At 61.0% G+C, this 230,686-nt stretch carries 182 protein-coding genes and 5 pseudogenes (2 of these 187 cut by a window edge); 66 read left to right on the top strand and 121 right to left on the bottom strand.

All coding sequences use genetic code 11. From position 1 onward, the window contains the following. The 22 genes from ACE103_RS16790 to ACE103_RS16685 all read right to left on the bottom strand — a co-directional run. On the bottom strand, window positions 1-1,112 hold the 5' portion of the coding sequence (locus ACE103_RS16790) for a sigma-54-dependent transcriptional regulator (protein WP_375780338.1). 265 nt of this gene lie to the left of the window's left edge; 1,112 of the gene's 1,377 nt are visible here — the first part of the coding sequence; it begins with the start codon at window positions 1,110-1,112; its stop codon lies beyond the left edge, outside the window. Then, a complete protein-coding gene (locus ACE103_RS16785) occupies window positions 1,102-3,000 on the bottom strand; it encodes an ATP-binding protein (RefSeq protein ID WP_375780337.1) in 1,899 nt (632 codons plus the stop codon). Before ACE103_RS16785 ends, ACE103_RS16790 begins: the two co-directional genes overlap by 11 nt. Continuing rightward, a complete protein-coding gene (locus tag ACE103_RS16780) occupies window positions 2,993-3,160 on the bottom strand; it encodes a hypothetical protein (protein ID WP_375780336.1) in 168 nt (55 codons plus the stop codon). Before ACE103_RS16780 ends, ACE103_RS16785 begins: the two co-directional genes overlap by 8 nt. A gap of 16 nt (window positions 3,161-3,176) precedes the next feature. Continuing rightward, window positions 3,177-4,499 (bottom strand): NAD(P)/FAD-dependent oxidoreductase, encoded by a 1,323-nt coding sequence (locus ACE103_RS16775; RefSeq protein ID WP_375780335.1) that lies wholly within the window; start codon window positions 4,497-4,499, stop codon window positions 3,177-3,179. A 50-nt stretch (window positions 4,500-4,549) separates the two neighbouring features. Next, window positions 4,550-6,826 (bottom strand): NADP-dependent malic enzyme, encoded by a 2,277-nt coding sequence (locus ACE103_RS16770; protein ID WP_375780334.1) that lies wholly within the window; start codon window positions 6,824-6,826, stop codon window positions 4,550-4,552. Between the two features lie 105 nt (window positions 6,827-6,931). Then, the gene (gene phbB / locus ACE103_RS16765) at window positions 6,932-7,657 is read right to left on the bottom strand and encodes an acetoacetyl-CoA reductase (protein ID WP_375780333.1); all 726 of its coding nucleotides are present in this window, start codon (window positions 7,655-7,657) and stop codon (window positions 6,932-6,934) included. A gap of 78 nt (window positions 7,658-7,735) precedes the next feature. Continuing rightward, a complete protein-coding gene (locus tag ACE103_RS16760; RefSeq protein WP_375780332.1) occupies window positions 7,736-8,908 on the bottom strand; it encodes an acetyl-CoA C-acetyltransferase in 1,173 nt (390 codons plus the stop codon). Between the two features lie 67 nt (window positions 8,909-8,975). Next, complete coding sequence (locus ACE103_RS16755; protein ID WP_223973636.1) at window positions 8,976-10,310, bottom strand: dicarboxylate/amino acid:cation symporter; 1,335 nt, start codon at window positions 10,308-10,310, stop codon at window positions 8,976-8,978. Window positions 10,311-10,357: 47 nt separating this feature from the next. After that, window positions 10,358-12,103, bottom strand: coding sequence for a dihydrolipoyl dehydrogenase (gene lpdA, locus ACE103_RS16750; RefSeq protein WP_375780331.1), 1,746 nt, complete (start codon window positions 12,101-12,103; stop codon window positions 10,358-10,360). 17 nt (window positions 12,104-12,120) lie between these two features. Beyond that, window positions 12,121-13,692: a dihydrolipoyllysine-residue acetyltransferase gene (locus tag ACE103_RS16745; protein ID WP_375780330.1), complete on the bottom strand. Its 1,572-nt coding sequence runs from the start codon at window positions 13,690-13,692 to the stop codon at window positions 12,121-12,123. 21 nt (window positions 13,693-13,713) lie between these two features. Continuing rightward, the gene (aceE, locus tag ACE103_RS16740; protein WP_375780329.1) at window positions 13,714-16,401 is read right to left on the bottom strand and encodes a pyruvate dehydrogenase (acetyl-transferring), homodimeric type; all 2,688 of its coding nucleotides are present in this window, start codon (window positions 16,399-16,401) and stop codon (window positions 13,714-13,716) included. 431 nt (window positions 16,402-16,832) lie between these two features. Beyond that, entirely contained in the window at window positions 16,833-18,422 is a 1,590-nt protein-coding gene (locus ACE103_RS16735) for a GMC family oxidoreductase (RefSeq protein WP_375780328.1), read from the bottom strand. A 41-nt stretch (window positions 18,423-18,463) separates the two neighbouring features. Then, a complete protein-coding gene (locus tag ACE103_RS16730) occupies window positions 18,464-19,870 on the bottom strand; it encodes an aldehyde dehydrogenase family protein (RefSeq protein ID WP_375780327.1) in 1,407 nt (468 codons plus the stop codon). A gap of 101 nt (window positions 19,871-19,971) precedes the next feature. Next, window positions 19,972-20,928, bottom strand: coding sequence for a helix-turn-helix domain-containing protein (locus ACE103_RS16725; protein ID WP_097672572.1), 957 nt, complete (start codon window positions 20,926-20,928; stop codon window positions 19,972-19,974). Window positions 20,929-21,063: 135 nt separating this feature from the next. Next, window positions 21,064-21,774, bottom strand: coding sequence for an ABC transporter ATP-binding protein (locus tag ACE103_RS16720; protein WP_375780326.1), 711 nt, complete (start codon window positions 21,772-21,774; stop codon window positions 21,064-21,066). Beyond that, window positions 21,771-22,490, bottom strand: a complete 720-nt coding sequence (locus tag ACE103_RS16715) for an ABC transporter ATP-binding protein (protein WP_375780325.1) — start codon at window positions 22,488-22,490, stop codon at window positions 21,771-21,773. The genes ACE103_RS16720 and ACE103_RS16715 overlap by 4 nt, the downstream gene beginning before the upstream one ends. After that, window positions 22,487-23,518 (bottom strand): branched-chain amino acid ABC transporter permease, encoded by a 1,032-nt coding sequence (locus tag ACE103_RS16710; RefSeq protein WP_375780324.1) that lies wholly within the window; start codon window positions 23,516-23,518, stop codon window positions 22,487-22,489. Before ACE103_RS16710 ends, ACE103_RS16715 begins: the two co-directional genes overlap by 4 nt. A gap of 6 nt (window positions 23,519-23,524) precedes the next feature. Then, complete coding sequence (locus ACE103_RS16705) at window positions 23,525-24,388, bottom strand: branched-chain amino acid ABC transporter permease (protein WP_375780323.1); 864 nt, start codon at window positions 24,386-24,388, stop codon at window positions 23,525-23,527. Window positions 24,389-24,391: 3 nt separating this feature from the next. Then, the gene (locus tag ACE103_RS16700) at window positions 24,392-25,657 is read right to left on the bottom strand and encodes an ABC transporter substrate-binding protein (RefSeq protein ID WP_212315255.1); all 1,266 of its coding nucleotides are present in this window, start codon (window positions 25,655-25,657) and stop codon (window positions 24,392-24,394) included. Between the two features lie 241 nt (window positions 25,658-25,898). Further along, on the bottom strand, window positions 25,899-26,288 hold the full coding sequence (locus ACE103_RS16695) for a nuclear transport factor 2 family protein (protein ID WP_375780322.1): 390 nt from the start codon (window positions 26,286-26,288) through the stop codon (window positions 25,899-25,901). Between the two features lie 15 nt (window positions 26,289-26,303). After that, on the bottom strand, window positions 26,304-27,098 hold the full coding sequence (locus ACE103_RS16690; RefSeq protein ID WP_375780321.1) for a MoaF C-terminal domain-containing protein: 795 nt from the start codon (window positions 27,096-27,098) through the stop codon (window positions 26,304-26,306). A 14-nt stretch (window positions 27,099-27,112) separates the two neighbouring features. Further along, on the bottom strand, window positions 27,113-27,901 hold the full coding sequence (locus tag ACE103_RS16685; RefSeq protein ID WP_375780320.1) for an SDR family NAD(P)-dependent oxidoreductase: 789 nt from the start codon (window positions 27,899-27,901) through the stop codon (window positions 27,113-27,115). 410 nt (window positions 27,902-28,311) lie between these two features. Here ACE103_RS16685 and ACE103_RS16680 point away from each other — a divergent pair, with 410 nt between their 5' ends. Next, on the top strand, window positions 28,312-28,818 hold the full coding sequence (locus tag ACE103_RS16680) for a MarR family winged helix-turn-helix transcriptional regulator (protein WP_375780319.1): 507 nt from the start codon (window positions 28,312-28,314) through the stop codon (window positions 28,816-28,818). 85 nt (window positions 28,819-28,903) lie between these two features. Here ACE103_RS16680 and ACE103_RS16675 read toward each other — a convergent pair whose 3' ends face one another. The 6 genes from ACE103_RS16675 to ACE103_RS16650 all read right to left on the bottom strand — a co-directional run bounded on the left by ACE103_RS16675 (window position 28,904) and on the right by ACE103_RS16650 (window position 34,674). Further along, window positions 28,904-30,061: an ABC transporter substrate-binding protein gene (locus ACE103_RS16675; RefSeq protein WP_375780318.1), complete on the bottom strand. Its 1,158-nt coding sequence runs from the start codon at window positions 30,059-30,061 to the stop codon at window positions 28,904-28,906. A 57-nt stretch (window positions 30,062-30,118) separates the two neighbouring features. After that, window positions 30,119-30,901: a cyclase family protein gene (locus tag ACE103_RS16670; protein WP_375780317.1), complete on the bottom strand. Its 783-nt coding sequence runs from the start codon at window positions 30,899-30,901 to the stop codon at window positions 30,119-30,121. Window positions 30,902-30,935: 34 nt separating this feature from the next. Beyond that, on the bottom strand, window positions 30,936-32,177 hold the full coding sequence (locus ACE103_RS16665) for an SDR family NAD(P)-dependent oxidoreductase (protein ID WP_375780316.1): 1,242 nt from the start codon (window positions 32,175-32,177) through the stop codon (window positions 30,936-30,938). After that, complete coding sequence (locus ACE103_RS16660) at window positions 32,174-33,352, bottom strand: thiolase family protein (protein ID WP_375780315.1); 1,179 nt, start codon at window positions 33,350-33,352, stop codon at window positions 32,174-32,176. Before ACE103_RS16660 ends, ACE103_RS16665 begins: the two co-directional genes overlap by 4 nt. Window positions 33,353-33,488: 136 nt before the next feature. Continuing rightward, window positions 33,489-34,271: an aspartate/glutamate racemase family protein gene (locus tag ACE103_RS16655; protein WP_375780314.1), complete on the bottom strand. Its 783-nt coding sequence runs from the start codon at window positions 34,269-34,271 to the stop codon at window positions 33,489-33,491. 82 nt (window positions 34,272-34,353) lie between these two features. Beyond that, window positions 34,354-34,674, bottom strand: coding sequence for a hypothetical protein (locus tag ACE103_RS16650; protein WP_375780313.1), 321 nt, complete (start codon window positions 34,672-34,674; stop codon window positions 34,354-34,356). A gap of 224 nt (window positions 34,675-34,898) precedes the next feature. Here ACE103_RS16650 and ACE103_RS16645 point away from each other — a divergent pair, with 224 nt between their 5' ends. From ACE103_RS16645 to ACE103_RS16630, 4 genes are read left to right on the top strand one after another with little or no spacing between them, the layout of a single operon-like run. Beyond that, window positions 34,899-36,050 carry an ABC transporter substrate-binding protein gene (locus tag ACE103_RS16645; RefSeq protein ID WP_375780312.1) on the top strand — a complete coding sequence of 384 codons (1,152 nt, stop codon included), beginning with the start codon at window positions 34,899-34,901 and terminating at the stop codon, window positions 36,048-36,050. Between the two features lie 43 nt (window positions 36,051-36,093). After that, on the top strand, window positions 36,094-37,137 hold the full coding sequence (locus ACE103_RS16640; RefSeq protein WP_375780311.1) for a branched-chain amino acid ABC transporter permease: 1,044 nt from the start codon (window positions 36,094-36,096) through the stop codon (window positions 37,135-37,137). Beyond that, a complete protein-coding gene (locus ACE103_RS16635) occupies window positions 37,134-38,903 on the top strand; it encodes an ATP-binding cassette domain-containing protein (protein WP_375780310.1) in 1,770 nt (589 codons plus the stop codon). Before ACE103_RS16640 ends, ACE103_RS16635 begins: the two co-directional genes overlap by 4 nt. Continuing rightward, window positions 38,900-39,613 carry an ABC transporter ATP-binding protein gene (locus ACE103_RS16630; protein WP_375780309.1) on the top strand — a complete coding sequence of 238 codons (714 nt, stop codon included), beginning with the start codon at window positions 38,900-38,902 and terminating at the stop codon, window positions 39,611-39,613. Before ACE103_RS16635 ends, ACE103_RS16630 begins: the two co-directional genes overlap by 4 nt. Window positions 39,614-39,775: 162 nt before the next feature. Here the strand turns inward: ACE103_RS16630 and ACE103_RS16625 are convergent, their stop codons facing one another. From ACE103_RS16625 to ACE103_RS16605, 5 genes are all read right to left on the bottom strand, one after another. After that, complete coding sequence (locus ACE103_RS16625) at window positions 39,776-40,507, bottom strand: hypothetical protein (protein WP_375780308.1); 732 nt, start codon at window positions 40,505-40,507, stop codon at window positions 39,776-39,778. Then, window positions 40,504-40,935, bottom strand: a complete 432-nt coding sequence (locus tag ACE103_RS16620; protein ID WP_375780307.1) for an acyl-CoA thioesterase — start codon at window positions 40,933-40,935, stop codon at window positions 40,504-40,506. Before ACE103_RS16620 ends, ACE103_RS16625 begins: the two co-directional genes overlap by 4 nt. Next, the gene (locus tag ACE103_RS16615; RefSeq protein WP_375780306.1) at window positions 40,935-41,843 is read right to left on the bottom strand and encodes a fumarylacetoacetate hydrolase family protein; all 909 of its coding nucleotides are present in this window, start codon (window positions 41,841-41,843) and stop codon (window positions 40,935-40,937) included. Before ACE103_RS16615 ends, ACE103_RS16620 begins: the two co-directional genes overlap by 1 nt. 44 nt (window positions 41,844-41,887) lie before the next feature. Further along, window positions 41,888-42,994: a cupin domain-containing protein gene (locus ACE103_RS16610; protein ID WP_375780305.1), complete on the bottom strand. Its 1,107-nt coding sequence runs from the start codon at window positions 42,992-42,994 to the stop codon at window positions 41,888-41,890. A 109-nt stretch (window positions 42,995-43,103) separates the two neighbouring features. After that, a complete protein-coding gene (locus tag ACE103_RS16605; protein WP_375780304.1) occupies window positions 43,104-44,132 on the bottom strand; it encodes a carbon-nitrogen hydrolase family protein in 1,029 nt (342 codons plus the stop codon). A gap of 93 nt (window positions 44,133-44,225) precedes the next feature. On the opposite strand from ACE103_RS16605, the gene ACE103_RS16600 reads away from it, so the two are divergent. The 4 genes from ACE103_RS16600 to ACE103_RS16585 are packed head-to-tail and all read left to right on the top strand — an operon-like array spanning window position 44,226 to window position 48,923. After that, the gene (locus tag ACE103_RS16600) at window positions 44,226-46,385 is read left to right on the top strand and encodes a thiamine pyrophosphate-dependent enzyme (RefSeq protein WP_375780303.1); all 2,160 of its coding nucleotides are present in this window, start codon (window positions 44,226-44,228) and stop codon (window positions 46,383-46,385) included. After that, the gene (locus ACE103_RS16595) at window positions 46,382-47,947 is read left to right on the top strand and encodes an indolepyruvate oxidoreductase subunit beta family protein (RefSeq protein ID WP_375780302.1); all 1,566 of its coding nucleotides are present in this window, start codon (window positions 46,382-46,384) and stop codon (window positions 47,945-47,947) included. The genes ACE103_RS16600 and ACE103_RS16595 overlap by 4 nt, the downstream gene beginning before the upstream one ends. Beyond that, window positions 47,944-48,441: a MarR family winged helix-turn-helix transcriptional regulator gene (locus ACE103_RS16590; protein ID WP_375780301.1), complete on the top strand. Its 498-nt coding sequence runs from the start codon at window positions 47,944-47,946 to the stop codon at window positions 48,439-48,441. Before ACE103_RS16595 ends, ACE103_RS16590 begins: the two co-directional genes overlap by 4 nt. Further along, window positions 48,441-48,923 (top strand): MarR family winged helix-turn-helix transcriptional regulator, encoded by a 483-nt coding sequence (locus ACE103_RS16585; RefSeq protein ID WP_375780300.1) that lies wholly within the window; start codon window positions 48,441-48,443, stop codon window positions 48,921-48,923. The genes ACE103_RS16590 and ACE103_RS16585 overlap by 1 nt, the downstream gene beginning before the upstream one ends. 11 nt (window positions 48,924-48,934) lie before the next feature. Here ACE103_RS16585 and ACE103_RS16580 read toward each other — a convergent pair whose 3' ends face one another. The 5 genes from ACE103_RS16580 to ACE103_RS16560 are packed head-to-tail and all read right to left on the bottom strand — an operon-like array spanning window position 48,935 to window position 54,072. Beyond that, window positions 48,935-49,663, bottom strand: a complete 729-nt coding sequence (locus ACE103_RS16580; protein ID WP_375780299.1) for an SDR family NAD(P)-dependent oxidoreductase — start codon at window positions 49,661-49,663, stop codon at window positions 48,935-48,937. A 2-nt stretch (window positions 49,664-49,665) separates the two neighbouring features. Next, entirely contained in the window at window positions 49,666-51,282 is a 1,617-nt protein-coding gene (locus tag ACE103_RS16575; protein ID WP_375780298.1) for an ATP-dependent acyl-CoA ligase, read from the bottom strand. 7 nt (window positions 51,283-51,289) lie between these two features. Continuing rightward, window positions 51,290-51,766, bottom strand: a complete 477-nt coding sequence (locus ACE103_RS16570; protein WP_375780297.1) for an aromatic-ring-hydroxylating dioxygenase subunit beta — start codon at window positions 51,764-51,766, stop codon at window positions 51,290-51,292. Next, a complete protein-coding gene (locus ACE103_RS16565) occupies window positions 51,763-53,103 on the bottom strand; it encodes an aromatic ring-hydroxylating dioxygenase subunit alpha (protein ID WP_375780296.1) in 1,341 nt (446 codons plus the stop codon). The genes ACE103_RS16570 and ACE103_RS16565 overlap by 4 nt, the downstream gene beginning before the upstream one ends. An 18-nt stretch (window positions 53,104-53,121) precedes the next feature. Beyond that, the gene (locus ACE103_RS16560) at window positions 53,122-54,072 is read right to left on the bottom strand and encodes a PDR/VanB family oxidoreductase (protein ID WP_375780295.1); all 951 of its coding nucleotides are present in this window, start codon (window positions 54,070-54,072) and stop codon (window positions 53,122-53,124) included. 459 nt (window positions 54,073-54,531) lie between these two features. Here ACE103_RS16560 and ACE103_RS16555 point away from each other — a divergent pair, with 459 nt between their 5' ends. Then, window positions 54,532-54,765: a hypothetical protein gene (locus tag ACE103_RS16555; RefSeq protein WP_223973824.1), complete on the top strand. Its 234-nt coding sequence runs from the start codon at window positions 54,532-54,534 to the stop codon at window positions 54,763-54,765. A gap of 129 nt (window positions 54,766-54,894) precedes the next feature. Here the strand turns inward: ACE103_RS16555 and ACE103_RS16550 are convergent, their stop codons facing one another. The 5 genes from ACE103_RS16550 to ACE103_RS16530 form a co-directional block, all read right to left on the bottom strand. Further along, complete coding sequence (locus ACE103_RS16550; RefSeq protein WP_223973826.1) at window positions 54,895-56,067, bottom strand: acyl-CoA dehydrogenase family protein; 1,173 nt, start codon at window positions 56,065-56,067, stop codon at window positions 54,895-54,897. Between the two features lie 184 nt (window positions 56,068-56,251). Next, a complete protein-coding gene (locus ACE103_RS16545; RefSeq protein ID WP_375780294.1) occupies window positions 56,252-58,225 on the bottom strand; it encodes an amino acid adenylation domain-containing protein in 1,974 nt (657 codons plus the stop codon). 41 nt (window positions 58,226-58,266) lie between these two features. Further along, complete coding sequence (locus ACE103_RS16540; protein WP_375780293.1) at window positions 58,267-59,268, bottom strand: thioesterase domain-containing protein; 1,002 nt, start codon at window positions 59,266-59,268, stop codon at window positions 58,267-58,269. A 151-nt stretch (window positions 59,269-59,419) separates the two neighbouring features. Then, complete coding sequence (locus ACE103_RS16535; protein ID WP_375780292.1) at window positions 59,420-60,253, bottom strand: 4'-phosphopantetheinyl transferase family protein; 834 nt, start codon at window positions 60,251-60,253, stop codon at window positions 59,420-59,422. 502 nt (window positions 60,254-60,755) lie between these two features. Continuing rightward, complete coding sequence (locus tag ACE103_RS16530; protein WP_223973853.1) at window positions 60,756-61,409, bottom strand: response regulator transcription factor; 654 nt, start codon at window positions 61,407-61,409, stop codon at window positions 60,756-60,758. A 466-nt stretch (window positions 61,410-61,875) separates the two neighbouring features. On the opposite strand from ACE103_RS16530, the gene ACE103_RS16525 reads away from it, so the two are divergent. After that, on the top strand, window positions 61,876-62,799 hold the full coding sequence (locus ACE103_RS16525; RefSeq protein ID WP_375780291.1) for a LuxR C-terminal-related transcriptional regulator: 924 nt from the start codon (window positions 61,876-61,878) through the stop codon (window positions 62,797-62,799). Between the two features lie 221 nt (window positions 62,800-63,020). Beyond that, the gene (gene galE / locus ACE103_RS16520; RefSeq protein WP_375780290.1) at window positions 63,021-64,031 is read left to right on the top strand and encodes a UDP-glucose 4-epimerase GalE; all 1,011 of its coding nucleotides are present in this window, start codon (window positions 63,021-63,023) and stop codon (window positions 64,029-64,031) included. A gap of 1,034 nt (window positions 64,032-65,065) precedes the next feature. Here galE and ACE103_RS16515 read toward each other — a convergent pair. After that, window positions 65,066-66,310, bottom strand: a complete 1,245-nt coding sequence (locus tag ACE103_RS16515) for a heparin lyase I family protein (protein ID WP_375780289.1) — start codon at window positions 66,308-66,310, stop codon at window positions 65,066-65,068. A 2,271-nt stretch (window positions 66,311-68,581) separates the two neighbouring features. Between ACE103_RS16515 and ACE103_RS16510 the strand changes: the two genes are divergently transcribed. Together ACE103_RS16510 and ACE103_RS16505 are read left to right on the top strand one after the other, a co-directional pair. Then, the gene (locus tag ACE103_RS16510; RefSeq protein WP_194455079.1) at window positions 68,582-69,019 is read left to right on the top strand and encodes a hypothetical protein; all 438 of its coding nucleotides are present in this window, start codon (window positions 68,582-68,584) and stop codon (window positions 69,017-69,019) included. A 344-nt stretch (window positions 69,020-69,363) separates the two neighbouring features. Further along, window positions 69,364-70,524 carry a GNAT family N-acetyltransferase gene (locus tag ACE103_RS16505; RefSeq protein ID WP_375780288.1) on the top strand — a complete coding sequence of 387 codons (1,161 nt, stop codon included), beginning with the start codon at window positions 69,364-69,366 and terminating at the stop codon, window positions 70,522-70,524. A gap of 21 nt (window positions 70,525-70,545) precedes the next feature. Here the strand turns inward: ACE103_RS16505 and asnB (ACE103_RS16500) are convergent, their stop codons facing one another. From asnB (ACE103_RS16500) to ACE103_RS16485, 4 genes are all read right to left on the bottom strand, one after another. Continuing rightward, the gene (gene asnB, locus ACE103_RS16500) at window positions 70,546-72,213 is read right to left on the bottom strand and encodes an asparagine synthase B (protein WP_375780287.1); all 1,668 of its coding nucleotides are present in this window, start codon (window positions 72,211-72,213) and stop codon (window positions 70,546-70,548) included. Window positions 72,214-72,573: 360 nt separating this feature from the next. Next, window positions 72,574-73,998: an HlyD family type I secretion periplasmic adaptor subunit gene (locus ACE103_RS16495; protein ID WP_223973864.1), complete on the bottom strand. Its 1,425-nt coding sequence runs from the start codon at window positions 73,996-73,998 to the stop codon at window positions 72,574-72,576. Continuing rightward, window positions 73,985-76,729, bottom strand: a complete 2,745-nt coding sequence (locus ACE103_RS16490; RefSeq protein ID WP_375780286.1) for a type I secretion system permease/ATPase — start codon at window positions 76,727-76,729, stop codon at window positions 73,985-73,987. The genes ACE103_RS16495 and ACE103_RS16490 overlap by 14 nt, the downstream gene beginning before the upstream one ends. A gap of 498 nt (window positions 76,730-77,227) precedes the next feature. Further along, window positions 77,228-79,078 (bottom strand): heparin lyase I family protein, encoded by a 1,851-nt coding sequence (locus ACE103_RS16485; protein WP_375780285.1) that lies wholly within the window; start codon window positions 79,076-79,078, stop codon window positions 77,228-77,230. Between the two features lie 242 nt (window positions 79,079-79,320). Between ACE103_RS16485 and ACE103_RS16480 the strand changes: the two genes are divergently transcribed. Together ACE103_RS16480 and asnB (ACE103_RS16475) are read left to right on the top strand one after the other, a co-directional pair. Further along, entirely contained in the window at window positions 79,321-79,458 is a 138-nt protein-coding gene (locus ACE103_RS16480) for a hypothetical protein (protein WP_375780284.1), read from the top strand. Window positions 79,459-79,935: 477 nt separating this feature from the next. Next, complete coding sequence (asnB, locus tag ACE103_RS16475) at window positions 79,936-81,849, top strand: asparagine synthase (glutamine-hydrolyzing) (protein ID WP_375780283.1); 1,914 nt, start codon at window positions 79,936-79,938, stop codon at window positions 81,847-81,849. 100 nt (window positions 81,850-81,949) lie between these two features. Here the strand turns inward: asnB (ACE103_RS16475) and ACE103_RS16470 are convergent, their stop codons facing one another. The 7 genes from ACE103_RS16470 to ACE103_RS16440 form a co-directional block, all read right to left on the bottom strand. Next, window positions 81,950-83,101 (bottom strand): glycosyltransferase, encoded by a 1,152-nt coding sequence (locus ACE103_RS16470; RefSeq protein ID WP_375780282.1) that lies wholly within the window; start codon window positions 83,099-83,101, stop codon window positions 81,950-81,952. Window positions 83,102-83,164: 63 nt separating this feature from the next. Continuing rightward, window positions 83,165-84,181 (bottom strand): polysaccharide deacetylase family protein, encoded by a 1,017-nt coding sequence (locus ACE103_RS16465; protein ID WP_375780281.1) that lies wholly within the window; start codon window positions 84,179-84,181, stop codon window positions 83,165-83,167. A 90-nt stretch (window positions 84,182-84,271) separates the two neighbouring features. Next, on the bottom strand, window positions 84,272-85,225 hold the full coding sequence (locus ACE103_RS16460) for a glycosyltransferase (RefSeq protein ID WP_249788364.1): 954 nt from the start codon (window positions 85,223-85,225) through the stop codon (window positions 84,272-84,274). A gap of 26 nt (window positions 85,226-85,251) precedes the next feature. Next, window positions 85,252-85,959 carry an acyltransferase gene (locus ACE103_RS16455; protein WP_375780280.1) on the bottom strand — a complete coding sequence of 236 codons (708 nt, stop codon included), beginning with the start codon at window positions 85,957-85,959 and terminating at the stop codon, window positions 85,252-85,254. Window positions 85,960-86,015: 56 nt separating this feature from the next. Then, the gene (locus tag ACE103_RS16450; protein ID WP_375780279.1) at window positions 86,016-87,179 is read right to left on the bottom strand and encodes a DegT/DnrJ/EryC1/StrS family aminotransferase; all 1,164 of its coding nucleotides are present in this window, start codon (window positions 87,177-87,179) and stop codon (window positions 86,016-86,018) included. A gap of 41 nt (window positions 87,180-87,220) precedes the next feature. Next, window positions 87,221-87,808: a sugar transferase gene (locus tag ACE103_RS16445; protein WP_375780278.1), complete on the bottom strand. Its 588-nt coding sequence runs from the start codon at window positions 87,806-87,808 to the stop codon at window positions 87,221-87,223. A gap of 58 nt (window positions 87,809-87,866) precedes the next feature. Then, complete coding sequence (locus tag ACE103_RS16440) at window positions 87,867-89,027, bottom strand: Gfo/Idh/MocA family protein (RefSeq protein WP_223973891.1); 1,161 nt, start codon at window positions 89,025-89,027, stop codon at window positions 87,867-87,869. Window positions 89,028-89,729: 702 nt separating this feature from the next. Between ACE103_RS16440 and ACE103_RS16435 the strand changes: the two genes are divergently transcribed. The 3 genes from ACE103_RS16435 (at window position 89,730) to ACE103_RS16425 (ending at window position 94,412) form a co-directional block, all read left to right on the top strand. Continuing rightward, entirely contained in the window at window positions 89,730-91,475 is a 1,746-nt protein-coding gene (locus tag ACE103_RS16435; protein ID WP_375780277.1) for a hypothetical protein, read from the top strand. A 434-nt stretch (window positions 91,476-91,909) separates the two neighbouring features. Next, on the top strand, window positions 91,910-93,172 hold the full coding sequence (locus tag ACE103_RS16430; protein ID WP_223973903.1) for a nucleotide sugar dehydrogenase: 1,263 nt from the start codon (window positions 91,910-91,912) through the stop codon (window positions 93,170-93,172). Further along, the gene (locus tag ACE103_RS16425) at window positions 93,153-94,412 is read left to right on the top strand and encodes a glycosyltransferase family 4 protein (RefSeq protein ID WP_375780276.1); all 1,260 of its coding nucleotides are present in this window, start codon (window positions 93,153-93,155) and stop codon (window positions 94,410-94,412) included. The genes ACE103_RS16430 and ACE103_RS16425 overlap by 20 nt, the downstream gene beginning before the upstream one ends. 80 nt (window positions 94,413-94,492) lie before the next feature. Here the strand turns inward: ACE103_RS16425 and ACE103_RS16420 are convergent, their stop codons facing one another. From ACE103_RS16420 to ACE103_RS16410, 3 genes are all read right to left on the bottom strand, one after another. Next, a complete protein-coding gene (locus ACE103_RS16420; RefSeq protein WP_375780275.1) occupies window positions 94,493-95,359 on the bottom strand; it encodes a heparin lyase I family protein in 867 nt (288 codons plus the stop codon). Between the two features lie 251 nt (window positions 95,360-95,610). Next, window positions 95,611-96,798 (bottom strand): glycosyltransferase family 4 protein, encoded by a 1,188-nt coding sequence (locus ACE103_RS16415; RefSeq protein WP_375780274.1) that lies wholly within the window; start codon window positions 96,796-96,798, stop codon window positions 95,611-95,613. Between the two features lie 141 nt (window positions 96,799-96,939). After that, window positions 96,940-97,974, bottom strand: a complete 1,035-nt coding sequence (locus ACE103_RS16410) for a hypothetical protein (RefSeq protein ID WP_375780273.1) — start codon at window positions 97,972-97,974, stop codon at window positions 96,940-96,942. A gap of 231 nt (window positions 97,975-98,205) precedes the next feature. On the opposite strand from ACE103_RS16410, the gene ACE103_RS16405 reads away from it, so the two are divergent. After that, window positions 98,206-99,465 (top strand): serine hydrolase domain-containing protein, encoded by a 1,260-nt coding sequence (locus ACE103_RS16405; protein WP_375780272.1) that lies wholly within the window; start codon window positions 98,206-98,208, stop codon window positions 99,463-99,465. Between the two features lie 99 nt (window positions 99,466-99,564). On the opposite strand, the gene ACE103_RS16400 is transcribed toward ACE103_RS16405, so the two are convergent. The 5 genes from ACE103_RS16400 to ACE103_RS16380 form a co-directional block, all read right to left on the bottom strand. Next, window positions 99,565-101,019 carry a lipopolysaccharide biosynthesis protein gene (locus ACE103_RS16400; RefSeq protein ID WP_375780271.1) on the bottom strand — a complete coding sequence of 485 codons (1,455 nt, stop codon included), beginning with the start codon at window positions 101,017-101,019 and terminating at the stop codon, window positions 99,565-99,567. A gap of 272 nt (window positions 101,020-101,291) precedes the next feature. Beyond that, window positions 101,292-102,515: a glycosyltransferase family 4 protein gene (locus ACE103_RS16395; RefSeq protein ID WP_375780270.1), complete on the bottom strand. Its 1,224-nt coding sequence runs from the start codon at window positions 102,513-102,515 to the stop codon at window positions 101,292-101,294. A 295-nt stretch (window positions 102,516-102,810) separates the two neighbouring features. Then, on the bottom strand, window positions 102,811-103,575 hold the full coding sequence (locus tag ACE103_RS16390; RefSeq protein WP_223973922.1) for an FkbM family methyltransferase: 765 nt from the start codon (window positions 103,573-103,575) through the stop codon (window positions 102,811-102,813). A gap of 497 nt (window positions 103,576-104,072) precedes the next feature. After that, window positions 104,073-105,413: an O-antigen ligase family protein gene (locus ACE103_RS16385; RefSeq protein WP_375780269.1), complete on the bottom strand. Its 1,341-nt coding sequence runs from the start codon at window positions 105,411-105,413 to the stop codon at window positions 104,073-104,075. Between the two features lie 261 nt (window positions 105,414-105,674). Then, a complete protein-coding gene (locus ACE103_RS16380) occupies window positions 105,675-106,748 on the bottom strand; it encodes a GumC family protein (protein ID WP_375780268.1) in 1,074 nt (357 codons plus the stop codon). A gap of 608 nt (window positions 106,749-107,356) precedes the next feature. Here ACE103_RS16380 and ACE103_RS16375 point away from each other — a divergent pair. Continuing rightward, window positions 107,357-108,766 (top strand): polysaccharide biosynthesis/export family protein, encoded by a 1,410-nt coding sequence (locus ACE103_RS16375; RefSeq protein ID WP_375780267.1) that lies wholly within the window; start codon window positions 107,357-107,359, stop codon window positions 108,764-108,766. Between the two features lie 65 nt (window positions 108,767-108,831). Here ACE103_RS16375 and ACE103_RS16370 read toward each other — a convergent pair whose 3' ends face one another. The 4 genes from ACE103_RS16370 to ACE103_RS16355 form a co-directional block, all read right to left on the bottom strand. Then, entirely contained in the window at window positions 108,832-111,705 is a 2,874-nt protein-coding gene (locus tag ACE103_RS16370) for a hypothetical protein (protein ID WP_375780266.1), read from the bottom strand. Window positions 111,706-111,813: 108 nt separating this feature from the next. Continuing rightward, window positions 111,814-112,419, bottom strand: a complete 606-nt coding sequence (locus ACE103_RS16365) for a DsrE family protein (RefSeq protein ID WP_223973939.1) — start codon at window positions 112,417-112,419, stop codon at window positions 111,814-111,816. A gap of 36 nt (window positions 112,420-112,455) precedes the next feature. Further along, a complete protein-coding gene (locus ACE103_RS16360) occupies window positions 112,456-113,064 on the bottom strand; it encodes a hypothetical protein (protein ID WP_375780265.1) in 609 nt (202 codons plus the stop codon). A gap of 17 nt (window positions 113,065-113,081) precedes the next feature. Further along, window positions 113,082-114,071 carry a TAXI family TRAP transporter solute-binding subunit gene (locus tag ACE103_RS16355; RefSeq protein WP_374708052.1) on the bottom strand — a complete coding sequence of 330 codons (990 nt, stop codon included), beginning with the start codon at window positions 114,069-114,071 and terminating at the stop codon, window positions 113,082-113,084. 412 nt (window positions 114,072-114,483) lie between these two features. On the opposite strand from ACE103_RS16355, the gene ACE103_RS16350 reads away from it, so the two are divergent. Together ACE103_RS16350 and ACE103_RS16345 are read left to right on the top strand one after the other, a co-directional pair. After that, window positions 114,484-115,896 (top strand): mannose-1-phosphate guanylyltransferase/mannose-6-phosphate isomerase, encoded by a 1,413-nt coding sequence (locus ACE103_RS16350; RefSeq protein ID WP_375780264.1) that lies wholly within the window; start codon window positions 114,484-114,486, stop codon window positions 115,894-115,896. A gap of 596 nt (window positions 115,897-116,492) precedes the next feature. Continuing rightward, window positions 116,493-116,681 (top strand): hypothetical protein, encoded by a 189-nt coding sequence (locus ACE103_RS16345; protein ID WP_375780263.1) that lies wholly within the window; start codon window positions 116,493-116,495, stop codon window positions 116,679-116,681. 303 nt (window positions 116,682-116,984) lie between these two features. On the opposite strand, the gene ACE103_RS16340 is transcribed toward ACE103_RS16345, so the two are convergent. From ACE103_RS16340 to ACE103_RS16325, 4 genes are all read right to left on the bottom strand, one after another. Continuing rightward, the gene (locus ACE103_RS16340) at window positions 116,985-117,197 is read right to left on the bottom strand and encodes a hypothetical protein (RefSeq protein ID WP_375780262.1); all 213 of its coding nucleotides are present in this window, start codon (window positions 117,195-117,197) and stop codon (window positions 116,985-116,987) included. Window positions 117,198-117,669: 472 nt separating this feature from the next. Beyond that, window positions 117,670-118,467 carry a hypothetical protein gene (locus ACE103_RS16335; protein WP_375780261.1) on the bottom strand — a complete coding sequence of 266 codons (798 nt, stop codon included), beginning with the start codon at window positions 118,465-118,467 and terminating at the stop codon, window positions 117,670-117,672. Window positions 118,468-118,717: 250 nt separating this feature from the next. Further along, a complete protein-coding gene (locus tag ACE103_RS16330) occupies window positions 118,718-118,936 on the bottom strand; it encodes a hypothetical protein (protein ID WP_375780260.1) in 219 nt (72 codons plus the stop codon). A 519-nt stretch (window positions 118,937-119,455) separates the two neighbouring features. After that, on the bottom strand, window positions 119,456-120,322 hold the full coding sequence (locus ACE103_RS16325; protein WP_375780259.1) for a hypothetical protein: 867 nt from the start codon (window positions 120,320-120,322) through the stop codon (window positions 119,456-119,458). Between ACE103_RS16325 and ACE103_RS16320 the strand changes: the two genes are divergently transcribed. Continuing rightward, window positions 120,294-121,313: an SGNH/GDSL hydrolase family protein gene (locus ACE103_RS16320; protein WP_375780258.1), complete on the top strand. Its 1,020-nt coding sequence runs from the start codon at window positions 120,294-120,296 to the stop codon at window positions 121,311-121,313. The genes ACE103_RS16325 and ACE103_RS16320 overlap by 29 nt on opposite strands. Before the next feature lie 59 nt (window positions 121,314-121,372). Here ACE103_RS16320 and ACE103_RS16315 read toward each other — a convergent pair whose 3' ends face one another. Together ACE103_RS16315 and ACE103_RS16310 are read right to left on the bottom strand one after the other, a co-directional pair. Continuing rightward, window positions 121,373-121,582, bottom strand: coding sequence for a hypothetical protein (locus ACE103_RS16315; protein ID WP_375780257.1), 210 nt, complete (start codon window positions 121,580-121,582; stop codon window positions 121,373-121,375). Between the two features lie 114 nt (window positions 121,583-121,696). Then, on the bottom strand, window positions 121,697-121,900 hold the full coding sequence (locus ACE103_RS16310) for a hypothetical protein (RefSeq protein WP_375780256.1): 204 nt from the start codon (window positions 121,898-121,900) through the stop codon (window positions 121,697-121,699). 201 nt (window positions 121,901-122,101) lie between these two features. Between ACE103_RS16310 and ACE103_RS16305 the strand changes: the two genes are divergently transcribed. From ACE103_RS16305 to ACE103_RS16280, 6 genes are all read left to right on the top strand, one after another. After that, entirely contained in the window at window positions 122,102-122,368 is a 267-nt protein-coding gene (locus ACE103_RS16305; RefSeq protein WP_375780255.1) for a hypothetical protein, read from the top strand. 231 nt (window positions 122,369-122,599) lie between these two features. Next, a complete protein-coding gene (locus tag ACE103_RS16300; RefSeq protein WP_375780254.1) occupies window positions 122,600-123,649 on the top strand; it encodes a hypothetical protein in 1,050 nt (349 codons plus the stop codon). Between the two features lie 425 nt (window positions 123,650-124,074). Continuing rightward, entirely contained in the window at window positions 124,075-124,509 is a 435-nt protein-coding gene (locus ACE103_RS16295) for a hypothetical protein (RefSeq protein WP_375780253.1), read from the top strand. 80 nt (window positions 124,510-124,589) lie between these two features. Next, window positions 124,590-125,984 (top strand): site-specific DNA-methyltransferase, encoded by a 1,395-nt coding sequence (locus tag ACE103_RS16290; RefSeq protein ID WP_375780252.1) that lies wholly within the window; start codon window positions 124,590-124,592, stop codon window positions 125,982-125,984. Then, window positions 125,977-126,393 (top strand): DUF5681 domain-containing protein, encoded by a 417-nt coding sequence (locus ACE103_RS16285; RefSeq protein WP_375780251.1) that lies wholly within the window; start codon window positions 125,977-125,979, stop codon window positions 126,391-126,393. The genes ACE103_RS16290 and ACE103_RS16285 overlap by 8 nt, the downstream gene beginning before the upstream one ends. Further along, window positions 126,368-126,697 carry a DUF5681 domain-containing protein gene (locus tag ACE103_RS16280; RefSeq protein WP_375780250.1) on the top strand — a complete coding sequence of 110 codons (330 nt, stop codon included), beginning with the start codon at window positions 126,368-126,370 and terminating at the stop codon, window positions 126,695-126,697. Before ACE103_RS16285 ends, ACE103_RS16280 begins: the two co-directional genes overlap by 26 nt. Before the next feature lie 854 nt (window positions 126,698-127,551). Here ACE103_RS16280 and ACE103_RS16275 read toward each other — a convergent pair. Next, window positions 127,552-128,421 (bottom strand): hypothetical protein, encoded by an 870-nt coding sequence (locus ACE103_RS16275; RefSeq protein ID WP_375780249.1) that lies wholly within the window; start codon window positions 128,419-128,421, stop codon window positions 127,552-127,554. 1,571 nt (window positions 128,422-129,992) lie between these two features. Here ACE103_RS16275 and ACE103_RS16270 point away from each other — a divergent pair. The 4 genes from ACE103_RS16270 to ACE103_RS16255 all read left to right on the top strand — a co-directional run bounded on the left by ACE103_RS16270 (window position 129,993) and on the right by ACE103_RS16255 (window position 133,698). Continuing rightward, window positions 129,993-130,775, top strand: coding sequence for a YqaJ viral recombinase family protein (locus ACE103_RS16270; RefSeq protein ID WP_375781122.1), 783 nt, complete (start codon window positions 129,993-129,995; stop codon window positions 130,773-130,775). Next, on the top strand, window positions 130,759-131,931 hold the full coding sequence (locus tag ACE103_RS16265; protein WP_375780248.1) for an ERF family protein: 1,173 nt from the start codon (window positions 130,759-130,761) through the stop codon (window positions 131,929-131,931). The genes ACE103_RS16270 and ACE103_RS16265 overlap by 17 nt, the downstream gene beginning before the upstream one ends. Window positions 131,932-131,972: 41 nt before the next feature. Further along, entirely contained in the window at window positions 131,973-132,485 is a 513-nt protein-coding gene (locus ACE103_RS16260; protein ID WP_375780247.1) for a hypothetical protein, read from the top strand. 412 nt (window positions 132,486-132,897) lie between these two features. Then, window positions 132,898-133,698, top strand: coding sequence for a hypothetical protein (locus ACE103_RS16255; RefSeq protein ID WP_375780246.1), 801 nt, complete (start codon window positions 132,898-132,900; stop codon window positions 133,696-133,698). Window positions 133,699-133,806: 108 nt separating this feature from the next. On the opposite strand, the gene ACE103_RS16250 is transcribed toward ACE103_RS16255, so the two are convergent. The 6 genes from ACE103_RS16250 to ACE103_RS16225 form a co-directional block, all read right to left on the bottom strand. Then, a complete protein-coding gene (locus tag ACE103_RS16250; protein ID WP_375780245.1) occupies window positions 133,807-134,748 on the bottom strand; it encodes an FkbM family methyltransferase in 942 nt (313 codons plus the stop codon). Window positions 134,749-135,079: 331 nt separating this feature from the next. Then, on the bottom strand, window positions 135,080-136,828 hold the full coding sequence (locus ACE103_RS16245) for a tetratricopeptide repeat protein (protein WP_375780244.1): 1,749 nt from the start codon (window positions 136,826-136,828) through the stop codon (window positions 135,080-135,082). A 42-nt stretch (window positions 136,829-136,870) separates the two neighbouring features. Further along, complete coding sequence (locus tag ACE103_RS16240) at window positions 136,871-138,268, bottom strand: HlyD family type I secretion periplasmic adaptor subunit (RefSeq protein ID WP_375780243.1); 1,398 nt, start codon at window positions 138,266-138,268, stop codon at window positions 136,871-136,873. Then, on the bottom strand, window positions 138,265-141,078 hold the full coding sequence (locus tag ACE103_RS16235) for a peptidase domain-containing ABC transporter (protein WP_375780242.1): 2,814 nt from the start codon (window positions 141,076-141,078) through the stop codon (window positions 138,265-138,267). The genes ACE103_RS16240 and ACE103_RS16235 overlap by 4 nt, the downstream gene beginning before the upstream one ends. A gap of 187 nt (window positions 141,079-141,265) precedes the next feature. Then, entirely contained in the window at window positions 141,266-142,156 is an 891-nt protein-coding gene (locus tag ACE103_RS16230; RefSeq protein WP_375780241.1) for a hypothetical protein, read from the bottom strand. Between the two features lie 84 nt (window positions 142,157-142,240). Then, complete coding sequence (locus ACE103_RS16225; RefSeq protein ID WP_223966502.1) at window positions 142,241-142,429, bottom strand: hypothetical protein; 189 nt, start codon at window positions 142,427-142,429, stop codon at window positions 142,241-142,243. Window positions 142,430-142,811: 382 nt separating this feature from the next. On the opposite strand from ACE103_RS16225, the pseudogene ACE103_RS16220 reads away from it, so the two are divergent. Together ACE103_RS16220 and ACE103_RS16215 are read left to right on the top strand one after the other, a co-directional pair. After that, window positions 142,812-144,275: pseudogene (locus ACE103_RS16220) on the top strand (DUF4573 domain-containing protein); the annotation flags it as partial. Window positions 144,276-147,870: 3,595 nt separating this feature from the next. Then, window positions 147,871-148,125 (top strand): hypothetical protein, encoded by a 255-nt coding sequence (locus tag ACE103_RS16215; RefSeq protein WP_375780240.1) that lies wholly within the window; start codon window positions 147,871-147,873, stop codon window positions 148,123-148,125. 388 nt (window positions 148,126-148,513) lie between these two features. Here the strand turns inward: ACE103_RS16215 and ACE103_RS16210 are convergent. Further along, window positions 148,514-148,963 (bottom strand): annotated as a pseudogene (locus ACE103_RS16210) (DUF4347 domain-containing protein); the annotation flags it as partial. A gap of 94 nt (window positions 148,964-149,057) precedes the next feature. Continuing rightward, window positions 149,058-149,357 (bottom strand): hypothetical protein, encoded by a 300-nt coding sequence (locus ACE103_RS16205; RefSeq protein ID WP_375780239.1) that lies wholly within the window; start codon window positions 149,355-149,357, stop codon window positions 149,058-149,060. 633 nt (window positions 149,358-149,990) lie between these two features. Between ACE103_RS16205 and ACE103_RS16200 the strand changes: the two genes are divergently transcribed. Together ACE103_RS16200 and ACE103_RS16195 are read left to right on the top strand one after the other, a co-directional pair. Next, window positions 149,991-155,639, top strand: coding sequence for a glycosyltransferase family 25 protein (locus tag ACE103_RS16200; protein WP_375781121.1), 5,649 nt, complete (start codon window positions 149,991-149,993; stop codon window positions 155,637-155,639). A gap of 84 nt (window positions 155,640-155,723) precedes the next feature. After that, window positions 155,724-156,272 (top strand): hypothetical protein, encoded by a 549-nt coding sequence (locus ACE103_RS16195; protein ID WP_375780238.1) that lies wholly within the window; start codon window positions 155,724-155,726, stop codon window positions 156,270-156,272. A gap of 124 nt (window positions 156,273-156,396) precedes the next feature. On the opposite strand, the gene ACE103_RS16190 is transcribed toward ACE103_RS16195, so the two are convergent. Both ACE103_RS16190 and ACE103_RS16185 read right to left on the bottom strand, forming a co-directional pair. Further along, the gene (locus tag ACE103_RS16190) at window positions 156,397-156,543 is read right to left on the bottom strand and encodes a hypothetical protein (RefSeq protein ID WP_375780237.1); all 147 of its coding nucleotides are present in this window, start codon (window positions 156,541-156,543) and stop codon (window positions 156,397-156,399) included. Between the two features lie 180 nt (window positions 156,544-156,723). After that, window positions 156,724-157,365 carry a hypothetical protein gene (locus ACE103_RS16185; RefSeq protein ID WP_375780236.1) on the bottom strand — a complete coding sequence of 214 codons (642 nt, stop codon included), beginning with the start codon at window positions 157,363-157,365 and terminating at the stop codon, window positions 156,724-156,726. 417 nt (window positions 157,366-157,782) lie between these two features. On the opposite strand from ACE103_RS16185, the gene ACE103_RS16180 reads away from it, so the two are divergent. After that, on the top strand, window positions 157,783-158,298 hold the full coding sequence (locus tag ACE103_RS16180; RefSeq protein WP_375780235.1) for a hypothetical protein: 516 nt from the start codon (window positions 157,783-157,785) through the stop codon (window positions 158,296-158,298). 310 nt (window positions 158,299-158,608) lie between these two features. Beyond that, complete coding sequence (locus ACE103_RS16175; RefSeq protein ID WP_375780234.1) at window positions 158,609-158,854, top strand: hypothetical protein; 246 nt, start codon at window positions 158,609-158,611, stop codon at window positions 158,852-158,854. Between the two features lie 188 nt (window positions 158,855-159,042). Here ACE103_RS16175 and ACE103_RS16170 read toward each other — a convergent pair whose 3' ends face one another. Next, the gene (locus ACE103_RS16170; protein ID WP_375780233.1) at window positions 159,043-159,246 is read right to left on the bottom strand and encodes a hypothetical protein; all 204 of its coding nucleotides are present in this window, start codon (window positions 159,244-159,246) and stop codon (window positions 159,043-159,045) included. Between the two features lie 243 nt (window positions 159,247-159,489). Between ACE103_RS16170 and ACE103_RS16165 the strand changes: the two genes are divergently transcribed. The 4 genes from ACE103_RS16165 to ACE103_RS16150 all read left to right on the top strand — a co-directional run bounded on the left by ACE103_RS16165 (window position 159,490) and on the right by ACE103_RS16150 (window position 161,873). Beyond that, entirely contained in the window at window positions 159,490-160,503 is a 1,014-nt protein-coding gene (locus ACE103_RS16165) for a hypothetical protein (protein ID WP_375780232.1), read from the top strand. A gap of 366 nt (window positions 160,504-160,869) precedes the next feature. Then, window positions 160,870-161,166, top strand: coding sequence for a hypothetical protein (locus ACE103_RS16160; protein ID WP_375781120.1), 297 nt, complete (start codon window positions 160,870-160,872; stop codon window positions 161,164-161,166). Window positions 161,167-161,358: 192 nt separating this feature from the next. Further along, window positions 161,359-161,715 carry a DUF6894 family protein gene (locus tag ACE103_RS16155; RefSeq protein ID WP_375780231.1) on the top strand — a complete coding sequence of 119 codons (357 nt, stop codon included), beginning with the start codon at window positions 161,359-161,361 and terminating at the stop codon, window positions 161,713-161,715. Further along, window positions 161,712-161,873: a DUF2934 domain-containing protein gene (locus ACE103_RS16150; RefSeq protein WP_375780230.1), complete on the top strand. Its 162-nt coding sequence runs from the start codon at window positions 161,712-161,714 to the stop codon at window positions 161,871-161,873. Before ACE103_RS16155 ends, ACE103_RS16150 begins: the two co-directional genes overlap by 4 nt. A 93-nt stretch (window positions 161,874-161,966) precedes the next feature. Here the strand turns inward: ACE103_RS16150 and ACE103_RS16145 are convergent, their stop codons facing one another. Next, window positions 161,967-162,338 (bottom strand): hypothetical protein, encoded by a 372-nt coding sequence (locus ACE103_RS16145; RefSeq protein WP_375780229.1) that lies wholly within the window; start codon window positions 162,336-162,338, stop codon window positions 161,967-161,969. Next, window positions 162,339-162,937 (bottom strand): annotated as a pseudogene (locus ACE103_RS16140) (SDR family oxidoreductase); the annotation flags it as partial. 2 nt (window positions 162,938-162,939) lie between these two features. On the opposite strand from ACE103_RS16140, the gene ACE103_RS16135 reads away from it, so the two are divergent. Beyond that, window positions 162,940-163,266 (top strand): tetratricopeptide repeat protein, encoded by a 327-nt coding sequence (locus ACE103_RS16135; RefSeq protein ID WP_375781119.1) that lies wholly within the window; start codon window positions 162,940-162,942, stop codon window positions 163,264-163,266. A 22-nt stretch (window positions 163,267-163,288) separates the two neighbouring features. Here ACE103_RS16135 and ACE103_RS16130 read toward each other — a convergent pair. Continuing rightward, window positions 163,289-163,480: pseudogene (locus ACE103_RS16130) on the bottom strand (SDR family NAD(P)-dependent oxidoreductase); the annotation flags it as partial. A 259-nt stretch (window positions 163,481-163,739) separates the two neighbouring features. Here ACE103_RS16130 and ACE103_RS16125 point away from each other — a divergent pair. The 3 genes and pseudogenes from ACE103_RS16125 (at window position 163,740) to ACE103_RS16115 (ending at window position 167,423) form a co-directional block, all read left to right on the top strand. Further along, entirely contained in the window at window positions 163,740-163,919 is a 180-nt protein-coding gene (locus ACE103_RS16125; protein WP_375780228.1) for a hypothetical protein, read from the top strand. A 1,350-nt stretch (window positions 163,920-165,269) separates the two neighbouring features. Next, a pseudogene (ligD, locus tag ACE103_RS16120) lies at window positions 165,270-166,192 on the top strand (non-homologous end-joining DNA ligase). A 469-nt stretch (window positions 166,193-166,661) separates the two neighbouring features. Beyond that, window positions 166,662-167,423: a molybdate ABC transporter substrate-binding protein gene (locus ACE103_RS16115; protein WP_375780227.1), complete on the top strand. Its 762-nt coding sequence runs from the start codon at window positions 166,662-166,664 to the stop codon at window positions 167,421-167,423. 543 nt (window positions 167,424-167,966) lie between these two features. Here ACE103_RS16115 and ACE103_RS16110 read toward each other — a convergent pair. The 4 genes from ACE103_RS16110 to ACE103_RS16095 all read right to left on the bottom strand — a co-directional run bounded on the left by ACE103_RS16110 (window position 167,967) and on the right by ACE103_RS16095 (window position 172,697). Beyond that, window positions 167,967-168,182, bottom strand: a complete 216-nt coding sequence (locus ACE103_RS16110; RefSeq protein ID WP_375780226.1) for a hypothetical protein — start codon at window positions 168,180-168,182, stop codon at window positions 167,967-167,969. Further along, window positions 168,179-169,339 (bottom strand): hypothetical protein, encoded by a 1,161-nt coding sequence (locus ACE103_RS16105; protein WP_375780225.1) that lies wholly within the window; start codon window positions 169,337-169,339, stop codon window positions 168,179-168,181. Before ACE103_RS16105 ends, ACE103_RS16110 begins: the two co-directional genes overlap by 4 nt. A gap of 7 nt (window positions 169,340-169,346) precedes the next feature. Then, window positions 169,347-170,849, bottom strand: coding sequence for a DUF4331 family protein (locus ACE103_RS16100; RefSeq protein ID WP_375780224.1), 1,503 nt, complete (start codon window positions 170,847-170,849; stop codon window positions 169,347-169,349). A gap of 84 nt (window positions 170,850-170,933) precedes the next feature. Then, window positions 170,934-172,697, bottom strand: coding sequence for a di-heme-cytochrome C peroxidase (locus tag ACE103_RS16095; RefSeq protein ID WP_375780223.1), 1,764 nt, complete (start codon window positions 172,695-172,697; stop codon window positions 170,934-170,936). 475 nt (window positions 172,698-173,172) lie between these two features. Between ACE103_RS16095 and ACE103_RS16090 the strand changes: the two genes are divergently transcribed. Beyond that, window positions 173,173-173,805 (top strand): tyrosine-type recombinase/integrase, encoded by a 633-nt coding sequence (locus ACE103_RS16090; protein ID WP_375780222.1) that lies wholly within the window; start codon window positions 173,173-173,175, stop codon window positions 173,803-173,805. A 104-nt stretch (window positions 173,806-173,909) separates the two neighbouring features. On the opposite strand, the gene ACE103_RS16085 is transcribed toward ACE103_RS16090, so the two are convergent. Beyond that, window positions 173,910-176,948, bottom strand: a complete 3,039-nt coding sequence (locus tag ACE103_RS16085) for an efflux RND transporter permease subunit (protein WP_375780221.1) — start codon at window positions 176,946-176,948, stop codon at window positions 173,910-173,912. Between the two features lie 5 nt (window positions 176,949-176,953). After that, window positions 176,954-178,009 (bottom strand): efflux RND transporter periplasmic adaptor subunit, encoded by a 1,056-nt coding sequence (locus ACE103_RS16080; protein WP_375780220.1) that lies wholly within the window; start codon window positions 178,007-178,009, stop codon window positions 176,954-176,956. Window positions 178,010-178,246: 237 nt separating this feature from the next. Between ACE103_RS16080 and ACE103_RS16075 the strand changes: the two genes are divergently transcribed. Both ACE103_RS16075 and ACE103_RS16070 read left to right on the top strand, forming a co-directional pair. Further along, on the top strand, window positions 178,247-178,732 hold the full coding sequence (locus ACE103_RS16075) for a phosphoribosyl-AMP cyclohydrolase (protein ID WP_375780219.1): 486 nt from the start codon (window positions 178,247-178,249) through the stop codon (window positions 178,730-178,732). A gap of 62 nt (window positions 178,733-178,794) precedes the next feature. Continuing rightward, complete coding sequence (locus tag ACE103_RS16070) at window positions 178,795-180,459, top strand: SulP family inorganic anion transporter (protein ID WP_375780218.1); 1,665 nt, start codon at window positions 178,795-178,797, stop codon at window positions 180,457-180,459. Window positions 180,460-180,595: 136 nt separating this feature from the next. On the opposite strand, the gene ACE103_RS16065 is transcribed toward ACE103_RS16070, so the two are convergent. Continuing rightward, the gene (locus ACE103_RS16065) at window positions 180,596-182,371 is read right to left on the bottom strand and encodes an adenylate/guanylate cyclase domain-containing protein (protein ID WP_375780217.1); all 1,776 of its coding nucleotides are present in this window, start codon (window positions 182,369-182,371) and stop codon (window positions 180,596-180,598) included. 291 nt (window positions 182,372-182,662) lie between these two features. Here ACE103_RS16065 and ACE103_RS16060 point away from each other — a divergent pair, with 291 nt between their 5' ends. Both ACE103_RS16060 and ACE103_RS16055 read left to right on the top strand, forming a co-directional pair. After that, window positions 182,663-183,814: an MFS transporter gene (locus ACE103_RS16060; protein ID WP_375780216.1), complete on the top strand. Its 1,152-nt coding sequence runs from the start codon at window positions 182,663-182,665 to the stop codon at window positions 183,812-183,814. 234 nt (window positions 183,815-184,048) lie between these two features. After that, window positions 184,049-184,309 carry a DUF1127 domain-containing protein gene (locus tag ACE103_RS16055; protein WP_375780215.1) on the top strand — a complete coding sequence of 87 codons (261 nt, stop codon included), beginning with the start codon at window positions 184,049-184,051 and terminating at the stop codon, window positions 184,307-184,309. A gap of 290 nt (window positions 184,310-184,599) precedes the next feature. Here ACE103_RS16055 and ACE103_RS16050 read toward each other — a convergent pair whose 3' ends face one another. Next, window positions 184,600-185,379, bottom strand: a complete 780-nt coding sequence (locus ACE103_RS16050) for a hypothetical protein (RefSeq protein WP_375780214.1) — start codon at window positions 185,377-185,379, stop codon at window positions 184,600-184,602. A 343-nt stretch (window positions 185,380-185,722) separates the two neighbouring features. After that, window positions 185,723-185,992, bottom strand: a complete 270-nt coding sequence (locus ACE103_RS16045; protein WP_375780213.1) for a helix-turn-helix domain-containing protein — start codon at window positions 185,990-185,992, stop codon at window positions 185,723-185,725. Window positions 185,993-186,051: 59 nt separating this feature from the next. Between ACE103_RS16045 and ACE103_RS16040 the strand changes: the two genes are divergently transcribed. Together ACE103_RS16040 and ACE103_RS16035 are read left to right on the top strand one after the other, a co-directional pair. Then, window positions 186,052-186,879, top strand: coding sequence for a YqaJ viral recombinase family protein (locus ACE103_RS16040; protein ID WP_375780212.1), 828 nt, complete (start codon window positions 186,052-186,054; stop codon window positions 186,877-186,879). Further along, window positions 186,866-188,011: an ERF family protein gene (locus ACE103_RS16035; RefSeq protein WP_375780211.1), complete on the top strand. Its 1,146-nt coding sequence runs from the start codon at window positions 186,866-186,868 to the stop codon at window positions 188,009-188,011. Before ACE103_RS16040 ends, ACE103_RS16035 begins: the two co-directional genes overlap by 14 nt. Before the next feature lie 343 nt (window positions 188,012-188,354). On the opposite strand, the gene ACE103_RS16030 is transcribed toward ACE103_RS16035, so the two are convergent. Next, complete coding sequence (locus ACE103_RS16030; protein WP_375780210.1) at window positions 188,355-188,729, bottom strand: hypothetical protein; 375 nt, start codon at window positions 188,727-188,729, stop codon at window positions 188,355-188,357. Window positions 188,730-189,446: 717 nt separating this feature from the next. On the opposite strand from ACE103_RS16030, the gene ACE103_RS16025 reads away from it, so the two are divergent. Beyond that, complete coding sequence (locus ACE103_RS16025; RefSeq protein ID WP_375780209.1) at window positions 189,447-189,884, top strand: DUF5658 family protein; 438 nt, start codon at window positions 189,447-189,449, stop codon at window positions 189,882-189,884. 790 nt (window positions 189,885-190,674) lie between these two features. Here ACE103_RS16025 and ACE103_RS16020 read toward each other — a convergent pair. Next, complete coding sequence (locus ACE103_RS16020) at window positions 190,675-191,394, bottom strand: retropepsin-like aspartic protease (RefSeq protein WP_375780208.1); 720 nt, start codon at window positions 191,392-191,394, stop codon at window positions 190,675-190,677. A gap of 567 nt (window positions 191,395-191,961) precedes the next feature. Here ACE103_RS16020 and ACE103_RS16015 point away from each other — a divergent pair. From ACE103_RS16015 to ACE103_RS16005, 3 genes are all read left to right on the top strand, one after another. Beyond that, window positions 191,962-192,204, top strand: coding sequence for a DUF6471 domain-containing protein (locus ACE103_RS16015; protein WP_375780207.1), 243 nt, complete (start codon window positions 191,962-191,964; stop codon window positions 192,202-192,204). Between the two features lie 62 nt (window positions 192,205-192,266). After that, window positions 192,267-192,854 carry a hypothetical protein gene (locus ACE103_RS16010; RefSeq protein WP_375780206.1) on the top strand — a complete coding sequence of 196 codons (588 nt, stop codon included), beginning with the start codon at window positions 192,267-192,269 and terminating at the stop codon, window positions 192,852-192,854. Between the two features lie 521 nt (window positions 192,855-193,375). Beyond that, the gene (locus ACE103_RS16005; protein ID WP_375780205.1) at window positions 193,376-193,663 is read left to right on the top strand and encodes a DUF5658 family protein; all 288 of its coding nucleotides are present in this window, start codon (window positions 193,376-193,378) and stop codon (window positions 193,661-193,663) included. Between the two features lie 1,802 nt (window positions 193,664-195,465). Here ACE103_RS16005 and ACE103_RS16000 read toward each other — a convergent pair. From ACE103_RS16000 to ACE103_RS15930, 15 genes are all read right to left on the bottom strand, one after another. Then, window positions 195,466-196,002, bottom strand: a complete 537-nt coding sequence (locus ACE103_RS16000) for a tetratricopeptide repeat protein (protein ID WP_375781118.1) — start codon at window positions 196,000-196,002, stop codon at window positions 195,466-195,468. Between the two features lie 160 nt (window positions 196,003-196,162). Continuing rightward, window positions 196,163-196,564, bottom strand: coding sequence for a hypothetical protein (locus ACE103_RS15995; protein ID WP_375780204.1), 402 nt, complete (start codon window positions 196,562-196,564; stop codon window positions 196,163-196,165). Between the two features lie 12 nt (window positions 196,565-196,576). Next, window positions 196,577-198,247 carry a type II and III secretion system protein family protein gene (locus ACE103_RS15990; RefSeq protein WP_375780203.1) on the bottom strand — a complete coding sequence of 557 codons (1,671 nt, stop codon included), beginning with the start codon at window positions 198,245-198,247 and terminating at the stop codon, window positions 196,577-196,579. A 537-nt stretch (window positions 198,248-198,784) separates the two neighbouring features. Then, window positions 198,785-199,198, bottom strand: a complete 414-nt coding sequence (locus ACE103_RS15985; protein WP_375780202.1) for a TadE/TadG family type IV pilus assembly protein — start codon at window positions 199,196-199,198, stop codon at window positions 198,785-198,787. After that, complete coding sequence (locus ACE103_RS15980) at window positions 199,198-200,607, bottom strand: pilus assembly protein TadG-related protein (RefSeq protein WP_375780201.1); 1,410 nt, start codon at window positions 200,605-200,607, stop codon at window positions 199,198-199,200. The genes ACE103_RS15985 and ACE103_RS15980 overlap by 1 nt, the downstream gene beginning before the upstream one ends. Before the next feature lie 9 nt (window positions 200,608-200,616). Next, window positions 200,617-201,081, bottom strand: a complete 465-nt coding sequence (locus ACE103_RS15975) for a hypothetical protein (RefSeq protein WP_375780200.1) — start codon at window positions 201,079-201,081, stop codon at window positions 200,617-200,619. Between the two features lie 76 nt (window positions 201,082-201,157). Beyond that, entirely contained in the window at window positions 201,158-201,805 is a 648-nt protein-coding gene (locus tag ACE103_RS15970) for a methyltransferase family protein (RefSeq protein WP_375780199.1), read from the bottom strand. A gap of 3 nt (window positions 201,806-201,808) precedes the next feature. Then, complete coding sequence (locus ACE103_RS15965) at window positions 201,809-202,720, bottom strand: type II secretion system F family protein (RefSeq protein WP_375780198.1); 912 nt, start codon at window positions 202,718-202,720, stop codon at window positions 201,809-201,811. After that, on the bottom strand, window positions 202,717-203,646 hold the full coding sequence (locus tag ACE103_RS15960) for a type II secretion system F family protein (RefSeq protein ID WP_375780197.1): 930 nt from the start codon (window positions 203,644-203,646) through the stop codon (window positions 202,717-202,719). The genes ACE103_RS15965 and ACE103_RS15960 overlap by 4 nt, the downstream gene beginning before the upstream one ends. After that, window positions 203,646-204,896 carry a CpaF family protein gene (locus tag ACE103_RS15955; RefSeq protein WP_375781117.1) on the bottom strand — a complete coding sequence of 417 codons (1,251 nt, stop codon included), beginning with the start codon at window positions 204,894-204,896 and terminating at the stop codon, window positions 203,646-203,648. The genes ACE103_RS15960 and ACE103_RS15955 overlap by 1 nt, the downstream gene beginning before the upstream one ends. 152 nt (window positions 204,897-205,048) lie before the next feature. Next, complete coding sequence (locus ACE103_RS15950; protein ID WP_375780196.1) at window positions 205,049-206,248, bottom strand: CpaE family protein; 1,200 nt, start codon at window positions 206,246-206,248, stop codon at window positions 205,049-205,051. 2 nt (window positions 206,249-206,250) lie between these two features. Then, window positions 206,251-207,099, bottom strand: coding sequence for a Flp pilus assembly protein CpaB (cpaB, locus tag ACE103_RS15945; protein ID WP_375780195.1), 849 nt, complete (start codon window positions 207,097-207,099; stop codon window positions 206,251-206,253). A gap of 1 nt (window position 207,100) precedes the next feature. Next, window positions 207,101-207,607 carry a prepilin peptidase gene (locus tag ACE103_RS15940; RefSeq protein WP_375780194.1) on the bottom strand — a complete coding sequence of 169 codons (507 nt, stop codon included), beginning with the start codon at window positions 207,605-207,607 and terminating at the stop codon, window positions 207,101-207,103. 104 nt (window positions 207,608-207,711) lie between these two features. After that, window positions 207,712-207,921 carry a hypothetical protein gene (locus ACE103_RS15935; RefSeq protein ID WP_375780193.1) on the bottom strand — a complete coding sequence of 70 codons (210 nt, stop codon included), beginning with the start codon at window positions 207,919-207,921 and terminating at the stop codon, window positions 207,712-207,714. 124 nt (window positions 207,922-208,045) lie between these two features. After that, the gene (locus tag ACE103_RS15930; RefSeq protein WP_375780192.1) at window positions 208,046-208,255 is read right to left on the bottom strand and encodes a hypothetical protein; all 210 of its coding nucleotides are present in this window, start codon (window positions 208,253-208,255) and stop codon (window positions 208,046-208,048) included. Window positions 208,256-210,062: 1,807 nt separating this feature from the next. Here ACE103_RS15930 and ACE103_RS15925 point away from each other — a divergent pair. From ACE103_RS15925 to ACE103_RS15905, 5 genes are all read left to right on the top strand, one after another. Next, window positions 210,063-210,599 (top strand): NYN domain-containing protein, encoded by a 537-nt coding sequence (locus tag ACE103_RS15925; RefSeq protein ID WP_375780191.1) that lies wholly within the window; start codon window positions 210,063-210,065, stop codon window positions 210,597-210,599. A 530-nt stretch (window positions 210,600-211,129) separates the two neighbouring features. Beyond that, window positions 211,130-212,845, top strand: a complete 1,716-nt coding sequence (locus ACE103_RS15920) for a TolC family outer membrane protein (protein ID WP_375780190.1) — start codon at window positions 211,130-211,132, stop codon at window positions 212,843-212,845. A gap of 269 nt (window positions 212,846-213,114) precedes the next feature. Next, window positions 213,115-215,268, top strand: coding sequence for a type I secretion system permease/ATPase (locus ACE103_RS15915; protein ID WP_375781116.1), 2,154 nt, complete (start codon window positions 213,115-213,117; stop codon window positions 215,266-215,268). A 12-nt stretch (window positions 215,269-215,280) separates the two neighbouring features. Next, on the top strand, window positions 215,281-216,528 hold the full coding sequence (locus tag ACE103_RS15910; RefSeq protein WP_375780189.1) for an HlyD family type I secretion periplasmic adaptor subunit: 1,248 nt from the start codon (window positions 215,281-215,283) through the stop codon (window positions 216,526-216,528). Window positions 216,529-216,748: 220 nt separating this feature from the next. Next, entirely contained in the window at window positions 216,749-217,762 is a 1,014-nt protein-coding gene (locus tag ACE103_RS15905) for a transglutaminase-like cysteine peptidase (protein ID WP_375780188.1), read from the top strand. A gap of 106 nt (window positions 217,763-217,868) precedes the next feature. Here the strand turns inward: ACE103_RS15905 and ACE103_RS15900 are convergent, their stop codons facing one another. Beyond that, complete coding sequence (locus ACE103_RS15900) at window positions 217,869-225,779, bottom strand: DUF5801 repeats-in-toxin domain-containing protein (RefSeq protein ID WP_375780187.1); 7,911 nt, start codon at window positions 225,777-225,779, stop codon at window positions 217,869-217,871. Window positions 225,780-226,019: 240 nt separating this feature from the next. On the opposite strand from ACE103_RS15900, the gene ACE103_RS15895 reads away from it, so the two are divergent. After that, window positions 226,020-226,460: a hypothetical protein gene (locus ACE103_RS15895; protein WP_375780186.1), complete on the top strand. Its 441-nt coding sequence runs from the start codon at window positions 226,020-226,022 to the stop codon at window positions 226,458-226,460. A 48-nt stretch (window positions 226,461-226,508) separates the two neighbouring features. Here ACE103_RS15895 and ACE103_RS15890 read toward each other — a convergent pair whose 3' ends face one another. Next, a complete protein-coding gene (locus ACE103_RS15890; protein WP_375780185.1) occupies window positions 226,509-227,060 on the bottom strand; it encodes a DUF3617 domain-containing protein in 552 nt (183 codons plus the stop codon). Between the two features lie 261 nt (window positions 227,061-227,321). Next, window positions 227,322-227,882: a hypothetical protein gene (locus tag ACE103_RS15885; protein WP_375780184.1), complete on the bottom strand. Its 561-nt coding sequence runs from the start codon at window positions 227,880-227,882 to the stop codon at window positions 227,322-227,324. A gap of 302 nt (window positions 227,883-228,184) precedes the next feature. Here ACE103_RS15885 and ACE103_RS15880 point away from each other — a divergent pair, with 302 nt between their 5' ends. Then, the gene (locus ACE103_RS15880; RefSeq protein WP_375780183.1) at window positions 228,185-228,562 is read left to right on the top strand and encodes a hypothetical protein; all 378 of its coding nucleotides are present in this window, start codon (window positions 228,185-228,187) and stop codon (window positions 228,560-228,562) included. A 63-nt stretch (window positions 228,563-228,625) separates the two neighbouring features. On the opposite strand, the gene ACE103_RS15875 is transcribed toward ACE103_RS15880, so the two are convergent. The 4 genes in view from ACE103_RS15875 to ACE103_RS15860 are tightly spaced (at most 53 nt apart) and all read right to left on the bottom strand, a layout consistent with a single transcriptional unit that may run on beyond the window. Next, window positions 228,626-228,949 (bottom strand): hypothetical protein, encoded by a 324-nt coding sequence (locus ACE103_RS15875; RefSeq protein WP_375780182.1) that lies wholly within the window; start codon window positions 228,947-228,949, stop codon window positions 228,626-228,628. A 35-nt stretch (window positions 228,950-228,984) separates the two neighbouring features. Further along, window positions 228,985-229,755 carry an SDR family NAD(P)-dependent oxidoreductase gene (locus tag ACE103_RS15870; protein WP_375780181.1) on the bottom strand — a complete coding sequence of 257 codons (771 nt, stop codon included), beginning with the start codon at window positions 229,753-229,755 and terminating at the stop codon, window positions 228,985-228,987. Window positions 229,756-229,808: 53 nt separating this feature from the next. Then, entirely contained in the window at window positions 229,809-230,606 is a 798-nt protein-coding gene (locus ACE103_RS15865) for an SDR family oxidoreductase (RefSeq protein ID WP_375780180.1), read from the bottom strand. Beyond that, window positions 230,606-230,686, bottom strand: partial view of a transaminase gene (locus ACE103_RS15860; protein ID WP_375780179.1) — the end only. Its footprint extends 1,308 nt past the window's final position; 81 of the gene's 1,389 nt are visible here — the last part of the coding sequence; its start codon lies off the right edge, out of view; its stop codon occupies window positions 230,606-230,608. The genes ACE103_RS15865 and ACE103_RS15860 overlap by 1 nt, the downstream gene beginning before the upstream one ends.

Genomic DNA, 230,686 nt, shown 5'->3' with positions numbered 1-230,686 from the left:
ACATTGCGGAGCTCCCGCACGTTGCCCGGCCACGAATAGGCCAGCAGGTAAGACATGGTCTGCTCGTCCAGGATCGGGGCATCACGCTCGAACCGCCTGGCTGCGTCGAGGGTGAATTGCTCGAACAGCAGCGGGATATCCTCCCGTCGCTCGCGCAGCGGCGGCAATTCGATGAATGCGACGCCGAGGCGGTAGTAGAGATCGGCACGAAACAGCCGCTTCTCACTCAGTTCGAGCAGGTTCACCTTGCTTGCGGCCACGACACGGCAATCCACTGCGATCGGCTTGTTGGTGCCGACGCGCTCGATCGAACGATCCTGCAGCGATCTCAGCAACTTGACCTGGACGCTCAGCGGCATGCTCTCGATCTCGTCGAGGAACAAGGTTCCGCCATTGGCGTATTCGATCTTGCCGATCCGCTGACGCGTAGCGCCGGTGAACGCGCCAACCTCGTGGCCGAACAGTTCGCTCTCGACCAGCGACTCCGGAAGGCCGCCGCAGTTCACAGCGACATAGTTGCCACCGCGGCGACCGCTATGACTGTGCAGACAGCGCGCCACGACATCCTTGCCGGTCCCGGTTTCGCCGTAGATCGTGACGTCGACATTGGTCGCAGCCAAAGTGGAGACGAGCCGGCGCACTTCCTGGATCTGCGGCGACCGGCCCAGCAGGCTCGCTTCGATTGCCTGACGGTCCGCCAACGCCGATCGCAACGAGCGGACTTCCAGGGTCAACCGCCGCTTCTCGGCCGCCCTGCGCACCACCGAGATCAGTAGCTCCGAAGAGCACGGCTTCTCGATGAAGTCGTAAGCGCCGTTCCTCATGGCTTGCACGGCCATTGAAATGTCGCCGTGACCGGTGATCAAGATCACCGGCAGATCCTGATCCAGCCGACGCAGATCGGACAGCCACTCAAGGCCGCTCTTGCCGCGCAGCCGTACGTCGCAGACGACGACGAAGGGCATGTCGGAACGCACGGAGCCGTTGGCGGTCTCGACCGAGGCAAACCCCGAAACCGAAAATCCCGCAAGCTCCAGGGCCTGGACACCGCCGATCCGGACATCGTCATCGTCCTCGACATAGATCACGCCGATCGATTGGTCATCGCCCATGCGAAGCCGCCTCTGCTAGTTCAGCCAATGGAAGGATCACGACAAATTCGGCACCATCAGGCATCAGGTTTCGCGCATGCAGCTCGCCGCCAAAGGAGCGCGCAATGTGGTTGGAGAGCATCAGGCCAAGGCCGAGTCCCTTGCCCGCGGGCTTGGTCGTCACGAACGGCTCGAACATGCGCTGCAGAACGTCGGGCGCGATCGCGGGGCCGCTGTTGCTGATCGCGATGCGGCAGCGGGCGGTCTGAGCCTTTTCCCTGTTCGCCCGGATCAGGATCGACTTCCGTTCCGCGCTCTCCACGGCATCCAGCGCGTTGGCCACGATGTTGCACAGCAGCTGCTCCAGCCGGGTCTGGTCGGCAACGACGCAGAGCTTTGCATCAACGTCGGTCACGACCGCCACGCCGCCTTCCTTGACGCGCCCGGCAAGTATCTTGAGCGATTCGGCCACAGCCTGTTCGACGGACACCGCGTCGAGCGGGCTGCTCGACTTGTACGCGAAGACCCGCAGCTGGCTGGTCAAGCGCCCGAGCCGCCGCACCAGCTCGCCAATTCGGGTGAGATTTCCACGCGCATCGCCGATCGACCCGCGGTCGACGAGCAGGACCGCATTGTCGGCAGCAGTCTGCAGGGCGGCCAGCGGCTGGTTCAGCTCATGGACGATGCCGGCCGACATCTGACCGAGAGCGGCGAGCTTGCCGGCATGAACGAGCTCATCCTGGGTCGCCCGCAACTCAGCGGTTCGTTCCTGCACCCTGGTCTCGAGCATGTCGTTCGCCGTCTGTAACGCGGCCTGGCTGGCCAAGCGCTGCTTGATCTCCCTGCGGCGCTGCTCGACCAGACCAAGCGCCAGCAGCGCAACGACGGCGGCGAGGCCCGATATGACCCCGATGATGAGCGCAATCTGCCGTGTGGGCGCCTCGTCGTCGAGAAGGACGAGCTTCCACAGACCGCGGTTGATCGAGAGCTCGCTGACTGTGTAGGCGGTTCCGTTCTCCGCGATGATCCGCGAGGTACCGCTCTCGGACCGGGTGACGAAGCGCCATCCGAGCGGCGCCAGGTCGTGGTTTCCGTACGGTTTGGATCGCGCAATGTCGTCGCGTGTTTGAACCGACAGCGGAGCCATCGGGCGGTAACGCCACTCGTCGCGGGAGGCAAGTATCGTCACCTGACGTTCATCAAGAAGAAGAATATCGTTCTCTGTGCTGCGCCACGCACGCTCGAACGAATCCAGATTGACCTTGACGGTGGCGACCCCCTTCGTCGTTCCATCGTCCTTCAGGGCATAGGACAGATAGTAGCCGGCGCGCGCGGTCGTGATGCCGACACCGAAGAACGCCCCTCGGCCGCTCGCGAGCGCTTCGATCATATAGGGGCGATACGACAGGTTTTCGCCGAGGGGAGTTCCGGGCTGGTCGAAATCGGCCGCAGCCAGCGTCGCGCCGGAGACGCCCAGCACATAGAGATTGTCGGCCCCGGCAAGCAAATTGATCGACTTCAGATAAAGGCTGACGCTTTGCTGCAGTGCAAGATCATTGGGAGATCCGAGCAGCCGAAACACATTCGGCGACGTCTCGAGCAGGGATGGGAGATACTCAAATCTCGAAAGATAGCCGTCGAGCCGGGCCGCCTCGACGGCCAGCCGCTGCTCGGCCGCAGCGTGCAAATGGTCGAGTCCCCGGCGGAACGTCACTGCGTATCCAAGCCACGACGCGGCGGCAACCAGCGCAAGGGCAAATGCACCGCGAACGAGCCAGCGCGTGGGAACAGACGCCAGCGAACCGACTTTGGCAGGCCCCTTGACGTTCGCCAGGGATGGAAGCTCCGTCATCTCGTGAACCAGCACAAACCGGGGAGCGCCGGCCACTGCGGACGACCACTCAGGCATGGCCCAACTCTATGGTCTTGCCTCGGAATAGGCGATAGGAAAATCCGGTGCAGGCGATGATGACCGGCAGCATCACGCACACCCGGATCAGGATGACCTTGAGTGTCTCGGGGCTGCTGGCGGCCTGGCAGACGGTGTGCCGGTCGATCACGACATTCATCTCCGCCGCACCTGCCTCAATGGAGCTTGACGTGCGGCTCGGTCCGCCGCGTGATCAAGCGGGCCAACGTGTCAAGCGCCACCTTGGCCGAGCCATGCAGGGCGTACTCATGCATCTTGTAGAGTGACAGGTACATCATCCGGGCAACCAGCCCCTCGAACACGAGGCTGCCACCGACCAGTCCGCCCATCATCGATCCGACGGTGCTGAATTCGCCGAGCGAGACCAGGGAGCCGAAGTCGCGGTACCGATAATCCTTGAGCGTTTCGCCCCGCAGGTGCCGCGGAATCTGGGCATAGAGGTGAGACGCCTGCTGATGGGCCGCCTGTGCACGGGGCGGCACGTTGCCCCGCTCGCCCCATGAGCAGGCCGAGCAGTCGCCAATGGCGAAAATGTTCTCATCACGCGTCGTCTGCAGCGTCGGCCGCACGACCAGTTGATTGATGCGGTTGGTCTCGAGGCCGGCGATGTCTTTCAGGAAATCGGGCGCCTTGACGCCGGCAGCCCAGACGATCAGTTCGGCGGGGATGGTCCGTCCGTCCGTCAGGCTCACATGCTCGGAACCAACTTCGGAGACCTTCGCGCCGGCCAGAACATGGACGCCCAGCTTGACAAGAAGCTTCTCGGTTTCGCTCGAAACCCGTTCGGGCAATGCCGGGAGCACCCGGTCCGCGGCTTCAATCAGCGTGATCCTGATGTCGTTCTGCGCATCGACCTGATCGAGGCCGTACGCGACCACTTCCCGGGTCGTTCGATGCAGCTCCGCGGCTAGTTCGACACCGGTCGCCCCGGCGCCGATGATTGCGACTTTCAGCTGGTGCTCCGCGACGGGAGATGATTGGGCATGGGCGCGGATGCACGCATTGACCATCCGTTCGTGAAACCGCTTTGCATCGGCCTGCGACTCCAGCTTGATCGCGTGCTCGACGACCCCGGGCGTGCCGAAGTCGTTATTCTGACTGCCGATCGCAACGACAAGAACGTCATAGTCGACGGTCCGCTTCGGCGTCACTTCACGGCCTTCGGCATCGAGATAGGGCGCCACCAGCACCTGACGTCGCTCCCGATCGATCCCGATCATCTCCCCGATCCGGTAGCGGAACCCATGCCAGTAGGATTGCGCGAGATAGTCGACTTCGTGCGCGGCGATATCCATGCTGCCGGCGGCGATTTCGTGAAGCTTCGGCTTCCACACATGGGTGCGGTTCCGCTCGATCAACGTGACCTCGAGTTTCCCCTTGCGACCGTATTTGTCGCCGAGGCTGGTCGCGAGTTCCAACCCGCCCGCTCCGCCTCCGACGATCACGACCCGGGGTTTTCCCGATTGCGCCTCACTCATGATGGCCTCGACCGATCGCGTTCACAGCCCACCCAATCGTGTGCTTTGGATCAGACCCTCTCGGAAATCGCATCCGCGGCAGCGACCGCTGCCATGTTCACGATGCGCCGAACGGTGGCGGACGGCGTGAGAATGTGGGCCGGTTTGGCCGCGCCGAGCAGTATGCCTCCGACCGTCAGCCCCTGCCCCGCGGCCATCCGCAACAAATTGTACGAGATGTTGGCGGCGTCCAGATTGGGCATCACCAGCACGTTTGCCGGGCCCACGAAGCCGGAATCAGGAAACTCGTGATCGAGCACCGACTGCGAGAGCGCGGCATCGCCGCGCATCTCACCTTCCACCGCCAGTTCCGGCGACCGCTCACGAATGATTGCACGCGCCTCCCGCATCTTGTGCGCTTCCGGGACCGCAGAGCTGCCGAAGCTCGAATGCGACAGCAACGCCACCCTCGGGGTGATGCCGAATCGCTTGACCTCCTCCGCCGCCAGCAAGGCGATGTCGGCAATTTGTTCGGCAGTCGGGTTGAGATTGCAGTGGGTATCGCAGATGAAGAGCTGATGCTGCGGAAGAATGAGCATCTGCATCACTGCAAGCGTCCGCACGTGCTCTCGCGTTCCGATCACGTTGCGTATGGCGGCCAGGTGATCCGCGGTCCTTCCGATCACGCCGCACAGCATCGCATCGCCGATGCCCCTCTCCAGAAGGATCGACGCGAGCACGGTCGCGTTGCTCCGGGTCTCCGACAGCGCCAGAGCGGCTGAGACGCCATCGCGTTTCCTGCGCGCATGGTACACGTCCGCACACTTCGAATAGACCTCGACATCATGCGGATCGATGGTCTCGCAATCGGTGCCGGGCCTGAGCCGGAGGCCGAATGCCTTGATCCGCTCATCGATCGTCGCGGGCCGGCCAAGCAGCAACGGCCTGGCAATCCCCTCGTCGACGATGACCTGCGCCGCGCGCAGGACGCGCTCATCCTCACCCTCTGCCAGCACGAGGGATTTTCCGCTTCCCTTGGCCGCGGAGAAGACCGGCTGCATCGCATTGCCGGAGTGGTAGACGAAGCGGCCGAGCTTCTGGCGATAGGCGTCCATATCGGCAATCGGGCGCCTGGCAACGCCGCTGTCGGCTGCGGCCTTGGCCACCGCCGGAGCGATCATCTCGATGAGACGCGGGTCGAACGGCTTGGGGATGAGATAATCCCTGCCGAAACGAAGTCCCTCGCCCTTATAGGCGGCAGCCACGACCTCCGGCACCTCCGTCATGGCGAGGTCGGCGAGCGCGCGCACCGTCGCGAGTTTCATCTCCTCATTGATGGTGGTTGCGCTGCAATCCAGCGCGCCGCGGAAGATGAACGGGAAGCACAGGACATTGTTGATCTGGTTGGGATAGTCCGAACGTCCCGTGCCGATGATCGCATCGGGACGAACGGCCAATGCGTCCTCCGGCATGATCTCGGGAACAGGGTTGGCCATCGCGAAGATCAGGGGATCGCGCGCCATCTTCTTGACCATCTCGGGCGTCAGCACCTTGCCCGCTGAAAGGCCGAGGAAGATATCCGCCTCCCCGATGATCTGGTCCAGCGTCCGCGCGTCCGTCCTCACGGCATAGCGCGCCTTGTTGTCATCCATGCCTTCCGTGCGGCCGGCGTAGACCACGCCTTTCGCGTCGGTGACGATGATCCGATCCTGGCGCAACCCAAGACTGACGATGAGATCAAGGCATGCAAGCGCCGCGGCGCCGGCGCCGGAGCAAACCAGCTTGACGTCGGCAATGTCCTTCTTGACCAGCTTCAACCCGTTGAGGATCGCGGCCGCAGCGATGATCGCGGTGCCATGCTGATCGTCATGGAACACCGGGATCTTCATCCGCTCGCGGAGCTTCTTCTCGATGTAGAAGCATTCCGGCGCCTTGATGTCCTCCAGGTTGATGCCGCCGAAGGTCGGCTCCATCCTGGCGATGGTCTCGATCAGCGCGTCCGGATCTTCCTCGGCGAGTTCGATGTCGAACACGTCGATTCCCGCGAACTTCTTGAACAGGCACGCCTTGCCTTCCATGACCGGCTTGCCGGCCAGTGGGCCGATGTTTCCGAGGCCGAGCACGGCCGTGCCGTTGGTGACGACGGCAACGAGATTGCTGCGGGCGGTCAGTACATCGGCCTGCAACGGGTCGTTGGCGATGACCAGGCAGGGCTCCGCCACACCGGGTGAATACGCCAGCGCCAGGTCGCGCTGGGTCGCCATCGCCTTGGTCGGCACCACGGAAATCTTTCCCGGGGTCGGCAAGCGATGATACTCGAGTGCGGCTTCCTTCAGATCCTGGTCCATCATATTCCCCAACTTGATCTCTTCGTTCGAGGGGCCGATCCAAGCCGCCCCCTCGCTTTCATCTCACCCTCGGCCGGGCGACCGCGTCCACATTGCCGGACCAACTCAGACCACGTGCTGGCCGCCGTTTGCTGAAATCGTCGAGCCCGTGATGAAGCCGGCATCGTCGGAGGCCAGGAACAGCACCGCACGCGCGATCTCGTGCGGTTCACCGAGGCGGCCGACCGGGATCTGGGGCAGGATGTTCTTGGCGACGATGTCCGGGTTGATCGCCTTGACCATCTCGGTGGCGATATAGCCGGGACAGATCGCGTTGACGGTGATGCCGGCGCGCGCGCCTTCCTGGGCCAGCGCCTTCACGAATCCGATGTCGCCTGCCTTGGCGGCGGAGTAGTTGACCTGTCCCATCTGGCCCTTCTGGCCGTTGATCGAGGAAATGCAGATCACCCGTCCGAACTTCCGCTCACGCATCCCTTCCCAGACCGGCCGCGTCATGTTGAACAGCGAGTTCAGGTTGGTGTTGATGACCGCGTACCATTGCTCCGGCGTCATCTTGTGGAACATGCCGTCCTTGGTGATGCCCGCATTGTTGACCAGCACGTCCACCGGACCGAGATCGGCCTCGACCTGCTTCAGGCCGGCGACGCAGGCCTCGTAGTTCGAGACATCCCATTTGTAGACGTTGATGTCGGTCTGGCTCTTGAACCTGGCGGCCGCCTCATCGTTACCGGCATAGCTCGCAGCCACCTTGTAGCCGGCCGCCTTGAGCGCGACCGAGATCGCCTCGCCGATGCCTCGCGTTCCGCCGGTCACCACTGCAACCTTCGACATGATCTCCTCCTGATCGGTTCGTTTTCTATTCGCGCGCGCTCGCGCGCTGCCGTCCGCGCAGTGTTGGATCGAGCCGATTCAGCGCTCGACGGTCAGGGCGACGCCCATGCCCCCGCCGATGCACAGCGTGGCGAGGCCCTTCTTCGCGCCACGCTTCTGCATCTCGAACAGCAGCGTCGTCAGAACGCGCGCGCCGGACGCGCCGATCGGATGGCCGATCGCGATGGCGCCGCCGTTCACGTTCACGATTGCCGGATCCCATCCCATGTCCTTGTTGACGGCGATGGCCTGGGCGGCGAAGGCTTCGTTGGCCTCGACGAGGTCGAGATCCCTGACCTTCCAGCCGGCCTTTTCCAGCGCCTTGCGCGATGCCGGAATTGGCCCCGAGCCCATGACCGCGGGATCGACTCCGGCGGTGGCCCACGAGACGATCTTCGCCAGCGGCGTGAGGCCGCGCCTGCTGGCTTCCTCCGCACTCATCAAGACCAGCGCGGCCGCACCGTCGTTGAGACCCGACGCGTTGCCGGCGGTCACCGTGCCTTCCTTGTTGAAAGCGGGCTTCAGCTTCGCAAGCGCGTCCAGCGTCGTGCCCGGGCGAATGTACTCATCCTGGTCAACGACGACGTCTCCCTTTCGGGTCTTGATGGTGACCGGAACGATCTCGTCCTTGAACCGGCCGCCCTTCTGCGCATCCTCGGCCTTGTTCTGCGAGCCGGTTGCGAATGCGTCCTGCTCCTCCCTTGTGATCTGCCACCTGGCGGCGATGTTCTCCGCCGTGACGCCCATATGGTAGCCGTGGAAGGCATCCATCAGGCCGTCCTTCAGCATGGAATCGACGAACTTGACGTCGCCCATCTTGGTGCCGCCGCGCATATGCGACAGATGCGGCGCCATCGACATCGACTCCATGCCGCCAGCGACGATGATCCTGGCATCGCCATTGGCGATCTGCTGCAGGCCCAGCGCCACCGACCGCAGGCCCGAGCCGCAGAGCTGGTTCATGCCCCACGCCGTCTTCTCCTGCGGGATGCCGGCCGCCATGGCGGCCTGCCGCGCCGGGTTCTGTCCCTCACCGCCGGACAACACCTGCCCGAGGATGACCTCGTCGACATCTTCCGGCGACACCTTGGCGCGCTCAAGCGCACCCTTGATCGCGATCGCGCCGAGCTCGTGAGCGGGTACCGTCCCGAACGCTCCGTTGAACGAGCCCACCGGTGTCCGCGCCGCGGAAACAACAACCACGTCCGTCATGACCAACTCCCTTGATGTAGTTCTGATGAACCGGCGGCGATCGTCGACGACGCGCCTCCGTACTCGCCTAACCCGTCGTTACCGCCACCTCGATGTCGCTCGGATCAATGTCCTGATCGAGCCCGGCACGCAGCTTCTCGCGGTCGAGCTCGCCTTCCCACCACGCCACGACGACGCAAGCGACACCGTTGCCGCACAGATTGGTCAGAGCCCGGCATTCGCTCATGAACTTGTCGATGCCGAGCACGATCGCCATGCCGGGAAGCAGCTCCGGCCTGACTGCCGCCAGCGTACCTGCGAGCGTGATGAAGCCGGCGCCTGTAATTCCCGAGGCGCCCTTCGACGTCAGCATGGCAACGATGAGGATGGTCATCTGCTCGCCGAAGCTGAGATCGACATTCATCGCCTGAGCGATGAACAGCGTCGCCAGGGTCATGTAGATGTTAGTGCCGTCGAGGTTGAAGGAATAGCCGGTGGGCACGACGAGACCGACGACCGACTTGGAACAGCCGAGACGCTCGAGCTTTTCCATCAGCTGCGGCAGCGCGCTTTCCGAGGATGACGTGCCGAGCACGATCAGCAGCTCGTCCTTGATGTATTTGAGGAACTTGAAGATCGAGAAGCCGGCAATCCGGGCGATAATGCCGAGCCCGACGACCACGAACAGCATCGCGGTGAGATAGAAGGTCGCGATCAGGCCGGCGAGATTGCCGAGCGCCTGGGGACCGTAGCGGCCGATCGTATAGGCCATCGCGCCAAAGGCGCCAATCGGCGCGACCTTGACGACGATCGAGATGACGCCGAACATCGCATGCGCGACGTCGTCGATCATCGAGCGGACGGTGTGAGCCCGTTCGCCGAGCCCCATCAGCGCGAAGCCGAACAGGATGGCGAACAGCAGAACCTGCAGGATCTCGCCCTGGGCGAACGCTCCGACCACCGTGTCCGGAATGATGTGCAGGACGAAGTCCACCGACTTCATCTCGCTCGCCTGCTTGGCATAGCCGGCGACCGCCGCGGCGTTCGACTGGCCCTGGAAGCCCCTCCCCGGATGCAGCACGTTGGCGACGATCAGGCCCAGCGCCAGTGCAAAGGTCGAGACCACCTCGAAGTAGACCAGCGACTTGATCGCGACGCGGCCGACCTTCTTCACCTCGGAAATGTGGGCGATCCCCGAAACCACCGTGCAGAAGATGATCGGCGCAATCGCCATCTTGATGAGCTTGACGAAGCCGTCGCCCATCGCCTTGATCCAGTCGTTCTTGGCGAGATCAGGCCAGAGCCAGCCGACAATGACGCCGAACACGATCGCCGCGAGCACCTGAACGTAGAGAATCCGGTAGAATGGCTTCTTCTGCGTGACGGGCACCGTTCCGGACGTCGCGGTGGTCGCTCCAGACATTGTGTCTTCTCCTGATCTTTCTGTGCCTGCGTATCGGCAGGCCAACGTCATTTCTTCTTTTGTGGCGGCAGATCGGTGCAGTGGCCTTCAAAAACCTCCGCCGCCATGCCGATCGACTCGCCGAGCGTCGGGTGCGGATGAATCGTCTTGCCGATATCCCCCGGCTCGCATCCCATCTCGATCGCCAGGCAGACCTCGCTGATGAGATCGCCCGCATGCGTGCCGACGATCCCCCCGCCGATCACGCGATGGGTTGTCGTGTCGAACAGCAGTTTGGTGAAGCCTTCGTCCCGTCCGTTGGCGATGGCTCGGCCGGACGCCGCCCAGGGGAACACCGCCTTGCCGACCTTGAAGCCCTCGGCCTTGCACTGCTCCTCGGTCTTGCCGGCCCAGGCCACTTCGGGATCGGTGTAGGCAACGGACGGAATCTGCCGCGCGTCGAAATACGACTTCTCGCCATGGGCTACTTCGGCCGCGACATGGCCTTCATGCACAGCCTTGTGCGCCAGCATCGGCTGCCCGACGATGTCGCCGATCGCAAAGATGTGCGCCACGTTGGTGCGCATCTGCCTGTCGACGTCGATGAAGCCGCGATCCGTGACCGCGACACCGGCCTTCTCGGCGCCGATCTTCTTGCCGTTCGGGCTGCGGCCGACCGACACCAGAACGAGATCATAGAGCTGCGGTCCGGCCGGCGCCTGCTCGCCTTCGAAGCTGACCTCGATCCCGGCTTCGGTCGCCTTCCCGCCGACCGTCTTGGTCTTCAGCATCACCTTGTCGAAGCGATGCGTGTTCATCTTGTCCCAGACCTTGACAAGGTCCCGGTCGGCGCCCTGCATCAGGCCATCGAGCATCTCGACCACGTCGATGCGCGTGCCGAGCGTCGAATAGACCGTCGCCATTTCGAGCCCGATGATGCCGCCGCCGACCACCAGCATGCGCGTCGGGATCGACTTCAGCTGCAACGCGCCGGTCGAATCGACGATACGGGGGTCTTCCGGCAGGAACGGCAGCTTCACCGCCTGGCTACCCGCAGCGATGATCGCCTTGGCGAACTTGACCGTCTTCCTGCCGCCCGCCGTGGCAACCTCGAGATGATGCGGATCGAGGAAGGTGCCGACGCCGGTCACCACCTCAACCTTACGGGCCTTTGCCATCCCGGCGAGACCGCCCGTCAGCTTCTTGATCACACCGTCCTTGAACGCGCGCAGTTTGCCCAGATCAATCTGCGGCGCGCCGAAGGAAATCCCATGGTCGGGAAGATGCTTGACCTCGTCGACGACCGACGCGGTATGCAGCAGCGCCTTGCTCGGGATGCAGCCGACATTCAGACACACGCCGCCCAGCGTGTCGTAACGCTCGACCAGCACGGTCTTCATGCCGAGATCGGCGGCACGGAAGGCGGCCGAATAGCCGCCGGGACCGGCGCCCAGCACCAGCATCTCGCATTCGATCTCGGCCTTGCCGGAATAGGACGCCGCGGCGGGCGCGACCGGCGGCGGAGCGGCGGCCGGTTGCGCAGCTGGTGCGGGCGCCGGCGCAGCCGCGGCACCCGCGGTCTCCAGCACGAGGATCGTCGATCCCTCGCTGACCTTGTCGTCGACCTTGACCCTGATCTCCTTGACCACGCCGGCGTGCGAGGACGGAATCTCCATCGACGCCTTGTCGGACTCGACCATGATAAGGCTGGTGTCGACCGCGACGGTCTCGCCGGCCTTCACCAGGACCTCGATCACCGCCACGTCCTTAAATTCGCCGATATCAGGGACTTTGACCTCGATCTGCTGAGCCATGCCGCTCTCCCCCGATCTCAGAACAACACGCGCCGGAGATCGGCGAGTACATTGGCGAAGTAGACGTTGAAGCGTGCGGCGGCCGCACCGTCGATGACGCGGTGATCCCAGGACAGCGACAGCGGCAGCGTGAGGCGCGAGGTCCAGGCCTTGCCGTCGGCCGAATGCTGCTTCCAGTATCCCTTGCACACGCCCATGATGGCGACCTCGGGCGCGTTGATGATCGGCGTGAAATAGATGCCGCCAATGCCGCCGAGTGACGAGATCGAGAACGTACCGCCCTGCATCTGGTCGGGCTTGATCTTGCCCTCGCGCGCGAGCTTGGCGAGTGCGTTCATCTCGTTCGCGATCTCCGGCACCGATTTCTTGTCGGCATCGCGGATCACCGGCACCATCAGCCCGTTCGGCGTGTCGGCCGCAAAGCCGATGTGCCAGTAGTTCTTGTAGACCAACGTATCGCCGTCGAGGCTGGCGTTGAACTCGGGGAACTTCTGCAGCGTCGCGACGGCCGCCTTCACCATGAACGGCAGCAGCGAGAGCTTCACGCCGCTCTTCTCCAGCTCCTTGTTCATCTTGACCCGGAACTGCTCAAGCTCGGTGATGTCAGCCTCGTCGTGGGTCGTGACGTGCGGAATGACGACCCAGTTGCGGTGCAGGTTGGCCGCGGAGATCTTTTTGATGCGGCCGAGCTCCTTGCGCTCGACCGGCCCGAACTTCGCGAAATCGACCTTGGGCCAGGGCAACAGGTCGATGCCGCCGACGCCGCTTCCCCTGCCTGCGGCCGCAGCCTGCGGTTTGGCGGCAGGCGTGCCACCCTTGGCAAAACCCTCGACGTCTTCGCGCACGATGCGGCCGTGATTGCCCGAGCCCTTGACCATGCCGAGATCGACGCCCAGTTCGCGCGCCAGCTTGCGCACCGCAGGGCCAGCATAAGCGAGCGCAAAGGCCTTTTCGTCGACGGCGCCGGCTTGTGCCAGAGGAGCGGCGGCGGCTGCCGACGACGCTGGTGGCTGCGCCGCCGCGACGGCGGGAGCCACCGCGGATGCGTTGCTTGTTGCAAGCACGAGGATGATTGCGCCCTCGCTGACCTTGTCACCCGTCTTCACCTTGATCTCGCGCACGGTGCCCGAGAGCGGCGCCGGCACTTCCATCGTCGCCTTGTCCGACTCGAGCGCGATCAGCGGATCCTCGGCGTTGACGCTGTCGCCGGGCTTCACGAAGATTTCGATCACCGGCACGTCCTTGAAGTCGCCGATGTCGGGGACACGGACCTCGGCGATACCCGCCGGCGCGCTGACCGGCGACGGCGGCGCGCTGACGACAGGCCGCGTTTCGCCCTGCTCGGCGCCCGCGCCCTCGAACTGCACGATGACAGCGCCTTCGCTGACCTTGTCGCCGACCTTGACGACCACCGACTTCACCACACCGTCGCGCGGCGATGGCACTTCCATGGTCGCCTTGTCGGACTCCAGCGCGACCAGCGGATCCTCGGCCTTGACGCTGTCGCCAGGCTTGACGAAGACCTCGATCACCGGGACGTCCTTGAAGTCACCGATATCGGGAACCTTGATGTCGATCAGACCACTCATCGCTCTGCCCTCGGCCCTGCCTCACACGGTCCATGGCGCAGCGCGCCCGGCGTCGATCTGGTATTTGGCGATGGCCTCGGCGACGATTGCCGGCTTGATCGCTCCCTCGTCGGCCAACGCCTTGAGCGCTGCGATCGCGACATAGTGCCGGTCGACCTCGAAAAATCGGCGCAGCTTCACGCGATAGTCGCTGCGGCCGAACCCGTCGGTGCCGAGCACGACGTAGCGGCGCCCGGCCGCTTGCACATATTCCCTGATCTGGTCGGGGTAGTTGCGCATGTAGTCGGTCGACGCCACGACCGGCCCCGCATGCCCTTCGAGCTGCGCTTCCACCCAGCTCTTGCGCCGCGGCTCGGTCGGGTGCAGCAGGTTCCAGCGCTCCGCCGCCATGCCGTCACGACGCAGTTCGTTGAAGCTGGTTGCGCTCCACACATCCGCGGTCACGCCGAAGTCCGCCTTGAGCAAGTCGGCGGCCGCGATCACCTCGCGCAGGATCGTGCCTGACCCGACGAGTTGGACGCGGAGCTCCTTTTTCGCGGCTTCGCCACCACTCTTGAGAAGATAGAGGCCCTTGAGAATTCCCTCCTCCGCGCCCTTGCCTGCATCGGCCAGCGCGGGGTGCGGATAATTCTCGTTCATCAGGGTGATGTAATAGTAGACGTCCTCCTGCGCTTCGTACATGCGGCGCATGCCCTCGCGGACGATGGTCACGACCTCATAGGCGAACGTCGGATCGTAGGAAACGCAGTTCGGGATGGTGGCCGCGAGCACGTGGCTGTGTCCGTCCTCGTGCTGCAACCCCTCGCCGTTCAGCGTGGTGCGGCCGGCAGTGCCGCCGAGCAGGAAGCCGCGCGCCCGCATATCGCCTGCGAGCCAGGCGAGGTCGCCGACGCGCTGCAGGCCGAACATCGAGTAGTAGATGTAGAACGGAATCATCGGCACGTTGTTCGTCGAGTAGGACGTCGCCGCCACAATCCAGCTGGACATCGCGCCGCCTTCGTTGATGCCCTCCTGGAAGACCTGCCCGCTCTTGTCTTCGCGGTAGTACATCAGCTGGTCGGCATCCTGCGGCCGGTAGAGCTGCCCCACCGACGAATAGATGCCGAGTTGCCGAAACATGCCCTCCATGCCGAAGGTACGGGATTCGTCCGGCACGATCGGCACGATGTGCTTACCGATCGCCTTGTCGCGGACAAGGGCGCCGAGCAATTGCACGAACGCCATCGTGGTCGAGATCTCGCGGTCTCCGGTGTTTTCGAGCAGCCGCTGGAACGTCGAGAGCGGCGGAATCTGCAAGGACGCGGATTTCCGCCGGCGTTGCGGAAGGTAGCCGCCGAGCTTTTCGCGCTGTGCTCGGAAATACTTCATTTCCGGGCTATCTTCCGGCAGCCGGAGGAAAGGTACCTTGGCCAAATCGGCGTCGGAGACCGGCACCTGGAAACGATCACGAAAACCGCGCAGCGCGTCCTGCGTCATCTTCTTCGCCTGGTGGGCGATCATCTGACCTTCGCCGGACTCGCCCATGCCGTAGCCTTTGACGGTCTTCGGCAGAATGACCGTGGGCTGCCCCTTGTGATTCACGGCCGCGGTGTAAGCGGCAAAGACCTTCTCGGGATCATGGCCGCCGCGCGCAAGCTGCCAGATCTCGTCGTCGCTCATGTCGGCGACGAGTTGCTTCGTCTCATCGTACTTGCCGAAGAAATGCTCGCGAATGTAGGCGCCGCTCTTGCTCTTGAAGTCCTGGTATTCGCCGTCGACACATTCTTCCATGAGCCTGAGCAGCTGCCCGCTCTTGTCCTTTTGCAGCAGGCGGTCCCACCCCGAGCCCCACAGCACCTTGATCACGTTCCAGCCCGCGCCGCGGAAGATGCTTTCGAGCTCCTGCACAATCTTGCCGTTGCCGCGGACGGGTCCATCGAGCCGCTGGAGATTGCAATTGATGACGAAGATCAGATTGTCGAGGTTCTCGCGGCCGGCGAGCGAGATCGCACCGAGCGATTCCGGCTCGTCGGTTTCGCCATCGCCCATGAACGCCCAGACCTTGCGCTTGGACGTCTCGGCCAGCTTGCGGTTCTCGAGATATTTCAGGAAGCGAGCCTGATAGATCGCCATCAGCGGCCCGAGTCCCATCGACACCGTCGGGAACTGCCAAAAATCCGGCATCAGCCAGGGGTGCGGATAGCTCGACAATCCCTTGCCGGAGGTTTCCTGCCTGAAGCTGAGGAGCTGTTCCTCGCTCAATCGCCCCTCGAGAAACGCACGCGCGTAGATGCCGGGTGAGCAGTGTCCCTGCACGAAGATCAGATCGCCGCCGTGAGCATCCGTCGGGGCGTGCCAGAAATGGCCAAAGCCGATATCGTACAGCGTGGCGGCCGACTGGAAGCTTGCGATATGGCCGCCAAGCTCCGAGCTTTCCTTGTTGGCACGCAGGATGATCGCGAGCGCATTCCAGCGGATGAGGGAGCGAAGCTTGTGCTCGATGGCGCGATCGCCGGGCAGCGCCGGCTGCTGGTCCGGCGGGATCGTGTTGCAATAGGGCGTCGTCAGCGACTGCTCGATCTGAAGACCGCCGCGGCGCGCCGCATCGACCATCGCGTTGACAACGAATTCCGCGCGGTCATTGCCGCGATGACCCCGGACTGCCGAAAGGGCATCGAGCCACTCCCGGGTTTCCTGCGGATCCTGATCGTGAGCGTCCGCGATCGTCATTGCCTTCTCCATTGCATGCCAAGCCGAAGTCGCGCGCCAACGCTCATCGCGGTCCGCGTTCATGCGGGAGCGCGCAATGCCGAACGGGCGATATCCCGTCGCTTTTAGGTGGTGAATTGAGTGTTGGCTGGCATCGGAACGTCCCCTCGCATTGTGTTTTCTGGAGCTGTTGCTCCTCTTGGAGGCATCCCAAGCAGCATTCGTGCCAGACCACGCAATGCCCGGCCGATCGCGAGGATGTCATTCATTTTGTTTGGCTTTGCCCTTTGGGTCGGCATGCCAGCCAATGCATTCGGGCGGGATCTGTCTGACGCTCCGGAAAACCCACCTGAAGAGTCGCCCGAAATGTCGGATCATCCCGGTGAAGCCGTCTGAGGACCGGGCGCGAGCTATCGCTGCAACGGGTAACCGGCTGTCTCAGGAGGCGCTCGTCATGGCCGCGCCTCCAGAATGAAGCGGGCTGCCCGCTCCCCGATCATCATGGTCGGTGCGTTGGTATTTCCGGAGACGAGCCGCGGCATGATTGAGGCGTCGGCGATCCGAAGACCTTCGACCCCACGCACCAGAAGCTGTTCGGAGACAACCGCCATCGGGTCGCCGGAGGCGCCCATCTTCGCCGTTCCAGAGGGATGGAACACGGTCTTCGAGATCGCGCGGACATAGTCGGCGAGCGCATCGACGTCGTTCTCCACGCCGGGCTTCGGCAGAGCGCGCCGCTTGATCAAACGCGCCAGCGAAGGCGCCTCCGAAATACGAATGGCAAGCTGGACTCCTCGCACGAGCGTGTCGACATCCGCCCGCTCTGCAAGCGAATTTGCAACGAACAGCGCCGGGTCGGCCGGATTCGGCGATCTCAGGCGAACAGTTCCGCGCGACTGCGGGCGAAGCACGCAGGGGCCGATCGAGATGCCGTGTCCGGGCTCGGACGGCCGATCTGCAAAGCCGTTGAACGTCGGCAGTACGTGAAACTGGATGTCCGGTTCGCCGGTTCCGGCGGTATCGGCAAAGCCGCCGGACTCCACGACCGTTGAGGTCAGCAGCCCGGTCTTGGTCAGAAGGTACTGCATCATGTGCGATGCGGCCCGAACGCCCTTGTCTTCGCCGAAGATCGAGATCGGATCCCTGGTCTCGCACTGAACGGTCGCCTCGAGATGATCCTGGTAATTCTGGCCGACGCCGGGCAGATCGGAAACGATCTCGATCCCATGCTCGCGCAGATGCACAGCAGGTCCAATCCCCGACAATTGCAGAATCTTCGGCGTCGCCAAGGCGCCGGCAGTCAGGATCACCTCGTGCCGCGCCTTGACGGTCGAACCGTCCTCGAGCAGCACACCGCTCGCGCGCTTGCCTTCGAACACGACCTTGTGGACCCGCGTCGCGGTCCTGATGATCAGGTTGGCGCGGCGCTCTGCCTCGCGCAGGAAGGCTTCGGCGGCGCTGCGGCGGCGTCCGCGGCTCGTGGTCGTCTGGTAGAAGCCGACACCCTCCTGGCGTGCGCCGTTGAAGTCCTCGTTGTAGGGGATGCCCGCCTCCTGCGCGGCGCGGATAAACGCCCAGGACAACGGATGGCCGTAGGCACGATCGGAGACATTGAGTTTGCCGCTCGTGCCATGATACTCGCCGGACAGCCGCTGATTGGCTTCAAGATCGCGGAAAACCGGAAGCACCTCATCGTAGCTCCAGCCGCGGCATCCCATTTGCGACCATGTATCGTAATCCCGCCGCGATCCCCGGATGTAGACCATTGCGTTGACCGAACTGCCGCCGCCGATGACGTGCCCCTGGGGCACGATTGACGGACGCCCGTTGAGGCCCTTCTCGGGCTCGGACGCATAGACCCAGGCGTCCCGTCCCTTCTCGAGCACCTTGAAGAAGGTCGCGGGGATGTGGATGAACCGGTCGGTATCGCGCTGTCCGCTCTCGACCAGCAAGACACGATTGCGCGGATCCTCGGACAAACGGGACGCCAGCACGCAGCCTGCGGAGCCGCCGCCGGCGACGATATAGTCATACTCCTGCATATCACTCCCTATGACGCGACCGACTGCGACCTGTTACCCGATTAGACAAACACGGTCTGGACCGTGGTGAACTCCTTCAGGCCATCGACCCCGAATTCCACGCCGAAGCCTGACTGCTTCACGCCGCCGAAGGGCGCGTTCGGCTGAATGGCGCCGTGCTTGTTGATCCAGACCGACCCGGATTCGATGCGTTGCGCGACCGCCTTTGCACGCGCGAGGTCGGTCCCCCAGACCGAGCCGCCGAGCCCCATCGCGCTCGCATTGGCCTTGGCAATCGCATCCTCGACGTCGGAATAACGAATGATCGGCAGAGCCGGCCCGAACTGCTCCTCGTCCACCAGCCTGCAGCCGTGATCGACGTCGGCAACCAGCGTCACAGGGTAGAAGTAACCGGGGCCATCGGATGGATCGCCGCCGACCAGCACACGACCGCCTTTCTTGCGCGCCTCGTCGACGAAGGCCGAGACGATCTCGAACTGCCGGCGGTTCTGCACCGGGCCAAGTGTCGAGGTCTCAGACAGACCGTCGCCGACTACAATCTGCCTCGCATAGGCCGCGAGCTCGCGGCACAGCTCGTCATAGAGGCTGTCATGGACATAAAGCCGCTTCAGCGCCGCACAGGTTTGCCCGCCGTTGATGAATGCGCCCCAGAACAGACCCTCGACGATCTTCTTCGGGTCGGCATCCGGCAGCACGATCCCGGCGTCGTTGCCGCCGAGCTCCAGCGTCAGGCGCTTCAGGCTGGTTGCGGCATTCTGCATAATCTTGCGACCGGTTGCCGTCGATCCCGTAAACGTCACCTTGCCGATCCCGGGATGCGCCGACATCAGGCTGCCGATCTCGTTGTCGCCGGTGACGACATTCACCACGCCCGGAGGCAGTTTCTCATTGATCAGCTCGACCAGACGGATCGTGCTCAGCGGCGTCAATGGCGACGGCTTGATGATCACGGTGTTGCCGGCGCGGATCGCCGGGATGATATGCCAGCACGCGATCATGACCGGCCAATTCCACGGCGTGATCGAACCGACGACCCCGATCGGCTTGCGATGCAATTCAACGCGGCCTTCGGCACCGTCCTGCAGGACTTCCACCGGCAGCGACAAACCGCTCGTATGGCGTGTCCAAGCCACGGCGCCGCCGATCTCGAAGCGCGACCCGAGCCCGTTCAGCGGCTTGCCCTGCTCGAGCGTCAGGAGCCGCGCGAGTTCCTCGGCATGCTGCTCGATCGTGTCGGCGATCGCGCGACAGGCGTCAGCACGCTCGCTGTCGGGCCGGTCCTTCCAGATTTCAAACGCCTTGGAGGCGGCCGCAACCGCGGCGTCGAGATCGGACGCAGCCGCGAGCGGCATTCCGCCGACGACGGCGCCGGTCGACGGGTTGAGGACGTCCTGGAATCGATCCGTCTCGATCCGGCGCCCGTCGATAAGCAAGCTCCAGCGCTGCATGCAATCTTCTCCTCGCGACAACGACTGGCTTCAACAAAAGCCATCGCACGGCCAATGTCTTGGAAAGGAGCGCGGTTTCGCTTGGACGGGAGCGCAGCAGGCTATCGGCGCGTGACGTCGGTCGGCGAGCAGTCGAAGGCTCGCTTGAAGCAGCGGTTGAAATAGGAAATGTCGTTGAAGCCGGACGAATAGGCGATCTCGGCGATGGTACCGCCGTCAGAGCCGCGCTGCCGTTCCAGCAGGCGATCCTTGGCCAGCCGCAGCCTGCGATCCCGGATGAAGCTGGTGACCGTGGTTCCGACCGCGCTGAAATCCTCCTGCAAGGTGCGCATCGAGACCCCGAGACGATTGGCGAGCCATTGCGCGGTCAGCCACTCCGCCGTGAGATGACGATCCACCAGGGCCCGCGCGAATTCCAGCCGGCCGGACGCCCGCTCCTTCGGACAGAGCGGGGTGTCCGGCGAATCCGCGGCGAACGCCTGCCGGGTCGCCTGCAGCAGCAATTGCCGCAATTCGCCGGACCGCTTGTGGCTCGACGGCAGTTGCAACATCTTGGCAACCAGCGCCCGCAGCATGGTCGACATCGGGTCCTCGGCACCGAGCCGTCGTGACACCTCGAAGTCGTTCGGCTTCTCCGACAGCAGCAATTGCCGCGGCAGATGCACCGACAGATGATTGCTGAACTGGCCGTTGAAGAAGAAGTTCGACGGCAGCGAGGAATCGACCAGGATGCAGTCGCCTGGCGAGATGATGCTCTGATGGCCTTGCTGCTCGACCCCGCACACACCCTGGAGCTGAACCAGCAGGAAGAAGTGCTCGCCATAGTCCTGGCGGATATCGCGCTCTGCGCGGCGAACCACGTCGACGTCGGTTGCGACCTGGACGATCTCCATCCCTGCGGCATCGCGCAGCACGACGCCGCCATTGACGAAGCCGCGCTCCTCCTGGCCGAACGGATTGAACCGTCCGCACACGGACCGGAGCTTGTCTCTCCATTCCTCCAAAGGCGGCTGTCCCCAGACTTCGGGAGTCCAGCTGCTAAACTCCTGGAGCTGCATGCGCTCCTCCCTGGGAAACGCCGTCGGGCGGCGCTTTTGATAACATGTTAAGCACCTCCTTTGCCGTGTCAACGCCTTTCCGGCAGGGAGAGCGGGCATCGCGCCGCGACCAGCGGTCGCGCAGCGACGGCTTGCTCATGCGAGATAGGCGCTGTGCAGGATGGCGGGATTGTCGATCAATTGCCGCGGCTCACCGGAAAAGCAGATCCTGCCGCGTTCCATGACATAGACCGCATGGGCGATCTTGAGGGCGATGTGCGTGAACTGCTCGATCAGCAGCACGCCGACGCCCTGCGCGGCCAGGTCCTGCAACACCGGCACCAGGCGGGCAACGACAACGGGGGCGAGACCGAACGACAACTCGTCGGCGAGCAGATAGCGTGGCTTGGCAATGATCGCCTGCGCCAGCGCCACCATCTGCTGCTGTCCCCCGGACAGATTGCCTGACCTGGCCTGAAGGCGCTCACGCAATTCGGGAAAGGTGCCGAGCGCAACATCGATCGCCGATCTCATCTCGGCGCGCGACAGATGGCTGCCGGCGACCTTGAGATTGTCCTCGACACTCAGCTCGTTCAGGACCTGGTGTCCTTCAGGGACCGCGGCCAGCCCGCCCGCACGAATGGCCTCCGGCCGCAAGCCCCTGATCGAGCGGCCATCGAGGGTGATCTCGCCGGAGGTCGCCGGAAGCGCGCCGGCAATCGCCAGCACGAGGCTGCTCTTGCCGGCGCCGTTGGCGCCCAGCAACGCGGTGATCCGTCCGGGCGCGAGCGACAGATCGACGCCGTGCAGGACGGCCTTGCCGCTGCGGGCGAGATCAAGGCCCTGCACTACAAGGCCTGTGCTCACGTCGCGTCCTCCAACACACCGAGATAGGCCGCACGGACCTTCGGCTCGGCCAGCACGCTTGCCGTCGCCCCATAGGCGATCGCGGAGCCGAAATCGAGCACCAGCGTTGCCGTGCAGGTTGCCGAAATCAAATCGACGTCGTGATCGACCAGCAGCACCTGCGCCCCGCAATGGCCGTGAAGCTGCCTGATGACGTCGCGCAGATGCTCGCTCTCATGCTGTGCGAGGCCCGCGCCCGGTTCGTCCATCATGATCAGCCGTGGGCGGCCGACCATGGCGCGGGCGATCTCCAGCATCCGCCGCTGATAGGCGTTGAGGTCGCGACCGAGCACATTGCCCTTGGCGGCAAGGCCGACGAACTCCAGCGCTTGCGCAATCAGCGCAGCGCGCGGCTGCCCATCGGTCGGCACATTGTCGAGAATGGCATTGATGTTGTCGGCCGCGGTGAGGTTCTCGACCACCTGCTCATTCTGGAACGTGCGGCGAACACCGAATGCAGCCCGCTTGTGAATCGCAATGTCCTTCAGGTCATGGCCGTCGATGCTGACACGTCCCGTAGTTGGGCGCACAAAACCGGACAGGACATTAATCAACGTCGTCTTGCCGGCGCCATTTGGTCCAACCAGGCCGGTGACCGGTTCGGGCAGACGTGCCGTCAGCTCGCTCAAGCCACGCACGCCGCCGAATTGCACCGTCAGGTCGTCGATCTCGATCATGGACCGGCCTTTCGTTCGCCACTCAAGGCCCGGCGCAGGCGCCCGGCCAGGTCAGACAGTTGGCCGGCGATGCCGTGCGGCGCAGTGATCAAGGCGTGCAGCAGTCCAATGCCGAACACCATGGTCGCGATATTGCCGTCGACGCGGAAATCGTTGAGCAACGCCGGAAAGGCCCGCAGCATCAGCCCGGCGATGATCGGGCCGAACCAGGAATACGCTCCGCCGACGATCGTCAGTGCGAACAGCATGATCGATTGGCTCGCCGGAAACGCACTGCCGTCGAGCTGCCCGACGCCGCCGGCAAGCACCGCTCCCGCGACGCCGGCGAGGAAGCCGGCCAGCGCGAAGGCCCACACCTTGTAGGCCACGATGTCGACGCCGCCGGCGAGCGCGCAGACCTCGCTGCGGCGGATCATGGCCCAGGCGCGGCCCGGCCGCCCGCGAACATGGGCCAGCACCAGCAGATAGCATAGCGCTGTGACGACGATCGCGTAACGCAGATAGGCTTCATCGCCCTGCGCAATGAGCGGGCGCGCCATCATCAGCCGCGCGCCGGTGCTCTTGCCGAGGATGCCGGGTCCGCCGTCGGGGAAGCCGAACGCGCTGATCAGCACCTGGATCGCGCCTGCCATCATCAAGGTGATGATCGCCAGATAAAGCCCGCGCATGCGTAGCGCCGGCAGCCCGACGATCAGCCCGACCAGCGCCGCCGAGACACCCGCGCAGAGCAGCGCGATCTCGAACGGCACCCCAAGGCCATGGGAGATGCGCAGCGCGAACCAGCCGCCGACGCCAAGCAGGCCGAACTGCGCCAGCGACACCATGCCGACCTGCGCGAACAACACGCTGACGCTGAGGCTCGCGATCGTCAGCGCCGCGGCAGAGATGAACGTGCGCAGCCAATAATTGCTCAGCGCGTCCGGCATCACATACAGGGCGATCAGCGCGGCCACGCCGAGGGCGATCCCGCGAAGCGGCAATCTGGCGGCACGAATGGACGGGGCTCCCTCCAGGCTTTGGTCGGTCACGTCAGCTCACCTGTACACGAAGACGACCTTGCGCTGCATCCACAGCAGCGCGCCGACCGCAAACAGAAACGGCACCGCGGTCCGGAACGGGCCGACGATCGGCACCGGCGTTAGCAGCGCCTCACAGACGCCGATCGCAAGGCCGCCCGCAACGGTCGCCGGCAGCGACGCGAAGCGCCCGACCACTGCCGCAGCGATCGCTGGGATGACGGCGAATGTCAGCGCCTGGCCGCTCAGCCGCTGCAGATCGGCGAGCAACACACCGCTGACACCGGCCAGCGCGCCCGAGATCACCCAGGCCCAGCCATCGACGCGGAACACGCGAACACCAAGCATCGCGCTGAGCTCGCGGCTGCTGGCCAGTGCCCGCATCTGAAGGCCGACGCGGCTATAGGACAGAAATGCCATCACCGCGCAGGTGACCAGCAAGCCGAGAGCGAATGCGACCGCGCGCGTCATCGTGACGCGAACGCCCATCAGGTCGAAGCTCATCGTGTCGGTCGGCAGCCGAAGCCTGCGCGGCGCCTCGCCCCAGACATATCCCATGAACCCCAACAGAATGAGTGCGAAGCTGAGCGTCGCAACGGCGCGCATGATCGGATCCGAATAGGCGAGCCTGGGTGCGATTACGCGGCCATAGAGGAATGAGATCGCGACCGCGGCGGCGATCCCGCCGATCCACGACCATTCGGCCGGACCGCCGCGCTCGACGATCGACCAGGAGATAAAGGCTGCCAGGGCGCCGACCGCGCCCTGGGCAAAATTGACCACGCCGGATGCCCGGTAGAGCACCACGATGCCGACACCGGAGAGTACGTAGGTGGCGGCCGTCGCGAGGCCCGCAACGAGAAAGGGCGTGAAATCGGGCATTGTCTATTTCGCGATTCCGATCGTCTTCTCGAAGGCGTGCACGTCGTCGAGCTCGGGATCTTCCGACTCGATGCACACCGGCTTCGGCACCAGCTTGCCGTCCTTGACCTGCGATACCGGGCCAGCGTGGTTGGCGTTGTGACGCGGTCCCGAGCCGATGTACCAGGGCGAGCAGAACATGTCGCTCTCGAACCGATTGACGTTGCGCAGCGCAGCCGTGACCGAGGCACGGTCGATCTTGGCCGGATCCATCTTCAGCAGGGTTTCGGCCGTGACGCGTGCGGCGAGGTAGCCGGCCTGCGAGAAGGTATCCCTCGGATCGGAGGCCTGGCCATACTTGTCCAGCACCGCGAGCCAGTTCTGCGTATCCGGCGTTCCGGCAGTGGCGGCATTCAGCTCCATGTCGACCGTGACCTTGCCGTCCCAGTACTTGCCGATCGCGTGCGGGAAGTCCGGATTGTAGAGCGACGCCGGACCTGCGAAATGCACCTTGTCGGCCAGCCCCTGCTCTTCCGCCGCGGCGAAGATCGGAACCGCCAGACCCTTGGGCGTACCGACGCTGATCACGTCAGGCTTGAATGCCATCGCTTCGAGCACGATCGAGGTCGCATCGAGCGAGCCGGGATCGAACGCGATGATCTTGCCGTCACCGCCCTGCTTCTTGATCCAGGCTACCGCGCCGGTGCAGGACCACTCGCCGACATTGGGAATGTTCGGCGCGATGCAGACCACGCGCTTGATCTTGCCGGGATAGGTCCGCGCGACATCCATCACGGCCTTGGTGTTGCTGACGCGCGGGCCGGCATTGGTCGGCGCATAGTTCTTCTGGAAGAAGCAATCGCGCGGCACGCCGACGCCGGCGATCACCATGATGTCTTCCTTCTCGTAGATCCCCTGGTTAGCGCCGCAATCCACGAAGCTCATGTTGCCGACCAGCGCGACCGCCTTCTGGTCGCGGATCAGCTTCGCCGCGACCTGCGACGATTGCTCCGGATTCCAGGCGTCGTCCTCGAGCAGATATTTGACCGGGCGGCCATTCACGCCGCCATTGGCGTTCAGACACTTGAAATAAGCCGCCGCGGCCAGCCCCGACGAGCTGAAATTGTCCGGCCCGGTGATGCTGACGATGCCGCCGACGACGATCGGCTCGCCGGTCGCCGCCTTGCCGGTGTTGGCACCGCACTTTGGATCAGCCGCGTAGGCAGCGCTGCCGATGCAGACCGCGAGCATTGCGATGACGGCAGCCAGAATCGTCTGTCTCGATTTCATGCGTTCCCCTCCATACCCCAGATGTCGCGTGGGTTTCGTTGTTCCGCCGCGCTTCCCCTTGCGCGTCGTGCAATGCAATAGCGGCGCGTTGTTCGGCCGAATTGATCTTGATACTAGGCAGGCGCGATCCGGCGCGTCTTGGACTCGGACGCAATCGGCCTAGGACACAAACGAGCAATGTGTGTGCCCGAAGCCCGCGTGCGCCAATGCCCCCCAGCCCCGGCGCACGCGGTCGCCCCCGTCACCTCATCGCGTCAGCGACGAGCCTTGTGTCAGTGAATTGCTCGAAGCGCACCACCCGCCCCTCGTCCACGTCCCAGACGTGCACGACGCGCGCGCGCATTGCCTTGCCGGTCGGCTTGTAGTGCCCGGAATAGGTCCCGATCCCGACGATCGTAGTGCCGCCGTCGATCAATCGTTCGAGCGTGAACGTGTAGCCGGTCCACTCCTCGGCAATGCGCTTGAACACGCCGGCGATGATGGCGTCCGCGCCGACATAGGTTCCCGCGTAGGGAAAACCCGCCATCTCGGTCCACCTGGTCTCGCCGGTGATCGGCGCCATCATGGCAACGAGATCACCGATATCCGATCCGGCATAATGCGCCTTGATCGCGTCGTAGTTCCGGCTCACGTCGCTGCTCCCTGATTACACCGGCTCCTTGCCGGGGTCGTAGCTGGTTCTGGACTTGATGGTGATGAAGGCGCCGGCCGGCTTGTTCTCGACCCGGCCCTCGCTGGTCACGCCGAGGAATTTCCCGGTCGATCGCATCGCATTCCAGTCGTAGAAGAAGATCGACGCGACCGGGATGATGAACTCGCGGAATCCGAAGACGTACTGGTTGTGATCGAATTTGTAGGTCGTCGTCAGGTCAACGTCGCCATGGCCGCGCTGGACGCCGACCAGATTCTGCCAGGCATAGCGCTGCGAGCTGAGATAGACGTGCTCGTAGAGGTGCTGCGGGCTGTAGTCATAATGGGCCGTCATCCCGACCAGGTCCCGCGACGGCGCCGGTTCGGAACCCGTGGGCGGAATTGCGGGATCGCCGACTACACCGGAGGTGTAGACCTGCGCAACCCGCGGTTCGCCGGGAGTTTCGCCCGCGGCACGGACGCGCTCGCGAACCGACAGGACGCGGCGGGTCCTGGTATTGACGATGAACGCTTCGTCCTCGGTCGCACGCGCAGCAAAGGTGACGTTGATGAAGACCACGTCGGGCGCCACATTGATCGCCTCGTACCAGTCGGCGCCGGTCGCATCGCCCTCGCGCCATTCGAGCCGATCGGCCGAGGCAAAGGCCAAGGCGATCGCGCGGCCATCCTTCAGCGTGATCTTCAGGCTCTGGCCGGCGAGCGCGTCCGTGGTCGGCAGCCGGTTGGTCGCAATGCCGGCGGCGAAGTCATCGAAATTCTTCCAGTCAGCGGGTCTGTCGTTGCCTTGCATCTTTTGCCTCCCGCTCACTCGACGAATGCCAACGTCGGCAAGTCGACCACACCCGCCCCGCCATCGACGGTCAGGATCGAACCATTCATCGCCGACGCTTCATCCGAGGCGAGGAAGCAGATGACGTTTGCGACCTCCTCCGATGTTGCTGGGCGGCCGAGCGGTACATCCTTGGTCACCAGCCGGTAGGCTTCGTCGATCGAATGCAGCCCGTGCTTCTCGACGATGACTTGCATCTGCTCGTCGGCCATCGCGGTCGCGACCCAGCCGGGACATACGATATTGGTCCGCACGCCCTTGCGGCCGTAGTCGCGCGCCAGCGATTTGCCGAACCCGATGCAGGCATGCTTCATCGTTACATAGCCGGCCGCATCGGGGCCCGCGAACAGACCGGCGATCGAGGCAACAACCACGGCGGCACCTTTCTGCGCGATCAGATCGGGGAGAGTTTCGCGGGCGCAGACAAAGGCGGTGTCAAGGTTGAGCCGGGTCGCCAGCGACCATGTCTCGTCGGTCATCGAGATTGTCGGACCGACGCCGTGGCCTCCGGCATTGGCGATCAGGATGTCCACCTTGCCGAACTTGCCGTGGATCTCCTTCAAGGCTACCCGTACCGCGACGCTGTCGGCTGCATCCGCCTGCACCACGAAGCAACCGGTCTCGTCAGCCAATGCCTGCAACGGCTCCCGCCGCCGGCCCATGACCGCAACATTGGCGCCCTCCGACGCAAGCCGCCGGGCGACGGCCGCTCCTATTCCGGTGCCGCCACCCGTGACCAGGGCCGTTCGTCCGCTGAATCTCATGTGTTCGCTTCGCCCCCGATGCCGCCCTCGTTTTCGTCGAGCCGGACGACAAACTGCTACCCGGCGACGTTTCGTTGCCATCAGATAGACCTACCGGACCGAGCCCGTCTTGGACTCAAGCGCAGCCGCGCTAGGACGCGGGCGCGCACGCCGGTTCCGCACACAACTCGCCGGCTTCTCATTTATTTTAAATATAAAGTATTGCTGCGGACCAAATGATCATCAAGGCACTTGCTGGAAACCCGCCGAGATCGCCCTTCGGCGCGCCAAGCCCCGCAAATTCCGATGCATCGGCAAGCGGGCTCGCGGCGCGTTGAACGAGCCTTGAATTTACTTTTGGCACGAACTATCTTGCAGTCGACATCGAGGTCGTCGCCTTCAGCGGGGCCGAATGCCGCAGGAGATTTGATTTGGCAGTCGCGAAGGTGTCCCCACCTGTTTCGCCCAAGAGCGGGGTCGATCAGGAGGCCGAGTACCGCGCTCAGACACGGCTTTGGCTTCGGCTGCTTGCCTGCACGACCCTGATCGAGGGCGAGCTGCGGCGCCGGTTCCGCGAGGAATTCGATTTCACGATGCCGCGCTTCGACGTTCTGGCTCAGCTCGACCGGGAGCCGAGTGGACTGGTGCTGGGAGAGCTGCCGAAGCGCCTGATGGTCTCTGCCGGAAATCTCACGCCCATCGTCGATCGCCTGGTCGAGGACGGCTACATCACCCGCACGCCCTCCAATCTGGATCGGCGCGTGCAGATCGTTTGCATGACCGTCGAGGGCCGCAAGGCCTTCAGGCGCATGGCCAAGAGCCATGGCTCATGGCTGGCGGAACTGTTGGCAGGATTCCCGGCTGACCGGCTCGATGGATTGACCAGCGAGCTCGACGAGCTTAAGGGCGCCGTCAGGGACGCGATGCAGAAGCCATAGCTGACGTCGGCATCGCAGCGCCCTGCTCCATCCTCTTGCCGATGTTCGCCTGCACATCGTGCTCCAGCGCAATCCCGCCGCTCGATCAGGGCAGCAGCTTGTACTTCCCGTCCTCGATCTGAACCAGGATCCGCGCGCGCGCATCGACGCCGTGCCGATCCGCTGGCGTGTAGGTGTAGACGCCCTGCGTCCCGGCCAGCTCCTTGGTGGTGAACAGCGCCTCGCGCAGCGCTACGCGGAATTCCGGCGAGCCCGGCTTGGCGCCGGTCGCCAGCGCGCGCTTGGCCGCATCGACGAACACCAGCCAGCCGTCGAACGAGTACGACGAGAACGAGTCGGTCGGCGTCTCGCCATTCGCCTTCTCGAAGGCCGCGCGGAACGCCAGCGCAACCTTCTGGGTCGGATTGCTGGCTGGAAGCTGCTCGGCCGCGGTCACCGGCCCGGTCGGGCAGATGATTCCGTTGGCGGCCTTGCCGGCGAGCCTAAGGAAATCGGCGCTGATGAGCCCGTGGTTGCCGTAGAGCGGTCCCTTGTAGCCACGCTCCGACAGGGCGATCACCGGCAGCGCGCCCGGCGTTCCCGTGCCGCCGAGCATGATGGCGTCGGGGTGGGCCGCCAGCGCGCGCAGCACCTGCGCGGTCACCGACGAATCCGACCTCGCGTATCGCTCGTTGGCGATGACCTTGATGTCGGCCGCCTTGGCGCTTTGCGACAGCGAATCGTACATGAGATCGCCGAAGGCATCCGAAAAGCCGATGAATGCAACGGTCTTCAGCCCTCGCGCTTTCATATGGTCGACGATGCCCTGAACGAGCAGCGGCGTCGGTTGCGGCGTCTGCACGACCCAAGGTCCGCCCTCGCCGGGCGGCACCGCCGCGATCGGCGACACCGCGATCATTGGAATCTTCATTTCGATCGCGGCCGTCGCCATTGCCAGCGTCTGCGGCGCGCCCGAGGTGCCGATCAGAATGTCGACCTTCTCCTGCTCGACGAGCTTGCGCGCATTGCGCGCCGATGCCGTCGGATCGGAAGCGTCGTCGAGTTGGATGACGCGGAGCTTCTCACCGCCGACTTCGCCGATATAGGCTTCACCGGCCGCCAGTCCCTTTGCGTTCGGGATCCCGATCGACGACACCGGCCCGCTGAGGCCGGTGACGAATCCGACCAGGATCTCCGCCTGCCCGACCAGCGGAACGGCAACAAGCAGCGCGGCCGAAGCCAGCAGCGTCTTCATCGAGATCATGGCACCTGTCCTTGTTGATTTGCGTTTCTTCTGTCGGGCAAGCGCCATCCGCTCGCTTCAGTTCGCCGAAACCAACGCGATCACGCGCAGCGGGCTACCGGAACCGTTCTGGATCTTCAACGGCGAAGCCACGATGACGGCGCCCGTGGCGGGAAGCTGATCGAGATTGCAAAGACACTGAAGGCCATACCGGCCGGCGCCGTGCAGGAAGTGATGCGCCGGATAAGGCGGCTCGAAATGGCCGGCCTGCCCCGCGTCGGTGCCGATCGTCTCGGTGCCGAAGCCGATGATGCCGCGCTGCTCCACCAGCCATTTCATGACAGCCGCGTTCGGGCCCGGCGTGTGTGCGCCGTCGTCCCTGAGGTTGGCGTAGTCGCGCCAGCCCTTCTTCGACCAATCGGTGCGCAGCAGAACCCAGTGCCGCTCGGGAATCCGCCCGTGCTTCGCCTCCCAGGCTTCGACCAGCGGAACGGTCAGCAGGAAATCCGGATCCTGCGCTGCGCCAGCCGAGCAGTCGATGACGCACGCCGGAGCGATCATGTCCTTGGCAGGCATGGTGTCGACGGAATTGTTCGGCAGATCCTTGCCGGTGAACCAGTGAATCGGCGCGTCGAAATGCGTGCCGGTGTGCTCGCCGAAAGTCACGTTGTTCCAGTACCAGGCCGGACCGCGACCGTCATATCGCGAAATCTCCTGGATCCGGACCGGAGCTGCCTGGCCAAATTCCGGCGGCAGCACGATGACCGGAAAATCCGGACTGAGCGTGAAGGTCAGATCGACGACGCGCACCGCGCCGGACGAGACCGCACCTGCGAGCTCCAGGAGATTCTTGCTTTGCATCGTCACGTCCTCCCGCTTGGTTGAAATCCTGATCTTATTTGTCGAGCTCGCGCTCGAGCGCCTTCGGATTGGCGGCGAGACGCTGCCTGATTTCCTCGGCGACGTCTCCGACATACATCTCCTCGAGCCCGCCTCTGAGCCCGGACACGATCGCCTGCGCAACAGCGCGCGGCGCGACCTTGGGGGGCGGCACGGTCTGGAACCACTCATTGTCGACCGGCCCCGTGAACAAGTTCAGCACCTTGACGCCGCCGGGCCGCAGTTCCGCGCGCAGACAATGCGACAGCGACAGGCAGGCGGCTTGCGATGCCGAGTAGGCACCGAAAGCGGGCCAATTCACCAGCGCATGGACGGACAGGATATTGACCCAGGCGGCACTGCTGTTGACGCCGTCCGCACCCCGCATCCGCATCGCCGGACCGAAGGCCTGCGCGAGGTTGATGAAGCCGAGATAGGCTTGGTCGATCTCGTCCCGCGCGATGCTCGTGCCCCTGCGGTCGAGCAGGCCGCCGGGCCGCACATATTCCGTGGTGTTGACGAGGATATCGACCTTGCCGCCGATGTCCGCCGCAAGATCGGTCACAGATTTCTCGTCGGACGCGTCGAGCGTCACGAGTTCGATCCCCTGCTGTCCGCGCAGCAATTGCTCGCCGGCAAACGGCCGCCACGGTTCGGCAACGCCGACGAACACCGTCTTCGCACCGGCGGCCTTCAGCGCTGCAACGGCTTCCTTGCCGATCAGGCTACGGCCGTTGGTCACGAGCACACGCCGGAATTTCGGATCAGCCGTCATTTCCCGCCACTGCCTGTCGTCTGCCATGTTGGGAGTCTCCTCCTCGGGTCGGGCAAAGGCCACGGCCTGACCGCTCTTGTCGAGTTGAAACGACATCAGGACGGGCGCGCCCTCGACGCAGTCGGCATGCAGATGCGCCACCATCGTCGGACCGCAGTCCATCTTGACGAGCCCAATGCGCCAGGGCGCCCGCTCGCGGAAATAGACGTCGCTCGGCACCCGCGCCGTCGTCTCGGCCAGCAGCGCGCCGCGGCGCGGCGCATCGACGAACGCGAGACCGGCCGACAGGCAGGCAGGGCACGCCTCGCGTGCCGGATAGGTGAAGGCGCCGCAGGCCTCGCAACGCTGCAGCATGAAGCGTCCTTCGGCGGCGGCGCGCGTGAACCCGTGCGATGTCCTGCTGCGCGCCCGCGGCGGCGACGCCGGAAGTCGCGTCCGCAGCAGCGGGTTCTTGCGTCGGGGTGGCTCGATCGGATCGATCATCGCGCGGGCCCTGCAAAGATCACGGCGCCCGAGGCCAGGCCGCGGTCATAGTTGATCATGCCGAAGCCCGAAGCCAGACCGAGCTTCGCATCCTTCACCTGCGTGGGACCGGCTTCTCCCAGGACTTGCCGCAATCCTTCGACGAGCCCGAGATAGGCGCCGGCGGCGCCGGCCTGCCCTGCCGAGAGCTGGCCGCCCGAAGTATTGTGCGGAAAGTCGCCGTCAACCGTCAGATCGTGCTGACGAACGAAGGCCGCGCCCTCGCCCTTGTTGCAGAAGCCGAGATCCTCGAACTGCATCATCGTGATGACCGGGTAATCATCGTAGGTCTGGACGATATCGAGATCATCAGGCCTTACGCCGGCCATCGCGTAGAGTTCGCCGACATCCATTGCCCAGCCGCCGCGCACCTGCATCGGATCGTCGGCGAAGGCGTTGTGCCGCTCGATCGTCGACAGCAATCGCGCCGCCGGCAGGCCAAGCCAAGCCGCCGTCTCGTCCCGCATCACAAGGAAGGCCTCGGCACCGGCGCAGGGCATGACGCAATCGAACAGGTGAATGGGGTCGGAAATGGGACGGGCCGCCAGATACTGCTCGATCGTCAGCGGCGTCTTCATCAGCGCATGCGGATTGCGTAGCGCATTGGCGCGCTGGGCGACCGCGATCCTGCCGACGTCCTCGCGCGTGACGCCATAGGTCCGCATGTAGTTGCGCGCGATCAGCGCGAAGCTCGCATTGGCGCCGCCTGCGCCATAAGGATAGACCGCGTCCTGGTTGAAGCGCGAGAAATTCTCGAGCGTCAGGCGGAAGGAATCGACGTGGTTGGTATCGCCGGCCACGCAAGCGACGATATCGGCATCGTGCGCCTGCACCGCGCGCGCCGCCTTGCGCAAGGCCGCGATGGCGCTGGCGCCGCCGAGCGGGATGGTGTCCAGCCATCTGACGCACAGCCCGAAATGCTGCGTCAGTCCGATCCCGCTGTCGGTCCCCATGGTGAAGCTGGAGACGCACAGACCGTCGATATCGGAAGCCTTGATACCGGCCCGCGCGACCAGCGCGCTCAACGCGCGGCCGATCCACCATTGCGCACTCTCGATGGAATAGCGCGCATAGGGGATCGTGACGGGAGCCGCCATCACGATGCCCTCATACGGTGTGCGCAACGAATTCTTCACCAGCCGCCTGCCTTGCCTGCCCGTCTCAAATCATTTCCAGCTTCACATTGATACTGCCACGAGTCGTATTCGAACAGGGGCACCTTCTCGCGTCTCGTCACGTCTGGCTCTCCAGAGCTGGTCGGCTGTTCGGGCGCTAACGCTTGTTGCGTGCGAGCATCGCCCGGAAATCGTCACGTGCCTGTGCACTGGCTCGCTTGAAGCTCGGCCCGCGGCTCGGCTCGGTGCCGTTGAGCTGCCTCAACTGCACCCACATCTCGGCACTCTTCAACGCCACCGCAGCGCAGTTCACGACCGGCGCGTGCCCGACTCTCAGGCCGTGCTCGCGCCCGATCAAGAGGCCCGGCAGCACACCGGCGGGGATCACCACGTCGGCGCCGCGCTCCACCAGCGGCAGGGCGCACGCCATGAAATCCTCGATCATCCGCGCGTGCGCCGCCTGATCGCCGGCGAATGCGCTAGCGAAATCCTCCGGCTTGCAACCGAGGCCGGTCACGTGGACGACGCGATCACCGAGGCCGTAACGATCAGCCTGCTCGTAGTGCCAGACCTCGAAGACGGGATCGAGCGTCACGAGGCCGAGGCGCCGGCCGAGTTGCGAGGCCGCAAGCAGCGTCGCCTCGCCGGTCCCGATCACCGGAATGTCGAGCGTCGCGCGGAGTTCGTAGAGACCGGGATCCTGGAAGTGGCCCATCACGAAGGCGTCGAAGCCGCTCTCCTCGGCCGCGATGCCGTTGTCGATCGCCTGAACCGCGCAGCGCAATTCGGCAAGCCGGCCGAACTCCCGATCCGGCGGCGAAATGCCCTCGACCTGAACCGTCGTGCCGGGCGCGGCGATCGTGTTGAGATACTCCGACAGCCGCGCCATATAGGGCGCGTTCACGCTCGCATCGACGAAACTCTGCCAGAAGATGCGCATCGCCCTTCTCCTCAAACGGTGACGGGAGCATCGGCCGTCGGCCTGCCGACGGAGATATTTCAACCATAAACTAATTGACCCGTCAAATGCGCGCGATGGAGCCCACGAAGGGGGCCTCGCCATCAAGACGAGAAGACCCATTTTTGGGAACGAAGAGATGATAGAATTGGCGCACTCTGACAGAATTGTATGCAGCAACATTTTTTTCTGACAGCCCCGTGACATGTGTTGACGACGCCACGGAGAATACTTTAGGCTTTAAGTAATCGACCATCGGCCACTGCCGGTGGCCATGACGATGATGTTGCAGGGCACCGATTTTGAGAAGCTCAATCGCGTGGACTAGCGTCGGGCCTGAATGGCCGGCAGCAGCATCGCCGGTCGCGCATCGCGGCTGGGGCATTCGCCTTCCTTCGTTTCGACAGATGCATGCCGGTTGCCGCAGGCTCGCCTGCTCTTCGAGCGGCACACCTCGCCATGGCCGCTGACGCCCCGGTCCAGCGAACTTCCCTCTCGCCGCGCCCGGCGTCTGGCGCTGCAGCAATGCCTTCAACCGGTTCGTGCACAGCGCGGGCTCCTGCCCGGCTGCCCGACATTCGTACCCAGCATCAACGGAGGACAACGCAAATGCGGCAGAAGACCCTGGGCTTACTCGCACTTGTCGCCGGCGTCTTCGCAGCACCGGCTGCGCAAGCCGACATCACGATCGGCTTTGTCACCTCGCTGAGCGGCAACGGCGCGTCGATTGGCATCCCCTATGGCCGCGGCATCAATGCCGCCTATGAATACAAGAAGACGATCAACGGCGAGACCATCCGCCTGATCCAGCTCGACGACAGTTCCGATCCGTCGGCTGCGACGCGCAACGCGCGCAAGCTCGTCGAGGAAGAGAAAGTCGACCTCCTGATCGGCACCGCGACGACCCCCTCGACCATCGCCATGGCGGCCGTCGCCAGCGAATTGAAGGTGCCGATGATCTCGATCTCACCGGTCGGCAAGCTTCCGGACTCGCCGGAGCAATGGGTCGTCGCAGTGCCGCAGCCGGCTTCGCTCCTCGTCAAGATCGTCGCCGACCGGATGAAGCGCGATGGCATGAAGAACATCGGCTATATCGGTTTCTCCGATGCGTGGGGCGACCTCGTCTACAACGGCGCCAAGGCCGCCGAGCCCACTGACGACATCAAGGTGCAGACCAACGAGCGTTATGCCCGCACCGATACCTCGGTGACCGCACAGATCCTCAAGGTGATGGCTGCACGTCCCGACGCGGTGCTGATCGGCGGCTCCGGCACGCAAGGCGCGTTGCCTCTGATCACGCTCTCCGAACGCGGCTTCAAGGGCAATACCTACGGCACCGTGGCGCTGGTCAATCCGGACTTCGTCACGGTCGGCGGCAAGGCCGCCGAGGGCATTCAGGTCTCCGCCGGCCCCGTGATCGTGGCCGAGCAGCTTCCGGACGATCACTTCGCCAAGAAGATCGCGCTCGATTTCCGCGCGGTCTACCAGAAGACCCACAACATTCCGACCACCGACGGATTCTCCGCCTACTCCTTCGATGCCTGGCTGATCTTTGCCAACGCCGCCGAGCGGGCGCTCAAGACCGCAAAGCCCGGGACGACGGGATTCCGCACCGCACTGCGCGACGCGATCCTCAGCACCAAGGAACTGCCCGGCGTGCATGCCGTCTACAACTTCAAGCCCGGTGCGGTGACCGGCGTCGACGAGCGCTCGCTGGTGGTGGTCCGCCTGACCGGCGGTGTCTGGAAGTACGCGCCGTAAGCAGGAAGTTGGCCGGCGATCAGAACGGGGGAACGGCGTCTCAATGACGAGCGATATCGCGGCCATCCTTGGGATCGACGGGATCGCCACCGGCGCGGTCTACGCGCTGGTGGCGATCGGAACCGTGCTCATCTTCACGGTGACGCGGGTCATCTTCATTCCGTTCGGCGACATCGCCGCCTTTACCGCGCTGACGCTTGCGGCGCTCGATGCCAAGCGCTTTCCCGGAACCGGCGCGCTGGTCGTGGTGCTGGCGTGCCTTGCGACGCTGTTCGAGATCATCTCGCTCATTCGCAATGGCGACACTCGCCTGCTGCCACGTGCGCTTCTGTTCTATCTCGCCCTTCCACTCACAGTGGTCGGCATCGCCTGGCTCGCCCTGCGCATGGACCCGCCGCTCGCGGTCCGCCTCGTGCTCGCGCTGATGCTGATCACTCCGATCGCCCCTCTGCTCGACCGGATCGTCTTCCGCCCGATCGCCGATGGCACAGTGCTGCTGCTGCTGACGGTTTCCGTGGCGCTGCATTTCGCACTGGTCGGCCTTGGCCTGCTGTTCTTCGGCCCCGAAGGTGTGCGGACTGAACCACTGACGTCGTTCACAACAGAGTTCGCCGGCGTCCTGATCTCGGGCCAGACCATGCTGATCGTGATCGCCGCGTTGGTCTTCAGCGGACTTCTCTATCTGTTCTTCGACTTCACGATGGTCGGCAAATCGCTCCGCGCCACCGCGGTGAACCGGACCGGCTCGCGGCTGATGGGGATCCGGCCGGCACGCGCCGGCACCATCGCCTACCTGCTGGGCTCACTGATGGCCGGCGTATCCGGCATCCTGATCGCGCCGGTGAACACCGTGTTCTACGATTCCGGCTTCCTGATCGGCCTCAAGGCGTTCGTCGGCGCCATCGTCGGCGGCATGACCAGCTATCCCGGTGCGGCGATCGGCGCGGTCGGGGTCGGCATCCTCGAAAGCTTCGCGTCGTTCCAGAGCAGTGCGTTGAAGGACGTCATCGTGTTCTCGCTGCTGATCCCGGTTCTGATCTGGCGATCCCTCGCCTCGCCGCATTCCGAGGAGGAGATCGAGGAATGACGCGCCTTCATGTGCAGCTCGCAGCAGTAGCGGCACTGGCGTGCCTCGCGCTCGCGCCCCTCGTGCTGAGCCCGTTCAGCGTCACGCTGATGAACTATATCGGCATCTATTCGCTGGTCGCCATCGGCCTCGCGCTCCTCACCGGCGTCGGCGGCATCGTGTCGTTCGGACAGGCCGCGTTCGTCGGCATCGCCGCCTATGCGACGGCGTGGGTCTCTGCCCTGAACGGGCAATCGCCCTGGCTCGGCCTGTTGTTCGGAGTCGCGCTGACCTGCGGCGTCGCGGCCATTCTCGGCGTCGTCACCTTGCGCCTGCAGGGCCATTTCCTCTCGCTCTCGACCGTCGCCTGGGGCCTTGCGATCGGCTTCCTGTTCGGCAATGTCGAGGGGCTCGGCCGCTTCAACGGCATCTCATCGATACCACCGATCCATGTTGGCTCGTTCGCGCTCGTCTCCAGCGCACAGATCTATTATCTGATCTGGGGCATCGTCGCCCTGGTGCTCCTGCTCGGCTACAATCTACTGGACTCGCGGCTCGGCCGCGCCATGCGCGCGCTGCGCGGCGGCAATACGCTGGTCGAGAGCCTCGGCATCAACGCCTTCCGGATCAAGCTCGTGACCTTCGTGATCGCGGCGTTCCTGGCCTCGCTCTCCGGATGGCTTTACGCGCATATGAGCCGCTTCATCAGCCCGGGTCCGTTCGATGCCAGCATGGGCATCGAGTACCTGATGATGACGATGGTCGGTGGCGCGGGCAGCCTGCTCGGCGGTGTCGTCGGCGCCGCCATCGTGACCCTGCTCAAGAACAGCGTGCAGGATTATCTGCCGCTGATCGCCAAGGGCGCATCCGGGCAACTCGAGATCGTCGCCTTCTCCGCGCTGTTCATCCTGTTCCTGCAATGGGCACGGCAGGGCATCGTCCCTTCCATTGCGCGCTATCTGCCGAAGATCAGGCGTGAGCGGCCGCAGCCGGCGCCGCCGCTGCCGCGCCGGCCGCAGCCGACGCCGGGCGAACTGCTGCTGAAGGTTGACGGTGCCGAGCGCCGGTTCGGCGGCCTCGTCGCGGTCAACAATGTCAGCTTCGAGGTGAGGTCTGGCGAGATACTTGCGGTCATCGGTCCGAACGGCGCCGGCAAGAGCACGATGTTCAACTGCCTGACCGGCGGGCTGCGGGTCAACAAGGGCGAGATCGTCTTTGCGGGACGCCTGATCACGCGCGATCCGCAATCCCGCATCGCCAAGGCCGGCGTCGCCAGGACCTTCCAGCATGTGAAGCTGCGGCCGCGCATGAGCCTGCTGGAGAACGTCATGCTCGGCACTTACAGCCGAACCCGCACCGGCCTGTTGGCCGGCGCCTTTCGCCTCAATCAGCGCGAGGAAGCCAGCGCCCGGCACGAGGCGCTGATGCAGCTCGAGCGCGTCGGGCTCGGCGACAAGCCGTTCGAGCTCGCCGGCAATCTTCCGCTCGGCAACCAGCGCATCCTGGAGATCGCGCGCGCGCTCGCCGCGGATCCCGCCCTCCTGGTGCTGGACGAGCCGGCGGCGGGCCTGCGCCGCCAGGAAAAGCTGAGACTGGCGGAGCTGCTCCGCGCGCTGCGGGCGGATCACCTGACCATCCTCATCGTCGAGCACGACATGGAGTTCGTGATGTCGTTGGTCGACCGCATCGTGGTGCTCGATTTCGGCTCCAAGCTTTGCGAGGGCGTGCCGAGCGCGATCCGCAGCGATGAGCGGGTGCAAGAGGCCTATCTCGGAGGCGTCGCGTGAGCGAGATGTTCTCCATGACCGACGTGACCGTCTGCTACGACAACGTCGAGGCCGTGCGTAACGTCTCGCTGTCGGTCGCCGAGGGCCAGATCGTCACCGTCATCGGCCCGAACGGGGCCGGCAAGACCACGCTGCTGATGGCCGCCATCGGGCTGCTCGGATCGCGTGGCCGCATGGCATTCCGCGGCAACGATCTCCGTAAGATGTCGGTCGAGGATCGCATCGAGCGCAGGCTCTGCCTGGTGCCGGAGAAGCGCGAGCTGTTCTCCGACATGCCGGTCGCCGATAACCTTCTGCTCGGCTCCTACAGCCTGCGCGACCGCTCCGGTGTCCGAAAGACGCTGGACGAGGTCTATGATCGCTTTCCCCGGCTGAGGGAACGGCAACGTCAGGCCGCAGGCACGCTGTCCGGCGGCGAGCGCCAGATGCTGGCGCTGGGGCGCGCGCTGATGGCCAAGCCCGCGCTCCTGATGCTCGACGAGCCCAGCCTCGGCCTTGCGCCGCTGATCGTGCGCGAGATCTTTCGCACCATCGCGTCGTTGCGCGACCTCGGCGTGTCGATCCTGCTCGTCGAGCAGAACGCCCGTGCCGCGCTCGAGACCGCCGATTATGGTTACGTGCTGGAGACCGGCGAGATCGTGCAGTCCGGCCCTGCCAAGGATCTGATCCACGATCCCAGGCTGATCACGGCCTATCTCGGCGGGCATTGAGCTTGGCGCGGTCCCGGCGAGCCGTATACCAAAAACATCGAAAACAACCCCATGCACAGTAGCCGGCCATAACAATATCAATGGCTTGTCGGCCGGGTGCAGCGCCTACTGATTTTCAGAATTAGTACTTGCGCCGTCGGGCAACTCAGCGGCACAACGCCATCATCGCGGCGTGCCGCCCTCGCCCAACTCTTTGCCTGGCACAGTCCTCGTCAGCATCGGATAATGCTTGTTGCCGCCAGCGAACGGCGGAAACCGGACGAAGTCCGCGCGCATGCGCTTGATCACGTCGGAGCTCAGCGCGCGCGCAAGGGCTTGCGGGCTGTCGAACATCAGCCTGTTGCGCTGCATGTACTCGACCCGCTGCGACGGTAGCCGGTCGACCCAATCGATGCGCGTGTAGATCTCGATCTGGCGGACCTCAGGGAAGGTCCGCATGATCGAGGGATGATGCTCCAGATAATGCAAATTCCAGGCATTCATGTCGTCGGCCGGCCCGGGATAATGCACGAGGTAGCTGCACGGCGTGACCGTACCGCTCGCATGCGTGGCGTCGTCGACCGGAAAGGCACGCGTCACCATCGCCTGATGCGTCACGTCCAATCCGGCAAGGCTCGGCAGTCCGCGACCCGCCGCAAGACCCGCGAGCACACCACCGCGGTCCATCGCGGCCTCGCACGCAAACAGGTCCGGAAAACGCAGTTGGAGCGCAAATACGGGCCCGGACCCGTCCGCCTTGTAGGGATGATCGACCGATTGCTCCAGCGGCGTGAACAGCAGGCCCTCGGCCATCCCCGGAGTAGACCCCATGAGGGCAGCCGCAGCAGCAAGATCGTCCGCGTGAATTCGCCGCTCGCCTTTCGGATCGGAGAACGTCATGAACAGCGAGATCATGATGCAGCCCTCTCCTCGCCAGCTTGCAGGTGCGACATGAGAGCCGCACGGACGTCATCGGGCCAGGGAATGGCGTGATGATCGACCAACGACGTCGCGGCGAGGATCTGCCGCGCCCGCCAGCGCTCGCCATCTGCGCCCGTCACGACGTGCGCCAGATGGAGCGAGGCGCGGCCGACCTTGACGATGCAGAGGCCAAACGTCAGACGATCGCCGAACTTCGACGGCCGCAAAAAGTCGCAAGCCAGATGCACGGTCGGGGTCCCGATCCTGCGGATCGTGATCAGCTCCGGCCAGGGAAACCCGATCGTCGCCCAGAACTCCTCGACTACGCCGTTGAGGATATTCAGGTAGGACGGGAAATAGGCAATCCCCGATGGATCGCAGTCCCCGAACCTCAGCTCGCGATCGAACGAGAACGAGGTCATCAGACCGCAACGACGGGGTGCCGGATGACGCCGACGCCGTCGATGCCAGCCTCGACCACATCGCCGGGCCACAGCCATTCCTGCGGGCTCATGCCGGCGCCGACGCCTTCAGGCGTTCCGGTCGCGATGATATCGCCCGGCTCGAGCGTCATGCCGGACGAGATATCGGCGATCAGGGCGGGGATATCGAAGATCATGTATTTGGTGTTGGAGTCCTGCTTGATGACGCCGTTCTTGGTCAGCCAAAGCCTGAGGTCATGCGGATCGGGAATCTCATCGGCGGTCACGATGCAGGGGCCGAACGGCGCGTAGGTGTCCATGCCCTTGGAGAAGATCCACTGCCCTGCGCGGCGATTGTCGCGCGCCGAAATGTCGATCATCACGGAATAGCCGAACACATGATCCATCGCCTTCTCGACCGGGATGCGCGTCGCGGTCTTGCCGATGATGACGGCGAGCTCAACCTCCCAGTCGAGCTGCCGGGTGATGCGGGCATTGTGCTGGATCGCGGCTCCCGGCCCGATCACGGCGGTCGGCGGCTTGGAGAACACAACCGGCTGCTTTGGCAGATCCTTGTCGGTGTCGAGGCTCTTGGCGGACTCCACCACATGAGCACGGTAGTTCAGCCCGATCCCGAAGATGTTCTTCCGCGGGCGCGGGATCGGCGCTTGCAGCCTAACGTCCTCGAGCGGAACGGCGGCGCCGACCGGCAGCGCCCCGTTGGCGCTGTCCAGACATTCCTTCAACGCCGGCAGCAAGGTGACGGCGTTATCGATTAACGAGAGCATATCGCCCGGCCAGACCAGACCGCGTGACGCACCGAGGCGCTCGACATCGACAACCAAACCGTTGACGACAACCCCAAGCCGGGCGCCGCTGGAGCCCAAAGTGTAGGTGACTAGACGCATGAGAGCCTGATCCGATTATTCGGGTTGAATTCTGCGGGGAAACGTCAGGCCGCGACCGACTGGTGGCCGGCATTGTCGCCATAGGCCTCTTCCCGGTAGAGGCCGAGCCCCTCGATGACGGGCAGATCGTTGAAGCAGAACAGGCAGGCGTCCTCGCTCGCCGAAGCGTTGCCGTGCTCATGCCAGGCCCAGGAGGGAACGCAGAAAATATCGCGCTCCCGCCACTCGAAGCGCTTGCCGCCGATCACGGAGTAGCCGTTTCCTTTGGCGACCTGGTAGACGAAGCTTCCGGTGTGGCGGTGCGACCTGGTCTTCTCGCCTGGCCGCAGCAACTGCATGCTCGCGCCGATGGTCTGCATCACATGTCCGCCGGTGATCGGATTGACGTAGTTCATGAGGATGCCGTCATAGGGCGATCCGTCGGTGGCGGCGGCATACTTCCGCAACGACTCGTAAGTCGGCTCCCACTCATATTTGAACATCGGCGAATAGCCGTTCGACCATCGCGAGCCCGCCGGCCGAAGGCCCGGATTGCCCCAGGTCTTGGTCATGTCGTCGACGGGATAACCCGACTCTTCCTGCTGGATCTTCGGGTGCACGACGAAGAAATTGGCTTCCAGCGCGTTGACGAGCGGAATGTCGAGCCCATCCTGCCAGATGCAGACCGAGCCGTTTTCCTCGACGCCATGCTCGTGCCAGGTGCCGTTCGGCGTCAGCACGAAATCCCGCGCGCCGAGTGTCATCTTGTGGCCATCGACGATGGTGTAGGCGCCCTCGCCTTCCATGATGAAGCGCAGCGCGGAGGCCGAATGCGCGTGGGCCGACGCCACTTCGCCCGGATGCATCACCTGCAAGCCCGAATAGAGCCAACCGACCGCGGCCGACACGTCGCGGCGGCCGGGATTGTTGAGATAGATCACCCGCCGTCCCGCCTTCTCCGGCGAGACCAGCTCCACCGAGCGCAACACGTGCTCACGCAGATCGCTGTAGCGCCAGAGAACGGGAACGGACGCCGACTGCGGCTGCCACGGCTCGATCTTGTTGGCGACCGTCCACAACGCGGCCGCCTCGAACTTCTCGAGGTCCCTGTAGTAGGCCTTGAGTTCCGGGGTATCCTCGACATTGGCCCGGCCGATGACGTTCTCGCTCATCCTGTCCTCCAAGTCTTTTCTCATGACGTCCTGTCGCCACATCCATGACTATCGTCCCGGCGTTCGCCAGGACGACGGCGAGGAGGCGTCGTCGGATCGACACGTCCCATCATTCCGTCCTGCCTGGAATTGAGACGAAGTTCGCCTGCTCCGCGGCATCGGCCGCCAGACGTTCGCCTTCCGCGAGGCCGAGCGGTGTTTGCGGACGGCGATTGACCCGCAGATCGAAGATGTCGAACCGGTTATAGTGCCCGACGATGTCGTGCATCTGCTTCGGCTGGATGCAGCGCTCGAGGTCGATATCGGCATAGACGATGCCTTCATCGTCGATCAGCGGCTCGCCGACCAGACGGCCGTCCGGCCCGATCACGCCTGAGAATGCGCTCGACTTGCGCTGCAGGCGCGCCCGCGCATCGGGGACGACAGTCTCCATCGCCGCAATGATCTCCTCCGAGACGGTCGAGCAGGAAACGATCGTGAAGATCTTTCCTTCGAAGGAATGGGCAATGGCGCGCAGCTTGATCGCCTCCGCCATGTCGTAGTCCGGCGGCGCGACAGGCAGCGAGATGTAGCTTGCGACGTGAACCAGCTCGCCCTGCCCAAGCAGCGCAAAGCGCGCGAGCGTGTTGGTGTTCTCACCGCAGGCGAGCCCGCCGAGGCGCCCGATCTCGGTGTCATAGACACGCAGGCTCGACCCGTCGCCGCCGGTCCAGGTCAGCTTCTCTGCCCAGGTCGGCACCAGCTTGCGGTGCTTGCCGAGCAGCGTTCCGTCCGGGCCGATGAAGACCAGCGTGTTGTAGATTGCGCCAAGCGACACCGGGCTGCGCTCGTTCACGCCGAGTACGACGTAGCACCCGGCATCGCGCGCGGCCTTGCGGACGACGTCGACCTCGGGACCCGGCACCAGCACCGACGCCTTGACGAGCTTCTCGAACCAGGCGCTTCCGGTGACGGGATCGGTGATCCAGTTCCAATAGGGATAGCCGGGCACGAACACTTCGGGGAATGCGACCAGCCGCGCGCCGTTCGCCGCCGCCTCACGCACCAGTGAGGCGGCCTTGTCGGCGGTCGCACTGGCGTTGAGATAGACAGGTGAAGCCTGGACGGCGGCGGCTCGAAAGCGCGGCAGCTTCAGCATTGGCCCTACCCTGTCGCCGGCTCATAATCGGGGCGCAGCGTTTGACTTACTTTACATGTAAACGTATGCTATCGCATATTTCTGGAGGGTGCAATGGCTGAACGGTCTTTTGCTCGTGAGGTCGAGTATCTCCGGCTCGGCGACGGCGACACCTTCCGCGGCGAAGGCATCCTCGCCATCACCAAGGCACTCCTGCAATCCGGCGTTGCCTATGTCGGCGGCTATCAGGGCTCGCCGATCTCGCATTTGATGGACGTGCTGGCCGACGCCAAGGACGTGCTCGATGATCTCGGCGTCGTGTTTCAGAGCTCTGCGAATGAAGCGGCGGCAGCCGCAATGCTGTCGGCCTCCGTGATGTATCCGCTGCGCGGCGCGGTGGCGTGGAAGTCGACGGTCGGCACCAATGTCGCCTCCGACGCGCTGGCCAATCTCGCCTCCGGCGGCGTCACCGGCGGCACGATGATCATCGTCGGCGAGGATTACGGCGAAGGCTCCTCGATCATGCAGGAGCGCACCCATGCCTTTGCGATGAAATCGCAGATCTGGCTGCTCGATCCCCGTCCTGACCATGAATGCATCGTCAATTTGATCGAGAAGGGTTTTGAGCTCTCGGAGGTCTCGAACACCCCTGTGATGCTGGAGGTGCGCGTCCGCGCCTGCCACATGCACGGCAGCTTTGCCTGCAAGGACAACGTCAAGCCGGCCCATACCATCAAGGATGCCCTGAACAATCCGAAGCGCGACGTCGGCCGCATCGTGCTGCCGCCGGCGGCCTACGAGCACGAGCAGGAGAAGATCAAGACACGGATGCCTGCGGCGATCAACTTCGTCCGCGACAACAGGCTGAACGAATGGATGGGGCCGAAGCAGGGCAAAGTCGGCATCATCATGCAGGGCGGGATGTACAACAACGTCATCCGCGCACTGCAATATCTCGGGCTGTCGGATGCCTACGGCAATACGCAGGTCCCGCTTTACGTCATGAACGTCACCTACCCCGTGATCGACACCGAGGTCGCGGAGTTCTGCCTCGACAAGGACGCCGTTCTCATCGTCGAGGAAGGCCAGCCGGAATATCTGGAGCAGGCGATCAACACGGTGCTGCGCCGCAGGGATATCCAGGCGCGCATCCACGGCAAGGACGTGCTGCCGATGGGCGGCGACTATACCGCGCAGGTGCTGCTCGGTGGCATCAGAGAATTCATCGAGAAGACCGAGCCGCGGCTGCTTGGCAACCGACCGCCGGCGCCGGATGCGAGCCCCGTGCTCAACCACCCCGAGATCGAGAAGCTGAAGCAAATCGTGCCGGCGCGTCCGCCCGGGCTTTGCACCGGTTGTCCGGAGCGGCCGATCTTCGCCGCCATGAAGCTGGTCGAGAGCGAACTCGGCGAGCACCACGTCTCCGCCGACATCGGCTGTCACCTGTTCTCGATCCTGCCGCCTTTCAACATCGGCACCACCACCATGGGTTTTGGCCTCGGCCCGGCCTCGACCTCGGCCTTCAACGTCAAGGCCGACAAGCGCTCGATCGCCGTGATGGGTGACGGCGGCTTCTGGCACAACGGGCTGACCAGCGGCATCGGCAACGCCGTCTTCAACAAGCATGACGGCGTCTTCATCATCGTCGACAATTTCTACACCTCGGCGACCGGCGGTCAGGACATCCTGTCGTCGCGCGCGACGAGCAAGCGGCGAAACACCAACAACTCGATCGTGCAGGCCGTGAAGGGCATCGGCGGCCAATGGGTCCGGCAGATCGACCGTACCTACGATGTCGGCCGGATGCGGGACACGCTGAAGGAGGCGCTGACGACCAAGGAACAAGGCCCGAAGGTCATCGTCGCGTCCTCCGAATGCATGCTAAACAAGCAGCGCCGCGTGAAACCGCAGATCAGCAAGGCGATCAAGGACGGCGTTCGCACCGTCAAGGAACGCTTCGGCGTCGACGAGGACGTCTGCACCGGCGATCACGCCTGCATCCGCCTCTCCGGCTGCCCGTCGCTCTCGGTCAAGCAGCTCGACGATCCCTTGCGCGACGATCCCGTCGCGGCGATCGACAATTCCTGCGTCGGGTGCGGCAATTGCGGCGAGGTCGCGGACGCCGCGGTGCTGTGTCCGTCGTTCTATCGCGCCGACGTCATTCATAATCCGACCGGCTGGGACAAGTTCAAGTCGAAGGTCGCCATGGCCGTGATCGGCTGGCTGCAGCGGCGGCGCGATCGCCGGCGTCCGGCGCTCGGGGCGTTGGCATGAGAGACGAGACGGTCCAGCTGGCGCTTCCTGCCGCAAGTGACGCGACCGAGCGGCCGATCTCGATCGCGATCGTCGCGATGGGCGGCCAGGGCGGCGGCGTCCTCACCGACTGGATCGTCCAGCTCGCCGAGAAGCATGGCTGGGTCGCGCAGTCGACGTCGGTGCCCGGCGTCGCCCAGCGCACCGGCGCCACGATCTACTATATCGAGGCGATGCCGCCGCTCGACGGCCGCAAGCCGATCCTGTCGCTGATGCCGACGCCCGGCGACGTCGACGTGGTGATGGCGGCGGAATTCATGGAAGCCGGCCGCTCCATCCTGCGCGGCCTGGTGACGCCTGACCGCACGACGCTGATCGCATCCAACCACCGGACGTTCGCGATCGGCGAGAAGATCGCGCCGGGCAACGGCATCGCCGACGGGGGCGCGGTGACCGGCGCCATCGGGGTCGCCGCCAAGACCGAGATCATCTTCGACATGAACGCGCTGGCGATCGCCAACGGCAGCGTGATCTCGGCCGCGATGTTCGGCGCGCTCGCAGCCGCCGGCGTGCTCAGCTTCAGCCGCGAGAGCTATCTCGACGTCATCCGCGCCGGCGATAAAGGCGCGCAGGCCAGCGTCCGCGCGTTCGAGGCGGCGTTCGACCGGGTGCAGTCGAAATCCCGGGACCCGGCGCCATCGGCGCAATCGGAGGCGGCCGACAACGCTCCCTCCCCGGCCGCGCTGGATCCCCGTCTTGCCGGCCTCGCCGCCCGACTGACGCAGGAATTGCCCGATGCCGTGCAGGCCATGGGCCGCGCCGGGCTGAAGAAGGTGGTCGATTTCCAGGACATCGCCTATGGCGGCGAATATCTCGACATCCTCGGCAAGCTCCACGCCGCCGATCGGAGCGCCGGAGGCGCCGAACGAAACTTCGCCTTCACGCAGGCCGCCGCGAAATATCTCGCCAACGCCATGAGCTATGATGACGTCATCCGCGTTGCCGACCTCAAGACCAGGTCCAGCCGCCGTGCGCGGATCGAGGGCGAGCTCGAATTGTCCGAAGGCCAGGTGCTGCAGACCACCGAGTTCATGCATCCCCGCATGGAAGAGGTCATGGGCATGCTGCCGGTGGGCCTTGGCCGCTGGCTTGGCGCCAAGCCGCGCCTGCTCGGCTGGCTCGACCGTCGCGTCAACAAGGGACGCCGGGTACGGACCTACTCGCTGCTGTCGTTCGTCGCGCTCTATGTCGTCGGCGGACTTCGCGGCATGCGCCGGCGCTCGCTGCGTCACGCCATCGAGACCGCCCATCGGGACCAATGGCTGACGGCCGCGACCGAGGCCGTTCGAGCAAACTATCAGTTGGGCGTCGAGATCCTGCAATGCCGGCGCCTCGTCAAGGGCTATTCCGACACCCACAGCCGCGGCCTGTCGAAATTCGACAAGACGCTGGCCGCGATCAAGCTGGTCGCACCGCGCGACGATGCCGCCGACTGGGCGCGCCGACTGCGGGAAGCCGCGCTGAAGGACAGCGCGGGCAAGGAGCTCGACGGCGTGATCCAGACCATCAAGAGTTTTGCATGATGCCGGCAGCACTCAAGGAGAGCACGGCTGCCGTGTTCGGGCAGATTGAAACCCGGCTGTGGCTGCAACTGCTGTCGCTGCATGGCGAGCTGTTTGCATCGCTGAATTCCATGCTGAGCTCGGAGTTCGGCTTGTCGCTGGCCAAGTTCGACGTGCTGGCGCAGCTCGACCGTTACCGGGACGGAATGGCGCTCGGGCAATTGTCGCAGAACCTGAAAGTGTCCGGCGGCAACGTCTCGGGCCTGGTGCAGCGCCTGCTGGCCGACGACCTGATCAGCAAGGAAATGTCGAGCGAAGACCGCCGATCGTTCATCGTGCGCCTGACGCCAAAGGGCGAAGCACTGTTCAGGAAGGCGGCTGACGTGCATAAGCGGCATCTCAGCGAACGGCTCGAAAGCATTCCCGCCCCCGAGCTGGAGACCGCACTGTCGGTGCTGCGGTCGCTCTCCTCGAAACTTGGCAGCGAAAGCAAGAAGCAGGGTCGCAAGACATAATGGCCAAAGATTCCAGAAGCAGATGGAAATCCGGTCCACCGCGGACCCGGGACCAGCTGCAAAGCTACATCCCGTATCTCTTCAACCGGCTTGCCAATCGCTGGAACCTGGATCAGAACCGCGATCTCAGCGAGCACAACATCAACAACGTCGTGTTCCGGACGCTGTCGGTGCTGTTTATCTACAAGACCCTGACCGTCAACGAGATCGCCGTTCTGGCCGTCACCGAGCAGTCGACCGCGAGCCGCATGGTCGAGTCGATGGTGTCATCGGGCCTCGTCAAGCGCGAGATTGCGGAAGAAGACCAGCGTCGCCGCGTCGTCGGATTGACGGCGGACGGTGAGGCCCTGCTGCGCAAGATCTGGCCGATCATGGAGAACAACTACGACCTGCTGACCGTCGGTATCGATCCCGACGAGATCGAGGTGTGCGCCCGCGTGCTGGCCAAGATGGTCGAGAACATCCGCCAGAACCAGATCTGAGCCTCACGCGATCATGGACTGAGGCCGGCAAGGCTGGTGCCGCCGCAGACATAGAGCACCTGGCCGGTGACGAAGTCCGAGCGCTCGTCGAGGAAGAAGCTGATCGCGTGCGCCACGTCCTCGCGTGAGCCGAGCCGCCCGACCGGAACGTTGCGCGCCATCCGCTCCTGCTGCTCGGAGTCCTTCGGGACGACGCCCCAGAAATTGTCGGTCAGGATCGGACCTGGTGCGACCACGTTCACCGTGATCCCGCTCGACGCCAGCTCCAGCGCCCATGTCCGGGCCATGCCGTGCACGCCGGCCTTGGTCGCGGAATAGGCCGAGCGCGTGGCGGCGCCCATGGCGGCGCGCGAGCTCACGAACACGATCCGCCCGAACCGTCGCGATCGCATCCCTTCCATCGCCGCCTGGGTCAGCAGCATCGGTGCGGCGAGATGCAACTGCGCCAGCGTCAGGATGTCTTCCGGCTTCGCATCGGCCAGCAAATTCGGCAGGATGACGCCGGCATTGTGCACGAGGCCATCGATCGCATGGTCCCGGCAGATTTCCTCGGCAATGGCCCTGGTCTCCGCCATGTCGGTCAAATCCGCGCGGTAAGCGGCGAGTAGATCGTGCGTCCAGTCCGGCTTCTCGAGGCCGATCGAAATAACCCGCTGTCCCTCGTCGACGAGTTTCTTCGCCAGCGCCTCCCCGATGCCGGAATTGCCTCCGGTGATGAGTGTCGTGCGGGTCTGGCTCATGATCACTCCTGCCGCCGCTTGAGGTCGCGAAGATCGAAGAACGCGCCATCGCGCATCAGTCTCGCGACGAACTCCTTCAACCCGGCGCGCTGGATCTTCTCGGTCGCGGTCAGCGGCAGTTGATCGACGAACGCGATCCAGCCCGGCGCCTTGTAATAGGCCATCTGCTCGAGGCTCCAGCGCACAATGTCCTCGGCCAGCGCGCGGTCTGCTCCCGGCTGCTTGGTGATGATGACGGCGGCGACCTCGTCGCCGCGCAGCTGATCGGGCGTCGCCGCGACCGCGGCCTGCCGGATCGCGGGATGGCGATTGAGGACGGATTCGACCTCGACCGCGGCAATGTTCTCGCCGGAGCGGCGGATCACGTTCTTCTTGCGATCGACAAAATGCAGATCGCCATCGGCATCGCGCGACACGATATCACCGGTATGCAGCCAGCCGTCCTTCCAGGCCTCGGCGGTGGCCTCGCTGTTCTTCAGGTACTCCTTGAAGAAGCCGAAGCGGGGATCAGTCCCCGCCCGCCGCACCAACAGCTCGCCCGGCGTTCCCACCGCCGCATCGTTGCCGCCGTCGCCAATGATCCGAACCTCGACCTCGGGCGCCGGACGGCCGAAACAGCTCGTGCCGACCTTGCGCGGCTCGACATGGGCGGCGATCACGCCGCCGCTTCCGGTCTCGGTCATCGCCCAGGCCTCGAGCAGCGGGAAGCCGAAGCGCTCTTCGAACGGCGCGTGCAGCAGCCTGTCGACGCCGGCGCCGAAGCCGAACCGCACGCTGTGCGCGCGGTCTTCATTGGTCGGCGGCGCGCTCATCAGCATCGAGGGCATGACGCCGAGGTAATGCAGGCAGGTCGCCCGGCTGTCCCGCACCGATTGCCACCAGCTGCGCGGATGGAAGCGATCGAGCATCGTCAGGCTGCCGCCGACCGACAGCATCGCCATCAGCGACACCGCCATCGCGTTCATGTGAAACAGCGGCAGCGGCGTGATCATGCGCTCGCCATCACCGCTGAGATCGATCAATCCGCCGACATCGCGATACCATTCTCCCGAATACAGGAAATAGGTGTTGGTCAGCACGCAGCCCTTGGGCTGGCCCGTTGTCCCCGACGTATAGAGCAGCGCGCATTCGCTCAAACCGTCGCCGGCGTCCGCCGGCCGCGCGCCACCGAACGGGGCCGGAATATCGCCGCCGTCGGTCGCAACCGGAATCGGTCGGCCGGCCTGGCGCGCCGCCGTCTCGACCTCGTCGCGTCGTTTGGCGAGGACGAATGCGGCATTCATCTCGGAATGCGCGATGATGTATTCGAGCTCGCTGACCCGCAGATCGGGGTTGATCGGTACCACGGACACACCGAGCGCGTTCAACGCGAACCACAGCTCGACGAAGGCCGGCCGGTTCTGGAGCAGCAGCCCGACCCGATGGCCTTTGCCGTAGCCGTGGCTCACGAACGCCGTGCGCCAGCGCTCGACCCGCTCCGACATGGCACGGTACGAGATCTCCCCGGCCGCGATGCCGTAGATCTCGGCCGTCTCGGGCAGCACGTTGAGGAAGCCCGCTTCACCCCGGTCGAGGGCGATCTCGCGAAAGCGGGCGTAGACGGTGGTCGCTGTGGTCAAGGCGCACTCACATGAAAAGCTGGATATTGCCGAACGGCGCGTCAAAATTCACGAGATCGATCCGCTTGAGCCTGATCTTGAGCGCATCGCCGATTTGAACGAGATCGTGCGACGCCCAGCCCGAAAAGCGTTCCAGCGTGTCGCCGCGCGTCTCGGTATAGATAAAGGACGTCTTTGCCTTGAAGATGCCGGCCGCCGGGTCGCAGGCCAGGATCTGCGGCGCCTGAAGCAGATGATGGCAGCGGCTCTTCGGCTTCTGGCTGAAGGTGCGTTCGCCGGCCAGTCGCTCGATCCGCACCTTCATCAGCATCAGATCTTCGTACATCAGCGACGGCTGCAGCACCGGGTCCTGCTGCTGCCATTCCAGCGGCATCCAGTAGCGCCCCTCGGGGTGGAACAGGTCAAGCCACGCCTGCCATTGCATGGTGTCGAGCAGGTCGGCTTCCCGATAGATGAAATCGGTGATGGTCTTTTCGCTGATCATTCCGCGGCCTCGACGCCCTGGTCCATGTCCATGGTCATGAATTTGGCCCAGGCATGAAACTGGTTCCGCATTTGGCGCTCCGACGTGCCGTTGATGACCGCGGTGACGTCGGGCTCCTCGTTGCTCTCATAGAGCCGGCGCAGGTTGACCCACTGATTGCCGTTCGTCTTCAGCCCTTCCTGGGCACGCTCGTACATTTCGAGATCGTCGTGCCCGACGATCGAGGTCGGTGCGTTGATGAAGCGATTGTACATCAGCGCACGCTCGTAGAGCTTGTCGGGTGCGCCGACCAGACGATAGACCCAGCTCTCCACCAGCGTCCTGTCCACCGCGATCGGGATGAAATTGCGGAGGATCTGCACCGCGCCCTTGACCATGATGTTCGGGAAATAGACGGTGTTGTGCCGAACTTCTCCCAGAATCTCGTGCGCCCGCGTCTCGCCATAGGCTGCGACCATCTGGTCGAGATAGCCCTCGACGTCCGAATAGTTCGAATGGATGGAATTGGCGACGCCGGTATGGCCATGCCCGTTGGGCCAGATCCGGATGCCGCTCTGCTCGTAGAACTCGTACGGGCTCATGAACGGGCCATAGAGCTGCACCGCCATCGGCTTTTCCGTGGAGTCGCCCTGTTCGCGCTGCCAGACCTTGATGGCGGTGCCGGCCGAGCTCTCATGCGCCACCATCGGATGGCAGGTGTCGGTCTGGTTCTCGACCAGCATCTTCCAATTGCAGGTGTGCATGTAGCGGATCGGCGCGGCCTCGACGGCGAGCTTCCCCAGCGGCGAGCGGTCGGCCATGTTGTCGATGGTCGAGAGGCTTTCACCGAAATAGTCTTCGAAGCCGACGCCGTTTTCGCTGAGGCGCGCGAAAATGAAATCGCGGTAGACGACGACATTCCTGATTCTCGACAGCCCGCCGCTCGCCTGAGTGTCGGCAAACCCGGTGCCCTCGTAGCCTTTTTTCAGCGGGATCGCGAGCAGCGAGCCGTCGGTCTTGAACGACCAGGCATGATAGGGACAGCGGAAGAACTTTCCGGTGTTGCCGCACGGCTCGGAGGCGATCTTGACGCCCTTGTGCGGACACCGATTGTAGAACAGGTGGATCGAACCGTCGGTATGGCGGCTGGCCACCACCGGCTGCCGGCCGATGTTGGCGGTGATGAAATCGCCGGCCTTCGACAACTGGCTGGCATGCCCGACGTAGATCCAGCTGTTGGGGAACAGATGCTCCATCTCGAGCTCGAACACCTCGGGATCGATATAGACATCGCGATGCACCTCGGCGTCGCGCACCAGCCCGCCAATCGCGCGGGGATCTTTTCCGTATTTCGCCATGGCGCCTCTTGCCTCCTCTCAGAGATCCAACACCAGCCGGTCCGACTTCGCACGCGACACGCAGATCTGCATGACCTTGTTGGACGCCTTCTCGTCGTCGCTGAGAATGACGTCACGATGATCAGGCACGCCTGCGATCACGCCGCACTGGCAGATACCGCAATCGCCCCGCCGGCAATCATAGAGCACGTCGAGCCCTGCCGCCTCCAGCGCCTCGATGATGCTCTGATCGGTCGCGACGGTGATGACCTGCCCGGTCGACTTGAGCTCGACGTCGAACGGCTTGTTCGGGGAGCCGGACTGCTCCGCCTTGAACAGCTCGAAATGGATGCGGTTGGCCGCGATGCCCCTGGCGAGCGCCGCTGCCTTCACCGCGTCAATCATGCCGGCAGGCCCGCAGACATAGACGTGGGCATCTGCGGGCGCCTCGCCAAGCGCTGCTGCGATGTCGAGGCGGGACGCATCGCTGTCGTAATGAACCGCTAGGCCCTCCGAACAGATTGCCTGCAACTGCGGCAGGAACGCCAGCAGCCCGGGCATTCGTCCGGCATAGTGCAGGCGAAACCAGGTCCCCTGCGCCTTCAGCACCGCGGCCATGGACAGGATCGGCGTGACCCCGATGCCGCCGGCAAACAGCAACGCCGGCGCGGCGCCCTCATGAAGATCGAAATTGTTGACCGGCGCGGTCGCGCTGACGACGTCGCCGACCTGAAGGGCATGCATGAACAGCGAGCCGCCGGTCGACGTCTCCTCGCGCAGCACCCCCAGCGCAACAGCGCCGTCAGGCAGGTTCGGCAGCGCCATCAGGGAATACGGCCGGTCGCCCCCGCTCGGCAGCAACACGCGAATATGCGCGCCCGCTTGCCACTCCGGCACGGCACCACCCTCCACGCCGAACACCACGCTGCGGATGACCGACGTCTCCGCAACGATCGACTGCACCTTGAGCTTGAGCGGATGCGCGTCCATTCGGGCATCTCATATTATATGAATTTGCATATTTTTATACATGTAATAATTGTCTGTCAATCGTCAGGATAGCGGTCGCGAATCCGGTCATGCCGTCGCGTCGCGCGGCTTGAGGGCGAGATCCGCGGCGGGCACCTGGCCTTGTGGTTGGGAGAATGATCGCGTGGACGCGCGAACCCTGGGAGGAACGCCGTTTCTGCTTTACCGATGAGGCGCTACGAAGGAATGCTGAAACTGGCAAGGCCATCAGCGTGGAGGCCAGAAGCCGATCACACCGCTATCATCTTCCACCGGATGGACTGAAGACACCCACTGCTCAGAAGAATTACTTAGAAAGACCCTAGGGACACTTTGAACGGAAGCCGTATTTTCCTCCGTCATCCGCGAACCCGGCCCCCGGCCCGCTTAGCTTGGCAGAGCTTCGTTTTCGCACCTGGACCTAATCTCGGAGATCGCCACATGATGCAAGACCACGTCTGGTACGTCTCCTTCGTTGATCAACGCGATGCTCCACCCGACAGGCACGCGCGACGGACTGCGACCTTCAAATCCGAACAGGAAGCAAAGCAGTTCACCAGGACGCTGGCGCAGGACCAGAGAGTGAAGAGCCTTTCGGCCGGAACGATCAATCCGCACCAGCCAAAACGGGTCGTCGGATCCAGAGAAATCGGTCGGTGGCTCGGCGACATCTAGGACCGCCATGCCGCGGACGCCGCCTCCGATGTCAGGCTGGGTGATCGGCCAGACGCTCTTCGGGTCTGAAGCCAATTGCGGTCAGTGCGAATGTTGCCGAGCGCTATCGCTTCAGCTTGCGCAGCAAGCTCACGACATTGACGCGACCACGTCCAGCATTACCTCCGTCGCGCCGCCGGCAATGGAGAGGATGCGAGCGTCGCGCGATATGCGCTCAATCGGGCTCTCCCGCATGACGCCCATGGCTCCGTGGAACTGGACGCACGTATACACCACCTCGTTGACGAGTTCGCCGCAGATGGCCTTCAACATCGAGATCTCGCGCATGCAGTCGTCGTCCGCCGCCATGCGCCAAGCGGTGGCATAGAGAAGCGCGCGGCTTGCCTCAACCTTCGCAGAAAGCATCGCAAGACGTTGCCGGATCGCCTGCATATCCCAAAGGACGCCTCCGAACGCGGGGCGCGTTTTCACGTAAGTAAGGGTCATATCGATCGCCGCCTCGGCCATCCCTGTCGCCATGGCGGCCAGGACAAGGCGCTCGTTCTGGAGGTTGCGCATGATGGAGTAGAAGCCTTGTCCCTCCGCGCCGAGCACGTTCTCGGCAGGAATGCGGCAACCGTCGAAGACGAGCTCGGCCGTGTCGGAGGAGCGCCAGCCGAGCTTGTCCAGCTCGCGAGCCACGCTGAAGCCCGGCGTGCCCTTCTCGACGAGGAACATCGTGATCCCGTTGCTCCCTGCCGCGGAATCAGTCTTGGCCGCAACACAGTAGAGATCCGCGCAGACGCCATTAGTGATGTATAGTTTCGTACCATCGAGCACGTAGGAGTCACCGTCTCGGCGCGCGCGCGTGCGGATGGCCTTCACGTCCGAGCCCGCATCCGGCTCCGTGATGGCGATCGCGGTGATCACCTCGCCGCTCACAATGCCCGGCATCCAGCGAGCCCGTTGGGATTTGGTTCCGTCGTGAAAGACGTAGCTGGAAGCCATCTCGGCCTGGACCAGCATTGCGTCTGCGGCGCCGCCATAGGTGGAGCGCCCGAGTTCCTCTGCGAAGACCGTCGATGCGACTGCGTCCATCTCGGCACCACCGTACTCGGCCGGATAGCGGATGCCGAAGAAGCCGAGTTCGCCCATGCGACGCAGGACCGGACGCGGAATGCCCCCCTCCTCCTCCCAGCGATCTGCACAGGGCTTGATCTCCTCCTCGACAAAGCGGCGGACCTGGTCCCGCAAGAGCTCATATTCCGCAGCCGCCCAAGGCAGCCCCGGCTCTTGCTCCGGTACCCACGCTTTGTCCATCATGTTCGTCCGTTCTATGAGTCCAACACTCAGGGTCCAGACCGTATCGGCGCCCTGAGAACCACCTGCGGCCCTGCCAATAGACTAGAGCACTTTCGGTTCTGATTGAATCAGAACCGAAGCTCCGGCTTCTTGTTTTGACGCGTTTTCTTTACGCGAACCGGTACCCACTTCGCTCGAAAACGCTCTACAGTTCGATTTCTTCTCGCGGACCGCCTGAGGGTGCAGCTTTGGAATCGGCCACCCAGCGCATCCCGTCGATCACTTCCGCCAGTTCGGCCACCGTCGGGCGCTCGAACAGATTGCGAAGCTGCACGTCGACCCCGAAGATCTTTCGCATGCGCGCCACCGCTCTCACGACCAGGAGCGACTCCCCGCCAAGGTCGAAGAAGTTGTCGTGGCGTCCGATCGACTTGAGCTTGAGAAGACTGCACCACAGGGCGGCCAAGGTCTTCTCGGTCTCCGTTGACGGGGCGGCGAACTCGTGTGCCGGCTGAATGCTGTCCGCCGTCGGCTCGGGAAGCGAAGAGCGGTCGATCTTGCCGTTGGACGTGAGCGGCATGCGTTCGAGGCAGACATAGTGCGTCGGAACCATCGACTCCAGGAGTTCTTCGGCAAGGTGGGCGCGCAGCTCCGCCACGGTCAGAGGTTTCGAGGCGACATAGTAGGCTACGAGTCGCGTGATTACGCCATCTTCCGTATTCCCCACCGGGGTGGGAACGGCAACGACAGCGCATTCCTGAACGTGGGGCTGCTTGAGAAGCCGCGCTTCGATCTCGCCCAGCTCGATACGCGTTCCACCAACCTTCACCTGATGATCGACGCGGCCGAGAAATTCCAAGCGTCCTTCCGAGGACCAGCGGGCAAGATCGCCGGTCTTGTACAGCCGCAGCCTCGAAAAGCCATCTCGGGGATCTGTGGCCGTGTGGAAACGCTCTTCAGTCAGATCGGGGCGATTGAAATAGCCTCTCGCGAGACCATCGCCTGCGATGAACATCTCACCGATGACGTTGGGGCCGGTCGGCTGATATTCCTTGCTGAGAACGTAAATTCCCGCATTGGCGGCCGGAACGCCGATCGGCACCGACGCTGATTGATCCTGGTCTACGTCAAACCGATGAATCATGCAGCCCACTGTGGCTTCGGTTGGTCCGTACTCGTTGTAGATCTCAACAGGATGAGGGATGGCTTTCGTGATGTCGCGCGCCAACTCGGTCTTGAAATCCTCGCCGCCCACAATGAACTTGCGCAATCTCGTGGCCTCAAGATCGCGGTCGCGGATCATCGCGAGATGCGCCGGCGTCAGCTTGATGATATCGACGGCATTGTCGTCCACGACCTTGAGCACGACCATGTTGCTCAACCCGGGATCGCCAAGATAGACCAAGATTCGGCCACCGGTAATGAGTGGCGCGAAGAGTGTTGTGACGGTCAGGTCGAAGGCGAGAGATGAGAAAAGTGGCCATGCGAGAGGCTGGCCGGAACTGTACACCCGCGCGGCCCACCAGATGTAGTTCACAAGGCTGCGGTGCTCGATCTCGACGCCCTTGGGCGTGCCGGTCGAGCCTGAGGTGAAGATGATATAAGCGATGCCCTCCGACGTCGCGGCGGACGGTCGGGCCGAGCCCGGCTGATTCAGGATCGAAGCGAAATCGGCGTCGAGCACGAAAATGTCGGCGAGCTCCGGCGAGATGACCGATTGCAGGCGTGCCTGAGTGATCGCCAGCGGCGTTTGCCCGCCGGTCCCGCTGGAAATGTCTTTCAGGATTGTAGCAATGCGCCCTTTCGGCGTCGCCGCATCGATTGGCACATAGGCTGCGCCTGCTTTGAGGACGCCTAGGATCGCGACGACGACCTCGATGGAGTGTTCCATGAAGACAACGATGATCCGCCCCGGGCCCACGCCCTTTGAGCCCAGATGCGCGGCCATCTGGTTGGAGCGTTCGTCGAGCTGCCGGTATGTCAGCATTGCATCGCCAAAGCGGATCGCTTCAACATCAGGACTGAGCATCGCTTGATCATGGAAAAGATCGATGATTGTCCTGTCCGACGGGTAGTGCGCCGACGTGGCGTTGTACTCGACGACCCGCGCCCGATAATCGGCATCTTGCAGCGGAGGAAACGCCACGCTCTCCGCTACGATAGGCAGGACTTCATTCATGAAATGCGCTCCCATCCGGCAAGCTAAAAAATCAGATCACGTCAATCGTTGAGCTTCTGTGTTGCCCGGCGATAAAGCTCTGCGATGGCAGGTGCGTCAGGCTCTACCAGCATGGAGACATCGTCGCAGCCGTCGGGGCCGAAATAGAATTCGGCATCGGGCGCCACGAGCCGCCATCGATGAGGTGCTGCGCCCGATCGCAGCCAGGCCCTGTTCGGAAGGAATATGCATACGCGGCCTGAGTACGGAGTGGGAATGTACCGCCGAAAGGCCGCCATCGCCGTGGATTTGAGCAGAGCTCTGCTGGCCAGCACCGGATCTGTCGTGACAGGCTCCTTGCGAACGAGGGGCATGAAGGCGCGCTCGCGAAGGCGACTGCCGAAATATCGGAGACGAGCGCCAAATGTCGGCAACTGCGCCATCGATCTCCGGACCGATCGGATCGTCCCCCAGGCAGTGAAGTACAGCAGACGCAGCAGTTCCTGATGGGTGGCGGGGTGAAGAGGACCAAAGAGAGCGACGCACGGAACGTCCGCTCCGCGCTTTGTGAGGATTTTGGCCAATTCGAAGGCTGTTGGACCGCCGGAGCAGTAACCAGCGATGATGTACGGACCGACCGGCTGATACTGAACGATCTGGCGAGCGAAGTACTCGGCGATATCTTCGACGCGGTCCATCGGCTTGCTCTGCCCGTCGAAGCCAGGCGGTTGAAGTGCGTAGAACGGCTGATCGCCGCCCAGGTGCTTCGACAGGTCCGAGAATGAGAAGGGTGCTCCGACATGCCCCGGTACAGCGTAAATGGGTGTGCGTGATCCGCGCGACTGCAAGGGAATGATTGCAGGCTGTTGCGTGGCCGTGGCGGTGGCCATGTTCAGAAACGCGATGATCTCACCCTTCCGCCCCTGCAATTGATCGCGAAGCTCCGCCGTCATCGCGCCAGCCGGAGCGCTGCACCGCAACCGATCGCCCTCGACCCAGACCTTGATGTCCTTGACCGCGAGGTCTGCAAGCAGTTCCGAAAACTGCGTCACGCGCGCTTGCATAGGCTATTCCCGTGTTCTCGACTGCGACCGCGAGGTGTCTCAAACAAGCGCGGCTTGGAGTGAACTTGCGTGCCCTTCCAGCAACTTGGCCGGGCTCCCCGCTATCCTCAGTGAATGATTACATCGCGGAAGCTCCAGTCCGGACGACCATTCATTTCCGAACAACCACGCTCCCGAGATACCCCGTTTTAGGTATGAAACTTCGGACAACCCAATCCCTTTCGTCCGAGGAACTGGGGTATCCCAAGCCGCATCCCAGGCCCTTGGAAATAGCCTCCAGCCGGGTCCAACGCCGGAAGAAGCCTTCCAGCCGGTCGTCCGGACCGAGGGCAGCATAAGACTCGTAGTCGGAGGCGGAAAAGCACAGCGCAGCGATCTCGTCCGCTTCGGGCACGGGGAGAACTGCCTCGATGTCCACTCCGACCTCTCGCCCGGTCGAGAGGGCGACGACTGCCACGTCTCCGGATCGAGAGACGCTGAAGTGCAAATTGCGCGAAGGCATGCGGTGAGAGAGCTGGGGCTTACCCAGCGGTCCATATTCCAGCTCGACATCGGACGGCGAGATTCCCAACCTGGAAGCGAGGATCTGGCGCAGCTGACCACGGCAAGCAATAAAGCGGCGGCGATCCCGCTCCGACTTCAACCCTTCAGCGCGTCTGCGTTCCGCTTCGCTGAGGAAGGCGCCTATCCCACGCACGACCTCCTGCCTCACATCGAGCATGCATGCGAGAACCTCCAGGCAGTCATCCTCGAGAACCGGCACTACGATCCCGGCCCTCGGCTCAACTCCTTCATCAAGGAAGCTCGGAAAGGACGCTGCTGGCTCCACAAGTGTCTGACTGACGTCGCATTCGGCGGGCCGCAACAATCGAGGCCCCGAGCGGGCCAAGGCAACATGAAAATTCTGGCTCGAAGCCAACGCCCCACGAGCCCCGCCCGCGCCGGAAAATCGGGTAAGGTCGAGCTCAGGCCAGTCAAGCGTCATACCTGGATTCCGATCGCAGGAGCGCTCGTGCGCACCGGAGCATTCCTTCTGGAGCGGCGGCTCCCGTTCACGCGGATTTCTTCGATTGAACAATCACGTAAGCGCGAAGACAAGGAGCCCTGATGGATATTTAGATGTATGGACGGCTACATCAAAAGACCTAGGCCCCCTGACGTTCATACGCTTTGGCTTCCTGCCTGATTGTCGCGCTGACGGAGTTCGCGCACCGCCTCGATCAGTGTCTGTCTTGGGCTATGTCTGTCTTGGGCTAGTCACGCCGGAAAGACTCGATCGATCTCGACATGGCCCATTTGGGGCATGCCCTGGGACAAAGCGTGCTCGCGAGGGAGCAGTTGCGATGCGATGGACGTTGAATGGCGCCATCGCCGGTCAAGCACAAACCAATGCGGTGAAGCTGTACTTCCCGTCACCGGTCAGCCAACACACCGTGCGCCCGAGCGCCAGGTCGGTTGATATCGTCCTAAGTCAAAGAGGTTGCGTGCTAATCGGAAGACAAGCCGCTTTGCCCTGCGTATGAGACCGCGAGCGTAGCAAGAGCTGTCCTGTTGCCGATCTCGAGCTTGCGAAAGATGTGGTGGAGATGAACCTTGATGGTGCCGTCAGCTACCTTCAAACGACGGCCAATCTCCTTGTTTGACAATCCCTCCGATACCAGACGCATGATCTGACGCTCCCGGTCCGTCAGTACGGCAAGATGCTTCTCTAAAATCGCGGACTGCCGAGAAGAGATAGCGACCTCGCTCGAAGGCGCAGGCAGCATCCTGTGGCCGTCCGCGACCTGCCGCAATGTCTGGAGAAGAGTTTCGGGCTCCTCGTCATGCAGGATAACGCCAAAGGCGCCCACTTCCGCCAACATGGTGAGGTCGCGATCCTCAACGGAGGTTGCGAGGAACACGAGCCGGACAGCGGGAGTCCGGAAATTTGCGATAACGTGCAATGCCTGCCCAAAAATGTCAGGCATCGATATGTCCAGAATGGCGATATCGGGCACGAGCGCGCGAATTGCATTGAAGCAAGACGCGCTATCGCTGCATCGAGCAGCAACCCTGAAATCACGTTCTGCTTCCAGCAGACAGTTCAGACCCAGCAAAACAACGGGATATCTGCTAGCAATGACCACACGACTGAAATGCATTTCCCGCCAATCCTCAGTCCCCCCAGTTCAAATCGGCACCCAATATCGCTCCAAGCTACTTCACTTTGAGGCATTCAAGTCAAATTTTCTCATCGCGGGTATGCCGAAATCCGGCAGTTTTACAATCTTAAATAGCATCATGGGATCGACGCAGCCTTAAACGAGCGCTGTTCGACAAGTCTGCGGAAGAAGCCCGTCGAAATACGGGGATAATATTACGGGCGACATTCCAAGGACTGTCTATAACCAACGGTATATAGGGATATTGGGGATTAGCATCTAATATTAGTAAATCTTTTGACGCATGCTCAGGGCTTTTTTCGCCCCAGATTTCAGTCCAAGCGACCGGAATTTGAAGAAGCAATTTCAATGCGTCGCGATGTTTTGGCTTGGCAAGCCATTCAAGAAACGAGTCGGATTAAACCGATGAGCCTGTTTCATATTTTGTAGCGTCCAGGAGAGTTCCATGAGACGACAATATTCTTTTTCTATTGTGCTTGGTGGCGAAAACAGTCTTCGGAAAGAGGGTCTCGCCAGAATTCTAAACTCCGAAAATTTTCAAGTCTTTGCTTCAATCTCCGATGTTGACGATTTGCCTGGCAAGGTCAATGCCGGAAGCGCTGCAACCTGTCCGCCACTGTTCCTGGTGGTTCACAGCGGCGATGATTTCGGACCCACAATCGAGCAGATCGAGTGTTTCAAGCGCCGTCACGCGGACGGACGCATTGCGGTCGTTGCAGATCACTACCGACTGAGCGAGTTGACTGCGGCGATCCGAGCCGGCGTCACCGGCTATTTCATCGACGTGATGAACTGCGATGCGTTCATCAAGTCCATCGAGCTCGTGATGATGGGCGGAACGGTGTTTCCGACCGACTTCCTGACGTCCGCTCTTGATATCGAAAAGCGCGACGCGGACGGTGTCCCTCCACGCCTCGATGACAGTCATGCCGTGACGGGCGCGGACAACAGGCTCGCACAGCAACTTTCGCCGCGAGAAATCTCCATTCTCCAGTGTCTGATCGAAGGCGATTCCAACAAGTGCATCGCGCGCAAGATCGACATCGCGGAAGCGACGGTGAAGGTTCACATCAAGGCGATCCTCCGTAAGATTCGTGTTCAGAACAGAACACAGGCGGCGATCTGGGGGCTGAACCATCGACCTACAGCTCGGCCATCAAACGGGCCGACGACGTACCCGGCCGCTGACGCAACCGAACGCCTCCTCCCGCCAAGACGAGAACTTCCGAAAATCGCGAGGACAGGCCGGCCCGCGCCGATCGGTTCAATCGACCATGCGGTAAACTACTTCGAAGTGCCTCTTGCGAACGGCCACGCCCGCAAGGATATCGGTTCGAAGGCCGAAGGGGCGATCCGACTGCGGAAATAGCCGAAATCGGTTCGGCCACCCACCGCGAAGCTTTCGGCCGGATATCTCGAGCCGGAGTTCGTGCCGCATCGACCGATGCGGCACCCATCGATGTGGCGATCGGCACCGTTGGTGCCGGCCGCTTTGGTCTCAGCGCAAACGCTTGACGCGGACGTTGCCAGGACAACTGCCAGTACCTGGTGATCGGGCGCGTGCAGACGCGGAATGGAAATGGAATCAGAATGATCCTGTTGACCGGAGGCGCCGGCTATATCGGGTCACACATCGCGGTCGCCCTACTCGACTCCGGGCTGGATGTCGTTGCGGTCGACAATCTCTGCAACAGCAATCGCGCATCGCTCGAACGGGTGCAGGCCATCTGCGGGCGATCGCTCGTATTCCGGCACATCGATATCTGCGACGAGGCGGCGATTTACGAGATCCTGCGCACCCACGGCGTGACCGCGGTCGTTCACCTCGCCGGGCTCAAGGCGGTCGGTGAGTCCAGCGCTCAACCCATGACGTACTACCAAAACAACGTTGTTGGGACGATGCGGCTGGTGTCGGCGATGTCGCGTGCCGATGTGAAAACGCTGGTCTTTAGTTCCTCCGCAACGGTTTATGGCACGCCCGCATACCTGCCGCTGGACGAGAAGCATCCCGTAGGCCCAATCAATCCGTATGGCCGCACAAAGTATTTTGTCGAAGAGATTCTGAGGGATCTCCATGGGTCCGACAGCGATTGGCGGATCGCCATCCTGCGCTATTTCAATCCGGTCGGCGCCCACGAAAGCGGGCTCATCGGAGAAGACCCGCTCGGCGTGCCCAACAATCTGTTGCCGCTTGTGGCGCAGGTCGCCATCGGGCGACGTGAGAAGCTGCACGTGTGGGGAGATGACTACGATACTCCGGATGGCACCGGCATCCGCGACTTCATCCATGTCGTCGATCTTGCATCCGGACATCTGAGCGCCTTGCGCGAGCTGAGGCAGCCCGGCGTTGTCACCATCAATCTCGGAACGGGAAGCGGCAGCAGCGTCCTGGAGGTGATCAAGACATTCGAGACCGTGAGTGGCCGGCCAGTTCCGTATGTGATCGACCAACGCAGGGGCGGTGATGTCGCCACCTGTTACGCGGATCCGACACTCGCCAAAAATCTGTTGGGCTGGACCTCACAGCGATCGCTCACACAGATGTGCACAGATCACTGGCGCTGGCAGAAGCAGAACCCGAATGGCTATCGCGGCAGCTAGATGGCAAGCGACGGTTCGGCCGGATGGTCGGACTGCCCTCACCTCCTCCAGGCGCGCGGCAGCGGCCTGACGGAGGCAGCCAATGGCCACAAACAACATTTCCAATTGTCTGTCCGGCCACAAGAACGAGCCAGCGAGCGCCGCAGGCGCGACTACGCCATCTCGGAATTGAGCCGTAGCTTACCTCGTGATTTAGGCCAGACCTGTCCAGCCGCCGGCCCCCTGGCCTGATCCGCAGCAGATCATGGGCGCGTCGAGGCCAAGATGCCTCATTTTGAATTCCGGCGTGTTTCGATGAGTTCGCAAACGACGCTGCACGACCACGCTGCGCCGGTGAAGCGGTTGATGACTATTGCAGTGCTGAGGCCTGAACTCGACACTGAATAGACGCCGCCGCTCAGAAGCCCCGCGATTACGATCGCGAGTGCGATGATAGCCAGTCGATCCACAGTCCTCTCCAGGGATGCTCCAGGTCAACAGCGAGGTTTGACTGCTTTCGGGAAGTTTTGCTGACCTAATATGCGGTACTCATTTTGGTAATCGAAGATCACATACTGAAAGGACGCCGAACAACGCGGTGGGACCGCTGGGAAAAGCGCTTCACTTGCTGCGTGTCGCCCGCCAATATTTTGTTTCGATATCGCCTTAGGCCCTGCTGTTTCGCCTCGCGAAAAACTGAACAACGCTTCAAGGACCGCTCGTGCCGGCACGACCACCGATTCAGGCGCAGCTACCTTTGTACGCGGATCCCGGGAAGGCGCTCGCAGACCAATGGAGCCACTCTCGAACATTCGAGCCCGTCAGGACGGGCGGATCGACATCGAGGAGATCAACGGCCAATGCTTCACTAGAACGAAGTGACACAGGCCGAACCTCGGGCCGGCCTGGGGTACGCAAAAAGATCACGCGGCTCGAATGCCGCGAGAGCGGGTCTCACATGCGAACCCGCTCGGCCAAGGACGACCGATTTGCCTGAGGTGCCACGTAGGAGAACGGGCCTCGCGCAGATGAACCCTGCGCGGACCGGCAGTCCTTTAGCTCTGAGGCTTGGTCAGGAACGAGTTCTGTGTCCAAGCAGAGCCACTCATGGCTACGGCGATCATGCCATTGGCCCCACCCGAGCTACCCGCCAGATACTGGTTCAGCAGCGCATAGCTGTTGCCTGCCTGAGACGCGGCGGCCGAGCCTTGATCTCCCCACCAATTGGTCGTCTGCGGCGCGGCGGTTGCCAGCCCATCGGTGTCAAATCCGAAACGCGAAAAATCCAGGCTTGGCGGGCTTGCTGCGCTTGCGCTGGCCGCCGGCGCCGACCAGCCGGACGCCGATGTCGGCGCCAGTCCCATCGCTCCCATGGCGCCCATCGCTCCCATGGCGCCTAGGACGCTGGGGTCGGCCGTCGTGACCGTCGCCGCCGGGCTGACGACCGCGGTCGCAGGCGAAGTGGTGGCCTGCGTCATAGCCGGCGTGACAATGGTGGTCGGGGTGGTGGTCGCAGTTGGGGTGGTGGTTGGGTCGGTCGTGGTGCCCGTGGTTGGCTGTGTCGGAGTTGATGGCGACGTGACGGTCGCCGACGATCCCGTCAACAGCGTCATGTTTCGGTAATCGACGGCGACGGTCTCGGGCGCCGTCGACCGATAGATTCCGTATTCCCAATTGGTCGCCTGCCCGTAGCCCAAGGGGCCGCTGTAGTTCACGACCTGTGTCCCGTTGATCGAGACCTTCAAATAGCCGCCACCGGTGTTCGAAACGTCTGCCTGAATTTGGATATTGTTGTACACGCCCGTCTGGATCGGATTGGGGTCAGTCCAGAGCGTGAGCATCTGCACATTGCCGGCCCCGTTGCTCGGGTTCTGACCCGGCTGGACATATCTGGCGACAACCTGCAGATGATTGCCGACAAGCTGGATCGCAAACGGCGGCGAGGTGCCCACGCCGCTCGCGTTATCATCATTGTGCATCTGTCCGACGATGAACCAGCCATCTGCGGTATTCGTAAATGACCCGTTGGCGCCATTTGCCTCCACCATGAACTGATAGTTCAGGCTGAGCGGAGTGCCGCCGGGAATGTTGCCCGCGCCCGAAACCTCGGAGCGGTCGACAGACGAGCTGTCGTACCAGGCATGATCGCCCTGCTGGACCTGGAAGCGCAGGGTTTGCGCGTCAGGACTGGTCAGGCTGTAGCTCGTGCTCGCATCCTGCACGCCGTAGACGTCGCCCCCGATCGAAAACCTCGTCATCGGTGTGGAAGAAAATGATGTAATTGTCCCGGTCGTATCCAATTCAGACCTCCGTGGGTCGCAGAGATTGTTCTCTTTTGACGCTTACAAGGAAATTCCACTGCCGCGCATCACGAAGGCGCGCGACGTACCACGCGCTCACGACACCTTGTGCCGCGAGCAGATTTCCGATGCAGCCCAAGGACCGCCAATACATTCTGTTGCAGTGGGATTGCCCCCCGACTGCTAAGCTCGATTTGGTTAATTAGGGAGTATGGCAAAAAAAATGAGCTAGCATGGCGACAATGAGAAGCCCGGCTCATGCCTGCCATTAGGCTAAAATTCCGCGGATAACCGAGCGGCCCCAGCATTTCCCGCGGTGGCCGGAGCCGGCGCTGAAGCAAGCTCAAGAGCGGGATCCACACACCGCCATGTCGGCGCTGTGATCGCCTTGGAATAACGTCGGCCGCGACATGTCGTGTCGCGGTGGTGTCCCCTCGCCGACGGTCGTACGCCAGCATCGCAGGGTTAGCCGGGGCCGAAAATCATGTAGAGCAACATCGTGCCCACAACGGCTGTCCAGCCGATCGAAGCGGCAACGGCCCACACCTGTACCGGCATTGGACGGTCCTTTGCAATTCAATGAAGCAAAACGAAGAGGCCGCTGGCGCTGGACAGCGACCTCTTGGACCCGATTTCAAATGAACGTCTTGGAAATAAAATCGCCGCCGGAGGTCCGTCATGATTAGACGACGAATTGGCAGCGACGTGAAGCCCAAGCAGCCCCATACCCAGCGAAACTATTGAGACGTTGCGAGATCGACACACTATCTGCAACGAACTCCATCGCTCGACGCATCGTGGACCAAGACAGGCGCAAGTGACGCTCAAGTCGGCATAAAAACGACAACTCCCGCCCCGGAATGGCCCGCCGGGTCGTGGAGCACGCCCGAGCACCGCAGCCCGTCGGGGAGCGAATCTCGACGTCCTCCCTGGGCGTTCTGCAAAAGCTGTGCGCTGCCAGGCAATTCGCAATTTATCCCACTTGGCGCCCTTTTGGCGCCGTGTTGGCGTCTCAGAACAGCTTGCTCCGGGGGCATCTTTACGCGCGGTTAAGGCTTGGAATCGTAAGTTCCGGGTGGGGACCTTTCGAGGGAAAGCGCATGCGACAGTTACGCCAACGCGTGGTTCAGAGAGATACTCTCGAAGCACGGCTTGCAGAGCGAGCCAGAGAGCTTCGGAATGAGGCCGCAGCTCTGGCCCCGTGTGCAGCCAAGGAAGCGCTGATCAAGCTCGCCCGGTACGCAGAGACAAATGCCCATTTGAGCGGGAGACTGTCCTCGCCGGGACTAATGCCCAATTGAATGTCGGAAACCAATCCTGGGACTGCTGAGTAAGGCCGCCTTTTTTGGCGGCCTTGTTCATTTGGTTTCGCCCAGTGCTCTTTGAGCTCGTGATCTCGACGATCATCTCGCCACCTTCCTTGATGCCTACTCTGCAAGGCACGGGCGACGAGCCAGATCGATTCCAGGTCGATCCCCTCCAACTTTGACCTCGGGACTGAACACCTCGCCCTTCAGGGCCGGAGAGTTTGTTGCGCTCCTGATGGGCGAGCTACCGGCCGCTGCTCCGCCGAAAAGAAACAGCCCCGATCTGGGCGATAGACCGGGGCCGTTACCGGGGTGCGAGGCTTGGGCCTGAACTCACCCCGTCGGAGTTACACGGGGTTTTGTTGTTGCAATGATGGTGCGCCAATGGCCCAATCCGCTCCTGCAAGTGGCCTTACTTGGACAGCACCGACCGGGGCGCTGTGCCTATTTCAGCAGCCGTGCCGGAGTGGTTGAATGCTGCTTTTGCGCGGGAATGTAAGGCCGCCTCACTCGGCGGCCGCTTCATTGTCGCGGCCAGGCGACGACTGGATCCCCGCGGGCGTCGCCAAGGTCAGGGGAGCTGGGGCTACGGGGCTTCGGAGGTTGTGGCGGCCGACCTCGACCACTGAATTTACGTCTCTCTTGAATTTCGTCACCAGTAGTCTGCGATTGTTGCAGCGCGCTAATACCTTTGCCCCAAGAGCCGACGTGCTGTTGGATCTCTTAAGTTAGGACTAGTTCAGAATGGCAATTTGCCGCAGGCATTTGCCGATTTATCGTGTTCCCAGTCGTGCGGATTGGCGGACACCCACACCCCGACCAGACATATCGTGCGATAAGGGATCGCCGCTCCAGCCTAGGGAGCGACGGTCCCGCCCAATTGCGGAGCGATCAGCTCACTCGAAAACAGGTGGAATTCGGAATAGCAACGCTCACTAGCGCGAAAGCAAAATTGAGGCCCGCGTTGACCAATCGAGACGGCACGCTTGAGCGACAAACCATCAAGGGTTTTCTCGGGATTGAGAGCTCCGATGACGGGCTGGCATTCAGAGTTGATGTTGACGCCGATCATGGCTCGGCAATTTGGACGATTCCCTACAAGCACGCGATCTGGCTGGCCCAGGCGATCCTGGAGATTTCGCCCGTCGCTGTTGGCAGGCAGACTGCCGGCGGCGCTGTGGAAGGGACCAATCTCGTCGGTGAGCGTCTCAACGTCGAGAGAACCCGCGTGCTTGTGAAGGTGCGCTCCGATCATGCTGCGATCTCCGCTCAGGGCGCTTGGTCGTCCGACAAAACACCGGGCACCACAATTCTGATGGTCGACCAGTCGATCGCCGCAGATCTGGTCGAGCAACTCGGAGCGTTCCTGGCCTCAGCTCAGGCTCTATCTCGACCATCGTAGTCGTTCTCACAATTGCGGAAATTGCGCGCGCCCGAAGCACTGGCTGCCAGCCGGCACCAGCTGAAAGCTGGCCGGTCACAGCCCCTCGGCACAGTCGCGCCGAAGGCACAAGTCGCAGGAGTGGGTAACCAGAAAGGGTCCGCACCTAGGTCGAATTCCCGATATAGTACCGCTATCCGCCCGGCCGAGGCGACGGTCACAGACGCCCGACGGCGTGGCCGCCAGAAGGATACGTGTGTGACCAGGCCAGCCCGATCATGGGATCATGCGCGATCATTGCAGCAGGATCCTTGTTCTCTCATCAAAGCGCGCTCGCGGTCCTCTGGCGTTGAACAAGAATGAGCATGCCCGACGCCGTCACCGATGTAAGCCTGGAGGCATTGAAGAGCACTGCCTGGCTTGAAAGCGCGTGGCAGGAGCTCGAAGCTCGGGCCAATCACTCGTTCTTTCTGTCCTGGCTCTGGATCGGCACCTGGCTGCGGCATATTCCGGATGGCACGCAACCACATGTCCTCGTAGCACGGTCGTCAGGCAAGATCGTCGGATTGGCGATTATTGGCCGGCGGAGAGCATGGAGTCTTGGACCGCATGCGCGGGCACGTTGGCTGCTCAATGAATCGGGAGATACCCGTTTCGACCGGCTGTTCATCGAGTGCAATAGCATTCTTGCAGAGCAACCGGACACCATTATCCCGGCAGGTCTCGACGCGCTGACATCCCGCTTGCGCCGCTCGGATCAGCTGGTGCTTTCCGGAATTGATGCAGACCTCGAGTTGGCCGCTTGCCGCGCGGCGAGCCAGGCTGGGCTCGTCAGCGAGGTGAAACAGGCTGATACGGCCCTGTGGGTTGATTTCGCGAAAGTCCGTCAGCAAAAGAAGGATTATCGCGCCACACTGGGCCGCAGCACTCGCCAGGCCGTGAGCCGTGCCATGAGGTTGTACGCTGAACGAGGCCCCCTTGAATTCCGGATCATGGAAACGACGACGGAAGCCTTGGCCGCGTTCGATCTGCTGAGCGACTTTCATCGGTCGCGATGGGGACGCAAGGGCGCTTTCGCCAATCCGGGCTTCCGTCCGTTCCACGAGGATCTCATCGCGCGCGGAATACCCACGGGAGCTGTCCGCATCTCACGGACGTTGGTTGCCGGCCAGACGATTGGGGTCGTGTACAATTTCGTGCATGGCGGCCGTGTCCTGAACTACCAAAGCGGCTTTCTCTATGAGAGCGATGGCCGGCTCAAGCCCGGGCTCGTCAGCCATGTGCTGGCCATCGAGGACAGCATCTCGCGCGGGGAAAGCGGCTACGACTTCCTGGCTGGCGGCGCTGGGCACAAGGCCCATCTGTCAAACAGCGAGTATGCCATGAAGTGGATCACGATCGGCAGAGACGGTCCGGAACGCCACATCGAGGCGAGGCTGCGCGAGGCCAAACGGACGCTACGAACGATCGTCACGAACCTGCCAAAAAAGAAGCTGCGGCTCTTCGGGTCAGCAAATGCAAATTGAACTTCCTGGCCACCAAACTGCCTAAACGTTGTCAATGGCCTCAATATGTACGCCTTTCACCGCCCTTCCTGATGGATCATCCATGCTCGCAAATTGCTGGGACCAGAGAAACGCGGTCGGCGTCGAGCACGCGATCGAGGGACCGACGGGGACGGTTAGGCAGGCTGTCGGATTCTTGAAAATGCTGTCGAAGATGGTCCGATAGAAATATCCCTCCTTCGAGGTCGGCGTCTGCTTCGGAAAGCGCTCTCCCGCCTCTGCGAACATCTGATCCGAGACCTTGCCTTCGGCATGATTCCTCAAGCACTCGATCCAGCCGTACCCTACTCCGTCTGAAAACTGTTCTTTTTGACGCCACAAGATCTCCTGCGGCAGCAGGTCGGTAAAGGCTTCCCGCAATATGCCCTTTTCGATCTTCGCACCGGGGCACATTTTTTCGGCAGGATTGATCGACATCGCGTAATCCAGGAATTCCTTGTCCAGGAACGGTACGCGGGCTTCGACCCCCCAGGCAGCGGTTGCCTTGTTTGCGCGACAGCAGTCATACCTGCTCAGCGCAAAGAGCTTTCGAACGGTCTCCTCGTGGAATTCTTCTGCTGATGGGGCCATGTGGAAGTAGAGATAGCCCCCGAACACCTCGTCGGCGCCTTCTCCAGACAGCACCATCTTGATGCCCATCGCCTTGATCTTGCGCGCCATCAGATACATCGGCGTACCGGCACGGATGGTGGTGACATCGAAGGTTTCCAGGTGCCGGATCACATCGGGCAATGCGTCCAACCCGTCCTGCACAGTGAATACAACTTCATGATGGACCGTGCCGATGTGAGCCGCCACCTTACGCGCATACTTCATGTCGGGTGAATTTTCCAAGCCCACAGAGAACGAGTGTAGCCTTGGCCACCAAGCCTCCTCGGTCTCCCCAGACTCGATCCGCTTGAAGCGGTGCCGTGCTGCGAGCGCTGCGATGAGCGATGAATCGAGCCCGCCGGAAATAAGTACCCCGTAAGGTACGTCGCACATCATTTGCTGTATGACTGCGGTCTCGAGCGACGTCCGGAGCTCGTGCAGCGACGCCTTTTTGGTTGGAAAGGCATGCGCCCACTCTGGATCGTACCACCTGACGAATTCGCGGGCTTTGCCGCTATAGTAATGTCCTGGCGGAAACTCCTGGATCGTCTCGCACACCAGATCGAGAGCCTTCATTTCGCTGGCGACGTACGTTACGCCGTCGCCGCTCCATCCGATATAAAGCGGCACTATGCCGATGTGGTCTCGGGCGACGAAGAACTCGCCGGTATGTTCATCGAAGAGGGCAAACGCAAAAATGCCACTCAGCATGTTGCACAGCGCTGGTCCGTACTCGTCGTAGAGATACAGGATAATCTCGCAATCCGATTTCGTTTTCCAATCGTGCGGCCGCTTCAGTGCGTCGCGCAGAACGACATGGTTGTAGATCTCTCCGTTCACAGCCAACGCCCGCCCCGCGACAACGTCGAGAAGGGGCTGGGCGCCGTGCTCCACGTCGACGATGGAAAGGCGTTCGTGCGCGAGCATCGCGCGTTCGCTGGAATAAATGCCGCTCCAATCCGGTCCACGGTGCCTGACCGTCTTCGCCATTTCGAGCGCCCGGCTGCGAGCCGATTCAAACGATTCTGTGAATTGGAATATGCCGACGAAGCCGCACAAGGTGATTAACCCCTCCGATGCCGGCTGATCTATCCCGCCACAATCAGCGCTTGCATTGAACTGAAATGCCCAACAGTGGCATTGAATTCGCAAGCTGAACAGCACACCATCCGAAGTAACCAGAATGCGTTGAGAGGCTGCCTGGAGGTAAGCGCCGTGTCGCGCAGTGCCCTCAGAGCGGCAGCGAGATCGGTATAAGGCGGAAAAGCTGTTGCCTCAGGGCCCTGCCACGTCTGAGCGGCGATGCGCAGGCCCGGATCGCGTCACCGTCGATCCGGACCTTTCCAACTTCCGCATTGGGCCTGCGTGGCGCCCGGCTTGGTCCGGCGGCGCAAGGCCTCGCCCAAGCAAGACGGCTACTTACCGTTCCCGCAACGCTTCCTGCTTGTACCTCGCCAGCGGCGAGAGCAGGTAGCTGATGATCCTGCGCGTACCGGTCTTGATCTCGACCGTCACCGCCATGCCCGGGCCGAGCTTGACGAGCTTGTCCTCCACCTGCATGTGCGTCCGGTCGAGCGACACGCGCGCAGCATATTCCAGCTCCTGACCTTTCGGCTCGCTGCTGCTCATCGTGGCGCCCGATGCACGGTCATTCGACCCCTGCGTCCTGTCGCGCGTGATGGCATCCGTCGACACGCTGAGCACGTCGCCGTGAAGCAGTCCGTAGCGCGTGAAGCTGAAGGTATCGATCTTGATCTCCGCCTCCTGCCCCGGATGGACGAATCCGATATCGCGGTTGGAGAGCATGGCCTCGATCTCGAGCTGGCTTTCGCTGGGGACCACCACTGCGAGCGCCTGAGCCGGGGTCACCACGCCGCCCACCGTATGAACGGCAAGCTGCTGCACGACCCCGTCGACTGGCGCGGTCAGACGCTGGAGCTTCGTGCGCCGGTCCGCCTTGACGACCTCCTGCGCCGCACTGGCGGCCTTCTGCTCGGCCTTCGCAAGTGCGTCATAGGTCGCGCGACGATACTCCGCGGCAGCCTTTTCCTTGGTTTCCTTCAGTAGCGCGATCGCCGCATCGGCTTCGCGCAGCCGGCTCTTCTGCAGCACAAGATCCTGCTGCATGGCGACCAGCTCCTGATACTCGGTTAGATAGACGACCTTGGAAGCCAGTGCCTTTTCGACGAGGCCCTTGCGGATATCGACCCTCTCCTGCAGCACGGGGATGGTTGCTTCCAGCTTGGCAACGCTCGCCGATGTCGTGTCCCGCTCCGCCTCCTTCTGCCCCTGCTGCCGCTCGATTTCGGAAAGCTTGGCATTTTGCTCGGCGCGCTCGCTGATCAGGAACTGGCGATGCATCTCGATCTCGGCGGCGCTTGCGTTCTGCGGAGCACGGAAAGCGGCGAGCGGATCGGCTGTAAGTGCCGCCCGCAATCGCGCTGCGTCGAGTTCGGCCGCTAGCAGATCGCTCTTCTGACGCTCCTGGTCGGCTTCCGTCATCGTTGGGTCGAGCTCGATCAGAACGTCGCCGGCCTTCACGCTCTGGCCGTCGCGGACCTTGATGGCGCGGACCACACCCGTCTCGAATGGCTGGATCAGCTTGGTGCGGCCGCCGGGCACGATCTTGCCGGTCGCCGTGGCGACGATATCAACGCTGCCGAGCGTCGCCCACAAGAGCGCGATGCAGAACATTGCGATGATGCTCGCTCCGATCGCACGCCCGATCGGTGACGGCGGCGATTCGGCGATTTCGAGCGCCGCCGGCAGAAATGCAAGCTCGTGCTCCCGGCGCCGGAGTTCGCGCCTCGGAAACGGGACGATGTTGCGACTAGCGGACGTCATGGATACCGGCCTGCAGGTAATGGAGATTGGCGTAACGGCCATTGGTCTGGATCAGCTCATCATGGCTGCCGTCCTCGACGATGCGGCCATGCTCGAGCGTGATGATCCGGTCGGCATTACGTACAGTCGACAACCGGTGAGCGATAACGACCACGGTCCGGCCGGCGGAAATCCGCCTCATGTTCTGCTGGATCGCGCGCTCACTTTCGTAATCCAGCGCGCTGGTCGCCTCGTCGAAAATCAGGATGCGCGGGTCGGTGATCAGCGCGCGCGCGATTGCGATACGCTGGCGTTGTCCGCCAGACAGGCTGCTGCCGCGCTCGCCCACGACGGTGTCGTAACCCTCGGGCAGTTCCAGGATGAAGTCGTGCGCGCCGGCCAGTATTGCCGCTTCGATGACGCGTTCCATCGACATGGTCGGATCGGTCAGTGCGATGTTGTCCCGGATCGTGCAGTTGAACAGCACGTTTTCCTGCAGCACGACGCCGATCTGGCGCCGTAGCCAGCTCAGGTCGACCATTGCGAGGTCGACGCCATCGACCAGCACGCGTCCGCTCTCTGGAACATAGAGACGCTGGATCAGCTTGGTGACGGTGCTCTTGCCCGACCCCGACGAGCCGACGATACCGATGACCTGGCCCGGCTCGATGCTGAAGGACACGTCGTGCAACACCTCGGGGCCGTCGATGCGATAGCGGAAGGTCACGTGCTCGAACTTCACCTGGCCGCGGATCGGCGGCAAAGCCGCGCGGGACGGCGTGAAGCTCGGCTCCGGAATGGTATTGAGGATGTCGCCGAGACGATCGATCGACAGACGGGCCTGGTGGAAGTCCTGCCAGACCTGTGCAAGCCGCAGCACCGGCGTGCTGACGCGCGCTGCCAGCATGTTGAACGCAACGAGTTCGCCGACGGTCAGCTCTCCGCCAATCACCAGCCGCGCACCGAAGTAAAGGGTCGCGGCGATGACCAGCTTGTTGATCATCTGAACGGCCTGGCTCGCCGTATTGTTCAGGCTGAGCACGCGGAAGCTGGCGGCGACATAGCCGGCGAGCTGCTCTTCCCAGCGGCGTTGCATCTGCGGCTCAACCGCCATGGCCTTCAAGGTCTCGACGCCGGTGACGCTTTCGACCAGGAAGGCCTGATTCTCGGAGCCGCGATTGAACTTCTCATCGAGGCGCGCGCGGAAGAGCGGCGCGGCTCCCGCCGATATGCCGATGTAGAATGGGAAAGACGCGAGCACGATCCAGGTCAACGTCGTCGAGTAGTAGAACATCACCACAAGGAAGACGACCGTGAACAGAAGGTCGATCACCAGCGTGAGTGCCGAACTCGTCAGGAACTGGCGGATGTTCTCCAGCTCCCGGACGCGCGCCACCGAATCCCCGACGCGGCGCGTCTGGAAATAGGCGATCGGCAGCGCCATCAGGTGACGAAACAGCCTGGCACCGAGCTCGACGTCGATACGGTTTGTCGTATGCGCGAACAGATAGACGCGCAGCGTCTCGAGAATGGCTTCGAACACAGTCAGCACGACGAGGCCGATAACCAGAACGTCGAGCGTGCTCATGCTTCGATGCACCAGCACCTTGTCGATGACCACCTGGAAGAACAACGGCGAGACAACGGCGAAGATCTGAAGGAAGAACGACGCCGCCAGCACCTCGCTGAGCAGGCGGCGATACTTCTGCATGGCGCCGACGAACCAGCCGATATCGAAGCGTCGCGCGAGATCGGTCAGTCTGGCGCGCCGGGCCATCAGAATGAGGCCACCATCCCAGATCGCCTCGAGCTGGGCCTGGGTAAGGGTTTCAGGGCGCGGAGACAGCGGGCGCTGAACGAGAAGCTTGCCGTCGATCAGCTTGCCGAGAATCAGGAAGCTGCCGTCGCGCAGCAGTGCAATTCCCGGCAGCGGCGTGACCGCAAGCCTGTCCCAACTGGTCCGCTGCACCCTTGCCTTGAGCCCGAACTCCTTGGCGCAGCGCAAGATTTCAGTAACGCCAATGCGCGCCGCGCCGACCCGGTGGTGGATTTGGGCGGGGTCGGCAGCAATTCCGTGGCAACGCAGCAAGATCGCGAGCGCAATGAGCCCGGATTCGTCGACGTCGTCGGGATCGGCGCTCGCAGCCGGGGATCCGGTATCCGCGGCCTCGTTCGCAACATCGCCGGAAGCGGTAAAACGCGCCCGCATGCCGGACGCATTCGTCAACAAGGTATCGCGGGCCTTGGCCAAGCCGTCGCGGGCAAGCGTCAGCAGGCCACCGGCGTGGCGCATCAGGCCGGCGCCTAGGCCAACTGCTCGGGCGCCGATGTCGGCAACCGCATGACGTGCGCCGTGTGTGAGGCTCTGTGAGCCGGGCGAGATCAAGCCGCCATCCCAGATCGCCTCAAATTCCGCACGCGTCATCCGCCGCGGATGCGACGAGGTCGGGTGCAGCACAAGCGCTACCTGGTCCTCGATTTTTCCTAGAAGCAGGAATCCGCCGTCATGCAGCGAAGCGATGCCAGGCAGCTGGATGCCCGCCAGCCGCGGCCAATCCATTGTCGTCGCACGGACTTTGACCCCGAATTCGCGCGCGCAACGGAGCATTCCGCGGATGCCTATCCCATTGTCTCCGCAACGATCGCGGAGCTGATCGGGTTCGGTGTTCACGCCATGAAGGCGCAGGAACAGAGCCAGCGCTCGAAACCCTAGATCTGGAGTTGCGTGGGCATTTCCGTTCTGGATCGCCATTTCGTTACTCTACCCTTCGCGGCTACCGCCTGCGTTTGTGGTCCTTTGCATGCACATGGAATTCCAATGACGCCTATCCGAGGATACGCGACATACGCGTGCTTGCGGCCAAAACGGCGCAAGCAATCATCAGAGCGTTAGGGCCTCGAACCGCGAGGAGATTTCAGCGCGACGGGATATTGAAATTGCCCCCCCGACTGGCTGAGCAGGTTGGTTAACGAGCAAAAATGGCGAAAAAACTTTCGAATTGTGGATTTATACACATGCAAGTTGTGCCCGGAAACTAACCTAAACTCAGGCGTTTTACGCTCACAACGAAGTATCGAATCAGAATTCTTACGGCGATTGTCCGTCAATCGGCGGCAGCCGGCAACCCTCCGTTGCGGATTGGCTTTTCAACCTCCCCATCGCGGCTGCTGGCCGACCACTTTGCCGCGTGACGTCCCAAAAATTGACGGTGCCGCACCCGGGCGCAAAGTGCCCGGGTGCGGCAGGTCGTCAGTGGTGCGGCTTCGTCAGGAACGAGTTCTGCATCCAGGCGGCGCCATTCGAAATCGCTGCCGCGATCTGTCCCCCGTCGACCCGACCGGAGCTACCGGCCAGATACTGGTTCAGCAGCGCGAAGCTATGGCTCGTCTGGGACCCCTTGGCCGTATCGTAATTCGCCAAAGAGGTGGTCTGCGGCACGGTGGCTGCCAGCGTATTGCTGGCCGAGCTAAGGTGGTGGTGCAGTCCATGGCCCTGGCTTGTCGTGCTCCCTGAGCTTGTCGTGCTCCCTGAGGTTGCGGACGGCCGAGGATCCGTGACGGTGATGGTCTGCGGCGTCGCCGACGTCACAGCCCCCGTCACCGGGTCCTTCGCGCTCGCGGTCAAGGTGAGAGTCGCGACCGGATGAGCACTGCCCCTGTAGTAGGACGTCAGCGTCAATCCGCTGGCGACCTGCGCAGAGCTCAGAGTGATGTTGCCACCCCTGAACGTCGTGCCGTCGCCGGTCGTGATCGTCTCATATTTCGGCAGCCCCTTGATGTTCAGGCTGACCTTATCGTTGGGATCGGTCGTCGACAGCGTTGTCCCCAGGTCGATATGACCGCCTCTGCCGTTCACCGTGAGTGAGCTGTCCGCGACGGAGAGCACCGGCGTGGTCACCGTCGGCGTCGACGGGGTTGTCGGCGTCGTCGGTGTGGTTGGCGTCGTCGGTGTAGTTGGCTGCGTCGGCATGATGGGCGTGTTCGAGATCTGAAGACCGGAGAATGTCTTCACCGCGCCCGAGAGATTAGCGGCAAGCCCTCCGGAATCCTTGATGCTCACGCCGCTCGCGAGATTGACCCCGGTGATGGCGAGCGCCGAGGTGTTCGTATTGGTCGACGCGACCGTCGTCTGGAAGGTGAGCGTATTTGTCCCGGAGCCACCAACATAGGTGGCGCTGGCGCCATCATTGAGCGACAGCGTCGGCTTGCCTGTGACGGTCACGGTCTCGCTCAAGGTGAGGGTCAACTCGACGACATCGCCGACATGCTCGGTCCCGGTCCCCGGCGAAGCGGACGCCTGCGTCACCGTCGGCGCGACGTTCGGGGTGGTGGGCTGCGTCGGCGTGGTGGGCTGCGTCGGTGTGGTCGGCTGCGTCGGCGCCGACGTCGCCGCCGATCCCGTCAACAGCGTCATGTTTCGGTAATCGACGGCGACGGTCTCGGGCGCCGTCGACCGATAGATTCCGTATTCCCAATTGGTGGCCTGCCCATAGCCCAGGGGGCCGCTGTAGTTCACGACCTGTGTCCCGTTGATCGAGACCTTCAAATAGCCGCCACCGGTGTTCGAAACGTCGGCCTGAATTTGGATATTGTTGTACACGCCCGTCTGGATCGGATTGGGGTCAGTCCAGAGCGTGAGCATCTGCACATTGCCGGCCCCGTTGCTCGGGTTCTGACCCGGCTGGACATATCTGGCGACAACCTGCAGATGATCGCCGACAAGCTGGATCGCAAACGGCGGCGAGGTGCCCACGCCGCTCGAGTTATCATCATTGTGCATCTGCCCGACGATGAACCAGCCATCTGCCGTATTCGTAAATGACCCATTTGGGCCATTTGCCTCCACCATGAACTGATAGTTCAAGTTGATCGGAGTGCCGCCGGGAATGTTGCCCGCGCCCGAAACCTCGGAGCGGTCGACAGATGAGTCGTCGTACCAGGCATGATCACCCTGCTGGACTTGGAAGCGCAGGGTTTGCGCGTCAGGACTGGTCAGGCTGTAGCTCGTGCTCGCATCCTGCACGCCGTAGACGTCGCCCCCGATCGAAAACCTCGTCATCGGTGTGGAAGAAAATGATGTGATTGTCCCAGTCGTATCCAATTCAGGCCTCCATGGGTCAAGAGATGCTTCTCTTTGACGCTTACAAGGGAATTTCCGGCCGCAGCGCGAAGGCGCGCGACATACCACGCACTCGCAACGCCTACGCCACGAGCGGATTTCCGATGCATCGCAGCATCAACTGCGTGCACATTCCGATGCAGTGCGAATCGCCCATCCCCAACTGCTGGGTCGGTTGGTTAATGAGCGAGTATGGCGAAAAAATTATTTAACATGGCGATAGTTTGAAACTGCAAAATCGGCGGCGCCAGCGGCATGTGCTTGCCGTTGCAGCTAAATTCAGCGTGATCGTCACAGGAGAAATAAAAAAGTTCTCCACTTATATTAACAATGAGACGCTCGCCATCGTGAGCGATCCCTGATCCCGCCGAATGCAGCCCTTCTCGCACATAGCTGCTCGTGATCAAGCTTGCCGATGCAAAGTGTCAGCGTCCTGCGCAGCATGCGGGCGCTCTTCGGATGAGTAAGCTTTCAATTCCAAAGCTGGCGAAGGCCGCGACACGAGTCGCTCACATCAAGCAATTGACGACCGGGATTGGTGACCCAATCCGAATGGTCGGGCGCTCCACCGGCCCGCCGTCGTCAACCGCCTCTCGCATCGGCAACGCTGCGCATCGTAACGGGAAAGACAGCCGCGACAGGAAGAAATGGCCAAGCAATCCGGACACGCAGGGCGCCCGGGCCGCCTCATCCGATTGCTGAATTTCAGCAGCCCGGATCTCCCTCGCAAGCAAGTCGAGAGGACATGATGACGCAATCTCCAAGGATTAACCCGCTTGCCCCATTGAGGGTCACCCGTGGCCACAGCAATGTCCTGACACAAGAAGCTGGCAGGGGTCATGTGCGGGATTTTTGGCTGGGCACTTCGGGGCAAGCACCGGCAAGATTACGACACTCTTGTCCGCCTCACCAATCTCATGAAGCACAGGGGCCCCGACGGCGCCGGCTACTGGCAAGGCGACACCGCCGGCGGGCACCATCAGGTCAGCTTGGGGCATAGGCGTCTCTCGATCATCGATCTGGAGGGCGGAGCCCAGCCGATGTGGAGCGCTGATGGCTCGATCGGTCTCGTATTCAACGGAGAGATCTACAACTACGTTGAGCTGCGCGAGGAACTCGTCTCTCTTGGACATGCCTTTCGGACGTCCTCCGATACGGAAGTGCTGATTGAAGCCTACCGGGCCTGGGGACTGGACTCGATCAGGCGGTTCCGCGGCATGTTCGCGTTCGGGCTATGGGACGCGAGGACCCAACAACTTGTCCTGGCGCGCGACCCATTCGGCAAGAAGCCGCTGTTCATAGCCGAGCACGCAGGTCTTTTGTTCGCGTCGGAAATCGAGCCCCTGCTCAAGTTCCCGGGCATGAATACCCAGATCGACCCCCATGCCGTCGAGCACTATCTCCTCAATCGATATGTCCCCGGCCCCAGAACATTCTTTCAAGCCGTGCGTAAGCTTCCTCCCGGCTGCCACCTGGTGTGGCGGGACGGACGCTCCGACATTACCCGGTATTTCACACCACCGTTGGCAACGGCAGAGCCCGACATCACGGACTTTGGCGAGGCAGTCCGGATGTTCAAGGCGACATTCGATGATGCCGTGCGGATTCGCATGCGGAGTGACGTTGCGTTTGGAGCCTACCTGTCTGGCGGCCTCGATTCGTCTGCGGTTGTGGCCGCCATGGTCCGCCATAGCTCTGAGCGCGTGCGCACCTTCTCAGTTGGCTTTCGTGAAGCCAGCTACTCCGAGCTTGATCATGCCCGCACCATAGCTCGTCAATTCGACACCAATCACGAGGAGATCGTGCTGGAGCCGCACGACTTCTTGAAGAGCTGGCCGACCGCTGTGCTGCGTCGCGGCGCCCCCGCGGCCGAGCCGGCCGATATTCCAGTTATGATGCTGTCGCATATGGCGGCGAGCAAGGTGAAAATGGTCCTTACTGGAGAAGGAGCGGACGAACTTCTGGGCGGCTATCCCAAGCATCGAGCCGAGCTCTGGATCGAGCTCTACCAGCGGCTGGTTCCGCAGGCCATTCACGACCGCATCATATCACCCGCAATGCGTGCACTCCCGTACGATATGCGTCGCGCCAAGGTCCTGTCTAATGCAGCGGGCGAGCGCGATTGGCCGAGCCGGATGCAACTCTGGTTTGGCGGCGTTTCCCTTAACGAACGGGACCGCATTATCGGACGCCCCCTGCCCGTAACGCCGCCCGATTCCCATCCGTTCTCGATGGCCGTCGGGTCGAATGTCCGGCGCACGCTGTTCTTCGATCAGACATCGTGGCTACCCGACAACCTCCTTGAACGTGCTGACCGAATGATGATGGCAGGCTCAATTGAGGGCAGGATGCCATTCATGGACACCAGTCTCGCCAACCTTGTGGCGCGGTTTCCGGACAGCTTCCTGGTCGGTCGGAGCGGCGGCAAGTCAGTATTGCGAGCAGCGATGCAGCACACTCTTCCACCGGGGACTCTGACGCGCAAGAAGATCGGATTCCGCGTGCCAATTGAAGAGTGGTTTCGCGGTCCCTATCGCGAATTTATCTCCGACCTGCTCGTTTGCGACGGTGCACGTGTGGCATCCTTCTGCGACCGGGATGTCTTGAGGCAGTTGGTCAACGAGCATCTCGCCCGCCGTCAGAACCACGAAAAGGTGCTTTGGTCCCTGGCCAACCTGGAGCTGTTCTTGCGAGCCTTCAAGCCGTCAAGTCTGGACTCTCTAGAGAAGCATTCCGTTCCGGAACCGATCTGAACGCCCAAGGCAAACACGGTCGATACAGCGATCGGAACCAAGCGCCACAGTAGACTGGGGCTTGGCCAGATGTTGTCAGGAATAAGAAACCACCAAACGATCAATCGACCATATCGCTCGTGGCCGCGCCATGCCACGTCGCGCGCGCTCTCTTGCGCGCCACTTTCCGATAAAGGGCGAGATATGCATCGCGCATCGCATCCAGTGAGAATGCCGTCTCAACGCGCCGGCGTCCTGCGGCACCAAAACGATCGGCGAGTTCAGCATTGTCGAGGAGCTTAAGCACGCGATCGGTCAAAGCGCCGGCGTCATGGCTCGGCACAAGAAATCCGGTCTGCCCCTCCAGAACCAACTCGGACGTGCCTCCATCGTCGGTTGCCACAACCGGCTTACCCAATGCCATGCATTCGGTTATTGCGTTGGAGATGCCTTCCCCGTGCAAACGGCTATTGGTGGTGAGAACGCCGACAGTGAAGAGATTGACAATGCTCTCTATGTCGTTCCGCCGCCCCAGAAGCTTTATGCGATGCGAATGTTCAGTCGGGATGCTGTCGCGCACCTGCTCCAGCATATCACCGCTGCCGATAGCCAAAAACGTTACATCCTCCCTAAGACGGCAAATGCGGCGTGCCATCTCAACGAAGGTCGCATAGTCCTTCCTGGGCGTGAAGTTAGCGACCATCCCGACGATGTGAGGCGTCGCAATCCCCAGAATGGTGCGAAGCTCCGTCTCATTCTTTAGGTTCGAGACCCTTTCAGGACTGAACCCGTTGTAGATGCATAGACCTTTGCGCTCGGGAATTCCGTAGGCAGCCAGGCCTGCACGCGAGTTGGCAACAACAACGTCCGAAAACGGGATCGTCAGCTTGCCTCTCAAGTACCCCTCGGTCCACAGCGTCATATGCGAGGGCGCATCTCGCACGAACCCATTTACGAAAGCTGCCCCGCACACTTTCGCAACCGGCGCTGCATAGATGGAGCACATCGAGCCCCACGAGTGGATGATATCTATTCTCAGGTCGGTGACCAGTTCGCACAGACTCTTGAAAAGGCGCAAATCCTTTCTGCCTCTGCGATTGAGTTGAATGACTTGCGCGTGTTCGCGATCAATCTCGAGGCGAACCTCATCCTTGTCCATGACAGCGACGAATGACCTTACGTCACTGTGAGCGGCGAGCCCCTTCAGCAATTCGACGATTTGTCGCTCTTTCCCTCCCGGGCCAAGGCGTTCAATAAGGTGCAAGATGCGCATCTCAACGGCCTTCCCGAGTGAACTGATGCGGTCCACCTCGCAGTGAGTGGTTCAGCGCTACATTCACCGTTGGGACCCCAGTAGCATGTGGGCCGCCGACTGAATGCCACTGATGCGCGCCTCGAATCTGGCTGTCGTATCGAATGGCCCCCCAACGCCGAGGCGAGGAAGCGCAAAATGATCTGATTTGAGATCAGACAGGTGCCCATGCCGCGTTGTCACTGCGGTTGAAAAGCCGATCTCCTTCGCAAGGCCCGCTTCTCTCGGGCCGCATGCTTTGGAGTCACCGTAAGGATAAGCAAAGTGCTGAACCGGAACCTGTAGCAATTGCTCCAGATAGCGGCGGTTATCTGCCATTTCGGCCCGTGCAGACTCAGTATCAAGGCACGATAAGGCGGCATGGGACTCGGTGTGACCGCCGATTGACGCCAGAGGATGCCGCGCCAGGGCTTGAAGCTCGCGCTCATCCAGAAAGTAAGCGTCATTCAAGGCCGATACCGACAGATCTGCCTTTCTGAACGTTGGATCAAGCATTGCGATCCGGTGATAATCTTGGTGAATCCACTCAGTTACTTCGTTCAAACCCGCCATCTTGTCGCGCAGTCGGGGGCAATGGAATCGCCTGTCCATCGCATCGATCGTTACCGTGTCTTCTGACCGAAACATTTCGCGCAACCCCAGCCACCACGCCTGCAACGTCCGTTTTGGCGCGCCAGTGGGAACGTAGATCGTGAACGGAGCATTGTATCGCTCGAGGATCGGAAGCGCGGTCGCGACATTGTCCCGGTAGCCATCGTCAAAGGTAAGCGCCGCATAGCGGCCACCCTCCCTGGACTCCGACGCCAATCGCTCGACAGATGTCGCCAGGCTCACAATCTCCCAGCCTTCTTGCCGCAGCCAATTGAGCGAATATTCAAAAAGGCCGACTGAAGTCCCGGTCATCAATTCCGAACGGCTATCCTGCTGGACCTCATGGAACATCAAGATAGCCGCACGACCGGCAAAGATCTTGCTGAGGGCTGGCATCAGGCCAGACCAACGGGCAATTTCGATTACGCTGTTCGTGAGAAGCTGCTTCACTCTAGCTCACCGTAAGAACACAAACCGCACGCCTCCGCCGGCCGACGCGACGATCCCGGCGACGACGTTTCTCAGAGAACCGCATTGCTATCATCCACTCCGTAGCAAGCGCCTGCCTACCGTTCTTGCCCTGAAGTTCGACAGGACATCGGCATATACACCGACGATTCGCTCCACGGTGAGCGCCTGGTCATATCTCGCCACGGCCGCCCGCCCCTGAAACTCGCCGTTCAGCGACCAATCAAAGGCCTCGCGAAGGCTGCGCGCAATCGCGCCGGCGTCCGGCGGACATATCCACGTCCCCGCGATGCCATTTAACTGTTCACGGACGTCGCCGACGTCGGTCGAGACCACTGGGAGATTGCACGCGAGAGCTTCCTTGATTGAGGTCGGCGACCCCTCATAATCCGAGCTGAGAAGCAGGGCGTTTGCCGCGCTGTAATACCAGGGCATTTCCTCGTTCGGCACGTTGATGACCGTCATCAACTGCGCGTCGACGCCCTCCTGCACCAGCCGATCGACTGACGCTCTTGCCAGATCATATCGCTTCTCAGGGCGTGTCGGATCGAACGGAAACAGGACGACGAATTTGTCGTTGGGCCATTGCAGCCGCGCTCGCGCTTCGTTGCGGTCGTACGGCTTGAACACGTCGAGGTTGACCCCGCAGGGAATCACGGTCGCGGGAATCCGCTTCCGCATCTCCTCTGACACGACGATGATGGCATCGGCGAAGTGCGACACAAGTCGCGTGGACAGCCGTTCAAGGACATTCCCAAGCACGTCGGTCCCGTGCAGTGTGATGACGAGTGGCGCCCGCAACCGAAACATTGCGGGATAGGCCGAATATCCGTAGTGCGCATGGACGACGTCGTATTTCGTCACGCCAGTCATTCGCATGACATCAAAAGTGCCCTTCAGATAGTTCAGCTTCGATTGGGACCCGACAATATTGATGACGTCGACCGTGTGGCCGAACCGGCGCAGCTGCTCTACCTGCTGGTACACGAAGGCTCCGGACCCTGGTCGCTCCGGGCTCGGATACATATTGGTGACACAGAGGATCCTCACGACTACTCCCCTGAGGTTTTGGCAGTGCCGCCAGCCCCGTTGAGCTTTCGTCGGACTTCAGCAGGGACGCCCGTCACGAGCGTGTTGTCAGGCACGTCTTTCGTCACCACCGCGCCGGCGCCGACGATTGCGCCAACACCGATTCTGACGCCCGGCAGCAGATTGGCTCCCACGCCGATCGCCGCCCCGCGCGCGATAGTGGGCCCGAGCATCGGCGAGCCATCGTAGCCGTTCCGGCCGATCGCGTTGTCGTTCGAGGTGCCGACGCCGCCCGATATGAACACATCGTCTTCGATCGTCATGTTGCCGGCCAGCCAGGTGTGATCCTGTACCCGGACGCGATCGCCAACGCGCGTGTTGTAGTTGACCGTAACGTAACGTCCGACAACCGTCTTTGAGCCGATCCGCGATTGTTCACGGATCGAGGCGCCATCACCGATCAAGGTCCCCGCGCCGAGCGAGACGTCGTAGAAAATGACCGCATGCGGTCCGATCGAACAATCGGCGCCGATATCGATCCACGCCTCAAAATGTGGCGCCCGCGACAACGCGCCGGCACCCTTGGGCACCTTCCCGATATAGGCTCCCGGGAAGATCTCGACGTTGTCCCCTATTCTCACGCCACTCTCGATCACGACATGCGGGTGGATGACCACCCTGTTGCCGATCGTGACACCCGACCGCACCACGGCGAACTCGGCGATCGTCACGTCCGCACCGATCGCCTCGGTCTCGACCACCGCCTGTGCACTAATTCGGCTCATCGTCACACCTTCCCGCCGCCGGCGTGCATCGCGACGGGCTCCCGCTGCCGTTCCTGGTGCGTTTCGCGCTCCGCAACCGCAAGCACAGTCGCAGCCACCCGGCGCACCTGGTCATGCGTGAGCTCCGGGAACATCGGTAGCGACAGTGAGCGAGCCGCCATCGCTTCGCAACACGGCAAATCACCCTGCTTGTAGCCGAGATAGGCGAACGCCGGCTGCAGATGCAGCGGCACCGGATAGTGGATTCCGCTCGCCACGCCGACCTCGTCGAGCCGCTTGCGCATTGCGTCCCGCTCGTTCGTGATGATCACGTACAAATGGTAGACGTGCGTGGATCCCGTTCGGACGAAAGGTGTCTTGATGCCCGAATGTCTCAGCTCCGCAGTGTACCACTCCGCAGCACGCCGCCGATGTTCGTTCCACTCGTCCAGGCGTCGGAGTTTGACCTGCAGAACTGCGGCCTGGAGAGCATCGAGCCGGCTGTTGAACCCGACCTCGGCGTGATGGTAGTGGTTCGTTCGACCGTGGTCGCGCAACCGTTCGATCCGCTCGGCGATCGCCGCATTGTTGGTGGTGACGGCTCCCCCATCACCGTATGCTCCGAGGTTCTTCCCCGGGTAAAACGAAAAACAGGCTATGTCGCCGAGCGCCCCGGTTCGGATCCCCTGATACTCCGCTCCATGCGCTTGGGCTGCGTCCTCAATCACAAAGAGGCCGCGCCGCCGTGCGATGTCCTTGATTGGGCCCATGTCAGCCGGCTGGCCAAAGAGGTGAACTGGAACGATCGCCTTGGTACGGCTGGTCAGGGCGCGCTCGATCATCCTCGGATCGATCGTGTGGGTCTCGGGATCGATATCGACGAATACCGGCTGCGCTCCTGTCGCTACGATCGCCGCAGCGGTGGCGATGAAGGTATGGGCGGTCGTGATCACCTCGTCACCATGACCAACACCCAACGCCCGCAGCGCCAGATGAATCGCGTCCGTGCCGCTCGCCACACCGCGCGCATAGGGCACCTGGCAATAGGCTGCGAAGTCTCGTTCGAACGAAGCCAATGCTTCGCCCCCGATGAACTGCGTGGATTCGAGAACGCCTTGAATTGCCTCGGCTACCTCATCCTTTAGCGTCGCATATTGTGCCTTGAGATCTACGAACGGAATTTTCATTTTTCAGCCTCACCAGGATTCATTTCAATCGCTCGAGAACCTCATCGAGCACCGTGACCCCGCAGCACCGCGGGAACCGTTAGGACAATCAGCTTCAGGTCGGTCCACAAGGTCCAGTTCATTGCGTATTCGACGTCCATCTCGAGCATCGCGTCGGGGCCCAGGCGACCACGGCCGCGAACCTGACAAAGTCCGGTGATGCCGGGCTTCACGATATGACGTCTATGATGCCAGTCGCGAAAGTACTCGAGTTCATAGGGAATCGCCGGCCGCGGACCGACGATGCTCATTTCGCCTCGCAATACGTTGAGGAGTTGCGGCAGCTCGTCGATACTGGTTCTGCGCAGCAACCGCCCCACGCGCGTCACGCGAGGATCATCTGTCAGCTTGTATGGGGCATCCGGGTCGTTCGAGAGAACCTCCTTCGCCCAAACCCGGCGAATAGCGTCGCGATGGACGTTTTCGTCGGCCTTGTGACGAAGCGTCCGGAACTTGAGACAGTTGAAGGGCTCCTCGTCTCGTCCGACCCGGCGCTGGCAAAAGATCGCCGGCCCAGGACTGTCGAGGCGGATCGCGATCCACACCGCCACAAGAAACGGGGCCAGTAAGAGGATCGCGGTGACGCTCAAAACGATGTCAAGCGCCCGCTTAACGAATTCCCGCGGGCTCGCCTTCCATCGCAAGGCTTCATCTAACGACAATTTCGGCAGCCCCCGCCGACGCGTTCCGCCGCAGAAACGCCGGTTGATGTGTTCCGTTGCCGCGGTGCTCCTGGTTGAGCCGTAGACACTCCGACGCAGCTTCGAGCGCTTCGACGACGCGCAAGCCATGCGCTCCGTTCGCAACGGGCTGCGTTCCGGTCTTGATTGCGTTGACGAAGTCGAGCAACTCGAGCTTCAACGGTTCGCTGCTGGATATCGCGGGGATATGAACATCGCCATGATGATAGGCTGACTGGAAGTCGGCGTAGGAGTCGCCGTTGATCCGCGGCCTGAAGCGCTTCTGGTAAACGCGAACTTTCTCGGACGGCTCCACGTCGTCGAACACCAGCATCGCATCGCTTCCGACGACCGTGATCTGGCGCACCTTGACGGGGTCCAACCACGAAACGTGCACATGGGCGGTCGGCCCGCTCTTGAAGCCCAACTTGGCGTAAACAACATCCTCGACGTCAGGCAGAACGTGCGCGCAACCCCAAGCGCCGATGTTGTGCGCGACCTCCTCGAGCAGGAAGAAGATGATCGAGAGGTCATGCGGTGCCAGGTCCCACAGGACGTTGGCGTCGGGCCGGTAGAGACCGAGGTTCAGGCGCCGCGAATCGATGTAGTAGAGTTCGCCGAGAGCGCCGCTCCGGATCATCTGGCGCATCACACCCACTGCCGGATGGTACTCGAACGTGTGCCCGACCATCAGCACGCGATTCCGTTCTTCGGCGATCGCGATCAGTTCGCGGCAATGCGCGCTCGTCATGGCCAACGGCTTCTCGACGAGTGCGTGCTTTCCGGCCTTGAGCGCCGCCCGCGCCAGCTCAAAGTGCGTCACGGCGGGGGTGGCGATAATCACCCCGTCGACCGACGAGTTATTCAGGACCGCATCGAAGTCACGCGAAACCGCGACAGAGGGATACTGTGATTTCACGTATTCCAGTCTGTCGGACCGCATGTCGGCGGCCATCGACACCGTTGCGCCGATATCGTGCCCAACACGGATGTGTTTGGCGCCCCAGTAGCCGCAACCGATGACGGCGAGCGATGGGCCGGCCTTTGCGGACTCAATTCCCGCGCTGCCGGTCTTGTTCTGGCTATCAATAATGCCAGGAGCGAGTTTGGAATAAAATTGTTTCGACATGTTTGCCACAATCACGCCAGAGGAAAGCAATGGTGAAAATCAGTATCCTCATGAGCACGGTTATCTCGCCATGTTGGCTCCCTAATTGAAGGCCTTAGCGTGCGTCCAATCAGGATAGCGGGTTGGGCGCGCGCCCCGCTGTAGAACACGGGTTATGCCTCACGCCCATCGGGGGTACCCCCGCCTTTGCGCGGGACACCTAGGCGCTCCACACGCAGTGCAATGGCCGGACCCGGCGCGTCAAAAATCCGGGCACCATATTGTAATCAATGACCTTTTTTGACTTGCCATACTGGCCTGCTCGGACAGGGATCAACATCACGCGGTCATCCTCCCGTCACACCTCCTCGCGTGCCTACCGTCGGCAATTCCTTTGCGGCAACCCGACGCATCGCATGGCGGCAAAGCAGCGCTCTCGCGGAATGTTAGTGCCGCCGATTGGGGATCACGCCGACCGCCGGATTTACAAATCGCCGACTGCGAGCGGCCTCGTCTGATGTCGATAAGCCCGCCACATCGCCTACCGCAGATTGGTTAGGCCGGGACTACCATTGCGCATCCGACCCATGGTGGAAACTCCGCCATTCATCGTATAGGCTTCCTCAAAAGAGGCGCACAGGCGCGAGGTCACGAACAATCTGCAGGAGGCCTGGCGGCCTTACCATCAGATGAGGCATAACCCACGGATGAAACGCCGACGCCATGGCCAAAGGCACTTCGATCGCACTTCTGCTTCGCGGCAACACTCCATCGACCAACGATCGCAACCTGACGGAAATTCTTGATCTCTTTGAAATTCCCTGGACGGCGCTGACAGCGGACGAAGCGCGCGGGGACAATGTGGCCGCGCTGACAGCAGGTCATCAGCAATTCTCCATCCTGACCTCCGCGCCCTGCCTCGCCGAAGTCCTGCAGCACTGCAAGACGGAGGCACTTCCGACCTGGATGGCGGCCGCCGCTTCGATCTTCGTCTATGGATTTGGGGCGACGGATCCTTGCCAGGCTCTCCTGCGCCAAATCACGGGAGACCCCGAGGCGGAAGTTCGCGGCTCCAATCCGCAGCCAATGACCGTATCGGTCACCGATGCTTTTCCGGAAATGTGCGGCCCAATGTCGGGGCTGCGGATCGAAGTGGAGCGCGGCGCCGCCGATGCCGCGCTCGTCATCCGCAACAGCCAGTTACAAAGCATCGTCGGAGCACCCGACGGACAATTGTTCGCCGGGTTCACCAATTCCGGCGTCCGCTTTTTTGCCGACTCTTCGCTGACGATGGTGGACATTCGCGAACGCACCGCAACCTACTTTGATGTGAAAAAGCGTTTCGCCGGCGCGGTGCCAATCGTGATGTATCTGAAGTGGGCGTTCCGCGACGTCTGCTTGACGGCCGCCGAAACAAGCGCTTGCCTGATCATTGACGATCCGCCTCTGTGGCCACGGTACGGTCTCCTCGATTTTGATGACCTGCTGCAGCTTGCGGACAAGTTGACATTCGCAACGACCATTGCCTTCATTCCATGGAATTGGAGACGAACAGACCGCGACACCGTTGCCGCCTTTCGGGAAAGCAGCGGCAAATTGTCTGTCTGCGTGCACGGCTGCGATCACACTGGAGGTGAGTTCGCAGCCCGCTCGCCTGAGCTGCTCGACAGAAAGCTGAAAACCGCCAGAACGCGGATGCAGGCCCTTCGCCGGAACACCGCGCTTGACTACGAGAACGTGATGGTTTTCCCGCAAGGGGCATTCTCGCCCGAGGCCGCCTCGGCGCTCAAGCGGAACGGCTTCACCGCGGCCGTGAACACCGAGGTCTCACCGGCCAATGATGCCTTGAACGAAACCACACTCGCCGATCTCTGGAGTGTCGCCATCGTCCGGTATGGGAGCTTCCCAATCTTTACCCGACGATACATTCATCACGGCATCGAAAACTTCGCGTTTGATGGCCTCCTGGGCAAGCCGTGCTTCATTGCCGGTCATCACGACCTTCTCCGCGGCCGGGGTAGCGAACTGGCGGCATTCCTCCGGCTTCTCGCATCCTTGCAGTGGAAACTCTGCTGGCGACCTCTCGAGGACGCCGTTCGCCGCAGCTACGGCCTTCGACCCGACGGCGATACAATCCTGGTAAAGATGCTTGCCGAGCGACTTGTCTTCGAGAACGACGGGGCCACGACGCGACGGATCTGCGTCATGAAGCGCGAACCACAGGTCGCTTCCCTAAGGGGTGTTGAAGTCAACCAAGGCCTCATCGCGTACGAGTACATCGACGGATATGTTCACGTAATGGTCGATGTCCCGTCCGGCGGCTCGGCGGATATTCGGTGCATCTATCGCGAACAGTTGCTTGGTTCGCCCGCCGCGGAATCGATCCGATACCGGTTCGGGGTGGCCATTCGGCGATATCTATCTGAACTTCGTGACAATTACGGTCACCTGCTTCGTTCTCGCGCGTAGCCGGAGACAAACCAAAGCGACGTGATCAAGCCGCTTCGGCCCAGACACATCGCCTCTGTCAAGAAGCTGCGAGCAAGGGCGGCCCCCGCCGCTCGCCCCTAACAACCCTGTCAGCGGTCTGCCTCGACCGGCCTGTCCGCCGCGGCGCGGACTGAACCACAGCGGCTCTCGCGTTCGATCATCAACGGATCGGATAGCGCCCCTTCGGTGCGCCTTCGCTTGCCGAAACCGGAATAGGTAGCCCGAAAAAGTCCAGGCTCCGCAAGCCTGAACGAATACAATCGGGCTGCACTTTGGCAGGCGTTGCGGACGCGTAACGCGCTCTCGGAGTGCCTGCCCGAAGACTATCTCTGAATGAAGCCGTCGACCTTGCAGACAACCCCTAAACAGCCGCCAGTGTTGCCGGTGCAACCTGATGCGCGTGATGGATCAAGATGAAAATAGCGGTGTTCGGACTCGGTTACGTAGGCATGACGGCGGCGGCTTGCCTCGCAAGGCAAGGACACGAAATCATCGGCGTCGACATCAGCGATGAAAAAGTCGCGATCGTCAACGCGGGCAAATCTCCAATTACGGAACCCGGCCTCGATCAACTCATAGAATCCGCCGTTCGAAAGCGCTTGCTGAGCGCGACAAAGGACGCGAGCGGGCATCTCGACGGCTGCACGTTGGCCATCGTGTGCGTGGGAACGCCCAGCGCGCCGGACGGATCTCACAACATGAGCTTCGTCGCTGAAGTGTCCCATCAGATCGCAGACCTGATCGGTCCCACTCGCACGACGGCGCTAACCGTCGTGTTTCGTTCCACGATGCGGCCCGGCACCATCGAGGATCTGGTTCTCCCGATTTTCGAAAGCGCATTGAACGGCAGGATGGAGCTCGTCGACGTCGTCTATAACCCCGAGTTCCTGCGCGAGTCGGTGGCGATCGAAGACTTCTTCAATCCGCCGAAGATCGTGGTCGGAACAAAGGATGGGGAACGGTGCCCGGTCCTTGACGAGTTGAACGCGGGCATCGCGGCGCCTGTCTTCTACACCACCTATCGTACGGCCGAGATGACGAAATTCGTCGACAACTCGTTCCACGCAGTCAAGATTGCCTTTGCCAACGAAGTGGGTCGCGTCTGCGACAAGCTCGGCATCAGCGCGGCCACCGTTCACAAGATTTTCGTGTCTGACACCAAACTCAACGTTTCACCGTACTATTTGCGGCCGGGCGGCGCATTCGGCGGCTCCTGCCTGCCCAAGGACGTTCGCGCGCTCCAATACATCGCAAGCGATGTCGGGGCGCATACCTGGCTCGTGGATTCGGTGCTCAGATCGAATGACGAGCACAAGAATTTCCTGTTTGAGAATTGCCTGAAAGCGGTCCCGCCCGGCGGACGCGTACTGATGCTGGGACTCGCCTTCAAGGAGAACAGCGACGATCTTCGCGAAAGTCCCAATATCGACCTGGCTCGCAAATTCCTTCGCTTGCACATCGGCCTGTCGATCTACGATCCGCACGTCGAGCCCTCGAAACTGCTGGGGCAGAACCTTGGCTATGCGTTCGCCAATTTGCCCGCCCTTCGCAAATTGCTGATCGCAAAGTCCGCCGCCGAATCGGAACTATTCGACCTCGTCATCGATACCCGAGGGTGGGCGAAGCAAATGGCGCTGAATGCAAAACGGGTCATTGATGTCAACACTCTCTCATGACGACATCGTTGTGCACGAATCCGAGCAAGCGGGCGTTGGCTCGGTTCGCGGCCGGGTCCTGATCATCGTCGAAAATCTTCCAGTCCCGTTCGATGTCCGAGTGTGGGCGGAAGCGACCACGTTAGCGCGGCATGGCTACGAGGTGTCCGTGATTTGTCCCAAGGGACCGGGCGCGCCGGCCTCGTTTGAGATGCTCGAGGGAATCGCAGTCTATCGCCATTGGATGCCTGCGGAAGGTCGCGGGGTGCTGGGTTACGTCATAGAGTACAGCGTGGCGTTGTTCTGGGAATTCGTGCTGAGCCTGAAAGTTCTGGCAACGCGAGGATTTGACGTCATCCACGCGTGCAATCCCCCCGATCTCATCTTCATCGTCGGTGCATTTCATAAATTTCTGTTCGGGAAGTCGTTTGTTTTCGATCACCACGACGTTAATCCCGAACTCTACGAGGCGAAATTTGGACGCCGTGGCTTTCTTTGGCGCGTCATGGTTCTACTTGAACGCGTCACATTCGCGCTGTCGGACGTATCGATCGCGACCAACCAATCGTATCGCACCATTGCGATTGATCGGGGCCGAATGAGTCCGGATCGTGTGTTCGTCGTGCGCTCCGCTCCGAACGTCTCCCGCGTTCGCTCACTTCCACCGGACCCTGCCTGGAAGAAGGGACGAAAGTATCTTGTCGGATATGTCGGTGTTATCGCGCGACAGGAGGGACTCGACCTGTTGTTGGATTCAATCAAGCACATCCGCGCGACACGGAACCGCGATGACATCCAGTTCGTGATCGTCGGAGGCGGACGGGAACTGGAGGAGCTCAAGACGCTTGCGATGGCGCTCGGACTGGACGACGTGGTCACGTTCACCGGCCGTGTCGATGACGACACGCTATTCACCATCCTATCCACGGCCGACGTCTGTGTGAATCCGGACCGCCCCAGCTCCATGAACGACATATCGACGATGCACAAGATCATGGAGTACATGACGTTGGGCAAGCCGATCGTCCAATTCGACCTCACAGAAGGCCGCTTTTCGGCGGGAGACGCATCGCTGTACGTGCCGAATGCGGACACCGCCGAGTTCGGCGACAAGATACTGGAGCTTTTGGAAGATCCGGCGCGGCGCGAAGCCATGGGCGCATTCGGTCGCGAACGAATTGGTGGCGAACTCGCCTGGCATCATGCATCGACGAAGCTTTTGACGGCTTATGAAAGAGTATTCAAACTGAGAGACAAATGAGGATAGCAACCTATCCCTTCGTATTTCAGCAGACGCCGAATTCCCGTTATCAGGTGGCCGGTGACGTTGCGCACCGTGGGTCACGGTCGCTCCGACGATACAGGCGTTAACGACCCGGTCGTTATCATCACATTTCGGTAGTTGACGGCAACGGTCTCGGGCGCCGACGACCGATAGATTCCGAACTCCCAATTGGTGCCGACCCCAAAACCCAGGGGCCCGCTGTAATTCACGACCGGTGCCCCATCGATCCAGACCTTCAGGTAGCCGGTCGTGTCGTTCGAGAATTGGGCCTGCACTTTCACGTCGTGATACTTGCCGGTCACGATCGGGTTGGGGTCGGTCCAGAGTGTCTTGGTGACGACGAAGCCTGCGCCGTTGCTCGGGTTCTTGCCCGGTGGACAGTAGCGTACGAGCACCTGCAGGCGATCGCCCTGCAGGTTCAGCGCGACCGGAGGAGAGGTTCCGACGCCCGAGGCGTCATCGTCGTTGTGCCACTGTCCGACGATGAACCAACCGGTCGCGCTGTTGACGAGCGCCCCGTTGCTGCCGTTCGGCTCCACCATGAGCTGGTAGCTGAGCGTGATGGGCGTGGCGGCAGGATAGGTCACCGTGGAATTGATCTCGGAACGATCCACGGACGCGCTGTCGTACCAAGCATGGTCGCCCTTGCGGACCTCGAAGCGCAGGGTTTGGGGGTCGGGATTGGTCAGACTATAGTTCTGGTCTGCAACGTGAACGCCGTAGCTCACGTCGCCGATCCGAAAGCGGGTTCGCGGCTTACCGGAGAATGAGTTGATCGACGAAGCAGCCGCTCTGCTGGTTGCTGTATTCCCATCGGTGCCGGCAGCACTGTAGGCCTCGGCGGACGGGCCCTCAGCCAACAGCGTTCTCTGACCACCTGCATTGGCGATGCTCGATGTCGATCCATTGGAGGTTTCCGCCACACTTCCAGTCAACGCAAAGATGAGGGGTAAAACTATTCTCATTGCCCATCCCTATTCGGTCCCGCGACCGCCGCAAAATGGCAGTCATACGCCAGCGTAACCCATTCAAATCTCGATGCAATTTATCGAGGGGCTTGATCGAAGGAAAATAAGGACTACCGCTAGGCGTCGGCTCGGGAAGAATGCATGATCAGCTAGCATCGCGGCGCGAAGCCCAGCGGCCAGCGAGTCTGCCTCGCCGGCGGTTCACGCTACATGGCAGTGGTGCCGATGGGACCCTTGTCTCGCTTGTTGACGCCGCCCAAGTGCCTCGACTTGGCGACAAGAGGTGTCAAAGCCGACATCAGCTCGTGAGTCTTCACCATCGGGGAATGATTTGCCTTCACATAGATCTGGCATCGCCGACTGAGCGTGTCGTATTCACCCGCGGCCATGTTCCAAATCTCACTCACAGATCTTGAAAGCATCAACTCGTCTTCAACCGAGGCGCCGAGAGCATGACGCTCGACAATCGCGTCCGGATCAACATGCCGGCGCGTCACGATGGGTGCGCCGACAGCGAGCGCCTCCAGAAATGCGTTTGAGAAGCCCTCGAAATCCGATGTACACAGAAGCATTGTCGCTTCTGATAAAAACTGTTGAACGTCGGCCCGCCGCACGTAACCGACCAATTCCACGTTCGGCAGCTGACGCAAGCCATCCAAGGCATCCCGCGTCGATTGATCGGTATTGGGCGACGTCATCCCCGCCACGCGAAAGTTGACGGCCGGCAACGCCTTGGCGATCCGAAAAAGTAACGGCAGATTCTTCGGATAGCGGAAGACACCGAGCCAGGCGACGTATCCGCGTTTGGCGCGCGGCAAAGGAGCGGCCGCGTCCTCCGCTATCGCAAACGGATTATGAAGGACATGGATTGGCTTGTCCGGAAAAAGCGCGGCCAACTTTCCGCGCTGATACTCATTCTGACAGAGAAATCCGGCAGTGCGATGCCGGGCCCACGAGTACGATATCCATTCATGAGCCGGAAGGAGCGCCTTGCAACGCTCATCGACATCAATGTCGCTTACGACGCGATAAACGAACGGAACCTTCAGTTGGTCGGCGACGAACGCCATGATGGCGGTATGTATCCCGCATACTCCCTGGACCAGGATGTCCGGCTGGTAGCTGCGGGCGGCTGCCAATACTTTCGGGATATACGAATAGAAATACTTCGCGACCCGAATCCCACGAGCAGGATCATAAGTTTCGATGAGCTTGATCTGCTGTCCGGAACCTACATGCTCCAGCGCCCCCTTCCAGGTGAGGACGGCGGTCTCATGACCGGCGTTCTGGAGCGCACGAAGCCACACTGCGAGCTCGATCGCCCAACCACCAATCGGGTAGTTCTCATCTTTCATCAGATAGGGGATGGAAAAATCCATCGAGAGAATACGCACCCGACACCTCGTGCTTAATGGGACCGCGCCATGAAGAGAAGCTCCGCGACGCCTAACCCGCGAACTCGGGACGTAGAGCTTCTCGGTTCGTGTAGCGAAGGGGCGAGCGTTGCCTTCACCGGGGGGCTCGATCGTCCCGTATCAAACCGACAATACGATACGCTCAATCTCACTTCCCTCCCGAAGCTTGGCTACCGTCTCAAATCTGTTTGCGCCGCTAAGCTGGAAGAGCGTGCCGTGATTGGTGCCGTTCAAAAGCGTTCGATTCACAATGAGGAACGAACCGGCACCGACCAGGCGGTCCCTCAGGTTGCCGACCGCGCCGCGCAACTGCGCTTCGTTGAAATAGCCATGATTGAGCAGATTTGACACGCGGATCGCGTTGAACCGGCCGCGTAGATGAGCAGGGTTAGGCGCCAGAATGTCATCCTCGGCAAAGCTCAACCGCGCGTCGTCGCGGGCATGCGGGTTCACCAGAAGGACATCTTTCACCCCTTCCCGCGTGTTCGTCAGGGGCAGCAGCACACCCGCAAGTGTGTTCAGCGCGGCGACCACGAATCCGGTGCCCTTGAGAAAATCTCGGGGACCATTCAGGTACCAGCGCACCGGACGATCGGCAACGATATGCTGAAGCACTTTGCCATCGCGATCGAGAAGGACCTCATATCCTGGCAACAGGCGCACGAGGCTCCCGCGCATGCACAGATCTGTCGCCAGGATATTCGCCTCGATGCCGGCGCGCGTCAGGGCATCCGCCCATTCGACGGAGGAGATTCCTGATGATACGCCGACGTCCATGATCTGGCTCGGCTTGCTACCAAGTTTCTTCCACTCATCGATAACGAGCTTATTGAGATCATCAAGGCGATGATGATCGGTGGTCTTATAGGTGCCGTTCCGCAGCCGGATCGAGGCAAAGAACGCCGCCTCCTGTGTTTGCGTAAACGCATCACCTTCCGTCAGAAAATTCCTTGCATTCAAAACCACGCCGCCCCCAAAACCTTCGGAGAAGCGCATCAGGACCGTCATATACTGCACCCTCTGCTCGGCTCGTCTCTCGGGATCGCTCGAACTCAATCGATTGAAGGCACACTGCTCCTGGTGCGCCCCGTTTCTCGCGATCACAAGCATAATCTTTTGGGTCGATACGCGGCTCGACCCTTTCGGATTACCCATTCTCGATCGCCGCAAAAGCCGGGCCAGCCGGCTCCGAATGCGCCGACCAAAGAGAGTTCTGCAGCCGTCAGGAAAGGGCTTGTCGAGCTGCACAAGCAGCGTGCGGCGGCGGATTGCACCGGCAGAGTCGGCGGCTTCAGCCGTTGACAACGTCCCTACCGGAAGGGCCGCCGTCTTGCTAGAAATCCTCGCATGGTCCAATCCACCGGCCGCCCGCGGAGCTCCCCGTCGATGATTCTCAACGTCGGCCGTATTACGTTGCTCGTCGTCATAGGAAGCATTGCAACCCTCCCGGCTTCGCGTGCACAGAACGGCGCGACCCCGGGCAGCAGCGGCGACTTTGAACAGCGCATGCAGCGTATCGTGAATGGACTGCGGGCTGACACCGCAGCCGCACCTCCGATGAACCTGGCTGATCGGATGAACGACCTGCACGTTCCGGGCGTCAGCATCGCGGTGGTTCACGGCGGCGTAGTCGAAGCTCGGGGGTTCGGGGTTGCCACCATCGGTGGTCCGCCTGTAACGCCTGACACTTTGTTCCAGGCAGCGTCGATCAGCAAACCGGTTACTGCCGTAGCGGCGCTCGCATTGGTTCAAGCCGCCAAGCTCGATCTCGATGGCGACGTGAATCTATCCCTTAAGACCTGGAAGCTCCCTGTCAACTCGTTCACCGATCAATCGAAGGTTACACTTCGACGACTGCTGAATCATTCGGCTGGTATAACCGTTCCATATTTTCCGGGATATCCTGCAGGCGCACCGATTCCGTCACTCAGCGACGTTCTCAATGGCGCCTCACTGTTGTGTCGCGACCTAAACCGGTTCCAGCCGTCAGCGCACGATTGGTTTGCACGATGCGGCTCTGCCAATACCGCGCCTGTCGTTGTCGATCACGAGCCCGGCACACGGTTCGAGTACTCCAGCGGCGCCTATACCATCGTTCAACAGCTGCTCATTGACGTGACCGGCACACCGTTTCCAAAGCTGCTTGAAGACCTCGTCCTCAAGCCGTTCGAGATGACCCACAGCAGTTTCCTGCAGCCGCTGCCCAAAAATGACACTCCAATGGCCGCGACACCCTACCGAGCGACCGGGGAGCCGGTGCCCGGCGGCCCGCATGTCTATCCCGAGCTGGCTGCCGCAGGATTGTGGACGACACCGAGTGACGTTGCACATTTTGCGCTCGGTGTGGTCCGCGCCTGGACCGGTCGAGATGCTCCCGTGCTGTCCCGGGCTACAGCTCTCCAAATGCTCACACCCGGCCTTGGCAACTACGGCCTTGGTCCGATTGTACTGGGAGTTGCCCCGCATCGACGAATTTTACATGCCGGCGTCAACGATGGCTTCGTCAGCTTGATGACGATGTTTGAAAATGGAGATGGCGCTGTCATCATGACGAACGGAGATCAAGGCGGAGAACTGGCCAACGAAATCATGCGCGGTATCGCGACCGAATACGATTGGCCGGATGGCCAGCCGAAGGCCCACTGACGAGTGGAGCTCCTGCCGTGGCTCGTCACTGAACTTCGTTGGCCGTCGCGTCCTCGCGCTGATATTCAGGCAATCCCACGCAATGCGGATCACCTTCCGTTACGCCCCGAGAACTCCCCATTCCCTCCGGACCTCAGCCAGCGTTCGATAGTATCCGGTCACAAACAACATCGCCGCATAACACACCAGAACCGCAGCCGGACCAACCACTGCAGCGACTGGAACCGGCGCTTGCAGCAGATCAAACGAAAACCGCACCAGCATTGCCGCCAACACCGAAGCGACCAGAATTAGTCCAAGGTTCTTCCAATCCTGCAACTTCGCGATCGGAGTGTTCATGACCTTTGAAAGTCTTCTCAGAAACAGAACATACACAACGAAGGTTGTGAGTACCGACCCGATCGCCGCCCCTGGCAAACCGTAGTACCAGACGCCGGCGAGGCTCGTTAACACGGCAAACGGAAGGATCGCAGCTTCATAGCGCATGTTGGCCGAACCCTGTCCAAATACATTGAGCAGGGTGGTAATCTCGGTCGAGATCAATGTCTGAATCAGATAGATGCGCAGCACTGGCGCGCCAGTCACGTACTCCTTCGTAAACAGAAACTGAATGACTTCTTCCGCAAAGACGAACAATGCCGCAATAGCGGGGAACATGACCGCACTAATGATCACGTTGCCCTGATTGTTCAGCCGTAACAGGTCTTCGTGGCGACCCAATGAATGGAAATGACTCATCTTCGGCAAGAGCAAATTCCCCAGCCCGCCCCTCAAGACTTCGAACGGCATAAGGAGCATGGTTGCGATTGAAAAAATGCCGAACATGCCCGACGAAAACATCGTCGCGACAATCCAGAGCTCCGCCTGTTTCCGCACACTCCACAGCAGGCCGGCCACACCAAACGGAAGGGCGTAGCGGAGCTGCGCGCGGAACCGCTCCTTCTCAATTGGAAACAGTCGAATGCCGCAGTAGCGCGCAATGAAGACGGCAAGAAGTACTACGCGCACGCTGGCAGCAATCAGAGCCGCGATTAACACTTCTTCAAATCGATGGAAAACGACGGCTGCGGAAATTATCAGCGCAGCTCTCAGCACGGATGAAGCCAGGATTGCTTGCGCTTGCCAGCGGATTCGCCCCACGGCGTTGGGCAGCACGTCCAGCAACAGGCCCAGATTCCAGACGAACAGGAACAGCACCAGCAACAACCCGTGGTCGTGCAGCAGATCCTTCATGCCCGATGGAAGAACGTGACGAAAGGAAAAAATCAGAAGCACCGCAACCATCGTTGCGGCGAGCAGGAACAGGACCGTCTGACCGACGTAAACCCGCCGTCCCTCTGCATCCAGCCGGACAAAGAAGAAGAGCAAGCTCCGGGGCATGTTGAAGGAGAACAACAGGGCCACCGTCGTTACGAGCAGCCAGAACAGCCGATATTCACCAAACGCGGTGGGACCAATCGTTCGCACCAGGACGATCGGCGTCAACAGCATGATGACTTGCTCGGTGTACTGTGCAGCCGAGAGCGCAATTCCTTGACGCAATATGGATGCCATGGGTCAGCGACCTCGCGACGGCGTGAGCAACCAAACGCCCAAATTGAGGTTTGCGTACGTTCCGAGAACACGATCAGAAATCACCGATGGACTCCAGAAACACAGGACAGGACGACAATCCCACAAAGCGAACAAGGGCCCGATGCCAATTGGCTTGCGCACGCCTCACCTCTCTTGAGCCACTTCCGGTCAATCTCGTATGACCAATCAATGCATCATATTGTCGAACCGTGGGCGGTTGAACCGACAATAAACTATCAATGCCCCCTCAGTCACACGGAGCTCAAGAGCGCATCCATGTCACAAGCGACCTTTTTCCAGGTGTAATGCTCCAGCATGACTTTTCGCGCGCTCAGGATCATGGAATAGCGAAGGCCTTCGTCCTCAATGAGCAACTTGATCGCAGCCGCGACATTCTCGGGCTCGTCGGCTCGCATGTAATCGACGCCTTCTCGCGCCATACCAAGCGCTTCGATACCCACTCCCGTAGAAACAACGGCCAGCCCCATGGCAAACGCCTCAAGTACCTTGTTCTTCAATCCGCTGCCAATTCGCATCGGGTTCACCATGATGGGGTACTCGGCGAGCACTGAGCAGATATCATCGACGAATCCAGTGAGACGAATGCCGTCGTCTCGCCGTGCCTCCTCGAGAAGCCACCCCTCCGCATCTTTGCCCACCACGCACCACTCAATTCCTGCGGGAGCCAGGTACGGTCGATAGACGTCCTGATAGAAGAAGCGAACCGCGTCGCTGTTTGGCTTGAAGGCGAGATTGCCCCAGAATGCCACTCCCCTCCGCTTGGCGACGCGCGCATTTGAGTCGAATGCGTCCATCAGGTCGGGCGAGACACCGTTCGGTACCGTGCTCACGTTCGCGGTTCTGCCGGACAGCCTGCAAACCGTATCGGAATCGGCATCATTGACTGTGGTGACGTGGTCGAACCAAACGGGCAGACACGCCTCCGCCCTTGCGCGACGCGCGAGCATCAGGCGCGCGTCGAGACGCGTTCTCAGCTGCGCGGGCCATGGCGGAAAGAACTGCATTTGTCTGGTCAACGTCAGCACTTCGCTGTCGATGAGATCGAACAGTATTTTCTTCTCGCTCGAAAACGGTCGGACGAATTCTGCAAGTACGAGGCAGAAAACAATCATGTGATCGATACTGTTCTCTTCGCAGAAGCCAGCTATCGCTTTGGTAACCGTTGAAAAGTGATCCGGATAAGAGAGCGAGAAGTAGTCTGAATCATTTCGACGGAAGTGCCTCTTCAGTGAGGGCCTGTGAGCCGGGAACTTCGGCGTTTCCGCAATCTTTTTGAAGACATCGGACAAGCCAACTAGGCTGCTGGTAGATTCGTCCGTCGAACTGAGGTTTACCGTCAAAAGATACAGTTCATGCCGCTTCGCCAATTCGCGGCACAAGTGCCACACGCGTAGATCATGCCCGTTGGTCAGGCTTGCGAGCGGTTTATGCGTTACAACCAGGATGCGCGTCACGGGAATTCATTGACCTTCGACTGAGATAGGCGGAGCCAGACACAGCATGATGCGACTAGACCCTTGACCCATCCAGTGGAGTCGAGCTTTCGGGGTCGGATTTGAGCCCATTTGGCTCTCCCGCGCAACGGGAGGTGGCGCGCCCAATGGAGCGATCGGTCTCGCTGCGTTGCTCTTTGTGAGTAGTACTTGGACGGCTCGTGTAAGCCAGGAGAGGCTGGATCGGTGACTGCCGCACCGTTCGCTCACAAACGCTATGCCGTGCGCGACGGGGATCGGGACACCGGCGCAAGCCCTACTGGGGCAGCGGACATTCATCGGGAATGATGAAGAAGTTTCCTGTGAAGTTCTTGAGGCCGGACCCGGCAGGCTTGAGCACGCCATGCTCATAGCCGTACATGCGATAGCGCTCGCCTTCGAACATCGCTCGAATCTCGTCGCGGTTCTCGGGCTTCCATATCTCGCAGAAGATGAGCGGCCGGCAGCGCCTTATCAGCTCCATGCCCCCTTTCAGCACCTCGGCCTCGAATTCCTCGACATCGATCTTGATCGCGTGCACATCCGTGCGCGTCTTGAGGTCCGGAACGTCGTCGAGCGGCTCTATCTTGATCTGGAAGCGGATGCCTTCCTTGTATTCGGAGTGCCCGTCGTCGACCTGGCACAGCGCGTGTCGCTTAATGCCGCCTATCACAGGCATGATCATCGGAAGTGCTGCAGCCTGGCGGCCCAGACCGCATTCGTGAACCGTCACGTTGGCGAGCGTATGCTGCGCGACTACGCGCGTCAGACTCCTGAAGTTCTCGGGCCCCGGCTCGAACGCATGGACCCGGGAGCCGGGCTTCGTTGCCGCCAGAAAGTAGGCCGTCACCCCGATATTGGCGCCGATGTCGAGGATTACGCCGTCGTTCGGCACCATGTTGAGAAAGTACAGGAAGTCGGCTTCGTAACGGAACGCCTTTATCGTAGCGATGCGCGCTTGAGCGACAAAGAAAAGGTAGTTGTCAAATCCGAGCGCGCCGATGAGCAGGCGCTGCGTGAGACGCTTGAGCGGTCCTATCACTGGAGCGCTCCCTGCCAGTTTGACCGTCGCTGCGCTCCACCGAAATTCTTCTGTCCCCGCGCGCACGAAGCTCCCCTCGGGTCGTAGAACACTTCGCCGTGCTTGATGAACGCGTGTGACAGTGCCGTGTTCATACGGCGCCCGCCGGCACGGTCACACGAGAACGGGATATTGATCATTTCGGTCGGGCTGTTGCCAACCGCCCTCTCCCGCTCGGACATAGTCACGCTGGAATCCATCACAATTAGGAACGATGCGAAGCTAAATATCATCATTAGGCGGGCTCGGTCGCTTCGTTGCAAGAAGATCACGGGCTCAGCGACGGAGAACAGGAGTTACCTCCACCGGCTTGTCGCCGCGGTTGCGGTGCCGGCGTGAGGCGGGGCCTCGAGGGGGCCCTGGAGCCCTCGGACCTGCCTCGTATTGCACCAGCGTCAGGTCGCCGAGGCTTACCTAAGCGACAATTCCATCAGCGATGACCGGTTGTAATCAGCAGCTCATGCCGAGTTTTGGCCCACGCGCGAAGACAGGCGCGCCAGGTTAACCATCATCGCAATGAGAGGGAACAGGTACATGTTCTCGAACGATGGAAATACCTCCCGCTCGGTAAACATGCTTATTCCATAGCCGACGATGCACGCAAACAGGGCCCAATACAGGTCGTTATGCAACCGTCGGCCGACACGCCAGGCGGTTGATATTCCGACGCACATAAAAACGAGAAGAATGCCGGTCGCGATCGCTCCACAGTCGAGAAAGAAATCGATAATTGCGTTGTGCGCATGAGTAGCCTGTATAAGCGTTCCCGTGTACCAGGCTTCGCTGGTTATGATTCCGGACCGACCCGCGCCGAACAGAAACAGGCCGAGATCACTCGTCCATTCGTTGAGCACCGGTATCCAAATGAAATCTACACGGCCAGTCAGCAATTCGTCAGCCGACACCTCCGAAGTCCCATCGAAACCAATGGAAAAGATGGCGTCCATGGTTGGCGCGATCCAGAGAACGGATGCGATGGCCACCATCGCGGCGCCGGCAGCCAGGACGGCAAACTTGCGCTTGTAAATCAGAATAAGAACGTAGGAGCCCACAACGGTCAGAAGCGCGCTGCGCGATGAGAGTAGAAGGAGCCCCAAAAGCGACAAGGCGACGGGCACCATCCAGAGTGGGCTACGCGTAAGTGCCTTGTATAGCAGCAAAGGCGCCGTGCAGATGTATATCGTGCCCATCGTGTTGTAGTGGATGCCGAAGTAGGCTTCACACAAATCGTTAACGGCAGCCCGCCCCGAAAGTGCGGCCGATGGATTCATGGCGGCGACGAATATGAAGCTCGCCGATAAGACGAGAATCGAAACGCAGATTGCGTTGACGACTGTCTCAATCTCCGAAAACGAACGACATCGCTTCAGAATGAACAGAAACGGCAGTATGTAGAACGCCGGAACCATGCCGTATGACATGATGTAATCCAGATAGGAATCTGGAAATACATCAGGGAGACGCTCATGAAGCAGAGGAGCATTCGAGACTGATCTAGCAAAGGCAATGATGAAGGTTACGAAATACAGCAAGAGAATGCGGATGGACGTCCGTTCGATTTTGTCGGTCGCTGATAAGAGTGAAACTCGGAATAACAAATAGACCAGCACTCCCGCTGACAACAGGTTGAAGGGTTTGCAGCCCTGTATGCCTAACAGGTTCGAATTGATGAACGGCACTCGTTGAAATGGCAGTATGAAAATGACCGCCAGAAAAAGCCATTTTACCCTTTGGTCGAGCGAGTACGCAGACGCGCGATGATAGGGAGTTCCGCCACCATATCTTACCGCAACGGTCATGACGAGCCCGCTCCCTGCGTTTCAACGCGATCGAGCGCGAGTGCACGGTTTCTCGGTGTGCAGCGGCTCCCAAGCCACTGAAAGTCACCTCGAGCGAGCTTGAGCGATTCTATCGACATGGCACAACGCGTCGAATCCGCGCCCAGTCTTCATTCCCGGCCGGCAGCGTGACGTCTTCCGAACTGATCATCCGATGGCGCCTGCCCGCCGGCTGTCCAACACAGTGCATCTCAAGCATTTCCGAGAATGGCAGTTCTGCCCTCACCCCGAACCCGTAAGGCGCACTGGCCTGGTCTTCGACGTTTCAGATTGATGATCCGGTCGAACTGCGTCCGAGACAGGCCACTCGGCTCTATCATCGTGTCCGAGCAAGTGGTCCAACGCAGCGAAGCGCATGTGACCATCCATCAGATCCTGCAGCACCGCGAAGGCGAGGCCGAGAAGCAGCCCGCCAAGGAGCGCTATTCCAAGTACATTCTTGGGCTTTGGCGAAGCGGCCCTCAGAGGAGGCAACGCTTGAGTAATCAGGCTCGCAGCAAACACCGGCGAGGACTGCTGTCGCGTCGCCTCAAGCCTGCGCAGCATGTGACGAAAATTGTCATAAGCGCTCTTGGCCGATTCAGCCGCTGCCGCCAACTTGTCCATATTGGCGGCGGAATCCGGCGCATCCTTCTTGCTTGTACTGAAGTCCTCGAGTGCCTTTTGCGCAGCTGCCGCTTGAGTGCTCAAGCCATTCAGTCGATCTCGGACCCACGTCTCATCTTGCAGCGAGCCCCCTTGGTCCATTTGATGCGTAATATACTTTTCTGCGACGGCGTTCAGAATCTGCGCTGCCCGATCAGGGTTCTTGGAACTGAAGGTGAGCTCGACGAGGTAAGTCGGGCCGATGCGCTTGGCGGTAAGCCTTTGTCCGAAGGATTCCACGGCGTAGCGCATGGCGCTACCTTCGCCTTCCGGTCTAGTCCAGCCGAGCAACCGGGATACGGAAAGCGCGCTGCTACCCTGCCCGCCCGCAAACTCCGGATCCTGCGCAAGGCCGAGCCTCTCGATCACGGCACTGGCGATGCTCTCGGACCTTATGATTCCGATCTGGCTCTCGACAATCGTTGCGACTGCTGCAACGTCGCCGGGGGTCGCTTTCGAATCTACGATAAGTTGCGCCTTGGCGGTAAACGTGGGCACCGCCATGATGAGGTAGAGCACGGCAACGCAAAGCGCTGCGCAACACACCAGGAACATGGTCAACAGGCGTCGCCGTACGAAGGCAAACACCGCTCGCACGGAAATGACCGACGTAGGACGAAATTCCGGCGGCGGCGGATCGTCCCGGTTCATCCAACTATCCGTTGTATTCTGTAGCATTTTCATACCAGCGCTGATGATTGCTGGCCGAAACCGCGCGAAGTCGCGGCCTCAACCTGTGATAGACGAGGACCGCGATATGAGCCGAAGTCATGCTGGCGACGGATTCGGCAGCGGTCATGGCCAGTGAGGCCATTAACCGGCCCGACGGCACCTGCTGAATTCACCCGGCTGCCATGGACCGGATGCGCCGGAAGGTTGGCGGAGGCCGGCAGCCCGGTGAAGAACGCATCGTTCATGGCACTCTACGGCCCAATCACGCATTTCCTGCTGAATCAGTACATTCCGGGTCACAGGTTGGGAAAGGCAATAAATGGGTAATTACGATGGTCCATTGAGCCGCGGCACTACCGGACTAAATTCGAGTGGCGATCCGCGCGTTCGCACATCCCAATGGATCTGATGCAACTTCGAATTGACGATCAACAGGGCCGATCAATCGAAAATGCGGGCGGGAAGCCCTGCCTCGCAGCAAATGAGGGAACCAACCCCGGTTTGCCGATCGTCCGCCTCGATGGCGACCCGAGCGTCAGCGATGTTGACGTGTTGGTACGCCGACAGATTCCGAGGGCTTTATCCTGGTGACCACGTCGCAGAAAGTTGCCGTCATGCCGAACTCCACACCGCGCAAGCGTTTCAGGCCCAGTATCCTGGACAACGGCCTCGGCGGTTACATCAAATGGGGCTTGGTCGCCCTCGGCGTGGCGATTTCAGTGACCCAAGCGAAAGCCGAGTATCTCGTCAATGTCGGAGATGTGCTGGAGGTCGCGGCCGCGGGCGTGCCGGAGCTGCGATCTCGTGCGGCCGTGCAGACGGACGGGAACATATCGTTGCCGCTCGTCGGAGTGCTTCAGGTAGCCGGACTGAGCTTGCCACAGATCCGAGCCAAGGTCGGCACCGCACTGGCGAACAAGGTGTTTCGACAGAGAAGTCCGGAAGGGCGCGAAAGCGTCATCGTGATCGATGCAGATGAAATCACTGCAACTGTGGCGGACTACAGGCCGATCTACATCAATGGCGATGTCTCGAAGCCGGGCCAGTATCCTTACCTTCCGTCGATCACCGCACGTCAACTCATAGCGGTAGCGAGCGGTTACGACATCATGCACGTGAGAATGAACAATCCTTATCTCGATCTGGCGGACATGAGAGCCGAGTACGGATCGCTCTGGACGGAATTCGCCAAAGAGCAGGCGCGCTTGTGGCGTATCAAGACGGAACTTGGAGAGGCGACCCAGATCGCTCCGAACGCTGCGAAGGAGGCACCGATCGCTCGATCGGCGATTTCGGAAATCTTCAATGCTGAAACGGAGTACCTGAAGGCGAAGCAGAGTGACTATCAGCAGGAGAAGGAGTTCATCCAGCGCGGCGTTCGGCAGGGAGACGAGGAAGTGCGCGTGCTGTCCGAGCAGCAAAAGCGGGAGGAAGAGGGATTTCAGTCGGACCAGGAAGAGCTGCAAAAGGCGCAAGATATGTTCGCCAGAGGCACCCTGACCAGCCCGCGCGTCACGGATGCGCGTCGGGCGGTTCTGCTGTCGTCAACCAGGAAGCTGCAGACCTCCGCGCAGCTGCTGCAGGTCAAGAAGCAACAGGATGATCTCGTCAGAAGGCTGACAAAGCTCGATGACCAGCGGCGACTTGACCTGCTGCGCGAGCTGCAGGACACGAGCTTGAGGCTCAACCAGGTTCGCGAGAGACTGCAGGCCGTGGGTGAGAAGATTCAGTACACCGCGATGGTTCGATCACAGCTCGTGCGAGGAAGCGGAAGCAAGCCCGACATTACCATTGTCAGGAAGGGCAAGAACGGGCCGGAACAGATTGCCGCGAACGAAGACACCGAGTTGCAACCAGGCGACACGGTCGAGGTCTCCTTGCGATACCAGGATCTTCCCGACGTGCCTTCCCGAAAGCTGAGCGGATTAGGCTCATCACCGGCGACGGGCCGAACTGCGGTGACGGAGGCTGATCCGCTTTCAGTCGGCGTCAGATGATGAGGTCGGTCCGCTCGGTCACGGTTGCGAGCTGATCGGCCAGGCGCGGCGCGTGTCCGCAAATATCAGCGATGCAGCGCGTCCAGCCGAGCTTTCGCTTCCTTGATTCCTGCGGCATCGGCCTTGGCATACAGGGCTCTTGCTTTGCTCGCATCGCCGCGGGTGCCGTAAGTTCCCCATTTCGCCAGAACCAACGGATCGTAGGTTTCTGCCAGCGCGAAGCTCGCCTGAGCGCTGCCCATCTCGACGGCGCGCTCAAGCACAAGCCGCGCCGCGCCCACATCGCCCTGCCGGAGCAGGGCATTTGCACGCAGGATCAACCCTGCGGCCTCTGCAAGCTGCTCGGAAGCAGGCTGAGCGACAGCGGGAGCACGCGCCTGAGGCACTTGCTCGGTTATCGGATTGGCAGCCACTGCGATCGAGCCGGACTTGTCCGGGCCGGACGAGCCGGTCGTCAAGGCATCTGACGCAGCGCTAGTCTCCTTGCGCCCCTGTGCCTCATACGCCTGGATCGCGCTCCGCGACAGGAAGACGTTCTGCGCCTTCGCGCCTGCGCTCTCGGCGCGCAATTGCCTCAGCTCGGCAGCACCGGCTTCTGTTGCCTTCTTCTGCAGCAAGACCTCCTCGCTTGCCTTCGCGGCCTTCGCCGCCTGGACCTCACTATCGCGACGCGCTGCCGCCAGGTCCTGTTCCAGCCGCACCGACCGCTCGTGTTCCTTTTGCAGGTCCGCCGCGCCATTCTTCCCCGCGGATGTCAGCCGGGACAGGTCTTCGACCGCTTTGGCTACCAGTGCCGTCTTGGACTCGACATCGCGCCGCGCCGTCGTCAGATCCTGCTCCAGCCGTGCGGATCGCTCGCGCTCCTTTTGCAGATCCACAGCGGCGGTCTTGCCGGCTGTTTGCAGCTTGGATGTTTCCTCACCTGCCTGCGTCGCCAGCGCGGCCTTGCTCTCGAGATCACGTCGCGCCGCCACCAGATCCTGCTCCAGCCGCGCGGATCGCTCACGCTCTTTCTGCAGGTTCGCTGCAGCGCCCTTGACCGCTACTTGCAGCCGTGTGGCTTCCTCGCCTGCTTGCGTCACCAGCGCGATCCTGCCCTCGATATCACGTCGCGCCGCCACCAGATCCTGCTCCAGCCTGTCAGCCCGCTGACGTGCAGCTTGCAGCAGATTCTGCGCCTCCGCCGCGCCGTTCTCCTTCTCCCGTTTCAATTGGGCTGTTTCATCGCTTGCCTTCGCCGCCAGTGCGGCTTGCACTTCGACATCACGGCGCGCCGTCGCGAGGTCCTGCTCCAGCCGGGCCAATTGTGCGTCGGGTGAGGCCTTGTGAGCTGAAGCCGCGCCGCCTTCAGCCGCGCGCCTGAGCTCCGCTACTTGTTCTCCAGCCTTAAGGGCCTGCGCCTCGTATGCGTAAATCGAGCTGCGTGCCTGGGAAAGCTCCAGGGACATCGCGTCGACCTTCGCCCGCGACTGCTTTAGATCGACGGACACGGCTTCCACCGACAGCTTCTGACGCGAGACTTCCTCGCCCGCCTTTGCCGCCAGTGCAGTCTGGGCCTCCAGGTCACGCCGCGCTACCGCGAGATCCTGCTCCAGCCGCGCGGACCGCTCCTCCTCTTTCTGCAGATCCGGCGTTCCGCGATCCCCCGCGGCTTTCAGGCGGGACGCTTCCTCGCTCGCTTTCGTTGCAAGCGCCGTCTGAGTCTCCAGATCACGCCGCGTCGCCGCGAGATCCTGATCCAGCCGCGCAGACCGTTCGCGCTCCTGCTGCAGGGATACCTCCAGCTTGGTTGCGCCGCTCTCGCCCGCCGCCTTCAGGCGGGACGCTTCCTCGCTCGTTTTCGTCGCCAATGCGGTCTGGACCTCCAGATCACGCCGCGCCGCCGCAAGATCCCGACCCAGCCGCACAGATTGCTCGCGTTCCTGCTGCAGGTCCGCCGCGTCCCTCTCCCCCGACTGCCTGAAGCGGGACGCCTCCTCGCTCGCTTTCGTCGCGATCGTGGTCTGTGTCTCGAGTTCGCCTCGCGCGACCACGAGGTCCTGCTCGAGACGTGCGAGCCGCTCCGGGTCGCGATACGACCCGGTATCACTCGCGGTCGCTTGCCCGAGTTCGGCCAGCTCTCCTCCAACCGCACGGACTTGAGCCTCGTAGGCCTGGACTGCACTCCGCGCCAAGGAAAGGCCGTGCGCCGGCACTCCGCCTCTTGCAGGCACTTGGCTCGTCTCGGCCGCGCCGATCTTGCCCGCTCGCTTCAGCTGCAAAACCTCCTCGCCTGCCCGTGCCGCCAGCGCGGTCTGGGTCTCGACGTCGCGTCGCGCCGCCGCGAGATCCTGTTCCAGCCTTGTTGCCCGCTCACGCACTTGTTGCAGCGCATCCTGCCCCCCCTCGCCACCCTGCACGGCCTGCTTCACCCGGGCGGCATCTTCGACGGCCTTACTGGCCAGGGCAGTCTGGACCGCGACGTCGCGTCGAGCCGCGGCAAGATCCTGCTCCAACATCTCCGCCCGCTCGCGCTGTTGCTCGATGCGCTGCAACAAGCCTATGTCAAGCCTTGCAGTCGAGAGCTCGCAGGACAGGCTCTTGCCCAAATCGGGCACCTGGTCCGAGGGAGGCCCGCTCTGGTCGCGCGCTCCCTGTACTGTCAGCATCGGCCGCTCGGTATCGCCTTCGCCCCGCGGCGCGACTTTGGAATTGCCGTCCTCCGCCGCAGTGGCCGAATTGGTATTGCGAACGGCCATCGTTTGCCGCGCATCCGCGGCGAGACGGACCGGATCGGGCGACGCCCGTGTCGTTTCGGGTACCCACGCGGTTGCGAGCATGGCGACGGTCGTCGTCCACAACAGCACGGGCTGTGCAACACTGAGCAGACGTCGCGCCGGTGCGCCTGCGATGTCGCAGGCGGGGCTTACTTCGTCATCCAGGAGAACCGTGCGATCCATCCGTAATCACCTTTCGTATGGCGACACGATCTGTCGAGGTGAGGCGTCAAGTCCCCTACCCTCGGCGCGAGGCCCCGCATTGAGGCCCTTTCCAGACAAGGCCGTGCGTCACGGCTTTACGTAGGACCAACCCTTCTCCTGCAGCTCCATCACGCGCACGACGCCGGACTTCACCACCTCCGCTTGACGAATGATCGGGATGTCCTTCTTCTCGGCACTATGCATTTTCTCCTGCGTATTGCCGCAGGCCTTGAACGAGATTTCCGGCGTACTTAGCGCCATCTCCTCAATTCGGGACTTCACCGGCGACGTGTCCTCGCGGAGCATGTGCAGGCCGGGTCCGAATGTGACCACCTCGATCTTCACCTTCTCGCCGAGATCCTTGTAATACTGTGCGACGTTGGTCGCATTGTTGAGTGCGAGATTCATGGCGGCAGGGTCGTTCGTATTCACTTGCAGGATCAGGTTGTGCGCCTTGGCGTTGGTTGGAATCCGGGCGTTAGCGTTGAGGATGGATCGCTCTTTTCTGTGAGCGGTCTCCTTGCGCGCAACATGGGCCTTTCGCGCACCATGATCACTGTCCGCAGCGGTGTTCGTTATCATTGGCGTCCAGTAACGTCCGCCGCCCTGCTCAGCCGCAGCGTAGGGAGCGGCAAGCAGGATCGTTGCGGCTCCGATGGTAGCTATCGTCGCAATATGCTGAAACACACGCATGGTACCTCTCCTATTGAACACACGTCATCAAATCCTCTATCCGTTGCGCTTGGCGGCCGGTTGCGGCCACTTGCAGGCGGCGGAGATCTTCGCGCGCACCGCATCCAAACCACCCAACGGAAACACCGCGTCCAGCGCGTCACCCGTTCGGGGGGCAAGGTGAATAGCGAGACTTCCGCCGTCCGGAAGGGACTGCAGCAAGCGCGCTACGTCGCCACCGAACGCTACGCCCGTCCCGGACGCCGGCACGGTTGCATTGATCTGCTGTGGTTGACCGTCGTTGATACGATAGGCGAGCGCATATCCGTCGGTGCGACCGGACACGCGGGATCCTCCGACGATCAATTCGCTCCGTCCGCCACGGCACCGGATCGAGAGCGTCATTCCGCTTTCGCCGATACCATCGCGAGATGCCGTCGTGGCGGTGGCAACGGGTGAGTAGTCGAGAGGCGATGTCGTCAGGCTGATGACCCAGTTGTTGAGCTGGTTCGGCTGGGACGGCGTTGACGTTCGCGACAGCTTCTCGGAGCACTCGATCCCTTCCGGGCGCTCCATGGAGGAGCAACCACGAAGCTGAGCAATGCGACGAGGTCCTTCCGCCTGTGCCGAGGCAATACCGGTTGCCAGCAAGAATCCAGCCACCATCCGGATCGCCGCGCGTCTCATTGCGATGGATTTGTGGCGGCGCGCGGCCCGCGATCAAGCCATGCCTGCGCCGCAGAGAAACGCGTCAGGCCGGGAACGGTCGCCGCGAGATTGATCGTCTTCCACTTCTGGTCGAAGCCAGGCTGCTGCAGCTTGTCGATCCGCGAGAACAGGGACTCCACGAAGCGCGCAATGCGTTCGTAACGGTTCGACTTGACCGGGAAGTTAAAGGCCACCAGGGCGGTCGGCACCGCGATTGTCGCGACGCGCTCGCCCGGCTTGATAAGATTGGGGTACTCCGCGGCCTCTAGCGAGGCGGGAAGATAGAAGTCCTCAAACTTTTTGTCATAGGGGACGGGCAGGAATTTGAATCCGGGCTCCCAGCGGCCGCGCACGAACGCGTCCACGGGCTTGGAGGTGATGAAGACGACCGCGGCCATCTCACCTTTGCGCATCTGCTCGAGCGCGACTTGATGAGGAATGAAGGTCTTTTCCACGTCGAGACCAAGGCGGCTGAAGATCAGCGGTCCCGAATAGGCCGCGGCAGTCCCCAGGTTGTTGAAGTTGACCTTCTTTCCAACGAGATCGCTCAGACTCTGAATCTCGGGACGGACGAAGATATGCAGTTCGGACGGAAACAGGTTCAGCACGTAGGCCAGCCGTTGCTGGATGTCCGGCACCTGGCTCTTGTATTCATCGAGCACGTCGGAATTGATGATGGCGGCATCGATGCCGCGCAAATACAGCAATGAGTTCACGTTCTCGGTCGGACCGCGTGTCACGACCGGCAAGACGTGCAGCTTGTCGCCGTCGTCCACAACGCGCGCCATTTCGGCCGCGAGGCGAATAGGTGCGCCCTCGAGCAGGCCACCGGCGAGGCCGATAGTCCAGGCATTCATCGTCACTTGCGGCTTTTCTGGCTGAGGTTCTCGCCGCAACTGACGAGATGCAGCAGGTTGCGCCTGCACACCCACGCTGAATAGCGGAATGCTGGTGAGCACCAGCATCGCGAGCACGAGCAACGGAAGCAATCCACCCCTTCCGGTCGATGGCACTGCTGCGCTTGTTTTGCCCATCTGGCTCTGCCCTCGCCAATCCGAAATTTCCTCGTAGTTTCGTGCAGTTCGCCCTCGCGCGCTATTTCCCCTTGGAGGAGCCCCCTAACCATTCCGGATTATGCGCTGTGGCTACCCGGACCTGACGGAGGGATCGATCGGCCGGTGCATCACCACATGCCGGGGACACCGTCTGGCCGCTGGGACCGCAGCAGTTCGCCACACCGATCAAAATGCGCGCCGGAATATCCACGGACGCACGGTTTCGCCGTGCTAGTGTCATGGCAGTCGCCGGCACCGTCGATCGCGGCCCCCGTCGCTCGACTGGTCTTTGAGCGCGGACACGATAGGACCTGAGGCATCGATGGATCGACGAATTATTCCCCTGATCATGTGCGGCGGCGCAGGGACGCGGCTCTGGCCGGCGTCGCGCGAGGTGCATCCGAAGCAGTTCCTGTCGCTGTTCGGGGCGCGCTCGACCTTCCAGGAGACGCTGCTGCGGGTCTCCGACGCCGGCCTGTTCGAGCGGCCGATCGTCATCACCAACGAGGCCTATCGCTTCATGGTGCTGGAGCAGCTCGCCGAGATCGGCCGCGAGGCCGATGTGCTGCTGGAGCCGATGCGCCGCGACTCCGGGCCCGCGATCGCGGCCGGTGCCGCATTCGCACAGGGCCGTGACGGCGAAGCGATCGTGCTGGCGCTCGCCGCCGACCATCTGGTGCGGGATACGCCGGCCTTCGTCGCCGCGTGCCGCGGCGGATTGGTGGCTGCCGAAGCCGGCCGCATCGTGACCTTCGGCGTCAAGCCGGAACGGCCCGCCACCGAATACGGCTATATCAGCCCGGGCGAGGTGGTCGCCGGCGAGGTGCGCGCGGTGGCAAAGTTCGTCGAGAAGCCGGATGCCGCGACTGCGGCAGGCTATATCGATGCGGGCTATCTCTGGAACAGCGGCAACTTCATGTTCCGCGCAAGCGTGCTGCTCGACGAGTATCGCAATGTCGATACCAACAGCATTGCGTCGGTGGAGCAGTCGGTCACTGCCGCGACGCGCGATCTCGGCTTTGTCAAGCTCGATGCGTCGGCGTTCGGCGCGGCGAAGGCGATCTCGATCGATTACGCCGTGATGGAGAAGACCGCGCATGCCGCGGTGGTGCCGGTGGCGTGTGGCTGGTCCGACATCGGCTCATGGCGTCAGGTCTGGGAGCTCTCCGACAAGGACAATCTGGGCAACGCGGCGCGCGGCGCGGCGGTGTTCGAAGACTCCCGCAATTGCAACGTCTCGACCGACCGGGCCCTGGTCGCGCTCGAAGGCGTCGACGACCTCGTCGTGGTGGCGACTCAGGACGCCGTGCTGGTGTCACGTCAGAAGGACGCCAACGGGCTGAAGCGGCTGGTCGCAAAATTGAAAGTGGCGGCGCCCGGGGTGACCGAGAACCACATCAAGGTGCATCGCCCCTGGGGCTCCTATCAGTCGGTCGACAATGGCGACCGCCACCAGGTCAAGCGCATCATCGTCAAGCCGGGCGGGCGGCTGTCGCTGCAGAAGCACCATCACCGCTCCGAGCACTGGATCGTGGTGCGCGGCACCGCGCAGGTCACCGTCAACGAGCTGGTCAAGACGGTGCACGAGAACGAGTCGATCTACATCCCGATCGGCGCGGTGCACCGGCTGGAGAACCCCGGCAAGATCCAGCTCGAGCTGATCGAGGTGCAGACCGGCAGCTATTTCGGCGAGGACGACATCATCCGCATCGAGGACGACTACCGGCGCAGCTGAGGCGAGCCGGTTGCAGTGCCGGCTCGCCACCGGCCTGTCCGCATCCGAGTGCGGCACGCCGCGTGATCTCATGATCTGCACCATGCGCCCGATTAACCAAGATCAGCGAGTGGCAACGCAATTGCTCGAGTTGATCTTGAGTCAGGGTGGCTCCGCGACGGCGTTGCGCACATTTCACGCTCGACGGAATACCTCGGAATTTCCAGCCCACTCTCTGCAAAGAAGGGTAACTAATCTACATCCGCTTCATTGCAGCGGGAGCAAATTGTTCATTGCACGCCTTCGATCGCTCGCAAGATGCGGACCAAGGCATCTATTTTTATTGCGGGAGGCCTTATGGTGCTGGATAGGTCGCGCCTCGCGCGAGACCGGTGACGATGCGAGTACGCATCGCGAGACGCTGATCCGCGCCGTTCCGTGCAGAGAAGCTATTCGGTGCGCATCGTCACCTTCCAGCCAGGAATGGTTGCGCAAAGCCACGACCGAAATCATTGAAGCGGCGCAGAGACAGCGGCGAGATTTTCCTGGCTCTCTGCAATTTTGTTGGGAATGGCCGGGGGCTGTCTGCCCATTGCCGGTCTCGCATGGAGACGAAGATGACCGACGAGCAGTTGATGCGCCTGAAAGTCTACGGGAACAATGTCCAGCGCTATCGCCGCTTGCTCAGGGGCAACCTAACCGAACAAGAGAGGGAGTTCGTCGAGCGGCGCCTCACCGAAGAACAATTGGCGATCCAGAGTCTGAGGACGAATGGCCTCGTACATGGCACGTCGAAGGTAATGTGAACGGGTTACCTCCTCCGCAAGATCATGACATCGCGCTGATTTTGACCGCAGTGTCGGGCGGCAGCATGTGAACGAAGAACTAGCGTCTTGAGAAGTTGCTAGCTTGTTCCAGAGGCTCACCACGCAATGGCGGTCCTTAACGCTCGGCAATCACAGTCGGATTCCGCAATGGCTTAGCTTGTTCCACGAAGGTGTCGCCCAGCCTCGTTCCCCGAGGTCTCATTCTGTTCATATACCTTACTAGGTAACACAGGCGTCATTTGTTCGCGGTCTGTTTCGCCGACACGTCGCAAAGGCAGTCGATCACCGCCAAGCCCGAGCATTGACCGCAGGCGCCGATAGAGCGTCGGTCAGCGCCTGCTTGATGTGTTCGGCCTGCTCTTTCGTCAGCTTCTCGGCAAAACGGCCACCTCTTTCGAGCTGCGCCGGCCCCTTGAGTTCTCGATCATAGACCATCCAGTCGGTGCTTCCCTTCCGAACCAGGAATCTGGACTGTACATGTGCGGTGAAGTTCAACCATGCCTCCCAATCGGTCAGTCCCGCCGGTCTCAAAAATACACAGCCGGGGACGGTTTATTCCTAACTGGGACACTGAAATTCCCAGCATTGCCTAGACTGCAAGGCCTATGCCGATACACCCCGATTTCCGCGAACCACGCCGCGGCCTCAAATATGGTAAAGACCTCGAGGTGGTCGACCTTCCGAAGTCGCGCCTTGTATGACGTCGAGCCAGACAGTTCTCACAGCTCGGCCATCCGCGCTGCGGGTTCCGCTCGATGTCACCAGCTATTGCCGCGAGCTTGGCCCGTGCGGCCCTGTAACTCATTCCAGGATGAGAGCGATCGCGGGCGATCGGCCGAGGCCGGCGTTATGGCGGACCTCAGGCGAAGATCCTGTTTCCAGGGCACTGATTGAGATTGGGTTCAAGGCCGCAGCCAAAGCGTCCGCGGCCTCCTCGCACGGCTTGTCGTGATGGCGGTCTCGCAGATTAGCGCACTGACCACGGCCATGCCGACGGTTGCGGCTTGTTGAGCTGCGGGCGCGCCGGCTTGTGCGCCTGGATGACAATGGTCGGCCGCCGCGGACGCGGCAAGGGTACGTCGGAGGTTACCTTTGGTTGCTCTTGGGGGGTTACCTTTGGTTGCTCTGAAGTCTGCTCAGGGGTTTCAGCCTCCACCTTTGGTGGTGCGGCGTTAGCGATCAGACGGGCCAATTGCTCCTGGCTTGCGTTGAGCCGCTCGGTGACCGTCTTGCTTTCTTGCGCCATACGACTTTGCACAGCCTTGATCTCGTCGATGACATTGTTGTTGCGTGCTATTTCCGCCTGGCCCGCCGCGATTTGCCTTGCCACGCCATCATTGTCGCGAACCAGTTGGTCTTGCCTCAACTGCAGCTTTTCGACCGCTTGCCTTAGGGCTGCGAGATCGCGCGCCATCGGTCCGAGCTGCTGTGCCAGGTCGGGAGAAGGTGCGACGGAGGTCGGTGCAATGTCCTTCGGTGGGATTTGTGTCAACGGTGTAGGGTTCGAGGTGGGTACGACCGCTGTACTAGCGGAGGACCACCACCAAGCACCGCCACCAACGGATGCCAGCAGTACAAGACCAACGGCGGCCGGGTAGCGCCAATCTCCCAATCGTGGAATCGCTTCTAGCAGCGCGCGAGGCACTTTCATGCTGGTCGGTGGGCTCGAAGGGCTGACTCCCGCTTCACGCGCGAGGTTCGAAAGCTGCTCCTCCAAGCTCGCGAGCCGCCCTTCCCCAGCCTTGTTGTCCAGCGTGGAGTCCATTTTGGCGCTCCGTATCAATTCAAATCTGATCCGACCGAAAGCAGAACCAGGGGCAATAACTATCCCAACTGAGCGGTCATTGACGTACGCAACTGGGAAAGCGGTAGCGTACTTCAGCTCAGGCAAGGAGGGAAGCGGCTCGGCACGCTTGAGCTCACTTGGACAGCAAGGGCATTGGTCCGAGTAGCTCAATGGAACGACATAAACCTGGTGCCGTATTTCTACCGCGAAGCGTGCGCGAGCCGGTTCTTTATCCCGTCCTGACGAACGTCCACTCCGGGACTTCAAACGGTAGCCCGCGGGCAGATGGATAATAGGTGTACCCGCCAAGGAGATCGTTGAGCGCGGCCACCGCCGAGTGATACGACCCCAGATTCTCCTCCTCGAAGAAGAAGTGAAATCGTCCGTTCGATGGCACGATACGAAACGTGCCACCCTTGGAGCGGAATTCCCAATAGCCTCGAGTCATCGTCGCCACCAGACGCACGGCCGACTGGTCCTTACGGCCTCGACCGTGTGAACCATCAACCTAACGACATCGCCAGGATGGCGGGTCTGGAACGTCATATGAAGCGCGCCTCCGAATCGGGTTGATTCTACGGCGGCGGGACATTGTCAGCCAAAGCGTTGACCGACTTATCCATCGACTTTCCGAGCGGACGTCCACAGCGCCGAACGATTATTCGACGGTAGAAACGCGGAGTATTGCGAGAACAATACCTGTCGTGGGCTGTCTCCCCTGGGACATCCCTGGTTCGGCCAAGGCTCAAACGGCGGCCGAGCGCGCAGAACGCTCGGCGGAGGATAGTGGCAACGACTACTATCCCCGCCCCCTTTCGTTCTGGTGGCGAGTTTCAGGAGCGAGGCCGATCCGGGCACGTCATCGAGCATGTACCGAGCGGGCCGACACCAGATGCCGCCGCCCGAGCCGCAGGCCTTTGCCAGCAGACCATGCCCAAGGGCTCGGTCAGCTTGGTTGCGGCGCCTCTCAGTCGGGCATCCACCTGATCGAAGCCGGATCGGCGGGACGCGTGGTGGCGTAAGTCACCAGGTCGTATCCCCGCTCGACGACGAGATCGGCAACTTCGATGAAGCCTTCGTCATTCCCGTCCTTCGAGCTATGCAGCGTCACATCGCTTATGGACACATCCTCGCTTGTCAGGGACAGCCTGACCATTCCCTGGTGGTCGCGAATTGGTCTGCAGATTGGAATAAGTCGCGCCTCGAAATTTGTCGGGTGATAGGGCTTGAGCCGTAGGTTCTTGTAGAAGGTTCTGTCTCCCTCGATCGACAGCACGCTCTTGCAGGCGGCCGAGTTCACCATGAGGCCGCGGACGGATGAATCCGACCCGATGTGGATCGGATGCGTTTCGCCGCGTTCCAGCCGGACACCCGAAAAAGCGATCAGCCTCGACGAATACTCGACCAGAGTGCCTGCTATTTGATCTTTGAGCGGAACACGCTCGTACGCCGTGAATGCAAACGTGCGTTTGCACTTTGCAGTCTTCGCCGTCCTTATCTCAGTCAAGAAATTGCCAAGGTGCGTCGCTATCACGCCCGACAAGAACTCGGCCGGATGACTGCCGTCCGCATAGAGTTCCTTCGCGTCCACGTTCCTGGACTTGACGACGGCAGCAATGACGTCCCTGACATCGAGATAGTACCAGTCCTGCTTCTGGCAGACGGAAATACAGGCGGAGATGATCGTCCTTGATGCGTTGATATCGCTCACCGGTATGCAAACGAAAACCGGCTCGCAATTGGCGCGTTTGGCGGAATGCCCAATCCACTCGACCCACCTCACAACATCGTAGTAGTCGATCGCATTGGCCGACAGCAGCGAAAAATCGATCACGCACGTATCGACGATGCAAAACTCCGAGCCATTGAAGAAGTCGCCCTGGGCGAAGTACGGACCGAGCAAGGACGGAGATGCGCCGATCCTTCCAGCCGATTTCACGTCAATCGTGTCGTCGGCGTCGAGGAACTTCTGGAAAAAGCCTGCCTTCAAGATGCTGTTTGACTGTCCCAGGATCGAAATGCTCAGCGACATCGGATTGACCGCCCTCAGATGGAACCGCGCAATGACATCGAAAACGCACGATGGAGAACTCCGCAACACCGCGTCAATCGTCTATGTCGCGGCGACGTTATCAATTGTCGCGGCGCTCTGTCTACCATCGGCGGGACGCGCGCAAAGTTCGCGAGCTGCATGTGACAAGACCGATACGCAATTCGCCGTCACGGCCGCGATGCCGGACAATGCCGATGCCTTGCGCAAATATGAGAGAAATGTGTCGGGTCTATCCGGCGACGTCTCGACGGTCTTGCTTGGCGACTCGCTGGTTGAGGCGTGGCCGCGGGAACTATCCGCATCGCTCGGCGCCGGACCGGTGGCCAACCTCGGCGTCGGACGCGACAGGATTCAGAACACGCTCTGGTTCATCGAACACGAACGCGAGCGGCTGCGACAAATCAAGCCGAAGTCCATCATCGTGCTGGTCGGGACCAACAACATCTATCTCGACAAGCCGTGCGGCGTGATGGAATCCTATCAAAAGCTGTTTGAGGAGATCAGATCGCTTTGGCCGAACGGCAAGATTTTCTCCATCCAGATTCTTCCCCGAGGCGACCAGATGAAGGGTGCGGCTGAGAATATCGGATCCGTCAATGCCGAACTCAGCAGAAGAAGCCGGGAACTCGGAATCAGAACGATCGACGCGTCCAACATCGCATGCGGACGAACAACGCCGTGCGCCAACTACAAGAGCGATCTCCTGCACCTGACGCCATCCGGATACGAAGCCCTGACCAGGATCGCCAGGGAAGGCATGGGTTCATCGTAGCCGTTCAATGGACCTGCTGCGCGGCAGCCGTCAATGACGCTTGGGCGCGATCTGCTCTGCTAGCTCAGCATCGAGATGATCGATTGCAGCTGACTGGAAGCTGACGTCACGAGCCCGTCGAACGACGTCTGGCCGTGGGCCGCCGCCCGCAGGATGGATTCGGCGACGGCCGCCTTGAGGCCGAACACCGATTGGTCGGCCGGCACGCTTGCCATCACCGTGTCGAGCGCGTCGCGCATCGTCTGGATCAGTTCGGAGCTGAATTTCATGACACTCCTCCGCGTGCTCAGGATAGACTGGACGCGCCGGGCCACCACTCACAAGCCCGCGATTCCAGATTGCGTTTTCTTAATGCAATGACAAGCCGGTGAACCTGCGAAGAGCTAAAGATCCTTCTCGGCCAGCTTGCGGAAGTCGTCGGGCACCGAACGAAAGACCTCCAGCGCCGCCGAACCGTACCCGATCGCGTCCCAGCCGAAACGATCGCGGACTTTGTCGATGGCACAGTCCGCGACCCAGCGACAAATTCGACGATTCTGAAGTCGTTTCAGCGACTTAAGACATTCATTTCGTTGGAATACTCTCATTCGTTGCAGCCGGCAAGAATGCTATTTCTATCTATGGTTGATATCGACTCACCCAACTTCCTTGATTTGGCAGTGCACGGGTTAAAGCATTAGCCGTCAACGACCCTCGCCTCGCGCTCACGCAATTTTCGGCTATTCAGATAAGCGCGCGTGCGCTGGCGTCTCATTGACGGAAAAGCCTTTTGGAGTTGATATCCTCGAATGAACGATCACGCTCATCAGTTGGACTTCCAGGCCACGGCCTCCCTTTACAAGTGGCCATCGCTCAATAATGCCCGGCGAGAGGATCGGGTCCCCTATACGGTCGTCAGCGGGACGCTCGACCAATGCATTCGCGACTTCATGGATAAGCCTGAGAAGACGCGACATCTCTATGAGATCCGGACCAAGTCGCAGCCTCCCCTTGTCCCCGATGTGCTGTCGCCGGAGCATGTGCTCGAGCTCTCCAGGCTTCGCGAATTTCTCTGAGGCAACCACGCGATCCTGAGGCACCCCGGTTTTCAAACGCACTTATCCATCTGTTGCGCCCGGACGGTGGATTGTTTGCCCCTACGGGAGCCTTTACACTTGCTCGATTTTCAGGCTGACGGACGTCCATGCTGGCATGACTTATCCGCCTCGACCTCCGGTGATGCTCGCAAATCTCCCGCACGGGAGAGCAACGGCTGCGCGACCGATGCGTGCATCGAGGGGCGCCGCATGAAGTTCAATCTGGCGATCCTGAGCGTGCTGGCCGCAAGGCCCGAGCAGCGGATCCCACTTGAGGAGGTCAGCCGCGAGGTCAAGCGCATGATCGCGGGGGGCGATGGAGCTTCGAAGTTGAAGCACGCGTCCGAGTTGGGCGATGTCGACGTGTTCCAGTCCGGATGGGCTTCAATCAACGACGTCGGTCTGCAGATCACCGAGACCGGCCTCTCGCTATGGCACTCGCTCGAAGCTTCACGTGGCGAACGGCAGCGCCCTGAGCAAGAATTCAGTGACCAGCAAGAGCGCCCGGACACCGCGGTTTCCGACACGCGCGATGCGATAAGCGGTGCTGCCGACGAACGGACCGATGAAATTGATGCCGCACCCGAACTACCAGCCGATGCCCCGATCGTGTTCGAGCCGGCATTTGGCTCGCACGATTCGAAGCGAAGCAATTCCCGGCTATGGCGGCTCGTTGGATTCCTCGCCAGCAGCATGCCGAAATTTGCTCGCCGGCGGCGTCGGCATTCCACGTCGGATCGGAAGGCCGGCGACCGGGGCGGCGTGACGGGGCTGGCCGTCGCATGTCTCAGTCTGATCGCGGTCGTTGCCTGCGTTGCCGCAGTGATTGCGCTCGGCCAGAACTCGACCCTGAAGTCGGACATTGTCACGCTACGCCGGGAGCTGGTTCCGCTGAGAGAACGTCTCGCAAGGCTCGAACAGATCGAAACTGCGAAGCGGGACGCCGCCCAACAGCAAGAAGCGCAAGACAAGGCCGAGGCGGAAAGAAAGGCGGCCGGCGGTGAACAGACCGCGCTCAGCCTTTCGCGTGAAGAGATTCAATTGATAAGGGAATACATTAAGGCAGCGCCATCGACGGGCGTTGTGGGGCCACCGATCAACGTGGGCGATCCGGTCACCGGTGGAATGATTCCACTGCCATCACCGCTGACGGAGAAGACTCCGCGCCTCGTCGGCGCAAGGTTTGCGATCCGCAATGGCATCATCATCATCAGCGCGCGAAACAGCCGCCGCGTCGATGCGGTGCTGATGCCGAACTAGATCTGCGCCGCGGCGTCGGTTGCTGCCTCGCGGACAGAGAGGATGCGATGGGCGGAATGGAGAGCCCCAGGCATCCAAAACCTGTCTGGAGGACCCAATTCCCTGCATAACAGGGCAATAACAGGGACTCTTTCGTGTTTCGTTGCCTTCCGAACGAGCCCACTCAGCGACAAAAAGGCTGATTTCTAAGGGTCTTTCGAGAAAACGAGAGCAAAAATTAACAGGGGGAATATGCTGCGATAACAGGGGTCAGGCACCGCAGTAACAGAGGGAAAACTCCCTGTAACAGGGCAAATCCGAGGCTCGCCCTTTGTTGTACGGATGCGCGCCCTTGTTCCGGCAGGGTCGTTAGCAGGTCGCATCGTGCAAGGAGGAATATGTTAACAATAACTAAACGCCGCCGGGGACGCCCGCGAGGACCCACGTTGAGAAATGCTGATTTTTACGCTCAAGTTTGGGTTGCCGTCCGGCTGCTGCGTATTCGCATTTTCGCCGAGACCAGGAAGACCCCCTCGATCAGCCGAGTCTGTGATGAATTATCGGCGCTGGGTGGCATTCATTCCATTGTGGGCGGAAACATCGAGGCCGTCGCCGCAGCGTCCGCCAAAGGAACGAAACAATGGCTCCGATTTAGAATCGGTTCGACAAGATCGTCGCTGACGCCGAGCGCCAAGGGAACCATCTTTTCGCGGCATAGCGTGACGAATGCTGAAACATTGAGAACTTGCTATGGAGATGCCGATGAAATGGCCAAGCGTGACCGGCGTCTGCGACTCGTGTGGATGAACCTGTGCCGGCAGCACCTCGGCCTGCCGCCCAAAAATCGTAGGGCGACCGTTCTGCATTCCCGAACCGGGTAATTTTATTTCGCTTTTCCCGCGCAACATTACCCGTCGAATCAGTATTATTGAAGTGCTCCGACAACCTCGGAGTACGCGATTTGACCCAAAAGAAACAGACTACCCCTACCCTGATGACCCCTCAGCAGGCCGCGGGCCATGCAGCAAGAGGCCGCACGAACGCTGGCCTGGTCGAAGTTCACATCCAGTATCGCGCGGTCGCGGAGCTCCTGTTGGACGCCCGCAATCCGCGCCAGCACTCCAATCGTCAAGTCAATCAGCTCGCGGACAGCATCCGAGAGTTTGGCTTCGTGATGCCCATTGTCACCGATGACAAGGGAAATGTGATCGTCGGCCACGGACGGGTGCTCGCAGCCAAGAAGCTAGGAATGGCGAAAATACCCGTGGTCGAGATCCGGCACCTGTCGGCCGCTCAGCTCAAGGCACTCAGGATCGCGGACAATAAGCTGGCGCTGAATGCGCATTGGGACGAGCGCCTGCTAGGCGAAAGCCTCGTTGAGCTGAAGGAGCTCGACCAGGATTTTGATTTGTCGGTGACGGGGTTCACCCTGCCCGAGATCGATTTGACGATCCAAAAACTTAACGAGCTGCCTGTCGAAGATCGCGAAGATATCAGCGCCGTCACGGGAGTGCCGGTCTGCCAGGTTGGGGAGCTGTGGCAACTGGGCGGCCATCGCGTTTATTGTGGCGACGCGAGATCGGAGGCCACCTTCGCAGAGCTCATGCGAAACAAGCGCGGCGATGTCGTCGTGATCGATCCGCCCTACAACGTTCCCATCGACGGACACGTCTCTGGCAAAGGAAAGACTGTCCATCGTGAGTTTGCTCAAGGTGTTGGAGAGCTCAGCAGGGACGAGTTCATTCGCTTCCTAAATGATAGCTGCATGCGGCTTGCGAAGTACAGCAAGAGCGGAGCAATCCATTTTGTCTTCATGGACTGGGCGCATCTCGACGAGCTTCTTGCCGCGGGCCGCGAGGCTTATAGCGAATTGAAGAACATTGCCGTCTGGGTCAAAAGCGCCGCCGGCATGGGATCGCTGTATCGCTCCCAGCATGAACTCGTATGTGTCTTCAAGTCCGGCACGGCGCGGCACACGAACAACATCGAACTCGGCAAGAATGGCCGAAATCGCAGCAACATTTGGAGGTACGACAGCGCCAGCACCCAGGCCCGAAAAGGCAATAACGTTCTGGAGCTACATCCGACGGTCAAGCCGGTCCCGCTTGTGATGGACGCCCTGTTGGACTGTTCGCACCGTGGTGAAATCGTCATCGACTCGTTCCTTGGCAGCGGAACTACGCTGCTTGCCGCGGAACGCACGGGCCGCATCTGCCGCGGGGTAGAACTCGATCCTCTCTATATCGATACGGCGATCCGGCGCTGGCAGAATCTGACGGGGCAGGATGCCGTTCGGTTGTCGGATGGAAAGCTGTTCAGGGAAGTCGAGGCGGAAGCGGAAGAAACCGGTGAGTAAGAGAGCGGGAACTAACGGTAATGTCGGCTATCGAAACCCGCCGGCAGGGACGCGCTTCAAAAAGGGGCAATCCGGCAATCCGCTCGGGCGCCCCAAGAAGAAGGAATTTAACCCCGGAAGGATTCTGCAATCAATCGACAATGAGGCAATCTTCGTCAACGTCGACGGCAAGCGCAAGCGCAAGCGAATGCTGAAAGCTGAGATCCATTTTCGGCAATTGTTTACCAGGGCGATAAGGGGGGACATTGAAATAGCGAGAATCATATCAAGACTGGCAAAGCGATATTTCGGCCCAGAAGCTCAGGGCGCACCGGAAATAGAATTCATTGTTGTGCCAGAACGACGTGAACTTACCGCAAACAACCTGATGTCGGAAGTATCTAATGAGCACGGAAGCCCGATCGAATAATACACAATTTAAGAAAGGCCGCTCAGGCAATCCAAGAGGTCGCCCAAAACAGTCGAAGCGACCAATGTCTGTTGGATTTCTGTTTCGCAAAGTTGCACGAGAGCAAATCCGACTCGAGATCGATGGAAACGTGGTCACGATGTCACGTTGGGATGCCTACGTGAGCCAGATCTATACCATGGCCCTCAACAAAAATATCGGCGCGGCTCGCTTGTTAGATCAACTCCGCAGCCAGTTTCCCGGCGAGTCGTTGCCCGGTGAGAAAATAACGTTTGGTATCACCGAAGCAGACGATAGGCTCTGAAACGAGCCGTAGGGCGAACAACCACGGCGGGTCACGGTGCATTTGCGAAAACTAAGTGAGTAGCAGAGCGACCGTGACCGCCTTCGATCTTCGTGTGGGCTTCTCTCCGAACCGCAGCCGGAAAACATCAAGTGCGGCTATGAGCCGTACAGAGTCTGTCTGAAGCGCAAAAAAGCGATCGGCTTCACCTATTCGACGAAGGGTAACATGCGCCAGAACCGCGTTGTGAGGCCTCGCGTGAGATCGGGAATTAGGACACCCCAATGGGGTCGCAGCTCAACAAGCAAAGTGGGGCAGGATCACTGGCTTGTAGCTGCGTCCCCTCGGAGCATAATCACCCAATGATCGAGCAGCGGCCAGCTTTCATGGCTTGCAAAAATCCCGGCACCGGCTGGAGGATCGATATTCTGTGGCCAGATGGCGAAACGGAAGTTGTCAAGGGTTTTGTCACGGAGCACGACGACACCAAGTGGATTTCTGAGCACTCTACCACGTGGCAAGAGAATCCGGACCAACCGCGCTAGGAGAGCGGCTGTTTCTAGGCTCCGCGGCGCATCCTGCTACGACCCATCAAACACTCATTTGAAGGGACGTAAGAGCCTTGGCGACGACGTTGCCGGACGACACCACCAAGGCTCAACCACACAACGGATAGCCCCTTGAATGGCTCGCACCAGCATGCGGGCCATGTCAAACTTTGGCAACCGCCCTTGTCAGCCGCGCGTACCCATCCTTGGCGGCTCATCCACCGAACGAATGATCAAGCCGCGCTGTCGGCTCTTGCGTAGGAAAGAAGACGTCCGGCATCGTCCGCCCCTTCAAGGCAAACATCTAGCACGGCGGCCGACCACCCTCTAGACCAAGGCGTTGGCGCGGATCAGGAGGCCGTTGACCTGGTCGTCGAACGGGCCCACGACCGTGATCATGTGCTGCACCAGGCTGTCGGAACGCTTGATTTCGGTCGCTAAGTCCCATTCTTCCTGGGACCACGAGAATGACATCTGGAAAGCTCCTCCAATCCTGCACTTTCTGACACGCCCTAATCGAACGCCAACACCGATCGCCGGCGCAAGCTCGCGGATCTGGCGCGGCACCTTGGCGCCCTTTGCGTTGAATCCGAGCAAATGGATCTCGTCGAGCAGCACGAAAAACAGGCCCATCGCGCCGGTCAGGATGTTGACGTCGAAGGTTTTGACCTGCGCCTCGGCCTTGGTGACCAGGTCCTCGATCATCATCTCATGATCGTGCGTGCGGAAACGCCGTTTCAGATCCGGCGACTCCTCGATCATGCCGACCGCCTGGTCATAGGCGCGCGTCGAAATCGCCTGCGTCGGACCGACAAACAACGCCTTACCGCGCGGCCGATAGTTCGTCAGCATGGCGACGATCAGGAGCGCGGCCGAGTTGGTCGTTTTTGACGAACCTTTCGGCACCAGCGCGAGAATGTCGCGAATATGCCGGACCTGGTTCGCCGCATCCCAGCTGCCGAACGCTGCGCGCACCAGCTCGCGAAACCACGTACCGGACGTGGTCCGCATCTTCGGCTTGCCGGGCACGTCAGGCAGCTGGATCTCGTCATAGAACGCCTGCGCCATATCCGCCTCGCCGGCGAACAGCGGCAAATCCGGCATGAGCGAGCGGCCGTCGCGGATGCGCTCGGCCCAATCGACGCGGGACAGATCCCACGGCGGCGGCGTCACTGCGGCCTCGATCGAGGTCAGCATCAGTGCGAGGTCCCTGCCTGCTGGCGCCGCATCATGAGCTCGCCGAGCGGCGTGCCGGCGTGACGTGGTCACAGACCAGCTGCGATGTGTTCGGCTCGAGCCTGCCGCAGCCCTTGCGCTGGCATGTGTAGAGATCGCGCAGGAAGATGCGCAAGCGTAGCGCTCGCCATCGGGCCAGCTTGTAACAGGCTCTCCACGGCGGCTGCGGCATACACAAAGGCCGCTCGCGCGGATGCAAAAGCGGCCCAAGTCTAGGGAGGAAACGCCCAAGGAGAGCGAGAGACAATGCGGTGCGCTAGCAGACCATCTATTTAGGGCGTTTACTCAACCGGCACGCCCCTACTTCGCCACGTCAGCTTTTCTATGATTGCGAGGTTCGAGCGCAAGTCAAAATTATGACTACTAAGTAAACGATTCCCGATCGTCCCCGTCATAAGTTTTATGGCAGATCGGACGAATGAGCATAGCGATCGACCATTACGGAGGTGTCTATATAAAAAAATAGCATGGCAACGAACGGGCTCGCCCATCGGCAAAAAGGGCTAGACCGATAAGCAAGTCCAGAATCCCCCGGTCGCGGATTCCCCTCGAGCACCCCGCTCATATTCGACACCTCGACGCTTGGGCCAACGTGTTCGGAGTCGGTTGCATGCGAACCTCGAGGACATCTCGGAAAATTGGGCAAGATCAAACCGGTACATCTGGACATCATCGAATTCCGCATGTGCCGCAGGCCGATCCGCAATCGCTGAGCGCGTGTGCACCGCAATGCCACTATCAGTGTGCGTCGCCTCAGGTTGGCTTGGCAGGTCCTTTTGCCACGAGCAAGGTTCGGATTGGGTTTGCTTTGTCAGATGTCAAATCAGCTTCTTATCTGCTGCTCCTTCACATTACTCGCCTCTGCCGTGCAAAAGCCGCACGCTCATAGCGCGCAAGGCCTCGCAGCCTTTTTCGCAGTCTTGCGTCGGGAGCCTCTAGGAAGGCAGCAAGTAGTTCGTGACGGACAGCGCGTATGCGGGCAAGCTCCAACCTGGCGCTCACGATGTCGGTTGGTTTGATCGAGGGCGCCTCCTGCTTCATCCAATTCAGAAGGCTCCGTGTCAGCGATTCACACCCCGCATTGTCATGCGGAACTGGCCGCGACAGTCCGTGACGGAGCGCATTTCGGCTTGATCGGGCCTTTCCCTGATCCGTCTTCGGGCCCGTGCTGCGCCTGGCATTGTTGCGGTTGGCTTCGATTTGTCGATCTGACGCCATGCCCGACTCTCCGCCTCACTGGTCACGTTCACCACCTCAGATCCATTATCCGCATCAGGCTTTGACACGCAAAAGAGCAAGATTATTGCTGCAGAAAGGACTGGCATTGTCACGCCACTAGAGCGTTACTGAGTCGGCCGGCCATTAAAACGGCCTCGGTCTCTCACCTCGCATCCCGCGAGGTTTGGGCAGTGCGGCAACCATCGCCGCGCTGTTCACATCAGGAGAGATCGGTGAATGCTGTTCAGACCGGTGGCGTTACGGAGCCACAATTCAAACTCGTCAAGTTCAACCCGGCCGATCGCCGTCATTTTATCGGCGGCTCGGATGCCCGTGTCATCATGGGCGAGGATGCGACAAATCTCGTGCGGCTGTGGCGGGAGAAGCGCGGCGAGATCGCGCCGGAAGACCTCTCCAACAATCTTGTCGTTCAACTAGGCAGCATCACCGAGGAGCTGAACCGTTCCTGGTACCAGCGCCACAGCGGGCACCCCATTAGGGATGTGCAGAAGCGGGTCCGACATCCCGTCCATCGCTGGATGGCTGCAACCTTGGACGGCATCGTCGAACCGACCGGCGCAGTATTCGAGGCCAAGTTCATGCTGCCCTGGGCCTTTACCGAGGAGACAGCCGCCGCAAAGCACATGGCGCAGCTGCAGCACAACATGTGGGTTATCGCGGCGCGCTCGGCCGTGCTGTCGGTGATCACCGGGGGCGGCAAATGGGTCGAGATCAAGGTTCATGCCGATCCGCTCTACCAGCATCTTCTGCTCACAGCCGAGAAGAAGTTCTGGCGCTGCGTCCAGACCGGCGAGCCGCCGGCCCTGTTCGATGCGGAGCCGCCGCGGCCGCGGCTGGAGGCCGTCAAGGTCGTCGATATGAGCGGGTCCAATCTCTGGGCCGAGTTGGCCGCAACCTATCTGCGCACCCGCCTCGCCCATGGCGACCATGAACTGGCGAAAACCGAGCTGAAGACGCTCGTCCCCGAGGACGCCAAAGAGGCGACCGGCCACGGCGTGCGCGCCAAGCGCTCCAAATCCGGCGCCATCAGCTTCGATCCGCTTGAGATGGAGAGCGCCAATGCATCAGGCCAGTGATCATATCGGCGCGATCGCGGCCGCGCTCGCCAAGGCGCAGGCCGAGCTGACCAACCCTGAAAAGACCCTGACCGCTGTGATCCGCTCGCCATTCCTGCGCGATAACGATCGGTCCTTCCGCTATGCGTCTCTCGCCGCGGGCCTCGACATCGTGCGCAAGACCTTGAGCCGGCAGGAGATCGCCACCATTCAGACCACCCGGATCGAGCCGACCACGGGCCATATCCACATTACCACCCTGCTCGCTCATGCCTCCGGGGAATGGATTTCCTCGGACTGGCCGGTCTGCGCCATCAAGGACATCGAGGCGCCGCACCGTATGGGCGCGGCGCTCACCTATGCGCGCCGCTATGCTCTTTTTGCCCTGGTCGGGATTGTCGGCGAGGACGATCTCGACGCGCCCGACGCGGTGGCGGGCACGCCGGCCGCGGCGCCGAAAGCACCCTCTGGCGCCAAGGCCGCCCCTACCAAGGGCGTTCTCAACCGCCCGCCGGTGCTGGATCCAACGCGGTCGGCCGAGCTTCGGGAGCGGCTGCTGAGCCAGCTCGCGGCCCTGGCGCGCGGCCAGGATCTGCTCGCTTGGGCCAAGGCCAGCCTTCCGCTCAAGAACACCCTTTTGGAGTCTGACGCCAAGCTCGTCGAGGCCGTCTATCTGACCAAGCTTCAGGAAGCCGACCGATCCGGGGTGGTTGGACGATCGCCCGCCTTAAACCAAGTGCCTGAGCAGCCCCCACAGCCTTCTGCCGCCACGGAGCTCGCGGTGCCGACTTCCCTGACCGATGCGCCGGCGGGCGGACTGGCGCATCCCAAGGACCTGCCCCGCAGGCGTAGCAAGGCGCACCTCATGTTTGTCCGAGAACAACCCTGCCTTGTTTGTCGGCAATCCCCCACCGACGCTCACCATTTGAAATTCGCCCAACCCAGGGCTCTCGGCCGCAAGGTCAGCGACGAGTACACCGTTCCGTTGTGCCGCGCTCATCATCAAGAATTGCATCGACACGGCAACGAACGGGCTTGGTGGGCGAACTTGAAGATAGAACCCTTGCGCATGGCCCATGACTTGTGGACGGCGAGCGCGATCGACAGCCCGCTCACTGCGGCCGTAGTCGGCACGGCAGCTCCCTCCCGCTTTGGGCCGGATGTTCCCTCATTATGAATGGTCCATTTCAAACCGCGCACGAGGTGCCCGTAACAACAATGCTGCCGGTCGAGTTTGAGGTATTGGCTCCACCTCCCCTTCTTCTCCCCGGTGAACGCCTTGACCATTACCACGCGCTACGCGCGGCGATCTTCGCTGATTTGGCGCCGCGCTCTGCCGTCGAGTGGCTGCTCGCGATCGACGTCGTCGAACTCTCCTGGGAGATCCAGCGCTACCGCGTCCTGCGCCACCGTCTGCTCACAACCTATCGGCAAAACGCGATTGAGGCCGCGTTGCGCCGTATCGACATGGCCGGGATCGCGCCTGAGTTCGAAGACGAGGCCGACTACTACACACGTCAAAACGCGCTGAGTTGGCAGCTCGACCCCATTGCCAAGACCGAAATCGAGACGCGTCTGGCGTCATATGGCTTCGATCAGCATTCCATCAACACCGACGTCTATGTCGAGGCCCGCGAGGCCCTCATTCTATTCGAGAACCTGCTCAGTACCGCGCAGGCCAGACGACTTATGATCATTAGGGAGATTAAGAAGCACCGCCTTCTGGCCTAGCGCGCTCGGCCTCACAACTAGGGCGGTGTTGAATGCTGATCTTTTGCGCTCATGGTGCGTCGCTCCGGCACATGAAATATAGAAGCCGGCTATGGCGTCCGCGGTTATTATCTCCTTTGCGGCCCTCGGCATCTATCGGTGACGAGAACGCTATCAGCGAGCGCCGCCTCCTCTATTGAAAGGAGCCGCACCATCAATCTCCGCTTGACCGAGAAGCTGACGAGGGAACAGGCCGAACACTTAAAGCAGGCGACGACGGACCTCAAATCGTGCAAGCGCGTTAACCTCGTGGACTTGGACGCCGAATCTAGGCCGCCGCGCGAGCGGACGATATTGCGCATTGCTCTGATCACAATATCAATTTGTAATCAGCCAGGTGCTGAAGTTGCGATAGCCCGAAGGACAATGCTACATGTTTTCGACAGCCGATCATGGTGCAGGCCTCCGCACCGCGCCAATTGAGCTTGCGGGCGACTGGGGTCGCATGATCCCGCATGCGGCTCTGCAAGTCGTAGAGCGGATGCGTGCCGCTTGCCTTGACGGTTTCCGCCTTGTTTCAAACGACCAACCTGACCGCCTGCGCGTTGAGGAGCGCACCAGCGGCCCTCCCGCGGTCTGGCTTCACAAGGACGGAACTGACCTTGCCTGGATCATCGTCGACATTGGCGAACGGGATTGGTCGAGGCTCGCCTATCAGTTTGGTCACGAGTTGGGACACGTTACATCCAACTCATGGCGGCCCGATGCCAAGCCTTCAGCACCCAGCCAATGGCTGGAGGAGGCCCTGGTAGAAGCCTTTGCGTTGCGAGGTCTATCCCTGTTGGCGGACAGCTGGTCGCGCGATCCTCCGTTCAGGGATGACAGCGGCTTTGGCGCCGCCGTTGCGGTCTATCGACAAGACGCAGTCGAGCGCTACGGAAAATTGGCGACTGAACAAGGCAATTCAAAGAATCCCAACGCCTGGTTCAAGCAGCATCGCGCCGCGTTGGAGGCAGACCCGTGCCTCAACGCATTTGCACAAGCGGCATCGCTATTCATCCTCGAAGAATACGAGCGCAACCCGGCCACCATGGAAGCGCTTGGCGCGCTAAACCGATGGGATGGCCGCAGCGCTATCCCGCTCGAGCAATATCTGGAGGCTTGGAAGGATAGCTGCAAAAAACTGCAGGCTTCGCCTGCGTTACCCCGGCGGCTTCAAGAGCTTCTAAGCTAACCTGAACCTGCCAATGTGACGCAAAGCGGCCTATTGAAACAAATGGTTCCGCTACAAACGAGATTAACGGCTTATCTACACAGCGCGCCACGAACGCTTTGAAAGCCATCACGCCGCCTTCCGTACGAAAAGAAGGTTCTCACCTTGACCTTGGCGCTCGTCAAAGAACGGGGCCAACGCGCGGCGAACTGCCTCTTCGCTGCCTGGCCGAAATCTATCATGTGTCTCAATGATGATCGCTTGAATCCTGCCCATCCAATCATCGGTTGCCTGCGAGAACAATTCGAGTTCGGCCCCCTCGACATCAATCTTAAGGATGTCAACCTGCGAGAAGCCGGCAATCTCGATCAACGTGGAGAGGCGGTAACACGGCACTTGCTTGTCGCTCGGTTTTGGTGAGGCCGTGACCTGGACACTCCACGAATCGAGCGGAGCGCTTGCTTCATCCTCAGTTCGCAAACTGATATGTCCATCATGTGTCCATGCAGCAGCTTGATAGCGATGGACGCGGCTGCCAAGTGTTTGCGTGTTGCGTACGAGGAGGTCGAAGTTCTCCGCTTCGGGCTCGACCGCCATGAATGCGGCGTGCGGATAGCGCGCGGCAAAATAAAGTGTCGCTAAACCAATATTGGCTCCAAGATCGATAATAGTGGATGCCGACGCGGGTAGATCTTTCAAGTTGTATTCAGAATCAATAAATATCTGGCGGAATGCGAGCAGGTCGCTTGTGCATAGACGGAGCTCGATCTCTGTGCCTACCTCCGGCACAATTACGCTGATCCGGTTCGCCAAATAGCGAACGCCAAACGCGTCAACAACCTTAATATCTTGAACTCGAGGCGCCGCATCGAGCAATCTCTGATCTACCCATAGGTTACCAACCTTAGTGAAATTATCCGCACCGAACCGTTCCCATTGCACACATAGAACGTCCCTATTTTTCTGGTAAGTACCGCGGCTGTTTCTGCCTTCGTGAACGACCAACCCATCCGGCTCGGAAAGCAGAAGAAAGCCATTCCAGTGTAGGTGTCTTGCAGCTACTCGCTCCATCGAGCACTCCATACAAGGTTTTTGGGCTGAACTACCGAAGGAGATGCAAGGTCTGACCTCTGGTTGAGTTTGTATTTGTTCCAAGCCAACGCGCGCTGGACGATAGTGAGCTTTGCGCTGAATAAAATTGCGTTTGGGAATGCCGCAAGGTGCTGAATTTCGGCATAACCGTTCAAGGATAGGCCCCGCTGGGCGCAAGTCGGTCTTCAGTTGCAACCGATTCCATTTTCAACCTCAAGCACAAACCCTGCCAACCGCGCTTTTCCGCGGGGTCCAGCCTGGATATTATCGAACTTCATATCTTGGCAGCGCGGCCGGCGCGATCGTAGCATCATCTTGACGCAGTTCTTGTCAGGTCCGCCAGTTCTGCGTCTGCATCGACAATGCCTTGGGCGGCAGCCATCTCCAACCAGTGACTCGCCTGCTTGGGATCACTGTGGCCAGCCGCACCGCTTCGCAAATAGCGCCCGAGCATGAGTTGAGCTTGACCGTGACCGCGCTCCGCGGCCGCGCGAAACCAACGCTCGGCTTTGCTTCGATCCACGGGAATGGCATGACCGCCGCTATACATAGCCCCTAGTGCAAACATTGCTCCAGCGTGGCCATTCGCTGCGGCCTGTTCGCATAGTTTGAGCGCGGCAGGAGCATCCTGTGGACCCCCTCGACCGTTCACGAGCATCTCAGCCAGAGCAACCTGAGCATCGGTGATGCCTCCCTCCGCCGCCCGCGCGAACCAGCCTCGTGCTGCCTTCGGGTCGGCCGGCACACCTCGGCCATCGGCGACAAGACGACCGATCATGAACTGCGCTTCTGGAACTCCTTCGGCTGCACGCCGCAGCCAGACTGCGGCCTGCTGTTCGTTGCGCTCGACACCTATGCCCTGGAGAAGGCAAACGCCGAGATTGAACGCGGCGACAAGATTGCCGCGTTGCGCTGTCTGCATGAACCAATCCGCGACCGGCGGACATTCCTCTCCTCTGACCGCTCGTTCCAGCAGGTCATTTCCGACGTCGACTTGAGCATCCAAATTTCCGGCCTCGGCGGCGATGCGCAACCAGCGGGCCGCTTCATGATTGTCCTGAGGGACTCCGGCTCCGGTCATATAAAACGAACTCAACGACCGAGCGGCCGCCGCGTTGCCACCCTCTGCCGCACGACGATACCAGTTTGCCGCTTCCAAATAATTCGGCGGCAACGCTCCGCCCTTGGCATAAAGGTTGCCAACCAATTCCGCAGCGCGAGCGTCACCTGCTAGGGCAGCACGACGAAGCCAAGTCTCGCCCAACACGAGATCCCTGGCAACGACGGTACCTTCAATCAGCATCATCCCCCATTTAATCTGCGCACCGCGGTGTCCCAGCTCAGCAGCTTTGCAGTAAAGTTCAGCGGTTGCAGTTGGATCGTGTTCGCCGCTGATCCCTCCTTCGGTCAGGACACCCAGCATGAAGACGGCCGTCGGAATTTCAGCGGCCGCCGCGGCTCGCATGTTTTCGACGATCTCGTCCCTGTGAACGGCCCGGTTCGGGTCTCCAGCGAGCGACAACGCATATCCCAACTGTCCTTGGCCGCAGCCTGCGGAGGCGGAGCGGCGATACCATTCCCTCGCCTGTGTCTGGTCTCTGAGCGGTGGCGGACCGTAGGTCAGAATGTAAGCGAGCAGAGCCTGGCCGTCGGGCGATCCGGCCTCAGCCGCCATGCGAGCCCATCTCTGGGCGGCGTCGAAATCTGGCTTTGCCGTGCTGTCCTGCGAGAATAGTCGCGCTGCGGCGTCGCCGCGGTCCTCTCGCGCTTGCGAGCCGAGCCCCTGGAGCAAGAGCGATGCCAGCAGGGACTGCGCCTCGGCGTTGCCATTCAACGCCGCGCGTTCCAGCCAGCGCGCGCCCTCCGTCCGACTAAACGGGACGCCGGCGCCCTGAAGGTAGAGCCTTCCGATGTGATACGCAGCGTCCGCGCTGCCGGCTTCGGCCATTCGGGCCAGTTGCGGCAGCGCTTCGGCAAACCGCTCTTTCTCAATAAGAGCGATCGCTCGGCGCAGCCCCGTTTCGGGCGACGCCTTTCCAATCAAGCGATCAAAGAGCATTTCCCGAAGGCTCCATCCGTCAGCACCGCAGAACCAAATCGCTCACGGCTCGCGCAACGCCTCCTGCGTCACCGGAAGCATCAGGCCGAGCATGTACGTTAGCACGGTCCGCTGACCAACCTTAATATCGGCGGTTACAGGCATGCCTGGCGTGAGTTGGAAACCGGCCGGCACGCCGTGCAGGGCCACGCGATTAATACTGATCCGAGTGCGGTAAAATGGCTCCAAGTTCGTCGTCGGAATGGCACTGGTAGGATTGCGCGCCTCAACCTGAGCATTGAAGCTATCCGGACTCACGATCCGTACGACTCCCTCGGCCATCCCGTATTGGGAGAATGGAAACGTGTCGAACTTGACGGACACGGGATCCTTGACATGCACGAAGCCGTTATCTTTGCCGGCAATGTTGGCCTCGACCTCGAGTGGCGCGTCCGCCGGCACGAGCGTAATGAATTGCTGCCCCGACTGCATGACGGAACCCACCGAAACCTTTGCGACGGATTGCACGATCGCATCAAGCCCGGCGCGGATCTCGACCAATTTGCGTCGCAGGTTCGCTTTGGTCAGCAGCTCCCGTGTGTCGGCCGCCTTGACGCTGATCTCCTGCAACTTTTGCGAAGCTTCCGCCTTCCAGCCGCGGACGTAGGCGTCGCGGTCCGAAGCAAGCGCCGATTGATCGCGCTTCGCGCCCTCCCCGGTAGCGACCGCGTTGGAAAGCGACCGCTGCATCTCAACGCGTGTATCCTTGGCAATCAGCGAGTTCAGCCGGCTTCCGGTTTGGGTCGCTTCCAGCTGCCTGCGCATATCCTCGATGCTCTGTGCCACACCGAGGCGCTCGCGATAGCCCACAGCATCGGATTCCGATCTCGCTATAACGGAGTTCAGTTCCTGCAGCCGGTGCTCGTAGTTTTCGATCTTGGAATCGAACTGCGCTTTGCGATGACTGAAAATCGAAGCCTGCAGGGCCCAATTCGGATCATCGCCGGAGTAGGTGAACGGTTGGCCATCCGCCTCGGCACGCAGACGCGCGAGTTCGGGCTCAAGGCTGTTCAGTTGCCCCTCGAGGGCCACTCGATCTGCTTCGGCGAAGGTCGGATCGAGGCGCGCCAGCACATCGCCCGCCCGGACATGCTGGCCCTCGCTTACGTCGATCGAACGGACGATCGCCGTTTCCAGCGGTTGAACGAGGATGGTGGAAGATTGCGAGACCACCAGACCGCGTGCAGTGATGACCTGATCGACGGGCAATACCCCCGCAACAAGGACCATAGCAGCGACCATGCTGGAGACGATCCAAATCGTGCCACGTGCGGAGCGCGGTACGGGAGCATTGATGATCGCCGTCGACGGTTGCTGAAACTCAAGGATCACCGGCAGCGTCGGATCGTTCCTCTTCGCCCTGGTCGGTAGCGGCAGCAAATTGGCTTGGACTTCGCTCATGGTTCGTTCGCTCCGCCCGAGACCAGCTTCGGAGTAACGGACTGGCGCGCCGGTTCGCTATGGCGGTTTTGCTGGTTCCAAAGCTGTCGATAGATGGCGCAACGCTCGACCAAAACGCTGTGCGCGCCGCAATCGACGATCTTACCCTGATCGAGAACCAGAATCTGATCGCAGCCAACCAACGACGACAGCCGGTGCGAAACGATGATCATCGTCCGTCCGCTCGCGATGCGTTCAAGGTTGGCCGTCACGACAGCTTCGCTTTCGGGATCGAGCGCACTGGTCGCTTCGTCCAGTACCAAGATGCGCGGATCCGTGATGAGCGCGCGTGCGATCGCCAACCGCTGCCGCTGTCCGCCAGACAGGTTGGGTGATCCCTCCTCGATGTAGGTCTCGAAGCCATTGGGCATCCGCTCGATGAATTCCTCGGCGCCAGCGAGCCTTGCCGCATAGACCGCATCCGACAACGTCAGGCCCGGTCGACCGGCGATGATGTTATCTCTGATGGAGCCACGAAACAGGAAATTCTCTTGCAAGACGACGCCGAGGCTTTGCCGCAGGTGACGCAGATCAACATCGCGTAGATCGGCGCCGTCGATCTTCACAAATCCCTTGTAGTCACGATTGATTCCCTGCAGCAGGCGGGTAACCGTTGACTTGCCCGATCCGCTGCGACCCACGATGCCCAGCGTCGATCCGGCCGGAACCGAGAAGCTGATCCTGTCGAGCGCCGGGATAGTCGTGTTGAGATAAGTGAAGCTGACGTCCTGGAAGGCTATTTCGCCTGCGAACTTCGGTCTGAGGCCCGCCGTTCGCGCGCTGCTCTCGGCCGGCCGATTAAGTACGGAACTTGCCTCTCCGATCGCCGCCCCAACCTCTTCATAGTCCTCGATCAACCGCGCCAGCCCAACGAGTGGCTGGGCAACCCGCGCACTCAGCATCAGGAACGCGAATAGTCCGCCCACCATGTAGCCTGACGAGTCGTTCATCGCCAGATACGCACCGAGCATGGTCGTGCCGAGCACCATGAAGCGCTCGATCGGCGTAACCAAAGTCTGCGGCCAGTTGGACAGACGGCCGAATTCCAGCCGCCATTTGCCGGCCTCTGCAATCCGCTCATCCCAAAGAGCGCGACGTTGTGGCTCGAGAGCCAACGCCTTGACCGTCTTGATGCCCACGATCGTCTCGCCGAGCGTCGCCGACTTCCAGGTCTCGGCGGTAGCGACCCGTCCGTACATCTCGCGCATCGGCTTCAGGAATGCGATGATGATCAACAAGATTGCGCCGGCGCAGCCGAGCACAATGCTAGCCAGGATCGGGCTGAGATAGAACAGGAACGGGAGCAGCACGCAAAGCGTCATCAGGTCGAGAAACGTCGTCAGAAGGCGGCCGGTCAGAAATTCGCGAACACGATAGACCTGCGCGATACGGTACATCGTTTCACCCGCAGGATGTCGCTCGAAGTAATCGAGCGGCAGGCGAAGCAGCCGGTTGAAGACGTGCAGATTGAGTTTTGCATCAAGCCGGGCGCCGACCACCGCGATGATATGACGTCGCGCATGTCCCAAAAGGGCCTCATAGACGATCACGACGGTCATGACGGCGGCGAGCATGACCAAGGTGGACGTACTGTGGAATTGCAGGACCTTGTTGACCATCGTCATCACCAGAAGCGGTGGGAAGATGGTCAGGAAGCTGATGGTGAGCGAAGCAATACCGATGTCCCGCAACAAGCGCCGTTCATGCAGAACGAGATCGAAAAGCCAGCGTAGGTCAAACGGCGCGTCGGCTGCAACGCGGCTTCGGCTCGCGCGCACCAGGATGGCTTCGCCGTTCCACACCTGCGAAAGGCGCAACTCGTCGACGGGAACGGCCCCGTCCGCAGCAGCGCCGGGATCCCTGAGCATGACGATATTCTGATCGGCGTTCGCACCAACCATGAGCGCAGCGCTACCGTCGGCAAACAACAAGATGACGGGCCCGGCTTCGCTCATCCCGAGCAATTGGCGCCAGCTGGTTCGTACCGCGCGAGACCATAGGCCGGCATTCTGCGCCCAGGCCGAGAGCGCCGCAGCCGATGGATAGATTTCGGATTCACCAGTTCTCAATTCTGCGACGTCGAGCTCGACGCCATGATGACGCGCGACCTGGACAACCGCTTGCAATCGCGCCTGGTATTGCGGACTGCGTTGCGCTTCCAGGCGATTGATCGAAGGCACTTGTTGCGGACCAACTCCGATTGATTTCGGCTCGGATGAGACGGCCCGCGGCTTTGACCGAGTCTCTACCTTGACCTTTGCGGCGAGATTCGCGCAAAACCGTTGCGCGGAGAGGCGTGCGCGGACGCCGAGGTCGATCAATAACTCGCTTCTTCCACGGAGAGAATCCATGAATGAATGCAGGTGATCGGACCATCGCGTTGCGAATTGCGCTTTCGTCGCTTTCCATGAGGCACGTCGCGATGCTCTCGGCTTTTGGGTAACGTGTGGACGGCCCTTCGGACGTGCAGTAGCAATATCCGGTGACACCACAACCTGCGGCCTGTCGTCGTGCTGCACGGGGATGACGTTCAGATCGCCGCGTATATTGAACGACTGTGTTCGCGCCGGTGCCGTTACGCCAGGGCGGGCCTGCCCTTCCACGCGCCACACCGCCTCATCGAAATCACTTTTCTCATTGTCGACTTGGGCTTGCGACAGATCGATTCGGGCGGCTAGCCGGCTCTCCAAAAGGGCGCGTGCCCGGCTGTAAAGCGCGTTGCGCGACGCCTCGTCGCTCGCCGACAGATCGTCAATGGCGTTCTGCAGCAAGCGGACATACTTGCCTGGCCCTGGCTCCCCAAAGGCGCCCCTATGCGGGTCCACGGTCACCCTCCAAAATCGACAACAGAATGAAATTTCTTCGCTATATCCCGGCAATCTAGACGAATTCGATGGGCCGTAACACCGAAATCCCCGCCATTGGTTGATGCGCTTGGGACCCGTTTTCACCCACGTTTCACCCGATCGCGAACAATTGCCTTAGCCGGGATGGCAATTCGCCGGTGGAACCAATCGCAACACAGCTTTCTGTCCATAAGTCGAGATAGCGCTCGATCGGAACGGATGTCCGTTCCGGCCAGCGGTTCAAGGCTCCCAGATCATCGAGGCAGGCCGGTTTGCCCACCTTGACGTCCTCGTAGATATGAAGGACGCCGACCACGGCGGGGCCCCACGGAACTTCCTTTCCTGATCTGGCTTCCAGCTTCGTTCGATTTGTCCGGAACCACTCGGCCGGTGAAAGATCGTCAGCTTTGAACTTGTCCAACAGCGCTGAGCCATATTGACGAATGGCGCGGGCAAATCCTGCGTCTCCCGCAAATGGCGGCGATCGCTCCCAACTGCCGGCTAGCAGCCGCAGACCGCGAACCGAAAATGTCTCCGCCAGCACCTCCTCGAGCCATTGTGTCGGAGGCTGCGGTTTCGCGGAGAACTGCCAGCTGTTGCACAACACGTGCCCGAGCTCATGACCGAATTGATAGGCGAGCCTGCACCAATCCGCATACCCGACGTTCACGACGATCGACGCCATGTCAGGTTGGTCGCTGTGCAACCAGATCGCCGGCGTGACTTCGTCGCGATTTTCGATACGGATCTTCTTGGGTTGCCGATCCGACAGCAATCGCAATCCTGATAGATCGACCTCCCGGATGCGGTTGAGCACGCGCATCACGGCATCGGTCGGCGCCGCATGCCAATCGCCCGATAATTCGATCGGACCACTCAGCAGGCCTTCAGTCGGAGCGATCTCGCGTCCGAGAGCCCTCCTGCTGCCTTCCATGGCGACAACGGCCGCGCTGCTCGCGAGAACGAGGAAGCGTCGGCGGTCGATCAGGGCAGTGCCAGCCATCGGCTACTCTCGGCCTGGTCGAACAAGAAGCCAGGGATGCGCGATCCCTGGCTTCGTTGTCAGTCGTTTCTTTAGCCGCCGACCTTAATGGTCGTTCTTCGGCAAGTTGAGGTTTGGCCGATTTGATTGATCGAATTGACCAATCGTTCCGGCACCACCTGGACTGTTCTGATCGAAAGCTGAGCCGCCATCGGTGTTGCCCATGCGGGACAACAGCATCTGCGCCAAGCTCTTGATCGTCGTGAGATCGGCCTGCAACTGCTGGCCATTCATTGACCCTCCCGCCATTGCCAGCGCCAGGTCCGCGACTGCAGCCTCCAACTTTAGCAGCACCGGACTCAACGTTCCAACGGTCGTATCGGGATTGATCGTCGTGGTCAGCGACGTCTGATCGTCGTGATGACCAGACGTTCCTGTTGGGCCCGCCGAGCCTGTCGAGCCTGTCGTTCCAGCTCCCGTCGCACCGGTAGCTCCGGTCGAACTGGTAGCGCCTCGTGCGCCAGTCGCACCGGTTGCTCCTGTCGCTCCGGCAGTGCCCGTCGGACCCGTTGGGCCGGTATGACCCCTGTGGCCTCTCGGACCCGTCGGACCCTTCGGACCTCGTGGACCGGTTGAGCCGGTCGCCCCGGTCGAGCCTGCCGAGCCTGTCGCACCCGTGGCTCCGCCTGCACCCGTCGAGCCCGTAGCACCGGTGGCCCCAGTAGCGCCAGGATCGCCGGTTGCCCCACTCGCTCCCGTCGCGCCGGTTGCCCCAGTGGCTCCGGTCGAGCCTGTAGCGCCCGTGGCTCCGGTACGGCCTGTTGCGCCGGTTTTGCCTCGCGGGCCTGTTGGTCCGGTCGGCCCCCTCGGGCCAGTTGCGCCGGTGGCTCCCGTTCGTCCGGTTGCCCCGGTCGATCCTGTTGCACCCGTCGAGCCGGTCGCTCCGGTTGCGCCGGTCGAGCCGGTGGCTCCCGTGGCGCCTGTCGAGCCGGTCGCTCCAGTTGCACCCATCGAGCCGGTGGCTCCCGTCGCACCTGTCGAGCCGGTGGCTCCCGTCGCACCTGTCGAGCCGGTCGCTCCAGTTGCACCCGTCGAGCCGGTGGCTCCCGTCGCACCTGTCGAGCCGGTTGCACCAGTTGCACCCGTCGAGCCAGTGGCTCCAGTGGCACCTGTCGAGCCGGTCGCACCAGTTGCACCTGTCGAGCCGGTGGCTCCCGTCGCACCTGTCGAGCCGGTGGCTCCCGTCGCACCTGTCGAGCCGGTCGCTCCAGTTGCACCCGTCGAGCCGGTGGCTCCCGTCGCACCTGTCGAGCCGGTGGCTCCCGTCGCACCTGTCGAGCCGGTCGCTCCAGTTGCACCCGTCGAGCCGGTGGCTCCCGTCGCACCTGTCGAGCCGGTCGCTCCCGTTGCACCCGTCGAGCCGGTGGCTCCCGTCGCACCTGTCGAGCCGGTTGCACCAGTTGCACCTGTCGAGCCGGTCGCTCCAGTTGCACCCGTCGAGCCGGTGGCTCCCGTCGCACCTGTCAAGCCGGTTGCACCAGTTGCACCCGTCGAGCCAGTGGCTCCAGTGGCACCTGTCGAGCCGGTCGCACCAGTTGCACCTGTCGAGCCGGTGGCTCCCGTCGCACCTGTCGAGCCGGTGGCTCCCGTCGCACCTGTCGAGCCGGTCGCTCCAGTTGCACCCGTCGAGCCGGTGGCTCCCGTCGCACCTGTCGAGCCGGTTGCACCAGTTGCACCCGTCGAGCCAGTGGCTCCAGTGGCACCTGTCGAGCCGGTCGCTCCAGTTGCACCCGTCGAGCCGGTGGCTCCCGTCGCACCTGTCGAGCCGGTCGCTCCCGTTGCACCCGTCGAGCCGGTGGCTCCCGTCGCACCTGTCGAGCCGGTTGCACCAGTTGCACCTGTCGAGCCGGTCGCTCCAGTTGCACCCGTCGAGCCGGTGGCTCCCGTCGCACCTGTCAAGCCGGTTGCACCAGTTGCACCCGTCGAGCCAGTGGCTCCAGTGGCACCTGTCGAGCCGGTCGCTCCAGTTGCACCCGTCGAGCCGGTGGCTCCCGTCGCACCTGTCGAGCCGGTTGCACCAGTTGCACCCGTCGAGCCAGTGGCTCCAGTGGCACCTGTCGAGCCGGTCGCTCCAGTTGCACCCGTCGAGCCGGTGGCTCCCGTCGCACCTGTCGAGCCGGTCGCTCCCGTTGCACCCGTCGAGCCGGTAGCTCCCGTGGCACCCGTCGAGCCGGTAGCTCCCGTGGCGCCCGTCGAGCCGGTGGCTCCCGTTGCACCCGTCGAGCCGGTGGTTCCCGTGGCACCTGTCGAGCCGGTCGCACCAGTTGCGCCGGTCGAGCCCGTCGATCCGGTTGCGCCTGTTGCACCCGTCGATCCGGTTCGGCCAGTCGCCCCTGTCGAGCCGGTGGCGCCTGTAGAACCCGTCGCCCCTGTTGCGCCGGTCGCACCGGTGCGCCCGGTTGCACCAGTGTTGCCTCGCGGGCCCGTCGGGCCCGTAGGCCCTGTTGGTCCGGTCGCACCCGTCGCTCCGGTTCGGCCAGTGGCACCCGTCGATCCGGTTGCACCCGTCGAGCCCGTGGCTCCGGTCGCACCTGTGGCTCCGGTTGCTCCAGTGCCACCTGTTGCTCCCGTCGCGCCCGTGGCGCCCGTCGAGCCGGTCGCACCAGTTGCACCCGTCGAGCCGGTTGCGCCGGTAGCACCGGTGGCTCCGGTTGCACCTGTCGAGCCCGTGGCTCCGGTCGCACCTGTGGCTCCCGTTACCCCGGTCGATCCGGTTGCGCCGGTCGAACCCGTCGAACCCGTCGCGCCAGGATCGCCGGTCGCGCCGGTGGCACCCGTAGCTCCGGTGTCACCTGTTGCTCCCGTTGCGCCTGTCGAACCAGTGGCCCCAGTCGCGCCGGTAGCACCGGTCGATCCGGTCGCACCAGTCGAGCCGGTAGCTCCCGTCGAGCCCGTAGCTCCGGTCGCACCCGTGGCTCCGGTGTCACCTGTTGCTCCCGTTGCGCCTGTCGAACCAGTGGCCCCAGTCGATCCGGTTGCACCTGTCGAGCCCGTGGCTCCGGTCGCACCTGTGGCACCGGTGGCTCCAGTGTTACCTGTTGCACCCGTAGCTCCGGTGTCACCTGTTGCTCCCGTTGCGCCGGTCGAACCAGTGGCCCCAGTCGAGCCGGTAGCACCGGTCGATCCGGTTGCGCCTGTCGAGCCCGTGGCTCCGGTTGCACCCGTGGCTCCGGTTGCTCCAGTGTTACCTGTTGCTCCCGTCGCGCCTGTCGAACCAGTAGCCCCAGTCGAGCCGGTTGCACCTGTCGATCCGGTTGCACCTGTCGAGCCCGTGGCTCCGGTCGCACCTGTGGCACCGGTGGCTCCCGTCGCGCCTGTTGAACCAGTGGCCCCAGTCGCGCCGGTTGCTCCGGTCGATCCGGTCGCACCAGTCGAGCCGGTGGCTCCGGTCGCACCCGTCGTGCCGGTGGCGCCCGTCGAACCAGTGGCCCCCGTCGAGCCGGTGGCGCCTGTACGCCCGGTCGCACCCGTTGCCCCAGTCGAACCGGTTGCACCGGTGCGACCAGTCGCACCAGTGTTGCCGCGCGGACCCGTCGGTCCCGTAGGCCCTGTCGGTCCGGTCGCACCCGTCGCACCGGTCCGGCCGGTCGCACCCGTCGAGCCCGTGGCACCGGTTGAACCTGTAGCTCCAGATGCGCCCGTCGCACCTGTGGCTCCAGTTGATCCTGTCGAACCCGTCGAGCCGGTTGCTCCCGTATTACCAGTTGCTCCTGTCGAGCCCGTTGCTCCCGTCGCACCCGTGGCGCCGGTCGATCCTGTGGCTCCAGTCGCGCCGGTGTCGCCCGTCGCGCCTGTTGCTCCGGTCGATCCTGTGGCTCCGGTTGCACCGGTGTCGCCCGTCGCACCCGTGGCGCCGGTCGAACCCGTGGCTCCCGTTGCGCCGGTGTCGCCCGTCGCACCCGTGACACCGGTCGAACCTGTGGCTCCAGTTGCGCCAGTGTCGCCCGTTGCTCCAGTCGCGCCGGTATCGCCCGTTGCACCGGTCGAACCTGTGGCGCCGGTCGCACCTGTGGCTCCAGTTGCGCCGGTATCTCCCGTTGCACCCGTTGCTCCAGTCGATCCTGTGGCGCCGGTTGCGCCGGTGTCACCCGTCGCACCCGTGGCGCCGGTCGATCCTGTGGCTCCAGTCGCGCCGGTCGAACCCGTGGCTCCGGTTGCGCCGGTGTCGCCCGTCGCACCCGTGGCACCGGTCGAACCTGTGGCTCCAGTTGCGCCAGTGTCGCCCGTTGCTCCAGTCGCGCCGGTATCGCCCGTTGCACCGGTCGATCCTGTGGCGCCGGTTGCGCCGGTATCACCCGTCGCACCCGTGGCGCCGGTCGATCCTGTGGCGCCGGTCGATCCTGTGGCTCCAGTCGCGCCGGTATCTCCCGTTGCACCGGTCGAACCTGTGGCGCCGGTCGCACCTGTGGCTCCAGTTGCGCCGGTATCTCCCGTTGCACCCGTTGCTCCAGTCGATCCTGTGGCGCCGGTTGCGCCGGTGTCACCCGTCGCACCCGTGGCGCCAGTCGCACCCGTGGCGCCAGTCGCACCCGTGGCGCCGGTCGCACCTGTGGCTCCAGTTGCGCCGGTATCTCCCGTTGCACCCGTTGCTCCAGTCGATCCTGTGGCGCCGGTGTCACCCGTCGCACCCGTGGCGCCAGTCGCACCCGTGGCGCCGGTCGCACCTGTGGCTCCGGTGTCGCCCGTCGCGCCGGTCGATCCTGTGGCGCCGGTCGCGCCGGTGTCACCCGTCGCGCCTGTTGCTCCGGTCGATCCTGTGGCTCCGGTGTCGCCCGTCGCACCCGTGGCGCCGGTCGATCCTGTGGCTCCAGTCGCGCCGGTATCTCCCGTTGCACCGGTCGAACCTGTGGCGCCGGTCGCACCTGTGGCTCCAGTTGCGCCGGTATCTCCCGTTGCACCCGTTGCTCCAGTCGATCCTGTGGCGCCGGTTGCGCCGGTGTCACCCGTCGCACCCGTGGCGCCAGTCGCACCCGTGGCGCCGGTCGCACCTGTGGCTCCGGTGTCGCCCGTCGCGCCTGTTGCTCCAGTCGCGCCGGTTTCGCCCGTTGCGCCGGTCGATCCTGTGGCGCCGGTCGCGCCGGTGTCACCCGTCGCGCCTGTTGCTCCGGTCGATCCTGTGGCTCCGGTGTCGCCCGTCGCACCCGTGGCGCCGGTCGATCCTGTGGCTCCAGTCGCGCCGGTATCTCCCGTTGCACCGGTCGAACCTGTGGCGCCGGTCGCACCTGTGGCTCCAGTTGCGCCGGTATCTCCCGTTGCACCCGTTGCTCCAGTCGATCCTGTGGCACCGGTTGCGCCGGTGTCACCCGTCGCACCCGTGGCGCCAGTCGCACCTGTGGCTCCGGTTGCGCCAGTGTCGCCCGTCGCACCGGTCGATCCTGTGGCGCCCGTTGCGCCGGTGTCACCCGTCGCACCTGTGGCGCCGGTCGATCCTGTGGCTCCAGTTGCGCCGGTGTCGCCCGTCGCACCCGTGGCGCCGGTCGCACCTGTGGCTCCGGTGTCGCCCGTCGCGCCTGTTGCTCCAGTCGCGCCGGTTTCGCCCGTTGCACCGGTCGATCCTGTGGCGCCGGTTGCGCCGGTGTCACCCGTCGCACCCGTGGCGCCGGTCGAACCTGTGGCGCCGGTTGCGCCAGTATCACCCGTCGCGCCCGTGGCGCCGGTCGCACCTGTGGCGCCAGATGAACCTGTCGCGCCCGTTGCGCCCGTCGCACCTGTGGCGCCAGATGAACCTGTCGCGCCCGTTGCGCCGGTCGCACCTGTGGCGCCAGATGAGCCTGTCGCGCCCGTTGCGCCCGTCGCACCTGTGGCGCCAGATGAACCTGTTGCGCCCGTTGCGCCCGTCGCACCTGTGGCGCCAGATGAACCTGTCGCGCCCGTTGCGCCCGTCGCACCTGTGGCGCCTGTCGGCCCGGTTGTGCCGCTCGCTGGAATAGCTGTCAGGACAACATTTTGCGAACCCTGACCGCCGGGACCACTGTTGCCATTGCCGTAATTACCGCTGGAATCAACAACATAAATATCAAATTGGCCAGCAGATGGCGCGGCGTTCGTATTTAGATTGTATGTGCCAGCTGGCAGCGTTGCCGACACATTGAAACTAGGTCCCGTATTAACATTCCAGGACTCAGTCGTTCCAATGATTGTAAGATTGCCACTGCTATCTTTTACTACAATGTAATATACTTGGTTCGGAGCGGTATTGGATACATTAAGCGAACCCGTAAGAGAGATAGTTGTCTCACCCGTGAGAACTAGGGCGGCTAATGCTCCCGCATAGGTCTCTACGCCCGCGAGCGTAAGCGGTGGTTGACCAACGGATCTGCTGGTTCGTTCCGATAACTCCCAAGTACCACCAAGCGCGGCTGCACCCACTCGCCCCGTAGCACCGTGGACGTTCACGCCCACTACGCTAGAAAGCGACTCGAGAAAGGCCTTGCCGGCACTACCTTCGCCGGAATTGCAGCACCACAAGTATAGTTCGCCTTCCGGGGAAAGAGCACCTCCGATGGCAGCAAGGTCTTCGCAGTAGTATCTGAGAGTGCCTGCGGACCATGGCTCACAGCTAAAGCTCACCTCCCCTGGCGCGCCATGCGCAACGATGTGAATTGCATCGAGACCCTCAATCCCCTCGAGCGCTTCGGCCATCTGCCGGGCGGCCGCTCTACCAGGATCGAGCACCAAAGCCTGGACTTCGGGACGCAAATTTTCGAGCAGCGTGCCGAGATCCGGAACGAGTGAATCGACAAAAAGAAATTCAGACTTGCCACCCATCGGCCTGGCCCCTTCGTCAATAACAAATGTTGGGCTGCGCGCTTTTTTGGCGCTCAGCCCGAAATCAAAAAAAGACGCCACCCGGCAAAACCGCTCAGGCGCCGCGTGCACCCGCCCCGCCTGACGGCGGAGTATCCAAGTCACTTCGAATTGCTAGGAATTCGGCCGGCTTAAATTCGCCGTTGGATTGAAAAGTGCCGATGTCGTAGCCGCTAGAGGACCGCTGAACCTTCAGCAGCATTCGTACGGCGTGCAGCCGATCCGACATCTCCGGAAGAATAACCTGCGATACGATCGCCTTCGTATTGCGATCGACAATGAAATACGTGACGTTCTGTGTCGTCGGCCCGCGCGGCAAATTCCCGGTCACCACAATCTCGTCGAAGCATTCCACGGAGAGAACTCCCGCATATCTGGCAACGCCTTCCGCAGTTATCGGAGGTGCGACGGACGGGAAGTTGTGGGAAATCGACGACTTGCCGTCTCGTCCTGACTTAACCATGCGACGCCACCCAATGCACGGACGAGGTCGACGCCCGGAGCCCCTTCGCCCGGAAACCGACGCTCGATCCAACTAAAAAAAGTGGTTCAACCTTGGGTGGTTAGCCGCTACGCATACCTAAGCCATCAGCAAACAGCCAACGAACACATTCCAAGATTGAACGTCATTCCAAATACCCCCGCCGGAAGCGCAGACGGACCGCAGAAATTAATAATCCCTTAAGCATAAGCAGATCGAGAAAAATAGCGCAAGAAGATTCAAAATCGAGCGCGAGTTATGTCAAATTATTTCGGTTAACGGGTTCCATTAACAACGATTTGACTGCGCATCAGGCGGCGCAACTTGCTGAATTTGCTACCCGAACATTTTCAGCTACGTTGTTTGCTGTTTCCGTTGATGGAACCAAAGCGCCGGCGCATGCCGTGTCGAACCGATCAACTCTTCTTCTAGTTTGAACTTTTTGTAATAGCTTGCATCAACCTAAAAAGTTTGGCGGTGGCAGAAAATAAGCGCCTTTGCTTGAACATGATCGTTAAGAACGAGATGGTAAATCTCGAGCGCTGCCTGTCGGCGGTTGCTGATCACATCTCTTGCTGGGTCATCTGCGATACTGGCTCGTCCGACGGCACGCAGGACTTCATCAGAACATTCTTTGCCCGGCGCAATCTTCCGGGTGAACTCCATACGATTCCCTTCCACGATTTCGGCCAGGCCCGGAACGAAGCGCTCGATCGCGCCTGCGCCTCAAAGCTCGATTTCGACTATGTCCTGTTCAACGACGCCGATATGGAGTTCATTGTCGACGACGCCAAATTCCGCCAATCCCTTGCCGGTCCCGGCTATCGCCTCCTCCAACGCGCGTCGGCCGGATTGAGCTATTGGAACACGCGATTGGTGCGGCGTGACAGCGGCTCAAGGTATATTGGAGTCACGCACGAATATATCGACGTCCCCGGAGATGTCGTTGAATTGCGCGGCGCGCGGTATATCGATCACGCCAGCGGCGCGAACCGCGGCGACAAATCGGAACGGGATATTCGTTTGCTTGAAGCTGCGCTGGAAAGCGAGCCGGACAACGCCCGGTACTGGTTTTATCTTGCGTGGTCCCAACGCGATGCCGGCCAGTATGCCGAAGCCGCGGCAAGCTTTGCCAAGCGCGCAGAGATGGAAGGCTGGGACGAAGAGGCGTGGATGGCACGGCTGCAGCACGCGCGTTGCCTGCGAGATATGGGCGATGAAGACGCGTTCGTCAGCAAGGCGCTTGAGGCATTCAAGCAGCGGCCGACACGCGCCGAACCCCTCTACGATTTAGCACGATACTATCGGGAGCGCGGTAGACATGAGACGAGCCTCCACTTTTCCGAGCTCGGACTTTCCATACCAGCTCCCGAGAGCGACATCCTTTTCATCGAAACCGACGTCTATCAGACCGGCCTGCATGAGGAATTCTCGATCGCTGCGAATTACAGTCAGGACGCTGCCCGCTGGGACCGTGGGTACTCAATCTGCAACGGATTAGCGCTCAACCGAGCAATTCCAGACGACCCACGCGAGCTCGCTCGGGGAAATTTATTCTTTTACCTACAGTCAGCGCACCAGCTATTTGAATCGTTTTCGGCACAACCGGTGCAATACGATGTGCCTATAGGCTATCGGCCAACCAACCCATCCGTCTCGCGTCATGGAGATGACCTCTACCTCGTGCAGCGCGCAGTGAATTTTCGTCTGCTCGAAGATGGCACCTATGAGACCGACAGCGGCGATCCCATTCGGACCCGCAACTTTCTGCTACGGCTGGACACGAATCTCGGCGTGCAAACGTCGGCCGAAATCTTGCCGCCCGCCGACTTCCCAATAGCCCAGTTCGAGGAAGTGCAAGGACTTGAGGATATCCGTTTGTTCAGTTGGAATGGCTCGCTGTGGGGCAGTTCATGCGTCCGCGAGTTGAATGCCGAAGGCTGGTGCGAACAGTTGATCGCCCGGATTGAACAGCGAAGCAGTTCGGAAACCCGGCTCGCCGATTGGCGCGTGCTTCGTCCTGAGGGTCCTCGACTCCACGAAAAGAACTGGATGCCACAAGCCAATGGCACAAGTCTGCGTTTCGTCTACTCGTGCGGCCCGACCAAGATCGTAAACGACAGGGGTGAACTTGTCTCAGAGAGGGATGCTGCCTTTGCCGTCGAACAGTTTCGGGGCGGAACGCCACTCATCGAATTCGACCAAGGATGGCTCGCGCTCGTCCACGAAGTTCAGTGGCAGAACGATCGAAGGTTCTATCAGCATCGCTTTGTCTGGTTTGATCGCGACAATCACCTGCGCCGGCTTAGCCGACCGTTCTTTTTCAAGGACAAAGGCGTAGAATTTGCAGCTGGCCTGGCGTGGCATCCAGACGGCCGTCGGCTCCTCGTGTCCTACGGGGTCGCCGACAGCGAGTCTTGGATCGCCTCGATCGATGCGACCGAGGTCCGCTCGACACTTGAGAGCGATCCGGTGTCCCGGCCTAAGGCTTCGGCTGTGTCGCCTCCTCTGCCGTCAGAGAACACGCCCAAAAGCGAACAGCACGTGGCGAAGGAGCTTAGATTGCCGCAACGAGTCGGAAAGTCGATCAGCTTATGCATGATCGTCAAGAACGAGGCTGCGGTCATCGACCGCTGTCTCGACAGCGTTCGGCCATTGATCGACTATGTGCTGATCGAAGACACAGGATCAACCGACGGCACGCAAGACGTCATAAGGCAGTGGCTCGACAGAAATGGGCTGGCGGGCGAAGTCGTCGACGAACCGTGGCGGGATTTCGCATACAACCGATCGCACGCGTTAGCTTGCCTTCGCCGCAGACCGGACGTCGACTACGCCTTCATCATCGACGCCGATGACGCACTCACCATCGAGCCGGGATTCGACGTTGCTGGCTTCAAGTCTGGCATGTCCGCAGACCTCTATGACGTGGCGATCAACCACAACGGCATCCGTCACTATCGACCACACATTTGCAGCAACAAAAAGGAGTTCTATTTTCGGGGCGTGCTCCACGAATTCGTCGAGGCGCCGGCCGACGCTGTTGGTCGAGAGACAGCTCCCGGCTTTGCGATCCAGATAGGCGGCGGGGGCGCGCGCAGCCAAGATCCTCAGAAGTACCGTAAGGATGCTGCGCTGTTGGAACGCGCCCTTCAGGGCGAGACGGATGCGTTTCTTCGCTCGCGTTATACGTTCTATCTTGCCCAAAGCTATCGAGACTGCAATGAACCCGAGAAAGCACTCCCCCACTACCTGGCTCGTGCTGAAATGGGCTTCTGGCAGGAAGAGGTATTCATTTCCCTCTACAGCGCGGCACGGCTCAAGGAGGCTCTTGCCTACCCAGAAGACGACGTCATTGCGGCTTACCAGCGGGCCACCGACGCTCAACCCCTGAGGGCCGAAGCGTTACACGGTGCCAGCCGATATTGCCGTTCAAAGAGCCGCAACAAGCAGGGGGCCGACATCGCTCGCGGTGGCATCGATTTGCCGATCCCTATTGGAGCGCTATTCGTCGAAGAGTGGATTTATGAATTCGGGCTCCTCGACGAATTCGCGGTCAATGCCTATTGGTCCGCCGACTATGAAGGCTGTATCGACGCCTGCCTTCGCATCCTTCAAATTCCATCGATCGATGAGGGTGTGAAGAGACGCGTAGAGGACAATCTGCGCTTTGCAAAGGACCGGATTTCCGAAAGGCTCAAGCTTGCGGATGCGCACCGGCAGCCCGGCGCAGCAGATCCCCTTCCCAAAGTGCTGATAGCAATACTCGCCAAGAGCAAAGCTGGCCATTTGCCGCTGTACCTGGAATGCATCGAGGCGCTCGACTATCCGCCGGATCGGATTGCAATTCACATCCGCACCAACAACAATCAAGATGACACCGCCAACATTCTTCGGGACTGGATAAAACGGGTTGGACAGCGGTACTCGCACGTAGAGCTCGACGACAGCGACGCAGCCGAACGGGTCGAGGAATTTGCCGACCACGAGTGGAATGCTACTCGCTTTTCAGTGCTAGGGCGGATCCGCCAGCACAGCATGAATCGGACTCTGGCCCTGGGATGCGACTACTATTTCGTGGTCGACGTCGACAATTATCTGCGCCCCCTCACCCTGCGGCAACTCGTAGATTTAGATCGCCCAATCGTAGCGCCGCTACTCAAATGCGTAGACGCAGACAGGCCGCTGTACTCAAATTACCACCAAAAGATCGACGCGAACGGATATTTTCTTCCCAGCAACGAATACAACAATATCCTGGGCCGCTCCTCGCCAGGGCTCTACGAGGTACCTGTCGTCCATTGCACATATCTGGTTCGCGCAGACGCCATACCGCAACTGACCTACGATGACGGTTCGGGCCGGTATGAATATGTCATATTTTCCGATAGCGCGCGTCGCGCGGGCATTTCGCAAACGTTGGACACTCGCGAGATTTACGGATGGTTGACGTTCGCATCCGACGGGGAGGCAATTCGACCGCTCATTGCTGGAGAACTTGCGGCAAAACCCTCACAGGAAACACCGAGAGAGGAGATTATTCCGGCTAGCAATGCAAAGAGGACGATACGATTGAAGGAGTATCCTGCGAACGTATCCTTGTCTCACACGCCTTCAGATGAATACGTCGAAAGTCGAAAGCGTACCCTCGTACGGAAGCCATATCTCCTGGAGACTGACGCTCTCGGCTTCATTCGTGGGTCTCAGTCTCCGGCCACGGCGGCTCGAACTGTAATCGTTCTCGGCGACAGCGTAGTGGAGGGCATGTACCTCGACCCCGATGACCGGTTTTGCGCCAAGCTCGAGACGATCCTGCGTAGTGAAAGTGCTTTGGATGTAGTCGTGAGAAACGGTGGCTACAGCGGAGCGACAACCCTCCACATGCTGAATCTGTTTCTCAACAAGATCATACCGCTCAAGCCCGACCTCGTCATTCTGATGACGGGAATTGTCGATGTTGACGTAGCGAGCTTAGAAGCCAGCTTCTGGAGCCGTGACTGTTGGCTCGAGCCGATCGTTGACCTCGACACGAGCAACTCGTGGCGGGACCGTAACCTGCTTCCCGCTCCCAACTTTGCTGATCGTCGTCGGCTGCTAGATCTCTTCTCGCTTGCCGCTCGATCCTTTGGCATCGAGCTCTGGTTCGCGACCATTCCCCATTTGCAAGACGGAGGGATCGATCCAGCCGTGACCCGAACTCGCGTATCCATCAACGAGACGACGCGCGCGGCCGCTCGGGCGGGAGGGCACGCCTTGTGCGATTTAGAAGCGCAGTTGGCCCACCGCGCCGATATCTTTCAGGATGCCTTTCATCTAAACGCGGTCGGCACCGAGGTTGTGGCTCGCTCGATCATTGCTGACGGCCTAGGTTCGCTTTTGCGCGCGGAGGAATCAAGCGTTCCTGGCCGACCCAGTCAGAAGGGCATGCAGTCCAAGGATGAGATTTTCGTACTCAACTTGGACCAAAGCACCGGTCGCTGGGACAAGTTCAGAACCCGCAATGCCCACTTAGGCAGATTTGAGCGTGTCTCCGCGATTGACGGGAGCAAGCTGGATCGCTCGCAGCTCGAAAGACAGGGGCTAATAGCCGCCGGACTTGGTTACAGTGCCGGAGCCTTAGGTTGCGCACTCTCTCACGTCCAACTTTGGCAAAAAGCGGCGTCCCAGGAGCAACCTATGACGGTTTTCGAGGACGATGCCCTTAGCCATCCCGCGTTTGACGAGCATCGATCAGCTGTGTTGGCACAACTTCCCGCTGACTGGGATGTGATCTTATGGGGCTATGTTTACGATCCGCTTTATCTTTGGATCGATCTCGAGTTTTCGTCTGCGGAGCTCCGGTTTTACGATCGAACCGAACCTTTTGCCTGGAGCGATACTTCGGATGGCAGACCCATTTATCGCCCCCACCGGCTCAGACACGCCTTCGGAACGCAGGCATACTCGATTAGCCCACGCGGAGCGAGCCGCCTGCTGAATACCGTGTTGCCTCTCAAGAAGCAGCTCATACCGTTTCCTGGAACACCGATCGTAGTCGAAGATCAGGGGATCGATGGAGCGATGAACACTGCTTACCAAGCTATGCGCAGTTTTGTTTGTGTGCCGCCCCTCGTCGTCCAGCGCGACGAAGGTGTCAGCGACCGCTTGAGCAGATAGGCGCAAATTTCGTCCATGCCTCTCGGCCATTGAGCATAGCTGAAAACAGTTGCGTGTGGTGTCTCCAGAAACAAGGGGAACGACTTGAGGCTGCAAAATATACCCGTGTTGGAAGTTCAAGCCCGATGGGGTTACAGCGAGTTGACGGATTCTCCGGCCGCCCGGCACTATTCGAATCTAGGACATCTCGTCGCGAAGCGATCAAGCGGGACTGCATTCGAGCAGCTCTCTGAAGCTGAGCACTATGAACTTGCCTTTGGTACTGCGTGCGCTCGGCCCGTTCTGCTGGCGTTTCTGACCGGAGTGATTTCGTTTAACGTCGTTAGGGTCCGGCGAGCCAAATTGGGCTTGATGTTTGTGCCGCCAAACGTGTGGGATCCCGAAAGCGAGGGATGTTTCGTTTCGTTCGAGGAATACATGAGAACGACCAGCGTCGATCTCGACGATCCTCGAAGCGTACTTCCCAAGGGAACGAGCTATGAATTTCCTACAGATCCGATCACGTTTGGTCGCTCGTTCAGCTTTCCAATATTGATCGACGGCTTTCACCGTGCTGCCCGCTTCTGGAAGTACGGTCCACCGGACGGAAAGTTGCTCGCTTACCTTCCGTCAGGTCTGGTGGTAGAGGACTGAATTTCGCTCGTTGGTGATATCTGCGTGTCGCAGTCGCCAAGCACTATTTCTCCACCCAGTGCAATGTCGACCCAGATCGAGGGCGTGGTGGAGGTCCGCCAAGACCAACAGGGGCACGGCCGAATTACTCGGCTAGATTTTCATTCTCGTGGCTTTCAACTGAGCGCCGGTGACACCTCTTGGCGATTAAGCCAAGAAGCACCAGCACGAGGCCAGCAGCGATCATGATAAGCGGGCCGACCTTTTCCCAATCCGCCATCAGTGCCTTCACTGGTTCGCTCGCCAACGTTTGAGAGACCAACAGGGTTCTGACGGGCGCTAAACCAGTTTACTCAGACGAGACCACAGCGGGCGGCATGCGCAGGCAGGTTACCCCTTCAGGGCTAAAAAACCATTGCGCGCGGGCTAGCCCATTTAAGGAGCCGCTCCGCGAGCCCAGCCAAGGCGCACCTCATGTTTGTCCTGGTTCGCCGACAATCCCCTCCGATGCCGACAATTTGAAGTTAGCCCAAACCAGACCGCTCGGCTGCGGATTAGCGCTGAGTGCACCGTTCTGTGCCGGGGCGATCACGAAGACTAGCATGGCACGGGAATGGAAGGACCGGGCGAGCGAACTTGCAGATGGCGCCGTTGCGAGTGTCGCTTGAATTGTGAGTGGAAAAAGTAAGATCGAACGGCCGCTCACCACCACCGCACCGCCGTCAGCACGGCCAATTCCGGCCGGCTTGGTGGAGGCTTCCGCAGGATGAAAGCGGCATTGCAAGCGGGCACATGCAATTCGTTTAGATGACACCGTTTTTTCTAAGATATCGATCGCCTCGCCTCGACGGAGCAGCGTGAGCGGATCCGCGACGCTCTTTGGTGGGACTTCGAGCCGCACCCGGATCGCAAAGGGCCGCGCGGCCGCCCCTGGGTCGCACCGGTCGAACTGCCCTTCTATCTGTTCGACAGCGAGGAGCAGCACCGCTGGGCGAAAAAGCTCCACACATGGAAGAAGCAATGTGCTCCCTTGCCCCACCGCCACGGCGCCCGGGTCACGCGGTTCAAACAGATGGCCGAGGACAAAGCCACGAAGTAATTCGAGAAAGCGCACGGCATCAAGCGCAACCGCACGCGATCGCAAATCCTGGTTGGCCGTAAGCAGGTGCAAATCACCCGGGGCAAGCTTTTCGCCGCCGTCTGGCGCAAAACAATGGCCCGCGTTGCTGCTGACCTCAGCATCTCGGAGCGAGCGCTACGGGAGGTTTGCAAGAAGCATGGGATCCCGATGCCAACGCGGGGCACTTCAACCATAAGAATGCGAAGGATCGCCCGCCGAAGCCGAAACTGCCGCCGCTCAAAGGCGTGAAGACCCCGAGACCGGCGCGCTGAATTGGCGTTGCCACATGCCCGGCATTCTCATTTTATTATATCCGCCAATACCTTAGCCGCCTTATTCTGAGCAAAATTCGGCGGAAGGCTGCGGCTTTTCGGAAGCTTTGCCGTTCATTGCGTTGGCCAGGAGCCATCCATGTGGATCCGAATTTTAGCGGTTGGAATAATTGGCCTGGGCGGAATGGGTGCGGTTGCAGCACTCGGGAAAAATTACGTGTCCGCAGCGCTGACGACAGCCACTTACCCCGTGGCGGAGACGTCGGGTAAAGGCGACCGCCTTCCGTTGATAGCCGAACCCCAGACTACCGGTGCGGCCGTCGTGAATGGACCCGCGGAAGCGCACGAGGTTGCCGCGATCACAATTGATGCTTCGTCCGCAACGACTACCGCCCCCACAGCACCCGTCCAGGTCGCTGTCACGCCCCGTCCGAGCGAACAGCGGAAGGAGCCGTTAAAGATCGTTTCTCGACATTGGCATGATCCCGCAGACACAAAGTACCAATTGGCTAAGCGAAAAGCGGCTGCCGAAATTAGTTCACCGCCGGGCCGCGCCGATACGCCTCAACAGGCCAGCGAGAAGAAAAACTGCAGTCAGAGCGGGCTGGACACCTTCCTGCGGTCTATCAACCTAAAATCGCGCTGCGCTACATAGGAGCTATCTGAAGAGCGATCCGCGCACGGAGAGCTTCGAGGCCGCCTATTTCACTTCCAGCAGTCGGCGCATGCCGATCTGCACGTTGTTACAACTGCTTCGAATAACGAACGTGAACGAGATCGGCTCAAGAGCCAGCACGCTCGATCGCGTCTATTCAGAAGCGCGAGGCCACAGCCGGGCACGTTATCGCGGCTCAAATCGCTTGTAGACCTTAGTAGTAGCAACTCAATCCCGTATTAACCCGCGGTTGCATGCCCTTGCCTTGCCGTGGTCTATGACGGCGTCAGCAAAACCAGGGGGATCCAATATGATCAAGCAATTCGCTCTCGCCGCGGCCTTGATGGTCGTAGCCACCGCCGCTCAGGCGCAGTACCTCGGCACCGGCTCCAATCCGAACAGCCACGGCGTGTCGGGCTACACGCGCAGCAACGGCACGACTGTGCAGCCTTACGTCGCTACCAACCCGAACGGCACCCAGCGCGACAACTACGGCACCAGCGGCAACGTGAACCCGTACACCGGCGCCACCGGCCACCGCACGCCGCGGTACTGAATACTCGTGGCATAGTCGTTGCTGATATTCATCCGCTGGGATTGCAGTCCCCAGATTGAGACAGGGCGCCGCCGGGACAAATCATTTCGGGCCCGGCGGCGTATCTTTTTGGGATTAGCGAGACAGCCGGCGGGCGTGTGCCGCCAGCCTCTGCCGGTTACGCTTCCGGTGCGATCGTCGACGGCGCTTCATTGGCCGCGCTCCACCAGAAAAAGATCGAGCAGGGTTTCGATCTTCCGTTGCTGAGCCTCCGGCAAGGTCTTCACAAGCGCCGCGAACTCTGCGCCGCTCATAGGCGGCCCTACCGGGTCGTTCTTCAAGATGCGGCCCTTAACCGAGGGATGATCCTCCGCCATGACGACAGAGAAATCGGACGATCCCGTCGATCGCAACGCCCGCTTCAGGACGGGGCTGGTCTTCTGCGTTGGCTGCGAGTACCACAACGGCCGGCTGGACCTGGCGGACCTCCCGGTACGATACTTCGGCTGACCACCTTCATCGAGGGGGTAGCTGACCGGGCCGGTATCGTTGACCCGGTCAACTAAAGGCTGACACTTCCTCGATCCTCCATGCACTTACAGGCTTGCTCTCCACCAGCGGTTGCGATTGGATATCCTCGCGGGGGAGTAGTATTGATGCAAAAATTTGCGGTGATGGCGTCCACCGTTGCGCTAATGTCGATGACCTTTCTTTGCGAGCCGATCAATTCGGCCGAGATCAAGAGCGGCAACGGAAAATCGGCCCAGGGTGGTGTCATCTGGATCACGGGAGAAATCCTGCCCGGCGACGCCGACAAATTCGCGCTGGCGGTCAGGCAGGCCAACGGAGCGGGGAAATTTGTCGCTAACGTCAGACTGAACTCCGAAGGCGGCAATCTCCTGGAAGGCGCAAAGCTGGCGGACGCGATCAGATACGGGAAGATGTCGACAAACGTCGGCAAAACCTCGATCTGCGCTTCAGCGTGTTTTCTTCTCTTCGCTGCAGGATCAACCAAGTTTGCCAGCTACGGCGCTCAGATCGGAGTACATGGCGCGTCGGAAGAAAATGGCCGTGAGACAGTGTCCTCAAATGCCGCGACCATTTCGATGGCCAAGATTGCGAAAGAATTAGGTGTGCCGCCCTCCATCATCGGCAGGATGGTCGTTACTCCTCCGAGCGAAATGGTTTGGCTGAGTCCCCAGGATCTGCAGTCAATGGGCGCCACAATGATGGGCAAGCCCGATCAAAGCGTGGCGGCCGCTCAACCGATCGAGCCAGGACAGGTGGCGCACCAGCTGCCCGAGCAGACAAGACCAGGCGAGCCAATGGATTTGCTAGAACGCAAGCAGTCCTCCAAATCGCTCACTTGGGAAAATCTGGTGGACGTGGCTGTTAGACTGTCTGCACAACAGAATGGTGGGCAAGCCAAGTCTTTCAGAAACTGTCAACCGGAAATGAAAATCTGCAACAGCGCGGTAGCGTTCGTTTACGACGGCACCAACTCTATGATCAGAGTGACACGCGATATCAATGATCAAATCATTGAAAGAGAGTTCTGCACTTTCAATACGTCGGCGGATATTCGGTCTTGTTTCGATTGGGACACAAAACGAACGCACCGCGACATGAAAGACGCTCGCGGAAATTGGACCAAAGTAGCTGACGAATAGATACGCCGTAAGCAACATTTCGCATTGGAGCGCGATGTACTCCTGTTGCCTTTGCAGTCGCCAGCGTGGCGCGCAGCCAAAACCGCATCGCAAATGCCTGCAAATATTTCGGCTTCAAGGCGCAGACCGAGGCCGGCACGCCTCATCGCCCGCCGAGATCCCCGTAAAAGGATGGAAACGGCTACTTCATCTGCTTCCATAGGAAAGGATCACGCCGAAGCGAGTTGTGGAGATGGGGCAACCTTCAGGAGGACGCTCATGAGAATATCCACCATTGCGCTGCTCGTGGCGGGAATTGCGGCGGCCGGTCCGATGACGGCTGAACGGGCCATCGCCCAAAACCAGCAGAGTGAAGCTGACAAGGGTGTGAAGACGCGCAATTCCGGTGAGTCCGGGTACGTAGGAGACCAGACTAATCCTGGAGCGGCCGCAACGCCTCCGGGACGTCCGGCCGCAGCAAGCAATGCGGCCGGAGCCAGCAACGCTCCTAGCGCGCAAAGTTCCGGCACCGGAATATCCGGCGCGCCAGGAAACAAGAATGGGCCTGCGCCGGGCCAAAGCACGGTAGGGTCGAATCCTCAGAACGAGCACGTACAGCAGCAGGATCCGTCGAACGTGAAAGGCTTGCCCGGCAACAAGAGCGGGCCGCCGGCGAAGCGCTAACGGCCTTGATTGGTCCAAAAGCCATGGCCGTCCCGGTCGATTGTCGGGGCGGCTTTCTGGCCACTAGGCGCCTTGCGCCGCTTGGGCGTTTCACTACCGTGAACGCGATCTTCTCTGATCGAAATTCCAAAGCGCGGAATGCCGATTGTAAACTTCGCATCGTGTTTGCGTTGCCGGAGAAAGGAGGACGACATGCAACACAATAGCCAAGGCATCGCCAGGATTGGAATGGGCAAGGAACAGCCGTTGGATCGTGCTCCCCAGCGGCTGACTGTCAAAGTCGAGCCAAGTTATGTGCCCAAACTACCAAAGGCCTCGAGCCGCTTTTTCTTCCACCTCGCTGGCGAAATCTCAGCGCATGACGTGATCGGACAAGAGTGCGCATCTACCGATGAGGCCAAAGCACACGGTGAGTTCATCGCGCACCGTATCGGAACGGAAAAGCCCGAGATGATCAGGGAAGGCAATTTCATTTCAGTCCGAGACGAGCAGGACAGAGAACTCTTCCAGATTCCTCTAGCGTCATCTTTTGCGGGAGGGAACCTGTGAACAAGCGGATCGATGAAGCGGTGGCCGCGCGCGCCTACCAACTCTGGGAGAAGGCCGGCAAACCGGAAGGACGGGATGACGAGTTCTGGCATCTGGCCGCGCAAGAATTGCTCAACGAAAATAAGGGCTCACCTCTGCGGACCCCCGACAATCTGTGAAGACTACGTCCACCCAGTGATCCTGAACGCCAAATGCCAGGCAGATATGATCGAGGCCAAGATCGCCGGCACCTAAGCTCACCTCCGGCGAGATCATCGTGGGAACGTTTCTCCGCAAGCGGCTCCGCCACCCGAAGATTGCCGCTTAGTCTGCGCGTACCAGTCGGCGTATGGACTACTCTTGACCGCATGGCGGTTAAAGTCCGGCGCGCCATCATCCCACCAGATCGGCCCCCGCTCCCCTAAACCCCGTTTCGCTTCGTCGATTTGGCGGCGCGCGAGCATTTCGGCCTCCGGGCTTTCGGAAGCTTTGGCCGCCTTCACTGCGCGGCGCCCATCCATCAGTTGCTTCACCAGCCGTGATTTCTCGTCGGGAGTGAGCCCCGGATCACTCATCCGCCAAAGCTTTCCGCGCACGACGAAGTAGCGGCCGTCCGGGGTCACGGGATGTTTGAGGCCTGCCATTCAGATGAAGGGCTTTCCTCCGGTCACTGCGATAGTCGTGCCGGAGGTGTAACTCGACAGCGGATCGGCGAGCATAACGTAGCGCTCGCCAGTTCCGCTGGCTGCCCAGCGCGCTTCATCGGCACCTGCTTGCCGAAGTTCTTCACGGCCTCCTCTGGCATCGTAGACGGAATAAGCGGCGTCCAGATCGGTCCCCGAGCGACGGCGTTCACGCGGATGTCCTTCTCCGCCAGCATCTGAGCAAGGCCCCCGGTGAAATTCTGGATGGCACCCTTGGTCGTGGCATAGGCCAGTAGGGTCGGATTGGGCATGTCGGCGTTCACGGAAGCAGTGTTGATGATCGCGCTGCCCGGCTTCATGTGCGGCACGGCAGCCTTTGCGAGGAAAAACATGGCGTGGATGTTCACGTCGAACGTCAGCCGCCATTCCTCGTCGCTGATATCGTTCAGATCCTTGAAGGTCGCCTGATGCGCGGCATTGTTGACAAGGATATCGACGCCGCCGAGTTCGCGGACCGCCCGGTCGACGATCTTCCTGCAGTGGTCCGCGGACCGGATGTCGCCGTCGACCAGAACGACCTTGCGCCCTTCAGCTTCGACAGATGCCGCCCGGCGCCCGGTACATCGATCACGCCAGCGGGGCGAACCGCGGAGATAAATCGGAGCGGGATATACGACTGCTGGAAGCTGCACTCGAGCGGGAGCCGGACAACGCCCGATACTGGTTTTATCTCGCGTGGTCGTATCGAGATGCCGGCCAGTATGCCGAAGCCGCGGCAACTTTTGCCAAGCGCGCCGAGACGGAAGGCTGGGACGAAGAGGCGTGGATGGCACGGCTGCAGCACGCGCGTTGCCTGCGAGATCCCAACTCCAGAAACTGGCCTCAAGACCCGCGACATCCACATCCACAATTCCCGTCATCAGAATGACGACGTCCGGCTTGAGCGGTATGATCTTGTTGCCCTCCTTGGCATCTTCGTGTTCGTTGAGGTAGGCGATGAGGAGGTCCGCCCCCTCGCCAGCAAAGGCGATGGCGACCGCGCGTCCGATGCCGCTGTCGCCGCCGGTGACGATGGCGCGCTTTCCTTGAAGCCGTCCCGAGCCCTTGTAACTGGTCTCGCCGTGGTCTGGCCGCGGATCCATCTTCGCGGTCGAGCCAGGCATCGGCTGTCGCTGGGTGGGATATGGCGGCTTGGGATAGTCGGGCATGGTCTCATCTCACCTCATGCGCACGGCGTTGGCGCCGGCAGATTTGAGCACGTCGGTCACCTGCTTCTCACCATGGAAGTCGGCAGACGTCTTCTTGCCGTATCAACTACGTCACGGACCCGCCTCGTTGCCGGCCTGCGCGGCGCTCAGGGTGTGCTCCATCCCGGCTCCACTCGCAGGGAATTCTCTCTCGATGAAGGACATGCGCGCCCACTTGGAAAAGCTTCGGGTCGAGGCTGAAGAGTGTGAATTGATCAGCAAGCTGGCGACGAACGCGACCAAGAAGGCACTGTTCGCCAAGCTGGCCGCCCATTACCGGAATCTGGCTGATGAAGTCGAGCGCGCCCTGACCGAATCCAAGTCCGAGCCATAACAGGCACGAACTGTGCTGGAACTGCCATTGTCCGGTATTATGGCGCAACCGCCACAAGCTAAACTGTGAAGACCGCCACTAGCGTCGACAACGTCAACGCTATGCAAACGCATCCGGTGATGGTGATCCAGTCGAGGCGCATGCCAAATCAAAGCACCTCTAGCTGACATCAACCTTACGGTCTTTCAGCGCAGAATACCGCTTTTTTCGGTTCCAAATTATGTGCACTTTGGAACCGACAGCCCTCTTGCCGCATATTATGTTTTCGGCTCCACATGACCCTGACGCATGAGGGACGTTCCATGCAGAGGCGCAAGCGATCTACTCCCCACACATTTCAAGATCAGATTGAAGCTGAGAAGGCGCGATTAGAGGCCCAGCTCAACGCTTTGCCAAAGGGCCCAGAGAGGGCCGGCACTTGACCTAAGCCGGCGACTTCAATCCTGGAGTAAGCCATGCATTCATGTGCAGGGCAGTCTCGAGCTGGCCAATTTTCTTGAGCAGCGCGGCGCACTACCCAACGTTCGCCGCGCCCGTCGCGGTGCGCCTGTTCGGGGCTGTGACAGAGACGGCGTGGCCCTGACGAAGCGCCAGAGAAGCCGCGGCAACCGCAGCCTCAAACGCTGCTTCAATCGTCTCGTAGGCGTTGTCGGCCTTCCCATCGTGGCTAACCCGCCATTCCCCGTCGCGGCCAATGATCTCGTAGCATGCAAGTGACATCGCGCTCTCCCTAATGAGTATTGGTTCGGTGCCATTTTTCGAGGTCGATATCGGACTCGTTCCGTTGCTCCTTTTCCGGATTGCCCTCCCATGGCTTGTCCGTCTGTTTGTGTGAGGCCTTGTCCGACCCCTGCCGAGGATCGTCCTTAGTTATTTCCTTGCTCATGTTCGCTCCTGTCAATGGGAAGCAAAAGCGTTAGCCTCACAGGGGTTCCTCGCGGTGGGAACGTTTCGGCGGTGGGCCGCTTGAATCCCGGTTCTGTGGCGTGGAGTAATTTATGCGTAGGTCTATTGGACACCGTCGATCGTCCCTAGCGATGATCAGACCGTTTACCTCGTCGCCGACGACTTTGGTCGCATCGGTCGCGCCTGGCGAGAAGCCGATCTCGAGACCGCAGACCTTGAGACCGTCATCCAGGAGATGCTCGCGGGCGAGTTCTCAAATCCCATCCGGGTGGCTGCTTTCAATACGTCGGAGCGCTGGTCAGAGGACGTCTCGGAGGACATCGCTCGGGAGATCCAACGCCGGTGCGATCTCCAGCTGACCGACGTTCCGTCGCACTTGCAGGCCTTTGTCGATCGCCATGCCGGTGGAGATCGGCGGCAGCTGACGCTCCGTCTAGTCTAAGCATGCCGTTCCAGCGCAAAAAGCCCGCGGCGATCGGCATCAAGGCGCTGTTTCCGGGCTTCATTGCGCCCGCATTGGCTTCGCCGATCGGCAGGGTGCCTAGCGGCGAACGCTGGGTGCACGAGATCAAATTCGATGGCTATCGCGTCCAGGTCCACCTGGCCCATAAGAGGTGAAGATCTATACCCGCCGTGGCCACGACTGGACGAAGCGCTTCAAGAAAATCGCCAACGATGCCTGGCACATCTCGGCAGCGTCGGCGATCATCGATGGCGAAGTTGTGATGCCCTCACAGAGCGGCGGTACCGACTTCTCGGTCTTGCAGAGCGAGCTTCGCGGCAGTTCCACCAAGATCGTGTTGATCGCCTTCGACCTTCTGTTTCTCAACGGGCGCGACTTGCGAAAGCTGCCGCTTATCGAGCGAAAGGCCGTGTTGAAAACGCTGGTCGCAGGCACAGACATCCAGTACAGCGAGCGCTTCGAAGTCGACGGCCCGGAGATGTTCGCTCACGCCTGCAGGTTGGGCCTCGAAGGCGTCGTGTCGAAAGTCAGGGACAGCGTGTATCCAACCGGCGAGCGCAGCCGCGACTGGGTCAAGAAAACCTGCGCCCAGCGCGAGACCTTGGCGATCGCCGGCTTCGCGCTCGACGGCAACAAATGGGACGGCATCTATGTCGGCCGCCGCAAAGGCGAGGAGTTCATCTACGCCGGCAAGGTCGACCATGGCTTCGACAAGGGCTCGGCCGCCGATCTCCGGAAGCGCCTGACGCCGCTGATCCGGAAAACGCAGCCCTATACGAATCGCATCGCCCACAAGGCGATTTGGGTGGGGCCCGAGGTGATGGCCGAGATCGAGTACCGCGCCAAATCCGCCGAGGGCAAGGTGCGGCATCCGTTCTTTCGTGGCGTGCGGGAGGACTTATGAGCTCGAGCCGCTGCATCTTTTGCGATGACACCCTGTGGGTCTGTGAGAACCACCCCGACCAACCCTGGACCGGCAATCACGCTTGCCGTTGCGGGGGTGCTTGCGCACCGTGCCGCAACAAGCCGGATGACGGCGAGATGCCGAAGCCGCGCGGGCTTCCGCAATATGCTCGACGACAAGCAATGAAATCGCAGCTTGAGTGCGTCGAACCAAAGGAGGCCGCCAACTGAGGCGGCCTTGCAGGAGCATGCGTAGCTTCTTGGTGAACTCGCGTAGGTTGTCGATATATTCCTGAGAGCACGCCACCGAACGTCCGCTTCACCCCCGACACCGGACTTTCGATAGCCAGCGGGGCACTTCCGAAAAGGGCCATTTGCGGACCTCCGGGCGACTCGCTGCAGGCACGCAGGCAATTGGCACTGATCAGTCGGAACTGCTAAACTGCGTGAACTTGTGTGGGGAGCAAATCATGACTGTGTTGAGTTTTGCGCGCGCGGCATTCCTCGCGTCAGTCTTTGTTACATTTCTGGGCGAGAAGGGTCAGGCAGCCGAGCTGCGCGTTCTGGCGGGCGGCGCGATGACCGCGTTGTGGGCCGAGGTGAAACCAAAGTTCGAACAGGTCTCTGGACTCAAGCTCGACATTTTCTTCGGCACCACCCCAAATTTGATCAAGGAGGCGACATCGGGAAAGGCGTTTGACGTCGGCGTCGTGCCGGTCGAGGTGATTCAGGACGCAGGAGCACGAGCAAATTTCGCCGCCGGCACTACATCCGATGTTGCGCGCGTCGGCCTCGGTGTTGCGGTGCGAGCTGGCGCTCCGAAGCCCAACATCGGCACACCTGACGCGTTTAAGGCTACGCTGCTCGAAGCACGGTCGATTGCGACACTGCCGGCAAGCGCCGCAGGTGCGCAAGTGATGAAAGCATTCGAGCGACTTGGTGTCGCCGTGGCAATCAAGGGCAAGCTTCAGGCAAAGGCGGCACCAGCCGAAATCGTTGCGGCAGTTGAACAGGGCGAAGCTGAGCTAGGCGTGTTCTTGCTAAATGTGCTCACCGCCCCTGGACTAGACGTCGTCGGCGCATTCCCTGCGGACCTGCAGCAGGAAGTTGTCTTTACGGGTGCCGTTGCCGCGGACACAAAGCAAGGAGATGCCGCAAAAGCGCTGCTCGAGTATCTCAAGTCGCCAGAAGCAAGCGCCATCATTAAAGCGAAGGGAATGACGCCGGGCTGAAAGCATTGAACTCTCCGAGATTGAGGTTGGCAAACGCAAAGCGAAAATGGTGAGGAGCCATGGCAGCCGGCCCGAGAAGCCGGTGTGGGTCAATCGCGACGGTTTGGTTCGGTTTAAGTTAGGTCCGGCTTACCCCTGACAGCCGACGTATCCTCGGCAGATGGATGCGGCAGCGATGGGCCAAACGCCGGCATCAGCTTGCAATACTTTCATCCGCGAAAATCACCACTCCGCCGGATTGTCGGTCCGATATCCTCCGGGCCCGGCAGGCCCGGAGCCGGCAGTTGCGGCTGGTTCGGAGGCGGAAGCAAATTGCCCCAGCCCGTTCGCGCGCGCATCTGGTCAACCATCGCCGGACTGACCAAGTTGCCACCTCACGTATCTGCCACCCACCCCCGAGCGCCCGAAACACCGCAATGAGGCCGAGCGGAACATTGGCCGAGGCGCCGGCCAGGCTGTTCTGCGCCTGTAGGAGATTCTGTTTAGCGGTCAGTACGGTGGTAAAAACATCATCTCCGGGTCTGTGCGGATATTAGGCCAGAGCTATCGCCAAACTGTACGCCAGCCGTGACCGACGCTGATCCACACCTGATTATCGGGGTCAGTACCGCCTTGCTGGCTCCAGCCCCGGATCATGAATACAGGTCGAATGACGTCATTTACTGCCGGGACCGCGCCATCGGCCGGCAAGGCCCGGAGGGCCGGCGCAATAGCAACAAGGGCTGCGCCGGCGACGAAGTCGCGACGATCGATCATCATGCCGCTGCTCCTTCACGAGATTCCGGCGAATCATGCGCGACGGACGACAATCGTGACGAAGCGATGCTTCCCCAACGCTTTTTCGCGGCTATAAGGATTTCGGCGGCCGCATCAGTTTCGCCTGCTGCAAGAGCGATCGCATGGGTTTGCTGAAACGCACGAACCGTAGGGCGGTTCTTGAGGTTGATCTGGGCCAGTTCCAGCGCACGCGAGGGATCATTGCCGCTACCGGCGTAAAATTCCGCGCCATGGTCGGCGAATGCCAACAAATGACTGTTAAGAAACCCTTCGAACCCTGACCGTGCAGTCTCAAGCTGTTCCGCCGCCTCATCATCCCTTCCCTCGGCCTTCAGCACGTTCGCCAGCCTCCACGAGGCCTCCGGATCGCCGTTGGCGAGCGCCGGCCTGAGCGTCGCCTCCGCCTCACTTGTCCGGCCGGTGGCCGAACAGATCTCCGCCAGGTGCACGCGCGCTCTCACATAACAAGGCAAACTGGCTATTGCCTTGCGGTACCAATGCTCGGCGCGCGCCAATTGTGGTTCCGGAACGAGTTCGCCCCAAAGCATGCCCAGTTGAAAAGAGACCCAGGCCACCGGGAACGGCGAAACATCCTGGTATTCCCGCAAGGCCCGTCGATAGGCTTCGTCGGCGGCGTCAAATTCGCCCAGATCCGCCAGCAGCGCACCGAGCGTCACACGATCTTCAAAACGACCGGAGTTCGCAACGATCCTGCGCCGCCCGTCCAGAACCTCCTCCAGATGCGAGCCGCACGCCTGATCGACGTTCAACAGAACGCGCTTTACGTCTGCCGACGGCGCTCCGCCAAGGCTTGCTTGTGCGAGATAGTGCCTTGCGTCCGAGAAGCGGTGCAACGCGGAGGCGATTTGCGCCTGAATCACCAGGGTACGCGGCGAGGACGCGTCCAGTCGGCCGAGTTGTTCGCCAAATGCTTCCATGCGGCCGAGCGCCGAGAGGTCGCTCGCAAATTGTGCGGTCAGCTGTTCCTGTTCGAGAACAGTTTCGGCGACGCCGGAGCGTTGCGGATCCTGATAAAATCGGCTCCACGACCGCAGGCGCGCACTATTCAAGTTGACCACGGCGATGTCGCCGTCGGTCGTCTGGAAACACTCGCTGTCGAGTAACGCGGCTTCAGTCATTGTGCCCTCAGAAGCGAGATTTGAGGCTATCCAACCCCGTCTTGAACAGCGTCGAGACAATGGTCTTCGAGATAAGCGTGCCCGGGCCGTTCGGAAGGAATTGAGCGCGCCATTCCACCGAACTGCCGGCACCATTGGGCTTGACCGAAAGCATTCCGGTGTAGTTTGCGACCGGCAAACCGGCGATATTGGCATAGCGATAGAACCGGCCCGAATTATCGACCGCCTCGAGACGCTCGATGATCTGCTTGCCGTCGATCGTTTCAATCGTGCGCAGCTGACCGAGGCCAGTTCCGGTCAGGCGAATCTCCGAGATCAGGGGATGCCAGTAGGCGGCGCCAAATTGGCCTATCAGGTCCCACACCTTGTCGGGCGTTGCGTTAACATCGACCGTCTCCGCCACCGTCTGCAGGTCCATACTCGGTGCGGCAAAGTATGGGAAGTTCTTCTGTCCCGGCTTTGTTGCCTTCGTCGTCCCGCCTTGCAGCAATTCGCGGTCCCGGTTGACCATCCACGTCAACAAGACGTCGATCACGTCCGCGTCGACGGTGCGGCCTCCACCGGTTTGATAGGCCCGTCCGTTGAGTGTGCTCCTCTCGATTTCCAGATGGCTGGTGTCCGTGATCGGCTTTGTTACATCGAACAGCATGAAATCATCGAGAAACATGTTCGCGTTCGCAGCCAGCGCGGAAGGGATCCAGTCCTGCTTTCCGTCGCGCATATCCCATTCGGCCAGACTGTCCTTCAGGTACTGGAGAAACATGGGGCGAAGCTTTTCATCGATCGCGAACGGAGTTTGCTGGTTCCAGAGGTCGCGAACGTCGTCGGCCCCCTTCACCTGGCCGTTGTTCAAGCGCATATTGGTTTGTTCGGGACGACCAACCCAATCCATCCGAGGCGGTGGATGTCCGACAAAGGCGCCGGGACGCGGAATAGGTAGCGTTTCGGCGATCACGGCAAACAGCGAACCCTTTTCGGGACCAAGGACGCGCGCCGTGTCGAATTCGACAACGATGCACAGGACATTGTCGTTGAAGAGCAGATTCTGAAATTTCCGCATGCCGTCTCCCTCGAAGAGCCAAGCGAGGATGAACGGATCCGAGCGCATCCCTGCGTAGACGCGGAAGGTTTCGTCGGGGGTGGAGGCACCTTTTTCGTCACCAACAAGAAACCGCAAAGTCTGGCCGTCCGGCATCGTGCAGGTGCCGCGCTGGATGGTCTTGCCGTCAGCCGCGTTACGCTCCAAGCCGTCGAACCGGCAACTGAAGCGCATTTCCGGGGCAGATGTCTCGAATTTGGTTGCGTCACCGACGCCAGCTACCCTCGCGCGTCGGACCACGATCGAATGATTGATCGCGTTCGAGAAGATGGCATCCACCCCACATGTCGGAAAGACGTTCGCAGCCAATACCGTTCGCGCCGGATTTTCCGGACTCGTAAAGGCAAACAGATCAGTCAGATCGGCCGAGGGATCACCGATCTGCCTGGGTCCGTCGATGTGATCGGACATCGTCAAGCTCCGTTGATATCGGACCTAACTGTTCCATGCTGTGGCGCCATCGGATCGCATTTCACGCCACCGGCGCAGGGTTCGTCACGGCTTCTGCGGCGGGCTCGTTTCCGGCGGACCACCGAACGGTGTGACGCGGCCGGGCTCCTCCGGAATGGACTTCAAATATTCGACCAGGGCCCATCGTTGCTCGTCGGTGAACAACGGACCAATAGTCCCATTGCCGCGCGGCCCATCCTGAAACGAGTGACCCGCATTCGAGTTGCCCAGCAGGCTCGTATCCAGGACGAATTGGCCGGGCCCACAGGTCGTGTCCAACCCTACCTTGATCGGATCGAACTCGCGGCCGACGCAAAATTTCTTCGAACGTTCGCTGGCCGGAACCAGCATCTCGTACAGGTTGGGTACTGCTCCGTTGTGCAGGAATGGCGGAGTGGCCCACACGCCGTCCCGCGGCGCCGCCTTATAAACCCGATCGGGTATTGGCGGCTGGGGCAGCTCCCGATACCCGTTCAAATCCAGTAGTTCGGCGGGGGTCAGTTTCAGTTTCGCGACGGCGGTCTCCAACACCGCGCGCCCGATATTTTCTTTGAGCGCAGCCATGGGAACAACATCCTTCCCGCGAAGCTGGGGTGGTAAATAATTGCTGAGTTGTCCTGTGATCCCGAATGGCCGGACGGCCTCGGCCTGCGTGTGATCGGTGCCCACATATGACTGCGGCGTAAGGCCCACGAGGACGAAGCGCTTGCCGTACTTATTAGGTTCGGTCCACCGGTAGGGCCATGCGTTATGGCAACTTGCGCAGTGCTCCACAAAGAGTGCCTTGCCGGACTTGGCTTTTTCACGATCAATTTTCCCGAATACATCTTCGGGCCAGCTTGGCGGCGCAAGTCGTTCCAACTGGTTTTCAACCCTGCGAAGCTCCGGAATGTGCGCGTTCGACTCGAACAGCCCATCTGCTGGAGTTTTGGCGTGCAGGTTCATCGGCATATAGACGCCCATTGTCTCGCCGAAATTGCGGGCCAGCGGGTCTTGCAGGATTGCTGCCCACTGGGTCCACAACCCTTGCGGAGCGTTCCACAGGAAAGGAGGCTTGACAGGCGCGATCCCCGTTGAGGTGTTCTCCGGGATGCCAGGCAGATTGGCGGTCATTCTATTGTTGATCATGGTAAGCGCATCCATTCGCGCAGGCCCCCACGGCCAGAGAGTTGCAGAGGTTCGCGTGGCATATTCGTACGTCAACGCGGCCTGGCGCTCAAAGCGCTCGCGCAACCTGACCTTAGCTTCGGGGCTTGCCGCTCCAAGCCGTGCCGCGAGCCGATCGAATTTAGCGGTATCAGTCAATGTGGCGCGCAACGCCGCATTGAGAGCCTGAATATAGGCTTGAAAATCAAACATATTGGCAGGCGCGCCATCGATCCGTACCTGCTTGCCCTTGTAGTTCAGTCGCGTTTCGTGGCAGAGCGCGCAGGTCGGGCCCGCGTAGTCGCCGGCTGGCCAGTCCCCGATCGGAGTCGCGACAGTCGTCTTGCCGATACCGATTGGCAAACCGTCGGGATTATAGGGTGAACCCGGGGGTTGGGTGATCAGTCCGTAGCGCTCGCTATTTGCGTCCGACCGGAATAGCTCCTGGCCGTCGGCCACCTCCAGGTTCAGAAAAATGTCATAGGAGAGAACGGCGGAACCCTGCGAGAAATGATAGTACCAATCCCGATCGTCCTGGGACCATGCCTGATTGAGGAAAACCACGGGTGGCGCTGGAGCCTGTTGCGCGAACGTCGGCATGGATATCAGTGCCAGGGCAGCAACACCCGCCAGCAGGCCATGTACTGCGCGTCCAATTTTCATGGGGCGGTCCTCCACTTAGCCTTTTCCTCACTGAGACAGTGGCGAAACGGTCTATTGATCTAGATCAACGAGTTCCGCTACCGGTCTTACCGGAGCGACACATCTTTTGCCGCCCCCAGAGTTGCCTCGCCGCGATGGCGAGGTGGCTGATGCGATGACTCGTTTTCTTGATGTCTCCTCCGCACTGGATCAGTTTGTTCCGTTTCGGGTCCAGGCCGTGTGAGGGCTTCCCGACGAGCAGGCACGGAAAATCTCCCCTTTGTAGAGGCTGAGTGGACGGCACCGCTGGGGCGCACAGAAACAGGCACGGCGCTGTACTGATTGATCTAACTCAACGAATGTCTGCTAGGGTCAAAATCGGTCCTGTCATCGCTCGAATTGGACGCAAGCACGTCTCCAATCGTCTCGAAGCGGACGCGGGATTGGAAGGGCTCCGGACTGAAAATGACCAGCCTCACTAGTTGAGGAGGTCAATATGACCGATAACCCAAGCACCATTCCTGCCGTCTCCAAACGCGCTCCTTGGAATAAGGGGAAGATCGTCGGCGCAAAGCCGCCGCTACGTCCGAAGCACGTCTGGTCAATCCGCACCAAGCTCCAGGTCGAAGGCCGAATGCGCGATCTGGCGCTATTCAACGTCGCCATCGACAGCAAGTTGCGCGGCTGGGACGTCGTAGGCTTGAAAGTCGATGACCTTGCGCCAGGCGGATATGCGGCGGACCGCGCGACCATCCGACAAGAGAAGACCGGGCGGCCAGTCAAATTCGAATTGACTGAATCGACCCGGCAGGCAATCGACGACTATCTGCGGGCTGCCGCCAAGAAGTCAGGAGAATACCTGTTCACTGGCCGGCGGCGGAGTGGACATATGACGACCCGCCAGTATGCCCGTCTCCTATCTCACTGGATCGCTGACATCGGACTGGACCCGCACCTGTTCGGGACGCATTCCCTTCGCCGGACCAAGGCGACGTTGATCTATCGTCGAACCGGCAATCTGCGAGCCGTGCAACTCCTGCTGGGGCACACGAAAATCGAGAGTACCGTCCGCTATCTCGGGATCGAAGTCGACGATGCCCTCGCGATAGCAGAACAGATAGACGTCTAATTTCGGGGGCAGAGCGGACGCGCTCTGCTCTGCCCTCGCAGACGGCTTTGGGCCACAAGCGGACCTTTGACGAGTTCTGAATGCCACCCCGACCCAACGGTGCTTCAAAGCGCCTTGTCGAACCGGAACAGCAGAAAGTACCCGGCCGGCACGAAAAACAGCGTCAGCAGCGACGCGACGGCAAGCCCCGACATCATGAGAATGGCCATGGGCTGCCAGAGTGCGCCGCCGGCGATCGCCATCGGGGCCAACCCGAGGACCGTGGTGGCCGACGTCAGCAAAATCGGCCGCAACCGTTTTTCGGAGGCTGACACGATAGCGTCCCGCAAATCCAGCTTCTCGCGTTCAATATCGATCTGATCGATCAGCACAATGGCGTTGTTGATGATGATGCCGGACAGGCTGATGATGCCGAGCGTGCCAAAAAAGGAGAGCGGTTGTCCGGTCAGCAAGAGGCCGAAGGGGATGCCGACCAGGATCAGCGGGATGGAGATGAAGGTCAGCAGCGTGCGGCGGAAAGAGTTGAATTGCAGGATGATCGCCAGGAACATCACGCCAAGCGCGGCGGGAAATCCCGCTGCGAGCTTATGATTGGTCTCTGCGCTCTTCTGGATCTCGCCGGCGATGTCGATGTGATATCCCCCACTCAAGTCGAGCGCTTGCAAACCGGGGCGAACGGACTCGAGGAGTTGACCAGCCGTCAGCGAGGTGCTTCGGGCCGCGACCGTGATCGTCCGTTCCTGGTTCTTGCGGCGTATGCGCGCAACATCAAAGCCGGGTTTCAGCTTCGCGATCTGCGCGAGCGGAATGAGCGTCCCGTTTTTGGCAAATGTCGCGCTGGTGAGGCCTTCAAGACTCTCGGAAGTGTAGGCCGTCGCCCGCAGCACGATGGGAATGAGGTTGTCTCCCTCGCGATAAGTAGACACCGCGGCGCCGCTGAAATAGGTGTTGAGAAGCTGGGTGATCTCCTCGGAGGTTATACCGAGTTGGCGTGCGCGATCCTGGTCGATATCGATCATGACCTTGATGAGCTTGTTGCCCCAATCGTCTTCATTGTCGCGAATGCCGGAAGCCGCCTGGAACAGCGATCTCACCTTCTGGCTGAGCGCCAGCAGACGGTCGCCGTCGGGGCCGGAGATTTCGACCTCGACGATGCCGGACTCGACCGAGCCCATCGCCAGCCGCTTGATCTTGAACCGCGCTTCCGGATGATTGGCGTAAAGATAGTTCCATGCGCGGTCCGCCGCTTTCACGGCGCCTTGGTAATCCTCGGTATTGACCAGAAGGAAGGCCGACGCAGGATCGGGCGCAACCGGTGTCAGCGTCAGATAGAACCGCGGGCCCCCGTCCCCGATGTAAAGAATATGGCTGGCGATCTCGGGATTCTGCGTCTTGTCGCCGAGCCATCTGGAGATTCCGAGCGCCCGGCCTTCGGTCTGCGAGATATCCGTTCCGTCGGGCATGTTCATGTAGATCAGAAACTGATTGCGCTCGCTCAGCGGAAACATCTGCTTCGGCAGGCGACCGAATTGGGTCAGGGCGAGCGCGACCAGCACAATGCATCCGATCAATACGATCGGCGAAAGGCGGAGAGCCGACCGCAAGGCTGAACCGTAGCCACGCTGCAGACGTGACGGCGAAGATTCCTCGTCGCGCGCGGCACTGCCCCCGCGGATGAACCAGACCGTCAGCGCCGGGAGGATATAGAGCGCCGCAATCCAAGAGCCTGCCAATGTCATGGCAACCACTGCCGCCAGCGAGAAGGCGTACTCACCCGACGATCCCGGCAGCAGAAACAGCGGCAGAAAGGCCGCGATCGTCGTGATCGACGCGATCGCCAACGGAAGCGCGTACTGCTCGCCCGCAGCGAGCCCGGCGGCTGCCGGCGGCAGTCCCCGGTCGATCCGGCCGACGATGTCCTCAACCATCACAACACCATTGTCGACCAGGAGACCGAGGGAAATGATGACCGCGGCGATCGAGACCTGCTCCAGCGCGATCCCGAATGCACGCATGCCGATCAGCGAGAACATCACGGCAAAGGGGACGATCAGGGCCGCAATCATTCCGGGCCGCAGGCCGAGGAACAGCACGACCAGCGCAGCGACGACGATGAAGGTCTGCACCACGCTTGACAGCGCGGAGTTGACGGACGCACGGACCTGTTCGGCCTGATAGGTTGCAAAAGCGATCGCATAGCCGATCGGAAGCTGCTGCTCGTACTCGCCGGCCGCCGTCCGCAGCCTGCGGCCGAGCTGCGTGACGTCCTGATCGGGCTGCATGACGACGCTGAGCACCACCGCGGGCCGTCCATTGAAGTAGACCGGCTTGGCCTTGGGAGAGGCATAGCCGCGGTGAACGGTGACGAGATCGGCAAGCCTCACCAGCTTGTCGCCTGCGCCTACCTTCGTGAGCATGGTCTCGATGGCCCGCACATTCGGAAAATCTCCCGACGTCTCGAGCAGCAGGCGGGTGCCGTCGGCATTGATGGCGCCGGACGGCTGCACGACGTTTTGGCCCTGAAGATCCTTGATCAGGACATTGACCTGAACGCCGACCGCGGCGAGCTTTCGCGTGTCGAGCTCCAGCCAGATCCGCTCGTCCTGAACGCCCAACAAGTCGATCTTGGAAATTCCGGCGAGCTGATAGAGCTTCTTGCGAAAATCCTCCGCGACATCCTTCATTTCGCGCGGCGAGAAGCCTTCGGCGGTGATGGCGATAGTCGCAATGGCGACGTCGCCAAAGTCGCTGTTGACGAAGGGACCAATGACGCCGTCAGGCAGTTCGACCTTGACGTCGCCGATCTTGTCGCGCAGCCGCTGCCAGGCCGCCTTGACGTTGCCGACCTCGTCGTTGAGGTCGACATAAATGGTCAGCCCCCCTTCGGACGCGAGCGTCCTGATGTCCTTGACCTCGGCAAGCTCCCGGATCTTGCGCTCGATCGGGACCGCGACGAGATTTTCCATGCGTTCCGGCGCCATGCCCGGAAAAAGCGCCGATACGACGGCGGTACGAATGACGATGACAGGGTCTTCGCGCTTTGGAAAATTGGGATAGAGAACGACGCCCGCAAGCAGCAGGCACATCATGATTGCGACGGTGAATCGCGATCGCGCCAGGCCAAATCGCGTGAGGAGATCCACGGCATCTACTCCTGCACGGGAAGAAGCTTCACTTTTTGTCCGTCGATCAGATAGGAAACGCCGGCCGACGCGACGATGTCCCCCGCACCGAGACCCTCGGTGATGATCAGGCGATTGTCGCGAACAGCACCAATGGTGACGTCGCGCTTTTTGACCGTCGAGCTTGCGTTGTCATACAGGAAGACTTTTGCGGTGCCCTGCAGCTCCTTGCCGCCCTCCGGGGCGAGCACGCTGAGCGGCACCAGGAATCCGCCTAGACCGCCGCTCAACGGCTCCTCAATCGAAACTTCGACCGACATGCCGGCATTCAGGCCGGTCGCGTTGTTGTCCAGCTGGACAACGACCGGAAAGGCCGACACCTGCTCGGCCTTCGAGCCGAGCTCCTTGATCGCGCCCCTGAGCGGTAGATCGGGCATGTCGGCGACCTTGACCGCGACCGGCTGACCGACCTTGAGGCTCTGGAAAGTCTGTGCTGGCACCAGAAAGGACATATCGAAGCGGTCGTCGCTGTACAGCGTCAGGACCGGCTGTCCGGCCGAAACCTGCGCGAATGATTTGACGTCGACCCGGGCAACCGTGCCGGAGAACGGCGCCACCAGCTTGCTCCGATCAAGGTTGTGATTGGCAAGATCGAGCTGGCGTTTGGCCTGATCCAGCTGAGCTCTGGAGCTCAGGAGGGCGGCTCGGGATTGATCCCAGGTCGCCTGGGTCGTGACGCCCTTCTTGAGCAATTCGTCCTTGCGCTGGAAATCCGCTTCTGCGTTATCGGCTTGCGCCTGTGCCTGCTGGACGCCGGCGTTGGTCTGCTCGACCTGCGTCTGCAGCGAGCGTGGATCGATTTCCGCCAGCACCTCACCCAGCTGCACCTTCTGCCCGACGGTGAGCGTGACCGCGCGCAATTGCCCTGCAATTTCAAACGACAGGCTGCTGACATCAGCCGGCTGCAGGACGGTTGGGAAGCGGCGCACGCGGCTCTCCGCCTTTGCCCCGACCTTGAAGGCGCGGAGTCCGCGAGCGGGCTGCTCGCCGGCCCTGGGGTCATTCTCGCCGCAGCCCTGCAAGCCGAGTATGACGGCGGCACAGATCAGAAATCGTACAGGTGGTCGGTACATGGTCGGCTCCGTCCGAGCCAGGTGGCGACTTCCGCACTTGCATTCTTCCCCAAAGGCTGTCGCCTGCCAAGAGCAACGGCTGCCCGTCCGCCTGCCCCAGTGCTGTCGCGATCGGCTGCAATCCAACTTGAAAAAACACGGGCAAAGCGAGAACATGGCTCACGCGCGGTCCCCAGGGAGTGAGCGATGGCTATCACGGAAGCTGATGTGAACGCGGCTCAACAGGCGTGGTGCGATGGGCTGGTCGCGATCGGAAAAGCCCATCGCGCGTCGGGCGATGTGCGGGCAACCGCAATGGCGTTGATTGAACAACTCTACGATTATCGCGACGGCGTGGTGTTTTTCAAACCGACACTGGCCCACGGCGCCCATACGTTCCGCAGCACGGCGGAGGGCGCGCTGTCATACTTCATCGGTGGCAATCCCAAGTTTCCGAACGATAAGGGCTTTGCCTTGAAACCCTGGGCGCGCGCCTGGTACGACAACAACGCTGCCGAAAACGGTATCCAGATTCACGGGCCGATCGCCATCACGATGGGCAATGTCTACGCGGTCGACTATGACGGCAACGAGATCATGGTCGACAAGACATTCGTGTTTCGCCTTTGCAAGGACGGCAAATTGCGGCTTTGCGCCCACAAATCGGCGCTGCCTTACGTTCCGGACACCTGATTGATTCATATGGCCGGCGAAAGCGCCTTGCCGCTCCATCCGGAAATTTTGGGAGGGGGACATTGTCGGGGTTTGCGGTCACGCGCGGCGATATTTTCGGGGGCATAACGGCCGGGATTGTCGCCTTGCCGCTTTGCCTCGCATTCGGCGTCGCCTCGGGCCTGGGGCCGGCCGCCGGACTATACGGCGGCATCGTCCTCGGAATCATTGCCGCAGTCGTGGGAGGCACGCCGGTCCAGATATCCGGTCCGACGGCGCCTATGACGCTCATTGCGGCGAGCATCGTCGCCGCAAACACCGCCTCCAGCGGAGCGGTGCAGATCGCCCCCGTCGTCGGAATCTTCTGCCTCGCGGGTGCATTGCAAATCCTGTTCGGGATCGCGCGGCTCGGGAACTACATTCGCTTCCTGCCATACCCGGCGATCTCAGGACTGATGACCGGCATCGGAATCATCATTATCATTCAGCAGATTTTTCCCGTCGTAGGTCTGCCGTCGCCGTCGTCCAGTCCGGCCGAGATCCTGAAATCGCTGGGTGGACTCGCGCAAGGAGCGCGTCTCGATGCGTTCATGCTTGCGGCGGCGACCGTCGCGATCGCTTTTGTCCTCCCCAGATTCTTCTCGGCTGTGCCCCCCTCTCTTGTCGCATTGGTCCTTCTGACGGGCATCGCCGCGGCTTTCGGCCTCGGGGCACCAACGATCGGAGACATTCCGAGGGGACTGCCGGATTTCGTCTTGCCCCAGCTCGACATCGCCAATCCTAGATTTGTGTCGGTCACCGCATTTCAACTGGCATTTCTGGGCGCGATCGATGCTTTGACTACATCGCTCGCCGCCGACAACATGACGAGGACGCATCACGACAGCAATCGAGAGCTGATCGGCCAGGGAGCCGGCAACATCGGGGCAGCGTTATGCGGCGGCATTCCGGGCGCCGGTGCCTTCATGCGAACCGCCATCAACGTTCGCGCCGGCGGACGGCATCGCTCCTCGGGCGTCATACATGGCGCTCTCTTGCTGGCCGTTCTGCTCGGCTTGTCCAGCGTGGTGCGCTACATTCCCCATGCCGTGCTGTCGGGAATTCTGGTCAGCGCCGGATTGAGCATCATCGACTATCGCAGCTTCCGTCACCTGTTTCGCGCGCCGCGCAGCGACACATGGGTCATGCTGGTCGTCGTGGTGCTGACGATCTTCACCGATCTGATCACGGCGGTCGGCACCGGCGCCGTGCTGGCTTCCCTGATTTTCATGACCAGGATTGCCCGCACGATGGAGCAGAATGCGACGCTCACGTTGGTGGAAGATGAGCCATGGCAGGATGAAAGCGAAATTCCGCACGCACTGAAGCAACGGCTGCTGATTAAGCACGTCAACGGACCGCTGTTCTTCGGTTTTGTCTATGCGTTCAGACGAATTGCCGAGCGGGCGACGGATGGAAAGCTGCTCGTGCTTCGCATGGAGCGCGTAACCTATATGGATCAATCTGGAATTTACGCGCTCCAGGACGTGCTGGTTGATTTAAAAGCCGCTGGGCTCAAGGTGATCATTGTCGGACTTGCGCGGGATCAGATCGAGCAGCTCCAGGCAATGCATATCGTTCCGGATCTGTTGTCCGAAGAGGACGTCTCTCAAGATTTCGATAGTTTTAAGAAAAGGCTCCCGGCCATGTTCGAGGAGCTCACGCGCGGGAGCGATGCTGAGCGGTCAACGAAATCGGTAGTGGGTTGACCGCAATCGAAGGCATCAGCGAAGGCACTTTCGGTTACTGCCGCAACAAAACCGTTTCCGGCAATTTCCGCTTGGGGTCAAAATCCGACATCGACGACCAGTGGGGCCATGTCCGCTACGTGCCAGAAGCAGTCATTCAATCGCCTCGTCGCTCCTGCGCAGCGGGGTATTCGGGCAACCCCGCCTTCCGAAGTCCCTCAATGTACAGCTTCGCATTTGTTTGCCCGCCCCTCGCGATAAACCCAGATATGGTAAAGTCAGGATCGACCTCAAGCATACGCGCCGCGGCCTCACCCGCCTCCGCATCACCTCCCAGATGAGCAAAAGCGGAGGCGAGACAACGGTAGGCCGGCGCGTAGGAGGGAGCCTGACGCAAGGCTTTTTTCCCTGCCACGATGGCCTCGTCAAAGCGACCAAGCTCGATGAACGCCTGTCCCATCCCAACGAAAGCCCGATGCAGTAGCGGGTCTATCGGGCTCATTCGGATGGCACGGTTAAAGCTTCGGACCGCTTCCTGCGACTGCCCCGCGATTTTGTAGATCCAACCTCTGCAACCCCACGCAAGACTTGAATTTGGGTTGAGCGCGACCGCCCGGTCGGCCATCTCGATCTCGCCTTCAAGATCGCCGACCATCCACGCCGAGACTGTGCTAGCCCATACCAACGTGTCCGGATCACCATCGTCGATACTCAAAGCCAAGCGAAGTAGCCGAACTGCTTCCTTGCGCTCGAGTTGAGGATCGTCAGCATACCCCAAAGTAACGTTTCGCATGTGACAGACACCCGCCAGAGCCGCGACCAAGCCAAAACGAGGGTCCAGCTCTAGCGCGCGCTGAGTCAGCCGGAGCGTCTCGGCCACCCCCTCGCGGGTCGTCAGGTAAGATTGCTGCATGGCTCGGAGATAATATTCATATGCATTGAGGCTTTCCGGTCGCCGCCGCGTCGCCATCGCAATTTCTGCCTGAAGCAATTTTGGCTGAATGGCCAAGACAACGGCGGCCGTTACTTCGTCCTGCAAGGCGAAAACGTCGGTCCAATCACGCTCGAATCTGTCCGCCCAAATGTGCGTGCCCGTCACGGCATCAATCAACTGGCCCGTGATGCGAACTTTCCCCGATGCCTTGCGCACAGACCCCTCAAGGGCATAACGCACGCCAAGCCTGCGTCCGACCTCCTTGATATCGGCGACTTTGCCTTTGAACGCAAAGCTCGAATTGCGAGCAATTACGAACAACGATTTGAAACGCGAGAGCGCGGTGATGATCTCCTCAACCATTCCGTCAGCGAAGTATTCCTGCTCGGGATCGCCGCTCATGTTCTCGAACGGCAGCACTGCGATGGAGGGCTTGTCCGGGAGTGGCGGGACCGCACTTGGCCGCTCGGTCAGCGCGCTATATGCTCCCGCGACCACAGCGTAAGCGCGGATCGGCTTGAAGATGTTTTTGAGCTGCTGCTCACCGCGATCCTCGAAGCCAACGTCCAGCTTGCCTTCAACTTCGCCGTACACCTTCTCGGAAATCAGGATGCCGCCTGGATCAGCGTTCCCCTCAAGTCGGACAGCAATGTTGATCCCATCGCCAAAAAGATCGCCGTCAGCCCCGACGATAACTTCCCCGAGATTGACTCCAATGCGTAGTTTAAAGGGGCTGCGGCCTGATGAGATGCTTTCCTGTATCTCCGCCGCGCATCGCACCGCTGCCGACGGGCTTGCGAACTCGGCGAGCGCTCCATCGCCCGTGGTCTTGATCAGTCGCCCGTCGTGGCGAGAGAGCGTAGGTTCAATGACTTCGCGCTTCAGCCACTCGAACTCTGCGTAAGTGGCTTCCTCAGCGCGTTGCATCAACGCGGAGTAACCGACCACGTCGGCAGCCAAGATCGCGGCTAGTCGCCTCTGAACCCGCTGTTCGGTCACAGCGCCCTCCGAACGACCAGACTGACCACGCCGCTCAACGAGGAGCCTAGCACTTTGTTGCGAGCCTGGAAATTGTGGGAAAGCCCAAATTGCCGCTGGTAAATCGCCGACGTGGTGGCGACGAGCGCGCGGCAACTCGGGGTGGCCAGAATTGGTCGGGGAGATTCAAACGGAAACGAGCCTCCCTAACTCTCCATCGGATTTCAGGCACATTTCCATAGAGGTCGAAGCATCAAATGCCACAAGTGTAATAATCTTCTGACGGTAGTATCTTCGTCCCTGGAATACTCAATGGGTGTTTTCTACGGTTGGCGCATCGTCGCTGCCTGCATGCTGTGCTCGCTAGTCGGGAATGCACTTGGCCTCTTCGGCGCGGGTGTCTATCTTCATCAGGTTGTGATAGCAAACGGCTGGACGACTGGTGTGGTCTCGGGCGCCGTCACGATGTTCTATCTCGTCAGCGCATTGCTGTTGATCCCGGTTGGCTCCGGTATCAGAAAGGTTGGTCCACGCCCTATTGTCGCGATCAGCGGCGTCGCGTTGGCTGGTGGAATAATTCTTATTGGGCGAGCAACCACGCCTTGGGAAGCTTATTTGGCTTTTCTTTTAATGGGCGTCGGTTGGGCCGGCCTTTCTCTCACTGCCGTCGCGACAACGGTCGCGCCATGGTTTGAACAGTACCAAGGGCGCGCAGTGTCCATTGCATCGCTCGGAGCGAGCGCCGGAGGTATCCTCGGCGCACCGGTGCTTCTGTTCGGAATTTCGCGGATCGGCTTTGCGGCAACGACCCTAATGGCAGGCGCTTGCGCATTGGTCATCATCGTTGCGCTGGCCGCCTTCGTGCTGCGAAGCCGCCCCCAGGATTCGGCTATTGCCGGATGGCTTGTCGGTGGGAACAAATGCCGCAAGTACCGATACAAGGAATTGGACGCTGTTTTCTGCGCTGAAAACGTCGGGTTCCTGACACATCAGATCTTTTTACTGGCTCAATCCTTCGACCCGTTTGCAATCTCGTTTAATGTATCGTCCACGGCTGTTGCCGCTCTCGCAGGACGCGTCGGACTCGCACGATTTGCGGATCAACTTGATGCAAGGGTGACCACGGCGGTTGCTCTCGTCGCTGCGGCAACATCGTTCATGGCAATGGCGGCGTTTCCTTTTGCGCCGGTACTGGTCGTGGCCAATATCATCTTTGGCTTAACCGTGGGTAATGTCACAACGTTATCGCCAATTATTGTCAGGCGAGAGTTTGGGGCCAAAGCTTTCGGCCTGGTTTTTGGTGTCGCATCGTGCGCTATCCAGTTGGTTGCAGCGATGGGACCGAGCTTTTACGGCGTATTGCACGACGCCTTCGGCAGCTATGATCTCGCGCTAGTCAGTGCCGCGGTCCTGGATATTTTCGCCGCGACCATCATCTTCGCAAGCCGCAACTTCACCGCATAGTGAATGTCAGTTTGGGGTCAAAAGGCAAAACGCCTCGCCCGACTTTAGTCGGCTTCCCTTCCGACAGCGGACATAGCCATATTTTGAGAAAAAGTCGGCTAAGGGCCACAAGCGGTCCTCGGCCTCAGCTTGTGAGCAGAAGGGGAATATGATAGCCTTAAAACTCGGGCCTCTGACAACCGCCCGACAAGCTCTCGAGCCAAGCGTTGTTTCGCTCCACCACGGAGGTGAAACATGTCTTGCAGCAGCACAGCGCGAGCTTCAACCGATACATCCCACGCAGCTTTACCCACTTTTCCCGTTATTCGATGGGTCTGGCAATTTCCGCTGGCGCAGTTGGCCGGAATAGCACTGGCGTTAGAGCGGCGCCGTCAATACAGCGAGCTTCTCGAATTAGACGACCGGCTGCTCGCTGACATTGGCGTATCAAGGACGGCCGTTGAAGGAGTACGAAGGTCCTCCTTGTATTCAGATGCTTGGCGCGACAGCCGATGAGTGTCCATCATCCTCATTGCTTGGTCGCGTAATAAACCGGCGCGCGGCACATCTACCGAGGGCGGCTTGCGCGGTCTCAGCCACGTCGCTGTAGAAGTCGAAACGCGCCTAGAAGAAAGCCCGCGAACGCCAAAGCGCCCCGGGGCCCCATAAGGACGCCGCGGCAAGGAAGGGGCGCCCTACCCGCATGCCCTGGTCTGCTCGATCAGATCCTGCATGCCGGCCGCGCTGAACGCGACAAACGTCTCGCCAGGCATATCCGACCGGTAGAGTATCGGTTCGCGACCGTTCTAGTTGGCCTTGACGTTAACAACCTTCGCCTTCGCTTCGCGCTCCAGCTGTTTCTGCGCTTTCAGGAAATACAATCGACGCATTGCACGATCCTGCGCGGCGTCCAAGCGCTCCTCGACCGCAAGGTCTTCCACGATCTTCTCGGCGGCTAGAAAATCCGCGGCCGCCGGAAGATATCCGTTGGGATCTGGGCGGCGCTCGCGTATGCGCGGCAACAGAACGTAATCGATCTCTTTTTTTAAGACGATCACCCAACGTTCTGTTGTCTCATAGCAGTCTTCACGCACGGTTGAGTTGAGGTGGTCACTGAATTCGCTTGGCAACAACGAAATCACCAACCTGAGAACCCGTGCATCAGTTTCGAGGTGGAGCCCCGCGCTAAAGTGGAGCAAGCGCTCATAGTCGTCGCGTGCGGGGCTGCGCTTCTCACTGAGAGAATGCTTTACGACCTCGAGCTTATTTTCCAGGAGAACTTGCGGCGGCGTTTCTTGGAACACCCGATTCTCCACCTTGTCGAGGGCCTCTGCCGTGTCGAGCTTCCGCTTCGCACGAAGGCGCTGCTTGCGCCATAAGCAAAGGAAGATAGTTTCCACGCAGTCATGTTCGGATGGGCCCTCGGGGCGCCACTCCTCCCAAATCGCGCGCCGAAGCTCCTCGAACGCGTCGGGATCCTCCCACGGCAACAGCTTAATGGAAGAGTAAGCCCCATGCCTGAGTGCGTTCGGCTTGCGCAGTCGCTTCGCCGGCACTCTCACATTGTTCTTCTTTTCGGGCAGCATCGCTCGGTATCCTCGGTCGACCTGAGAACATCGGGTGTCCGTTGCGATTCAATTTCGGGGCGATGTGACGCGGGGCGACAATAGAACGCCAGAAGACAAACCCAATCGAGTTCGTAGGATACTCCAGATGAGATCGCCTGGCGGCAAGCAGAGGCCTATCCACAGCAATTTGCAATTCGAAGATTGCCGTCCGGGGATATTTAGGCACCGCGATTTGCGTAGTACTCAATCCTAGCGGGTCTCGAGTCCCGTTTCTCAATCTACTGCGAGACGTCGGAATACTAGTCCCGACTGCGACCCTCACGGCACCCTGCCCCCGCGCCGATGCCGCCCCCCGAAAATTCTAGCCTTTCCGTTCCTCGGGTATTGGTTTTCGAAGGCGCACGCCTGGTCCGCCGCCGTTCTCGTCGATGAACTCCACGCCAGCTGCTCGCATCGAATTCAAGATTTTGGTCGCAGTACCCTCTCGGCCGCCGAGTTGTCCATCCTGCGCTTCAAGACGTTTGACGGTCGGAATCGAAATTCCTGCGGCTACTGCTAATTGCTCTTGAGACCAATTGAGCAGCGCCCGCGCGGCCTTTATTTGCCGAATTGATACTTTTAGTATTGACATTGGAGGTGGCCATTGATACTTTTAGTATCATAAGAGCGAATCTATTGAGGAAGGTCGCAATGTCGAGGGTGTTTGCCAAGTCGGACGCTACAACTGACCGCCGCAATTTCATTGGTGGATCTGACGCACGCGTCATCATGGGCGACGATGAATCCGCCCTGCTTCGTCTCTGGCGTGAGAAACGGGGCGAAGCCGCGCCAGCAGATCTTTCAGCCAACTTGATCGTACAACTCGGCACTGTAACTGAGCAGCTTAACCGTCACTGGTACGAGAAGAATACCGGCCAAGTCGTTACGCAGGTACAACGGCGGGCCTTTCATCCGGTCAAGCGCTGGATGGCGGCAACCCTCGATGGCATGGTGGAGAGCACCGGCGCGGTATTCGAGGCCAAGTTCATGCTGCCATGGTCGTTCTCGGAAGAAACGGCCGCTGAAAAACACATGGCCCAACTGCAGCACAACATGTGGGTCGCGGCTTCGAGGACCGCGGTGCTCTCGATCATCACCGGTGGCGGCAAATGGGTGGAAATGACCATTCCGGCCGATCCCCTGTATCAACACTTGCTGCTAACGGCGGAAAAGAAATTCTGGCGCTGCGTCGAGACCGGCGAGGCCCCTCAGTTGTTCGGCATTGAGCCCCCGCGACCCCGGGTTGAAGCGGTCCGAACGGTCGATATGAGCGCGTCCAATGCCTGGGCGGAGTTTGCCGGTGTCTTTCATCGGACGCGCTTCGCACATCTCGAGCACGATACGGCAAAATCTGAGCTGAAGAAGTTGATGCCAGAAGACGCAAGAGAAGCAACTGGCCACGGGCTTAGGGCCACCCGCTCGAAATCCGGTTCGATCAGCTTTCATGTTATTCAGGAGGCCGGTCGTGCAACAGTCTAGCGAAACGATCGGCGCTATTGCCGGCGCACTGGCCAAGGCCCAGCTCGAACTTTCCAATCCGGAAAAGGCGCTGACTGCGACCATCCCTGCAATCTTTCCGCGCGAGGAGGCTCGCAGCTTCAGATACGCCTCTCTAGCGAGCGGACTGGATCTGGTTCGCAAGTGCTTAGGGAACCATGAGATTGCAACGGTTCAAACGACAAGTATCGACCAAGAGACGGGCCTTGTTCGTTTGACAACAGTCCTCGCGCATTCGTCTGGAGAATGGATGTCTTCGCAGTGGCCGGTGTGTGCCGTCAGTGAAATCAATGCTCCCCACCGGATGGGAACTGCCCTCACTTATGCCCGGCGATACGCTCTCTTCGCCCTCGTGGGTATCGCGGGCGAAGACGACTTGGATGCGCCGGACGCCACTGACGCCACATCGGCTCCACCGCCACCCGAGTTTCGGGCAGGCAATCGGCCCCACGTCAAAGGAAACAAAGGCGCGCCGCGGCCTGTGCTACTCAGCACGGATCAATCAGCCCAACTAAGGGAGCAGATGTTGGCGGAGCTCAACTGTTTAAGGTGCGAGAGCGATCTTCTCGCCTGGGCTCAAGTCGGACTACCTAGAAAGAACACCCTGCTAGAGGCGGATGCCCATGCGATTGAGTCTGCCTACCTTGAAAAGCTCGCAGGCGTGCCGCAGGTGCCTCCTGCCACAAACGACAGCTCACAAACGGATGCGTCAGTTGAGGTCCTCCCAATCGATGCGACGGCCAATCTTGCTTTTCCCAAAGAGCCCGTGCGCAAGCGGAGCAAGGCCCACCTGCTGTTTGTCCGGGAACAGCCTTGCCTCGTTTGCCGGAAAAGCCCGTGCGACGCCCACCATTTGAAGTTCGCCCAACCCAAGGCTCTCAGCCGCAAGGTCAGCGACGAGTTCACCGTTCCATTGTGTCGCACTCATCACCAAGAACTGCATCGACACGGCAACGAACGGGCTTGGTGGGCGAACTTGAAGATCGAGCCGTTGCGGTTGGCCCATGACTTGTGGACGGCAAGTCCGATCCACAGCCCCTCCACCTCGGCCGTGGTCGACACGGCGGAGCTGCTGCCGTTTGATGGACACCAAGTTGGTCACGCGAAGACGTAAGTTCAGTCGCGAGTTCAAGGTCGAGGCGGTTAAGCTGGTCAACGGCATACTTCAACTGTCTGTTCAGGATCGCGGATCAACTTAGCGAGACGCTTTTTGGTGGGAAGGTTTTCTAGACACGGCATACAGTCCAGGCTGGGAGAATATCTGCCATCGTTGGACAATGAGAGTCGCTCCAAAAAACGACCGGACAATCAACCGACGATGCTCAGATCCCTTTTCCACCCATAAGCTTCCCGCCCCTGGCCGGTCCCAAGCCAATAGGCCCTGCGGGAGAAAAGCCCACTCCCAAAGGACAAGCCGAGCATTAATTACCTAGTGTCCTCCACGACCCGTGGTGCGCTTAGAACTTCCGTCCGGAGGATTCCATTTTTCTGCATTCCCCGCTGACTGCAAGGGATTTCCCTTCCGACGACAGGGTTTTGGTAGCCTTGCCTGACTGTCGGGAAATAGTGATTGAAAGCGAAACTACGTGATCCTTTCCACCGACAGTAATTTTTCCCGGGCCATCAAAGGAGAAGGAATCTTCGTTCACACTCCAACCTCTTGCTGTATCGATGTAGTACTGCAGGGTTGACGCGGCCATGCTCCAATCATCATTGGAGGCGAGCGGGAAATCACACTCCAATGCTGCGACCAGAGTTTTTTGCGCGTGACCTTCCAAGGTCAACGCTCCTAAGGCCAAAAGCGATAGAAATCCCTTTCGTATGACTTGCACGTAAAACTCCTCGAAGCGCGCTTATCGCATATCGACTGACAATCTCCCCAATCCTAGCATTTTAGTTTCGTGAGAAGATTGATGCTATCCGCAATGTGCGGCCACGCAACCCTGTCTCACCACCCAAGATTCCCCGTGTTTTTACGGTGGCCGAGATTCGCAATTTGTGCGGCGCGCTAGCACCTTTGCACCACGAACCGACCTTCCCGCTATATCCCGCTGGCTAGCTAGGATGGTAATTGCCGCAGCATTTGCCGATTTGCGATGTGCCAGTCATGCGGATTGGCCGACCAACCCACACCCCGACCATGCATATCGCGCGGTGAGGGACCGCCGCTCTCAGCCCACACGGTGCGACGGCACCGCCCGATCGTGGAGGCGGCCGCCAGCCCGTCATTCGATTTCAAATCTAATCCCACTCCGAAGTTCCGACATGCCCGCAGCTTATGGCGACCTGGCGACTGGTTTAACCTTGCCGATTCGCCAAACCAGCCCGGCATGCATATCCTCCGGACATGCCCATTGCCCGAAAGCCGCTCGAAATCCCGCCCGCAGTCGCCCGCCAATTTGCCGCGGATATGCGGGCATTCCATGCCGAGTACGATCAGATGAACATGACGCGATTGCGTCCAATACCCAGCACATGCTCTTGGAGCGTATGCCGAGGGGCACGAAACTACGGCTTGCCGATGCACTCGAACTGTTCGAGCTGATGAAATGAAAGTTTGGATCTATACCGACACGAGCAAAATCGTTGGCGACCCGGAGCACATGAAGGTCTTTGCGACCAACGAGACTGCACAAGTTTGGTTCAAGCGGAACGACCCCGAGGGCGTCGCTTTCGCTTACGAGATCATTATAGGCCAACGTTACTTGGCCAAGACGCTCCTGGTGCTTTCCGTCTTGCTTCTCGGACTCGCCGATCTCTTCACCACGAACACGATCCTTAATCTCGGGTTCGGCGAATTGAACCCGTTCATGCACGTCGCTCAGACATTGCTCGGTCCCTGGTGGCTTATTCCGAAGCTCGGCTTGACGTATATCATGATGTGGCTGCTTTGGCGCAGCAACAACCCCTACAACATCGCACTCGTGGTAGCGCTGTGCTGCACGCCGGTACTCAACAACCTGCTCATCATCAGCGGCACGAATTAACTAGCTCGCCTCCGTTTCCTGTAGGCTCGCTTCTGCTTCGGCGCTCGAGGGATCTCAGCGTCTTGTTGATCTCGACCAGGCGATGCCGTCGAACGCCTCGATCCAGGCCTGACCCTGGGAGGGCCAGCGCGGATGCGAAACTGCCGCGACTGCCCTGACGATCGGCTACCAGAGCCGCCGCCCAGCCCTTCGATTCAACGATTCAATTAAGCCAGGCGCAGTAACCGGCAGCGTGTCCCCCGACGCGGGGCGCATGAGAGTCCCACATTCCAATGCGGGCAGCGGGCTGTCTTTTCCTAGGATAAGCTGATCAGGACATCGCACAATCAAAGAAAAACTACGTGGATTGCGTCCGGGTCAGTGGCCCGAACTGGGAACTGCACGTCCTTGTCGAGATAGCCGTCATAAATGGCGGGTTCATTCAAGCTGTCAAATGGTCGGCGCTTTTCACTAGGCGGGCAGTCTTGTCCGGAAGCGCCGATAACATCTCAATCAATTCAGCAACGGTCATTGCGCCCTCTCCAAAGATAACGCCTGAGCACGCTTATCACATCCGCATTTTTTAAGGCACCAACGAGGCCGAGCAAGGCGCAAAAACCCATCGGCGTGAACCGCTGGTTGCACACGGCCCCGACGCGGGGAAGCCGAGGCCGCCGTTTGCAAATCAGCAACCTAATCGTCGCACGCTTCCGGGACCGTTGTGGATGCAGATCGGGGATTTCAGGGCCCAGACGCTGGAAGAACGGGGCGCCGCCGGGACGGTATATTTTCGAGCCCGGCGGCGTGTTCCCTATCCGACGATGGTGGGCGCCGCACTCGTGGGTGAAGCAAAGTGACCGCCCGTTGAGTTGGAGGAAGTATGAAAAATCAACAACCTGGCTCGCGTGTCGATTGTGAATGGAGCGATGGCATTGACTACGGGGAAGGCTAATAGCGTCTCACCTGTAGATGAAATGCCAGCCCACACGTTGCGGACAGTATGCCGACCAATCTGCACCTCCGTGATGAGAAGAGTTGGTAGGGCGCGGATCGTGCCATCCGCCATCTTGAAGCGAACAGCTTCCTTCCGGACCCCATAGCCATCGCGTACAATTCTGGCAGCGATAGCCTCTGACACCAGACACGTTGTTGCGCCGGTATCCAACAGCATCCTAAGTGGCTGCACGCCCAATACCACGTCTATCATTGCCGACGTGCCATTGTTAGCCGGATAGATCGGCACGCTGTCCCCAACCGACGCCGATTCAACAGGTGCGGCCATAGAAGGTGCGGCGATGGTGGGTGCGGCGACAGGGGGTAAGGCGGCTTCGAGCCGCGAAGACAGCTGGGCTTTGTCGACGATGTAAAACACCGCGCCTAAAACGGCTGCGATAATAGACAGGCGATAGAAGAAGAGGTCGGTCACAGGCAGCCGTTCGCTCCCAGTGCGGAGTCTAAGGACACTGCGCAATAGGAAGAAAAAGACTGCCATCGCGAAGAAGACGATGGTGTAAGGATCGACCTTGACCATTGTCGGCGTAGTCTACGCCCTATCCTTAGCCTCCGTCGATTGCCTTTTATGCGCGCCGCCCCTGAAAACCTGCCGGCGTGAACCAGCGGGCTCTGTTGGTCAGGCCCGATCCGGGGGGGGGCGCCTCGAGGCGTCCAGCACGCCATGGGCAGCCAGCACAGCCGCTGCGGTCTCGAGGGCTGTCATCGGCTACGTAGCAGTCCTGGGCACGTCCAGCGCTCGCGTGTAGAGGGTGCCGGCGCTTGAACCACAGGTTAGCTTCCGCCGCTTTGCCGCGATCCGTCACTTGGTTGTAGGTGGGGTCCAGCATGTTGATGATTGCCTGCCTCGATGTGCCGCATCTGGTCGCTGAGAGCGTCGTCCTGCTGGCAGTTCGCCAATATCTGTCCGCGTAACTGAATAGGAGCCGTTCAAGGGTGTTGATGGCCGTACGAGTGTGAGGGTCTTTGGTCGGTGCCGCATTGCCGCATCCTATCGAATGCGATAGCTAACGGATATGATCGGTTTGACCGGAAGTCACTGCCGGTCTATCATATTTGTTAGCTCACGGAATCGATAGGATGTGCCATGGTCCTACCCAAGGCAGAGCAGGAATGGGGCCGGCGCGCCAGCGCCTTCCTCAAAGCGGAAATGAAGAAAGCCGGCGTCACCTATGCCGACTTGGTGAAGCGGCTGAAAAAGCACGGCCTCAAGGATGAAACCGAGGCCGGGATCACCATGAAGCTAAAACGGGGATCGTTTACAGCGATCTTCTTTCTTGCGTGCGTTGCAGCGTTAGAACTTGAACAGGTAGTGCTGGAGGACATTTAGAGTTGCACTCGGCGACCGACGCTCCACATCTTAGCGGCAGTGGAGCGTCGAGGACAAAACTGATGAGGCCAGCCACTTTCAAAGGAAAACTACGCTTTAGCAACCAATTTGCGCTGGCTTATGTTGGCGTCGAGGCCTTTTTCTGGTTCGGCTTTTTCCTAGTCGTCGTATTGGGGTGTAGTTACAGTGTCTACCTCGGACTGGCCATATTCATATGTTGGGCGCTAACTCCTGCCCTGTTGTTTCGGCGAGTACTTAAACTGGACATCAAAGCCCTCGATGATCCTAACGATAATCCACGCGCGAACCGATTGATCAGCAAGATATCCGCCAGCTACTCAATCAGAGGGCATTGGTACGCGCCTCGCCCTGCCGCCAACCCTAGTCCAGATAGCCGTATGACGCGCGCGTGCGGCGCTTCAAGACATGCAACACTTCGATTTGCAGCCGAATTTTTCAAGTCCGTCGCGATCATAATTGCACTGACGCTGGGGACAGGCTTTACGGCTGAAATGATCGCGTTCGCTCTATCCGACCGAGATATAAGTGGCACGTTCGAGTCCGGGCTGGTCGGAATTGCTGGCGGCGTACTTGGCTTCGTCCTCGCCGTCGTAATCGTCGTGAGGCGAATTGCCGATACCGAAGATTGATTTGTTGCTTGTGGCGTTTGCGCCATAATTGCCGGAAAGATCGCTGACTACCCGAGGTCGATTGACCAATGCGTGGCTGATCGAGAGGCTCCGCTATCGATCCCTAGCGGCTTCGTTTTACTCGAATCGGCGCGATCACCCGGCGCATGCCTTGGCGTCGCAAACCTGCTCGATTCCGGCGATATTGGTCCCGGTCCCGTCGATCGAAATGCCGGCTTTAAGACTTGTTCTGCGCTGGCTGCCAACGCCACAACGGCCGGCTGACGCTCGCCGATCTGCCCGATTGGGATTGCTGGGACGACACGCGACTCGACTGGGACGCTGTGATCCACGTCAGCAAGGGCGTTCCGGCCGATTGGATACCGCTTTGGCGTTCGAATATCGTCATAGCGAGAGTAGACAACCTCGGAACTTATTCGGCCGCTTCCCGTTGCAAATCTCGCGCTTGAACAAATAATTAGTAAATCAGCTTTAATTTCAGGATCTTTAACAGTCGGGCCGTCGAGACTGAGGGGCTGAAAATGAATTGGGTTAAAGTTCTTCTGGTGCTCTCCGTTCTATTTTTTGGGTGCGCCGACATAGCGACAACCAATAAGATTTTGGAGCTTGGGTTTCGCGAGGCAAATCCGTTCATGCAAGCGGTTCAGGCATGGCTCGGCGTCTGGTGGTTGATTCCAAAACTAGGAGCCACGCTCGTCGTCATGGCGCTGCTTTGGCACAGCAAGAACGTCTACAATATCGCGCTTGTGGCGGCGTTCCTCTCAACGCCTGTGATTAATAACTTGCTCCTCATTGCAGGCGCGAACTGAACCGCGGCGGCGCCCTATCACGCCGAGCAGCATAACATTCGACGCGACCGGATCGCCGTCGGTACCCAGGATCTCTCCGAGGGCATATGCCGCCCGGACACAAGCAAGGTTGTTGGCGACTCTGAGCGCCTGAAGGTCTTCGCAATCATCGAAGCCGGGACGAACTTTCATTGGTGACTGGCAGCCGGCCAATATCGTTGCCGCCGTGGTGCGCGAGCTCCGACGCACGTGCGTCGAAGACGCGTTGTGCTGACAAGCTCAGAGCCCGCCATGCGGGACTGGTCAGCAGCTCGATAGTACGGGCAGAGAACTCCCGTCAATCTGATTGTTGCGACTTTTCCCAAGGGATGTCAGCCGTCCCAACATCACTTAGCGAGTCCCTCCAGGAAGGCGACCTCGTTCTCCGGTGAGATCTGAACGAAAATATCCTGGTCGTCGTTCCATCCGGCCTGCTGTCGGATAACTTGTCACTGCTAGCCTCGATCCCGCGTTCCCGCGTATCGAGCAAGTCCGCAGCTTCTACGGCGTGCATCGCGTTGTCGAGGACAACACGGGGCAGTTCCGACCCCCGCATGGCGGCGACGAACGCGTATGCATTGCGGATGGAACGGGTAACCGGCCGCCCGGAGCCGACGACGTACTGCTATTTCGGCGGGCCGATCGCAGCGTTACGCGAGCTCGATCCACATGTTTTGCGCATCGCACGCGATCCGACCCGGTTCCGGTTTTGTCGACATGCGGATCGGATATAAGCGTCGCGTTGGGAGAGCTGGCGGCGTCACCGGATAGCTACGATCTCATTGTGCTCGACGCCTTCTGCTGACGCGCGAGGCCTTCGTTGGATATCTATCGCGCCTTGACCGCGCGCGGCGTCATCGTGTTGCACACACCGCTACATGGCGCTGTGGCGGCCAGCGGCTGCGATCGGCGTTGTGGAGGGCCTCGTTGCCTACGGCAAAGGGCCGCTCCCGACGACAAGTTGCGAGTCCCCGCGGAAGTGGTCGTATTTGCTCAAGATATGCGGAATCTCGGCGATCTGCCGGCGGAGGCGCCTCGATCCCGATTCACGCGTAGCGCCCTGGAGCGATGATTATGCCGACATTCGCGGCGCCATTCTCGACCGAATGCTCCACCGCTGCCCAGGCGGGAACCATCCAGTGAGGCCGCGCGGTAATGCGGTTGCTACGCCGAGAACAAGATCGGTCGTAGCCCCCTGATTTCCTGTCCTACGGCCAAGAAACAGAACAGGTGCGTGATCGCAAAGGACAGGAGGTAGGCCCCTAAAACAGTCGCCATCACGAACTGGCCACCCAACGGGACCGCAACGGTTACAAGCGATGCCTGCGCAACGGTGGGTGCACCAGGCTGCGTGGAGACGACCAAAAACAGCGCATAGGCTTCACTGGCGTGCTTTGCGGCCGCGAAAAACGGCCCGGACCTGGCTGCGAACCCAACGCAAGCCAGCACGAAGATCGGAAGCGCCAGCCCGAAGAACTGAACCCTTGATCGGAACGAAATAGCTCAAAGCAGCGTCAGCAGCGCTGAACGATGCTGAACATCCTGAGATCGGCGAACCAGAGGAATTCAGAGCTGGGAGCACATACAAGTGCACGTACAGCCAATTCGGCGCAAAGGATGGTTGCAACAGCGCCAACGGTCCCAGCAATTGCAGCTTAAAGAGGCGGTCCGAGGGATGGACCCTGCGTTCAACGCTTGAGCTTACGTTCCCCGGCACATGGCGAGCACGTTGCCCGACATTAAAACATCAATAAAAATCAAACTATTGCGGCCTGCTCCTCTTATTATGGTTGATTGTTCGGCGGCCGCTCGATGAACTTGCGGCTGCCGTTGAGGAGCTCGAGGTTGTTGGCAATCACCGGGTTGCCCGGATCGAGCGAATACGCCTTCTCGAACTTCTTCCGCGCGCCGCTCAGATTGCCGCGCAGCATGAGGGAATATCCCTGATCATTCAGGATTTGCACGGTCTCGCCGCCAAGCCGGATCGCTGACGCATAGGCCTGGTCGGCAAGATCGAAGCGGCGTATCCGATCATAGCTCGCCGCGAGCCCGACCCAGGCCGTCACGTCCTTCGGCGATTTCTCGACGGCGTCCTTGAAATAGCGCTGGGCTATACCGTAGTTGCCGCGGTTGTATTGCTCCAGCCCCAGTCGCACCGGCTCGTCGGAGGGATAATATTTGACGTCGGTCGGCTCCTGCACAGGGTCGCCGCCCGGCGGATCCACCGGCGCAACGATCGCCGCCTCCCGCGTCGTGTAGTCGCAGGCCCCAAGGCCGGTCGCCATGCAGCAACAGATCAGCGCTGGAGCAAGGCGATACAATCCTCGCCCCGTTCCCCACTTCCAGCGCATCTCTTGCACCTTTCGAAAGATCATCGCGAAACTACCTACAAAAACAGACGACACGACCGAAACACCGGGATCAGCGCCAAGAGCTCTCCCAACGGCAAATGCTCAGGTGGCTGAGACCCTCAGCTCACCACTACCTGCCGCCTCCCCCCGCCCCGATGGCCACCGATCCTCCGGTTCCCGGTCCCAGTCCGGTTGTGTTGATATTCTGAATTGTGGTGACGGGCGGCGCCTGGCCTATCGCTCTGGTCGGATCGGGTATGTCGGGAAGCTGATCCACTGGCCGCGTCGTGGTGCTGTAGCGCGTCACGGCACCGCCGACACGCCGGGCATCGTAGGCGAGCCGGCGATCGCCGACATATGCCGGCCATGGGTGGATTGTGTGGGTGACGGCGTTAACTTCTTTGGCATTGCCGGCACTCATCGTGATGGTGTCGGAACGCTGGACGTAGCGGTCCATCTCGTCATGCCCGTAGACGCCGTAGCAGCCGCCGAGCAGCAAGGGTGCGAGCAAAGCCAGATATCTGATGGTCATCCCTCGCCTCCTCTAGTTCAGGGTCTTCACGACCGGCTGGTTCGCACCAACGGTCGGCGGCGGAGCGGGTATGACCGCATTGGGTGCGATGATGTGGCCATAGGGTCCCTTCACCTCGCCGCCGGAATTGACGTAATCGTCATAGCGCTTGCGAACTTCCATCTGGCCATTGAGGAAGAAATCGACGTCGTTGGCCGGCAGGCGGGAGTCGAGCGGCGATGCCAGTTGCTGGCCGGGTGCCGCCGGCGCGACCAGGCGCGGCGTCACGATGATCACGAGATCGGTTTCCTCCTGCTGGTACGACTTGCTGCCGAACAGGCTGCCGAGCACGGGCACCGAGCCAATCCAGGGCAATTGTGAGACGTCCTGCCGGTTGCGGGTCTGCAGCAGGCCGGCGATGGCGAAGCTCTGGCCGTCGCGCAGTTCGACCGTGGTGCGCGCGTCGCGGCGAGTCAAAGATGGCACCGTGGTCCCCTGGATCGTCACCGCATTGGTGAAATCAAGCTCGCTGACCGAGGGTTCGACCCGAAGGTTGATTACGCCGCGCGAGAGCACGGTGGGGACGAAGGCCAATTCGACGCCGAACTTCTTGTAGTCGATCGTCACGGTCGGAAAACCGTTCGTCGTCGTATTCGGGATCGGCACCGGGAATTCGCCGCCGGCCAGGAAGCGCGCGGCATCGCCGGAAAGCGTGGTCAGGTTCGGCTCCGCCAGCCGGCGCGCCAGTCCCTTCGTCTCCAATGCGGTAATCAGAAGGTCCACCGAACTGCCGTTGCTGGTCCTCAAGATGCTGGTCAACAGGCTTCCGAACGGGACCGGAGCTACACCGCCGGCAGTGCCCATGAGCGTGCTTGCCGTAGCAAGCAGGGGAAGGCTGCCTGTGGGGGCAGCGCCTACGTTAGCGCTAGTAGCGGGAGTTCCCCCGGTACCAATGACACCAGGAGTGGTATTGATACCACCGATCGGCGCTCGACCAGCGATGTTTATACCGCCCAGCCCCGTATTCGCGACATTGGTGCCGTTGGCGTTCGCCGCAAAGAGGTTCACACCAAGGTCACGCCCCGCCTGCCGGGAGACCTCGAGAAAGCGCACCTCGAGCATTACTTGCTGCGGCGCCGCAACGCTCATCGCGTTGACGACGATGCCGCCCTCGGGAACGCTGCCTTTGGCGATCGCCATCGCCTTCTCCGCGGCCACCGCATCGGCAGCCATTCCGCTCAGCACCACCTGGCCTTCAGACGCAGAGACGCGAATGCCGCGCGTACCCGTGCCGGACGAGATGTTCTGCTGCAGATTGCCGATATCCAGAGTCACCTCGACATCCAGAATGCCGATCTGCTTCATCGAACTGTCGAACAGGATGACGTTGGTGCTGCCGGTCTTCTTGCCCTGGACGTAGATCAGGTGATCGCTCAGCGACTTCACGTCGACGATATCGGGCGAGCCAGCCACGATTGTCGAAAAGGCCGAATCGACCCTGAAGGTGCGTGACTTGTTGAGGGTCACCTTGACCCGCTGGACGTCGTTCATTTCGCTGACAAAGACGCCGCTGGAAGAGCCCCGACGCTCAGCCGCCTTCGCGCGATCAGCGGCAGTGAAAACGGCAAGCGCAGCGCCCAGAGCCACCAGGCTCACGGCGAAGAGACCACGTTCCGCGCTACCCCACACGCGACCGCCACTCATTTCGCATCCCCTCCGCCGCTGACATCGCGGCCATCCCGTAAATCTACGGCTCCCAGCGTTCTGGCTACTCTCCTTCGCCCACCACGCCGCAGAGCTTACAATGCGTCCGACTACAAATAGTTACTTGCAAATTCCTATCCCTAGCGCGTTGAGCAAGGAGCCCACCCAGCCCGGGATCCAACCGCAAAACGCGGCTTGGAGATACTCCCCCGCCGCGCGCGTCGATTGCAAGGAAAGACCTTCGGGAAGATGTGGCAACGCCAGCGAAAATTGCGCGATGTTGCCAGCGGGCACCACATTCCGGGCCTGCGTGGCGATGACCTGCTGGGGCGACCAGCTTGGCGACAATCGCACTCGAAGACCCACGGCCCGACCCATCGTTCTGGCTCGATCTTATCGCCCAGGTGCCCGCCCCGATTGGCAGGCGCCCCGGCAAGCTCCACTTGTGGATGCGGAAAATCTGTCCGGACAACCGGGACCAGTTCTCTGTCGCTTACCGTAGTCCAGGCGCATTCCACGATGAAGCCTGGGAACGTGTCAGAACGGTATTGTGGTGGACGCGCTCGGCGCGTTCAATGTCGTGCCCCATATCGGCATAATCATAGTGAAACCCGGTTGAGATGCCGTAACAGTAATTGGGGAGGTTGCCGTCGCCGGTACGCTCAGTGTCGGCGTGAGACCGCCATTATACAAGAAGGGCGCAACCGCTTGTTTGGCCGCAGCGGACGGCAAGGGATCACCGCTGCAAGCGGGAGTTGCTTTTTGGATTGCAGCATTTGTGTAGCAGTTGATCATGATCGCGCGAGCACCCGCATTCGCGAGCGTCCGCAACGACTGCATGGTGATCGCGTAACGGCCCAGATCAAAGATGGCGAACATCAATGTGAAAAGCGGCACGGCGACAAGGCAGAATTCGAACGCCGCCATGCCGCGCTGATCGAGCTTTCTCATCACTGCACCAACTGGACATACTGGCTTTTAGGCACGCTCGTTGTCCCGCACTGATTGTTGTTGAAGGTGGCATTGCCATTGAACGCAATCGAGGCGGCGACCAGCTGGCCACAGCCGCCTCCTGCGCCGCCTACGGTAATAGTAGGATTGCCCTGAAACGTCACATTTGCGGTCGGCGCGTAGATGTTTCCGTTGAGCGTGATGTTTGTATTTCCCCCAAAGGTCATGCTGTTCTGTGAGGTCGAACATGTAGGACACGGAGCAGCATAAAGAGCCATGTACTGGAATAAGGCAGCGTTAGACTGAAGGGCCGCAGGAAGCAACGAGGCACTTGGGGCAGGGGCAGTCGTCGGCCCCGTAATGGTGATCACCGCATTCCCCTGGTTGTTGATTGTCGCCCCTGGCAGCAGAATGAACGTAGCCGTACCCGAGATCGTTGGGGTCCCTGTGATTTTCAGAGTACCCGAGATGAAGTAAACGCAGCTGGATGCGGTCGTGGGGCAGCCCGTGTTCCCGCCGGGGGACAGAGTTTCGGCCCCATTGCTTGTGATGTGGAGACCATCATTCGTACATGGATTGGCGGCCGTGTAAGCGACGAGCGTCGATCCTCCGCAAGGCGGAAGACCGCATTTGGTGGGGACGGTGGGGTTCGCTCCGCACAACGTGGTGAGGGCGCCATCGAGAGCAGTGAACGGATCGACGGTCGGGGCCGGCATATACGTCAGCGCCTTGCTACAGAACGACGCGGCACCCGTGCAGCCGCCGACAGTCGATAGCGAACCGAGATTCATGCTCATCCCGCCGCCGGTGAAGTTTATTGCATCCTTGGCCGGATCGTTCGAGGCCATGCCGCAATTGGGCGCATTGATGTTCGGGCTGCCTTGGAAACTGATGGAGCCGGTCAATGCCAAGACGCAGGCCGGCGCCGCCAGCCTTTGTACTGCGGCCACGGCTGTCGCGGGGATGGTGACCGTAGTCAAACCAAGCACTGCTGCCAGGTACGCCGGCTGTTGCTGGCTAACAGTGGCCTGAACGAAGGTTCCGGCGGTCCCGTTCCATGAAGCGAGCGGAGTGATCGTGACGGTCTGCGAGACTCCTGAGGGAAGGCTGGCGCTACACACGGAGCCGGGATAGGAGGTGCCGCCCGCGTTGCAGAACCCGTTCTGTGCCGCGGACTGCTTGGCGCGATAGTCCATCGATTGTGCAACCGCACAGGGTAGATTCGCTAAGCATAATTGCTGCATCGCACCCGAATAGGCTGCCGCATCGGCGGCATTCTGCGCGTGTTGCCTGGTAACGTACCACGATCCCGCCTCGCCCCCGAGTGCGACCACTCCTATCAGCGGTATCAGAGCGACAACGGTTGCGAAGGCGACGGAACCACGGCGAGAGCGAAGCAAGCTACGCATGGAACACTCCTATTGAAACCGTTCTGAGTAAGACAGCGTGTAGGTACAAGAATTGGCGCACAACACGGCTGTTAAGATGATGGGCGAGACGGTGACGGTCGTCGTGTATGTGTAGTACTTGGGCGAACCGGAGTTGGTTCCGGAGCAGGCAGCGATGGCATCACCGCAAAGGACCTGGAGATTGTTGATGGGATAACCTGCAACCGACGTCGGGAGTCCCGACTTCCAGCTTGCCCAGTTGGTAACGTCAGGTGGTGTGTTGTACTGGATTTGTTGCCCGAAGGAGCGTAACGCCCCCCACGCGGATACGAACTGAAAGCCAGCGGCAGCAACGTCGGCAAGCGGCAGAAGCAGGCTTACCCCCAGGAAAGCGAAAACGATCAGCATCTCAAACGCGGCGGCGCCGCGCTGATCCGCGATGAAAAATACTCTACGTCTCACAGGCCTATCTCGACAGGGCAATAAATCCAGCACGGTTGGCCTCTTCGGGTCAGTGTTAGACCGATGCAGATCAACACATTTCCATAACAAGCCGGCCATTCATGACCACTCACCAAACACAAGGAATCAATCTCCAGCGTGATGCTTCGTAACTGGAGTACTCAGGAAAGTTGCGCCGAAGCAGGTCTTCCTCGTAAAGAATTCGGCACACCTGGACGCCGATATGCAGGATCAGCAGGATCACCGTAACCGGCGTCAGATGTAGCAGTACGACACCCACTATCGCGATTTCTTCCGAGAGATAGAGTGGGTGTTTGATCCATCGATAAGGACCGGTTTGCACCACTGAACGTGCCTGCGGTACCAAACTGAACGCCCGACCCAGATGTCGGATCGTGACAAGCATCATGATCATGCCGATCAGCACGCAAGCGGTGGATAGCAAGTTTGGCAACGCCTGGTCGGTCTTGCCGAAGAAGGTGATCGTCCAGGGCATATAGCTGCCGACGAACGCAGCTACTTTAGGCAGCAGGCCGGGCGCTTGCGCCTTTGCCGGTGGCCTGGTCATGATCAACACCGTCACAAGCGTGTAGAAGATGGCAAGACAAAAACTCGACAGAAGCGATGGCCAGGGATCGGCAAGCGATACCCCAATTTTGATGGCGACCAGAAGTGCCAGCAACATGAACCACATGCCGCCAAACAGCTGCATGATCCGCTCGTAAGACCAGTTTTTCGACAAGGCAACCGTGCTCATGGCTTACTTCATCCCGAAGCTGGCGAATGTACGTATAAGGTGCAGAAATGGACTTCCACCCAGAATGATGAACATGGCTGGAAGCATGAACAACACCATCGGAATAGTCAGCTTGGCGCCCAGCTTGTGTGCTCTTTCTTCCAGCTTGGTAATACGTTCTCGCCGCAGGTCGACAGCGATGCTGCGCAGCGCCTGGCTCAACGGCGTTCCATATTGCAGGCTTTGGCCAACCATGACGCCGAACCGGCGAAGTCCTTCTGACGTAGATCCTAATTTGTCGAATGCCTCGCTGCGATTTGGCAATATCCGGAGATCATCAAGAAGCCCGTACAGGACCTGGGTCATCGCAGGATTAGTCTGGCTCATTTCTTCCGCTACTCGTTCCAGCGCGCTCTCCAGACCCATTCCCACTTCGCTGCAGACAACCAGCAAATCGATCATGTCCGGCGTTCCTAGCCGGATGCCGGCGTTAAAACGCCGTTTCAGCACCGACAGGATCAACCGCGGCCCCATAATTCCGATCACCACGCCAATGAGAATGAAGATCAGCCCGTCGGCCAGCGACTTCCCTAAAAGCTGAGCAACAAACAAGCCAATGATCGGAAACAAGAACATGCTGACAGTTTTGACACCGATCCAGATCGACAAGGTTCGATGTGAATTGAAACCTGACGATTGAACAATTGTTCGCAGTTGGTCCAGATTTTCTGCAGAGTAGAAGCGCCGATACCGCATCCCGAGCGATGAAAGCCAACCGGTAATGTCTCCGAAGGGAGCTGACCGGCCAGGAACGCCCATCACGGCGTTTGACACCCGCATGTTCAACGCACGAAAGTGAAGCTCGTAAAGGATCAACACCATCGCCGCAGTCGCAAGTGTTATGGTGAGGGCGACCAAACTGAAACCAAAAGTCATAGTTCTGTTTCCCTTCTGACCATCCAACGTATCACAAGGGTCCCGATAAGCACCGAGGCTCCCGCGTAAGCCAGGAGCATGTTTCCGGTCCGATCGTAGATCAGCAGATCAACTGTTTGCGGATTGATCGCGTAGAGCAACCCACCGACAATGAAGGGCGATAATGAAAGTGCTCGAGAGGAAAAGATCACCTCTCCTGCCAGGGCCTTCGCACGAGCAGCGAGCGCGACACGCTGCCTCACGGTGTCTCCCAGAGTCTGCAACGTTTCGGTTAAACTGCCACCTGACTTCAGCTGGACCGCAAGTGTCACCGCAAAGATCCCATACTCCGTCACTTGCGTTCGCCGATAGACAGCTTCGACGGCCTCCTCCGGAGAGCTTCCCATAGCCACTTCGCTGCATACGATAGCAAACTGCCCGGCTGTTGGTTCCGGCATCTCGCGCGCAATGATACGAAATGCTTCGTTCACGGGCAGCCCGGATCGAACAGTACTTGTCACCAGCTGGATCGTGTCAGGTAGCTGTCGAAAAAGTTGATTGGCGAGGCGATTTTGCTGCCATCCAAACAGACCTCGCACCACCATGATGGCGACAATTGCAGCCGCGAAAGACACGTAGAGGATGGGAAAATTCAACAGGCTATTGACATAAAAGATTGCCGCTGCTGCGATGACACCGGCGAGTAGCACATAGGCGGGGCGCCAAGCGTAAGCTGTCCCAGCCCTGTAATTGGCTAAGCGGTGGAGAAACATCGACCGAGACCCGGCCTCTAACCGACGAATCGAAGGTAGGCTCGCCGAATGTGAGGTTCGCACGGCTTTGGCTACCTGTCGATCAATGCGGCTTTGTCGAGCGCCGAGCCAAAGCGTCATGGCTGCTGCGCATACCAGAAGCACCAGGTCAATGATGATCAAAGACTGCGCCATTATAATTGCCTCATAGCCTCAGCCCAGGCTCGGTCGAGCCCATAATAGGAAAGACGGGTGTTGAATTTCGGGATTGCGTGTGTAGACCGATAGGTGCCCGATATCCGTCCGTGAACATCCTCCTCTTTGTACTCGAACGCCGCGATATCATTGGTGGTGATCACATCGCCTTCCAGGCCGATCACCTCGCTAATTTGGATAACGCGGCGCTGTCCATCCCGCATGCGTTCTACTTGCACGATAATATCCAGCGCTGCGACGATTTGAGATCGAATTGCCCGCAGCGGCAGATTTGGCTGTCCCATCTGCACCATGTTTTCAATGCGGGTCAGCGCGTCACGTGCGGAGTTAGCATGTACGGTGGAGATCGACCCATCGTGGCCGGTGTTCATCGCTTGCAGCATGTCAAACGCTTCAGCGCCGCGCACCTCGCCTACGACGATGCGATCAGGACGCATCCTCAGGGCGTTCCAGACTAGATCGCGTTGTGTCACCTGCCCCGTACCTTCGAGGCTGGGAGGCCGGGTCTCCAGGCTGATCACATGGGGCTGTTGAAGCTGCAACTCTGCCGCATCCTCGATGGTGACAACGCGTTCACTGTGATCAATAAATTGGCTCATGGCGTTCAACAGCGTCGTCTTGCCGGAACCGGTACCTCCAGAGACCAAAATATTGAGCCGACACCGGCCGGCAATCTCCAGCAACTCCCCCATCGCCGAGGTCATTGACCCGTTTTTGACCATTCCGGCCATATCCAAACGGCGGCTTGGAAATTTTCGGATGGAAATGCAGGGGCTGTGGATCGCTAGCGGCGGGAAGATGATGTTGACCCGACTGCCGTCCGGCAAACGGCAATCCACCATCGGGCTGGATTCATCAACGCGCCGTCCAACCTGCGACGCAATCTTCTGCGCCACCGATGCGATGTGATCATTATCGCGGAACCGTATGGCGATCCGTTCCAGCTTGCCGTTTCGCTCGACATAAACATTACTTGGTCCGTTGACCATGATATCATTGATCGATTCATCCAGCAGGAGCGGACGAAGCGGCCCGTAGCCGGTCATGTCGTCTGCGATCTCGTCCGCCAACAGAAGCTGCTCGCGACCTGAGAGTTCGAGGCGCTCCTGGTTGGCTATTCCATGGATAATTTCCTCGATCTGCTGCCGAAGAACATCGCGCGAAACAGTTGCGGCCACCGATGGCTCAATCTGCGCAATGACTCGTTCGCGCAGCGAAGCTGGCATCATCACTCGTTCGCGCACCGAAACTGGCATCGCGGGCTGCTCGGTCAAGGGTTCGTCGCGACTTGGAGGCAAACGAGTTGGCCCGCCGTCCCTTGGCGTCAATGAAGGTAGACGGGCTGGCGTGTCGTCGCGTTCGCGCGTACCAAACTTTTTCGTCACCTGAATAGCCTCCTGAACCATCCCTTCCGCTGGGCTCCGATACCGGCAATCTCCCGCACAATCGGGGCAAGGTGACGTCGCAGTGCTGATACGTGCTTCAAAGCTGGGATTCCGAGATTGACCGCTTGGGTCATCCCCTTTCCGAGATCGGGAATCACCATGTCCGGCTCCGCGCCCAAGGCCTTGACGATCGTTGCCCTGGGCAGGCCCCCGGGCCGATTGGCACGGTTGAGCAACGTAAAGACCCGATCCTTACCGGCGATGTTCGTGACCGCGGTGCGGAGGGCATGGGCATTACGAAGTCCGGTCACCTCCGCTTCCAGCAGCACCAGCACATGGCGAGAAAGCGTGATCACCGGATGAATCGATGGCGGAAACGGAACTGGTATATCGACAACGATGTAGTTGAACCGCTGACGAAGCAGGCCCAACACATGTCTCACTCCCGCTTCAGTGATGTCCAGTTGCGCATCGAGGTCCTCATCGGCGGAAATCAAGCAAACCCGCTCATCAATATCGATTGCCGCGCGTTCGAGGAACAGTGTGTCCGCCCGCATCGGGTTTTCGAGAGCGATGCGCAGCCCAGGCCCCGGCCGAACACCCAGCATCACTGCTGTTTCGCCGTTTTGTAGATGAAGGTCGAGGAGGGCGACCTTGGCTTTAGTAGTTTCGGCCAGTTGCAGCGCGAGATTGATAGCGATACTGGTCGCTCCGGCGCCCCCCTGAGCGCCACAAATCGAGATCACGTGCCCGCCACGATCGGCCGCGCCAGGCCGCACGTCGCCGAGCAACTTCGGGCGCAACTGATGTAGCACCATATCGCGCGTGAGCGGCCTCGGAAGGTACTCGGTCAAGCCGATTTCCATCAACTCGCGGTAGAAAGTGATCTCCCTGTTCTCACCAATCAGAGCCACCAGGACATCGGGTGGGCAGACGCTTGCCAACCTTTCCAGTTCGGTAAACGGATCATCGAGTCCACTGATGTCTGCCACCAGTGCGAATAGTTCGGTGTCCGTCTCAAGCATCCGTATGGCATTACGGATCGTGCCGCGCCTGATCGTTAAGTTGCTATCTTCGAGGCCTTTGCGCAAAGCCGCTGCACTGAGCTCGTCATTTACGAAACAGACGATTCGGTTGCGTGTTGAGAGAGACGCAAGTTCTTCAGGCGGACTGACCATTGCCATGTTGACGCTCACCACTACCTCCCTGCACTCAACGCGGTGCGCGAGCTTCCGGTATCGTCTTTCTTGACCGAGAATTTCGTAGAGCTACTGCCGGCATAAACCACGACGGTCGTATCCGCGTCCGCGGTATCCTGCCGGTCGACCGCTGACCGTACGGCCAAGGTGAGCTTGCCGCGCTGTCCTGCGACGGTAAGTTTCTTGACCTGCTCCGGCGCAAGCTGCAACGTTACCGTATGCGCAACCTTTCCGGCCGCAGCGTTGTTGGCTGGGCCACCCTGCACAATCTCCTGGTCAATCGCGACGACTCGAACGTTATGAACAACGGTTTCGCTCAGTGTGCCATGCTGTTGAGCTGTTTTATCCTCGGTCGCTGTGGTCGGCTCCTGGGTCAACACAACATCCACATAGTCACCCGGCCAGATCAGGCCCGAGACACCAGACGCCGCATCAACGTTGATGCTGATGGCACGGCTATCTGGTGCCAGGACGCTGGCGAGAAAACCCCGTTCTCGCGGGCGCAAGATGTTTTCTGATGTGACGAGACTACCAGTGTCGAGGAAGTTACGAACCAGAGATCCGCGAATTCCGGTCTTGGCGTCCGGTGTATCGAGGATCGCCCCTGCTGGAACGCTACCAGGCGGCGCCAAGCGTACTGTGAAATCTTCGTCGCGGGCCAACGTTCCTCTCGGCAACGGATGGGCCGCGACAAAGTACCCGACAGTGAGAGGCTCCGGCGCCTTCACCGAGACCTCTACTACCGGGACCTGCGCTTTAGACAGGTTCATGTTGTAGCCAATAAGCCCGAGCGCAGCGGTTGCGAGCAGGAGCACCATGATTATCGAGAGACGCAAGGCGGACGACATACTAAAATCCTTTGCTCAAAACAGTCCAAATACCTCCGCACGCAATGGCGACCCCGTATGGTAGCGGCGCGTGTCGCAAGTGGCGCCAACGCTCAACCGCATAGACGCGGCGCACGAGCGACGATCCGGCAGGCGCGAGCCTGGGATAAGGCAGGATGCGCATTAGCAGATGCACCAGGGCAAGAACGCCGCCGGCTAGAGCGGTAACGGTCAACAACTGGATTACGCCCGTCAGCGGGAGACCAATTGCCAGAGCAACGAGCAGCTTGACATCGCCGCCGCCGATCTTTCCGCGCTGGTAGATGACGAACAGCAGCAGCAGCAGGATCGCAGCAACGACCAGCGACCGGGCAACTTGCATTGGATCAGCTAGTTGACTAGCGATTCCAAGGGCTGCCAGCGCCAAGCAAATCTCATTTCGGATCAATCGTGTCGCGATATCGATCGTTGCGACATATAGCAACAACAAGATTTCGAGAGATCCGGCTGTGGGAGCAATCCAATCCATAAAATGCGTGCCTCAAAAAAGGGGGGCACATTCAAATGCATATCTAAAAAGGTAAAAAGGCGGAGGGGCACGTCCGATGCCTCCTCCGGCGTCAGATAGCAGTATTACACGGCCGCATTGAAGGCGGTGACGATAGCCGCGATGCCGCCAGACAGCGCCGTCCCGATGGCACCCGTAGCTCCCGTACCGAACGCAGCAGCTACCGCGCCGATGATACACGCCGCGACGATAATGTATTCGAACGACACCACGCCGTCTTGATCCGTGCGGAGGTTCTTCAAGGCTTCGCTGATCTCAACATAATACCTCGACATAGGAGAAAATCCTTCTGACAAAATGAACCAGAACTACTACCCTTGATAGACAATGCCGTGCTGCCAACTGGGTACAATTTGGGGGACACATTCCGATGCCCCCCGCCGGGGTCAGATAGGCGTATTACACCGCCGCATTGAACTTGGTGACGATAGCGGCGATACCGCCAGACAGCGCCGTCCCGATGGCACCAGTAGCTCCCGTACCGAACGCAGCAGCCACCGCGCCGATGATACAAGCCGCGACGATAATGTACTCGAACGACACCACGCCTTCCTGGTCGGCGCGAAGGCGCTTGAAGGCTTCGGTGGTCTGGACATAAAGCTTCAGCATAGGAAAATATCCCTTTTAAGATGAATTTACAAAAAATGTTGGCGGGCAAAAATCCGGGGCCAACTGGGAACCGCTTATAATCTGAAGCAAGAAACCTGTCGATTAGTAATCGATTATTAACCCTACCGTGTAGCGGTCGCCGACCGCGCCCTAGCCACCGCACTTCGAAGACAGCGTTCAGAATCCCCTATTTTTATAGAGATTTTGTTCATTTCGAGAAGTTGCGAAAGGCCTCCCCCGTGCGAATACGGTGACGGCCCCAAAGTCCAAGATCGAGGACGATTCCGCGAAAGAGACGCTCTGCATAACGAGCTTGCGGTCCCGATCTACCCAATTTTCCCGTTGAGATCGTCATTCGGAAGGATCGCACGTTTGAGAAGCTCCCAACGCTCCAAGCTCGTGCGATGCGGTTACCGCATACACAGCTTCCAAAATACAAACTTGGCAACATCATGTGAAAACAGCGTCCGATGCTCTCAATCTCGATCTACCGAATTTTCCCGGAGAAGCCGCCAACGTTCGGAATCCCCTCCAAGCCACCCGCAACTTCGAGCAGCAACACTGCGCTGGGCTCAACCTGCCCCGAATGCGCCTTGCGCGAGGGTTCTGTTGATCGTGCATTTAAGAAACGCAAGCGCGGCCGTACAAGCTCCGTCGCCTTGATCACGCTGGACGCGCTCGCCTACGCCTGTGCGATCTGATCCGGGAAGGCACAGCGACAATCCGCGATCGCGCCGTCCGGGCTGACCGCGCTCGGCTGCGCCTACTTGTCGATGCTCGGGCGGGCTACCCTCGCAACGGCAGGAAGCAGAGTGGAAAACGACGAGGCATCGCGCTCACTTCGACCAAGTCGCGCTACCGGCGACCGAGCAAGCATCCCGAAAGTCCGACGATACCCTGCCCGTGGAGCCGGCGGCCGGCCCCAATGTCAGAATGTCAACGCTGGCTTCCGCCCACTGCGTGGCCAAACTTAGCGATCGGTCAAAGTCGATCATCATTGTTTTTCGGGTCGCAGCACCTGACGAAATCAGGGTCTCAGCTGATAAGAGATCTGCGTCGTCGAAGATGTCGTGTCTACAGTTAGCAAGAAAGCCCACTGATGCTCAACATTGGGCGGTTGGTCGACCACGCCCCGCTCGCTGTCGGCGAGCGCTAGAGGGGGCCCACGTGCGCTCCCTGGGTACGAGCGAGCTATGCACAATTAAGGGCAGCAAATTCATTCGCTTTTGTCTGGCCAGTTGGTATCGACAAAGCCCGCATTGCAAAAAAGTAGTATCTCGAAATATCGCGTCAGCAGCAAAATGCGGCGGTACTCTGCATTGAATTTTCGATGTAATTACGTTGGTTACGTAACCACGTGCGCGACGACCCGTTATGACCGCTGCACCGCATTGTCGCCTACGGACGCTTTCGCCGACGAAGCGAGAGTTGTCGTTGCGAGGGCCGACGTATATCCGAATTGGAGATAAGCACATTCGGTCATTGCAACCGATGCCATCAAAGCGCCATAGCGGGCAATTCTCTTGTTAGCTGAACGTGTGTCTACGTCCGGGGGGCCGGTCAGCATCACTGTTCAACGTGCACTGGTCCGTCTGCACTTGGACTCCCCGTGGCTTAGGCACCTTTATCAATAAGCGCACGATCAGCGCGATGATCGCCTCGCTCAATTTGTGCTTTTTCCCGACCAAGTCCTTGCCTTAGGATGAGTGATTCAAGCGAAGACATTAGGTGGCGCCGCGATCCGCTCAAGAAATTCTTAGAACGAAAAGCAAGAAGGCGACTGATCCGGGCCTCATGGGGACTTGAGATGACCGATCGTATTGCACTTTTCATCGATGGTGCGAATTTGCACACGACGGTCAAGAACCTCGGCTTTGAGGTCGACTTCCGGCGATTGCTCCTGGAGTTCGGCAAGCATGGGCAAATCGTCCGCGCGTATTTCTACACGGTCGTGAGGGATGACGACGAGTTCAGCAGCCTTCGCCCGCTGGTGGATTGGCTCGATTACAACGGATATGCGGTGAGGAGAAAGGCCGCCAAGCAGCATGACGACGGCGATGGACGGCGGCGAATGAAGCGCAGCATCGGCATCGAGCTTGCAGTCGACGCGTTGGAAATCGCCCCCCGCATCGACCAAGCATTCGTGTTCTCCGGCGATGGTGACCTGCGCGCTGTGGTTGAAGCTGTCAGGCGGAAGGGCGTCCGCGTTTCCGTCGTTTCCAGCATTCGGACCAAACCTCCGATGATCGCCGACGAACTTCGCAGGCACGCCGATGTTTTCGTCGAATTAGAGAACCTCAGGACATTGATCGAGCGTCCACCACATCCGATTGCGCCGGAGTGAATCTTGCGCCATCAATCCAGGCTTCTTTAGTAGGCGTGAGGCGTCGCCGAGCCGGAAGATCACCGACGAATTGCGCGACAGGCCACACCACGACCGATCTCTTGTCGACCGCCCACCGTTCTGCTGGTTCGATCTGTGCTCCCCCACCATTGCCGTGTAGGCAATCGCCCTCGAATTTCGGGGGGCGTCGGAGCCGCTCCTCATTCGGAGCACATCGCTCACCGTGGTTCGTCACAGCGGAGCGTCTACGGAGGGCGGTTGAAGCCTGCAGCCGGCCGTTAAGGCGAGCTTAACCGACCTTCCCTCTTCCAATCGACGGTGTTGCTGACCGGCACCAGGTCAAGCATCTCCACAAACGTCACTAAACCATTGCAATTTAATATAATTATTTAAATCGCTTCTCGCGCAACCAGTTTTCTACGGCCGTTTACAGCCGCTGTGTGGCTGAAATGTCATAGGTAGCGGAACTGTCCTTTGTTAGCTTTTTGGCAGATTCCACGTATTATTTTTTCGAGTAGGGGCGGAATATAATGAGGTCGGCCTACACGGTCATTGCGTGCCTGTGCCTGGCGGCAACGTCAGCGCGTGCCGAGGTTTTTTCCATCAACGACGCCTTGCGCCAGGCGATGCAGACCAACCCGGGCGTGGGTGAAGCTTCCGCAAATCGTCGGGCGACCGAAAGCGAATTGAGGCAGACCCAGAGCACGCTACTGCCGCAGGTGCGTGTCGACGCCAGCTATGGTCCGGAAAAGTTCGACCAGCCGCCGGGCTTCATCGCCCCGTCGATCCAGGCACCGACGGTCGGTTCAGGACCGTGGCGTAATGGCAGCCAGGAATCCGTGGTGGTGCGCCAGCTGCTCTGGGACGGCTTCTCGTCGATCTATGACGTCTGGCGTCAGACCGCGCGCGTGAACGCCGCCGCCTCCCGCGTCAAGGAGAGGACCGAGCTATTGGCGCTCGACGCCGCCGAAGCCTATGTGGACGTCACACGATATATGCGGCTGGTCAGCCTCGCCCAGCAGAACGTCGCCAACCATGACAAGATCTTTGCGAATGTGAACTCCCGCTTCTCGGGCGGTCGGGCCGGCGAAGGCGATCTCGAGCAAGCGCGTGAGCGCGTCGAGGCCGCCCGTGCGGCACTCGCGGAATTCCAGCGCAGTCTGGATGATGCGCGGGCGAAGTACCGCAAGACGGTTGGCCTCGAGGCCATCAACGTTCGCTTCCCTGCCCCGCTCGCGGGATTGCCGAATAGCCGCGACGAAGCGCTGGCGACCACCCTGCGGTTCAATTCGACGATTGCGGCTGCACAATCCGACGCCGACGCGGCCAAGCATGCGTTCAAGGCGACCGACGGAACGTTCGGCCCGAAATTCTATCTCGAGGGCCGCGCAACCCACTACGACAACTCTTTCCCCTACGTGACGGCGCCGGGAAATCCCGCCGTGACCCATGAGGACTACAGCGGCAAGGTGGTGATGTCGTGGGACATCTTCCGCGGCGGCCAGGACGCCTGGAACAGGTCGGAGAAGGCCGAGCGCTATACCGAAGCCACCATGCGCCACGCACGCCTGCAGCGCGATGCGTATGAGTCGATCGACAAGGCATGGAACGCCCGTACGATCACGGCCACCCGCATTGCAGCTCTGGCGCGCCAGCTGGAAGCCGACCGCAAAACCATCGCAGCCTTCCAGAAGGAATACGAGCTCGGTCAGCGTTCGCTGATCGATCTCTTGAACGCGCAGAACCAGTTCTTCAACGCATCGGTCTCGCTCACCTCCGCCCGCGGTGTCGTCGTCTTCGCCGACTATCAGCTGCTGGCCGCGATGGGCACCTTGATCGAGTATCTGAAGGCTCCGCCGCCGGTCGATGCCGCGCCGACCGACATGCTTTCGATCGGCCTTCCGCGCTACTCGTTCCCCACCCTGCGCGTGAACCTGCCCCAGACGGGATCTGAGCCGCTGCACGTCGCAGTTCCAGCCCCCACTGCTGCAGCCCGTCCCGCCAAGGGCTACAAGGAGGGCTATGCGGCGGCTCAGCCGAAGGACACCGGCTTTGCCGACCGCTTCACCGGCTCGACGACGACCGCGGCAGTGCCCGGATCTGCGGAATGGATGCAGCAGCAGAAGAATGCTGCTGGCGGTCCGAATGTCATTTACGCGGACCCGTCCGTCACGGCGAACGCCAGCTCCTATGCGTCCACAAAGCCGCATTGGCTGCTGTCGGCCTTCCCGAGCTCCGCTCAATAGCAGCCGGCAGACCGATCGGTCAGGACTTCCGAAAGGGCCCCAAACGGGGCCCTTTCGATTCCCGTATTAATACTTAAAGCAAGTTTCACTGATTTCGTTCGCCATTTGTTGTAGTCTGGCCTCAACTTTACGATGCGATTTCTGCATTTCCATTTTGGTTGTCGAGGTTTCAGTTGTTATTTCGAACCCCCAGCGCGGTGGCTGACGCCGGCCGCTCCTCCTCAGACGATTCAACTTCAAGGCCAGCCGCGACAAGCCGACCGCGCGCACTGGGCGACGATCCCCTCACCGCATCGCTGACCTATCTCGCCGCTCATCACGGCCGCGCCGTGAGCCGCGAAGCGCTGCTTGGCGGACTTCCGATCACGGACGGACAGCTGTCAGTTTCGCTGTACGACCGCGCAGCGCGACGTGCGGGCCTGGAGACCGAGGCCGTCAAGCGCGACATTGCAGACATTCCGGCGCTGGTGCTGCCCGCCGTCCTGATCATGAAGGACGGCTCTGCGCTGATCCTTCTCGGCGTGGACCCGGCCAACAAGACGATCAAGATCGTTGACCCGACGACGCCGAACACCCCGCGCCTCGCCGACATCGCCTCGCTCGCGACGGACTATACCGGCTACGCATTCATGGTGAGAAGCGCTGCGCAGGCCGACGCGCGCACCGCCGCCGCGGGAGACATCCCCAAGAACCACTGGTTCTGGTCCGTGGTGAAGGCGCATTGGCGCAGTTACGGGCACATCGCGATCGCCGCCTTTCTGACCAACATCCTCGCGCTGGCGACGCCGCTGTTCACGATGAGCGTCTATGACCGCGTCATCCCCAACGGAGCAATCCCCTCTCTGATCGCGCTCTCGATCGGCATGGGGCTCGGCATCCTGTTCGATTTCATCTTCCGGATGGTCCGCAGCCGCATGATCGACGTCACGGGCAAGACCATCGACGTCGTGCTCGCCGCCAACATCTTCGAGCATGTGATGGCCGTGAAGATGGCGCAGCGGCCGACCTCGGTCGGCATCATCGCCAACCAGCTCCGGGACTTTGACTCGGTGCGTGAATTCTTCACCTCCGGAAGCGTGGTTTCGGCAACCGACCTGCTGTTCGCCATCCTGTTTGTCGGAGTGCTGTTCGTCATCGCCGGACCGCTGGCCTGGATCCCGCTGATCATGCTCCCGCTCATCCTGCTGATCGGCTTCCTGCTGCAGCGGCCGCTCGATCGCGCCATGAAGCGCTTGCAAGCCGAATCCGCCGCGCGCCATGGCGTGCTCGTCGAGTCGCTGTCCGGTCTGGAGACCGTCCGTGCGACCGGCGCCGAGGCCCGCATGCAGACGCTGTGGGAGCGTTCGGTCGCGGCGACCGCCCGATCCGGTGAGGACGTTCACTTCTGGTCGTCGATGTCGCTGACCAGCGCGAGCACCGCCCAGCAGGTCACCAGCCTGCTGCTCGTCATCGTCGGCATTTTCCTGATCCTCGACGGCAAGCTGAGCGTCGGCGCGCTGGTCGCGGCGAACATGCTCGCCGGCCGCATCCTGGCGCCGATCGCCGGCATCGCCTCTGTCATCACCAAGGGAACGCAGACGCTGACTTCGCTCAAGGCCATCGACCGCATCATGTCGATCGAGCGCGAGCGATCACCGACCCGGTCGTATGTTGCGCGGCGGATCGACGACGGCAAGATCGCCTTCGAGAACGTGTCGTTCGCCTACCCCAATGCACCGGGCAACGCGCTCGAAAAGGTCAGCTTCAAGATCGAAGGCGGAGAGAAGGTCGGCATCATCGGCCGGGTCGGATCCGGCAAAACCACGGTTGGCAGGCTGCTGCTCGGATTCTATGAGCCGAAGGAAGGCCGGATCATGGTCGATGGCGTGGACTCGCGCCAATACGATCCTTCCGACTTGCGCACTGGCATCGGCTTTGCGATGCAGGACACCGACCTGTTCTACGGCAAGCTGCGCGACAACATCGCCCTCGGCAAGCCGGAGGCGACCGACGAGGAGATCCTGCTTGCTGCGCGGCTCTCCGGTGTCGAGAGCTTCATCGCCGGCCACCCGATGGGCTATGACATGCCGATCTCGGAAGGCGGCCGCAGCCTGTCGGGCGGCCAGAAGCAGGCCATCGGATTGGCGCGTGTCTTGATCCGCAAGCCTCGCGTGCTGTTTCTCGACGAGCCGACTGCGCATTTCGATATTCGCAGCGAGCAGGAATTCCTCGAGCGCCTCAAGGGGCTCCGCGACGAGCGCATGACCATCATCATTTCGACCCATCGTCTGTCATTGCTGAACATGGTCGATCGCCTGCTGCTGTTCGACAATGGCCGCCTGGTTGCCGACGGCCCGCGCGACAAGGTGCTCGCCCTGCTCCAGGGCAAGCCCGCGTCGACGGCGCCGGCACCTGAGAATACGATCCAGCCGAAATCTGCATAACGAGCGAATATTATGGCGTCTTCCGATTTTGCCTTTGCAAACGACATCCGCTCCGCGGCGTTGCTGCGCACGCCCCGGACCTCTCGCATGCTGCTGTGGACGTCGTGTGCGCTGCTTGCGACGTTCGTGGTCTGGGCGCATTTTGCCGTGCTGGACGAGGTCAAGCGCGGCAGCGGCCGCGTGGTGCCGTCACGGCAGATGCAGGTGGTGCAATCGCTCGAAGGCGGCATCGTTGGCGATATCCTGGTGCGCGAAGGCGACATCGTTCAGCAGGGCCAGTCGCTGATGCGCATCGACGATACCAAATTCGCCTCCGAGTTCGGCGAGATCCGCGAGCGCCGCGCGGCGATGGCGGCGCGGGTCGCCCGCCTCGAGGCCGAGGCCCGCGGACGAAGCGAGATCACCTTTCCGGACCAGCTCGACCAGATGGTTCCGGCCGCGGTGGCGACCGAGGCCAGCGTGTTCAAGATGCGGGGTCAGAAGGTCGCGCAGGACATCGACGTCCTCAATCAGCAGGTCACCCGCCTCACCGGCTCGCTCAAGCTGCTGGAACGCGAGCAGACCCTGACGCGCAAGCTCTATGAGCAGAAGGTGGTGCCCGAGATCGAGATGCTGCGGCTTGACCGGCAGGCAACCGAGATGAAGGGACAGCTCGCCGAAGCGCAATCGAAGATCGCGAACATCACCGCGTCGTTCCGCTCGCAGGCCGACGAGGACCTTGCCAAATCGCGCGGCGACCTCGCCGTGCTCGACGAGAACATCAAGTCCGCCCAGGATCGGGTGCGCCGCACCGACCTGAAGGCGCCGGTCCACGGCATCGTCAACAAATTGAACGTCAGCACCATCGGCGCCGTGGTGGCGCCGGGCGCCAACCTGATGGATATCGTGCCGCTGGACGACACGCTGCTGGTGGAGGGCCGGATCCGCCCCCAGGACATCGCGTTCATTCGCCCCAACCAGGACGCGGTGGTGAAGATCAGCGCCTATGATTCTTCGGTCTACGGATCCTTGAAGGGGAAGGTCGAGCGCATCAGCGCCGACACCATCGTCGACGACAAGGAAAAGAACGAACGCCAGGAGACCTTCTACCGGGTCATGGTGCGCACCGAAAAGAACCATCTCGGCAGCGAGCAGCATCCGCATCCGATCATTCCGGGAATGGTGGCCACGGTCGAAGTCCTGACCGGCGAGAAGTCCGTGCTGGATTACATCGTGAAGCCAGCGCGCCTGCTGCGTGACGAGGCCCTGCGCGAACGCTGATCGGGGCCGCGGAGCTCGTGGTTAACCGATCGTAACCCCCGGTCGTTCAATTTCGAACGAACCGGCAAACCCTGGATTGACCGCCTTCCCGACATTCGCCGCGTCGCCCCGTCCCACTTAACTCAGCTTAAGCGGCCAGGACGCCAGTCTGCGCCCCGATAACAGCGGGGGCACAGATCGACGCAGAGACGTTGACGGTCCCCGACATTGGGGACGTCATATGAAGTCGCTGAATTTTGCAGCGTCGGCGGTGATCGCCGTGGCTGCGCTGTCGATAAATCTTTGCCTAGCGCCTGCCGCGTTTGCCGCGGACGAATTCTCTCTCGCCAAGTCCGACGGCGAGCTCGCACCGGCGTCTGACGCTGCGTCGAACCGCCCGCCCGCCACCTTCTTCACCATCTCGGACGTGCTGGCCAAGCTTGACCGACAGCGCGGCCGTGGTCCGAGCGCGATCCGCACCGCCGCGCTGACGCCGGCGAACACCGCGACCGACGCCCTGCCCGCGTCGAAACCGCTTCCGCCTGAGGGCACCGAGCCGTTCGGCCTGTTCACCTTTCGCGCGCCCGAAAACACGCTATGGCGTAAATGGCGCGGCCTCGAATTCGACCTCGCCAAGGAGCGCACCGTCCTCGAGCAGTGCCGCGAGAACGTCGCCGGCTGCCCGTCCAATGCCGCGCAGTTCCTCCGCCTGATCAGCGCGGTCAAGGCCAAGGCCGGCCGCGAGCGGCTGGATGAGGCCAACCGTGCCGTCAACCAGGTGATCCGCTATGTGAGCGACTTCGCCCAGCATGGCGAGGCCGACCGCTGGACTGCCCCGCTCGCCAGCTTCGCCACCGGCAAGGGCGATTGCGAGGACTACGCGATCGCCAAATATATCGCGCTCAGCGAGGCCGGCTTCCCGCGCGAGGATCTGCGCCTGGTGCTGGGCCGCGACCGCGCCATCCGCCAGGATCACGCCGTGCTGGCGGCGCGCCTCGACGGTCACTGGCTGATCCTGGACAGCCGCCGCTCCGACCTGGTCGACGACGGCGAGCTCGGCCATTTCACCCCGATGTTTGCGATCAACGACCGCGGCGTGCAGCTGTTCGCGGCACCCTACGCCAAGCGGCTGCCGCTCGGCGACGAGGCCGACGCCGCACCAGCGGCCGCCACTGCGGCAGACGGCGAATGGACCGGGGTGGAAGAACTCGACACAGCGAGCCCGCTCCCGGGCTTCCTGCCCGTGCTGATGTGATTGCCCGCGAGCAGAATTCACTCGCGAGCAATTCCGAAGAAGAAAGCTCCAAGAAAAATCCGCGGAGAGTCTCCGCGGATTGGTCGCTTCTGGCTGAGAACCGGGCCTAGAAAATATGAACGTTCGCGGCCGTCGGCACGCCCGTGCTCACATGGGCGAGGTCCACCTTGTCCGAGCCGGTGCCATTTGCCGAGTACCAGAGTTCATGCGTCGTATTGTTGAAGAAGAACTTGTTCGTGCTTCCGCTTTCGTTCCAAGCGCTGGCGTTGTTCTCGGTCCCGCCCGTGGCTGTCGATGACGTGAACTGACCTGCCGTCAGAGCATTTGAAGTGCCCGCCGGGAGGCTCACACCGGCTACGTCGAGAAGGACCAAGTCGCCGCTATTGAAATCGCTAATGTTAAAGTGGGCGGCGAGATTGAGAACGAACTTGTCGTCCCCACCATTACCCGTAAGCGTTTCATTGGTTACGCCGGCAACGATGACATCATTACCGGTGGTCCCCGAAAGAGTTGTCGCACCGTTGACATTCACATCGAACGCCCCCGAGACGATATCCCCGTCGCCGTCCTTGACACCTATAGTGAAGGGGACGTCGGTTTCGCCGTTGTTGACGAGTTCGGTTATCCCGGCCAGCAGGATCTTCGATTTCCCGGAGACATCATACAGTTCGACGTAGTCGATATTCCCATGTCCGGTCGCCGTTATCGTGGTCCCATCGGTAGCCGAATTATAGACGTGTGAGGTTACCGTGCCATCGACGCTATGCACGACGTAGTCGATGATCGTCGAACCGCCGATGGCATTGACCGTGAATGAAATCTGATTCCCCGTTCCTACGGTCGAGGCTCCGGGCGCCTGGCCGTAAGTCCAGGTATCGCCATTGCTGTTATCGCCCACTCCTCCAAGATCAAAGCGCATGAAATCGCCTTGATTGAAGTTGTTGCTGTGGACGCCCAAGCCCGACGAGCTTGCGTTGATGGTGTCCTGGGTCAGCTTCGAACTCGTCAGCGTATCGTGCGTTTCGTTAAACCAGCTGGCCGCATTGAACGATCCGGTCGTGTGGTAGCCCGTCAATGTGACCACGGCATTGCCGCTCGTATCCGACAAGACGGCATACGACGCCGGACCAGAACCGTGTACGGCACCAGAGGTGCTTATCGACTGCTGCGAATACGAATCGAGCGTATGGTAGAGGTTGAACGAGTAAGTCGATGTTGTCGGATCGAGCGCTACCGTGAAGACGTCCGATCCATTGGCGACACCGTGGAGGACCCCGTAAGCATCGACGTATTCAGAGACCGCATATCCCCCCGCCTGGATCGTCGTTGCAGTAGGATGTAGCGGATCTAGGGATACGCCCGTGAAATAGAGCGATCCCAGACCGTCTGCGCCAGTGGTGAATTGCAAATCACCGATTACGCTGATGCCCGCTACGTTGGCAATCACTCCATGCTCTGCCGACACCCAGGACGGGCCATCGTCGAGGAAGCTGATGTGCGTGCTGATGTCAGCGGTGGCTATCGCGTGGTCCCCGTCGGAGTCGGTCACCGTGACGGTCGCCCCTACCTTGCCAGCCGCCAGCGATACAATGTCGTTGGGGTTGGTGGTGTCGTTCTGGTGAAGCGACAGGTACTCGGCCACATAGAGCCGGCCAGTTGCCGGATCGATGGCGATCGCGAACGCCACCTTGCCGGTCAGGCTCGGGTTGGCGATGTCCGTACCGACTGTGCCGATGATCCGGCCGCTGGCATCGAGTGACAACGTGATCGCTGTGCCGTCGGTCACGGTCAGACCAGACGCAGCATTGAGCACGGACAGCCCGTAGGTTGTCGTTCCCGCGCCATCCGCGCCGTAGCTGGCCCCGGCCGCCGTCAAGATGCTGCTGGCACCTGTGGAAGCAAAGCTCAGTGCACCGTTGTCCAGCACGGCAGCGGACACATCCGTATCGATGCCCTTGCTCGCAACAGTCGCAAACAGCCCGGCAACGGTGTTTGCCGAACCATTGAACGTGATCGCCGTCGAGCCGAGCACGTCGCTTGCACCGCCGACAGTCTGGACGCCGGGCGTCTCGTCGACACCGACCGTCGCCGCGCTCACCGTCACCGTCGGCGCCTTCGGGCCGTCGTCGCCGAACTGGATCTGGTGGCCGATGTCGATCGAGGCCGAGGCCGTGACCGACTTGTCACCTTCATGATCCGTCGTGAACGCGGTTGCCTTCAGGTCGATCAGGTTTGCCGCCAACTGCTTGACGTCACTGATGTACGAGCCGCTGTAGGTATCGGTCTGCGAGTGATCGATCGTCTCGAACTGGGTCAGTGTCACGATGCCGGTGGTCAGACCGACGCTCAGCGTGAACGCTGTGTTGCCGGCGTTGATGCCGCCAACGGTGGCCGAGGTCGAGCCGGTCACTACACCAGTCGCGCTGTCGAAATACAGGTAGATCGTGTGTCCGGCATGGGTCAGACCGCTAGCGCTGCCATTGGCCACGCCGGCGTGCAGGCCGAGCACATAGTTGACTGTCGTCGCGCCGGCGCCATCCGCGCCGTAGAGGTTGGTATTGCCGATCGTGAACGCGCCTGAGAAGTCCTCCGTCGCGACGGTTTTCGATGGATTGGTGTCCGCCGGGTCCTGCGTGCCGGAGAAATTGCCACCGGCCAGGCCACCGTCGAACGTCAGCAGCACCGGAGCCGGACACCCCGAAAGCGTCACCGTTGGGGTCTTCGGACCGTCGTCGCCGAACTCGATCTGGTGACCGACGTCGATCGAGGCGGAGACCGTGACCGTCTTGTCGCCCTCATGATCGGTCGTGAAGGCACTCGCCTTGAGGTCAATCAGGTTGGCCGCCAGCTGTTTCACGTCGTCGATATACGAACCGTTGTAGGTGTCGGTGTGCGAGTGATCAATCGACTGGAGTTGTGTTAGCGTCACGATGCCGGTGGTCAGACCGACGCTCAGCGTGAACACCGTGTTGCCGGCGTTGATGCCGACCGACGTGGCCGAGGTCGAACCGGTGATCACACCGCCGACATTGTACAGGTAGATCGTATGGCCGGCATGCGTCAGTCCGCTGGCGCTGCCATTGGCCACGCCGGCGTGCAAGCCGAGCGTGTAGTTGACCGTGGTGGCGCCAGGGCCGTCGGCACCATACAGGTTGGTATTGCTGGTGGTGAACGCGCCGGAGAAGTCCTCCGTCGCGATGGTTTTCGACGGATTGGTGTCGGCCGGGTCCTGCGTGCCGGAGAAATTGCCGCCGGCCAGGCCGCCGTCGAACGTCAGCAGCACCGGAGCCGGACACCCCGAAAGCGTCAGCGTTGGGGTCTTGGGGCCGTCGTCGCCAAACTCGATCTGGTGGCCGACGTCGATCGAGGCCGACGCCGTCACCGTCTTGTCGCCTTCATGATCCGTCGTGAAGGCGCTGGCCTTGAGGTCGATCAAGTTGGCCGCCAGCTGCTTGACGTCGCTGATGTAAGAGCCGTTGTAAGTGTCGGTCTGCGAGTGATCGATCGACTCCAGCTGGGTCAGCGTCACGATGCCGGTGGTCAGACCGACGCTCAGCGTGAACACGGTATTGCCGGCGTTGATGCCGCCAACAGTGGCCGAGGTCGAACCGGTGATCACACCGCCGACGTTGTAGAGATAGATCGCGCTGCCGGCATGGGTCAGACCGCTGGTGCTGCCGTCGGTCACGCCGGCGTGCAGGCCGAGCGTGTAGTTGACGGTCGTCGCCCCGGCGCCGTCGGCACCGTACTGGTTGGTATTGCCGATCGTGAAGGCGCCGGAGAAGTTCTCCGTCGCGATCGTCTTAGACGGGTTGGTGTCGTGCGAGTCCTGCGTGCCGGAGAAGTTGCCGCCGGCGAGGCCGCCGTCGAAGGTCAGCAGCACCGGTGCGGTAAACGCAGCCAGCGTCACCGTCGGGGTTTGCGGACCGTCGTCGCCGAACTGGATCTGTTGGCCGACATCGACCGACGCCGAGACCGTGACCGTCTTGTCACCCTCGCTGTCGGTCGTGAACGCGCTCGCGGTCAGGTCGACGAGGTTTGCCGCCAACTGCTTGACGTCGTTGATATAGGAGCCGTTGTAGGTGTCGGTCTGCGAATGATCGATCGACTCGAGCTGGGTCAGCGTCACGATGCCGGTGGTGAGACCAACACTCAGCGTGAACACCGTGTTGCCGGCGTTGATGCCGCCCAGGGTCGCCGAGGTCGAACCGGTGATGACGCCGCCGACGTCGTACAGGTAGATCGTGCTGCCGGCATGCGTCAGCCCGCTGTCGCGGCCGTCGGCCACGCCGGCGTGCAGGCCGAGCGTGTAGTTGACGGTGGTCGCGCCGGCGCCATCAGCGCCATAGAGATTGGTATTGCTGATCGTGAACGCGCCGGAGAAGTCCTCGGTCGCGATCGTCGCCGACGGGTTGGTGTCGTGCGAGTCATCGGTGCCGACGAAATTGCCGCCCGCCAGGCCGCCGTCGAAGGTCAGCAGCACCGGTGCGGTGAACGCCGCCAGCGTCACGGTCGGAGTCTGCGGGCCATCGTCGCCGAACTGGATCTGCTGGCCGACATCGACCAGGGCCGACGCCGTGACCGTCTTGTCGCCTTCGCTGTCGGTGGTGAACGCGCTTGCGGTCAGATCGACCAGGTTCGCGGCCAGCTGCTTGATGTCGCTGATATACGAACCGCTGTAAGTGTCGGTCTGCGAGTGGTCGATCGACTCGAACTGGGTCAGCGTCACGATGCCGGTGGTGAGACCGACGCTCAGCGTGAAGACTGTGTTGCCGGCGTTGATGCCGCCCGCGGTGGCTGAGGTCGAGCCGGTGATGACGCCGCCGACGTCGTACAGGAAGATGGTGCTGCCGGCATGCGTGAGACCGCTGTCGCTGCCGTCCGCCACGCCGGAGTGCAGGCCGACCGTATAGTTGACCGTGGTCGCGCCGGCGCCGTCGGCGCCGTACTGGTTGGTGTTGCCGATGGTGAACGCGCCGGAGAAGTCCTCGGTCGCGACCGTCGCCGACGGGTTGGTGTCGTGCGAGTCATCGGTGCCGACGAAATTGCCGCCGGCAAGGCCGCCGTCGAAGGTCACCAGCACTGGCGTGGTGAACGCCGCCAGCGTCACCGTCGGAGTCTGCGGACCATCGTCGCCGAACTGGATCTGGTGGCCGACATCGATCGAGGCCAACGCCGTGACCGTCTTGTCGCCCTCGCTGTCGGTGGTGAACGCGCTTGCGGTCAGATCGACGAGGTTCGCAGCCAGCTGCTGGATGTCGTTGATGTAGGAGCCATTGTAGGTATCGGTCTGGGTATGATCGATCGACTCCAACTGGGTCAGCGTCACGATGCCGGTGGTCAGACCGACGCTCAGCGTGAACACCGTGTTGCCGGCGTTGATGCCGCCTGCGGTGGCCGAGGTCGTACCGGTGATGACGCCGCCGACGTCGTACAGGAAGATGGTGCTGCCGCCATGGGTCAGCCCGCTGTCGCTGCCATCGGCCGCGCCGGCATGCAGGCCGAGCGTGTAGTTGACCGTGGTCGCGCCGGCGCCGTCGGCGCCGTACTTGTTGGTGTTGCCGATGATGAACGCGCCGGAGAAGTCCTCGGCCGCGACCGTCGCCGACGGGTTGGTATCGTGCGAATCCTGGGTACCGACGAAGTTGCCACCCGCCAGGCCGCCGTCGAACGTCAGCAGGTCCGGCACCTTCAGCGCCGACAGCGTCACCGTCGGGGTCTGCGGGCCGTCATCGCCGAACTGGATATGGTTGCCGATGTCGATCGAAGCCGACGCCGTGACACTCTTGTCGCCTTCGCTGTCGGTGGTGAATGCACTCGCGGTCAGGTCGACGAGGTTCGCCGCCAGTTGCTTGATGTCGTAGAGATACGAGCCGTTGTAGGTGTCGGTCTGCGAGTGATCGATCGACTCGAGCTGGGTCAGCGTCACAATGCCGGTGGTCAGGCCGACGCTCAACGTGAAGACCGTGTTGCCGGCGTTGATGCCGCCTTCCGTCGCCGACGTCGAACCGGTGATCACACCGCCGACATCGTACAGGAAGATGGTGCTGCCGGCATGGGTCAGACCGCTGTCGACGCCGTCGGCAACGCCGGCGTGGAAGCCCAGCGTGTAGTTGACCGTCGTCGCACCGGCGCCGTCAGCGCCGTAGAGATTGGTGTTGGTGACCGTAAACGAACCGGAGAAGTCCTCCGTCGCGATCGTCGGCGACGGATTGGTGTCGTGCCAGTCCTGGAAGCCGACGAAGTTGCCTCCGGCCAGCCCTCCGTCGAACGTCAGCAGTTCTCCTCCTGTTGGACTATCCTCCGAGTGCGTCGGCGTTAGCGTCACCGTCGGGGCCTTCGGGCCATCGTCGCCGAACTGGATGTTACCGCCCAGGTCCAGCACCGCCGAAACGGTCGGCGACGAATCGCCGTCGCCGTCGGTGGTGACCGCGCTCGCCTTCAGGTCGATGATGTTCGCAGCCAGCTGCTTGATGTCGTTGATATAGGAGCCGCTGTAGGTGTCGGTCTGGGTGTGGTCGATCGTATGCGTCTGCGTCAGCGTCACGACGCCGGCGGCATCCACGCTCAGCGTGAACACCGTGTTGGCCGCCGTGATCCCGCCTTCCGTCAGCGACGTCGAGCCGGTGATGACACCGCCATTCTCGTACAGATGGATCGACAGACCGCCGGAGGTCAGGCCGGACGCGCCGCCTTCGCTGAACCCGGCATGGAATTGCAGCGCATAGGTGATCGACGTGCTACCGCCGTCGGCACCGGCATCGTTCAGATGGCCAAACGTGAATGCGCCGGCAAAGCTCACCGTCGCAACCGTCGTCGACGCATTGGTGTCGTGCGAGTCCTGGGTGCCGACGAAATTGCCACCGGCGAGGCCGCCGTCGAAGGTCAGCAAGACCGGCTCAGAGCCAGACACGACCACCGTCGGGGTGACGGGACCGTCGTCGAGGATCGTCAGGTGCGAACCGATATCGGTGCTCGCGCTTGCCGACTGGTTGCTGTTGTCGGTCACCGTGGCGGTCAGCGTGATCAGGCCGGATGCCAGCGTGATCCCTTCATTGAAGTCGCCAGGCGTTCCCTCATGAACAGCGCGCAGATCGGTCAGCGTCACGTGACCCGTACCGTCAACGCTGACGGTGAAGACCAGATCGCCGCCAGTGGCGGTGCGCCCTTCCACGACGCCGGATGCATTGACCGACAGCAGCACGTGCTGGCCGGTCGCCGTGTCGATCAGGCCGGAGTCCACATTCGGCCCGCTGATCGACAGCGCATAGGTCAGCGACTGCTGGCCGCCCGGCACAGTGACGTCGAACGCCACCTGCACTGTCGCCACGCTGGACCCTGCGGGGCCCAGTCCCGAACCGGCAACGCCATGGTTGGTCGCAGCGCTCAGGAAGCTTTCGTCGACGGTCAGCGACGGGACGAGACCGCCGGAAATGGTGGGCGGCGAAATGGTGGGCGGCGTAGTGGGTTCGTTAGGCTGGAAGCTGGCCTGCTGTGTGCCGGTCGGCTGCCCGCCGGGCGCCGAAGGCGGCAGTTCTTCCGGCGGCGCCAACACATTGAGAGGCGGGGCAGTCAGCGGATCGACCGCGTGCGGACGGAAGTCCGCACCGCTCGCCTGCGCGTTGCCCGTGTTGCCGCCGTTGTCGGCTGCCGGCAACACGGAGGCGTCCGTGCTGATCGGAAACAGATTGGCAAATTCCTGCACCGAGACGTCGCGACCGGGCGCCATCTCGATTGTGACGTTGCTTTGTCCATCCGCACGGGAGTCGAAGAACGGCTCGACCGTGACCGTCGACTGGTTGTCGAACAGGATGATCAGCTTTTCGCCGATATGGATCAGCGTGATCTTTTCATTGGCGATCGAGGTGAAATCGACCTTCGCCTTCTGGTCGTATCCAAGATTGATGACAACCGCCTGGTCGGTCAGCGGCTTGGTCAGTTTGTAAATTCGTACGGGACCCGAGTTGTTGGAATTGCCGGCGCCGCTAACCTGAGCGACCTGAAACGAGCCCTGCATTATCAACTCCGAAAAAAGCGATTAGAGGAAGAGGAAAATTCGTCGAAAAATTTAGTTTTAGGCTATTGTTAACCCTTGTTCCGGTCAAGAAATGTATTTGGTTAATCAATGCTTTCCGTCGAAGTGTGGTAAAGATCGGACACGTCGGGCTGGAAGAACAACGGCTTAGGCGATTCGATTGGCCGACGAGCCGTATTTGCCCGGAGCCAGTCCATCCTTGGCGGCGATTTGGAGCGGGCGATGCGGTTGATTCTTCTTCAGGCGTGTGCCGCTGTCCTGATTTGGGGCTGCTTCGGTGCGGCCGCCGCCCAAGCGCCGACCCCGGTCCCGCAGGAGACCACGGTCGAACGCCAGGTTCGGGCGCTCGCCAACCGGGACACCCAGATCGGGCTCTATCTCAACGTCTTATCTGATTGCACGTCGGGGCCGCTGCCGACCATTCGCCTGGTCAGTCCGCCAACCGCCGGAAAGGTCGTGGTGAAGTCGGCGAAGGCGAAGGCCACCAATTACAAGGCCTGCCTGGCGCTCGAGGTGCCGGCCTATGTCGCCTTCTACAAGGCACCGGCGGAATTTCTCGGCGACGACACCCTGACCCTCGAGGTCAAGTATCAGGGCGGCCGAACCGAAATTCAGAAAATCACCGTCAAGGTCAGCGGCCCGGGCGGCCAGCAAAAGATCTGATGGTGGCGGCGGGCGACCCGGCGCCCTACCCGATCAGACCGACGCGCCTCAGAGCGGCTCGCCGTCGGCGGAGTCCTGATCCAGCACCTCACTCGGTGCAGCAGCCGACGGGCTGAGCGAAGCCCGATCCTCATGGCAATCGCTGATCCGGCGGGCAACCACCCGGTCGGTGCGCGGCGCCTGCCCGACATTGGTCTGGTTGACCTCGGTATAGGCCTCGTCGCTCAGCACGGTGATCACGGTGCTGACCGGCCCCAGATAGTCGCAGCGGTTGGAGAAGACGTACTTGTTGTTGACCTTCTCCGGCCTCGAGGAATGGCAATTGCCGACGGAAGCCGTCGAGAATGTCGCCTTCATCGCCTGCGTCGGGTCGACACAGCGCGTCATCTCGCGCTCGAGCAGCTTCTGGCGGACATTCGAGGAGGTGGCGATTTCCAGTGTCCGCGTGAAGCGCCACATTCCCTTCCGGAAGGTCGGCCCGTTGAATCCCTCGTCCGCTGCGGCGCCGTGGGCGGTGAGCAGCGACACGGAAAGCGCGGTCACGACGCCAAGCGCGCATGCGAAGACCGTCGACGGCACGAAGCGCTCACGCGATGTCATTTGCTGAGTCCCTGTCGGCCGCACGATGCGGATCGCGTGATTTCACTTGAAGTCCGCCCAACCTCACATCATTCAGGAGCATGTCCCGTTAAGGCCCAGTAAATGCTTGCTCTTTGCTCGACATTCGAGGGAGCATCGGTACCAAACACAGTGAATGCCGGGTTGCGTTCGGCCCGAAGGAAGCTCGGGCCGAAGGATCGTCCTGCCGATATTGTTGTGGATAGAGGCCCGCCGGGCCCACAGCCGCCGGCTGATCGCGAACTAGTTCTGCAGAGTAGCCGCAGCGGACTTTTCAGGCTTGGCTACCGACCCATCGTCGCAGTCGCCAATCCTCGTCGCGACCACCATGTCGGTCCTCGGATGCTCTCCGGTGCTGACCTCATTCAACTCGGTATAGGCCTCGTCGCTGCGCACCGTGATGACGGTGCTGACCGTCCCCATGTAGTCGCAGCGGTGCCCGAAGGTATATTGATTGCCGACCTTTTCCGGCTTGTCCGAGACGCAGGCTCCGATCGGCGCCGACGAGAAGGTCGCCTTCATGGCGTGGGTCGGGTCGACGCAGCGCGTCGTCTCCGCGTTGACCACCCGGTACTTGAAGTTCTTGTTCGCGGTCCTGACCACATCGAGCGTTCGCACGAAGCGCCACAGGCCCTTGCGGAAGCTCGGACCGGAAAAGGCCTGATCGTCTTGGGCGGGCTGAGCCGCCGGTGCTCGACCGTTCGCCGGCTGGGGAGATGGCGTCTGCGCATAGGCGATCAGGGACGACACCGAAACGATCATCAAGGACAGCAGCGAGCCTGCAATGGCACCACGGAAGTTCATTCCCACCCCCATGTTCGGCCGAACCCGTTCGTGACGCGGTCCGGTAGGTCGTTGCAGACGTCCCCGCAAATCGACTCAGTCCTCACACCTCCTGCAGGCCAATTGTGGCCAGTAAAGGTGCGTTAACGCTGTCGGACAGCACCGAGCCGAATTCAGAATCACTGCAGCAAACTTGCAACACCTGACGCACGACTCCTGCGGTACAGGGCCGGACACGTTTGACCTTGGGGGCTTTTTTTGCTCACTTGGCGCAAGTTATTTTTGCTCAATTTACTTAGCCTATCGCTGGACGAGGGGGCCTGATGCGTATTCGGTTTGGCTATGCGGTCGCAGGAATCTTGGCATTGGGTGCAACCATGCTCGGCAATTCCCGGCCGGTTGAGGCCGCGGACCTCGGCCTGATCACGAAGGCACCGGTCGGCACCTGCGGCGAGATCGTCTTCACCTGCGAGAACGGCCGCAACTATCCGCTGTGCCCACGCGCCGTGTCGATCGAAGGCGAAGTGGTGACGGCCTCGCTGCTCACCGGCCATCATGGCGGCATCCATGTCCGCCACGTTCCGATGGGCGTCGGCTATCGCTATGCCGGTCGCGGCGTCTGGCTGGATGGCTTCCGGGAAAATGCGCTGCTCAATTTCGGCAAGGGCCGTCAGGTGGCCTGCACCATCGCGCATTCATAAGAACGCGCTCCGCACCGCTACGATTGGCGGGACGCGGAGCTCATCACGCGGCCGCGCTGCTCCTCACCCTTTGGTGCGGAGCACGACGCGCGATGACCGCGAAAACATGTAAGCCTTCGGATGGATGTAGGCCGGACAGCGGTCCTGGTATTGGTACAACTGCCAATTCCACTTCCAGCAGCCCGATTCGATCTGCGGCTCGACCACATAGTCCAGCCGGTACGGCGGATCTCCGAACGGGTAAATGTCGCCAGCGCGCGCTGCCGTCGACGAGACAACGACAATTGCAGCGGCCGCGGCCATGATCACGGAAAATGATTTTTGCATAACGTCCTCGGTCGAATGACGTAACGGAGCAAGACTGCCAAATCCGCCGGTCCTTATCAAGGTGCCGCCGCTCCTCTGCAGGCGATCCAGCGAATCTAGATCGCGCGATTCTGTGTCGGCGAGCGGCCGCCGCCGTCGGCGACCAGCACCGCTCCCGTCACGAACGACGCCTCGTCGGAGGCCAGGAACAGGCAACATGCGGCGATCTCGGCGGGCTCGGCCATCCGCCCGAGCGCGATCCGCCGTTCGACGCCGCGAAACTCGGCATCGGCGGTGGTGCCGTTCGTCTCCGCGAGCAATTGCATTTCAGCAGCGCTCATCGGCGTTCGCACCCAGCCGGGCGCCACCGCGTTGGCGCGGATGCCGTCGCCGCCATGCGCGTAGGCCAGCGAGCGCGTATAGGCGACCACGGCCGCCTTGCTGGCGGCGTAGCTAGCGCTGTCGGGGCTCGCATTGAACGCGGCAACGGACGCGATGTTGACGATCGCGCCTCCGCGCTGCCGCAGCAGCGGCAGGGCTGCGCGACAGACCCGCATGGTGCCGGTGAGATTGACATCGAGTGTCTTGGTCCAGACCTCGTCCGAAACACTCAACGGCTGATCCGGTACGATCAGGCCGGCCGCATTGACGACGATGTCGAGCCACACCCCGCAGGCGGCAATGGCGCTCGCGATGTCAGCCGGCCGGGTGACGTCGCCAGCAATCGCCTGCCCTCCGCACTCCGTCGCCGCGCGCGCGAGCTCGTCCTCGCCGAGGCCGAACAGCACGACGCGCGCGCCGCTTTGCGCCAGCAGCAGCGCGGTGGCCCGGCCGATCCCCGTCGCGGCGCCCGTGACCAGCGCGGTCTTTCCTGCAAGCCGCGACATCAGAGCATGATCCGGAAAAGTGGACACCGGTTTTCCGAAAAGATCATGCTCATCTAAAGCCCCCACTGCCGTTCGACGGCAAATCCGGTTTCCGGCAGCGTCGAGCCGCCGTCGACGACGATGGTCTGTCCGGTGACGTATTTGGCTTCGGTGGACGCGAGATAGAGCATCGCGCAGGCGATGTCGTCGGCACTGCCCATGTGCCCCATCGGAATGAAGCGCTCGAGCTTCGCCTTGTTCTCCGGCGCGCTCATGGTGCCACGGCCGGGCTTCTCGATGAAGCCGGCTTCGACGCCGTTGACCGTGATGCCGTCGCGCGCGAGCTCGAAGGCGGCGCCGCGGATGAACGCGTTGACGCCGGCCTTCGCCGCCGCGTAATGCGCGCCACCGCCCATCGCGACCCGCGCCGAGACCGAGGATGTCACCAGAATGCGTCCTAAGCCGACAGCGCGCATATGCGGAATTGCGGCCTGCGCGAGCCAGATGCTGGCGTTGAGATTCAGCCCCAGCGTCTCGTCGAGCTTTGCTTCATCGAGCTCGTCAAGCGAGGCCCACGGACAACCACCGGCATTGTGCACGACGATATCGAGCCGGCCGTATCTGGTCGCGACGTCGTCAACCATCGCCCGCAAGCTGCTACGGTCCAGCTTGTCGAACGGGACGCAATGCGCGGTCCGCCCATCGGCCGCCAGTTCGCGCGCCAGCGCCCCGGCCACGTCAAGCGTCCGGTTTGCGATCACCACGGTTGCGCCCGCCTGCGCGAGGCGCTTGACAATGGCCGCACCGATCCCCCTGCCCCCGCCGGTGACGATGGCGACCCGGCCGTCGAGATTGAACGGAGGCGCCTGCATCAGATTGCTCCCGCGCCGCGCAGCAGATCGATGAACTGCGCGAGCACCGTCGTGTGCTTGTCGATGTCCCGCCCTGACGT

This window comes from Bradyrhizobium sp. ma5 (assembly GCF_042258955.1).
In the GTDB taxonomy this organism is placed as follows: domain Bacteria; phylum Pseudomonadota; class Alphaproteobacteria; order Rhizobiales; family Xanthobacteraceae; genus Bradyrhizobium.
The sequence above is the reverse complement of the archived record's forward strand: the minus strand, read 5'-3'. Positions and strand labels throughout refer to the sequence as shown.

Excerpts from the sequence above, each read along its gene's own strand:
- ACE103_RS16785 (WP_375780337.1), bottom strand. The coding sequence starts at position 3,000 with ATGCCTGAGTGGTCGTCCGCAGTGGCCGGCGCTCCCCGGTTTGTGCTG.
- ACE103_RS16780 (WP_375780336.1), bottom strand. The coding sequence starts at position 3,160 with ATGAATGTCGTGATCGACCGGCACACCGTCTGCCAGGCCGCCAGCAGC.
- ACE103_RS16775 (WP_375780335.1), bottom strand. The coding sequence starts at position 4,499 with ATGAGTGAGGCGCAATCGGGAAAACCCCGGGTCGTGATCGTCGGAGGC.
- ACE103_RS16770 (WP_375780334.1), bottom strand. The coding sequence starts at position 6,826 with ATGGACCAGGATCTGAAGGAAGCCGCACTCGAGTATCATCGCTTGCCG.
- phbB (WP_375780333.1), bottom strand. The coding sequence starts at position 7,657 with ATGTCGAAGGTTGCAGTGGTGACCGGCGGAACGCGAGGCATCGGCGAG.
- ACE103_RS16760 (WP_375780332.1), bottom strand. The coding sequence starts at position 8,908 with ATGACGGACGTGGTTGTTGTTTCCGCGGCGCGGACACCGGTGGGCTCG.
- ACE103_RS16755 (WP_223973636.1), bottom strand. The coding sequence starts at position 10,310 with ATGTCTGGAGCGACCACCGCGACGTCCGGAACGGTGCCCGTCACGCAG.
- lpdA (WP_375780331.1), bottom strand. The coding sequence starts at position 12,103 with ATGGCTCAGCAGATCGAGGTCAAAGTCCCTGATATCGGCGAATTTAAG.
- ACE103_RS16745 (WP_375780330.1), bottom strand. The coding sequence starts at position 13,692 with ATGAGTGGTCTGATCGACATCAAGGTTCCCGATATCGGTGACTTCAAG.
- aceE (WP_375780329.1), bottom strand. The coding sequence starts at position 16,401 with ATGACGATCGCGGACGCTCACGATCAGGATCCGCAGGAAACCCGGGAG.
- ACE103_RS16735 (WP_375780328.1), bottom strand. The coding sequence starts at position 18,422 with ATGCAGGAGTATGACTATATCGTCGCCGGCGGCGGCTCCGCAGGCTGC.
- ACE103_RS16730 (WP_375780327.1), bottom strand. The coding sequence starts at position 19,870 with ATGCAGCGCTGGAGCTTGCTTATCGACGGGCGCCGGATCGAGACGGAT.
- ACE103_RS16725 (WP_097672572.1), bottom strand. The coding sequence starts at position 20,928 with ATGCAGCTCCAGGAGTTTAGCAGCTGGACTCCCGAAGTCTGGGGACAG.
- ACE103_RS16715 (WP_375780325.1), bottom strand. The coding sequence starts at position 22,490 with ATGATCGAGATCGACGACCTGACGGTGCAATTCGGCGGCGTGCGTGGC.
- ACE103_RS16705 (WP_375780323.1), bottom strand. The coding sequence starts at position 24,388 with ATGCCCGATTTCACGCCCTTTCTCGTTGCGGGCCTCGCGACGGCCGCC.
- ACE103_RS16700 (WP_212315255.1), bottom strand. The coding sequence starts at position 25,657 with ATGAAATCGAGACAGACGATTCTGGCTGCCGTCATCGCAATGCTCGCG.
- ACE103_RS16690 (WP_375780321.1), bottom strand. The coding sequence starts at position 27,098 with ATGCAAGGCAACGACAGACCCGCTGACTGGAAGAATTTCGATGACTTC.
- ACE103_RS16685 (WP_375780320.1), bottom strand. The coding sequence starts at position 27,901 with ATGAGATTCAGCGGACGAACGGCCCTGGTCACGGGTGGCGGCACCGGA.
- ACE103_RS16675 (WP_375780318.1), bottom strand. The coding sequence starts at position 30,061 with ATGATCTCGATGAAGACGCTGCTGGCTTCGGCCGCGCTGCTTGTTGCC.
- ACE103_RS16670 (WP_375780317.1), bottom strand. The coding sequence starts at position 30,901 with ATGCAAAGCAAGAATCTCCTGGAGCTCGCAGGTGCGGTCTCGTCCGGC.
- ACE103_RS16665 (WP_375780316.1), bottom strand. The coding sequence starts at position 32,177 with ATGATCGATCCGATCGAGCCACCCCGACGCAAGAACCCGCTGCTGCGG.
- ACE103_RS16655 (WP_375780314.1), bottom strand. The coding sequence starts at position 34,271 with ATGCGCATCTTCTGGCAGAGTTTCGTCGATGCGAGCGTGAACGCGCCC.
- ACE103_RS16650 (WP_375780313.1), bottom strand. The coding sequence starts at position 34,674 with ATGCCCCAGCCGCGATGCGCGACCGGCGATGCTGCTGCCGGCCATTCA.
- ACE103_RS16645 (WP_375780312.1), top strand. The coding sequence starts at position 34,899 with ATGCGGCAGAAGACCCTGGGCTTACTCGCACTTGTCGCCGGCGTCTTC.
- ACE103_RS16640 (WP_375780311.1), top strand. The coding sequence starts at position 36,094 with ATGACGAGCGATATCGCGGCCATCCTTGGGATCGACGGGATCGCCACC.
- ACE103_RS16635 (WP_375780310.1), top strand. The coding sequence starts at position 37,134 with ATGACGCGCCTTCATGTGCAGCTCGCAGCAGTAGCGGCACTGGCGTGC.
- ACE103_RS16625 (WP_375780308.1), bottom strand. The coding sequence starts at position 40,507 with ATGATCTCGCTGTTCATGACGTTCTCCGATCCGAAAGGCGAGCGGCGA.
- ACE103_RS16620 (WP_375780307.1), bottom strand. The coding sequence starts at position 40,935 with ATGACCTCGTTCTCGTTCGATCGCGAGCTGAGGTTCGGGGACTGCGAT.
- ACE103_RS16615 (WP_375780306.1), bottom strand. The coding sequence starts at position 41,843 with ATGCGTCTAGTCACCTACACTTTGGGCTCCAGCGGCGCCCGGCTTGGG.
- ACE103_RS16610 (WP_375780305.1), bottom strand. The coding sequence starts at position 42,994 with ATGAGCGAGAACGTCATCGGCCGGGCCAATGTCGAGGATACCCCGGAA.
- ACE103_RS16605 (WP_375780304.1), bottom strand. The coding sequence starts at position 44,132 with ATGCTGAAGCTGCCGCGCTTTCGAGCCGCCGCCGTCCAGGCTTCACCT.
- ACE103_RS16600 (WP_375780303.1), top strand. The coding sequence starts at position 44,226 with ATGGCTGAACGGTCTTTTGCTCGTGAGGTCGAGTATCTCCGGCTCGGC.
- ACE103_RS16595 (WP_375780302.1), top strand. The coding sequence starts at position 46,382 with ATGAGAGACGAGACGGTCCAGCTGGCGCTTCCTGCCGCAAGTGACGCG.
- ACE103_RS16590 (WP_375780301.1), top strand. The coding sequence starts at position 47,944 with ATGATGCCGGCAGCACTCAAGGAGAGCACGGCTGCCGTGTTCGGGCAG.
- ACE103_RS16585 (WP_375780300.1), top strand. The coding sequence starts at position 48,441 with ATGGCCAAAGATTCCAGAAGCAGATGGAAATCCGGTCCACCGCGGACC.
- ACE103_RS16580 (WP_375780299.1), bottom strand. The coding sequence starts at position 49,663 with ATGAGCCAGACCCGCACGACACTCATCACCGGAGGCAATTCCGGCATC.
- ACE103_RS16570 (WP_375780297.1), bottom strand. The coding sequence starts at position 51,766 with ATGATCAGCGAAAAGACCATCACCGATTTCATCTATCGGGAAGCCGAC.
- ACE103_RS16565 (WP_375780296.1), bottom strand. The coding sequence starts at position 53,103 with ATGGCGAAATACGGAAAAGATCCCCGCGCGATTGGCGGGCTGGTGCGC.
- ACE103_RS16560 (WP_375780295.1), bottom strand. The coding sequence starts at position 54,072 with ATGGACGCGCATCCGCTCAAGCTCAAGGTGCAGTCGATCGTTGCGGAG.
- ACE103_RS16555 (WP_223973824.1), top strand. The coding sequence starts at position 54,532 with ATGATGCAAGACCACGTCTGGTACGTCTCCTTCGTTGATCAACGCGAT.
- ACE103_RS16550 (WP_223973826.1), bottom strand. The coding sequence starts at position 56,067 with ATGATGGACAAAGCGTGGGTACCGGAGCAAGAGCCGGGGCTGCCTTGG.
- ACE103_RS16545 (WP_375780294.1), bottom strand. The coding sequence starts at position 58,225 with ATGAATGAAGTCCTGCCTATCGTAGCGGAGAGCGTGGCGTTTCCTCCG.
- ACE103_RS16540 (WP_375780293.1), bottom strand. The coding sequence starts at position 59,268 with ATGCAAGCGCGCGTGACGCAGTTTTCGGAACTGCTTGCAGACCTCGCG.
- ACE103_RS16535 (WP_375780292.1), bottom strand. The coding sequence starts at position 60,253 with ATGACGCTTGACTGGCCTGAGCTCGACCTTACCCGATTTTCCGGCGCG.
- ACE103_RS16530 (WP_223973853.1), bottom strand. The coding sequence starts at position 61,409 with ATGCATTTCAGTCGTGTGGTCATTGCTAGCAGATATCCCGTTGTTTTG.
- ACE103_RS16525 (WP_375780291.1), top strand. The coding sequence starts at position 61,876 with ATGAGACGACAATATTCTTTTTCTATTGTGCTTGGTGGCGAAAACAGT.
- galE (WP_375780290.1), top strand. The coding sequence starts at position 63,021 with ATGATCCTGTTGACCGGAGGCGCCGGCTATATCGGGTCACACATCGCG.
- ACE103_RS16505 (WP_375780288.1), top strand. The coding sequence starts at position 69,364 with ATGCCCGACGCCGTCACCGATGTAAGCCTGGAGGCATTGAAGAGCACT.
- ACE103_RS16495 (WP_223973864.1), bottom strand. The coding sequence starts at position 73,998 with ATGACGTCCGCTAGTCGCAACATCGTCCCGTTTCCGAGGCGCGAACTC.
- ACE103_RS16490 (WP_375780286.1), bottom strand. The coding sequence starts at position 76,729 with ATGGCGATCCAGAACGGAAATGCCCACGCAACTCCAGATCTAGGGTTT.
- asnB (WP_375780283.1), top strand. The coding sequence starts at position 79,936 with ATGTGCGGGATTTTTGGCTGGGCACTTCGGGGCAAGCACCGGCAAGAT.
- ACE103_RS16470 (WP_375780282.1), bottom strand. The coding sequence starts at position 83,101 with ATGCGCATCTTGCACCTTATTGAACGCCTTGGCCCGGGAGGGAAAGAG.
- ACE103_RS16460 (WP_249788364.1), bottom strand. The coding sequence starts at position 85,225 with ATGTATCCGAGCCCGGAGCGACCAGGGTCCGGAGCCTTCGTGTACCAG.
- ACE103_RS16450 (WP_375780279.1), bottom strand. The coding sequence starts at position 87,179 with ATGAAAATTCCGTTCGTAGATCTCAAGGCACAATATGCGACGCTAAAG.
- ACE103_RS16440 (WP_223973891.1), bottom strand. The coding sequence starts at position 89,027 with ATGTCGAAACAATTTTATTCCAAACTCGCTCCTGGCATTATTGATAGC.
- ACE103_RS16435 (WP_375780277.1), top strand. The coding sequence starts at position 89,730 with ATGGCCAAAGGCACTTCGATCGCACTTCTGCTTCGCGGCAACACTCCA.
- ACE103_RS16430 (WP_223973903.1), top strand. The coding sequence starts at position 91,910 with ATGAAAATAGCGGTGTTCGGACTCGGTTACGTAGGCATGACGGCGGCG.
- ACE103_RS16425 (WP_375780276.1), top strand. The coding sequence starts at position 93,153 with ATGTCAACACTCTCTCATGACGACATCGTTGTGCACGAATCCGAGCAA.
- ACE103_RS16410 (WP_375780273.1), bottom strand. The coding sequence starts at position 97,974 with ATGGGTAATCCGAAAGGGTCGAGCCGCGTATCGACCCAAAAGATTATG.
- ACE103_RS16405 (WP_375780272.1), top strand. The coding sequence starts at position 98,206 with ATGATTCTCAACGTCGGCCGTATTACGTTGCTCGTCGTCATAGGAAGC.
- ACE103_RS16400 (WP_375780271.1), bottom strand. The coding sequence starts at position 101,019 with ATGGCATCCATATTGCGTCAAGGAATTGCGCTCTCGGCTGCACAGTAC.
- ACE103_RS16385 (WP_375780269.1), bottom strand. The coding sequence starts at position 105,413 with ATGACCGTTGCGGTAAGATATGGTGGCGGAACTCCCTATCATCGCGCG.
- ACE103_RS16380 (WP_375780268.1), bottom strand. The coding sequence starts at position 106,748 with ATGAACCGGGACGATCCGCCGCCGCCGGAATTTCGTCCTACGTCGGTC.
- ACE103_RS16370 (WP_375780266.1), bottom strand. The coding sequence starts at position 111,705 with ATGGATCGCACGGTTCTCCTGGATGACGAAGTAAGCCCCGCCTGCGAC.
- ACE103_RS16365 (WP_223973939.1), bottom strand. The coding sequence starts at position 112,419 with ATGCGTGTGTTTCAGCATATTGCGACGATAGCTACCATCGGAGCCGCA.
- ACE103_RS16360 (WP_375780265.1), bottom strand. The coding sequence starts at position 113,064 with ATGGTGGCTGGATTCTTGCTGGCAACCGGTATTGCCTCGGCACAGGCG.
- ACE103_RS16355 (WP_374708052.1), bottom strand. The coding sequence starts at position 114,071 with ATGCTGGTGCTCACCAGCATTCCGCTATTCAGCGTGGGTGTGCAGGCG.
- ACE103_RS16350 (WP_375780264.1), top strand. The coding sequence starts at position 114,484 with ATGGATCGACGAATTATTCCCCTGATCATGTGCGGCGGCGCAGGGACG.
- ACE103_RS16345 (WP_375780263.1), top strand. The coding sequence starts at position 116,493 with ATGACCGACGAGCAGTTGATGCGCCTGAAAGTCTACGGGAACAATGTC.
- ACE103_RS16335 (WP_375780261.1), bottom strand. The coding sequence starts at position 118,467 with ATGGACTCCACGCTGGACAACAAGGCTGGGGAAGGGCGGCTCGCGAGC.
- ACE103_RS16330 (WP_375780260.1), bottom strand. The coding sequence starts at position 118,936 with ATGACTCGAGGCTATTGGGAATTCCGCTCCAAGGGTGGCACGTTTCGT.
- ACE103_RS16315 (WP_375780257.1), bottom strand. The coding sequence starts at position 121,582 with ATGAAATTCAGCTCCGAACTGATCCAGACGATGCGCGACGCGCTCGAC.
- ACE103_RS16310 (WP_375780256.1), bottom strand. The coding sequence starts at position 121,900 with ATGAGAGTATTCCAACGAAATGAATGTCTTAAGTCGCTGAAACGACTT.
- ACE103_RS16305 (WP_375780255.1), top strand. The coding sequence starts at position 122,102 with ATGAACGATCACGCTCATCAGTTGGACTTCCAGGCCACGGCCTCCCTT.
- ACE103_RS16300 (WP_375780254.1), top strand. The coding sequence starts at position 122,600 with ATGAAGTTCAATCTGGCGATCCTGAGCGTGCTGGCCGCAAGGCCCGAG.
- ACE103_RS16280 (WP_375780250.1), top strand. The coding sequence starts at position 126,368 with ATGAGCACGGAAGCCCGATCGAATAATACACAATTTAAGAAAGGCCGC.
- ACE103_RS16275 (WP_375780249.1), bottom strand. The coding sequence starts at position 128,421 with ATGCTGACCTCGATCGAGGCCGCAGTGACGCCGCCGCCGTGGGATCTG.
- ACE103_RS16265 (WP_375780248.1), top strand. The coding sequence starts at position 130,759 with ATGCATCAGGCCAGTGATCATATCGGCGCGATCGCGGCCGCGCTCGCC.
- ACE103_RS16260 (WP_375780247.1), top strand. The coding sequence starts at position 131,973 with ATGCTGCCGGTCGAGTTTGAGGTATTGGCTCCACCTCCCCTTCTTCTC.
- ACE103_RS16255 (WP_375780246.1), top strand. The coding sequence starts at position 132,898 with ATGTTTTCGACAGCCGATCATGGTGCAGGCCTCCGCACCGCGCCAATT.
- ACE103_RS16250 (WP_375780245.1), bottom strand. The coding sequence starts at position 134,748 with ATGGAGCGAGTAGCTGCAAGACACCTACACTGGAATGGCTTTCTTCTG.
- ACE103_RS16245 (WP_375780244.1), bottom strand. The coding sequence starts at position 136,828 with ATGCTCTTTGATCGCTTGATTGGAAAGGCGTCGCCCGAAACGGGGCTG.
- ACE103_RS16240 (WP_375780243.1), bottom strand. The coding sequence starts at position 138,268 with ATGAGCGAAGTCCAAGCCAATTTGCTGCCGCTACCGACCAGGGCGAAG.
- ACE103_RS16230 (WP_375780241.1), bottom strand. The coding sequence starts at position 142,156 with ATGGCTGGCACTGCCCTGATCGACCGCCGACGCTTCCTCGTTCTCGCG.
- ACE103_RS16225 (WP_223966502.1), bottom strand. The coding sequence starts at position 142,429 with ATGAATGGCCAGCAGTTGCAGGCCGATCTCACGACGATCAAGAGCTTG.
- ACE103_RS16215 (WP_375780240.1), top strand. The coding sequence starts at position 147,871 with ATGAACCTGTCGCGCCCGTTGCGCCCGTCGCACCTGTGGCGCCAGATG.
- ACE103_RS16200 (WP_375781121.1), top strand. The coding sequence starts at position 149,991 with ATGATCGTTAAGAACGAGATGGTAAATCTCGAGCGCTGCCTGTCGGCG.
- ACE103_RS16180 (WP_375780235.1), top strand. The coding sequence starts at position 157,783 with ATGTGGATCCGAATTTTAGCGGTTGGAATAATTGGCCTGGGCGGAATG.
- ACE103_RS16175 (WP_375780234.1), top strand. The coding sequence starts at position 158,609 with ATGATCAAGCAATTCGCTCTCGCCGCGGCCTTGATGGTCGTAGCCACC.
- ACE103_RS16165 (WP_375780232.1), top strand. The coding sequence starts at position 159,490 with ATGCAAAAATTTGCGGTGATGGCGTCCACCGTTGCGCTAATGTCGATG.
- ACE103_RS16155 (WP_375780231.1), top strand. The coding sequence starts at position 161,359 with ATGCAACACAATAGCCAAGGCATCGCCAGGATTGGAATGGGCAAGGAA.
- ACE103_RS16145 (WP_375780229.1), bottom strand. The coding sequence starts at position 162,338 with ATGGCAGGCCTCAAACATCCCGTGACCCCGGACGGCCGCTACTTCGTC.
- ACE103_RS16135 (WP_375781119.1), top strand. The coding sequence starts at position 162,940 with ATGCCGCCCGGCGCCCGGTACATCGATCACGCCAGCGGGGCGAACCGC.
- ACE103_RS16125 (WP_375780228.1), top strand. The coding sequence starts at position 163,740 with ATGAAGGACATGCGCGCCCACTTGGAAAAGCTTCGGGTCGAGGCTGAA.
- ACE103_RS16115 (WP_375780227.1), top strand. The coding sequence starts at position 166,662 with ATGACTGTGTTGAGTTTTGCGCGCGCGGCATTCCTCGCGTCAGTCTTT.
- ACE103_RS16110 (WP_375780226.1), bottom strand. The coding sequence starts at position 168,182 with ATGATGATCGATCGTCGCGACTTCGTCGCCGGCGCAGCCCTTGTTGCT.
- ACE103_RS16105 (WP_375780225.1), bottom strand. The coding sequence starts at position 169,339 with ATGACTGAAGCCGCGTTACTCGACAGCGAGTGTTTCCAGACGACCGAC.
- ACE103_RS16100 (WP_375780224.1), bottom strand. The coding sequence starts at position 170,849 with ATGTCCGATCACATCGACGGACCCAGGCAGATCGGTGATCCCTCGGCC.
- ACE103_RS16095 (WP_375780223.1), bottom strand. The coding sequence starts at position 172,697 with ATGAAAATTGGACGCGCAGTACATGGCCTGCTGGCGGGTGTTGCTGCC.
- ACE103_RS16090 (WP_375780222.1), top strand. The coding sequence starts at position 173,173 with ATGACCGATAACCCAAGCACCATTCCTGCCGTCTCCAAACGCGCTCCT.
- ACE103_RS16075 (WP_375780219.1), top strand. The coding sequence starts at position 178,247 with ATGGCTATCACGGAAGCTGATGTGAACGCGGCTCAACAGGCGTGGTGC.
- ACE103_RS16060 (WP_375780216.1), top strand. The coding sequence starts at position 182,663 with ATGGGTGTTTTCTACGGTTGGCGCATCGTCGCTGCCTGCATGCTGTGC.
- ACE103_RS16055 (WP_375780215.1), top strand. The coding sequence starts at position 184,049 with ATGTCTTGCAGCAGCACAGCGCGAGCTTCAACCGATACATCCCACGCA.
- ACE103_RS16050 (WP_375780214.1), bottom strand. The coding sequence starts at position 185,379 with ATGCTGCCCGAAAAGAAGAACAATGTGAGAGTGCCGGCGAAGCGACTG.
- ACE103_RS16045 (WP_375780213.1), bottom strand. The coding sequence starts at position 185,992 with ATGTCAATACTAAAAGTATCAATTCGGCAAATAAAGGCCGCGCGGGCG.
- ACE103_RS16040 (WP_375780212.1), top strand. The coding sequence starts at position 186,052 with ATGTCGAGGGTGTTTGCCAAGTCGGACGCTACAACTGACCGCCGCAAT.
- ACE103_RS16025 (WP_375780209.1), top strand. The coding sequence starts at position 189,447 with ATGAAAGTTTGGATCTATACCGACACGAGCAAAATCGTTGGCGACCCG.
- ACE103_RS16020 (WP_375780208.1), bottom strand. The coding sequence starts at position 191,394 with ATGGTCAAGGTCGATCCTTACACCATCGTCTTCTTCGCGATGGCAGTC.
- ACE103_RS16015 (WP_375780207.1), top strand. The coding sequence starts at position 191,962 with ATGGTCCTACCCAAGGCAGAGCAGGAATGGGGCCGGCGCGCCAGCGCC.
- ACE103_RS16010 (WP_375780206.1), top strand. The coding sequence starts at position 192,267 with ATGAGGCCAGCCACTTTCAAAGGAAAACTACGCTTTAGCAACCAATTT.
- ACE103_RS16005 (WP_375780205.1), top strand. The coding sequence starts at position 193,376 with ATGAATTGGGTTAAAGTTCTTCTGGTGCTCTCCGTTCTATTTTTTGGG.
- ACE103_RS15995 (WP_375780204.1), bottom strand. The coding sequence starts at position 196,564 with ATGACCATCAGATATCTGGCTTTGCTCGCACCCTTGCTGCTCGGCGGC.
- ACE103_RS15990 (WP_375780203.1), bottom strand. The coding sequence starts at position 198,247 with ATGAGTGGCGGTCGCGTGTGGGGTAGCGCGGAACGTGGTCTCTTCGCC.
- ACE103_RS15985 (WP_375780202.1), bottom strand. The coding sequence starts at position 199,198 with ATGAGAAAGCTCGATCAGCGCGGCATGGCGGCGTTCGAATTCTGCCTT.
- ACE103_RS15980 (WP_375780201.1), bottom strand. The coding sequence starts at position 200,607 with ATGCGTAGCTTGCTTCGCTCTCGCCGTGGTTCCGTCGCCTTCGCAACC.
- ACE103_RS15970 (WP_375780199.1), bottom strand. The coding sequence starts at position 201,805 with ATGAGCACGGTTGCCTTGTCGAAAAACTGGTCTTACGAGCGGATCATG.
- ACE103_RS15965 (WP_375780198.1), bottom strand. The coding sequence starts at position 202,720 with ATGACTTTTGGTTTCAGTTTGGTCGCCCTCACCATAACACTTGCGACT.
- ACE103_RS15960 (WP_375780197.1), bottom strand. The coding sequence starts at position 203,646 with ATGGCGCAGTCTTTGATCATCATTGACCTGGTGCTTCTGGTATGCGCA.
- ACE103_RS15955 (WP_375781117.1), bottom strand. The coding sequence starts at position 204,896 with ATGATGCCAGCTTCGCTGCGCGAACGAGTCATTGCGCAGATTGAGCCA.
- cpaB (WP_375780195.1), bottom strand. The coding sequence starts at position 207,099 with ATGTCGTCCGCCTTGCGTCTCTCGATAATCATGGTGCTCCTGCTCGCA.
- ACE103_RS15940 (WP_375780194.1), bottom strand. The coding sequence starts at position 207,607 with ATGGATTGGATTGCTCCCACAGCCGGATCTCTCGAAATCTTGTTGTTG.
- ACE103_RS15935 (WP_375780193.1), bottom strand. The coding sequence starts at position 207,921 with ATGTCGAGGTATTATGTTGAGATCAGCGAAGCCTTGAAGAACCTCCGC.
- ACE103_RS15930 (WP_375780192.1), bottom strand. The coding sequence starts at position 208,255 with ATGCTGAAGCTTTATGTCCAGACCACCGAAGCCTTCAAGCGCCTTCGC.
- ACE103_RS15925 (WP_375780191.1), top strand. The coding sequence starts at position 210,063 with ATGACCGATCGTATTGCACTTTTCATCGATGGTGCGAATTTGCACACG.
- ACE103_RS15920 (WP_375780190.1), top strand. The coding sequence starts at position 211,130 with ATGAGGTCGGCCTACACGGTCATTGCGTGCCTGTGCCTGGCGGCAACG.
- ACE103_RS15910 (WP_375780189.1), top strand. The coding sequence starts at position 215,281 with ATGGCGTCTTCCGATTTTGCCTTTGCAAACGACATCCGCTCCGCGGCG.
- ACE103_RS15905 (WP_375780188.1), top strand. The coding sequence starts at position 216,749 with ATGAAGTCGCTGAATTTTGCAGCGTCGGCGGTGATCGCCGTGGCTGCG.
- ACE103_RS15900 (WP_375780187.1), bottom strand. The coding sequence starts at position 225,779 with ATGCAGGGCTCGTTTCAGGTCGCTCAGGTTAGCGGCGCCGGCAATTCC.
- ACE103_RS15895 (WP_375780186.1), top strand. The coding sequence starts at position 226,020 with ATGCGGTTGATTCTTCTTCAGGCGTGTGCCGCTGTCCTGATTTGGGGC.
- ACE103_RS15890 (WP_375780185.1), bottom strand. The coding sequence starts at position 227,060 with ATGACATCGCGTGAGCGCTTCGTGCCGTCGACGGTCTTCGCATGCGCG.
- ACE103_RS15885 (WP_375780184.1), bottom strand. The coding sequence starts at position 227,882 with ATGAACTTCCGTGGTGCCATTGCAGGCTCGCTGCTGTCCTTGATGATC.
- ACE103_RS15880 (WP_375780183.1), top strand. The coding sequence starts at position 228,185 with ATGCGTATTCGGTTTGGCTATGCGGTCGCAGGAATCTTGGCATTGGGT.
- ACE103_RS15870 (WP_375780181.1), bottom strand. The coding sequence starts at position 229,755 with ATGTCGCGGCTTGCAGGAAAGACCGCGCTGGTCACGGGCGCCGCGACG.
- ACE103_RS15865 (WP_375780180.1), bottom strand. The coding sequence starts at position 230,606 with ATGCAGGCGCCTCCGTTCAATCTCGACGGCCGGGTCGCCATCGTCACC.